Genomic DNA, 228,788 nt, shown 5'->3' on the forward strand with positions numbered 1-228,788 from the left:
GTCCAGCAGGTTGTCGCAGATCAGAGCGATGTGCTGGATGCCTTCGCCATTGAACTGCATCAGGAATTCTTCGATCTGGCCACCACCCTGCTTCGATTCTTCGTTCAGCGGGATGCGGATCTTGCCGTCGGGCGCCGTCATGGCCTTGCTGGTCAGGCCGGTGTATTCGCCCTGGATGTCGAAGTAGCGGATCTCACGGAAGTTGAACAGCTTCTCGTAGAAATTGGCCCAGAAGCCCATGCGGCCGCGGTACACGTTGTGCGTAAGGTGGTCGATGAGGTTCAGGCCATGGCCCACGGGGCGGCGGTCCACACCCTCGATGAACTCGAAGTCGATGTCGTAGATGGACTTGCCGTCTTCAAACCGGTCGATCAAATACAGCGGCGCACCTCCAATGCCCTTGATGGCGGGCAGGCGCAGTTCCATGGGGCCGGTGGGGATCTCGATGGGCTGGGCACCCAGTTCCAGAGCGCGGTTGTAGGCCTTGTGGGCGTCCTTCACGCGGAAGGCGAGGCCGCAGGCCGACGGGCCGTGTTCGGCGCCGAAGTAGGCGGCCTGACTGTGGGGCTCGCGGTTCAGGATGAAGTTGATGCCGTTCTGGCGGTACAGCACCACATCCTTGGAGCGGTGCTTGGCGACCAGGGTGAAACCCAGCTTTTCGAACACGGCCTCCAGCACGCCGGGCTGGGGTGAGGTGAATTCGACGAACTCGAACCCCATCAGGCCCATGGGGTTGTCCCAGGCTTCCAGCTGGGTGGCGGTTGTTGGGGGCAAGGCGGCGTTCATGGGGTGTCTCCGGCATTCGTTGAGGAATGCCATGGACTGTAGGCGTGCCCTGCCTCATGTTTCTGGCGAAATCAAGAGGCTTTGGCCTTTGATTTGCAGGAATGTTGCGAATGGTCAAAAAATGGCGCAGGACAGGCGCGCCACCCGGGCGCACCGTCGAATGGCACCGGCGCCCTGCGCTCAGGAGCCCGGCGTGGCCGGCGGGAGCTTTCGCAGCGCCAGGGCGGCATCGAGGCGCTGCTGCTCCTGCGGTGAGAACAGCTGCTGGCGCAATGATTCCAGTGCCCTGCCGTCGCCCGGCTGGGCACGGGCCTGGCTGTACTGGTCCAGGCGCTGCTGCCAGCTTTGCTCCTCCCGGTCCAGCTGGGCCATGGCGTGGGCCGCGGCCTCGCCGTACTGCGCGCTGCGCGCGGCGTGGCGGGTGCGTTCGTCGGTGTTTTGTGCGTTGAACGCGGCGGTCTGGGCCGCCGCGCTCAGGTGTTCGGTGGCCGCTGCGCGCTCCGCGCGGCGCGCCTGGGGCAATTCGTTCTCTGCATCGCGCAAGGCCTGGGTGCGCTGTTCGGCGGTGAGCCGGGGGTTGCGCTCGATCTCCAGGCGCGCCAGCGTGTAGCGGTCCAGGTCCGCCTCGCGGGCGAACAGGGCGTCGTGCTCGGGGCCGTCAAAGAACTGCTGGCGCACCTTGTGGCGCGCCTCCAGCGCTTCGCGCAGCGCGCCGGGGTCGGTCGGGTTCGGGGGCGTGCGCAGCTGGCCCAGCGCCACGCGGTAGTCCACGTAGCGCTCGGCCAGTGCCAGCGCCCGGGTGGCCAGTGCCGCCGGGAAGTGCTTGCCCATCAGGCCCGCCAGGCGCTGCTTGAGCGTGGCGGGGTCCGCCGCGCCGCCGTCCTGCGCTTCCATCAGCAGCGCCTCCAGCGTATCGCGCAGGCCGTGCACCAGCAGGGGGTCTTCGTGGCGGTCCGGGCCGGCGGCGCGGCGGGCGGCGAAGAAGCTGCTCTCCATCGGCCGTGCCGAGCCCGACGGGTTCTGGCGCGCGCTGCCGGCCTGCGGGCCGGCGGCGCCGGCGCCTGGATGCGGGTCCTCCGCGCCCTGCAGGCCGTGCGGGGCCGTCCACCAGACCACGGCGGCCGTGGCGGCGGCCAGGGCCACTGCGGCGGCGAAGGCGCGGGACCTTTTTTCCACGGCTTACAGGCCCTGCGTCTTGAGGCGGTTGGCGTGCTGGCGGTACAGCGTCACCGGGTCGGTGGAGAACCAGTCGCGCAGGCCCAGCAGCTGGTTCACTTCGTCCAGGTGGTTCTGCCGGTGGTCGCCCAGGTGTTTGCCCAGGCGCGACGAGCAGGCGGAGACCAGGCCGTCGTTGGCCTCGCCAAAGACCAGGCTGAGCACGCTCAGCAGGCCATCGCTGGCATCGAGCACGTTGGTCAGGGGCTGCGTGCCCGTCCAGGAGTAGTAGCGCACGCCGTTGGCCAGCTCCGCACCGCTGCCGCAGCCGCTGGGCAGGGCCTGCGGAAAGCGGCGGTTGAAGTCCGCGAGCCCGGCGGTGGTCAGCGAATCGAGCGCGGCGGTCGGCATCTGGGGCAGGGCCGAACCCCCGGACGTGAGGTTGATCAGGCTGACCAGCGCCCTGGCCGCGCCGCTGGCCACGGCCTCCGACACCGAACCGGCGGGGGCCACGCCCCGCAGGATGTCCGCCACGCGCGATCCCTTGTTGACCCCGCCCACCGAGGTGACCGACGCCACCAGCTGCGGCGCGACGCCCGCCACATAGCGCGTGGTGGGTCCGCCATGGGAGTGGCCCACGAGGTTGACCTTGGCCGCTCCGGTGATCGCCAGGATGGTCTTGACCTGCGCCAGCAGCTGCTCGCCCCGGACCTCGGTGCTGTTCGCGGCGGACACCTGCGCCACGTAGACCTTCGCGCCGCCCTGGCGCAAGGCGTCGGGAATGCCATAGAAGTAGTCGATGCCCAGGGCCGAGTCGAAGCCGAAAAGGCCGTGCACCAGCACGATGGGGTAGCGCGTCTGGGTGTAGCCGCTCTGGGCCTGGGCGCTGGCCCCCAGGAGCAAGAGCCCGGCGCTGGCCGCCAGCGCGAGGCGCCGCAGAAAGCGGCTGAGGAATCCGGTCATGTGGTTGTCTCCGTTGGATATGGTTTTTGTGCCTGCAAAAAACGAACGACCGTGCGTTTTTGCGGGATTCATTCTTCTGGTCCCGGCGTGGTGTCACTATCGGGACATACCCCAGCATGCAATCGGGCAAGCGAAAAATGCGCGGATTCCATAAAATCCTGCGCTATGCAAGCCTCAAGCGCACTCGACAAGCTGGACAGGGCCATATTGCGCCGTCTGCAAGAAAATGGCCGGGAGACGTATGACGTCATCGGTGAGCAGGTGGGCCTGTCGCCCAGCGCGGTGCTGCGCCGCGTCAAGCGCCTGGAGGAAAGCGGGGTGATCGACCGCTACGTGGCGCTGGTGCCCCCCGAGGCCGTGGGCCTGGGGCTGACCGCCTACCTCAATGTGCGGCTGGAAAAGCACACCGAAAGCCACAAGCGCAACCCCATGGACCTGTTCCGCGCCAGCGTGCAGACGTGGCCCGAAGTGGTGGAATGCGCATCGCTCACGGGCGAGATGGACTACCTGCTGCGCGTGGTGGTGGCGGACATGGCGCACTACAGCCGCTTCATCATGGACACCCTGCTCAAGCACCCCAGCGTGCAGGACTGCAAGACCAGTTTCGTGCTCGACCGGGTCAAGGCCACCACCGCCGTGCCGGTGTGATGGCCTCGCGCCCCGGGCCGCTTGCCGCGCGATGGCCGCCGCTATACCCTTGCGGGCGGCCGGCACCCGGCGCTGCGGGGCCGGGATGGGTCGCGCAGAAGACATCCGTGGGCCCTGGTGCAAGGCAATTGCTATGGATTTGGTAGCTTCTCGCGCCCATGGACAAAGCTCCGAGAGCTATTTTCTGCCTTGATTTGAGGCATCTCACTACTTTGCTGCAATGCAGCAATTTGTACTGGAAATAATGAGGGAAAACCCTTATATTTACAGCTATGTTCGCAACGAAAGACTGGCTCAAGGCATCCTGGCACGCAGGCAGGGACATGCTGCGCCCGGTGACGGGCGGCCCGTCTCCCCATGACACGCACGCAAAGCAGGAGGTGCCCATGATGGTTCCCATCCGCGCCCTGGGCCCGTCCTACCGCGAGCGGATCACCCAGCATCTGCTGAAGCTCGAACCGGCGGACCGCTATCTGCGCTTCGGCTACGCGGCCAATGACGAGCAGATCCGCCGGTATGCCGAGCACCTCGATTTCAACCGCGACGAGATCTTCGGCATCTACAACCGCCGCCTGGAACTCATCGCGATGGCCCACCTGGCGTTCTCGGAGCATCCCGAGCACAAGCACTGCGCCGAGTTTGGCGTTTCCGTGCTCAAGCAGGCGCGGGGCCGTGGTTTCGGCGCACGCCTGTTCGAGCGCGCGGTGATGCATGCGCGCAATGAAGGCGTGAACATGGTCTTCATCCATGCGCTGTCCGAGAACACCGCGATGCTCAAGATTGCCCGCAAGGCGGGCGCCACCGTGCGCCGCGACGGCTCGGAGTCCGAGGCCTACCTCCAGATCCAGCCCGCCAGCCTGGACACGCGCATGGCCGAGATCGTGGAGCAGCAGTTTGCCGAGGTGGACTACCAGATCAAGAAGCAGGCCAAGCAGTTCTGGGATTTCCTGGCGGGCGTGCAGGAAGTGCGCAGCGGCGTGCAGCACGCGCGCCACCAGTCCGCCGAGTGACCGGCGGCGGGCCCGGGCCGCAAGGCGCGGGCGCCATGGCGCGCTGTCACAACAATCCGCTATCCTAGGGGCCTGATTCACTACCCGCACGTCCTCAGTGTCTGACCCGCACCCTGCGCACCCCGGGCGCTTGCCCGAGAGGGAAGACAAGCGCACCTTCCTGCAGAAAGTGGCCGAGTTCATCCATCCGGGGCCGGACTCCACGGAAGAGCTCATCGAAACCCTGGCCGAGGCCGAGGACAACGAGGTCATCGGGGCCGAATCGCGCGTGATGCTCGAGCGCGTCATCCGCATGGCCGACATGACGGCGGGCGACGTGATGGTGGCCGCGCCGCGCATGGACCTCGTCAACATCGACGCGCCGTTCGACGAGCTGCTGCACCTTGTCATCAACACCGCGCATTCGCGGTTTCCGGTGTACCAGGGCGAGCGCGAGAACATCATCGGCATCCTCATGGCCAAGGACCTGCTCAAGCTGCAGCGGGCACCCGAGCTGAACATCCGCGCGCTGCTGCGCCCCGCCGTCTTCGTGCCCGAAAGCAAGGGCCTGAACGACCTGCTGCGCGAATTCCGCGGCAACCGCAACCACCTGGCGATCGTGATCGACGAGTTCGGCCGCGTGGCCGGGCTCATCACCATCGAGGACGTGCTCGAGCAGATCGTGGGCGAGATCGAGGACGAGTTCGACATTCCCGAGGACGACGGCGACATCTTCGGGCTGGCCGACCGCACCTACCGCGTGAGCGGCGACACCTCGGTCGAACGGGTTTCCGAGGCGTTCGACGTGCTGGTCCAGGGCAGCGACCCCGACGAAACCTTCGACACCATCGGTGGCCTGATCGCCCACGAAATGGGCCATGTGCCCAAGCGTGGCGAGCACCTGCAGCTGGGCGGGCTGCACTTCGTCGTGCTGCACACCAAGGGCGGCGCCGTGCGCTGGTTCAAGGTGTCGCGGGTCGAAGACGCCAGCGCCGGCGGCTGATGGCCCGCGCGCGCACGACGCCGGGGCTGCCGCTGGCCCTGCAGGCGCTGCTGGCCGTGGCTGCCGGCGTTGCGCAGGCCGCCTCGCTGGCCTGGCCGTGGAGCGGCGAGCCCCTGTGGTGGCTGCAGATCGCCTCCATGGCGGTGCTGGCCTGGCTGGTGCGCCCGCAGGCCACCGCGTCCGTGGCCTGGCGGCGCGGTGCCGCCATCGGCGGCCTGTTCGCCACGGCCTGGCTCGCGGGCACGTTCTGGTGGCTTTTCATCTCCATGCACACCTACGGCGGGCTGGCCGCGCCGCTGGCGGTGGCGGCGGTGCTGGGCCTCGCGGCGTTCCTGGGCAGCTACTACGCGGTGATGCTGGGGCTTTTTTGCCGCCTGGCGCTTGCCAACAGGGCGCTGACAGCTATTGTTTTCGGAGCGTTCTGGCTGCTGGCCGAGCTGGCGCGCGGCACGCTGTGGACGGGTTTCCCGTGGGGCGCGGGCGGCTACGCCCACGTTGACGGGCCGCTGGCGGTGCTGGCGCGCATCCTGGGCGTGTACGGCATCGGGGCGGTGGCTGCGATGCTGGCGATGCTGGCCGTGCAATGGCGCCCGGGGGACCTGCGCCACTGGCGCCTGTGGGGGCTGGCCGGCGTTCTCGCGGCGGGCCTGGCGGGCGCCACGCTGGAGCGCCATTGCGCGGTGAACCTGTGCCACACGCCGTCGGCCCGCGCGGCGCCGCCGATGACCCTGGAACTGCTGCAGGGGAACATCCCGCAGGACGAGAAGTTCCAGCAGGGCAGCGGCGTGCCGATGGCGCTCAAGTGGTATGCCGATGCGCTGCGCGACGCCAGGGCCGACCTGGTGGTGGCGCCCGAAACCGCCATCCCGCTGCTGCCCCAGCAGCTCATGCCGGGCTACCTGGAAGGCATCCAGCAGCGCTACGCGCAGGGCTCCCAGGCGGCGCTGCTGGGCATTCCGCTGGGCAGCGAAACGCTGGGCTACACCAATTCGGTGCTGGGCATGGGCCCCGGCCGCCAGAAGACGCCGTACCGCTACGACAAGCACCACCTGGTGCCGTTCGGGGAATTCATCCCGCCGTTCTTCAGATGGTTCACGGCCATGATGGACATCCCGCTGGGCGATTTCAACCGCGGAACCGTGGGCCAGGCCCCGTTTGCCTGGGCAGGCCAGCGCATCGCCCCCAACATCTGCTACGAAGACCTTTTTGGCGAGGAACTGGGCGCGCGGTTCGCCAACCCGGCGCAGGCGCCGACGGTGTTCGTCAATTTCAGCAACATCGGCTGGTTCGGCGACACCGTGGCCATCGACCAGCACCTGCACATCAGCCGCATGCGTTCGCTGGAATTCGAGCGCCCCATGGTGCGCGCGACCAACACGGGCGCCACCGCCATCATCGACCACCGGGGCGTGGTCACCCACCAGCTGGCGCGGCACACGCGGGGCGTGCTCAAGGGCGAGGTGTGGGGCCGGGGGATGGATGCTGCCAGTGGCTGGCACATCACCCCGTACGCGTGGTGGGTGTCGCGCTGGGGGCTGGTGCCCCTGTGGATCTTCGGGGGGCTGGCCCTGGTTTTTGCCCTGGTGGCGAGGCGGTGGCAGACGGTGCGCGGGAATTGATCCAGGTCATGTGCTGCCGGGGTGTCCCGGTGCCTTGCCGGGCCAAAACCGGGATGTGTCTTTCTCTGCCTTGATAATGGAGCCCCACAAGCGGGGGCTTGTGTTTGCATACAACGATGATTTGAAGCGGGCCCACCGCTGTTCTGGAGCACGACTGAAGATGGCTGATTCCTTTTCCTACGAACAACTGATCGCCTCGGGCGAGGGCCGGCTGTTCGGCGCTGACAGCGGGCGCCTGCCGCTGCCGCCCATGCTGATGTTTGACCGCATCACGCACATCGACAGCGATGGTGGCGCGCACGGGCTGGGAAAGATCCGCGCCGAACTTGACGTGCGCCCGGACCTCTGGTTCTTTGCCTGCCACTTCCAGGGCGACCCGGTCATGCCCGGCTGCCTGGGGCTGGACGCCATGTGGCAGCTCATCGGCTTTTACCTGACCTGGCTGCAATTGCCTGGCCGCGGCCGGGCGCTGGGCGCGGGCGAGGTCAAGTTCACCGGCGAAGTGGGCCCGGACGTGAAGCTCGTCACCTACGAAATCGACATCAAGCGCGTCATCAAACGCAAGCTGGTCATGGCCATTGGCGATGCCCGGCTGCTGGCCGATGGCAAGGAAATCTACGTGGCCAACGACCTGCGTGTGGGCTTGTTCAAACGCGAGGAAGATGGCGCCGCACAAGGAGCCGCAGCATGAAACGCGTGGTGATCACGGGCGCGGGCATTGTCTCGTGCATCGGCAACGACATGGGCACCGTCACGCAGTCGCTGCGGGAGAGCCGCTCGGGCATCCGTGCCATGCCACAGTTCACCGAGCTGGGCATGCGCAGCCAGGTGGCGGGCGTGCCGCAGATCAACCTCGAAGAGCTGATCGACCGCAAGCAGCTGCGCTTCATGGGCGATGCGGCAGCCTATGCGCACATCTCGCTGGCCAACGCGATCGCCGAATCGGGCCTCACGCCCGAACAGGTGTCGCACCCGCGCACCGGCCTCATCATGGGCTCGGGCGGCGGCTCGCCCGCCAACCAGATCGAGGCGGCGGACATCCTGCGCAGCAAGGGCATCCGCCGCGTGGGGCCCTACCAGGTCACGCGCTGCATGAGCTCCACCGTGTCCGCTTGCCTGTCGACCAACTTCGGCATCAAGGGCATCAACTACTCCATCACCTCGGCCTGCAGCACCTCGGCCCACTGCATCGGCGCGGCCGCCCAGCAGATCGCCTGGGGCATGCAGGACGTGATGTTCGCCGGCGGCGGCGAGGAGGTCACCTGGGGCATGGGCCTGCTGTTCGACGCCATGGGCGCCATGTCCAGCGCCTACAACGCCACGCCCGAGAAGGCCTCGCGCGCCTATGACGCCAACCGCGACGGCTTCGTGCTGTCGGGCGGCGGCGGCGCCGTGGTGCTGGAGAGCCTGGAGCATGCGCAGGCGCGCGGCGCCACCATCCTGGGCGAGGTCATCGGGTTCGGCGCCACGTCCGACGGCGCCGACATGGTGGCCCCTTCGGGCGACGGCGCGATCGCCTGCATGCGCCAGGCCATCTCCACCGTGAGCGAACCCATCGACTACATCAACACCCACGGCACCTCCACGCCCGTGGGCGACGTGCCCGAGCTGCGCGCCATCCGCGAGGTGTTCGGCGACGCGATTCCGCCGTTCTCGTCCACCAAGTCGCTCACCGGCCACTCGCTGGGCGCCACGGGCGTGCAGGAGGCGATCTACTGCCTGTTGATGCTGCGCCAGGGCTTCATCGCGGGCTCGGCCCACATCGAGACGCTGGAGCCCGCCGCCGAGGGCATGCCCCTGGTGCGCGAGACGCGCGATGCGCCCATCCGCACGGCACTGTCCAACAGCTTCGGCTTTGGCGGAACCAACGCCAGCCTGGTCCTGCGCCGCTGGGATAACTGAGCCGCGAGGTTTTCAGCGCAACCCGCCATCCTGCGAGGGATGGGCGGGTTTTTTCATACCGCCTTTGCCGAAAGGGCTCGGTGCAGCAGCCCCGGCAGCATGGCCAGCATGCGCGTGGCGGGCAGGCCCTGGGGCAGGGCGCGGGCGTGGTAGCTGTACAGCGACATGGGCGGCAGCTCGTGCAGCTCCAGCGCCACCATGGTCCCGGGGTCGAGCTGGGTGGCGGTGAGAAAGTCGATCACCGTCCAGCCCATGCCCCGGCGCACCAGGTCCAGCGCCAGGCGCGAGGTCTGCACCTGCAGGCCCGGCCCCGCGGGCGTGCCCAGGCGCTGTGCGAGGTCGTCGATGGACTGGCGCATGGGGTCGTCCCCCACCAGGCGGATCACCGGCACCTGCGCCAGCCGGGCGCTGGGCGCCACGGCGCGCGGCGCGCGCGTCCACACGGACTGCGCCACCGCCAGGTACATGCGCCCGCTGACCAGCAGATCGCTGCGGATCTGCGGGTGCGGGTGCTTGTAGAAGCCCAGGCAGAAATCCACGCTGCGAGTGAGCAGGGCCTGCGTCATCTGGTCCTGGTGGATGGTGCGCACTTCCACGCCCACCTGCGGGTAGCGCAGCGCATGCTCCTGCAGCACCAGGGGCAGGAACTCGTGCGTGATCGAGGGGATGGCCGCCAGGCGCACGTCGCCCGTGTCGCTGGTGCCCAGGTTGCGCGCCGTGCGGCGCAGGGCGTCGAGCTGGCGGTGGATGCCCGTGGACTCGGTGGCCAGCACCTGCGCCTCGGGCGTGGGCGTGAGGCCGGCCGGCGTGCGCACGAACAGCCGGTAGCCCAGCTGCAGCTCGGTGTGCGCCACGGCCTTGCTCACGGCCGAGGGCGTGATGCACAGCAGCCGTGCCGCGGCGCTCATGTTGCCGGTTTGCAGAACGGCCTGGAACACCTCGAGTTGCCGCAGGTTCATGGCCAGGGTCCGGTAGCAGGGGTATGAGTGAAATTCACAAGAAGAGGCTGATTATTCCCTAACGATGTGTGTGACTCTCTCATACGATCCGGCACCGCCAACGAGCGGCCGGGCTGTCAGCGCATTCCGCTGGCGGCCTCTTCATAACAACTGTCTGGAGATTTCTGTCATGCGCATTTCCCCCCCCGTGCACCGCTGGCTGGCCGGCCTGCTGCTGTCCGCCGCCTCGGCCGTGGCCATGGCCCAGGCCGCCAAGCCCCATGTCGTGGTGCTTGCCACGGGCGGCACCATCGCCGGTGCGGGCGCCTCGGCCGCCAACAGCGCCACCTACGCCGCGGCCAAGGTGCCGGTCGACAAGCTGCTGGCGGGCCTGCCGGAGCTGGCCAGCGTCGCCAAGGTCTCGGGCGAGCAGGTGTTCCAGATCGCCTCCGAGAGCTTCACCAACGAGCACCTGCTCAAGCTCGGCCAGCGTGTCTCGGCCCTGTCCAAGCAGGCTGATGTGGACGGCATCGTCATCACCCACGGCACCGACACCCTGGAAGAAACCGCGTACTTCCTGAACCTGGTGGTGCGCACGAACAAGCCCATCGTCGTGGTCGGCTCCATGCGCCCCGGCACGGCCCTGTCGGCCGACGGCGCGCTGAACCTGTACGACGCCGTGAGCGTGGCGGCCAGCAAGGACGCCGCCGGCAAGGGCGTGCTCGTCACCATGAACGACGAGATCCAGAGCGGCCGCGACGTGAGCAAGACCATCAACATCAAGACCGAGGCCTTCAAGAGCCAGTGGGGGCCGCTGGGCATGGTGGTGGAGGGCAAGAACTACTGGTTCCGCGCGCCCGTCAAGCGCCACACCGCCAATTCCGAGTTCAACATCGACGAGATCCAGGCCCTGCCCGCCGTGGACATCGTGTACGGCTACGGCAACATGAACACCACGGGCATCGAGGCCTACGGCAAGGCTGGCGTGAAGGCGCTGATCCACGCCGGCACGGGCAACGGCTCGGTGGCCGCGCAGGCGGTGGATTCGCTCAAGGCGCTGCGTGCGGCGGGCGTGCAGATCGTGCGCTCGGCCCGCGTGCCCGACGGTTTCGTGCTGCGCAACGCCGAGCAGCCCGACGACAAGTACGACTGGGTGGTGGCGCATGACCTGCGTCCGCAAAAGGCCCGCATCCTTGCCATGGTGGCGCTCACCAAGACCAACGACAGCAAAGAGCTGCAGCGCATCTTCTGGGAGTACTAGTCTCCCCCTGAGGCGCTGCGCGCCTTCCCCCTAAGGGGGAACCTGGTGGACTGGCGGAGCCAGATCCACGGGTGCTCTCGCGATGGCCGCGTGTCCAGTTGGACCTTGGGTTGTGCGAGTCGAGCGACGGATTTTTATTGATTTGGCGTGCTGCTGTGCGCCGATGGTTGCCTGCAAGGGCGGCACCTGCACGCGGTGGCTTATGGGCGGCGCGGATGGGTTGGAAAGGCTGGGGCTCCACGAGGGCTCTGGCCTTTTTTCATGGGGCGGGCGGTTTCGACCTCTGGCTGCTGGCAGCGACTGGCGGTGGCGTCGCGGTGTTTGCAGGGCGGCCTTGCTGCGGCGCCGTAAAATGATCGGTTCGCGTGTGCGATGCCCGTCCGTGCTGCCCGGGGTGGTCGGCAGGCCTTGCGCCCACGCCTTGCATCGTTTTCTTTTCTCCTCCTACTTGCCCGGCCCTGGCTTGCCAGTGCCACAGACGCCATGTTGACATTCCAGCAAATCATTTTGAAGCTGCAGTCCTACTGGGACGCGCAGGGTTGCGCTCTTTTGCAGCCCTACGACATGGAAGTGGGCGCCGGCACCTCGCACACCGCCACCTTCCTGCGCGCCATCGGACCCGAGCCCTGGAAGGCCGCCTATGTGCAGCCCAGCCGCCGCCCCAAGGACGGCCGCTACGGCGAGAACCCCAACCGGCTGCAGCACTACTACCAGTACCAGGTGGTCCTGAAGCCCGCGCCGGCCAACATCCTGGAGCTGTACCTGGGCAGCCTCGAAGCCCTGGGCTTCGACCTGAAGAAGAACGACATCCGCTTCGTCGAGGACGACTGGGAGAACCCCACGCTGGGCGCCTGGGGCCTGGGCTGGGAGGTGTGGCTCAATGGCATGGAGGTGACGCAGTTCACCTACTTCCAGCAGGTCGGCGGCATCGACTGCAAGCCCGCCACGGGCGAGATCACCTATGGTCTGGAGCGCCTGGCCATGTACCTGCAGGGCGTGGACAACGTCTACAACCTGAAGTGGACCGACACGCTGAGCTATGGCGATGTGTACAAGCAAAATGAGGTGGAGCAGTCCACCTACAACTTCGAACACAGCGACGCGGACTTCTTGTTCACCGCCTTCAACGCGCACGAAAAGCAGGCCAAGTACCTGATGGAGCAGCAGCTGGCGCTGCCCGCCTACGAACAGGTGCTCAAGGCCGCGCACAGCTTCAACCTGCTGGATGCGCGCGGCGCGATCAGCGTGACCGAACGCGCTGCGTACATCGGCCGCATCCGCAACCTGGCCCGTGCCGTGGCGCAAAGCTACTACGAGAGCCGCGAGCGCCTGGGCTTCCCCATGGCACCGCGCGAGTGGGTGGAGCAAATGGCCAAGAAGGCAGCCTGAGCGGACGAAAGAGAACAAGAACATGACGACGACCCAAAACCTTCTCGTAGAACTGTTTGTCGAAGAGCTGCCGCCCAAGGCGCTGCAAAAGCTGGGCGATGCCTTTGCCACCGTGCTGGGCGACCAGCTCAAGGCGCAGGGCCTGGCCACGGCAGCGTCCGTGGTCACGCCCTTTGCATCGCCCCGCCGCCTGGCCGCGCATGTGACCGGCGTGGCCGACAAGGCCGCCGACAAGGCCGTGCAGCAAAAGCTCATGCCCGTGACCGTGGGGCTCGACGCCAGCGGCAACGCCAGCCCGGCGCTGTTGAAAAAGCTGCAGGCCCTGGGTGCGGATGTGTCCGACCCGGCAGCTGCCGTGGCGGCGCTCAAGCGCGCGCTGGACGGCAAGGCCGAGGCCCTGTTCTACGACAGCGTGGTGCCTGGCGCGACGCTGCAGGACGGCCTGCAGAAAGCGCTGCAGGAGGCGATTGCCAAGCTGCCCATCCCCAAGGTCATGAGCTACCAGCTCGAGACCGACTGCGAACTGCCCGGCTGGACCAGCGTGAACTTCGTGCGCCCCGCGCACGGCCTGGTCGCGCTGCACGGCAGCACCGTGGTGCCGGTGAAGGCGCTGGGCCTCACGGCGGGCAACAGCACGCAGGGCCACCGTTTTGAAGCCGCCGTGTCGCCCGTGGTGCTGCAGGACGCCGACAGCTACGCCGCCACGCTCAAGAAGGACGGCGCCGTGATCGCCTCCTTTGCCGAGCGCAAGGCCGAGATCGCCCGCCAGCTGGCCGCGGCCGCCGCCCAGGTGGGCAACGGCGCGCGCCCCATTGAAGACGAGGCGCTGCTCGACGAGGTGACCGCGCTGGTCGAGCGCCCCAACGTGGTCACCTGCTCGTTCGAGACCGAATTCCTCGACGTGCCGCAGGAGTGCCTGATCCTCACGATGAAGGCCAACCAGAAGTACTTTCCCCTGCTGGACGCCGCGGGCAAGCTCACCCACAAGTTCCTGGTGGTCAGCAACATCAGCCCCGAGGACACCAGCTTCGTGACTGGCGGCAACGAGCGCGTGGTGCGCCCGCGCCTGGCCGACGCGAAGTTCTTCTTCGACCAGGACCGCAAGAAGACGCTGGCCTCGCGCGTCGAGGGCCTCTCCAAGGTGGTCTATCACAACAAGCTGGGCACACAGGGCGAGCGCGTGGAGCGCGTTAGGTCAATAGCCAAAGCCATTGCCACGCAATTGGGCGATGCTGCGCTGGTCGCTGATGCCGACAAAGCCGCGCAACTGGCCAAGACCGACCTCGTGACCGACATGGTGGGCGAGTTCCCCGAGCTGCAGGGCATCATGGGCGGCTACTACGCCCTGAACGACGGCCTGGGCGAGACCGTGGCCCACGCCATCGAAGACCACTACAAGCCCCGTTTTGCCGGTGATACGCTGCCGCGCAACACCGCCGGCGTGGTGGTGGCGCTGGCCGACAAGCTCGAAACCCTGGTGGGCATGTTCGGCATCGGCAACCTGCCCACCGGCGACCGCGATCCGTTCGCGCTGCGCCGCCATGCGCTGGGCGTGATCCGCATGCTGGTCGAAAAAGACCTGCCGCTGCAGCTCAACGACCTGCTCGCCGGTGCGGTGCCCGCCTTTGGCGACAAGATCACCGACGCATCCGCGCAACTTGCCGACTTCATCTACGACCGCCTCGCCGGCAGCCTGCGCGAGCAGGGCTACCGCGCGCAGGAGGTCGACGCCGTCCTGGCCCTGCGCCCGCAGCGCCTGGCCCTGGTCGAAAAGCAACTGGCGGCCGTGCGCGCCTTTGCCGCACTGCCCGAAAGCCCGGCCCTGGCCGCGGCCAACAAGCGCGTGGGCAACATCCTGAAAAAGGCCGAGGTCGAGGGCCCGGTGGATGCCCACGTGAACCCCGACCTGCTGCAGGAAAAGGCCGAGCAGGACCTGTACGCCGCGCTGCAGCGCTTCGTGCCCGAGGCCAATGCGCAGTTCGACGCGGGCGACTACACCGCCAGCCTGCAGACCCTGGCCGTGCTGCGCGCGCCGGTGGATGCGTTCTTCGACGACGTGATGGTCAACGCCGAGCAGCTGGATGTGCGGATGAACCGCCTGGGCCTGCTCAAGATGCTGCACAACGCGATGAACCGCGTGGCCGACCTCTCGCGCCTGGCCGTTTGACCGGATGGCCCAAGCTGATAGGCTGGCGATTCTCACAAGGTAACCAAGCCCCATGAAACTCGCCATCCTCGACCGCGACGGCACCCTCAACCCGCTGGGGGAGGACTACATCACCTCCGCCGACGAGTGGACCGCCGTGCCGGGCGCGCTCGAAGCCATCGCGCGCCTGAACCATGCCGGCTGGCATGTGGTGGTGGCGACCAACCAGCCGGGGCTGGGCCGGGGGCTGTTCGACGTGGTGGCCCTCAATGCCATCCATACCAAGATGCACCGGCAGGTGGCCGCCGTGGGGGGGCGCATCGACGCGGTGTTCTACTGCCCGCACGCGGCCGACGAGGAGTGCGCCTGCCGCAAGCCCGCCCCGGGCCTGCTGGAGCAGATCAGCGACCGCTATGGCGTGGAGCGGCAGGACGTGCGGGTGGTGGGCAGCTGTGCCGCCCATCTGCAGGCCGGCGCCGCGCTGGGCGCGCAGCTGCACCTGGTGTGCACGGGGCAGTCGGCCCAGGTGCACCCCGGCGGGCCGCTGCCGGCGGGCATTCCGGCGGGCACGCTGGTGCACGCCAGCCTGGGGGATTTCGTGGACCAGCTGCTGCCCGCGGTGCAGGTGCCGGCGGCAGCGCTGGCGGCCATTCCCCTGCCCCTGCACGGCAGTGCCCCATCGTCTTGATGCTATTAATTTAATAGCTGCCAGCGCTAGATGATCAAGCGCTGGCAGCCGAAAACTCCTAAAAATGGCTTTTATCCGTTCCGTCATTCACCTTCTCTGGATGGGCATCACCGTCGTGCCCTATGCGCTGGCCATCATGCTGGGCACCCTGCTGGGCGTGCGCGGAGGGCCGCTGTACCGCATCGCACGCGCATGGCTGTCGCTGTGCATCAGCGGTGCCCGGGTGATCCTGGGCGTCCGCGCCCATGTGACCGGCATGGAAAACCTCCCGCAGGGCGAGAACGCCGGGGCCGTGCTGCTGGTCAAGCACCAGTCCACGTACGAAACCTTCCTCATGCCCACGATCATGCCGCGCCCGCTGGCCTACGTGTTCAAGAAGGAGCTGCTCTACGTTCCCTTCTTTGGCTGGGCGATTGGCCGCCTGGACATGATCCACATCGACCGCAACCAGCGCACGCAGGCGTTCAACAAGGTGGTGCAGCAGGGCAAGGACCTGCTGGCCAAGGGCATCTGGATCATCATGTTCCCCGAGGGCACGCGCATCGAGCGCGGGCGCAAGGGCAACTACAAGACCGGGGGCACGCGCCTGGCCATCGACACCGGCGCGCCCGTGGTGCCCATCGCCGTGACCTCGGCCAAGGTCTGGCCGCGCAAGGCCTTCATCAAGCGGCCCGGCGTGGTGGACGTGTCCATCGGCAAACCCATTTCCAGCGTGGGCCGCCAGCCCGACGAGCTGATGCGCGAGGTCGAGGCCTGGATCGAGGCCGAGATGCGCCGCCTGGACCCCGAGGCCTATGAGAACACCCCCTGAGCTGCTCCTCCTGAAGTGCCGCGCCGCGCGGGAGGGAGGGCGCCACCAGCGCATGCCGGCAAGGCGCCGCCAGCGTGGCGGGGCGGCCCTGGCGCGGCGGCTGCTGGCCTGGGCAGCGCCGGTGGCGGATGCCCTGGATGGCTGCTCGTCGCTGGGGAGCTATTGATTCCATGCACCGGCTTGTGCAATTGGCGCTCGACCTTTTCGACCCGCCGGCCGCACCGGTTGCGGCATCGGCGGTGCAGGCTTCAGGTTTCAAGCCTGGAGCGCCGCTGGCGCAGAATGATCAAGCGCCGGTAGCTCCTAAAACGATAGCAAGCAGGCCTGCGGCACCGGCGGTGCCCTTGCCGTCCCTGCTGTCGCCGGCCGAGTTCCGCCACCCGCAGGCCAGCCGCGAAGTGCTGCTGGGCGACGCCGTGGTCGCCTATGCGCTGCAGCGCGCACGGCGACGCACCATCGGCTTCACCGTGGGCGCGGATGGCCTGTCGGTGCGCGCGCCCAGCTGGGTGACCCTTTCGGCGGTGGACGCCGCGCTGCGCGACAAGTCGGACTGGATCCTGCGCAAGCTGTCGGAGGCCCGCGAGCGCCAACAGCGCATGGAGGGCGGCCGCATCCTCTGGGCCCATGGCGCGGTGCTGCCGTACCTGGGCGAGCCGCTCACGGTGGTGCTGGACCCAAGCCATGGCTTTGCCGGCAGGGGCGGGGCGCTGGTGCCGTCCGCGCCGCCCTCGGCCGGGGAAGAGGGCATCGCCGTCGCCCGCAGCCTGCACATCGGCCTGCCCCACAGTGCCAGCGCCGCCCAGATCCGCGACGCCGTGCAGGCCTGGCTCATGCGCGATGCACGCCGCCACTTCACCGCGCGGCTGGACCACTTCGCCCCGCTGCTGGGGGTGCGCTGGGCCAGCCTGCGCCTGTCCAGCGCGCAGACCCGCTGGGGCAGTGCCAAGGCCGACGGCTCCATCCGCCTGAACTGGCGCCTGCTGCACTACCGCCCGGCCATCATCGACTATGTGGTGGCCCACGAGCTGGCCCACCTGCGCGTGATGGACCACAGCCCGCGCTTCTGGGACACCGTGGCCACCGTGGTGCCCGACTACGCGGTGCTGCGCAGCCGCCTGCGCGATGAACCCGCTCCGTTGTGGGAGTGACGCATTCGCCCCTGTGGCGGGCCGTGGGCCCGTCCCGTGGACCGGTTAACCGAGATGAAAGGAGCTAGCTGATGACCATCCCGCAAACGATCACTCCCGCCGAAGGCTACGCGGGCGATGTCACGCCGCAGCAGGCCTGGCAGTGGATGCAGGCCGGCCAGGCCGTGCTGGTGGACGTGCGCAGCGACGCCGAACGCGAATGGGTGGGACAGGTGCCCGGGGGCGCCGCCGTGGCCTGGAAGCAGTGGCCAGGCATGGCCCTGAACGCCGGATTCGACACCCAGCTGCGCGCGGCCGCACCCGCCGGCGCCACGCTGGTGATGCTGTGCCGCAGCGGCGTGCGCTCCATCGCCGCGGCGCGGCGCGCCACCGAACTGGGCTTCACGGCCTACAACATCCTGGAAGGTTTCGAGGGAGATGCCGACGCCCAGGGCCAGCGCGGCAGGAAGGGCGGCTGGCGCTTTCACGGGCTGCCCTGGCGGCAGAACTGAGAGACGACCCGCCGGTGCGCGCGATGGGCGCGCCCAAAAAAAGCGGGCCTGGTGGCCCGCTTGCCCGTCAGGACGTCTTGCCCTGCTCAAAGCGGCGGAATGCGCAGCTTCTGGCCGGGGTAGATCTTGTCGGGATGGGTCAGCATGGGCTTGTTGGCCTCGAAGATCGCGGGGTACTTGTTGGCGTCGCCATAGAACTTCTTGGCGATGGCGCTGAGCGTGTCGCCGCGCACCACGTCGTGGTACTGGGCCTCGGGCTCGGGATTGGTCACCTCCATCAGGTTCTCGACGCTGGTCACGCTGGCCACGTTGCCGCAGCACAGGGTGACTTTTTCCTTGGCGCCTTGCGTGGGGGCGGTGCCCTTCACGGTGACCTTGCCCTGCGTGCCGTCGAACGCCACCTGCACGTTGCTGGCGCCCAGGTTCTGGGCCGCGATGTAGGTCTCGATGGCCTTGGCCGCCTTGGCATTGAGTTCATCCTGTGTGGGCGCAGCGGCCGTTGCTGCCTGGGCCTCCTTGCCGCCGAACAGCTTTTCGCCGGCTTCCTTGATGAAACTGAAAAGACCCATGTCGTACCTCCTAAAGTTGCAGAAACAGGAACGACCACTGTAGCGTGCAAAGCGTGGCGCTGGTGTGTCGCACAGGCGCGCGAAACGATTTTTGACATTCTTTCCGCGCCATCCCGCCGCCGGCGCCTGTCGCCGCGGGTACGCGGGGGCGCCGCAAAACTCGGGATAATCCCCCGCATGACATTTCTGGCCATCGACGTCGGCAACACCCGTCTCAAATGGGCGTTGTACGACGCTCCCCGCCCCGGGGCTGCGCTGCTGGCGCATGGCGCCGAGTTTCTGGACCACATCGACCGCCTGGCCGAGGGCAGCTGGGCGCCCTTGCCGCACCCCCAGCGCATGCTGGGGTGCGTGGTGGCGGGCGACGCCGTCAAGCGCCGGGTCGAGGAGCAGATGGAGATCTGGAACGTCGAGCCCTCGTGGGTGGTGTCGTCGGCGCAGGAGGCAGGTCTTGCCAACGGCTACGACCATCCCTCGCGCCTGGGCTCCGACCGGTGGGTCGCCATGGTCGGTGCGCGCCACCATGTGCTGCGCCAGGGCCCGGCGCGGCCGCTGGTGGTCGTCATGGTGGGCACGGCGGTCACGGTGGAGTGCATCGACACCGAGGGCCGGTTCATGGGCGGGCTCATCCTGCCGGGCCACGGCATCATGCTGCGCGCGCTGGAGTCCGGGACCGCCGGGCTGCACGTGCCCACGGGCGAGGTGCGCATGTTTCCCACCAACACCAGCGATGCCCTCACCAGCGGCGGCACCTATGCGATCGCGGGGGCCGTGGAGCGCATGGTGCAGCACGTCATCCAGCACTGCGGCGAGGAGCCGGCGTGCCTGATGACCGGCGGCGCGGGCTGGAAGATGGCGCCCAGCATGACGCGCCCTTTCGAACTGGTGGACAACCTGATCTTCGACGGCCTGCTGGAGATTGCCTTGCGCCGCTTTGCCGGCTGACCTGGAGCGCGGACTTCGCGGCCCGGCCGCATTCCGCGGCGCCACGGGCGGTCCTGGATTTTCAGGACGGGCGCGGCCAGGCCAGGGGGTGTTCCGAATTCAATCTTCCAGTTCGGCGCGCGCCATCTCCACGTCCAGGCGCTCCATCGCATCGGCGGGTTCGCTGGCGGCGGCCTTTTCGTAGAACCCGGTGGCTTCCTTCATCTTCTTGTCGCCTTCGAGCATGACCAGGGCGTTGGCGTATTCGATCATGCAGATGGCCGAGCCGGGGTTGAGCTTGAGGGCTTCCTGGAACAGCTTGAGTCCGGTGTCCTTCTTCGCGCCGTAGGTCATGCCGCCAATCAGCGAGCCCACCTTGTCGATCACCTCGGCATGGAATGCGCCCAGCGCGATGCGTGCATCGGCGTGCTTGGGCGACAGCGCGATGGCCTTTTCCAGCGATTCCTTCACCTTGCCGCCCAGGCCCTGCGCCAGCGCCTTGGCCACGCTGATGCCCTGGCTGTAGCGGCCCAGCGCGTAGGCGTGCCAGTACCAGGCATTGGCGTTGCCGGGCTCCGCCGCGGCCTGCGCCTCGGCGCGCTCCGCCACCTGGGTGAAGAGGTCGAGCCGGGTCTTTTCCCTTTGCTCCAGGTAGTTGGCGTAGATGGAGGCTGCCTTGTTGGCCACCGTGATGCCAGGGCCGCCAGCCGCCAGGCCGGCCGCCGCTGCCTTCTCGAAGTCGCCGTTGTGGAACATCGCCCAGGCTTCGAGCACCGCGGTGTCCTTGGGGCAGGGCTCGGCATCGCCGCTGTGCAGCCGGGCCCAGTGCTTCTTGACGCTCGCGGCGTCGAACGCATAGTCGCCTGCGTGGGGGAAGGGGGTCCATTTGGCCATGGTGTGTGTCTCCTGAAGTTCTTGTGGGAGGGGGGCCTGTCGTGCTGCCGTGAGGCGGGTGCTTGCTGCCTGCGCCTATCCCGGCGCAGCGGCGTAAGCGCCCACCAGCTCCAGCAGATGGGCCCGCTGGCTGCTTTCGAGGTAGGGCATGAGCAGGTTCAGCACATGGTGGGCGCCGCGCAGGAGCGCGGCCTGGGCGCTTTCAGGCTCCAGCGCGCGGCGCGGGTCGCGCACGTACTCGAAGCTCAGCCAGTAGGTCAGCACCACCACCATGCTGGTGGCGGTGGCTTCCAGCTCGCGCGAGTCGATGTGCAGGCTGTCCGCGCGGCCCATGCCATCGAGCATGGCGCGCACGGCCCGGGTCTTGTTCTTGAGGATGGCCTGGAAGTGGGTTTCCAGGCGCCGGTTCTTGGACAGCAGGTCGTTCAGGTCGCGGTACAGGAAGCGGTACTGCCAGATCAGCTCGAACAGCGTGTGCATGAAGAACCAGGCATCCTCCACATTGCGCACGCCGTCACTGGCCGTGAGGAGTTCGGTGAGCGAGCGTTCGTAGCGGTCGAACAGCGCGTTGATCAGCTCATCCTTGGCGGGATAGTGGTAGTAGAGGTTGCCCGGGCTGATGCGCAGCTCGGCGGAAATCAGGGTGGTGGAGACGTTGGGTTCGCCGAACCGGTTGAACAGGTCCAGTGTCACTTCCAGAATGCGTTCTGCGGTGCGGCGTGGCGCTTTCTTCACCATGTGTGCGGGCCCCTTCGCGTCGTTTTGCGTCGTTGTTTCGATGTCTCTGGTGGTTACTCTAACCGACACAGAAATGCTGCACTGCGGCATCGCGCCTGCATATCAGCGCCGCTGCGTCCCTGTCGTGGGCGGCCTGGCGCGAGGGCGTGGGCTCCGGCCAAAAAAAGCGGCCAACACGCTCTCGCGCATTGACCGCCTTTTTTTCAGGGGCGGCACGGTGGTGTTGCCTGCCGCCTGCCTGATGCGCAATCAGCTGCCCGATGGGGTGTTGGCGCCGGTGTCGGCTGCCGCGCGTGCGGCAGGCTTCTTGGCGGCGGCCTTCTTGGCCGGAGCGGCCTTGGCGGCGGGCTTTGCAGCCGCCTTGGCAGGGGCCGCCTTTTTCGCGGGGGCCTTCTTGGCCGGGGCCTTGGCGGCGGGCTTTGCGGCAGCTGCGGCCTTGGCGGGGGCTGCCTTGCCGCCCTTGGCCAGTGCATCCACGCGGGCGCTCAGTGCCTGCAGGTCGCGGGCCGATGGCACGCCCAGCTTGGACAGGGCCTTGGCGACGCGGTCTTCAAAGATGTTCTCGAGCTTGTCCCACTGGCCCTGGGCCTTGGAGCCGATGTCGCTGGCCATGGTGGTCACGCGGCTGGTGGCCTCGGTGATCTTTTCCTCGGCCACGGCCTGGGTCTTGCGCTGGATGGTCAGGCCTTCCTTGACCAGTGCTTCGAACACCCGGCCGCCTTCTTCCTGCGCCTTGGAGAAGGCGCCCAGGCCCGCCAGCCAGATCTGCTGGGCGGAGTCCTTGACGGTGCTGGACAGTTGGGCGTTGCTCTTTTTCTTGTCGGCGCTGAGTTTCTGCAGTTTCTTGACCATGGGGCCTCCGTTGTGCGGTTGGGTGGGTTTGCCAGGGCGGATTGCCTCTGACGCATGGCCGCACTGTACGCCGCGCGGCGCGCAAGGTGTAGGCGCGCGCTCCTAAAAATGTAGAGCGTGCCGTCTAGCCCGCGCCGGGCTGCGGGCCCTAGGATCGGCGCGGGTTTCTGCTGAATCGGTGCGCGCAGGCCTTGGGCAAGAATGAAGCTATCTCACAGGAGTTTTCCATGCAGTATTTCGTGACGGGGGCAACGGGTTTCATTGGCAAGCGGCTGGTCAAGAAGCTGCTGGAGCGCAAGGGCGCGGTGGTGCATTTCCTGCTCCGCAAGGAAAGCGCGGACAAGGTGGCCGACCTGCGCAGCTTCTGGGGCGTGGGTGCCACGCGCGCCATTCCCGTGTTTGGCGACCTCACCGCGAAGAAGCTGGGTGTGGCTGCGGAAGACGTCAAGAAGCTCAAGGGGCAGATCGACCACTTCTACCACCTGGCCGCCGTGTATGACCTCTCCGCCGACGAGGAAACCCAGGTCGCCGTGAACATCGAGGGCACGCGCAACACGGTCGATCTGGCCAAGGCCATTGATGCCGGGCACTTCCACCACGTCTCGTCCATCGCTGCCGCGGGCCTGTATGAAGGCGTGTTCCGCGAGGACATGTTCGAGGAGGCCGAGGGCCTGGACCACCCGTACTTCCAGACCAAGCACGAGAGCGAGAAGATCGTGCGCCAGGACTGCAAGGTGCCCTGGACGGTGTACCGCCCCGCCATGGTGGTGGGCGACAGCACGACCGGCGAGATGGACAAGATCGACGGCCCCTACTACTTCTTCAAGCTCATCCAGCGCCTGCGCCAGCTGCTGCCGCCCTGGATGCCCACCGTGGGCCTGGAGGGCGGGCGCGTGAACATCGTGCCGGTGGACTTCGTGGTGAACGCGCTCAACGTCATCAGCCACCAGAAGGACATCGGCAAGAAGTGCTTCCATCTGGTGGACCCGGTCGGCTACCGCGTGGGCGATGTGCTCGACATCTTCAGCCGCGCCGCGCATGCGCCGCGCATGAACCTGTTCGTCAACGCCGCGCTGCTCGGCTTCATCCCCAAGAGCATCAAGAAAAGCCTGATGGCCCTGGCGCCCGTGCGCCGCGTGCGCAATGCCGTCATGAAGGACCTGGGCCTGCCCGAGGACATGCTCACCTTCGTGAACTACCCCACGCGCTTTGACTGCCGCGAAACGCTGGCGGCGCTCAAGGGCTCGGGCGTGACCTGCCCCAACCTCAAGGACTACGCCTGGCGCCTGTGGGACTACTGGGAGCGCAATCTTGATCCCGAGCTGTTCATCGACCGCACGCTCAAGGGCACGGTGGCGGGCAAGGTCGTGCTGATCACCGGGGGGTCTTCGGGCATCGGCCTGGCGGCGGCGCACAAGTTCGCCGAGGCGGGTGCGACCACCATCATTTGCGGGCGTGACCAGGACAAGCTCGACGAGGCGTGCGCGGAGGCCAAGGCCAAGGGCTACGCCTTCATCGCGTATTCGGCCGACATCGCCGACATGGCCGATTGCGACCGCTTCGTGCAGCTGCTGATCGACAACCACGGCGGCGTGGACTTCCTGATCAACAACGCGGGCCGCTCCATCCGCCGTGCCATCGAGTCGAGCTACGACCGCTTCCACGACTACGAGCGCACCATGCAGCTCAACTACTTCGGCTGCCTGCGCGTGACCATGGGCTTTCTGCCCTGCATGGTGGCCAAGCGCAAGGGCCATGTGGTCAACATCAGCTCCATCGGCGTGCTGACCAACGCGCCGCGCTTTTCGGCCTATGTGGCCAGCAAGGCGGCGCTGGATGCCTGGACACGCTGCGCATCGAGCGAGTTCGCCGACCAGGGCATCACCTTCACCACCATCAACATGCCGCTGGTGCGCACGCCCATGATCGCGCCCACCAAGATCTACAACAACGTGCCCACGCTGAGCCCCGAGGAGGCGGCCGACATGATCGCCCAGGCCTGCATCTTCAAGCCGGTGCGCATCGCCACGCGCCTGGGCATCACCGGCCAGCTGCTGCATGCGCTGGTGCCCCGCGTGGCGCAGATCACGATGAACACCAGCTTTCGCATGTTCCCGGATTCCACCGCCGCCGCCAAGGGTGACAAGGGCGCCAAGCCGCAGCTGTCGGCCGAGGCGGTGGCGCTGCAGCAGATGATGCGCGGCATTCACTTCTGACGACCGTCCGGCCCGCGCAGATGCCCATGCGTTGAACTCTGTTACCTGGTGGCCGGGCAGGGTGGGATAATCGCGGGTTCTGCCGAGCTGGCATTTCACACAGCCCTCCCTATGATTCTGGTTACTGGCGGCGCGGGTTTCATTGGCGCCAACTTCGTTCTTGACTGGCTTGCTGCCTCCAGCGAGCCCGTGGTCAACCTCGACAAGCTCACCTACGCTGGCAATCTGCACAACCTGGACAGTGTTCAGGGTGATGCGCGCCACATCTTCGTGCAGGGCGATATCGGCGACACCGCCCTGGTGGCCCGCCTGCTGGCCGAGCACAAGCCCCGCGCCGTGGTCAACTTCGCGGCCGAGTCGCATGTGGACCGTTCCATCCACGGGCCGGAAGACTTCATCCAGACCAACATCGTGGGATCGTTCCGCCTGCTGGAGGCCGTGCGCGCCCACTGGAGCGCGCTGCCCGAGGGCGAGCGCGCGGCGTTCCGCTTCCTGCATGTGTCCACCGACGAGGTGTACGGATCGCTGGCCCCCACCGACCCGGCCTTCGCCGAGACACGCGGCTTCGAGCCCAACAGCCCCTACAGCGCCAGCAAGGCCGCCAGCGACCACCTGGTGCGCGCCTGGCACCACACCTACGGCCTGCCGGTGCTCACCACCAACTGCAGCAACAACTACGGTCCCTATCACTTCCCCGAGAAGCTGATCCCGCTGATGATCGTCAACGCCCTGGCCGGCAAGAACCTGCCCGTGTATGGCGACGGCATGCAGGTGCGCGACTGGCTGTACGTGAAGGACCATTGCAGTGCCATCCGCCGCGTGCTGGAAGCCGGTGCGCCCGGCGAGACCTACAACGTGGGCGGCTGGAACGAGAAACCCAACATCGAGATCGTGAACATGGTGTGTGCGCTGCTCGACGAGCTGCGCCCCCGTGCCGACGGCCAGAGCTACCGCACCCAGATCACCTATGTGAAGGACCGCCCCGGCCACGACCGCCGCTACGCCATCGATGCGCGCAAGATCGAGCGCGAGCTGGGCTGGAAGCCTGCCGAAACCTTCGACACCGGCATCCGCAAGACGGTGCAGTGGTACCTGGAGCATGCCGACTGGGTGGCCAGCGTGCAGACCGGTGCCTACCGCGACTGGGTGCAGACCCAGTACGCGCAGGAGGCACCAGCCGCTGCCGTCGCGGACGCCAGCGCATGAACATCCTGCTCTTTGGCAAGGGCGGCCAGGTCGGGTGGGAGCTGCAGCGCAGCCTGTCCTTGCTGGGCACGGTGACGGCCCTGGACCATGACAGCACCGACCACTGCGGCGACTTTGCCAACCCGGCGGGGGTGGTCGACACGGTGCGCGCCCTGCGCCCCGACGTCATCGTCAATGCCGCGGCCCATACCGCCGTGGACAGGGCCGAGAGCGAGGCCGACTTTGCGCGCACGCTCAATGCCACCACTCCCGGCGCCATCGCGCAGGAAGCTGCGCGGCTGGGCGCCTGGCTGGTGCACTACAGCACCGACTATGTGTTCGACGGCAGCGGCCGCCGCCCCTGGGTGGAGACCGATGCGCCTGCCCCGTTGAGCGTCTACGGCCGCACCAAGCTCGAAGGCGAGCAGCTGATCGCAGAGGCCGGTGCCAAGCACCTGATCCTGCGCACCAGCTGGGTCTACGCCGCGCGCGGCGGCAACTTCGCCAAGACCATGCTGCGCCTGGCCCAGGAGCGCGATCGCCTGACCGTCATCGATGACCAGTGGGGAGCCCCCACCGGCGCGGACCTGCTGGCGGATGTGACCGCCCATGCACTGCGCCACCTGCAGCAGCGCCCGCAGGACGCCGGGCTCTACCACTGCGTGGCGGCCGGCGAGACGAACTGGAACGAATACGCAAAATACGTTCTTGCGCAAGCACAGCTTGTACAACCTGCTATTGAAATAAAAGCAAAAGAAGTGGCGCCAGTTCCGACAAGCGCATTCCCCACCCGTGCGGTGCGCCCGCACAACTCGCGCTTGAACACCGGCAAGCTGCAGGCCGCCTTTGGCTTGCAGATGCCGCCTTGGCAGTCTGGCGTGGCGCGCATGCTGGCTGAAACTCTCTGAACGGCACCTGACCATGACGCAACGCAAAGGCATCATCCTCGCCGGAGGCTCTGGCACTCGGCTGCACCCGGCCACCCTGGCCATCAGCAAGCAACTGCTGCCGGTCTACGACAAGCCCATGATCTACTACCCGCTGAGCACGCTGATGCTCGCGGGCATCCGTGACATCCTGGTCATCAGCACGCCGCAGGACACCCCGCGCTTCGAGCAACTGCTGGGCGATGGCAGCCAGTGGGGGCTGAACCTGCAATATGCCGTGCAGCCCAGCCCGGATGGCCTGGCCCAGGCCTTCATCATCGGTGAAGCATTCCTGGACGGCGCGCCCAGTGCCCTGGTGCTGGGGGACAACATCTTCTACGGCCATGATTTCCATGAGCTGCTCGGCAATGCACAGCAGCGCACGGTGGGTGCCAGCGTGTTTGCCTACCATGTGCACGACCCGGAACGCTATGGCGTGGCTGAATTCGACGCGCAGGGCAAGGTGCTGTCCCTGGAGGAAAAGCCCGCCCAGCCCAAGAGCAGCTATGCCGTCACCGGCCTGTACTTCTATGACAGCCAGGTGGCACAGATGGCCAAGAGCCTCAAGCCGTCGCCACGGGGTGAACTTGAAATCACCGACCTGAACCGCCTGTACCTGGACCAGGGCCAGCTGAATGTCGAGATCATGGGCCGTGGCTACGCCTGGCTGGACACGGGCACCCACGAGAGCCTGCTGGAGGCCAGCCAGTTCATTGCCACGCTGGAGCACCGCCAGGGCCTCAAGATCGCGTGCCCTGAAGAAATCGCCTGGCGCTCGAACTGGATCGACAGTGCCCAGCTCGAGCGCCTGGCCCAGCCTCTGTCCAAGAACGGTTACGGCCAGTACCTTCAGCGCCTGCTGAACGACAAAGTTTATTGAACCGCCATGCATTCCATCCGCCAATCCATCCCTGATGTCGTACTGATCGAGCCCAAGGTGTTCGGCGACAGCCGGGGGTTCTTCTACGAGAGCTTCAACCAGCAGGCCTTCCAGGAGGCTACCGGCGTCCAGTGCGACTTCGTGCAGGACAACCACAGCCGAAGCAGCCAGGGCGTGCTGCGTGGCCTGCACTACCAGCTGCCTCCCAGGGCCCAGGGCAAGCTGGTGCGGGTGGTGCGGGGCGCGGCGTTTGATGTCGCCGTTGACATCCGCAAGGGATCGCCCACCTTTGGCCAGTGGGTCGGAGCGCTGCTGACGGAAGACAACCACCGGCAGCTCTGGGTGCCGCCGGGGCTTGCCCATGGTTTCCTGGTGGTGTCCGAATCGGCTGATTTCCTCTACAAGACCACCGATTACTACAGCCCTGAGCACGAACGCTGCATCCGCTGGGACGATCCACAGCTGGCCATCGCCTGGCCTGCCGTCGATGCCGCCATCCAGCTGTCCGCGAAGGACCAGGCGGGACGCTGGTTCGCCGAGGCGGACCTTTGAGCTTGGCACCGACGCAGGTGCTTGCGACCGGCGCCCGCACAAATCCGGCCGCGCTGCGGATCGCCATCCTCGGAGCCCGGGGCATTCCGGCGAGTTATGGGGGGTTCGAGACATTCGCCGAACAGCTCGCTACCCGCCTGGTGGCGCGGGGCCATGAGGTCACCGTGTATGCGGAAACCGGCGAGTCGTCGGTGCAGGACACTTTCTACCAGGGTGTTCGCGTGCGGCACAAGCGCCGTCCGCGGTGGGGGGCGGCATCGGTCCTGGCCTACGATTGTGCTTGCCTCTGGGATGCCTGCCGTGGCTACGACCTTGTCTACATGCTGGGCTATGGCGCTGCATGGGCCTGCTGGTGGCCCCGGGTGTTCGGTGTCCCGGTCTGGATCAACGTGGATGGGCTCGAATGGGCCCGCAGCAAATGGGGCCGGGGCGCGCGCCTGTATTTGCGTTGCATGGAATGGGTAACCACCAAGGCCGCGACGCGCCTCATCGCCGACGCCGAGGCCATTGCGCAGCGGTTCCGCCAGACCTATCCCCGGGGGGCGCCGTCGAGCTTCATCGCCTACGGCGCGGAACTGGTCGAGGGGCGGCAGGTGGACCCTGCCGTGCTTTCCCTCTGGGGCCTGCAAGCCCATCGGTACATGCTGGTGGTGGCGCGGCCCGAGCCAGAGAACCATATCCTCGAGATCATCCAGGGCCATGTGATGCACGGCGGAGACTGGCCACTCGTCATCGTGGGGGATGTCTCGGGTGCCACGGCCTACCAGCGGCAGTTGCAGCAGCACGCGAGTGAGCGCGTGCGGTTCATCGGGGGCATCTACGACGGCGGGCAGCTGGCGAGCCTGCGCGTGCATGCCGCCTGCTACCTGCATGGCCATTCGGTGGGGGGGACGAACCCTTCGCTTCTGGAGGCCCTGGCCTGTGGAAACTGGGTGATCGCGCACGACAACCCGTTCAACCGCGAGGTTGCGCGCGATGCGGCCGACTATTTTGCGACCCCCGAGCAGCTCGCGCGCAGTCTGGATCTGGTGGTGCGCGAGTCGGACGCCCTGCGGCCCCGGCGCGCCCAGCGCGCGCGGGGCATTGTGGCGGAGCACTACACCTGGGATGGCATCACGGATGCCTATGAGGCGCTGATGGATTCGGAATGCCGCCCTCGCAGCGCGGCGGCAGGCACGAGGGCGCCGTGATCTCCCACGCGGATGGGCCCATTTCCTTGCCCGCTGGATCCGGCGGGGCTGCCAGCACGGCGCTGCCGCTGGTGGATGTGCTGCTGGCAACCTACAACGGGGCCAAGTACCTCGAAGGCCAGCTCGACTCGATCTGGGCCCAGACCCACAGGAACTTCCGGCTCCTGGTCAGCGACGATGGCTCCTCGGATGCGACGCTGGCGATCCTGGCGCGCTACAAGGAGCGCTTTGGCGAGCGGCTTGTGGTGCTGCCCCATTCGTCGCGTGGCCATGGGGTTGTCCGCAATTTCGAGAATCTCATGGCAGCCAGCCTGCATGACGGGCTGGCGGAATGGGCCGTGTTCTCGGACCAGGACGATGTCTGGCTGCCCCGGAAAATAGAGGTTTCGTTGCAGGAGATGATGCGGATGGAGGAGGAAGGAGGGCGTGGCCTGCCCTGCCTGGTCCATGGCGATCTGACCGTGGTCGACGAGAGCCTGAATGTGATCTCCGATTCGTTCGCCGCGTACCAGAGGATGGATCCCCGGCAATGTTCCCCGCTCTCCCTGCTCAGCGTGAACGAGGTGACGGGATGCACGATGATGGTGAACCGCACCCTGCTGCAGATGGCCTTGCCCATGCCGCCCCATGCCATCATGCATGACTGGTGGTGTGCGCTGGTGAGCGGGAGTGGCCGTCGGAGCTTCCTTCGCACCCCGCAGATCCTGTACCGCCAGCATGGCGCCAATCAACTGGGCGCCAAGGACCGCAGCCTGGGGACGCGCTTGCTGCGCTTTTTCACCAACGGCCGCGGGGTCGTCAGGCGCGTCAGGTCGCTGGGAGAGGGCACCTATCTGCAGGCCCGGGCGCTGCAGCAGCGGTTGCGAGCCCTGGGGCTGGACGAGGGCTACGTGTCAAAATACCTGGCGTGGAGGGACGGGCCGCTTGTGGCGAGGATTGTGGGATATCGCCAATATTATGTGGGTCCCGAGCTGGATCGATTAAGCCGCTGTTTGTTGTGGTTCAAGTGATTCGCCCCTGCGGGTGATGCAAATCATGCCTGGGTATTTTGGTTGTTGAAAGAATGTTCAAAGGCGTCGGTAATGAAGCTCTCGGCTGAAGTAGGTGAAGTGGAAAGCGTTGATGTCGCTGCGCCCAGGCTCGGGGAGATGCTCCTTGCGGACCAGAAATTGTCGCGCAACGACCTGGAGAGGGCGCTGGAGGTCCAGCGCTCCATGGGCGGACGCCTGGGCCGCCTGCTCATCAGCCTGGGACTGGTTTCCGAGGTCGACGTGTACGCCGCACTATCCAGGCAGATTGACCTGCCTCTGGTGCGCCAGGACGCCTTCCCCAAGGAAAAGCCCGCCACGTCGCGGCTCAATACCAGCTTCTTGCTGGCCAACAACCTGCTTCCCCTGGGCAATGCGGAGGATGCGGACTCCATGCCGGAGTTTGCATCGGTGGACCCCCGGAGCGCTGCATTGCGCGATGCATTGCGCCTGGTGTTCGGGGATGTGCCGAAGATATTCTTCGGCCTCGAAACCGAAATATCCAGCCAGCTCAACGAGTGGTACGTCCAGGACCCCGAACAGAACGAAGAAACCGGGGGCGACCAGTTCGAGGCCTCCGAATTCATCGAGCACCTGCGGGACATGGCCTCGGAGGCCCCCATCATCCAGCGGGTGAGCCACATCCTTTCACAGGCGGTGGCAGCCCAGGCCTCGGACATCCATATCGAAACCTACGAAGAAAAATCGGTGGTCCGCATTCGGGTGGACGGCGAGCTGTATCCCATCGACGAGATCGACAACAAGGATGCCCCCGCGGTCGTGTCCCGCATCAAGATCCTCTCGCAACTGGACATTGCGGAACGCCGGATGCCCCAGGATGGCCGCACCAAGCTGCGCGTGCATGGAAAGGAAATGGACTCGCGCGTGTCCACCATCCCCACCATGTTCGGCGAATCCGTCGTCATGCGGTTGCTGGAAAAAAACTTCGACCTGCTTTCACTGGAAAGCCTGCATTTCACGCCGCCCACGCTGAAAACCATGCGCCAGCTTCTGAGCGTGCCGCATGGCATCTTTCTGGTGACAGGGCCCACGGGGTCGGGTAAATCCACTACGCTGTATGCCTCGATGCAGGAGCTGGAGGGCGAAAACCTCAAGATCCTGACGGTGGAAGACCCGGTGGAGTACCGGTTGCAGTGGCTCAACCAGGTGCAGGTGCAGCCCCAGATCGGACTGACCTTTGCCAAGGTGCTGCGCTCTTTCCTGCGCCAGGACCCGGACGTCATCATGATCGGCGAAATGCGCGATGGCGAAACCGCCGAAATCGCCGTGCAGGCCGCGCTGACGGGTCACCTGGTCATGTCCACGCTGCACACCAACAGTGCGCTCGGCGCCATCGTCCGCCTGATCAACATGGGGGTGGAGCCCTATCTGATCACGGCATCCGTGGTCGGCGTGCTGGCGCAACGCCTGGTGCGCAAGCTGTGCGAGGAGTGCAAGACCCCGCTTTTGCCGGACCAGGCGCAGGCCGCGGCGGCATCCCTGGGGGTGCCTTTGCAAGAGGGGCAGGTCATTTACAAATCCGTGGGTTGTGCCGCCTGCCGGGGCACGGGCTATCGGGGGCGGATCGCCGTCCATGAACTGCTGGTCCTCACGGAAGACGTCAAGAAGGTGGTCCTTGAAAGGGGCTCCAAGCTCAGCAGCGAAGACGGCGCCTATGCCGGGGGGAACTTGTTGCAGGATGGCGCCACCAAGGTCTTCAAGGGTCTGACAACGGCAGAAGAAGTCCTGCGCGTCGCTCGTCAAAATGATTGAATTTCAATACGATGGCATCACGTCCGACGGCAAGGCCTGCCAGGGGACCGTCCGCGCGCTGAATCTGGAAAGTGCGCGGCTGCGGCTTATCGGGCAGGGCGTGACACCGGTGCGCATCGCGGATGGATCGGGGGCGGTCTCCCAGGATGAGCCGCAAGGTCGGGGCGCAAAGCTCAAGCGCAGCGAAATACTGCTGTTCAGCCGTGAGATGGCACATCTCAAGCAGGCCAACATGCCGCTCGACAAGGCGCTGGTCATGCTCAAGGAGACGGCGAACACGGAGCGGCTGAAAGCATTCATTGCCAAGGTGGAGGAGGGGGTGCGGGGCGGGAAATCGCTGTACCAGTCTCTGCTGCCTTTCGAGCGGGACCTGGGGCGCCAGTATCTGGTCCTGATACGGGCTGGGGAAACCTCTGGTTCGCTGCATGTGGTCCTGAAGGAACTCACGGTCCAGCTCGAGGCCGAGGACAAGCTGCGCAACTACGTCATTTCTTCCATGACGTACCCGGTCATCTTGCTGGTGGTCGCTGTCTTGTCCGTCGTTCTCCTGCTGGCGTTCGTGGTTCCCCAGTTCCGGGAAATCTTCGACTCCATGGGCGACAAGCTGCCCTATTCGACCCGGCTGGTGGTCGACCTCAGCGATCTGATCCGCTCCCACTGGATGGCGATCCTGTTAGGCTTGGCGGTTGCGCTGTTCCTGGGCTCGCGATGGAGCGCAACGCCCACGGGGCGGTTGCGTCTCGACAGCGTGCTGCTGGACCTTCCCCTGTTCGGCAAGGTGCTGCGGAACCTGCAGTTCGCCATCTATTTCCGGACCTTCGGCATTTTGCTGCAGCGGGGCGTTCCGATGGTGGATGCCTTGCGCATTGCAGTGGATACGTTGACCAATACCGCGCTGCGCAAGGATATCGAGCCGCTGGTCGGTATCGTGAAAACCGGCAAGCGGCTTTCCACGGGTTTTTCGTCTCCGTACTTTGCAAAATCCAGCACTCCGCAGCTCATTCGCGTGGCAGAGGAAACCGGCCAACTGGATATTACGCTGCTGGGCTTGGCGGATCGCTACGAGGATGAGGGCCGCCGGACCATGGGGCGTGTCTTGGCGGCCATGGAGCCTTTGATAATTATTATTCTCGGGGCCTTGGTTGCATTCATCATTATTGCAATCCTGGGTGGTGTCTTGTCGATTAACGACACAATTTGATTTTGATTGTTTAAGAGATTTGATATGAATGTAAAGAATTCTGGCAGCAACGGAATGGCGCGGGCGAAGCGTTCGTCGGGCTTCACACTGATCGAATTGCTGGTGGTGCTGGTGATCCTCACGCTGCTTGCAGGGCTGGTGGGCCCGAAGGTGCTGGATCAGCTTGGCGGCGCCAAGTCCAAGACCGCCCGTATTCAGATTTCTGAAATCGAACAAAGCCTGGATCTCTTCAAACTGGATGTGGGCCGTTACCCCAACGACGCCGAGGGGCTGCGCGCCCTGGCGGACCGGCCCGCGACAGCGCCGGGCTGGAATGGGCCGTACCTGAAGAAGGGCCTGCCCTCTGACCCATGGGGTGCCGCCTATCTTTACAAGAACCCGGGCCGCAACGGGGGGCCGGACGTGTTTTCCCTGGGGGCCGATGCCAAGCAGGGCGGGGATGGCGAAAACTCGGACGTTTTTAACTGAGCCGCGTCCCCGTTTGCAGCACCGTTTGGTGGTTTCTTTCGCATGAGCCCTCTCTTGATGGCGCCATTGCGCCGCGTCCAGGGCTTCACTTTGCTGGAGATGCTGGTCGTGCTGGTACTGGCCGCCATTACCGTGTCGGTGGTCGGAGCCGGGGGGCAGGCGTACATGGAGCGGTCTCGCTACAGCCAGGTGGTGCGGGACGTCTCCAGCCAGCTCAACAAGGCGCGCGCACTCAGTGTCCAGGAGGGCCGGCCGGTGACCGTGACCTACCAGCCGGAAATCCGCAGGCTTGTAGTGGACGGACGGTTGACCCTGGACGTGCCTGGACCATTGCTGGTTCAGTGGGAAGCCATCGAACGCAATCCCAAGTCCACCAAGGCTGCAGCAGGCGCAGCGGGAGAGCCGATTTTTGTATTCAGTGCAGACGGTGGTGCTCGAGGCGGGCGGTTGGCGGTCCTGCGCGGCGGGCAAGGTGTCACTTTTCGCGTGAACTGGTTGCTCGGAACGGTGGAGCAAGCCACGACCGTGGCCCCGTCATGACGGTGAAGCGCTGCCTGCCCCCTTTTCTGAACCCGTTTTTTCAGCAATGCAGGCGAAAGCCTCGACTGCAGCGGGGGTTCAGCCTGCTGGAGGCGCTGGTTGCCATGGCCATCGCTTCCATTGCACTGGCAAGCCTCTATCGAAGCGTGGGGCAAAGCTCCAAGAATGTCATGGATGTGGAGGCTCGCGTGGAGGCCTCTTTGGTGGCCAAGTCAGCGCTGGCCGCCGGGGTTTATGCCGAAGATCTGATCAAGCAGGATTCCGGGCAGTCGGGCGTGTGGCGCTGGCGCATCCAGGTGGTGCCCGAGCAGGTTCCCATGATGGACGAAAGCGGTCGTCCTGCGCCAGGAGGGCCCGTGCGCGCGGCGAGGGTCACGGTGGAGGTCAGCAGAGATGGGGTGACCGCGGTGACGTGGACCACCTGGAAACCATACAGGTCTGCGTCATGAGCCAGGCCTTTCGCAAAACCTCTCGCGGGTTCACCTTGCTGGAGCTGCTGATCGCCCTGGCCGTCACGGCAGCCGTGGTGGCGCTGATGTTTGCGGGTGTCGGCGTGATAGGCCGCTCCGAGGAGCGCAACCAGCGGGTGATCGACCGGTCCGAGCGGATGATGGTGGTCAGCCAGTGGCTGGGGCGCAAGTTTGACACCCTGCGTTTGCTGATGCAGCGTACGAGCGAAAACAAGGTTGTGACATTTTTCAGCGGCAATGCGGCGGGTGCCATTTGGGTAGCCCCTTTGCCGGAGCGTGGCGATGCGGGAGGGCTGTATGTGTTCCGCACAACACCGTTGCGCCATGAGAATGGTCGTGTCGATCTGTCTGTCGAGGCTATCCCCTATGACGGGGCTCTGATGGCGTTGGATTGGAGTCGTGCCTTGCGAGAGACGCTTTTGCCGGACGTTCGAACACTCCAGTGGTACTACCAGGATGGTCAGACGGGGGAGTGGACGCAACAGTGGGACTCCACCAAAGCACAGTATCCTGCGCGGGTCAAGGTTGAGCTTGCCGATGCGCAGGGGGACTGGCCCGTGCTGATTTTCCCTTTGACGAGGGCAAGATGATGGCCCGCAGTAAACGCCGTAGCAAAGGCGCAGCATTGATTCTGGTGCTGTGGCTGGTGGCTTCCCTGTCATTGGTTGTGATGGCGAGTGCCCGGGGTGTTCGTCAGCAGACACAACGCGCGGCTCTGGATCTGGAGCGCATGCGTTCGGAGACCGTGCTGGATGCGGTCATCCAGCTGGCGGTGCAGCGGGTCATGTCGGAGAAGACTGCGGACAGTGGATACCGCATTCAGCGTTTGTCCCTGGGGGGCAATGAAGTTTGGGTGGAGATCACGCCCTCCGGCGGGCTGGTGGATGTGAATGTCGCAAGTGAAGCCTTGATGCAGGCCTTGTTCCAACGGGCGGGCGGCCTGACATCCGGCGAAGCCGCTATCCTGGCTTCGCGCGTGCGGGATTTCATCGATCCTGACGATACGCCTGGCGGTGTGGGGGGGGCCGAGTTGGCTCAGTACCGTGCGGCGGGCTGGCCCGCCAAGCCCCGCAATGCGGCCCTGGATGACCTCTCTGAGTTGAGATCGGTGCTGGGAATGACGTCGGAGCTCTATGAGATAATCGCGCCCCACTTGGGTATCAATGGGCAGCAACGCATCGAAACCGGTTCGGCTCCTCCAGCACTGATCGACGCCCTTTCGGGGCAGCCAGGCTTGGGGGCTCGCATCCACAACTCCTCTCCAGAAATGCGGGCTGCGGCGCTCCAAACAGGAGCCGCAGCCGACTTTTTCTCGCCTACCCGGACAGGCGGTGGACAAACAGTGCGTGTCAAGGCGTTTGTGCGGACTGAGGGTGATCGATGGTGGCAGCGTGAGGCATGGGTTGATCTCAGCGAGCGTCCAGGCAACTTGACGCCCTGGACAATGCTATCGCTGGAGCCGACACGCCGCTTTAACAAGCCAGAACAGGAATTCAAGCCATGACAGGTTGGGGGCAACTATCTCTTCGTGCGCAAAAGGTGCTGGACCGAATGGCCTGGGGTTTTGGTGATCTGAAACGAGTCCTGGTGGAGCATGGGGCTTGGCCCTCGATCGCGAATCCCGCCGTGGCTTCCGATGGCGGACGCTGGTCCATTTCGGGAACGCGTCTGCGCAAGCGCACCAACAACCGCAAGGCGGCCAGCCTGCTGGTGCCAGAAGCTGACTGCCTATGGGGCACGGTGCAGTTGCCGGACATGCCCCAGCGCTCCCTGGCCGGGGGGGTGGAGGAAGCCCTTTGGCGGGTTTCACCCATGCCTCCAGAGCAAATCGTGGCTGCCTGGCGTGCTGAGCCGAAGGCCCAGGGCGGATGGGTGGTCGAGTGGGGTATGTGCCGGCGCAGCTCCCTGGAGCAGCAACTGGCGCAGCACGGATTTGCGGGGAATGCACCGGTGTACATGGTCCGCCAAGGGCGCGCTCTCCCTGTCCATGGTGCGGCATGGCAAAAGCAGAGCAGCCGCCAGCACTGGATAGATGGAGCCGCCGCAGCATTTTTGTTGCTGTTGCTGGTCGCTTTGTCGCTGCCCGCATTGATGCCACTCGTACTAAAACGGCAGGCGGTGGTCCGCGCTGTGCAGCATGTCGGCATGCTTGAGCCCAAGGCGGCTCCTCTGCGCCAGAAGATGGATGAACTGCGCAGTCAGGCTGGAATGGCGGAAGAGTTGCGCAAGAGCATCGCCATCGACATGCCTCTGGCCAGCGTGATTGACGGGCTCTCATCTGCGATCCCGGCCGACACCTGGCTCGATCGTCTCGAAGTCAATGGATCCGAGATAAAGATCACTGGCCTGACTGCCAATGCCACCGAACTCATTGGGCACCTCGGACGGCAACCGGGATTTGCCGATGTGCGGGCAACTGCTGCGAACGTGCGCGATGGCGCGTTGAACAAGGAGCGCTTCACGATCGAATTGCGCTGGCGAGGTGAAGGGGCAAAGCCATGAAGATGAATGTTTGGCGGCGTCATTCGATCGTTTTGCTGCTAGTGCTGTGCATTGGTGCGCTGGCATGTGCTGCATTGGTCTATAGAGCACTCTGGGTACGCTACGAAGGTGCGCTGCATCAGTTGGAGCCTCGCAGCGAGCGGCTGGAGGGCGTGGTCAACGCGGGCTCTGAAATCGAGACGCTGCTCAGCTCCGCGAGCAATACCGTTGCCCCTTTGCTTCACCCCGCTGGTGAGGCTGCGCAGAACGATATCCAGCAGAAGATCCGCCAGTTGATCATGGCCTCTGGGAGTACGCTGGTTTCCTCCCAGGTTGCGTTGGAGCCAGGGGGGGAGGGCAAGCTGGCGCGCATCCGCCTGACGGCCACCGTCAGTGGCGAATGGGCCAAACTTGTGAATTTCATGGAAAGCTTGCAAACGCAACGTGCGCCGTTCTGGGTGCGCACTGCCAACATCATGCGCGAGGGGGGGAGCTCCGGGCCCGGTCCCCAGACTGCCCGTCTGACGCTGCAATTGGAGGCTCCCTTGGCACCAGAAAAGGTCAAGCCATGATCAAACCTTGGCATCTTGGCCCGGTACTGGCGGTTGCCGCATTGGCGGCCAGTGCTTACTGGTGGCATAACGAAAAAGATCGATGGAGTCCACCGCCGCCGCGCAAGCCTGACCTCCCCAAGGTCGAACCCATGCCCGAGCCAATAAGCGTCCGCGCTAAGCAGGCCGTAGAGCGTCCATTGTTCTGGACGTCTCGGCGCCCGGTGGTTGTGGATGAAAAGAAGACCAGCTTGGTTACGGAATTGACGCAGTCACGCCTTACGGCCGTACTGGAATCCGGCCTGCAGCGTGTAGCTATCCTTCAGCGTGCGGATGGCACCACACTCAAGATTACCGGGGAAACAAAACCGTGGCGGATAGAGTCATTTGACGGCCGCAACGCGGTGTTTCTATCTGCGGACGATCAACGCGTAGAACGCCCGCTGGAAGCAGGAAGCGCTGCGGCGCCCAAAGCCGGTCCTATTGGCGATCGCCTGCGCAGGCCCACCATAAATCAGTAAGCCACTGCGGCATACCCCCATATTGGAGCTATATCTCTATGAACATTCGGCCATCCATCCTTTTGCTGGCGTTGCTGGCTGCGGGTTGCGCCAGCACACAGGGCGGGCCTGCCGCGGCTCCTTCGCCCGAGCAAACGGTGGCGGCATCATCCGATGTTGCTGCAAGCCCGTCGCCTAAGGCGGCTGCGCCTGTGCCAATTGCCCCTGTGGCACCCAATACTGCGGAGGCTGCGAAGGGGGCCAAGGTCCCGGAGCAAAAGAGTGCGCCTTCCAGCACCCGCCTTTTTCCTGGAAATGACCAGTTCTTCAAGCGTGACGTTGCGCCGCAAGTAGACCCCGTCCTCGCCAAAGGAGACAAGGTCGCACTCAACTTCGAGAATGTCACGGTCAGCAATCTGGCGGTGGCGTTGCTGGGTGACTTGCTCAAGCTCAACTACACCATTGACGCCGGCGGCGAAACGGTGGTGAGCCTGCATACCCGCCAGCCGCTGCTGCGCAGCCAAGTCCTGGACGTGCTGGACGCTGTGCTCCTTCCCCATGACCTGGCGATCGTCCGCGACAACGCAGGCGTTTACCACGTTACCAAGCGCACCGTCACCTTGGGAGCTCGCCCGGTAGTGGGCGCGTCGCGTTTCAAGGATTTGTCGGGGGCCGGGACCGTCATCGTTCCGTTGAACCACATCGCTGCGGCCGAAATGGCCAAGATACTGGCGCCCATCGCACCGCGCGAAGCCATCGTCTACGTGGATGCCATGCGCAACCTGCTGGTGCTGCAAGGAAGCAAGGCCCAGTTGGGTGGCTGGCTGGAGATGGTCGAAGCCTTTGACGTGGATTTCCTTTCCGGAATGTCGCTGGGAGTGTTCGTGCTGGAGAATGCCAACGTCAACGTAGTGCGTGATGCGCTGCAGGCGATGTTGGGTGCGGACAGCGGCACCGGTGCGGCGCCACCAGGAGGCGCGGCACCAGCACCAGCGGGAGTGGGTGGATTGCCAAATGCGGGTGGCGGAGCGAGCGCTGGAGGTGGCGGAGCATCCGCGCAGGTGGCCACTCCCTTGGGCGGGCTCATTCGGGTGTTCCCGGTTGAACGTCTCAATGCCCTGGTCGTGGTCACTCCGCGAAGCCACCTGCTGGCCCAGGTGGAAACCTGGATTCGGCGCCTGGATCGCCCGACCGATACGTTGGAGGCCAGTCTGTTTGTCTATCCGGTGCAAAACGGCTCGGCTTTGCAACTGGCTGAAATGCTCAATGGCCTGTTCGGTGGGGGGCAATCCGGGCAAGGCAGATCCGGCGGTGTGGCATCGGGCTCTGCTCCCACGCAGTTTTCCCAGGGCGCGGGTCTGGGTGGGGGGGGATTTGGTGCTGGCTCCGGTCTTTCAAGCAGCAGTTCCAGCCCCTTTGGCAACACGGGCAGCACGGGCGGCATGGGCAGCGGTTCCCTGGGGGGAGCCCTCGGTGCCGGCGGGAATAGAACAACATCTCCCAACAACACATCGCTCACTTCGACCAGCCAGTTGGATGGCAATGTGCGGGTTGTAGCTGACGAAAAACGCAATGCCCTCCTGATCCGCGCCCCACGAACCGAGTACCGCCGCATTGAGCAGGCGTTGCGGGAGCTTGACAAGGCGCCGATGCAAGTGCTGATTGAGGCCAGCATCGTGGAAGTGAGCCTAACGGGAAATCTGGAATACGGCGTTGAGTGGTATCTGCAGAATGGCCTCAGTGGCGGCCGTGAAGGGCAGGCGTCGCTGAACATGAACACGAGCGGGGGCATAGGGCCAAAGCAACCGGGTTTTTCGTACAGCATCGTGAACTTGAGCAAGGCCAATCTGGTGCGCGCCACGCTTAACGCACTCGCCGAAAAGTCGCAGGTGCGCTTGCTGTCCAGCCCCTCGGTGCTGGTACTGAATAACCACAACGCCACCATCCAAGTGGGCCAGCAGCAGCCTATCAAGAGTTCTACCGCGGTCACGACAGGCAATTTGGTGACCGAATCCATCACCTACAAGGACACGGGGGTGATGCTTTCAGTGACGCCTTCTGTCAATGCGGGGGGATTGATCAGCATGGATATCTCCCAGCAGGTCACAGACGTTGGTGAGCAAGACATCGCGACGACTCAACGGGTGTTCCAGACCCGCCAGATTCAGACGCGCGTTGCCGTGCGTTCGGGTGAGCCTATCGTGCTGGGTGGGCTTATTCGTGAAAACGACAGCGGAAGTCGCAGCGGTATTCCAGGCCTGGCGGATATCCCGGTGTTGGGCTCATTGTTCTCCACCACGTCCAACAAGCGCAATCGCACCGAATTGCTGGTGCTGATGACGCCGCGTGCCCTGGAGGATGACGACCAATTGCGTTCGGCCAGCGCTGAGATGCGCGAGCGCATGCGTTCGCTGTCCTTGCAGGCACAGCCTTTCAATATCCGCCCTGCGGACGTGCCGCTTCAGCCCTGGCGCTGAGTCGCCGGACGGGTGCTGCTGCGGCTGTACCCGCTGCGTCGAATCCATATCCCACAGGAGAGTCTTTACATGACAGAGTCTTTCACTCGTCGCCATTTGTTCACGTGCGTTGCCACTTCTGCAGCCCTAATGGTACTTGCAGGCTGTGCCACCACGGGGGGGGGCGCTGTGTCGCCCGAAGATGACAAGGCCGCATTGCTCAAGCGCGCGCACGCTTATTGGGCATTGCTGCGCGCCAACGACAATCTGGCGGCCTGGCCCTATGAGGAGGTATCCAAGGATCCCAAGGCCACGCTGGAGGAATACCTCAAGCGGGGTGGCATTGGCTACGACGCCGTGGAGGTGCGGGGTGTCCGCAGTATCGAAGGGGATCGCGCCTTGGTGAATATCTGGATGCGCTACTCGCTGCCAATGCTGCGGATCAAGAGCAAGGAAGCGACGGCTGAAGACGAGTGGCGACGCATCGACGGCGTCTGGCACCACGTACTGCGCCGCAGCGTGATGTTCACCAAAGAGCAAAACTAGAAGTGTCGTTGTTTGGGTGCAACAAACAAGCGGGTAACGAGTTTCTGGCGGAAATAGGTTGAAAAAATTAAAGGTATCAGTATAAGATTGCATCAACCCAAACGGAGTACGGATGGGTTGCAGATCCCGCACAGGGTGGGAAAGCTTCCTTCAATTATCTAAGGACTGAGAAGATGAAAAAATTTGCAATGGCAGCCGTTGCAGCCGCTGCGCTGAGTGCTGGTGTGGCGCAGGCGTACACCGTGGGTACGTACAGCAATGGCTTTGTGGTTCCTAACGTGATCCACAACGGCTCTTCCGACACGACCGCTGTTGGCCTGATCAACCAATCCGCTGGTACCCGTGCCGTGTACTGGACGTTCTTCGACCAAAACTCTCAGCACGTGACCGACGGTTGCTTCACCATGACCAGCAAGGACTATCAGTCCTTCATCTGGTCTGAGCAATCGGGTGGTGGTCTGAACAATGTTCGTGGTTACCTGGTGTTCGCCGCAGGTGCATCCACCGTTGGTGGTGCTGCTCAGACCGCTTGCGCTGGCGCGGCTGTGTTGGCTACGGCTGGTGATGTGTCCCTGTCTGCCAATGCTTTCCAGGCAAACGCAATCAGCAAGGACGTGGCTTTCGTTCCAGTGATCGATGGCCCTCTGCTTGTTACTAGCGGTGTTGATATCACCAAGATGGGTCCCACCAGCTTGGAAGCTGTAGCTGGTGCTGCACAGACCTTTGGTTCCGTTGCGCCTACGTTCAGCATGCGCTACGCAATTGACCAAGCTCCTGGCGGCCTGGATACCGCTGTTGTGGTCTGGTCCACAGGTGACCATCGCGGTACCCACACTGTCAACATCTATGATGACAAGCAAAACCGTAAGTCGGTTAATTTCGCTCTGAAGAAGGCTGAACTGGACTGGTTCGATCCTGAATCCATCGCCGGCTTGCCTGCAACCTTCACCGATGGCTTCATCGAGTGGACGCCAAACACTGTGCCTGGCGACTACGCAGCTCTGGGTGGCGCGACTGGCGATGCCCTGGCAGCTAAGTCTACGGGCTCCGTGTTCACCTACTCGCAGATCAGCTCGGCTGCCTTTGGCGCTGTGCAGACCCTGCTGGGCGCACACACCACCATCGCTCCTTAATACACGCTTGGCATGGCAGGCACCTTTTGGTGTCTGCTTGTTGAGTGCGGTCTAATGGTTGTTGCACTTGTAGGTAACAACCTTGAAGGACAGTAAAGATAGCGCCGCAAGGCGCTATCTTTTTTTGCATTTCAGGGGTTGAATATGGCTTTGAGGTTTCGATCTGTGCCTTCCTGGGCGATGGCGATTACGGTGGCCTGCTTTGTGGCTGGTTGTCAAATGCAACCCTTGCAAGACGCTGCGGGCGAGGTTGAAGGTTCGGTCACATCTGGGCCACAGCAGATTGTGGTGCCAGTTCCTGTGGCTTGGGGCGGAGAGGTGCGTTGCGGCGCCAGCAACTGTCTGCTAGTGGCAGTAGAGCATGAGAACGGCATGGTGGCGCTGCACAAGATTGACGGACGGAAGTCCACGCAGCTTGACCGCCTGTCTGTTGCTTACCATCCCGATTCGGCTGTGTGGCTGTCCGATGATCTCTTGGTCGCGGCGGTAGAAGCGACTGCCAGTTTGGACGTATTTCGTGTCAAAGGAGCAAAGCTCGAGCGCCTCCAGCAGATTCCGGTCGGGTTTGCGCCCCGTGACGTGATGGTTGCCAAGGCGGCGCGGGGCAGGTATACGCTGCTGGTGACTCCCTATAGCGGAAAGGAAGTCGCTTGGGTCATGGACTGGGCGGTGGAGGATCAGCGGGAGCCCACCGTGAAGAAAATCCACTGGTGTGAGGCACCATGGCACCCTGTCAAGTTGAACAAGGCTCCTGGCATCAATGGGGCGGCGATTGCGGTGGCCTGTCTAGACGATAAACGCCTTGTTGCTGTGCCTGAGTCGAGTGTGCTGTCGACTCCGGTTGTTTTGGCTTCCTTCCCCGCCGTTTCTCGCAATGCCGCGCCGTCTCCGTCCGGCAATTGGGTGTTTGTTTCTCTCGAAACAGGGGCGCGCAATGCCAGGGTTCACATGGAAACAGGGGAACTCCAATGGATTCAATCCCCTCTGACTGGCAGTGTGTCAACGGCGCCGCTGGAGGATGACCTGGTCATCTGGGGGGAGGATGGCGAACTCTACCTGCAGCGCTTGGACGTGAAGGGCGACGTCCTGGAAACGCGCTGGCACAAGGTGAGTGGCTTTGCCACTCGGCTGCAGATACTTGATGTCGACAAGGATGGTGAACGCGATGTAGTCGCGTTCAACTCTGCGGGAGATGTGATTGATGTGGTGTACGGCCCGTTGTGGGAAGGCGCTAAAGTGGAGCGTGCGCGTCAGCAGCGTGCGCGTTGATGGAGTTGTAAAGAAGATGAGCAATCGTTTTGAAAGTTACCGCCGCATCCTGGGTGTATCGCTGTTGTCGTTGACGGGGTTGTTGGGAGGGGTGGCGGCGTGTGCTGCGAATCTGGCGAAATTTGCGGGTGGCGAAGTCATTACCGCATCCGATATGGCGCAGTACCTGGATCGCCGTGTGGATTTGCGCAGCAGTGCCCGGAACAAATGGGGCATTGAGAGGATCGTGCGCGAGATGGCCCTTACACGGGTCCTCGTTCTGGAAGGGGAGCGCCTCGGAGAGCCGCGGTTGTCTGGCCAGGAGTCCGGCCGGTTCGACGATGCTTACGCTTTCGCCATTTTCAAAAAACTGGCCCCGGTCTGCAGTCCTCCGGCGGACGGCGCAGCGGTGCGCAAGTTCTATGACGAAAATCCGAAGGCGTTTCTTGTGCCGCCTATGGCGCGTGTGAATCGTGTGATGCTGCCCATTGCCGAAGCTGTGGATTCGCAGAATGCCATGGAGTGGCTCATGGCGCAGGCCCAGGCCATTGCCTCCGGAGCTCAAACATTCGACGGCGTCGTGAAGCGGGCTGATACCATCTATCGCCTGGATCCACAGGGAGATGTGGGGTGGGTGATTCTTGCAGAGGAGAACACCATCGTGCGTGCCCTGGCGACGAGCAGAGCGGGCGATATGGTAGGCCCAGTGCGCGAAGGGGATTTTGTTTACTTGTTCTCCATCAGCGAAAAGCGTGAAGGTCGTCAGTTGTCTTGGGATGAAGTGGCCGTTTCCGCTTCTGCGAGGGCGGTGAGCTACTGCCGCCAAACCGGCAACAAGAAACTGGAGGAAGATCTGCTGTCCAAGTATGGAATGGTGATGGATGCGGCGGGTATCAGCAGCGTGTTTGACAAATCCGAATCCAAGCGGTGAGCCTTTCGGGGGCGGTCGTTACAAGCGTATATTGCTTCGCCCGGCGCGGCCAGTACAATGGTGAGTTATCCAGAACGCAGCGGTCAGTCCCGTCTGCCCTGCCAAGCGCGTTGTAGCGTTCGTGCTGGCCAAGACTTCCCTTTGAGCGACTGCCTCCGCAGGCACTAATGAATGACCGACGTCCGTGCTTCCGTATTAATTCCTGTCAAAAACGGCGGTCCATTGCTCGGCGAAGTGCTCGATACTATTCTCAAGCAGCAGGCCCCGTGGCCCTTTGAGATCATTGTGGTGGACTCTGGCTCTAGGGATGGGTCGGTTGAGTTGGTGCGAGATCGCGGCGTCCGCTGTGAGGTCATTGCCTCGGAAGAGTTCGGTCATGGCCGCACGCGGAATTTTCTTGCGTCTCTGGCCAAGGGGGAATTCCTAGTTTTTCTGACCCAGGACGCCAAACCTGCGAGTGCGCATTGGCTGCGTCATATGGTGGAGGCATGCAGCACAGAAGAGTCCGTGGCTGGGGCGTTTGGCCCCCACAGAGCACATCCCCATGCTAGGCATGTCACGCACTGCGAACTGAGCCTGCACTTCGCGGGATTTGGGGACAAACTCTCGGTGGTTCGCCTGGAGGACAAGAACCGTTTTGCGGTCGATCCGGGCTATCGCCAGTGGCTGCATTTTTTCTCCAGCAACAATTCTTGTATCCGCCGGTCGGTGTGGGAGCGACTTCCGCTGCCGGACGTGGCTTTTGCAGAGGACCAGACCTGGGCCTTGCGGGCGATTGAGGCGGGCTACGGCAAGGCCTACGCGCCTGAGGCCATGGTGTACCACTCACACGACTTTGGTGTCTGGGAGACTCTGCAGCGCAATTTTGACGAAGCGCGCTCCTTCAACCTCTATTTTGGCTACCGCATTCAGGACAGCCTGGTACAGGCCTTGAAATCCGGCGTGCACCTTGCAAAGCGTGATCTAGGCTGGCTGCGCAGCGGCGGATTGCGCGGCTGGCGGCTCTTCAAGAACGCGGGCTACATGAGCCTTGTCGAAATGGCGCGGGTCGCAGGGCAGTACCTGGGCACCCGGCACGACCGCTTGCCGGCATGGCTATTGCGCTCGGTGTCGCGCGATGAGCAATTGCAGCGCGCGGGAGCGGCCTGACCATGGCGTTGAACCTGTCAAAGAAGCTCTGGCGCGTGAAGGAGATGGCGCGCAAGGAAGGGGTGTTCGCCGCCTTGCGGGCCGTGGTGCGCCGCCTGCGCCAGGGGCCTGGGCGGTATGTCGATGTCTTTCGGCACTACGGCTTTGCGTTGCCCTATGTCCTACCGGCCCAGCCGGGCGAGCCCGCAAAGGGGGCGCTGCTGTGGTTCATCCCGGACTTCAATCTCGGCTCCGGCGGTCATCTGAATATTTTCCGCACCATCTGGCATCTGGAGCAGATGGGATACACGTCCAGCATCGTGATCGGTGCGCCCGTCATGCACCAGGATGCGCAAGAGGCCCGCGATGCCATTCGCGAGCACTTCTTTCCCCTGCAGGCGCAGGTGCTTCTGGGGCTGGAGAACTTGCCGCCATGCGAATTTGCGGTTGCCACAGGCTGGGACACGGCGTACGCGGTCCGCGCATTCACCGGTGCCACGCACAAGCTGTATTTTGTGCAGGATTACGAGCCGCATTTCTACCCGGTGGGGTCCGAGTCGGTGCTGGCGCAGAATACCTACCACTTCGGTTTCTTCGGCATCACGGCAGGGGGTTGGCTGGCCACCAAGCTGGCGCAGGAGTATGGGATGGTCACACATCCTGTGGGTTTCGGCGTGGAACTGGAGCGCTACCGGCGCCTGCCGCGCAGGGAGCCCGAGATACGCCGGGTTTTCTTCTATGCGCGTCCCCCCACGCCCCGGCGGGCATTTGAAATCGGCCTGCTGGTGCTGAATGCCGTGTGGGAGCGCATGCCCGACACGCAGTTCGTGCTCGCAGGCTGGGACACCGCCGGCTACCATATCCCGTTCCCCCACCTTGCCTGCGGCACCGTGGCGCTGGATGACTTGCCCGATCTGTACAGCCAGTGCGACGTGGCGCTGGTGCTCTCGCTGACGAATGCCTCGTTGCTGCCCCTGGAGCTGATGGCCTCCGGCTGCGCCGTGGTGTCCAACCGGGGTCCCAATGTGGAATGGCTGCTCAACGACGACGTGGCCATGCTCGCCGATTCTTCTCCGGAGGGCTTGACCAATGCGGTTTGCGCGCTGCTGCAGGACGATGCGCGGCGCCATGCCCTGAGCGAGCGCGCCGAAGTGTTTGCCCGGGCGCAGACCTGGGACATGGTGGCGAAGGACTTCGAGTCGGCCCTGTTGCACGCCCGGGCCCAGAATCCGCGGGGCGAATCCTGATGCGTTGCGCGATTCTCGGAGGAGCGGGTTTCCTGGGGCGCCACATTGGCCGGGCCATGGCGGCCGAAGGAGCACAGGTGTGGTCGGTCGACCGCGCATTGCCCGCGCCGGGCAGCGCCCCCTGGTTGACTGGCGCGGTGCAGGCGGACTGTTTTGACTTGCCCTCCTGGTGGGATGCGGTGGGAGGGGCGGACGTCATCGTTCACCTTGCTTCCTCCACGGTGCCAGCCACGGCCAGTCAAGATCCGATCCAGGACGTGCAGACCAATCTGGTGGGCACCTTGCGCCTGCTGCAGGCGCTGCGTCAGAAGACTGCACGTCCCAGGTTGCTGTTCGCATCCTCGGGAGGCGCCGTCTATGGCCGGCCGCAGTCGGTACCTCTGGCAGAGACACACCCCACCATGCCCATGGGTGCCTATGGGGCCACCAAGCTGGCGATCGAGCACCATTTGCGCATCGAGGAGGCGCAACACGGCCTGCCGTGCCGGATACTGCGTTTGAGCAATCCGTATGGGGAATGGCAACAGCCCCACGGCGTCCAGGGGGTGATCGCTGTTTTTGCGCACCGCGCGCTCAAGGCCCTGCCTGTGGATGTATGGGGGGATGGTTCCGTGGTGCGCGACTTTGTCTATGCCGCCGATGTGGGGCGGGCTTTCGTGGCCGCCTCGCGCCATGAGGGGGAGACCCGGGTCTTCAACATTGGTGGCGGCGCGGGGCACAGTGTCAATGACATCGTGCGCACGCTGGAACAATTGATCGGGCACCCTGTGGAACGGCGTGTATTTCCGGCACGCCCGTTTGATCCGCCCGTCAATGTGCTGGACATTCAGCGCGCCCAGGAAGAACTGCACTGGAAGCCGGCCATGGCTTTCGATGAAGGGGTGTCCAAGTCGGTCGAATGGCTGCGGACGGTGGCATGACGCGTCCTGTATCTCCTTCCTCCGCCGTGTCTTCGGCCGCGCCACGCAATCCGCGCCAGTTGTGGGTGCTGTGGCGGTATTGGATGATGCGCGAGTTCAAGACCCGCTATGCGGGCTCGGTACTGGGCTTTGCGTGGGCGTTCGTCCAACCCCTTGCCACCCTGGCCATCTTCTACGTCCTGTTCGGGCTGGTTCTTGCCGTGCGCGTTCCGGGACTGGACGTGGGCAACGGCTACCTGCTGCACTTGCTCGCCGGGCTGGCCGTTTGGCTCCCCTTCACCGATGCGATTGGACGGGGCGTGGGAAGCCTGGCCGCCTATGAGGATTTTCTGCGCAAGCAGCCCATGCCGGCCGAAATCCTGCCCGCGGTATCGGTGGGCGGGAGCCTGCTGGTTCTCGGGATCGGCTATGGATTGCTGCTGGTGCTGTCCGTGGCGCAGGGTGTGGGGCCCTACGCATCGATGGCGTGGCTGCCTGTGCTGGTGCTGGCACAGATTGCCCTGACCTTTGGCCTTACCCTGTTGTTGAGCATGGCCCACTTTCTCTGGCGTGATGTGGGTTCGATGGTGGCTTTCGCGTTGCAACTTTGGTTCTATGTGACGCCCATTGTTTACCCGCTGTCCCAGGTGCCCGAGAAGTTCCATGGCTGGTTCCTCTTCAATCCCTTGGCATGCCTGGTGCTGATGGTGCAAAGCACGGTGCTGCACATGCCTGTCCCGCCGGGAACTCCGGTGGCCCTGGCTGTCTGGGTCGTGCTGCTGGCGGGGGGCGGATGGTGGTTTTTCCGTTCCATGAAGTCGGCATTGGGCGAGGCCTTGTAACGCCATGACCATACGCTTTGAGGGCATAGAAAAAACCTACATGGTGTACGGCCGCCCCCAGGACAGGCTGTGGGAGTGGGTGACCCGCAGGCAGCGCCACCGCGTGCACGTGGCGCTGACCGGCGTGGACTTTGAAGTCCAGGCAGGAGAAACGTTTGGGCTGATCGGTGAAAACGGCGCGGGCAAGAGCACCTTGCTGAAGATTGCCGCCGGCACCATTCGGCCTACCCATGGCCAGGTGTCGCAGGAAGGCCGTGTTGCCGCGCTGCTGGAACTGGGTGCCGGATTCCACCCGGAGGAGTCGGGCTACGACAATATCCGCTTCATGGCCGCCCTGCATGGCCTGGAAGGCGGTGCCATGGAGGATTTCATCATCCGGGCCACCGCGTTCTCCGAGTTGACCGGGGAGACACTCGAACGGCCGGTGAAGACCTACTCTTCAGGCATGTTCATGCGGCTTGCATTTGCCGCAGCGACGGCCATCGATCCCGATGTGCTGATCGTGGACGAGGCCTTGTCGGTGGGGGATCTGCATTTTCAGAAGAAGAGCCTGAACCGCATCCTGGAGCTGCGCGAGCGTGGCGCCACCGTGCTTTTCTGTTCCCACAACCTGTACCAGGTGCGCAGCCTGTGCCAGCGGGCGGCGTGGATTCACGGTGGCCGCATACAGGCCATCGGTGCCACCGAGGGTGTAGTGACTGCCTATGAAGCCCACGAGCGGCGCCGGTACGCCCATTTGCGGACGGATGCAGTGGCCGATGCTCCCCCGAATGCCGCGTCTCCCGCGCCCGCGGTGGAAATCACCACGGCCCCGCTTGTCAAAATCACACACCTGATTACGGAAACAAGCGATGGTACCAATCCGGCGCAAGTCGACTCGTTCCAGGACCTGACGGTAGAAATACAGGTTGAATCCTATTGCGATGCCAAATTTCACATAGGCTTCTCCATAGTCCGGCCGGACAAGGACAACGTGTTTGGAACCAGCACGCAGTTTCACAATCCTCCGCGCCCTCTGTGCGGAGCAGGAACGCATCGGTTGCGTGTCCGATTTCCTCGTCTGCCCTTGCTCTCTGGCGAGTATCTCTGGAATGTCTACACCTTGGACGATACGGGCCTTCAGGTGTTGGACATGGCCGAGCTGATTCAGCCGTTCACGGTGTTGAATCAGAAGAATCGCGAAGTGGGTCTTGTGTGGCTGGATCACGAATGGCTGCCGAGCGAATGATCAATGAGTGGCGCCTGCGGTTTGCGTTCCCTGCTCTGAGCAGAATGCCCACCACCCTTCCGTGGCACCTTGCCTCGGTCATCGGGCGCGACCCTTCTTCGGCACGTCGCCTGACAGAGCAATTTCTAGTGGCGCGTTTTGAGCAGGTATTCCCTGAATCCACGGCGGTGGCTCATCGTCAGTGGGCGCGTGCGCATTTGGCGATGCTGGCTCAGGAAATCATGGATGCGTCCGCGCTGCACCGTTTGGGACAGCCCAATGGTCCTGCCATTGAGGTCACGGGATGGGAGCATGTGGACGCCCTGATTAGAAGAAAGCAAGGCTTTATTCTGGTATTGAATCATTTCGACCGTTTGCTGACATCGGCAGTCGCTTTGGCTCTGAGAGGGCTGTCGCTGAACACGCTGACCATGCCGATTCTCGAAAATCCTGGTCTGGGAGTTGTCCAGCGTGACTTTCTGATTCGGAAGGTGCGTTCATTCACGCAGATCGCCCGGGGCCAGTGGCGGACCTCCACCGAGGGAATGCGCCCGGTGTATGAGAGCTTGAGGGCGGGGCAGGCGTGGGGAATTCTTGCGGATGCATGGGCTCCAGGGTTCACCCGATTGCGCAGCCACCCTTTCCTCGGAGGACAGTTGCACCTGCCTACAGGGATCGAGCGCCTTGCGGAATCAGCCAAGGTCCCTTTGTTGCACGCGGTGACATATTCGGAGCGACCTGATCGGCTTCGGGTGGTGGTGGAGACTTTGCCAGAGAATCCACGCCAGGCCATTGATGCGGTGATTCAACGGTTGGAGCAGGATGTACGGGAGCGTCCATGGGCTTGGTGGCACTGGGGGCAGTGGGAGCAGATGTGGACACCGTCCGCATCGGAGGCAACGCATGACCAATATTGAGCGATACGACTACGCATTCGACCCGGACGGCGAGGAGTGGGCGGCCCGGTTGCTGCGCCGTATTCCGTCCGACGGAGGCTCGGTGCTGGAGCTGGGGCCCGGGCCCGGCGCCATGACCCGCGTCCTGCTGGCGCGGGGCCATCGCGTCACGGTGGTTGAAAACGACCCCGAGGCATTGGAAGTGCTCAAGACGCTGGGCGTGGAGGTCATTCCCGGAAATCTGGATGGCACGGACTGGCTGGATGCGATCGCGGGAAGGCGGTTTGATGCGGTGATGGCCTGCGATGTGCTGGAGCACCTCAGAAAACCGGAGGACGTGCTGCAGCGGTTGAGTGAATTTGTGGCCCCCATGGGCCGCCTGCTGATCTCCGTCCCGAACATTGCCTATGCCGGGGTGCTGGCGGCGATGCGCAATGGCATCTTCGACTACTCGGACAAGGGCCAGCTGGACAGGACCCATGTCCGGTTCTTTACCAAGCGCAGCATTGAAAAGGTACTGCTGGACTGCGGGTGGGCTCCCCGGATCTGGGAGGCCAACAGGGTGCCTGTCGAATGCAGCGAATTCGCCTGGTACTGGAGCGCCCTGCCTGGCGAGCAGCGCCAGGCCTTGCTGGCGGGGTGGCAGGATTTCGATGTGTACCAGTGGATGGTGGTGGTCACGCCCTCCATTGACGCTTCCGCCTGGGAGTTGGCCGAGGCACGTGGCACAGCGGACAGGCTGCGCGACGAGTTGCAGGCCCTCACGGTGGTGCACCAGCGTGAGCGCGCATCGTTGCTGGAGCACCAGAAAGCCTTTTCGGAAGCCAAGGAAATCATCGCGAAGATGCAGCTGGAGATCAAGGATCTGCGCGCCGACGTGGAGCTGCTGCGGACGGAAAAGACCGCGGTGGAGGCCGAACTCTCCGCGCTGCAAGCGCAGCCCCAGCCCGAACCTCCTCCTCCTGCAGGCCCATGGCTGCGGCTGCAGCGCAGACTCCTGGGCCGCGCGGGCGGCGCGTGACGGATTGCGGAACGGACATGTTGCTCGGGGTTCCTGATTTCACGGCATCGCATGACGGCGTGGACAGCATCGGTGCGGATTGCCGGATCGATCCGTCCGTTTCCGTCATGCGGTTTGGGCAGCGCCCTGGCGTGCTGTGCCTGTCGGATGGGGTCAGCATCTACGCGCAGACAAGGCTGGTGCTGGGGGATGTGGTCGCGGACCCTTGCGTGGGAATCCGCATCGGCGCCCGCACCATTGTCAACGTGGGCGGCTATCTGTCTGGCGAAGGGGGCCTGGAGATTGGCGAGGACGTTTTGATCGGCCCCCACGTCAAGTTGCTGTCGGCCGGCCACGCCATAGACGAAGGGGATGCGGTCATCGCGCGCAACCGCATCACCCGCGCAAAGATCGTCGTGGAGGACGGCGCCTGGATAGGGGCCGGAGCCATCGTGCTCGAGGGGGTTACCATCGGGCGCGGCGCGGTGGTGGCCGCCGGTGCGCTTGTGCGGCAGGATGTCCCCGCGGGGATGGTGGCGGCGGGAATGCCCGCTCGGCTGCTGCGCTCGCGCCGTGGGGATGCCTGGCCGGCGGCACAGGCCCCCGTGCCATCCCCCTGGTTTGAACGGGTCGGGGTCCGGCTGAAGAGCTTCTTGTACCAGGGACGCGGTGCCAAATGACAAGCAAGAGTGAATTTCGCAGAAGCTCCGACGGGCGCGGATGGGGATCGAACATGGTGGAAAGCCTGCGCAGGGCGGCGATTACAGTGATCTTCCTGATGGGGCTCCCTGCCTCTTCCTGGGCCGACCAGGTGTGGGAGTTCGTGGACAAGGATGGAGTGACCCACATTGGCAACGTGGCGCCGGGGGCGGCCGCGTCGCGGGGGCTGGTCTGGCTCCAACGTGTGCCTCCTGCCTCCGTGATGAGGAGCAAGGAGCGCGGCACCTCCGCACTGCAGTTTCCTGGCTACGACGATGTCAAGCAGCACCTGGAGGCGGCGGCGGAGGCGCAGTCGCTGGATCCGGCATTCGTGATCGCCGTTGCCGCTGCGGAATCGGCCTTCAATGTGAAGGCCGTTTCGCGCAAGGGCGCCCTGGGCTTGATGCAGGTGATGCCCGCGACCGCCGAGCGCTATGGGGTCGTGGCCCGTCCGCCTTCAGAGGGAGAACATGCCGCCATGGAGCCCAAGGTGAATGCGCAGATCGGCACACGCTATCTGGCGGACCTGCTGCGCATGTTCGATGGCGACAAGGAGCTGGCACTGGCGGCCTACAACGCCGGGGAAGGAGCCGTGATCAAGCATGGCCGCCGGATTCCGCCGTATCCCGAAACACAGCAATACGTGGAAAAGGTGATGCGCTTTTACCGCGGCATGGCGCGGTAGTGGCCCTGGACCCTGCAGCGTGGGTTTTTTCGTGAACCGTCTGCGCCGGCGCTGGCCTGGGTTGACCCTGTGTCCAGGCAGCCGAGGCGCCACTGCCGACTTCCTGCAGTGGGCGGCCGTATTTCACGCCAACGGCGCGGGGATGCCGTCGCGGGCAGCGCCAGCTAGCGCTTTCTTACAGGCATCCGCGCAGAGTACGGGTACCATCGGCCGCTCATGATCTGGTTATCTGTGGTGGCATTCATCGTTGCAGCGTTGGCGGCAGGGTTCATCGTGCGGTGGATGCGCAGCCACGCTTCCGTGTATGGCAGCGCCATGCCACAGCGTTTTCACCTCGGGGATATTCCCCGCCTGGGCGGAGGGGCGCTGCTGTTGGGTATCGGGTGCAGCTGGAGCCTGGGCATGCTGCAGTCGTCCCATTGGGGAGATCCTGGTTCCCTCAGGTTGGGGGCATGGGTCGGCGGCTGGCTGGTGGTCATGCTGCCGGCTGCTCTGGGGGGGATCGCGGAGGACATGACCCAGCGCCTGTCTGTCCGGTATCGGTTGAGCCTGACGGGCGCATCCGGTGCCCTGGCGGTGGTCTTGCTGGACCTGTCCCTGCCCCGCATGGGGTGGCCCTGGCTGGACTCCGTGCTGGCCGCTGCCCCGTGGCTGGGCATCGCCATCGTTGTCCTTGCCGTTGCGGGGCTGCCCCACGCGTTCAACATCATCGACGGCTACAACGGCCTGGCGGGCATGGTTGCACTGATCGTGTGCCTGGCCTTGGCGCACGTGGCATTGCAGGTGGGGGATCGTGCCCTGGCGGCGCTGCTGGTGTCCACCGCCGCCGCCACCGGGGGATTCCTGGTGTGGAACTACCCGCGGGGAATGCTGTTTGCCGGCGATGGCGGGGCGTATATCTGGGGCGTGGTCATCGCCCTGGCCAGCATTTCGCTGGTGCAGCGCAACGCCGACGTGTCGCCCTGGTTCCCCATGCTTTTGCTGATCTACCCCGTCTGGGAAACGATCTTCTCGATCTATCGCAAGACGGTGCGGGGCGTGTCACCCGGCGTGGCCGATGCACTGCATTTTCACCAGCTCATCTACCGGCGCATCGTGCGGGGCGTTTTCCACGACGACGAATCCCGCAGGGTGCTGATGCGCAACAACCGCACGTCGCCCTACCTCTGGGGCTTCACCTTGCTCACGGTGGTGCCGGCGGTGCTGTTCTGGAGCAATACCCCGCTGCTGATGGCGTTTTGCGGCTTGTTCGTCATCAGCTATGTGATGGCATACCTTGCCATCGTGCGGTTCAAGGTGCCGCACTGGCTGCGCCACTGAGGGCTGTTGCGCAGGCCACCCCAGGGTGCCGCGCGAATGCGGCACAATTTGCGCCTCACCGTTTTCTCTGGATGGCCCGCCTCCATGACCGACCTTCTTTCGATTGCTCCGCGCGACAAGGCTGAAATCCTGGCCCAGGCGCTGCCCTACATCCGCAAGTTCCATGGCAAGACCATGGTCATCAAATACGGTGGCAACGCCATGACGGACCCCGCGCTGCAGGCCGACTTTGCCGAAGACGTGGTGCTGCTCAAGCTCGTGGGGATGAACCCCGTGGTGGTCCACGGCGGCGGCCCGCAGATCGAGACGGCCCTGAACCGCCTGGGCAAGAAGGGCGAGTTCATCCAGGGCATGCGCGTGACGGACGCCGAGACCATGGAAGTGGTCGAGTGGGTGCTGGCCGGCGAGGTGCAGCAGGACATCGTGGGCCTGATCAACCAGGCCGGCGGCAAGGCCGTGGGGCTCACGGGCCGCGACGGCGGCATGATCCGCGCGCAGAAGCTCAAGATGGTGGACAACAAGAACCCGAGCATCGAGCACGACGTGGGCCAGGTGGGGGACATCGTGGCCATCGACCCGAGCGTGGTCAAGGCGCTGCAGGACGATGCCTTCATCCCCGTCATCAGCCCCATCGGCTTCGGCGAAAACAACGAGAGCTACAACATCAACGCCGACGTGGTGGCCAGCAAGCTGGCCACGGTGCTGCAAGCTGAAAAACTCATGCTCCTGACCAACACGCCCGGCGTGCTGGACAAGGCGGGCAACCTGCTCACCGACCTCACGGCCCGCGAGATCGACGCGTTGTTCGCCGATGGCACCATCTCCGGCGGCATGCTGCCCAAGATCGCGGGCGCGCTCGATGCCGCCAAGGCCGGCGTGCACGCCGTGCACATCATCGATGGCCGTGTGCCGCATGCCATGCTGCTCGAAATCCTGACCGACCAGGCCTACGGGACCATGATCCGCTCGCACTGACCCTTTTCGTAGCCTGCTATGCGCCTGCTGTTGGTTGAAGACGATGTCATGGTGGCCAGCGGCATCAAGTTGGGCCTGACCGACGCCGGATACGCCGTGGATTGGGTCGGCAGCGGGGAGCGCGCCGAAGAGGTGCTGCGCACGGAGTCTTTCGACGCGGCCATCATCGACATCGGCCTGCCCGCCATGGATGGGCTGGAGCTCACCCGCCGCCTGCGCCGTCCCGACATGATCAGCCCCGCCATGCCCGTGCTGATCCTGACCGCGCGCGATGCCCTGCATGACCGCGTGCAGGGGCTGGACCTGGGGGCGGACGACTACATGGTCAAGCCCTTCGAGCTGCCCGAGCTGCTGGCCCGCCTGCGGGCCCTGCTGCGCCGCTCGCAGGCCGCCACGACGGCGGTGCTCAGCTTCGGGCCGCTGGAGCTGGACACGGCAGGCCGCCGCGCGAGCATCCGCACCGGCGAAGGGGAGCAGGTGATCGAACTGGGTCCCCGTGAATGGACCGTGCTCGAATACCTGCTCATCAACGCCCCCAAGCCTGCGAGCAAGGACAAGCTCCTGCAGGCCCTGACGGGGTGGGACAAGGAGATCACACCCAATGCGGTGGAGGTCTACGTCTCGCGCCTGCGCGGCAAGCTCGAGCCGCATGGCGTGGCGCTGCGCTCGATCCGCGGGTTCGGCTACCGTCTGGAACTCCAGGCCGCCTGAGCGGAATCGGTCTGGCTCAGCGCCCGCGCCGGTGAAGACCCACCATGACGATGCCGGACCGGGCCCCTCCTTCCCAGCGGCTTGGCCTGCGCGCCATGACCTCCGACCTGCGCAACCGGCTGCTGCTTTTGCTGGTGCTGCCCTTGTGCCTGCTCGCGCTCGCGGGCGTGTGGCTGGACTACCGCTCGGCCGATGAGGCCGCCGGACGGCATGACCAGCGCCTGCTGCGGCTGCTTCCGGCGCTGGCCGATTCGGTACTGGCACCCGCGATCCGTGACAACGAGCCGCCCCTGCTGCTGCTGGCGCCGCCGGTCGAGGACTTCCTGCGCCAGAACGCCGGGTTTGCCGGGTACAGCGTGCGCGACGCCTCCGGCCGCCTGCTGCTGGGGGACGACTGGGTGCACAGCGCCGTGCCGACCACGCAGGCCCCCGAATTCCACAGCGTCGAATTTGGCGGCGTGACCTATCGGGTGGCCGTGCAGCGCGGCCGCACGGGGGCCGGCGAGCTGGTGGTGGCGCTGGCCGACGGGTCGGACCCGCGCCAGCAGTGGGCGCAGCAGCTTCTGCTGCGCGTGCTGCTGCCCAACCTGGTGCTCGTGGCCGCCGCCGCGCTGGCCATCCACTGGGCCGTGGGGCGTGCGTTCAAGCCGCTGGTGGATCTGGCCGAAGCGGTGGAACACCGCTCGCCGCGCGATCTCAGCCCCATCGACGAGGCCTCGTCGCCCGCCGAGGTGCGCCCGCTCGTGCATTCGCTCAACCGGCTGTTCGCGTTGGTCAATGCGCAGGCGGAAGGGCAGCGCCGCTTCGTGGCCGACGCGGCGCACCAGCTGCGCACCCCGCTGGCGGGCCTGCAGGCGCAGGTCGAGGCCTGGGCGATGATGGCCAAGGCCGCCGGCCCGCGGGTACCGCTGCCGGACTTTGATCGACAAATGCCGCTGGCGCAGGATGGTCAGGCGAAAGGTGCTATTGTTTTAGGAGTTGATCAGATCGAGAAGCTGCGCAATGCCACGCGCCGGACCTCACAGCTCGCGCACCAGCTGCTGGCCCTGTCGCGCGCCGACGCGCGCAGCCTGGATGCGCAGCCGCCGCAGCGCGTGGACCTGAAGGACCTGTGCGAGGCGCTGCTCGAGACCTTTCTCGATCCGGCCACCGGCAAGGGGCTGGACCTGGGGCTCGACGTGCAGCCCGTGCATGTCACCGGCCATGGCTGGCTGCTGCGCGAACTGCTGTCCAACCTGGTGGACAACGCCATCAAGTACACGCCGGCGGGGGGCATTGTCACCATCCGCTGCGGCATGCGCCAGGGGCGCACCGGGCCGCCCCGCGTGTACCTGGAGGTCGAGGACGACGGCCCGGGCGTGCCCGAGGCGGAGCGCGCCCGCGTCATGCAGCGCTTTTACCGCGTGCCTGGCACGGTGGGGGAGGGCACGGGCCTGGGGCTGGCCATCGCCGACGAGATCGCGCGCGTGCACCGCGCCTCCCTGACGCTCGGGACGGGCCCCCAGGGGCACGGGCTGCTGGTGGCTGTGGTGTTTCCGCTGTAGATCCGCCCCCCGCGCGCTCCTTGCGCGTGTCCGTGCGCGGGCCGGGCAAAAGCCTGTGCGAGAATCATTTCCATACATGATTTACGCCTGCCGCTGGCCCGTGCATGCCCATCCGGCATGTGAACCGGGCGCCGGGTGCCACTGGCCGCATGGCCCTACCAGAGCCCCTGTCCTGCATGTCCGAACTTTCTCCCCTTCCAGAGCCCGCCAGTACCGACGACGCGGGTGAAACGCCGGCTGCGCGCAAGCGGCCCAAGCCGGGCGAGCGCCGCGTGCAGATCCTGCAGGCGCTGGCGGCCATGCTGGAGCAGCCGGGCGCGGAGCGCATCACCACCGCCGCGCTGGCGGCGCGCCTGTCGGTGAGCGAGGCGGCGCTGTACCGCCACTTCGCGAGCAAGGCGCAGATGTTCGAGGGGCTGATCGACTTCATCGAGCAGTCCGTGTTCACCCTCGTGCAGCAGATCACCGGCCGCGAGGTGCCCGACCCCGCCCAGCCGCCCGACGTGGGCCAGCGGCAGGCGGCGCGCATCGTGGCTGTGCTGCTGCAGTTTGGCGAGCGCAACCCCGGCATGGTGCGGGTGATGGTGGGAGACGCCCTGGTGTTCGAGCACGAGCGCCTGCAGCAGCGCATGAACCAGTTCTTTGACCGCATCGAGTCCACCCTGCGCCAGTGCCTGCGCCCGGCCGCGGCGGGCTCCGCGACGCCCACGGTCGATGCCCAGGTGGCGGCCAGCGTGCTCACGGCGTTTGCGGTGGGTCGCCTGCAGCGCTATGCACGCTCGGGTTTCAAGCGCCCGCCTTCCGAGCACCTGGAAGCCAGCCTCGCGCTGATCCTCTAGCACCGCCACGCTGGCGGGGCCGCCGGCGGGGCCCCGGCACGCTGGAGAGCGGGCCCGCCAGGCGGTGGCGCCGCCGCAACGGGTGATTTGGGGGCCGCTCCCTATTTTTTCCCGGGGTTTTGGCCGGTCGCTGAATTTGCTGCAGAATAGAACGAACGTTCGTTTTTATTTGCCAGCATGTCCGCCACCTCTTCATCCAGCCAGGTCACCCGCATCCCGCGCGCCCGCAGCGGTACCGGCCGCGCCCTGCAAAAGGGCCAGCAAACCAAGGCGGCCATTGTCGAGGCGGCGCTGGGCCTGGCCACGCACATCGGGCTGGAAGGCCTGTCCATCGGGGCGCTGGCCGATGTCACGGGCATGAGCAAGTCGGGCGTGTTCGCCCACTTCGGCTCGCGCGAAGAGCTGCAGATCTCCGTCATCCGCGAATACCACACCCGCTTCGAGCAGGAGGTGTTCTACCCCGCGATGTCCGCGCCGCGCGGCGTGGCGCGCCTGTCGGCCATGTTCGACAACTGGATGAAGCGCACCTCCATCGAAATCGACTCGGGCTGCATCTACATCAGCGGCGCGGTCGAGTTCGACGACCGCACCGGCCCCGTGCGCGACGCGCTGGCCAGCTCGGTGCTGACCTGGCACGCCGCCATGCGCCGCGCCATCGAGCAGTGCAAGGGCCTCGCAGAGCTGCGCGCGGACACCAATGCCGAGCAGATGCTGTTCGAGATCCACGGCCTCATCCTCGCGCTGCATTACGAAGCGCGCTTCCTGCAGACCCCCGGCTCCATGGGCCGGGCCGTGCAGGGCTTTCACAACATCCTGGCGCGCTACAGCGCCGACACGCCGGCCGCTGTCGCGCCAGCCACCCCTGCTGCCGCCAAGCGCCGCAAAGTTTCCAACCAAACCACCACCTCCAAGGAGTAAACCCATGCCTACCTACACGCCGCCCCTGCGCGACATGCAATTCGTCATGCACGAAGTGCTCAAGGTCAGCGATGAATTCAAGGCAATGCCGCCCCACGCCGAGGTGGATGTGGACACCATCAATGCCGTGCTGGAAGAAGCCGGCAAGTTCGCCGCCGAAGTGACCTTCCCGCTCAACATCAGCGGCGATACCGAAGGCTGCGTGCTGGACAAGGCCACGCACGAAGTCAAGCCCCCGTCGGGCTTCAAGGACGCCTACGCCAAGTACGTCGAAGGCGGCTGGGCGGCGCTGTCGTGCGACCCCGCTTACGGCGGCCAGGGCCTGCCCTTCGTGCTGAACCAGTGCCTGTACGAGATGATGAACTCGGCCAACCAGGCGTGGACCATGTACCCCGGCCTGTCGCACGGCGCGTACGAAGCCCTGCACGCCCACGGCACCGACGAGCAAAAGAAGATCTACCTGCCCAAGCTCACCAGCGGCGAGTGGACCGGCACCATGTGCCTGACCGAACCCCATTGCGGCACCGACCTGGGCCTGTTGCGCACCAAGGCCGAACCGCAGGCCGACGGCACCTACAAGATCACCGGCAACAAGATCTTCATCAGCGCCGGCGAACACGACATGACCGCCAACATCGTGCACCTGGTGCTGGCCCGCCTGCCCGATGCGCCCAAGGGCAGCAAGGGCATCAGCCTGTTCGTCGTGCCCAAGTTCAACGTGAAGGCCGATGGCTCGCTGGGCGAGCGCAACCCCATCTACTGCACGGGCCTGGAGCACAAGATGGGCATCCACGGCAACGCCACCGCGCAGATCGCCATCGATGGCGCCATCGGCACCCTGGTGGGCCAGCCCAACAAGGGCCTGGCCGCCATGTTCGTGATGATGAACGCCGCGCGCCTGGGCGTGGGCAACCAGTCGCTGGGCCTGACGGAAGTGGCCTACCAGAACGCACTGGCCTACGCCAAGGACCGCATCCAGATGCGCAGCCTCTCGGGCGTGAAGGCCAAGGACAAGGATGCCGACCCCATCATCGTGCACCCCGACGTGCGCAAGATGCTGCTCACCGCCAAGGCGTACGCCGAAGGCGGTCGCGCGCTGCAGATCTTCTGCACGCTGCTGCTGGACAAGGTGCACAGCCACCCCGATGAAAAGGTGCGTGCCGAATCCGAAGAGATGGTGGCGCTGCTCACCCCCATCGTGAAGGCCTTCATCACCGACAACGGCCACATCAGCACCAACGCCTGCATGCAGGTCTTCGGCGGCCACGGCTTCATCAAGGAATGGGGCATGGAGCAGTACGTGCGCGACAACCGCATCAACATGATCTACGAAGGCACGAACACCGTGCAGTCGCTGGACCTGCTGGGCCGCAAGATCCTGGGCAACAACGGCGCCACGCTCAAGAAGCTGGGCAAGCTGATCGGCAAGCTGGTGGAAGAAGAAGGCGTGAACGAGAAGATGGCCGAGTTCATCAACCCCGTCGCGATGCTGGGTGACCAGATGACCAAGTTCACCACCGAAATCGGCTTCAAGGGCATGCAAAACCCCGACGAAGTGGGCGCCGCCGCCGTGGACTACCTGCGCGTGGCCGGCCACCTGGTGTTCGGCTACCTGTTCGCCCGCATGGCCCAGGTCGCGCTGCGCGAGATCGCCGCCGGCAACACCGACCCGTTCTACGGCGCCAAGCTGCAGACCGCGCGTTTCTACTTCGCCAAGCTGTTCCCTGAAACGGCGACGCTGATGCGCACGGCCCGTGCCGGCAGCAAGGTGCTGATGGACACCGATCTGGCCCTGGCCTGATCGGTGCATCGTGCGGATTTCAAGCCTTTTTGCCACGGAGCGCTTATGTACAAAGCGGTAGCAGCTATTGTTTTGGTAGCGGGTGCGTTGCCGGCCTGGGCGCAGATGACGCCTGAAGGCCTGTGGCGCAACATCGACGACAAGACCGGCGAGGCCAAGGCGGAGATCCGCATCCGCGACATCGGCGGCGGCGTGCTGCACGGGGCGCTGGAAAAGCGCCTGTCCAAGGACGCCAAGCCCGACGATGTCTGCGACGAATGCTCGGACGACCGCAAGGGCAAGCCCCTCCTGGGGCTGGAGATCATCCGTGGCGCCAAGAAGGCCGAGGGCAAGGAAGTGTGGGAAGGCGGCAAGATCCTCGACCCCGAGAACGGCCGCAACTACACCCTGCGCATGACCCCCATCGACGGCGGCAAGAAGCTCGAAGTGCGGGGCTCCATCGGTCCCTTCGGCCGCTCGCAGACCTGGATCCGCGTCCAGTAAACCCAACGCCCGTGGCCTGCCTGCCCGTCTGCCTGCGCCGTGCCCGGCGCGCGGCGGCGCCAGGCCACCAACAAGGAACCAACCCATGTCCCGATTTCAAGTGAAGAAAGTCGCCGTGCTCGGCGCAGGCGTGATGGGCGCGCAGATTGCCGCCCACCTCGTCAACGTGAAGGTGCCCGTGGTGCTGTTCGACCTGCCCGCCAAGGAAGGCCCGAAGAACGGCATCGTCACCAAGGCCGTCGAAGGCCTCAAGAAGCTCAAGCCCTCGCCCCTGGGCGTGGCCGACGACGCGGCGCTGATCCAGCAGGCCAACTACGAAGAGCACATGCACCTGCTCAAGGAATGCGACCTCGTGATCGAGGCCATTGCCGAGCGCATGGACTGGAAGCTCGACCTGTACACGAAGATCGCGCCCCACGTGGCCAAGCACGCCATCCTGGCGTCCAACACCTCGGGCCTGTCGATCACCAAGCTCTCCGAAGTGCTGCCCGAGAGCATCAAGCCCCGCTTCTGTGGCATCCACTTCTTCAACCCACCGCGCTACATGACGCTGGTGGAGCTGATCAACACCCCCACCACCCAGCCTGAAGTGCTCGACCAGCTTGAAGCCTTCGTCACCAGCGGCCTGGGCAAGGGCGTGGTGCGCGCGCACGACACCCCCAACTTCGTCGCCAACCGCGTGGGCATCGCCGGCATGCTGGCCACCATGAAGGAGGTCGAGAACTTCGGCCTGACCTATGACGTGGTGGACGACCTCACGGGCAAGAAGCTCGGCCGCGCATCCAGCGGCACCTTCCGCACCGCCGATGTGGTGGGCCTGGACACCATGGCCCACGTGATCAAGACGCTGCAGGACAACCTGAGCATCGAGACCGATCCGTTCTACGAAAGCTTTGGCACGCCCGCGGTGCTGAAGAAGCTGCTGGAGCTGGGCAACCTGGGCCAGAAGGCCAAGGCCGGTTTCTTCAAGAAGGTCGGCCGCGACGTGATGCGCTTCGAGCTGGACAGCGAAGAGTACGTGCCCGCCGGCCAGAAGGCCGACGAGGTGTATGCCCGCATGCTCAAGAAGCCCGCCGCCGAGCGCCTGCGCCTGCTGCGCAACGCCGAAGGCGCGCCCGGCCAGTTCCTCTGGGCCATCCTGCGCAACGGCTTCCACTACGCCGCCGTGCACCTGGGCACCATCGCCGACAACGCGCGCGACGTGGACCAGGCCATGCGCTGGGGCTTCGGCATGAAGCAGGGCCCCTTCGAGCTGTGGCAGGAAGCCGGCTGGCTCGACGTGGCGAAGATGATCAAGGAAGACATCGACGCGGGTAAAGCGCTGTGCAAGGCACCGCTGCCCGAGTGGGTCTTCAAGGGCCCCGTGGCCGAAGCCGGTGGCGTGCACACCGCGCAAGGCTCGTGGAGCGCATCGCAGAACAAGTTCGTGCCCCGCCGCCAGCTGCCCGTGTACGAACGCCAGATTTTCCCCGAATCGCTGCTGGGCGAAACCAACCTGCCCGACTGGCGCACCGCCGGCACGACCATTGCAGAGTCCAAAGCCTTGCGCACGTGGACGCTGGATGGCCAGGTACTCATCGCCAGCATCAAGAACAAGATGCACGCCATCAGCCCTGAAGTGATGGAAGCCCTGACCGAAGCCGTGGAGCTGGCCGAGGCCGAGTACCAGGGCATGGTCATCTGGTCCGGCGACGCCCCGTTCAGCGTGGGTGCAGACCTGGAAGCCACCATGCCGGCCTTCATGGTCGGCGGCGCCGATGCAGTCGAAAGCATCGAGCAGGAACTGCAGAACCTGATGTTGCGCATCCGCTACGCGCAGGTGCCTGTCGTCGCGGCCATCCACGGCATGGCGCTGGGCGGCGGCTGCGAGCTGGCCGTGTATTCCGCCAAGCGCGTGGCCCACATGGAAAGCTACATCGGCCTGGTCGAAGTCGGCGTGGGCCTGGTGCCCGGCGCGGGCGGCCTGACCTACATCGCGCGCCGCGCCGCCGAGAACATGGCTGCCTCTACTGGCAAGGACATCCTGCCCTTCCTGACCGAAGGCTTCACCGCCGCAGCGATGGCCAAGGTGGGCACCAGCGCGCTGGAGTCGCGCAAGCTCGGCTACCTGCTGGACAGCGACGTGATCGTGCCCCACAAGGATGAGCTGCTGTTCGTGGCCATCAACGAGGCCAAGTCCATGGCCGCCAGCGGCTGGCGCGCGCCCCACAAGCGCTTGTTCCCGGTGGCGGGCCGCAGCGGCCTGGCCACCATCAAGGCTCAGCTGGTGAACATGCGCGACGGCGGCTTCATCAGCGCCTACGACTTCAAGGTCAGCACCATGATCGCCGAGGTGGTCTGTGGCGGCGATGTGGATGCGGGCGCGATGGTGAGCGAGGAATATTTGCTCACGCTGGAGCGCAAGGTGTTCTGCCACCTGATCGCACAGCCCAAGACGCACGAGCGCATTCTCGGAATGCTCTCCACGGGCAAGCCTGTTCGCAACTGACCGGCATCACCATGACGAGCCAAGCCCCCAACAAACTCCAGCGCTCGCTGATGCGCCTGGACGAGGCCCCCGCCTTCCTGCGCGGCTTCGTGCAGAACATCATTTTGCGCCGGGCCGTGCCTTTCACCGGCACGGCCGGGGTGAAGTTCGTGTCGCTCACGCCCGAGCGTGTGGAAGTGCGCCTGCCCAATGAGCACCGCGTGCAGAACCACATTGGCGGCGTGCACGCCTCCGCCATGAACCTGCTGGCCGAAACGGCCACGGGCATGGTGGTCGGCATGAACGTGCGCGACGACTGCATCCCGCTGGCCAAGGAGCTGTCCATGGCGTTCAAGAAGCGCGCCACCGGCGGCCTCAAGGCCGTGGCCACGCTGACCGCCGGGCAGCGCGCCGCCATGTTGGCCAGCGACAAGGGCGAGGTGCAGGTCGCGGTCACCGTGACCGACGAAGCCGGCGTGGAGCCGGTCGAATGTGTATTTACGTGGGCCTGGATTCCCTCCAGCCGCCCCGCCAAGCATTGAAGGAGTTTCAACACCATGGCTCAAAAACAAGTCCAGGACGCCTACATCGTTGCCGCCACGCGCACGCCCATCGGGCGCTCCGGCCGCGGCTATTTCAAGAACACCCGCCCCGATGACCTGCTGGTCGCCGCCATCAAGAGCGCCATGCTGCAGGTCCCCACGCTGGACCCCAAAGCGATCGAGGACGCCATCATCGGCTGCTCCTTCCCCGAGGGTGAGCAGGGCATGAACATGGCACGCATTGCCGTGGGCCTGGCGTTCGACCACCCCGTGGGCGGCGTGACCGTGAACCGCTTTTGCGCATCGGGCATCACCGCGCTGCAGATGGCCGCCGACCGCATCCGCGTGGGCGAGGCCGATGTGCTGATCGCCGGCGGCGCCGAGTCCATGAGCCTCGTGCCCATGGGTGGCAACAAGCCCTCGTTCAACGCCGAGATCTTCGCGCGCGACGAGAACGTGGGCATCGCCTACGGCATGGGCCTCACGGCCGAGAAGGTCGCGCAGCAGTGGAAGATCAGCCGCGAGGCGCAGGACGCCTTCGCGCTGGAATCGCACCTGCGCGCCATCAAGGCGCAGAAGGCCGGTGAGTTCAGCGACGAAATCACGCCCTTCGAGGTCGTGGAGCGTTCGCCCAACCTCGCTACCGGCGAAGTGGTGGAAAAGCGCCGCACCGTGAGCCTGGACGAAGGCCCCCGCCCCGATACCTCGCTCGAAGGACTGGCCAAGCTCAAGCCCGTGTTCGCTGCGCGCGGCAGCGTCACGGCGGGCAACAGCTCGCAGACCAGCGACGGCGCCGGTGCGCTGATCGTGGCCAGCGAAAAGGCCGTGAAGCAATTCGGCCTCACGCCCCTGGCGCGTTTTGTGAGCTACGCCGCCCGCGGCGTGCCGCCGGAGATCATGGGCATCGGCCCCATCGAGGCGATTCCTGCAGCCCTGCGTTATGCGGGCTTGAAGAGTGACGACATTGGCTGGTACGAGTTGAACGAAGCGTTTGCGGCCCAGTCGCTGGCGGTGATCAATACGCTGGGCCTGAATCCTGCGAACGTGAACCCGATGGGCGGTGCCATTGCGCTGGGCCACCCGCTGGGCGCCACCGGTGCCATCCGCGCCGCCACCGTGGTGCACGCACTGCGTCGCCACAAGCTGAAGTACGGCATGGTCACGATGTGCGTGGGCACAGGCCAAGGCGCCGCTGGAATTATTGAAGCGCTGTGAGTTAGCTGGCTACTGCGCGGGTCATCTGCGTCGTTGGGCGGTGCTCGGAATCCTCACGTACTTCAAGTACGTTCCGGTTCCTGTGCTCCGTCCGCCTAGCAGCTGATCCCGCTCGCTACGCCCTGGAGGGTGGGGTGTGAAGGCGGGGGAACGGGCGGGGTAAGGCTTGATCGCTCCCACTCAAACCGTTCGGGCTGAGCCTGTCGAAGCCAGGGTTCTGCCCTCAGCGATAGTTTTCTTTTCAAGCCGGCGCAGATCGGTTTCGAACCAAGGAGACAGACATGGACAAGCAAACTTTGCAGGTCAACGGGGCAGTGTCATTGGCGCTGCGTGTCTACCAACCCGAGGGCGCTCCGCGCGCCAGTGTCGTGATCGGCGGCGCGATGGGGGTGCGGCAGTCGTTCTACGAGGCCTTTGCGCTGTGGATGGCGCAGCAAGGGTTTCGGGTCACCACGTTCGACTACCGGGGCCATGGCGATTCGTTGCAGGGCGCCATGCGCGATGTGAAGGCGGATCTGTTCGACTGGGCGCAGGACTACGAGGCGGTGATCACAGCCGCCAAGGCCGCGCTGCCGTCGCAGCCGCTGTACTTGCTGGGCCACAGCCTGGGGGCGCAGTTGCCGGGCCTGTTGAAAAAGCCCGAGCAGGTGGATGGCTTGCTGAGCGTGGCCGCGGGCAGCGGCTACTGGCGCGACAACGCGCCGCAGCTCAAGCGCATCGTTCCGTATTTCTGGTGGGTGCTGGTGCCGCTGGCCACGCGGCTGTGCGGGTACTTTCCGGGGCGCACGCTCAAGAAGGTGGGCGACCTGCCTGCGGGCGTGATCCTGCAGTGGCGCCGCTGGTGCCTGCACCCGGCCTACAGCGTGGGGGCCGAGGGGCCTGCCGTGGCGCAGAGCTACGGCGCAGTGCGTTTTCCGGTGCTGGCCTTGTCGATGGCCGACGACGAGCTGATGACCTTGCGGGGCACGCACAACCTGGTGAATCTGTACGCCAACACCGAGCGCCGCGTGGAGAGCATCACGCCGGCCGATCTGCAGGTGCGCCGCATCGGGCACTTCGGTTTCTTTCGCGACCAGTTTCGCCAGAGCCTGTGGCCGCGCGCGGCGGCTGCGCTGGCCGCCCTGGGTGGCGGCGTGCACCACGGCGAAGTCTCCGGTACGACGGCCTGAGCGGTCGTTTCGCGGCACACTCGCAGCATGACTTCCTCTTCATCCACTTCTTCGTCCTCCGCAGCCCACCCGCTGGACGAGGCGCTGCAACTGACGGCCTCGTCCGCTCCGACCGGCCAGTACGAAGGGCAAACCCACCCCGGCTACTGGAACATGGTGGGCCCGTTTGGTGGCATCACCGCCGCCACGCTGCTACAGGCCATCCTGCAGCACCCTGACCGGCTCGGCGACCCGTTGTCGCTCACCGTCAACTACGCGGGCGCACTGACAGCCGGTGCGTTCACCGTGCAGGCAACGCCCGTGCGCACCAACCGCTCCACCCAGCACTGGACCTTGTCGATCCTGCAGGCTGGTGCCGACGGCGCCCCGGTGGTCACCACCACCGCCACGGCCGTGACGGCGGTGCGCCGCGAGACCTGGAGCGTGGGCGATGTGCCCATGCCCGAGGTGCCTCCCCCCGCGGAGCACAAGGCCATCGTCGCGCCCAAGGGGGCGGTGGAATGGCTCAGCCGCTATGAGATGCGCCCCATCGCGGGATTCATCCCGCGCACCTGGGACGGCAGCGGCGACCACAGCCTCACGCAGCTGTGGATGCGCGACGCGCCGCCGCGCCCGCTCGACTTCACCTCGCTGGCGGCACTGGCCGACGTGTTCTTCCCCCGCGTGTGGCTGCGCCGTGCGCGCCAGGTGCCTGCGGGCACGGTGTCCATCACCGTGTACTTCCATGCCACGGCAGAGCAGTTGCAGGCCACGGGCTCCGGCTACCTGCTCGGCCAGGCGCGCGGGCAGGAGTTTCGCAACGGTTTCTTCGACCAGACCGTGCAGCTGTGGAACGAGGCTGGCACCATGCTGGCCACGAGCCACCAGATCGTCTACTACAAGGAATAGGAAGTCGGCCTGTTGCTCTGCACCGTGCATTCCTCCCGTCCTCATCCATCCGACCCCGGAACCTTCACCACCATGACCGACGCCACCCAAGACATCCTCGTCCACACCGAAGCCGGTGTGGCCACCATCACCTTCAACCGTGTGGACAAGAAGAACTCCATCACCACCACCATGTATGCCGCCATGGCCGATGCCCTGGCCGCTGCCGCTGCCGATGCCAGCGTGCGCGTGGTGGTGTTCCAGGGCGACGTGGCCATCTTCAGCGCGGGCAATGACATCGGCGACTTTTTGAAGCAGCCGCCCGCCACGCAGGATTCGCCCGTGTTCCGCTTCCTGCACGGCATCGCGGCCTTTCCCAAGCCCATCATCGCCTCGGTGTGTGGCCCCGCCGTGGGCATCGGCACGACCATGCTGTTCCATTGCGACCTGGTCTATGCGGGCGACAACGCGGCGTTCTCCATGCCCTTCGTGAACCTGGGGCTGTGCCCCGAGGCCGCATCGAGCCTGCTGGTGCCGCAGATGCTGGGGTATCACCGCGCTGCGGAAGCCTTGCTGTTGGGCGAGCCCTTCATGGCCGAGGCCGCCCTGGAGGTGGGCCTGGTGAACCGCGTGGTGCCGCCGACCGAGTGCAATGGCGTGGCGCAGGCGCAGGCGCGCAAGCTGGCGGCCAAGCCGCTGTCGGCGCTGATCGAGACCAAGCGGCTGATGAAGGGGGGGCAGACGGGGAAGGTGCTGGCGGTGATGGCGGAAGAGGGCGCGAGCTTTGGTCGCATGCTGCGCGAGCCGGCAGCGCGGGAAGCGTTCTCGGCGTTTATGGAAAAGAGAAAGCCAGATTTCAGCAAGAGCTGAAATCTGGCCGCCGCGATAGCGGTGCAGACCGCGTAGCGGGCTGAACGATCTTTTGGTAAAAGCCCCGACTGGATTTCGGCGCACTCTGGGCCCCCGGTTCTTGGTCGTTTTGGCTGCTAGCGCTTTTCTATCAAGCGCTAGCAGCTATCGTTTTTATAGTTGTCGAGTTTCTGCCTACCGTTCGGGCTGAGCCCATCGAAGCCAGGGCGTGCTGGTTTGAAAAGCATGCTTGGTTTGAGGGCAGAGGCCGGGAATCGCCCGGCATGCGAGTAACTTTCTTTCGCGTCGCCGAAAGAAAGTCACCAAAGAAAGGGCGACCCCCAGTCTGCGACCCCTTCGCAGTGCGAAGGGGCCACCTGCGGCGGGGCGGTTGCGGGTGCGCCGTGGAACTCGCTTTGCGCCTGCGGCGCGCCGCTCGGACAACCACGGCGAGTCAGAGCACGAGGCATGGGCGCTGCGACGCCCATGCTCACCCCGCAACCGCCCCGCCGCAGGCGCAGCCAGCAGGGGGGTGGACCGCCAAACATCCAAACAGCCGAATAGCCACACGGGCCTTTGCTTCGCTCGGCCCCATCTCGCGGGCGCAAGCGCCACGCGCCACGCGCTGCGCAGGCTGGGCCGAGCGCGGAGACGCCCCGAATGGATGTCCGGCTGCGGGTTCCCTTCTGGATGCGCCTGGGGCCCGCAGCGAGTTCTGCGGTGCACCCCGTGACCGAGCACCCCAGTTTGCCCCGTAGCGCAGCGAAGGGGTCGCAGACGGCAGGGTCGCCTTCTCCTTGGTGACTTTCTCTTGGCGACCCAAGGGAAAGTTACTGCGCCGTCGGGCGCACACCCCGGCCTCCGCCCTTCGTTCAGGCACGCTGCATACTATAAAAACAATAGCTTCTAGCGCTTGATGGATAAGCGCTAAAGGCAAAAAAACACCCAAAATCCCGCCAAGCAAAACAACCCGCAATCGCAGCACCTATTTTTACCAAGCACTTGCTTGCTAAAAATAAACAGTTTTGCTATCGTGCCTGCATGGACTCACCCGTGCCGCGCACCCGCGCCATCACCCCCCCGCAAAAGAAAACCCCGGCCCGCCCCCGTGGCAAGGCCGCAGCGTCCCTCGTCGCCAACCCCATCCCCACAGAAACCACGGCAACCGAAGACCCCCCACGCCGCCCCCGCGGCCGCCCGCGCAAGACCGCCGAAGAACTCGACGACGGCAACCGCCGCCGCAAGCTCATGGACGGCGCCGCCAAACTGTTCCGCACGCAGGGCTTCGCGGCCACCAGCACGCGCGATATTGCCGCCGCCGCAGGCATGCACAGCGGCTCGCCCTTCTACCACTTCGAAAGCAAAAGCGCGCTGCTTTACGCCGTGATGAGCGAGGGCATGACCATGGCCACGCAGAGCCAGCAGCAGGCGCTGGAGGCCCTGCCTGCTGGCGCAGCGCCACGCGCGCAGCTGCGCACGCTGATCCGCCACCACTTCGAGATCCTGCTCGGCCCGCGCAGCAGCTTCATCCCGGTGATGCTGTACGAATGGCGCTCGCTCACGCCCGCGCAGCGCAAGGGCATTGCGCGCATCAAGGACAGCTACGAGGCCGCGTGGATGCCCGCGCTCGATGCCCTCGCGCAGCAGGGCGCCCTGCAGGCAAATCCTGGCGTGGCGCGGCTGTTCATCTTTGGCGCGCTCAACTGGGCCGTGCAGTGGTTCTCGCCCAAGAAGGGCAAGTCGCTCGATGCGCTGACCGACGAGGCCCTGGCCCTGTTCATCCGCGCATAAACAAAAAAATACAAAAAAGGCTGGACCACCATGGCCCCGACGGCTCCGAATGTTTATCAGTCTGTGTTTGCCCCGGGCCTGTTCGCCGGCCAGGTGGTCGTCGTCACGGGCGGCGGCTCGGGCATCGGCCGCTGCACAGCGCACGAGCTGGCCCGCCTGGGCGCGCAGGTGGTGCTGGTGGGCCGCAAGCCAGAGAAGCTGCAGGCCGTTGCCGATGAGATTGCCGCGGATGGCGGCGCAGCGTCCTGGCACGCGTGCGACATCCGCTCCGAAGACGCGGTGGTGGTGCTGGTGCAGCAGGTGCTGGCCGCGCACGGGCGCATCGATGGACTGGTGAACAACGCGGGCGGGCAGTTCATGTCGCCGCTCGAATCCATCAGCGCCAAGGGCTGGGAGGCGGTGCTGCACACCAACCTCACCGGCGGCTTCCTGGTGGCGCGCGAGTGCTACCGGCAGTGGATGGCGTCGAACGGCGGCTCAGTAGTCAACATCGTGGCCGACATGTGGGGCTCCATGCCGGGCATGGGGCACAGCGGCGCGGCGCGCGCGGGCATGGTCAGCTTCACCGAAACCGCCGCGCTCGAATGGGCCTGCAGCGGCGTGCGCGTGAATGCCGTCGCGCCGGGCTACATCGCATCGAGCGGCATGGACAACTACCCTCCCGCCGCCGCGCACACGCTGCGCGCCATGCCGCAGACCGTGCCGCTGGGCCGCTTCGGCAACGAGGCCGAGGTGTCGGCGGCCATCGTCTTCCTGCTCAGCCCGGCCGCCAGCTTCATCAGCGGCAGCACGCTGCGCGTGGATGGCGCGCGGCCGCAGGTGCGCCTGGGCTGGCCGCTGCGCGTGCCCGATGCCGCCACGCAGCAGCGCGCCGCCGTGAAGCCCTACGGGGGCTTTCACCGCGCACAGGTGCCGCGCGTGTTTGCGGCGTCTGCCGAGCAGGCTTCCAGTGCGTCCAAGGACTCTGAATGACCACCGCCTTTGCTTCGCGCTTTCACTCCGGCGCACCCGATGCGCAACAGCGCCGCGCTGCCCTGGCCGCGCGCCTCGATGCCCTGCGCGCATTGGAAGAACGTGCCGCCGCCGCCTCGGCCCGGTCGCAGCCCCAGTTCGACAAACGCGGCCAGCTGCTGCCGCGCCAGCGCGTGGCGCTGCTGCTGGATGCGGGCGCGCCCTGGCTGCCGCTGTGCACCCTGGCGGGCTACCTGCAGGATGTGAAGGACCCGGCAAAGTCCGTGCCCGGCGGCGGGATGATCGCCGGCATCGGATTGGTCAGCGGCGTGCGCTGCATGGTGGTGGCTAGCGACTCCGGCATCGAGGCGGGGGCCATCCAGCCCATGGGCCTGGAAAAGATCCTGCGCGTGCAGGAGATCGCGCTGCGCGAGCGCCTGCCCTTCGTGCACCTGGTCGAGAGTGCGGGCGCCAACCTCATGCGCTACCGGGTCGAAGGCTTCGTGCACGGCGGCACACTGTTCCGCAACCTCGCGCGGCTGTCGGCGGCGGGCATTCCGGTCATCACGGTGCAGCACGGCTCGGGCACGGCGGGCGGGGCCTACATGCCAGGGCTGTCGGACGTGGTCATCATGGTGCAGGGCCGCTCGCGCGCCTTCCTGGCCGGTCCGCCGCTGCTCATGGCCGCCACGGGCGAGGTGGCGACCGAAGAGGAACTGGGCGGCGCCGAGATGCACACCGCCGTCTCGGGCCTGGGCGAATACCTGGCGCTGGACGACCGCGAGGCCATCGGCATGGCGCGCGACGTGATCGCGCAGACCGGCTGGGCCGCGCTGCCGCGCGCTGCAGCACCTGCGCCCACACTGCCGGCCGACGACCTGCTGGCGCTGATGCCCGCCGACCTGCGCCAGCCCGTGGACATGCGCGAGGTGATCGCGCGGCTGGTGGATGGGTCTGAGCTGCTCGAGTTCAAGGCGCGCTACGGCATGGCCACCCTGTGCGCCCAGGGCCGCATTGGCGGCCACGCCGTGGGCTTCATCAGCAACAACGGCCCCATCGACGTGGCGGGCGCGAACAAGGCCACGCACTTCATCCAGTGGATGTGCCAGCTGGGCCACCCCATCATTTACCTGCAGAACACTACCGGCTACATGGTGGGCAAGGACAGCGAGCAGGGCGGCATGATCAAGCACGGCAGCAAGATGATCCAGGCCGTGACCAACGCCACCGTGCCGCAGATCACCATCCAGTGCGGCGCCAGCTTTGGCGCGGGCAACTACGGCATGTGCGGGCGGGGCTATGCGCCGCGCTTCCTGTTCAGCTGGCCCGGGGCCAAGACGGCCGTGATGGGCGGCGAGCAGGCCGCGCGCACCATGCAGATCGTGACCGAGGCGGCACTGGCGCGCAAAGGCATCACGCCCGACCCCGCCGAATCGCAGGCCCAGTTCGACAAGATCGTCGCCATGTTCGAGGCCCAGGCCGATGCGTTCTACACCAGCGGCCTGCTGCTGGACGACGGCGTGATCGACCCGCGCGACACGCGGGCCGTGCTGGCGTTTTGCCTGGACACCTGCACCGACGCACAGGCCCGCACGCTGCGGCCCCTGAGCTTTGGCGTGGCGCGGATGTAAGAGCCACGCCAAAGCACGCAATCACCACGATGGCCGAGCCTCTCAAACACTTGCTGAACGACACCGTGCCGCCGCGCATTGCGGCCATGGTGCGGCGCACGTGGCGCAAGTTCGATACCACCGCGTTTCTGCAGCAAGTAGAGCCCGGCTACGAATCGCTGGAGCTGATGGCACGCGGCCAGCGCATCGCGCAGTCCCTGCAGGCGCACCTGCCGCAAGACATACCGCGCGCACTGGCCGTGCTGGTCGATTCGATGGACCCACCCATGGGCCTCGATGCCGCTGGCGAACCCGACGCGGGCGACCGGCCCTACAGCGCCTTCCTGTACCTGCCGCACAGCATCTACATCGGCACACACGGCCTGCCGCATTTCGAGGCGGCCATGGCCGCGCAGCACGCGCTCACCCAGCGCTTTACGGCCGAGTTCTGCATACGCCCCTACCTGCTGCACCACCAGGGCGCCACGCTCGCGCGGCTGCGCGACTGGGCGCACGACGGCAACGCCCATGTGCGCCGTCTGGTGAGCGAAGGCACGCGGCCCCGACTGCCCTGGGCGCCGCGTTTGCCTGCATTCCAGAACAACCCGCAACTGGCCCTGCCGTTGCTCGATGCGCTCAAGGACGACCCATCGTCTTACGTGCGTCGCTCCGTGGCCAACCACCTGGGCGACATCGCCAAGGATCACCCCGACCTGGCCGTGGGCACCGCCCGCACCTGGCTGCAGGGCGCATCCGCACCGCGTGAAGCCCTGGTGCGCCACGGCCTGCGTTTTCTCATCAAGCGTGGCGACTCTGGTGCGCTCGATGCCCTGGGCGTGGGGCATGCCGTGGCGCTGGACGTGCGGGCCGCGCGCGTGCTGCCTGCCAGCGCACGCATCGGAGACAAGGTGCGCATCGAGGCCGAGCTGCACAACCCCACGCCACGGCCCCAGCGCGTGCTGGCCGACCTGAAGGTGCACTACGTCAAGGCCCACGGCGGTGCCGCGCCCAAGGTGTTCAAGCTGCAAACGCTGGACATAGCGCCTGGCGCCACGGTGGCCGTGGGCAAGACGCTGTCGCTGCAGCAGATGACCACGCGCACCCACTACCCCGGCGCGCACCAGGTGGAGCTGGTACTCAACGGGCGGCCGCAGCCGCTGGGGCAGTTCCAGTTGTCGTGATCGAGATCCACACAAACAAAACACCGGAGACAAACACCATGCAGTTCACGCACGAGCACCGCGAGATCCAGAAGACCCTCAAGCGCTTCATCGATGAAGAGATCAACCCCCACGTGGACGAGTGGGAGGCGGCCGAGATCTTCCCCGCGCACGAGGTCTTCAAGAAGATGGGCAACCTGGGTCTGCTGGGCCTGTGCAAGCCCGAGGAATACGGCGGGCAGGGCCTGGACTATTCGTACAGCCTGGCCATGGCCGAGGCACTGGGCCACATCCATTGCGGCGGCGTGCCCATGGCCATTGGCGTGCAGACCGACATGTGCACCCCGGCGCTCGCGCGCTACGGCAGCGAAGAACTCAAGCGCAACTTTCTGGCCCCTGCGATTGCGGGCGACATGGTGGGCTGCATCGGCGTGAGCGAGCCTGCGGCGGGCAGCGATGTGTCCGGCATCAAGAGCGTGGCCCGCAAGGACGGCGACGACTATGTGATCACCGGCCAGAAGATGTGGATCACCAACAGCCTGCAGGCCGACTGGATGTGCATGCTGGTGAACACGGGCGAAGGCCCCGTGCACAAGAACAAGAGCCTGGTGATGGTGCCCATGCGCGATGGCCCTAACGGCAAGCTCACCAAGGGCATCGAGGTGGCGCAGAAGATCCGCAAGATTGGCATGCACAGCAGCGACACGGGCCTGATCTATTTTGACGAGGCGCGCGTGCCGCAGCGTTACCGCATCGGTGCCGAAGGCCAGGGCTTCATCTACCAGATGCAGCAGTTCCAGGAAGAGCGCCTGTGGTGCGCAGCCAGTACGCTCGAATCGCTGAACCACTGCATCCAGTGGACCATCGACTATGCGCAGGAGCGCAAACTGTTTGGCAGCACGCTGGCCGACCAGCAGTGGGTGCAGTTCAAGCTGGCCGAGCTCAAGACCGAGGTGGAAGCGCTGCGCGCACTCACCTACCGCGCTTGCGACCTGTATGTGAACGGGCAGGACGTGCTGGAGCTGGCCAGCATGGCCAAGCTGAAGGCCGGCCGCCTGAACCGCGAGGTGCCCGACACCTGCCTGCAGTTCTGGGGCGGCATGGGCTTCACGCTGGAGAACAAGGTCTCGCGCATGTACCGCGACGGGCGGCTGGCGTCCATCGGCGGCGGTGCGGACGAAGTGATGCTGGGCATCCTCGCCAAGCTCATGGGCATTGCGAAGAGATGAACACCCCCCTGAGCGACTTCGTCGCTTCCCCCCGCTCTCGCATTGCTGCGCAATGCGGGCAGGGGGACGCAGCCCTCGCTGCGGGGCGGCCCTTGCTCGGCTGCCCTGGCACTGGGCCGCGCCAGTTTCGTATGTCGCGCGTGGCGCGCAACACGGTGGAGACCTGACATGCCTTTGCAGATAACCCGCGCGCCGCTGGCCAGCGGCTGTGTGGAGACCTGGACGCTCAACGACCCGGCCAGCCGCAATGCGCTGTCGGAGACGATGGTTGACGCCCTGCTGGCTGCATGCGAGCGCGCTGCAACCGATGCCGACCTGCGCGGCGTGGTGCTGCGTGGCGCCGGTGGTCACTTCTGCGCGGGCGGCAGCCTGGGAGGCTTTGCCAAGACGATTGGCCAGCCGCTGGCTGCGGGCGAAGCCGACCCGCTGGTGCCCCTGAACCGCCGCTTTGGTGCCCTGCTGCAGGCCCTGCGTGAGTTGCCCCAGTGGCTCATCGTGGCGGTGGAGGGCGCGGCCATGGGTGGCGGCTTTGGTCTGGTGTGCTGCGCTGATCAGGTGCTGGCACACAGCGGCGCGCAGTTCGCCACGCCCGAGGTTACGCTGGGCATCGTGCCTGCGCAGATCGCGCCCTTTGTGGTGCGGCGCCTTGGCCCGTCTGCTGCGCGGCGGTGTTTGCTGACAGGCGAGCGCTGGGATGCCGCTGCCGCCCAGCGCTTGGGCCTGGTCGATGACCTGGTGGAGGGCGACATGAATGTCGCTTTGCAGGTAGCCATTGCACGCCACGCTGCCGCAGCGCCGCAAGCCGTGGCCGCTACCAAACGTTTGTTGCTGGCCCAGCCCGAAACGCCGTTGCCCGCGCTGCTGGACGAAGCGGCAATTGCTTTTTCGCAAGCGCTGCGTGGCCTCGAGGCGCCGCAAGGGCTGGCGGCGTTTGCTGCGCGCAAGGCGCCGCCGTGGAGCGCGACCTGATGAAAAAAATCCTTATCGCCAATCGCGGCGAAATCGCTCGCCGGGTGATTCACACCGCCCACCGTATGGGCATCGAAACGGTGGCCGTCTACTCCGACCCCGATGCCAACGCCCTGCATGTGCGCGAAGCCACCCAAGCCGTGACGCTGGGTGGCGATACCAGCGCCGACACCTACCTGCGCACCGACAAGCTGCTGGCCGCCGCCCGTGCCACCGGCGCCGATGCCGTGCACCCCGGCTATGGCTTCCTCAGCGAGAACGCCGACTTCGCCCAGGCCGTGGTCGATGCGGGCCTGACCTGGATCGGCCCGCCGCCCGCCGCCATCCGCGCGCTGGGCAGCAAGGCCGGGGCCAAGGCGCTGGCCCAGACGCATGGCGTGCCCTGCCTGCCCGGCTATGCGGGCGACGACCAGAGCGACGAACGCTTTTCCGCCGAGGCTGCGCGCATCGGCACGCCCCTCATGGTCAAGGCCGTGGCAGGCGGGGGAGGGCGCGGCATGCGCCTCGTCACCGACCTGGCGCAGTTGGCCACCGCACTGGCGAGTGCCCGGTCGGAGGCGCTGGCGGGCTTTGGCTGTGGTGACCTGCTCATCGAACGCGCACTGCTGCAGCCGCGCCATGTGGAGGTGCAGATCTTTGCCGACGCCCACGGCGCGTGCATCCACCTGGGCGAGCGCGATTGCTCCGTGCAGCGCCGCCACCAGAAGATCATTGAAGAGTCCCCCAGCCCGGCCGTGGACGCCGCGCTGCGCGAACGCATGGGCGCCTGCGCCGTGGCGCTGGCGCAGGCTGCTGGCTATGTGGGGGCGGGCACGGTGGAGTTTTTGCTGGATGGCAGTGGCTTGAGCGACGCCGGGCCGCCCCAAGTCGCGAAGGCCCCCTCGGGGGGCAGCGAACCACGCGACGCGGGGAGCGTGGGGGCCAGTTTCTACTTGATGGAGATGAACACCCGCCTGCAGGTGGAGCACCCGGTGACCGAAGCGCTCACGGGGCTGGACTTGGTGGAATGGCAAATCCGCGTGGCGCGGGGCGAGCCGCTGCCGCTTACGCAAGATCAGGTGCATCTGCAAGGCCACGCCATCGAAGTGCGCCTGTGTGCCGAAGATGCGCACTTCCGCCCCCACACCGGTCGGGTGCTGCAGTTCAGCGCGCCGCCAGCCACCGCGTTTGAGCGGGCCGCGCCGGGCGCGCTGCGTTTTGACCATGCGCTGGAAGAGGGCGCCGAGGTTACTCCCCACTACGACGCCATGCTGGGCAAGCTCATCGTGCACGCCTCCACGCGGGCCGAGGCCATCGCCGCGCTGGTGCGTGCGCTGCACAGCACCCGCGTGCTGGGCCTGCCCACCAACCGCGCGTTTCTGGCGGCGTGCCTGCAGCACCCGGTGCTTGCTAGTGGGCAGGCGCTGGTGCCGTTCCTGGCAGAGCACGCTGCTGGCTTGCAGGATTTGCTATTGAAAAAGGAGCTGTCAGCGCTTATGCAACCAGCGCTAGAGGCCATTTTTGCTTTAAATCCTGCGTCGGAACTGCCTTGTTCCATGGCCCGGCCTCTGCGCCTGCGCCACCAGGGCGAGGTGCACCCCGTCGCCGTGCGCGAGCTGGGCGGCGGGCGGCTGCAGGTAGAGCAGGCCGGGGTAGGGCCCACCACCATCACGCTGCAGTTGCCTCAGCGCGGTGTGCACTACGTCGCCGTGGAGCCGCTGCGCTGGCATTGGCAGATCGGCGGTGTGGACGGCTGGGTGGAAGACGCATCGTGGGAGCCGGCAGCCCGCGCGGGCGCCGCTGGTGGCGCCACCGAGCTGCGCGCGCCCTTCAACGGCAAGGTCGTCGCGCTGCCCGTGGCTGCAGGCCAGGCGCTGGCGGCGGGCGATACGGTGGTGGTCATCGAATCCATGAAGCTTGAACACAGCCTGGCCAGCCCCGCCGCCGCCACGGTGGCCGAGCTGCTGGTGGCCCCCGGCCAGCAGGTGTCGCCCGGCCAGGTGCTGGCCCGCTTTGCACCCGCCACGCAAGGAGCGCCCGCATGACCGCCACGTCCGATGCAAGTTCTGTGAGCGACGAAGACCGCACCGCACTCACCGACACCGTCACCCGCTTTGCCCGCACCGAGATCGCGCCGCATGTGGATGCTTGGGATGCCGCCGGTGAGTTCCCCCGCAGCCTGTACCGCCGCGCGGCCGACCTGGGCCTGCTGGGGCTGGGCTACCCCGAGCCGTACGGCGGCACGCCTGCCAGCTACGCCTTGCGCTTGCCGCTGTGGCGCGCGCTCAGCCGCCACGGCGCCAGCGGCGGCGTGCTGGCCAGCCTGCTGTCGCACAACATCGGCCTGCCGCCCGTGCTGGCGCATGGCAGCGATGCTGTGCGCGCTGAGGTCATTCCACCGGTGCTGGCGGGCGAGCAAATCGCTGCGCTGGCGATCACTGAACCCGGGGGCGGGTCCGACGTAGCCCAGCTCAAGACCACCGCGCGGCGCGAGGGCGATGAGTACATCGTCAACGGCGAAAAGGTGTTCATTACCTCCGGCATGCGCGCGGACTGGATCACGGTGGCTGTGCGCACTGGCGACGCTGGCAGCAAGGGCAGTGGCGGCATCTCCATGCTGCTCATGCCCGGCCACAGCGCAGGCCTGTCGCGCAGCAAGCTCGACAAGATGGGATGGCTGTGCTCCGACACTGCCCACCTGCGCTTCGATAATGTGCGCGTGCCCGCCCGCTACCTGCTGGGCGAAGAGGGCGCGGGCTTTCGCATCATCATGGCCAACTTCAACGGTGAGCGTTTTGGCCTGGCCGCGTCGGCCCTGGGCTTTGCCGAGGCCTGCTACGACGAAGCCCTGGCCTGGGCCCGCCAGCGCAAGACCTTTGGCGCCGCACTGGTAGAGCACCAGGTCATCCGCCACAAGCTGGTGGACATGCAGATGCGCATCCAGTCCACCGCCGCGTGGTGCGAATCCGTGGCTGCGCAGGCTGACGCAGGCCGCACCGGCCCCGAGTGGGTAGCGCAGGTGTGTCTGCTCAAGAACCACGCCACCCAAACCATGCAGTTCTGTGCCGACCAGGCCGTGCAGATCCTGGGCGGCATGGGCTTTATGCGCGGCACCGTCAGCGAGCGCATCTACCGCGAGGTCAAGGTCATGATGATCGGCGGCGGTGCGGAAGAAATCATGAAGGACCTGGCTGCACGCCAGCTAGGCATTTGAAGGAGACAGGCACCATGCACAGCACCGACCACGGCAACAAAGCCATCATCACCTGCTCCATCACCGGCGTGCTGACGGACCCTGGCCAGCACCACGTGCCCGTCACGCCCGAGCAACTGGCCAAAGAAGCCCGCCGTGCCTACGACGCAGGCGCCGCCGTGGTCCACGTGCACTTTCGCAACCAGGAGCCCGGCAAAGGCCATCTGCCCAGCTGGGACCCGCAGGTGGCGCGCGACTGCGTGCAAGCGATGCGCGAGGCCTGCCCGGGCCTGATCATCAACCAGACCACCGGCGTGGTCGGCCCCCACTACCAGGGCCCCCTCGACTGCCTGCGCGCCACCCGCCCCGAGATGGCCGCATGCAACGCCGGCTCGCTCAACTACCTGAAGGTGCGCAGCAACGGCACCTGGGCCTGGCCGCCCATGCTGTTCGACAACCAGCCCGCCAAGGTCAAGGACTTCATTGACGTGATGCTGGAGACCGGCACGCTGCCCGAGTTTGAGTGCTTCGACGTGGGCATCGTGCGCTGCGTGGAGATGTATGTGCAGACCGGCATGTACACCGAACGCCTGCCCGAATACAACTTTGTGATGGGCGTCGAGTCCGGTATGCCTGCGGACCCGGACCTGCTGCCCATCTTGCTCAAGCTCAAGATCAAGGACGCCCCCTGGCAGGCCACCGTCATCGGCCGCAGCGAGATCTGGCCTGTGCACCAGCGCGTGGCCGAACTGGGCGGGCATTTGCGCACGGGGCTGGAAGACACGTTCTATCTGCCGGATGGGACCAAGGCGGAGTCGAACGGGCCGTTGATTGAGAAGCTGGCGGAATACGCGCGCAACGCGGGGCGGGAGGTGGCTTCGCCGCAGGAGGCGCGGGGGATGTTGGGGTTGGCGGAGGCGTCAGCAGGTGCCAACTGAATTTTTTTGCCTTCCTTTAGAAAGCGCTGCGAGTCTCCGTGATCTCTAGCGTCGAACCTAGAATCTCCGCGCCAAATTACGTTGTTAACGTCGTAGAGCGTAAGTAGTTGGACCCGTCTGCCACCCAAGATAAGAAATCGTGGGCATCGTCATAGTAGTTTTTGAAACTCGCTCTGATGTCGTCCGCCGTCGTTCTTGGCACATAGACGACGTCAGCAGTTGGCCGCGAGACTTCAAGGTCGAATAGCTTTGCTAGAGCTTCTGTTTGCGTTTCAAAACCGAACAGCTCAAGTTGCCCACCTTCTCTGAAAAGAATGAACTCGGGCCCCTTGTTGGCTTCATTTCCGCTCAAGGCAACTCCTAGTCCTGCCAGCTGCAGTTTGAAATTCAACTCTGCTTCATGCTTTTCGTAAAGCGATATCAGCTCGCCGTTCTCTAAGTCGGGATGTGGTCCGGGGCAACCTTCAAAAGACCTAGCAAGTATTTCGCTAGTGAGGGACATCAAAGCGAGGTATCGCGTATCGCCTCGGTGATACTTTGGTTCGCTTGCACCTTTTGTAATGTGGGCAATGATTTCGTTTGTGGTCGACCAAGCGTTTTGGACCTCAGTTCGGTATTGAAGCTCAATGCGGAGGCCGCGCAAATGTCTGCCCTCATCTGAGGCTACGTTGTATTCGTAAACATCATGGATGCCACGATAACCATCCTGTTTTGGCGTCTTGATGTAGTCGTATTTGTCTACCGAAGTTTTAAGTATGTGATCGAATCGGGCGCTGTGCATGGACTGTCGGAAGGCGTAAAGGGATGGAACGTCAGGGCATATCACTCGACAGCCTGCGACGTCGTCCATCCTGGCGAGATCCATGCCTTGCTGCCGCTGTAGCTTGTCAAATATGGTCGCCTTGCGTTTGTGGCGCTGTATTACCCGCGCACCGTACTCCTTGGCGCGATTTCGTAGCAGCGCCTGGAACGTATTGATCACGCTTGAGTGGGCAGCGCGCCATTCCTCGATGACGTGGAGGTCTTCCGGCGTGGCTCGGGCTTCGCGAATGGCTGCTCCTGCCGCATTCACGCGCGATTTCGATCCGCCGGGGAATTTTTTGTCCATCTGCTTATTTTCGAGTTAAGCCAAACTCTGCGTGAGGCCTCACTGCTTCGCCTGAATATGCACCGCAGACACTGGCTAGCCCATCTTCATTGGAGATGCGGTTGAAATCTTTGAATGGTTTCACGAACCCTTGCGTCGAGCAAGAACCCAGCTCCGTAGTTCGCTGCTAGCACATCGGCTTTTATCAAGAAAGCTTCGATGCCATTCCCATAGACAAACTGCATCGCCCCCCCCGTCCACGCCGGAAACCCAATCCCAAAAATCGACCCAATGTTCGCGTCATGCACGCTGGTCAGCACGCCCTCGGCCAGACAGCGCGCGGTTTCGATGGCTTGGCGGTAGAGCAGGCGGTCCTGGATCTCCTGCACGCTCCATTCCACGCCGGGCTTTTCGAACAGCGGTTTCAGCTCCGGCCACAGGTGCTTCCTGGCGCCTGCGGGGTAGTCGTAAAAGCCGCCACCACCCGCACGGCCAGGGCGCTTCAGCTCCTTGACCATGCGCTCCACCAGCAGCTCGCCGGGGGTGGCGGTGTAAGTCTTGCCTTCGGCGGCGTAGTCGGCGCGGGTCTGGTCCAGCACATGCACGCTCAGGGTCAGCGCGGTTTCGTCCAGCACGGCCAGCGGGCCCACGGGCAGGCCGGCCTGCATGGCGGCGTTTTCAATCGCGGCGGCAGGGATGCCTTCGCCCAGCATGGCGGCGCCTTCCATCACAAAGGTGCCGAAGGTGCGGCTGGTGTAGAAGCCGCGTGAGTCGTTGACCACGATGGGCACTTTGCCCAGGGCCTGCACATAGTCGAACGCGCGGGCCACGGTTTCGTCGTCCGTCTGTTTGCCGCGAATGATCTCCACCAGCTTCATCTTGTCCACGGGGCTGAAGAAGTGGATGCCGACAAACTTCTCGGGCCGGCTGCTGGCCGTGGCCAGGCCACTGATGGGCAGGGTGGAGGTGTTGCTGGCAAAGAAGCCGCCGGGTGCGAGCTGCGGCTCTGCCTCTTGCGTGACTTTGGCCTTGAGGTCGCGGCTTTCGAACACGGCTTCGATGATGAGGTCGCAGCCCGCCAGGTCGGCCGCGCTGGCGGTGGGCGTGATGCGAGAGAGCAGCGCCTGCTGCGCCTCGGGCGTCATGCGGCCCTTGTCCACGCGGGCCTGGGTGAGCTTGGTGCTATAGGCCTTGCCGGACTCGGCCTTTTCCGCGCTCACGTCCTTGAGCACGGTGGCGATGCCTTTGCTGGCTTGGGCCCAGGCGATGCCCGCGCCCATCATGCCGGCGCCCAGGATGCCGACCTTTTGTGGCTTGTAGCGTGGGGCCGATCCGGGGCGCGACTTACCGCTCTTGATCGCGTTCATGTCGAAGAAGAACGTGTTGATCATGTTGCGCGCCACGGGGCCGGTCATCAGGCGGGCGAGGTAGCGGCTTTCGATGCGCAGGGCGGTGTCGTAGTCCACCATCGCCCCTTCGACCATGGCGGCCAGCGCGGCCTCGGGCGCGGGGTAGCGGCCACGCGTGGTCTTCTTGAGCATGGCGGGCGCCACGGTGAGGGCGCCAGCAATCTTGGGGTTGGCGGGTGTGCCGCCGGGCATTTTGTAGTTCTTGTCGTCCCACGGCTGCACGGCGTGCGGGTGGGTGGCGATGTGGGAGAGGGCTGCGGGCAGCAACTGTTCGCGCGTGGCGACCAGCTCGTGCACCAGCTGCAGATCCAGCGCCTCGGCGGGGTTGAAGAGCTTGCCTTCCAGCACGTAGGGCTGTGCGCCCATCAGGCCCAGCAGGCGCGTCATCTTGGTCACGCCGGTGGCGCCGGGCATCAGGCCCAGGGTGACTTCGGGCAAGCCGAACTGGATCTTGGGGTCGGCCACGGCGATGCGGTAGTGGGCCACCAGGGCCACCTCCCACCCGCCGCCCAGCGCGGCGCCGTTGAGGCAGGCCACCACCGGCAGCCCCAAGGTTTCGAGCGTGCGGAAGTGCTTCTTCATGCGCTCGATTTCGCCAAACGCGCTGGGCGCATCGGCGGGCGTGAGGCGCATGGTGGCCTTGAGGTCGGCACCGGCAAAGAAGCTGGCCTTGGCGGATGCCAGCACGATGCCTTTGAGCGCAGCGCCCAGGCGTTCGCGGTCACCCAGCACCTGGGCCGTGACCTCGCCCAGCTCTTGCTGCCACTGGCGGCACATGGTGTTGACGGGGGAGTTGGCTTCGTCAAACGTGATGACGGCGACCTGGCCTTCGGTGCCCTGGGCGGGGATGAGTTCGTAGCGGATGGTTTGCATGCTGATGTCTCCGAATCGGTAATGGGCCATGGCGCAGCTATGGGGCGCGGCCTTGGATGAAGCGTGGCCGAGGCCAGCGGACGCCGTGGAACTGGCTTTGCCAGGCCAGTGGCGTCGTCCCCCTTCCCATCGCGCAGCGATGAGAGAAGGGGGAAGCGGCGCAGCCGCTCAGGGGGGTGTTCCTCATACGCGTTCAACGATGGTGGCGATGCCCATGCCTCCGCCCACGCACAGCGTGGCCAGGCCATAGCGCTGGCCCCGGCGGTGCAGTTCGTCAATCAGGGTGCCGAGGATCATGGCGCCCGTGGCGCCCAGCGGGTGGCCCATGGCGATGGCGCCGCCGTTCACGTTGACCTTGTCGTGCGGCACGCCCAGCTCGCGCATGAAGCGCATGGGCACGGCGGCGAAGGCCTCGTTCACTTCGAACAGGTCGATCTGGTCGATGGTCATGCCCGCGCGGGCCAGCGCCTTCTTGGCGGCGGGCACGGGGCCGGTGAGCATGATGGTGGGGTCGGCGCCGCTGAGCGCCGTGGCCACGATGCGTGCGCGCGGCGTCAGGCCATGGGCCTTGGCGGCAGCCTCGTTGCCGATGAGCACGGCGGCGGCGCCGTCCACGATGCCCGACGAGTTGCCCGCGTGGTGCACGTGGTGGATGCGCTCCACCTGCGGGTAGCGTTGCAGCGCCACGGCGTCAAAGCCCATGCCGCCCAGTTGCTCGAACGATGCCTTGAGCGCACCCAAGCCTTCGAGTGTCGTCTTGGGCTTGATGAATTCGTCCTCTGCCAGGATGGTCTGTCCGATGAAGTCGCGCACGGGCACGACGGAGTTCTTGAAGTAGCCCGCTGCGCGCGCGGCCGTGGCGCGGCGTTGCGATTCGAGCGCGAAGGCGTCCACGTCGGCGCGGGTGTAGCCGTCCAGCGTGGCGATCAGGTCGGCGCCGATGCCCTGGGGGACGAACAGCGTGGCGGAGTTGGTGGCGGGGTCTTGCGCCCAGGCGCCGCCGTCGGAGCCGATGGGCACGCGGCTCATGCTCTCCACGCCACCGGCCACCACCAGGTCTTCCCAGCCGCTGCGCACCTTTTGCGCGGCCAGGTTCACCGCTTCGAGGCCCGATGCGCAAAAACGGTTGACCTGCACACCCGCACAGCGAAAGTCCCACCCGGCCTTGAGCGCCGCGACCTTGGGCAGCACCGAGCCCTGTTCGCCCACGGGCGAGACGATGCCCATGACCACGTCGTCCACCGCTGCCGTATCAAAGCGGTGGCGCGCTTGCAGCTCGGTGAGCAGGCCCACGAGCAGGTCGATGGGCTTGACCTCGTGCAGGGTGCCGTCCTTCTTGCCCTTGCCACGCGGGGTGCGCAGCGCATCGAATACATAGGCTTCGGTCATGAATGGTCTCCGGTGGTCTTTAAACTGGAAGCTCGCTGGGTGATCGGGCAGGCGCTTGGGAGGCGCGCCCCATGCGGGTCGGCAGCGAGCGGTGCCTCGGCGGCGCACACCACAACAGCGCGCTTTCTGACGCGCGTGCGGTGGTTTTTGAACTATCTTTCTGCGGTTGCTCTCTCATTTTTGGCTATGAAACGAAATACATCCTCTGCATTGCAGCGCATGGTCCGTGGCGCTGTGGAATACGACGACACGCGCGATGGGTTTGCGCTGGAACACCATGTGGTATTGGCCGCATCCAGCGCGCTGGCGGTGGCGGCCTTCATGGCACCCAGCCGCAGCTCGGCAGCCATTCGCGGCATCGGCGCGGGTTTGCTGCTGATGCGTGCCCTGAGCGGCAGCCAGGGTGTCCGCTCCTGGTTGAATGTCACCGACCGCCGCCCCGGCGCGCCGCTCAGCCCCGAGGAAGCCCGCGCCGCCTGGTACCTGTGACGGTGTTGGGCGCCTGTCGCGGCGCAGTCCGTGGCGCTGGTCATGGTGCTATTTGCCCAGGCCCATGGCGCGCGCAATCACCTCTTTCATGATCTCGTTCGTGCCGCCGTAGATGCGCTGCACGCGCGCATCCGCGTAGGCGCGGGTGATGGGGTATTCCCACATGTAGCCGTAGCCGCCGAAGAGCTGCACGCATTCGTCCATCACCTTGCACTGCAGGTCGGTGGTCCAGTACTTGGCCATGCTGGCGGTATCGGTGTCGAGCTGGCCCTCCACGATCAGCTCGCAGCACTTGTCCACGAACACGCGGGCCACCTGCACCTGGGTCTGCAGCTCGGCCAGGGTGTGGCGGGTGTTCTGGAACGAGGCCACGCTCTGGCCGAAGACCTTGCGCTGCTTGACATAGTCCACCGTCCAGTCGATGGCGGCCTGCGCGGACGCCACGGCGGTGATGGCGATCTGCAGGCGCTCCCATGGCAGCTGCTCCATCAGGCAGATGAAGCCGCGCCCTTCCATGGCGAGGCCGCCCAGCAGGTTGGCGGCGGGCACCTTCACGTCCGTGAAGAACAGCTCGGAGGTGTCCTGCGCCTTCATGCCCATCTTCTTGAGGCGCTGGCCTTTTTCAAACCCAGGCATGCCGCGCTCCACCAGGAAGAGGCTGGTGCCCTTGGCCCCGGCCGCCGGGTCGGTCTTGGCGACCACGATCACCAGATCGGCATGCCAGCCGTTGGTGATGAAGGTCTTGCTGCCGTTGAGCACGTAGTGCGATCCATCGGCGCTTTTCATGGCGGTGGTCTTGATGCCCTGCAGGTCGCTGCCCGCGGCGGGCTCGCTCATGGCGATGGCGCCTACCATGGCGCCGCTGGCCATCTGCGGCAGGTAGCGGCGCTTTTGCTCCTCGGTGCCGTAGTGCAGGATGTAGGGCGCCACGATCTCGCTGTGCAGACCAAAGCCGATGCCGGTGGTGCCGGCGCGCGCCAGCTCTTCCATCTGCGCCACGGAGTAGAGCTTGTCGGCCCCGGCGCCGCCGTATTCCTCGGGCAGGCTCATGCACAGAAAGCCGTTGGCGCCCGCCTGGCTCCACACCTCGCGCGCCACGTAGCCCTGGTCTTCCCAGTCGGCGTGGTGGGGCGCCACCTCCTTGTCGATGAACCTGCGGAAGCTGTCGGCAAAGGCCTGGTGGTCGGGCTGGAAGAGGGTGCGTTCGATCATGGCGGTGGATTCGGTCTATTTATGCAAAGTTACTGCTTGGTTAAATTCTGCCACCGACTGGGCCCGAGCGCATCCCCTGAAACACAAAAGCCGCCCGAAGGCGGCTTGGGAGCGGGTGGTCAGACCCTCATGGCTTGACGTAGTCGGACACCACCTTCCACTTGCCATCGGTGATCTGCGACAGGCGAGAAAGATCGCTGCCCAGGCGCTTTTGCGGGCCGTAGGTGGCCTCGGCGCTGCCGAACATGTCGGGCGGGATCACCATGGTGTCCATGGCCTTGATGAAGCTGTCGGTGGTAAGGCTGGTGCCCGCCTTCTGGGCTGCCTTGATGAAGGCATCCACCGCCCCGTAGCCGTAGACCGAGAACACCGTGGGGTCTTCGTTGAACTTGGTCTTGTACTTGTTGGCCCAGAAGCGGATGGGCTGGCTGGCCTCGTCCAGGTAGGGGTGCTGCACCGTCATGGTGGCGTACAGGCCGTCCATGGGCTTGCCGCCCAGCTTGTGGATGAGGTCGGTGTACGCGGCGCTGGAGCCCAGGAACGTGGGGTTGAAGCCCGTTTTGCGTGACTCGCCGATGGTGCCGATGGTCTCGCGGATGATGGTGCCCAGGATCACGAAGTCGCAGTCCGACGACTTCATCTTGGCGACCTGCGACGAGAAGTCGGTGGCGCCGCGTTTGTACGACGTCTTCTCGGTGAATTCCATGCCCAGGGACTTGAGCGCCGCCTCGCCGCCACGCATCACCTCCAGGCCGAATTCATCGTCCTGGTAGATGGTGCAGACCTTCTTGGCGCCTTTTTCCTTGATGAGCTTGGGTGCGGCCAGGCGGATCTGGTCGTAGTAGGTGGCGGCGAACGAATACTTGAGCTTGTGGAAGGGCTCGTACATCTCGCGCGCGGCGGTGACCGGGAAGAAGTTGATCACGTTCTTGCTGAACTGCACGGGCATGGCGGCCAGGTTCTGTGCCGTGCCGATGTGCGCCACCATCATGAAGATCTTGTCCTGGTTCACGAGCTTCTGCGCGGCCAGCACGGCTTTCTTGGGGTCGTAGCCCGAGTCTTCCACCTTCAGGTCGAGCTTGCGGCCGTTGACGCCGCCTTGCTCGTTGGCCTCGTCCACGCGCAGCATCATGCCCAGCCGCACCTGCTTGCCAAAGCCCGCCAGTGGGCCGGACAGGTCCTGGATGGAGCCCAGGGTGATGGTGTCCTTGCTCACGCCCTGGCTGGGCTGCGCCTGCGCAGCACCTGCGGCCATGGCCACGATGGCCAGCGCGGCAATGTGATGAAGTTTCATGGCACGTCTCCTTGAATGGATCAGTCGTTATAGAACGATGCCCAGGGTGGGGCACCAGCACTTTCCCTATGCCGCGCGCCACCTGGCGCAGGCTGCCTAGCGGTACATGGCGTCAATCTGGGGCGCGTACTTCTGCTGCACCAGCTTGCGCTTGAGCTTCATGGTGGGCGTGAGCTCCTCGTCCTCGGCGGTGAGCTGCGTGTCGAGCAGGAAGAACTTCTTGATCTGCTCCACGCGTGCGAACCGGGTGTTCACGCGGTCGATCTCGGCCTGGATCAGGTCCTGCACCTCGCGGGCGCGGGTCAGGCTGGCGTAGTTGCTGAAGGGCACGTCGTTGTCCTGCGCATATTTCTCCACGTTCTCCTGGTCGATCATGATGATCACCGTGAGGTAGGGGAGCTTGTCGCCGATGACGACGGCGTCCGTCACGTAGGGGCTGAACTTGAGCTCGTTCTCCAGCTCGCTGGGCGTGATGTTCTTGCCCCCGGCCGTGATGATGATGTCCTTCATGCGGTCGGTGATGCGCAGGTAGCCGTCGGCGTCGATGGTGCCCACGTCGCCCGTGTGCAGCCAGCCGTCGGCGTCGATGGTCTCGGCCGTCTTTTCGGGCAGGTTGAGGTAGCCCTTGAACACATTGGGGCCGCGCACCAGGATCTCGCCCGTGGCGGGGTCGATGCGCACCTCGTTGTAGCTGGCCGCCGGGCCGATGGAGCCGGGCTTGATGCGGCTGGCGGGCACGCCGGTGGCGGCGCCGCAGGTCTCCGTCATGCCCCACACCTCCAGCATGGGCACGCCCAGGGCCAGGTACCACTTCACCAGTTCGGGCGAGATGGGCGCTGCGCCCGTGACGAGGAAGCGCGCGCGGTGGATGCCGATGAGCTTGCGCACGTTGTTCAGCGCCAGAAAGCGCGCCAGCATGAACTTCGCCTTCAGCAGTCCCCCTACCGGCTGGCCCGCCAGCACGCGGTCTGCAATGCGGGTGCCCACGCCAATCGACCAGGCATAGGCCGCCTGCTGCAGGCGCGTGGATTCCTTGAGCGCGATCATCACGCCCGAATAGAACTTCTCCCACACGCGCGGCACGGCGGTGAACACCGTGGGCGCGATCTCGCGCACGTTCTCGGGCACGGTGTCGGGGTTCTCGACGAAGTTCAGGCGCGAGCCGGTGTACAGCGAGAAGTATTCGCCGCCCATGCGCTCGGCGATGTGGCACAGCGGCAGGAAGCACATGGCCTCGTCGTCTTCGGTGCGCGATATCAGCGTGTTGTAGCCGCGCACCGTGTAGGTGAGCGCGGCGTGCGTGTGCATCGCGCCCTTGGGCTTGCCGGTGGTGCCCGAGGTGTAGACGAGGATGGCCACGTCCTCGGGCTGGCAGGCCTGTACCCGGCGCATGAGCGCGTCGGGGTTCTGCTGGTTCCAGGCGCGGCCCATGTCGCGCAGCGCATCCAGGCTGATGACGCCCGGGTCCTGAAGGCCGCGCAGGCCCTCCATGTCGAAGACGACGATCTTGCGCAGCAGCGGCAGGTTGGCGCGCACCTCCAGTGCCTTGTCGAGCTGCTCATCGTCTTCGACGAACAGCACGCTGGTGCTGGAGTCTTCGCTCAGGTAGTGCACCTGGGCGGCCGCGTCGGTGGGGTAGATGCCGTTGGACACGCCGCCGCAGCTGAGCACGGCCAGGTCGGCCAGCACCCATTCGATGTTGGTGCTCGACAGGATGGAGGCGCAGTCGCCGCGCGCAAACCCCAGCGACATGAGTCCGCCCGCGATCTCGCGCACGGCCTCGGCGGTCTGGTCCCAGGTCCAGCTCTTCCAGATCCCCATTTCCTTCTGGCGCATCCACACGCGCGGGCCGCGCTCGGCCACGGCGTTCCAGAACATGGCCGAGATGGTGCTGCCGGCCAGCACGTCGGTGCCGGCGGGCTGGATGTGATCGAGGTCCCAGAGATTGCTCATGTAGTCCTCACCGCCAAGTCTTTTTCTTCTTCCACCGCCGCTCACCCCGCACGCCGACATCCTTCATGCCCAGGTAGAACTCCTTGATGTCGTCCTTCTCGCGCAGGCGCTCGCAGCTGTCCTCCATCACGATGCGGCCGTTCTCCAGCACGTAGCCGTAGTCCGATGCGTTGAGCGCCATGTTGGCGTTCTGCTCGACCAGCAGGATGGTGGTGCCGCGCTCGCGGTTGATGCGCACCACGATCTCGAAGATCTCCTTGGTGAGCTTCGGGGACAGGCCCAGGCTGGGCTCGTCGAGCAGGATGAGTTCGGGGTTGGCCATGAGCGCGCGCGAGATGGCCAGCATCTGCTGCTGCCCGCCCGAGAGCAGGCCCGCGTCCTGCGCGGCGCGTTCCTTCAGGATGGGGAAGTAGCCGTACACGGTTTCGATGTCGCGCGCCACGGCGTCGGCGTCGCCGCGGGTGTAGGCGCCCATGAGCAGGTTGTCGCGCACCGACAGCAGCGCGAACACCTCGCGCCCCTCGGGCACATGCATGAGGCCCCGGCGCACGATGGCCGCCGGGTCGTTGGCGGTGATGTCGGCGCCCTGGAACTCGATGGAGCCCTTGCGCGGGTCGATGATGCCGCTGATGGTCTTCAGGATGGTGGTCTTGCCCGCGCCGTTGCTGCCCAGCACGGCGGCGATCTCGCCGCGCCGAACCTGCAGGCTCACGCCCCGGATGGCCTTGATGGGGCCGTAGGCGCTTTCCACATTCTGCAGGCGCAGCAGAGGTTGGTCGGCCGCCGCGGCGGCTGGTGTGTTGACGGCGGCAAGTACGGCGCTCATTCGGAAACCTCCGTGCTGCGCGCTGCGGTGCGAGCTTGCTTGGGGCGGCCCGGCGCGGCGCTCATGCCCGGACCCCCAGGTGGGAACCCGCCGGGCGGCGCAGGTTGCTCACATCGTCGATGGTGCCCAGGTAGGCCTCGATCACGCCGGGGTGCGACTGCACCTCGCGCGGCGTGCCCATGGCCACGACCTCGCCCTGGTTCATCGCCAGCACGCGGTCGGACACCTTGGAGACCAGCGACATGTCGTGCTCCACCATCAGCACGGTGATGCCCAGCTCGTGCTGGATGTCCTGGATCCAGAAGGCCATGTCGTCGGTCTCCTCCACGTTCAGGCCCGACGAGGGTTCGTCGAGCAGCAGCAGCTGCGGCTCGGTGCACAGCGCGCGCGCCAGCTCCACCACTTTGCGCACGCCGTAGGGCAGGCCGGCCACCAGCGTGTCGCGGTAGTGCTGCAGGTCGAGAAAGTCGATGACCTGCTCGGCCTTCTCGCGGGCTCGCACCTCGGCGTCGCGCACCTTGCGGGTGAACAGCATGTCGGCCCACAGGCCGGTCTCGCGCCGCGTGTGGCGGCCGATCAGCAGGTTGTGCAGCACGCTCGCGTGCTCGAAGAGCTCGATATTCTGGAAGGTGCGCGCTATCCCCAGGCCCGCCACCTTGTGCGGCGGCTGGTCGGTGAGCGGCAGCATCGCGCCGCCCGGGCCCGCGTAGGCGATGGTGCCGGTGGTGGGCGTGTAGATGCGGCTGATGAGGTTGAACACCGTGGTCTTGCCCGCGCCGTTCGGGCCGATGAGGGTGAACACCTCGCCCCGGCGCACGTCGAAGCTCACGTTGTTGACCGCCAGCACGCCGCCAAAGCGCACGCTGAGGTTCTGGGCGCTGAGCAGGATTTCGTCAGTCATGGGTACAGCAATTGGGGTCATTTCACTGGTCCATTGCGCTGAATGCCGCTCGCGGCCTTTGCGACTGGCGTGACCGAGGCCAGTGCCTCCGCGCAAGGGCCGCCCCCGCCGCGCTGGGGGCGTTCCCCTCCCGAATCGCACAGCGGGTCGAGAGAGGGGGAAGGCGCGAGGCGACTCAGGGGGTGCTTCATCTCAGCCTGTCCGACTTCTGGAAGGACTTCTGCCGCTTGAACAGGCCCTTGCGGTAGAACGGGAACATCTGCAGCCAGGTGCGCACCTTGAGCCAGCGGCCGTACAGCCCCATGGGCTCGAACAGCACGAAGGCGATCAGGACCGCGCCATAGACCACCGCCTGCAGGCCCGGCGCCTGGCCCACGGCGGCGGGCAGCCAGTCCTTGCTCAGCGAGATCAGCTGGGGCATCGAGATCAGGAAGATCGCGCCCAGGAACGCGCCGTGCACCGAGCCCAGGCCGCCGATCACGATCATCAGCAGCAGGTCGATGGACTGCAGGATGTTGAACTGGTCCGGCGAGATGAACTGCAGCTTGTGCGCATACAGCGCGCCACCGATGCCGGCCAGGGCCGCCGAGATCGAGAACGACAGCGTCTTGTAGCGCGCGAGGTGGATGCCCATGCTCTGCGCCGAGATCTCCGAATCACGGATCGCCACGAAGGCCCGGCCCGTGGGCGAGCGCAGCAGGTTCAGGATGGCCAGGGTGCTGACCACGGCGATCACGAGGCACAGGAAGTAGAAGGACTCGGTGGATTCGAACTTGAAGCCCCAGATCTCGGGCGGCACCAGGTGCTTGCCGGAGTTGCCCCCGGTGACCGACTCCCACCGCGCGAACACCTCCTCGACGATGAAGCCGAACGACAGCGTGGCCATGCCCAGGTAGATGCCCTTCACGCGCAGCGCGGGCAGCCCCACCACCACGCCCACGGCGGCCGACAGCCCCGCCGCGCAGGCCAGCGACAGCGCGAACGGCCAGCCCATGCCCGTGAGCACCGCCTGCGTGTACGCCCCCACGCCGAGGAAGGCCGCATGTCCGAGCGAGAACAACCCCGTGAACCCGGCCAGCAGCATGAGCCCCAGGCCCACGATGGCGTAGATCAGCACAAAGGTGAGCTGGGCCAGCCAATACTCTGGCGCCACCCAGGGTGCTGCGACCAGCCCTACGGCCAGCAGGCTGTACCAGAAGACATGCCCGCCATGTTTGGCGAGGCGCAGGTCTTGTTCGTAGCTGGTCTTGAAGATGAATCTCATGGGGTCACACCTTCTTGCGCAGCTTTTCGCCGAACAGCCCATTCGGTTTGACCATCAACATGATCAGCACCACGATGTACGCCGCCGTGTCCTTGAAGCCGTCGGGCAGATAAAAACCCGAGAGCGATTCGACGATCCCGATGACCAACCCTCCCACGATGGCGCCCGGCAGGCTGCCAAAGCCGCCCACTACGGCGGCGGGAAACGCCTTCAGCCCGATCAGCCCCATGTTGGCGTGCACGAAGGTGATGGGCGCCAGCAGCAGCCCCGCCACGGCAGCCACGGCGGCGGCCAGGCCCCAGGCCAGGCCGTTGAGCCGCTGCACGGGGATGCCCATGTAGTACGCGGCCAGCTGGTTCTGCGACGAGGCCTGCATCGCGATGCCCAGCTTGCTGTAGCGGAACATAGCGAACAGCAGCACGCACAGTGCGGCCGTGGCGCCAATCACCACCAGCTGCTCGGCGTTGAGCACCAGCGCGCCCAGGCGGAACGACAGGTCCTTGTAGGGCACGGGCAGCGTGTGCGTGTCGGTGCCGATGTTGGGAATCATGGTGACCAGCCCGCGCAGCACGTAGCCGATGCCGATGGTGAGCATGACGATGGAGAACGCGGGCTGACCGAGGATGGGGCGGATCACCGCGCGTTCGAGCACCACGCCGAAAAGGCCCATGGCCAGGATGCTGGCGAGCACCGCCACCCAGAAGGGAAAGCCCAGCACCGTCATGAGCGCCAGGCCGCAGAACGCGCCCAGCATCATCAGCTCGCCCTGGGCGAAGCTCACGGTCTCCGTGGCCTTGTAGATGAGCACGAAGCCCAGCGCTATCAGGCCGTAGATGCACCCCTGGGAGATACCGCTGATCAACAGTTGCAAGAATTGCACCCTGGCGCTCCAGAATATTTTTACAAAGCGATTGCTTTGCATAAATAATGGTGCCTGTGCCGGACGCATCCCGCACTCGGGGCTAACCCTGATCGGTCCCGGCGCATATTGACGCAGTGCGCGGCGGGGCGCAATAAGGGTTGCGTCCGATAGGCGCACCCCGGGGCGCCCTCCGGCAGGGCCGGGGAAGGCGCGCAACACCCTCTGAGAGAACGCCATGTCCGTACAGATAGAGACCGAGGACCGTGTCACGCTGGTGACACTGCACCGCCCCGACGTGCGCAATGCCGTGGACGCGGCGACCGCGCGAGCGCTCCACGCCGCGTTCCTGGCGTTCGAGCAGGACGGCGCGGCCGACGTGGCGGTGTTCCATGGCGCTGGCGGGCATTTCTGCGCGGGCTGGGACCTGCAGTCGGGGGCGCGGCTGCAGGCGCAGGGCGTGGCGCCCGAGGCGCTGGCCGGATCGCTCGATTTCACGGCCGACACCCCGTTGCCGCTGGGGCCGATGGGCCCCAGCCGGTTGCACCTCACCAAGCCGGTGATCGCCGCGGTCAGCGGCGCGGCCGTGGCCGGTGGCATGGAGCTGGCGCTGTGGTGCGACCTGCGCGTGATGGAGGAGGACGCGTACTTCGGTGTCTTTTGCCGCCGCTTCGGCGTGCCGCTGATCGATGGCGGAACCGTGCGCCTGCCCCGCCTGGTGGGCCTGTCGCACGCGCTGGACCTCATCCTCACCGGCCGCAAGGTCGGGTCGGCGGAGGCCTTGCGCATGGGGCTGTGCAACCGCGTGGTGCCCCCGGGGCAGGCGCTGCAGGCGTCGCTCGCGCTGGCGCGGGAGATCGCAGCATTCCCGCAGGCCACGCTGCGCGCCGACCGGGCCAGCGCGCTCGCGGCCGAAGGGCTGCCGCTGCAGGAGGCCCTGCTGCGCGAGTGGGCGGGGGGCCGGGCGTGCCTGGCCGACGCCCTGCGGGGAGCGGCGCGGTTCGCCGACGGGCAGGGACGCCATGGTGATTTTTGAGTGAAAATGGCCGCCAGCGCTTATCGTGAAAGCGCAGTGCGCTATATAAAATATAGCAAATGACGTTCGTGGGCCCGAGCTGCCCGCGCGCACTCCCCCAGGAAACCCATGAGCAAATCCACCACACCGCCCCCGCAAGCCTTCGAGCCCGACTTCATTGCCGGGCTCAAGGCCATCTTTGAAGAGAAGATCGTGTTCAACCAGGTGCTGGGCCTCAAGATCACCTCCCTCAAGCCCGATGGCGTGGTGGGCCGCATCGACATGAAGCCGGACCTGGTGGGCCACTATGCGTACAACCGCATCCACGGCGGCGTGATCAGCGCGGGGCTGGACGCCATGGGCGGGCTGGCCGTGATGGCGGCCATCGGCGCCAAGCACATGGACGAGGCGCCCGAGCAGCGCCTGCACCGCTTTGCCAAGCTGGGCACCATCGACCTGCGCATCGACTACCTGCGCCCCGGCATCGGCAGCCACTTCGAGCTGCGCGCCAACGTGCTGCGACTGGGCTCGCGCGTGGCCAGCACGCGCATGGAATTCCTCGGCCCGGACGGGGAGATCATGTCGGCGGGGGCCGCGGCGTACATCGTGTCGTAGCGCCCTGAGCGGCTAGGCCGCTGTGCGGCGCGGGCGGGGACGGCGCCTTCGCTGCGGGGCGGCTTCACCGCCAACGCGCTGCGCGCGCACCCCTCTTCGGACACGGGGGCGAGGTCACGGCCGTTGCCGCGCCCCATCGCGTGGATGTGTGATCCCGCAAGCCTTGCAAGCGCATGCTACGGACGAACCGTTTGGTTACCGTTCTTGCGTAACGAAGGCATCTTTCACAGGGCCCCAAACCTACGATGACTTCTTTTCAAGGAGATCTGATGGCCGTGCAAAATCCCTTCTTTGGCAAGCGTGAACCTGAGTCGTTCCAACCCCGCCATGGCACCACCACTTCATCATCCTCATCTGCCGCCTCCAGCCTGAGCGGCACGGCGGCCAGCAGCGCGGCGACGGCGCAGTCCGTGGCCGGCACCGCCGCCAACCGGTCTTCCAGCGACTCATCGGGCAGCAAGCTCACGGTGGGCCCCAACATCAAGCTCAAGGGCGTGGAGATCACCGATTGCGATACGCTCGTGGTCGAAGGCACGGTCGAGGCCACCATGGATTCGCGCGTCATCCAGATCTCTGAAAACGGCGCCTTCCGCGGCTCGGCCGAGATCGACATCGCCGAAATCCATGGCGAGTTCAATGGCACGCTCACCGTGCGCCAGAAGCTCGTGATCTACAGCACCGGCAAGGTCAACGGCAAGATCCGCTACGGCAAGCTGGTGGTGGAAGAGGGCGGGCAGCTCGCGGGCGAGATCGAGGCGGGCTTTGCCAGCGGCGCGTCGTCGTCCGGCGCGCAGCGCACGGCGTCTGCACCGCTGCGGGCCGAGCCCACGGCGATGGCGGCCTGATCCGCATCGCGGCACACAGATAACCAGGGCATTCAGGCACCCGCGGCAGCCCGGCCTGGCTGGAGCCGTCACGGGTGCCTAGTGCCGTCCTGCGCGTCGGTGGCGGTGCGGCGCGGGCGCGGAGAAGGCGGCATGGAAACGGCTTTGTAGAATTTCCACGTCGTCCTGCACTCCGGGCGCGCTTTCTTCGCGCCATCGCCACCATGACACGAGTTCTATTTGCCATGTGCCTTGCCTTGGCTGCGCTCAACGCCTGGCCGCAGGCCGAGCCGTCCGAGCCCGTGCGGCGCGCCACGCGGCAGCCGGTGCAGCGCGATGCCGCGCCCGGCCCCGCGCAGGCACCCACACCGGCCGGCGCCCTCACGCCCTTCGTGGATGCCCATGTGCACCTCAACAGCCTGCCAATGCAGCTGGAGCTCATGGCGCGCTGGGGGGCCAGCCACGCGGTGGTGTTCTGGGGCGGGCGCAGCAGCAATGAGTCCGTGGCCGAGGCCGCGCGCCAGCACCCCGGCATGCTGATTCCGTTCGCCTCGATATCGCCCGAACGCACGGCGTACCGGCCGCACTGGGAGCACAACGGCGTCGAGCTGCTCACACAGCTCGACGACATGCTGGCGACCGGCCTCTACAAGGGCATCGGCGAGATCTCGGTGGCGCACTTTCCCTCGGCCGGCTTCGCGGAGACGGACTTCGGCGTGGCCGGCCCGATGATGGCGGGCATCCTGGAGCTGGCCCGCAAGCACAAGGTGCCGGTGATGGTGCATGTCGAAAGCACGCGCATGGCGGAGCTTTCACAGCTCTTGCAGCGGTTCCCGGATGTGCCCGTGATCTGGGCGCACGGGGGCTATACGCCGCTGTTCCTGGCGCGGCGCATGCTGGAGCGGCATCCCAACCTCTACTACGAACTGAGTGCGCGCACCTGGCCGCACCATCCCCGCTCGCCGGACTACACCATCCTGCGCGATGGCACGCGCGTTTGGCCCGAGTGGCTGGCGCTCATCGAGGAGCAGCCCGGGCGCTTTCTGGTGGGAACGGATGCGAGCCACCGCTCGGCCGCGAGCGACGACATGAAGTACGCGAGCGTGCAGGGCTTCCTGGCCCAGCTGTCGCCTGGCGCGCGCCAGCAGGTGGCGCGGGGCACGCTGATGCGGCTGGTGGGGCTCGGGCAGCCCTAGGCCGCATGCCGGTCCGGGCCTTCCCGGAAAGCCTGCGCAAAGGCCGGGCCGTGCGGGGCCGTTTCTCCCCTACGACGGATTCGGCGCCAGCTTGGGCACGGGGCGCGGGCGTCCCTGCTCGTCGATGGCCACGTAGGTGAGCCGCGCCTCCGTCACCTTCACGTACCGGCCCTGCTCGGCAAAACGCTCGGCATACACCTCCACCTCCACGGTGACCGAGGTGTTGCCCACGCGCGTGATGGACGAGAAGAACGACAGGATGTCGCCCACGCGCACGGGCTGCTTGAAGATGAACTCGTTCACTGCCACGGTGGCCATGCGGCCCTGCATGTAGCGCGCGGGCAGCACCGAGCCGGCGAGGTCGACCTGTGCCATCACCCAGCCCCCGAAGATGTCGCCGTTGCCATTGGTGTCGGCGGGCATGGGGATCACCTTGAGCACCAGTTCCTTGTCGGAGGGCAATGCGGCGGGGGGCGGGCTGAAAACGGCAGACATGGGCACAATCTCGGTTGGGGCTGAGCCAATCCTTGGGGAACCAGGGGTTTCATCACAGGCTCGCGCCCTGCAAAAAACCACCTGGGCATCAGCCGGGTCGGTAAAAACAACAACTGGAATTGTCCCCCATGCGCCACCACGGCGAAACCGCCCCTTCCGCCACCGCCACCATTGCACCGCCTGCACAGTCCGACTGGAGCACCCTGAACCGCCTGCTGCCCTACCTGTGGCAGTACAAGTGGCGCGTGATCGCCGCCATCGTGTTCATGGTGGGCGCCAAGGTGGCCAACGTGGGCGTGCCCCTTCTGCTCAAGACGCTGGTCGATGCGATGAGCTTCAAGCCCGGAGACCCGGCGGCGCTGCTGGTGGTGCCCGTGGGGCTGCTGGTGGCCTACGGCGCGCTGCGGCTGTCCACGTCGCTGTTCACCGAGCTGCGCGAACTGGTGTTCGCCAAGGCCACGCAGGGGGCGGCGCGCTCCATCGCGCTGCAGACCTTCGAGCACCTGCATGCCCTGAGCCTGCGCTTTCACCTGGAGCGGCAGACCGGCGGCATGACGCGCGACATCGAACGCGGCGTGCGCGGCATCGAGTCGCTGATCTCCTTCACGCTGTTCAACGTGGTGGCCACGCTGGTCGAGGTGGTGCTGGTGCTGTCCGTGCTGGCCGTGAAGTTCGACGCCTGGTTTGCCTGGATCACGCTGGCGGCGCTGGCGTTCTACATCGTCTTCACGGTGCTGGTGACCGAGTGGCGCACCCAGTTCCGGCGCGAGGCCAACGAGTTCGATTCGGCCGCGCACACCAAGGCCGTGGATTCGCTGCTCAACTACGAGACGGTCAAGTACTTCAACAACGAAGGCTTCGAGGCCCGCCGCTACGACGAAAGCCTGGAGCGCCTGCGCCGCGCGCGGCTCAAGAGCCAGACGACGCTGTCCCTGCTCAACACGGGGCAGCAGCTCATCATCGCCGCCGGGCTGGTGGCCATGCTCTGGCGCGCCACGCAGGGCGTGGTCGATGGCCGCATGACACTGGGCGACCTCGTCATGGTCAATGCCTTCATGATCCAGCTGTACATCCCGCTCAACTTTCTGGGCGTGATCTACCGCGAGATCAAGCAGAGCCTGACCGACCTGGACAAGATGTTCACGCTGATGGACAAGGAGCGCGAGGTGGCCGACCGCCCCGGCGCATTGCCCCTGGCCGGGCTGGACCAGCCCGCCGTGCGCTTCGAGGACGTGCATTTCGCCTACGAGGTGCGCAAGGGCGGCGACCTTGGCAGCGGCCGCCCCATCCTGCAGGGCATCAGCTTCGAGATCCCCGCGGGCAAGACGGTGGCGGTGGTCGGGCCCTCGGGCTCGGGCAAGAGCACGCTGGCGCGGCTGCTGTTTCGCTTCTACGACATCCAGCAGGGCCGCATCACCATCGCCGGGCAGGAAATCCGCGCCGTGACGCAGGCCAGCGTGCGCCAGGCGATCGGCATCGTGCCGCAGGACACGGTGCTGTTCAACGACACGGTGGCCTACAACATCGCCTACGGCCGCCCCGGCGCCAGCCAGGCCGAGGTGGAGGCGGCCGCGCGCTCCGCCCGCATCCACGACTTCATCGCCAGCACCCCCAAGGGCTACGGCACCATGGTGGGCGAGCGCGGGCTCAAGCTCTCGGGCGGAGAGAAGCAGCGCGTGGCCATTGCGCGCACCCTGCTCAAGAACCCGCCCATCCTGATCTTCGACGAGGCCACCTCGGCGCTGGATTCGGCCAACGAGCGCGCGATCCAGGCCGAGCTGCAGAACGTCTCGCAGAACAAGACCACCCTGGTGATCGCCCACCGCCTCTCCACGGTGGTGGAAGCGCACGAGATCCTGGTCATGGACGCGGGACGCATCATCGAGCGCGGCACGCATGCCCAGCTGCTGGCCCTGGGAGGCCGCTACGCGGGCATGTGGTCCTTGCAACAGGAGAGCCCCCCCGAGTCGCCTGCGGCGCTTTCCCCCTGAGGGGCGGCACCCCCGCCATGGGGCGGCCCTTGCCGGGTGTCTCTCGCGCGGGCCGCGCCGGTTTTGTACGCTCTGCGCGCAAGGAGACGATGCACGCCGCACGGCTCTTGTTCTCGCAGTTTTTTTCCATTGACATTGCATTGACCCATGAAGCCTGTCCTGCTTGCCCTCATGTTCCTGTCCGAAGAGCACATCGCCCAGATGGCTCAGACCTTCGAGGTGGTCTACGCCCCCGACGCGCCCCAGGCCGCGGCTGCCATTGCGCAGCATGGCGTGCGCGTGCGCGTGGTGCTCACCATCGGTGCCGTGGGCCTGAGCCCCGCGCAGATCGACGCATTGCCCGCGCTCACCCTCATCTGCGTGCTGGGCGCGGGCTATGAGAACGTGGCCGTTGCGCACGCCAAGGCGCGCGGCATCTTGGTGGCCACGGGCGCGGGCACCAACGACGACTGCGTGGCCGACCACACCTGGGGCCTGCTGATCGCGGCGCAGCGCCGCATCCTGGCGCTGGACAAGGCCACGCGTGCGGGCATCTGGCGCACGGCGCTGCCGCTGCCGCCCAACGTGTCGCACAAGCGCCTGGGCATCATCGGGCTGGGCACCATCGGCAGGAAGATCGCGCAGCGCGCGCTGGGCTTCGAGATCAAGGTGGGCTACCACAACCGCAGCGTGCGCACCGATGTGCCCTACCGCTACTTCGCAGACGTGGCGGCGCTGGCCGGATGGGCGGACTTCCTCGTGGTCGCCACGCCGGGTGGTGCAGGTACCAGGCACCTTGTCAATGCCGCTGTGCTGGATGCCCTGGGCTCGCGCGGCGTGGTGGTCAACATCGCGCGCGGCAGCGTGATCGACACGGCCGCCCTGGCCGCCGCGCTGCGCGAAGGCCGCATCGCGGCGGCGGGCCTCGATGTGTACGAAAGCGAGCCCGCGCCCCCGGCCGAACTGCTGGACCTGGACAACGTGGTGCTCACGCCCCACGTGGCGGGCTGGTCGCCCGAGGCGGTGCAGGCCTCGGTGGACCGGTTCATGGAAAACGCCCGGCGCCACCTGGCGGGCGAGGCGCCCGTCACGGTGGTGTGACAGAAGGTTCAATAGTGATATCGGCTACTGGCGCTTGCTGGACAAGCGCTGGCAGCTATTCCATCAGGAGCGACTCATGTCCGTCGATTTGAATGCGCTGCAGGCCCGGCTGCGTGTGTTTGCGGCCGAACGGCAGTGGCAGCCGTTCCACACCCCCAAGAACCTGGCCATGGCGCTGATGGTGGAGGCGGCCGAGCTGGCCGAGATCTTCCAGTGGATGACGCCCGAGCAGTCGCGGTCGGTGCGCGACGACCCGGCGCTCAAGGAGCCCATCGCCGATGAAGTGGCCGATGTGCTGCTGTACCTGCTGCAGCTGGCCGACCATGCGGGCGTGGACCTGGCCGAAGCGGTGGAGCACAAGCTGCGCAAGAACGCCGTCAAGCACCCCGCACCAGAAAACCTGGAGTGAACGAGGGCGCGTGCACCGGTGTTGCATGCCGGGTGCTCTCCATTTGGCGGTGACGGGACGCCCATGAAAAAGCCCCGCCAGGGCGGGGCTTTTTCATGCTGCACGCACCGGCTTACTTCCGTGCGCCGGTGATGTCATTGCTCACTTCTTGCGCGCGGCGATCGCCTTCTCGGCCGAGCCCACCAGGTCGGCGCCGATCTGGCCCTTCCACTTTTCGTACACGGGGCGCGTGGCCTTCACGAAGGCATCGCGCTCGGCGGTGGAGAGCTGCGTGACGGTCACGCCATTGGCGGCGATGTCCTTGAGCAGGGGCTTGTCGGCCTCGACCATGCCCTTGCGGGCAATGGCGATCTCCTCCTTGCCGGCATCGATGGCGGCCTGCTTGACGATCTCGCGGTCGGCGGGTGTCCAGGACGCCCAGATGTCCTTGTTGACCACGAAGATCAGCGGGTCGTTCACGTAGCCCCACATCGTCACGTGCTTTTGCGCCACGGTGTGCAGCTTGGCGGCCATGTACACGGCAATCGGGTTCTCCTGGCCGTCCACGGCGCCGCTGGCAAACGCGGGCTGTGCATCGGCCCAGCTCATCTGGGTGGGGTTGGCGCCCAGCGCGGTGAAGGTGTCCAGGAACAGGGGCGAGCCCACCACGCGGATCTTCAGGCCCTTCAGGTCCTCGGGGGTCTTGATCGCCTTCTTGGAATTGGAGATCTCGCGGTAGCCGTTCTCGCCCCAGGCCAGGGGCATCACGCCCGCCTTGTCCAGGGTCTGGAAGATCTGCTTGCCCACGTCGCCCTGCGTCACCGCGTCCACCGCCGCGTAGTCGGGGAACAGGAAGGGCAGCGAGAACAGGTTGAGCTGCTTGACCTGGGGCGACCAGTTGATGGTGGAGCCCACGGCCATGTCGATCACGCCCTGGCGCAGCGCGCTGAACTCGCGCGTCTGGTCGCCCTGGATCAGCGAGACGCCGGGGTACAGCTTGATGTTGATGCGGCCGCTGGTGCGTTCGCGGACCTTGTTGGCCCAGAGTTCGCCGCCCTTGCCCCAGGGGAAGGCGGTGCCCAGCACCAGCGACATGCGGTACTCGCTCTTGTAGGCCGTCTGGGCAATGGCGGCGGGGGCGGTGAAGGCGAGGGCGGCCGCAGTGGCGACGGCGGAAGTGAGGAAAGTGCGCAGTTTCATTGTTTCAGTCTCCTTGTAGAAATCAGGGGTCAATGTGTGAATCAATAACCGAGTTTGGCGGGCAGCCACAGGGCCAGTTGCGGGAAGGCGATCACGAGCACCATCACCAGGAACATGGCGAACAGCATCCAGCCCACCCAGCGCACGGTGGATTCCATGCGCACGCCGGCGATGCGGCACGAGACCATGAGGTTCACGGCCAGCGGCGGTGTGAACTGGCCCAGGGCCACCTTCAGGGTCAGGATCACGCCGAACCAGACAGGGTCCCATTTGTAGAACTGCATGATGGGCAGCAGCAGCGGCACGAAGATCAGGAAGATCGAGATGCCGTCGAGGAACATGCCCACGGTGATGAGCAGCACGATGAGCAGCGCCAGCACGCCGTACTCGCCCAGGCCGGAGTTCACGATGGCGTTGGCCACCGGGTCGATCACGCCCAGCGTGGACAGCGAATACGCAAAGATGCCCGCGAGCGACACCACGATGAGGATCACGGCCGACAGCTCGCCCGATTCGCGCAGGATGGGGAACAGGTCGCGCACCTTGATCGTGCGGTGGATCACCATGCCCACGAACAGGCCGTAGAACACCGCCACCACGGCGGCCTCGGTGGGTGTGAACCAGCCGGCGCGCATGCCGCCCAGGATCAGCACCGGCGCGGCCAGGCCCCAGGTGGCCTCGCGCAGGCTCTTCCAGAACGGAGGGCGGGGCATGGTGGCTTCCAGCGCGCCCATCTTGTGCTTGCGGGCCATCCACACGGCCGGCACGATCAGCGCGATGCCTGCCAGGATGCCGGGGATCATGCCGGCGGCGAACAGCGCCGGCACCGAGGCGCCGGGCACCAGCACCGAGTAGATGATGAACGCGACCGAGGGCGGGATCAGGATGTCGGTGGCCGCTGCCGCGCCCACCACGCTGGCCGAGAACGAGGGCGGGTAGCCCGCGCGCGACATGGCGGCGATCATCACGCCGCCCACGGCGGCGGCGTTGGCCGGGCCCGAGCCCGAGATGCCCCCGAGGAACATGGCCACGGCGATCGCCACCAGCGGCAGCATGCCCGGGCCGCGCCCGACGATGGCCACGGCGAAGTTGACCAGGCGCAGCGCCACGCCCGAGCGGTCGAAGATGGAGCCGACCAGCACGAACATGGGGATGGCCAGCAGCGGGTACTTGCCCAGCCCGGCGTAGAAGTTCTGCGGCACGGCCAGCAGGCCGAACCACTGGCTGTCGGCATTGGCCAGCGCGATGGCGGCGGCGCCCGCCAGCCCCAGCGCGGCGCCGATGGGCACGCCCACGAACATCAGGCCCAGGAAGGCCACGAACAGGAGCGTGGCGATCATGGCCGGGCGTCCTCGGCGGCTTCATCGGTGGCCCCGGGCGCCGCGCGCGTGCGCCGCACCAGCAGGCCGACGGCCCGCGCCGCGATCAGCGTGGACAGCACGGGCAGCCAGATCGAATACCACCACTGCGGCACGCCGATGCCGGGCGAGGTCTCGCCGAAACGGTAGTCGTCCCACACCACGCGCACGCTCAGCACCGCGATCAGCCCGAACAGCAGGGCCACGGTGATGGCTCCCAGCTGCGCCAGGCGCCTGCTGCGCAGGGCAGAGCCGCCTTCGGCGAAATACTCGATGCGGATGTGCTGGTCGCGCGCCACGGCGGCGGAGCCCGCCACCAGGGCCAGCACGATCATCAGGAACACGGAGATTTCCTCCGTCCAGGCGAAGGAGGAGTTGGTGAAATAGCGCACCAGGACATTGGCGAACGTGATGAGCGCGAGCGCCGCCATCACGAGGACGGTGAGCCAGTCTTCAAGGCGCAGCGAGCGGGGCTCGGCGTCGGGGCTGGCAGCGCCGGGCGATGCATCGGCCGCGGGCCCGGGGGGGGGAGAGGAGGACATGGGAGCAGGGGTGGAGGGGAACAAACATATGCGAATGCCGGCCGCCCTGCCCGGCGGTGTTGTGCACCGGGGGCTGGGGCGAATCCCGCCCCGAGCGCAAAAAAAGCGCGGTAAGCGCTGCTTTCTATTATGCGATGGTTGCTATGCATGCACACCATTGGTGCGCCTGGCGCGGGCTGTGAAAACCCTCATATCTTTACGAAGCACGTCCGCGGGCGCGCGCGGATAATGCGCCCATGGAAACCAAGTGGCTAGAGGATTTTGTCAGTCTTGCGGAAACGCGCAGCTTCAGCCGCTCCGCCCAGTTACGCCACGTGACGCAGCCCGCCTTCTCCCGGCGCATCCAGGCCCTGGAAGCCTGGGCGGGCACCGATCTGGTGGACCGGAGCTCCTACCCCACCCGCCTCACGCCCGCCGGCAAGACCCTGTACGACCAGGCGCTGGAAATGCTGCAGGCACTGCAGAACACGCGCGCCATGCTGCGCGCGCACACCAGCGCCGGCAAGGACATGATCGAGTTCGCGGTGCCGCACACGCTCGCGTTCACCTTCTTCCCCGCCTGGGTGTCCAGCCTGCACGACAAGTTCGGCCCGTTCAAGAGCCGCCTCATCGCCCTGAACGTGCACGACGCCGTGATGCGGCTGGTGGAGGGCGGCTGCGACCTGCTGATCGCCTACCACCACCCTTCGCAGCCGTTCCAGCTCGATGCCGACCGCTACGAGATGGTGAGCCTGGGGCAGGAGGTGCTCTCCCCTTACAGCAAGGCCGACGCGGAAGGCCAGCCGCTGCACCGCCTGCCGGGCCGCGCCGGGCAGCCGCTGCCCTACCTGGGTTACGCGCCCGGTGCCTACCTGGGGCGCGTGACGGAGCTGATCCTCAAGGAGTCCGGCACGCCCATCCATCTGGAGCGGGTGTACGAGACGGACATGGCCGAGGGCCTCAAGGCCATGGCGCTCGAGGGCCATGGCGTGGCCTTCCTGCCGCACAGCGCGGTGAAGAAGGAACTGCGCTCGCGCCGCCTGGTCAGTGCGGCGCCGCCCGATACCGAAGGACTGCAGATGACCATGGACGTGCGCGCCTACCGCGAAAAGCCCGCAGGCAAGGAAGCCCCCAAGGGCACGGCGCAGGCCCTGTGGACCTACCTGCAATCCCAGGCAGGGTCATGCTAAGGGTAAATACGGATATAAACACTTTGCATAGTTGCGCGCGCAAACGGCATTGGAATTTCACGGTAACGACACGTACAGTCTGCGCCATCGACGGGTCGGTTACCGCAGCGCGCGCCCTCTGAAGGCCCCACGGTGGCACGAACATTGCAAATCCGATCCATCCACTCACCGAGACACCGTATGAACGTTCAGCATTGGGGAATTGCCTGGGGCCTTGCCGCCCTGTGCAGCGCTTTTGCGACTTCTGCGCAGGCCTCGGTGCTCGAGCGCATCGGCGCCGGCGGCAAGCTGGTGATCGCCCACCGGGAATCGTCGGTGCCTTTCTCGTACATCGACACCCAGTCCGGCAAGCCGGTGGGCTACGCGATGGATCTGTGCCTGCGCCTGGCCGAGGTGGTGCGCAAGAAGACCGGCAAGAAGGACATGGAGGTCGAGTTCGTGGCGGTCACGCCGGCCAACCGCATCGCGGTGATCGAGCAGGGCAAGGCCGACATGGAGTGCGGCTCCACCACCAACAACGCCGAGCGGCGTCAGAAAGTGGCCTTCACGATCCCCCACTTCATTACCGGCGCGCGCCTGCTGGTGAAGTCCGCCAGCCCCATCGACCGCGTGGAAGACCTCAACGGCAAGAAACTGGTGTCCACCAAGGGCACGACGCCGCTGAAGGCGGCCGACCAGGCCAACCGCGAACGCCTGATGGGCATCACCATCGTGGAGGCGCCCGACCATGCCAAGGCCGTCGAAATGGTGGAAAAGGGCGAGGCCGACGCCTTCGTGATGGACGACGTGCTGCTGTACGGCCTGGCGGCCGGGCGGCCCGACCCCAAGGCGCTCAAGGTGGTGGGCCGCTTCATGACCACCGAGCCCCTGGCCATCATGCTGCCCAGGAACGACCCCGAGTTCAAGAAGCTCATCGACGAGGAGATGCGCCGCCTGATCACCAGCCGCGACATCTATCCGATCTATGACAAATGGTTCAACAAGCCCATCCCCCCGAACAACACGGTGCTGAATCTTCCGGTCAGCTACTTGTTGCGGGACTTCTGGAAATACCCTACCGACCAGGTCCCGTTCTGACTAATATCCCTGGTCGAGGTTTCCATTTTTGGAGAATGCGGTCTGCCGGTACCCCCGGCAGGGTCGAATCTCTAGAATCCATCCCTTTTTTCGCTTCACACACAAGGAGATACCAATGAAGAAGCATTTGCTCGCGGTTGCCGTGACCGCCCTGGCTGCAGGTAGCGCTTTCGCTCAGGCCACCGACACCCTGGCCAAGATCAAGGCCTCGGGCAGCGTGACGCTGGGTGTGCGCGAGTCTTCGGGTCTTTCCTACACCCTGGGCAACGGCAAGTTCGTGGGCTTCCACACCGAAATGGGCGAAGTCGTCCTGGCCGACATCCAGAAGCAGCTGGGCCTGCCCAAGCTGGACGTCAAGTACCAGCCCGTCACCTCGCAAAACCGCATCCCCCTGGTGACCAACGGCACCGTGGACCTGGAGTGCGGCTCCACCACCAACAACGCAGCGCGCCAGAAGGACGTGGCGTTTGCCGTGACCACCTATGTGGAAGAAGTGCGCACCGCCGTGAAGTCCAGCTCGGGCATCACGTCGATCAAGGACTTGAACGGCAAGACCATCGCCACCACCACGGGCACCACGTCGGTGCAGACCCTGCGCAAGCACGAGCGCGCTGGCGGCATCGACTTCAAGGAAGTCTTCGGCAAGGACCACGCTGACAGCTTCCTGATGCTGGAAACGGGCCGCGCTGACGCTTTCGTGATGGACGCCTCCATCCTGGCGGCCAACATCTCCAAGTCCAAGAACCCCGCCGACTACAAGATCGTCGGTGAAGTCCTGAGCGTGGAGCCCATCGCCTGCATGCTGCGCAAGGACGATGCAGCCTTCAAGAAGGCCGTGGACGACTCCATCAAGCGCCAGATCGCGGACGGTTCGCTGGCCAAGCTGTACGACAAGTGGTTCATGCAGCCCGTGCCGCCGACCAACACCAAGATCGGCCTGCCGATCTCCGATGCCACCAAGGCCGCCTGGGCATCGCCTAACGACAAGCCCATGGAAGACTACGCAAAGAAGTGATCTTCTGAGCGCTTGTGCCCCTTCGGCCAGCCGGTTTGAAGGGGCTTTTTTGTTGGGCTCGCGAGCGGTAGCGGCCAACGCAACACCAAGAATTAAAGGGGTGCTCCTATGAGTTGGGATTGGCAGGTGTTCTGCCAGGACACCATGGACCGGGAAGTCGTGCAAAGCTGCTTTGGCAAGGGCGGCGACATCACGTACCTGGACTGGATGCTGTCTGCCTGGGGCTGGACGGTGTCTGTTTCTCTGCTGGCACTTGTGCTGGCACTTGTTTTGGGCTCTTTCATCGGCACGCTGCGCACTCTGCAGGACCGGCCGGTGATCGTTCGGCTGGGCAATGCCTGGGTCGAGCTATTCCGCAATATTCCGCTGCTGGTCCAGATCTTCCTCTGGTACCACGTCCTGCCGAGCCTGTTCCCGGTGCTCAAGGGCGTTCCGGGGTTTGCACTGGTCGTGCTGGCCCTGGGCTTCTTCACCTCGGCGCGTATCGCCGAGCAGGTGCGTTCGGGCATCCAGACGCTGCCACGCGGCCAGCGCTATGCCGGCCTGGCGGTGGGGTTCACCACGTTCCAGACCTACCGCTATGTGCTGCTGCCCATGGCGTTTCGCATCATCATCCCGCCGCTGACCAGCGAGACGATGAACATCTTCAAGAACTCGTCGGTGGCGTTTGCCGTGTCGGTGGCCGAACTCACCATGTTCGCCATGCAGGCGCAGGAAGAAACCTCGCGCGGCATCGAGGTGTACCTGGCCGTGACGGCTCTCTACATCATCTCGGCCTTTGCCATCAACCGGATCATGGCGTTCATCGAGAAGCGCGTGCGCATCCCGGGCATGGTCGTGGCCAGCAGCGCAGGCGGAGGTCATTGATATGAATCTCGACTTCTCCTTCTACAACTGGGATCTCATCTCCAATTTCGTGCTCAAGGGGCTGTACTTCAGCCTGCTGCTCACCTTCGTGGCCACCATTGGCGGGGTGATCTTCGGCACCGTGCTCGCGCTCATGCGCCTGTCGGGCAAGAAATGGCTCGACGTGCCCGCCACCATCTACGTCAACGGCATGCGCAGCATTCCGCTGGTGATGGTGATCCTGTGGTTCTTCCTGCTGGTGCCCGCCATCATCGGGCGGCCCATCGGCGCGGAAGTGTCGGCCGTGGTGACCTTCATCGCGTTCGAGGCCGCCTATTTCAGCGAGATCATGCGCGCCGGCATCCAGTCCATCCCGCGCGGACAGGTGCATGCCGGCCAGGCGCTGGGCATGACGTATGGCCAGAACATGAAGCTCGTAGTGCTGCCGCAGGCGTTCCGCAACATGCTGCCGGTGCTGCTCACGCAGACCATCATCCTGTTCCAGGACACGTCGCTGGTCTACGCCATCGGCGCCTACGACATGCTCAAGGGCTTCGAAGTGGCAGGCAAGAACTTCGGCCGGCCCATCGAGGCCTACCTGGCGGCCGCCGTCCTGTACTTTGTGATGTGCTACGCGCTGTCCTGGATGGTCAAGCGCCTGCACCAGAAGATCGCAATTATTCGGTAGCCCCCTGAGTCGCCTTCGGCGCCTTCCCCCGAGAGGGACGACGCCAGTGGCCTGGCAAAGCCAGTTCCACGGCGTCCTCGCATGGGGCCGGATCGGTCTCATGCGCAGCGCCCTGAACAAGTGACGAGAGAAGAGATTGGAGAAAGAAATGATCGAACTCAAGAACGTATCCAAGTGGTATGGCCCCGTGCAGGTGCTCAATGAATGCTCGGCCACCATCAACAAGGGTGAAGTGGTGGTGGTGTGCGGGCCCTCGGGCTCGGGCAAATCCACGCTGATCAAGACCATCAACGCGCTGGAGCCCTTCCAGAAGGGCGAGATCACGGTGGACGGCATCCGCCTGCACGATCCCAAGACCGACCTGCCCAAGCTGCGCAGCCGCGTGGGCATGGTGTTCCAGCATTTCGAGCTGTTCCCCCACCTGTCGGTGACGGAGAACCTGACGATCGCGCAGATCAAGGTGCTCGGCCGCAGCGCGGACGACGCCAAGAAGCGTGGCCTGAAGATGCTCGAACGCGTGGGCCTGATGGCGCACAAGGACAAGTTTCCGGGCCAGCTCTCGGGCGGCCAGCAGCAGCGCGTGGCGATTGCCCGTGCGCTGTCGATGGACCCCATCGTGATGCTGTTCGACGAACCCACGTCCGCGCTCGACCCCGAAATGGTCGGTGAGGTGCTGGACGTGATGGTGGGCCTGGCCAACGAAGGCATGACCATGATGTGCGTGACCCACGAAATGGGCTTCGCCCGCAAGGTCAGCAACCGCGTGATCTTCATGGACGTGGGCGGCAAGATCCTGGAAGACTGCTCCAAGGACGACTTCTTCAACAACCCCGACGCCCGCCAGCCGCGCACCAAGGACTTCCTCAACAAGATCCTGCAGCACTGATGGCTCCCCCTGAGTCGCCTGCGGCGCCTTCCCCCAGGGGATGCCACCGGTGGCCTGGCAAAGCCAGTTCCCCGGTGGCACTGGCTTGGGCCGCGCCAGTTTCATGCGGCGAGTGGCGTGCAGGTGTTCAGGATTAAAAGCAAAAAGCGCTCTTCGGAGCGCTTTTTTTATGGGCGCATGCAATGCCAAGGAGCCCAGGCTAACGCTTGCCCCGCCGGCCGGCTGGCGGGCTGCCCTCCACGATGAGCTGCGACTCAAAATCCGTCCACAGGTCGTCGCGATGCTTCAGGGCCTCGGACACGGCCTTGTGGCGCAGCTGGGCCACGGCCGACACCAGGGCGTTGCACAGGAAGAAGGCCGCGGTGTAGGAGTCGAACGGTGATGCGTTGGAGGTGCGCACCTGAAGCCGGTGCTGGGCCAGCCGCGCCAGCGGCGCGGCCGCGCTGTCGGTGATGGCCTGCACCTGTGCGCCCGCGTCGCGAAAGCGCTGGGCCACCTTCACCGGGCCGCTCGCATAGCGGCGGATGCTGAAGACCAGCAGCGTGTCCTCGGGCTGCACCCACAGCAGCTGGTCGGTGGTGGCCACGGCGCCCACGCCCAGCTCATGCACCCCCGGGCGGCACATGTTCAGGTGCAGTGCCAGCCACGCGGCCACGGGCGCGCTGTTGATCTGGGCCAGCACGAACAGGCGGCCCCGCGCCTGGGCGATGCGCCGGGCGATGGCCTCGAAGGCCGCCATGTCCAGGCCGTCGCGCGTGGCGGCGATGTTGTGCTGGTCGTGCAGCAGCGCATCGTCCAGGCACTGCTGCAGGCTGCGCTCCGTGCCGATGGTCACCGGTGCGCGCTGGCCGGCCGTTTGCAGCAGCGCCGTGACTTCGCCGCGCGCCTCGCGCTGCGCCTGGGCATAGCTTTCATAGCCCAGCTTGGCGAACAGCCTCACCACCGTCGATGCGCTCGTGCCGTTGCGCGCCGCCAGCGCCGTGGCGGACTCCAGCAGCGCGTGCGGGTAGTCGCGCCCCAGCGCCTCGGCCAGCGCGCGCTCGCTGGTCGTGAGTTCGGCGCCCTGGCGGGCCAGGCGCTCGGTCAGCAAGCCGGCGGATTCTTGCAATGATGATTTCATGAATGTCTCTTTTATGAAAAATGTATTGCAAACAGAGGCAGCGCGTGCAACACTTCGGCCCAATTTTCGCCCCGCGTTCAGGGGCAGGACCCAAGGACACAGATGCAGGATACCCTTGAAGCAAGCGGCTCCCAGGTGCGCCGTCGCATCCTGGACTGGCTCGCTGGCCAGTCGCAGGCCATGCAAGACCTGTTGCAGAAAGTCGTGAACATCGACAGCGGCAGCCGCGACGAGGCGGGGGTGACGGCCGTGGCCACCGTCCTGCGCGAGCGGCTCGAGGCCGCCGGTGTGGCCGTGCGGTTCGAGCCCGTACCGGGTTACGGCGTGCTGCTGCATGCCCACGTTCCCGGCGCCGCCGACGGCCCGCCCATCGTGCTCATGGGCCACATGGACACCGTGTTCCCCTCGGGCACCGTGGCGCGGCGCCCTTTCCGCGTGGAGGACGGCCGTGCCTACGGCCCGGGCGTGGCCGACATGAAATCCGGCCTGGTGATGAACGTGTTCGTGGCCGAGGCCTTCGCGCGCTGCGGCGGGCTCCAGGGGCCGCTGCAGCTGTTCTTCTCGTGCGACGAGGAGATCGGCTCGCCCGCCACGCGCGAGCGCATCATGGCCCAGGCGCGCGGCGTCAAGGCGGTGCTCAATGCCGAGCCGGGACGCGTCAGCGGCAACCTGGTGACGAGCCGCAAGGGCTCGATGGTGGTGGAGTTCGAGGTGGAGGGCGTCGCCGCCCACGCCGGCATCAACCACGCGGCGGGCGCGAGCGCCATCGAGGCCCTGGCCCGCAAGACGCTGGCGCTGCACGCACTCACCGACCCCTCCACGGGCACCACCGCCAACGTGGGCGTGGTGCAGGGCGGCATCGTGCCCAACATGGTGGCGCCGCACGCCAAGGCCGCGGTGGACCTGCGCTTCACCTCGGACACCGACCCCGAGGAACTGCTCGCCAGGGTGCGCGCCATCGTGGAGGAGGAATCCGTGCCACGCACCAAAGGCCGCATCACCGAATCGCGCCGCACGCTGCCCATGAAGCCCACGCCCGACGCGCTGCTGGCGCTGTACCAGCGCGGCGCCCAGTCGTTGGGCTTCGAGGTGCAGGGCGAATTCACCGGGGGCGCGGCCGACAGCGGCCTCACCGCCTCCGTGGGCGCGCCCACGCTGTGCGGCACCGGCCCCGTGGGCGGCCACCCGCACACCGAGCGCGAGTACTGCGAGCTGTCCACCTTCGTGCCGCGCGCCCAGGCCGTGGCGCTGGCCATCCTGGACCATCCCTGATCCCTCCCCATTCCTTTTCGAGAGAAGACCCCATGCATTCCACACAACCCAACCGCCGCCATGTTCTTTCCGCCGGCCTGGGGCTGGGCCTTGCGGGCCTGGCGCCGGTAGCAGCCCAGGCGGACGAGAAATTCCCCTCGCGCCCCATCACCCTGGTGGTGCCGTTCCCGCCCGGCGGGTCGGTGGACATCATGGCCCGCCAGTATTCCGAGCCGCTCTCGCGCGTGCTGGGCGTGCCCATCATCGTGGAAAACCGCGCGGGCGCGGGCGGCTCGGTGGGCGCGTTGTACGTGGCGCGCGCCAAGCCCGACGGCTACACGCTGGTCGTGTCGTCGCAAAGCAGCCACCTGGCCAACCCGCTCACCCAGCCCAAGGTGGGCTACGACCCGGTCAAGGATTTCGAGAACATCGCCATCCTGGGCCGCCAGCCCAACGCGCTGGTGGTGCACAGCAGCCTGCCGTTCAAGACGTTCGCCGAGTTCGTGGCCTACGCCAAGAAGAACCCCGGCAAGCTCAACTACGGCAGCGGCGGCGTGGGCAGCATGGGCCAGCTCAACGTCGAGATGTTCAAGGCCGCCACCGGCGCCTTCACCACCCACATTCCCTACCGTGGCGGCACGCCGCTGATCACGGCCGTGCTGGCCAACGAAGTGCAGTTCATCCTCGACAACCTGGTGATCATGCTGCCGCACGTGCAGGCCGGCAAGGTCCGTGCCCTGGCCGTGGCGGCCGACCAGCGGCTGGCCCAGCTGCCCGATGTGCCCACCATGGCCGAGGTGGGCTACCCGGAGCTCAACCTCACCTCGTGGACAGGCCTGGCGGCCCCCGGCGGCACGCCCGATGCCATCGTGCAGACGCTGTACAAGGCCGTGCGCCAGGTCGCCACCTCGCCCGCGATGCTGGCCAACCTCAAGGAGCGCGGCGTGATCGCCCCCGAGGAGATGGCGCCCGCCGCCTTCGAGAAGATGATGTCCGAGCGCCTCGTGAAATTCGGCGAGGTGGTGCGCAAGGCGGGCATCACGGCGGAATGAGGTCGTGCTGGCCTGCTGTTCGTGATTGCTTTTGGCTGCTGGTCCTTGTTTGTCAAGCGCCGGCAGCTATCAAATTGATAGTTCCAAAGCCGATGGGACAATGCTGCCCATGACCGCCGCCCTCCACCCCCCCATCGACTCCCTCACCATCACCCGGCCCGACGACTGGCACCTGCATGTGCGCGACGGCGAGCCGCTTTCCACCGTGGTGCCGCACACGGCCGCGCAGTTCGGCCGCGCGATCATCATGCCCAACCTGCGCCCGCCCGTGACCACGGCCGAGCAGGCCCTGGCCTACAAGCAGCGCATCCTGGCCGCCGTGCCCGCCGGCGTGCAGTTCGAGCCGCTGATGACGCTGTACCTCACCGACAACCTGCCCGCCGACGAGATCGTGCGCGCCAAGGATGCGGGCGTGGTGGCCTGCAAGCTCTATCCCGCGGGCGCCACCACCAACAGCGACGCGGGCGTGACCGACATCCGCAAGACCTACAAGACGCTCGAGGCCATGCAGAAGGCCGGCATGCTGCTGCTGGTGCACGGCGAAGTCACGAGCAGCGACATCGACCTGTTCGACCGCGAGGCCGTCTTCATCGACCAGCAGCTCATCCCGCTGCGCCGCGACTTCCCCGAGCTCAAGATCGTCTTCGAGCACATCACCACCAAGGACGCGGCCGACTACGTGAAGGCGTCCGACCGCTTCACCGCGGCGACCATCACGGCGCACCACCTTCTGTACAACCGCAACGCGATCTTCGTCGGCGGCGTGCGCCCGCACTACTACTGCCTGCCCGTGCTCAAGCGCGAGACGCACCGCGTGGCCCTGGTGCAGGCGGCCACCAGCGGCTCGGCCAAGTTCTTCCTGGGCACCGACAGCGCGCCACACCCCGCGCACCTCAAGGAGCACGCCACCGGCTGCGCAGGCTGCTACACCGCGCATGCCGCCATGGAGATGTACGCCGAGGCGTTCGACAACGCCGGTGCGCTCGACAAGCTCGAAGGCTTTGCCAGCTTCCACGGCCCCGACTTCTACAGCCTGCCGCGCAACACCGGCACCATCACCCTGCGCCGCGAATCCTGGACGCCGCCCGAGAGCTTCGTCTTCGGCGAGGCCAACCTCAAGCCCCTGCGCTCCGGTGAAGCGCTGCCGTGGCGGCTGGTGTAAGCCCCTCCTTCGACGCCATCGACTGGAGCGCTCCCTGGCTGGCGCCGTGGCGCGGCCTGGGCCAGCCCATCGCGCGGCAGGTGCAGGGCGGCGGCGCGGTGCACGAGGCATTGCAGTCCGCGGCGCGCGGCGCGGTGCCCATGCTGTTCGCGCCGCAGGCCGCGCTGCCCGAGGGCGTGGCCTACGAGCAGTACATCTGGGACACCCGCCGCGTGCCCACGCGCGACAACCTGCACGACTTCTTCAACGGCCTGGTGTGGCTGCATTTCCCGCTCACCAAGCGCCGCCTGAACGAACTGCAGGCCCAGGCCATCGCCGCCGACGGCGTGCAGGCGGTGCGCGGGCCGCTGCGCGATGCGCTCACGGTGTTCGATGAAAACGGCGCGCTGCTGCAGGCGCCCGACGCACTGTGGGATGCGCTCCGGGCGCGCGACTGGCAGCGCCTGTTCGTCGACCTGCGCCCGCTGTGGCGCGAAGCCCGGCTGGTGCTGTTCGGCCATGCGCTGCTGGAGAAGCTGGTGGCACCCCGAAAACCCATGGTGGCGCACGTCTATCGAGCGCCTGCAGCTATTGAATCCATAGCGGGTCTGGATGCCTGGCTGGCGCGGCGGGTGCAATCTCCCACCTGGGACGCCAAGCCTTTCACCCCCCTGCCGGTGCTGGGCGTGCCCGGCTGGTGGCGGGCGAATGAGGTGCCGGGCTTCTATGCCGACGCCCAGGTGTTCCGTCCGCCGCGCGCTGCACCCGCTCCCTAATTCCCGTCAAGGCTTGTGTGATAAGGCCGCACCACAGGTTTGCACCTACCATAGCGCGATGAAATCGCGGCCATGGGCGGCGGGCGCGGGGGCTGCAGCGGCCCGCCACGCCCGAGGGCGTACCGCTTGAAGCGCGGTCCCCGGCCCCCATCTGGACCAGCGGACACTGTTGTTGTTGACCCCACGGAGAATTCATTCCATGAAGCGGATCCTGTTATTTGTGATGACCAACCTGGCCGTCGTTGTCGTGCTGGGGGTGGTGGCCAGCCTGCTGGGCGTGAACCGCTACCTCACGGCCAACGGGCTGAACCTGGGCGCGCTGCTGGGCTTCGCGCTCGTCATGGGCTTTGGCGGCGCGATCATCTCGCTGCTCATCAGCAAGCCCATGGCCAAGTGGACCTCGGGCGTGCGCGTGATCGACGGCTCCGGCTCGCCCGACGAGCGCTGGATCGTCGAGACCGTGCGCAAGTTCGCCACCGAAGCCAAGATCGGCATGCCCGAAGTCGGCATCTTCGAGGGCGACCCCAATGCGTTCGCCACGGGCGCGTTCAAGAACTCGGCGCTGGTGGCGGTGTCCACCGGCCTGCTGCAGGGCATGACGCGTGAAGAGGTCGAGGCCGTGATCGGCCACGAGGTGGCCCACATCGCCAACGGCGACATGGTCACCATGACGCTGATCCAGGGCGTGATGAACACCTTCGTGGTGTTCCTGTCGCGTGTCATCGGCTACGCCGTGGACAGCTTCCTGCGCAAGAACGACGAGAGCAGCTCGGGCCCCGGCATCGGCTACTACGTGACCACCATCGTGCTCGACATCCTGCTGGGCTTCGTGGCCGCCATGATCGTGGCCTGGTTCAGCCGCCAGCGCGAATTCCGCGCCGACGCGGGTGCCGCCCAGCTCATGGGCCGCCGCCAGCCCATGATCAACGCCCTGGCCCGCCTGGGTGGCATGCACCCGGCCGAGCTGCCCAAGAGCATGGCCGCCATGGGCATCGCCGGCGGCATCGGCAAGCTGTTCAGCACGCACCCGCCCATCGAAGAGCGCATTGCCGCGCTGCAGAACGCGCAGCAGCAGTAGCAGGGCTGATCCGGCTCGGGCCTCGGCCCCTGCAGGCCGCCGCGGGAGCCCCCGCGGCGGCCTTTTTGTTGGTGGGGTGGGCAGGCCGCCTCGTGGCAAGGCTCAAGGGCTTGTCACCTTGTGTCGATAAGGTGGTGGCGACCCAGGCCCGCATGCCGTGCGGCGCGCGGTTGCATCATTGACCTTCATTCCCACGAGAGCACTCCATGTCCATTTCCCACGCACGTGTTGCGGTCCGCCTGGCCCTGGCCTTTGGCGTTGTCTGCCTGGTCATGTCGCTGTCGGCCGCCGTCGGCATCTGGCGGCTGGCGGGGCTGCAGGACATCGCCGACGACCTGGGCGGCGCCTCGTCCGAGCGCGCACTGCTGGCGCGCGAGCTGCACGCCATCGTGGTGCTCAGCTCCGTGCGGGCCGAAACCCTGCTGGAAATCGACAACCCCGGCTACGCGGCGCGCATCGATGCCGACCGCAAGGTCACCTCTGCCCGGTCCGCCGACGTGCGCAAGCGGCTGGACGAACTGGCGGCGGACCCGGAGTCCCAGGCCCTGTTCGATGCCATCGACAAGGCCGGCAATGGTTTTCGCACCGTGCGCGACGACCTCGTCAAGCGCCGCAAGGACGGCGAGGCCCTGCCGCCCGACTCCATCGCCACGCGCCTGCGCCCGGCGGCTGATGCCTATGCGGCGGCCGTGAACCAGCTGGCCGACTTCCAGCGCCAGCGCGTGGCCGAGGCCCGCGATGCCGCCGCCCGCAGCGAACGGCAGGGCATCACCCTGCTGGCGGCGGGGTCCGTGGTGGGGCTGCTGCTGAGCCTGGCCTGTGCCTGGCTGCTGTCGCGCTCCATCCTGCGGCCGCTGGCCCGTGCGTCCGAAGTCACCGACCGCATCGCCGAAGGTGACCTGACCTCGGCCGTGCCGGCCCCGGGCGCGGGCAACCGCGACGAGCTGCAGGCGCTGCTCGCGCGCCTGGGCGGCATGCAGGCACGCCTGGCCGCTCTGGTGGTGGGCATGCGCCAGGCCAGCACTTCCGTGGCCGGGGCCAGCAGCGAGATCGCGGCGGGCAACAGCGACCTGTCGGCCCGCACCGAGCACACGGCCTCCAACCTCGAAGAAATCGCCGCGAGCATGGAGGAGCTGCTGGCCACCGTGCGCCACAGCGCCGACGCCGCCGCGCAGGCCAGCAGCCTGGCCACGGGCGCCAGCGGCGTGGCGCAGCGCGGGCGCGAGGCCGTGGACCGCGTGGTGGGCACCATGGATGGCATCGCGCTGTCGTCCCGCCGCATCGCCGACATCACCAGCGTGATCGACGGCATCGCGTTCCAGACCAACATCCTCGCGCTCAACGCCGCCGTGGAAGCGGCCCGGGCCGGAGAGCAGGGCCGGGGCTTCGCGGTGGTGGCCGGCGAGGTGCGCAGCCTGGCCCAGCGGTCGGCCACGGCGGCCAAGGAGATCGGCGGCCTGATCAGCGACAGCGTGCGCCAGGTGGACGAGGGCGCCAAGCTCGTGCACGCGGCGGGCAGCACCATGGGCGAGATCGTGAGCTCCGTGCAGCAGGTGGCCACCATCATTGGCGAGATCAGCACCGCCGCGCGCGAGCAGACCACGGGCCTGAGCCAGGTGGGCGAGGCGGTCTCGCAGCTCGACCAGATGACGCAGCAGAACGCCGCGCTGGTGGAAGAGTCCTCCGCCGCCGCGCAGGGTCTGCGCGCGCAGGCGCAGCAGTTGGCCGAACTGGTGGAGGCGTTCCGCCTGCCGGCTGGCAACGCGCTGCCGCGCTAGACAAGGGCGTCTTCCCTGGAGTGAAGCGCGGCGTCCAAGGCTGGCGCGGCCAAGCCGGCGCCACAGGGCGGTCACGATATTTCCACCCGCCAGCGCCTGCGCGGCGCGCGCAGCGCATGGCGCTTGCGGTACTCCGCCGGCGCCATGCCGGTGTAGCGCGCGAAGATGCGCCTGAAAGCCGCCGGGTCGGCGTAGCCGCAGGCCACGGCGACGCTGGGCACGCTCTCCAGCGTCACTTCCAGCATGACCTTGGCGCGGCGGCAGCGCAGGCCGTGCAGGTAGTCGAGCGGCGACTGCGACAGCTCCTGCTGGAAGTGCCGCAGCAGCGTGCGCGTGCTCACCGATGCTGCCTCGGCCAGCCGGGCCAGGGAGTACGGCTGGTCCAGGTGGGCCTCCATCCAGGCGATGGCGCGCGCCAGGGTGCTGTCGCGCGTGGCCGGGATGTGCTGCTGCGCGTTGGCCTGAAGGGCCGCGCGCGCACGCTGGTGGTCCGGCGCCATCACGGTCTCGCAGGCGGCGGCCAGTTCCTCCCCCAGCGCGTGGCGCACCAGGGCGATCGCCAGCAGGTTCACGCTGTGCGGCAGCGCGCAGCTGAGCCAGGGGCCGTCGTCCGACAGGTCCCGGCCCAGGCTGTGGCCGATGCCCGGGAAGTCCCGTTCGAAGCCCGCGATGTAGAACCAGGGCAGGCTGGCCTGGCGCCCGTTCAGGCGGCCGCTTTGCGCCGCCAGCCAGGCGCCATTGCCCACCGTGAGCAGTTTCTGCCCGGCATCGATCGCGATGCCCAGCTGCCGCGACAGCGCGCGGTGGCGGGCCGCCACCGCGCGGATGGCCGGAATGTCCGCGGCATGGAACGAGGGGATGAACAACGCGTGGGCCGGGGCGGAGGGCGCCGCCGTGTCCCCGGCCGGCGTGTAGGCCGCCAGCGGCCCTGGCAGGGAAGCGAGGGGCAGCCCCCCGGCATCGAGCAGCCGCCAAGCCATGCGCGGCGCCTGCGCGCCCATGCGCAGGCCCGCCAGCAGGTTGGCGCCGCGCAGCAGGTCGATGAGCTGCAGCGCATTGCCCACGGCGGACTCGGGCAGCAGCGGAATGTCCACGCGAAAGACCGGCGGCCTGGCGGGACTCGGGGGCAAGGACGAAGGTGACTGCGGCATGGCGGTATTGGCTCGTTGGATGGCCATTTTCGCTTGTCATGAAGAGGGTGCCGGCTTTTAGCATGAACGTGCTTTTTGCTCCCTGCTCCAGCCTTGCAAGCTGTCACCCACCCTATGGATCTGCCCATGCACAAACCCCTTTCCGCCATCGCGCTTGCCGCCGGCCTCGCCGCCAGCGGGCTGATCGCCGCCTCTTCGGCCCACGCCCAGGCGCTCGATGCCGCCGGCCTGCAGGCCATCGACACCGCCGTGAACAAGGTGGCGCCCAAGATGGTCAATTGGCGCCGCGACATCCATGCCCACCCCGAGCTCTCGGGCCAGGAGGTGCGCACCGCCAAGCTCGTGGCCGAGCACCTGAAGAAACTGGGCATGGAGGTGCAGACCAACGTGGGCGGCACCGGCGTGGTGGGCACCCTGCGCGGCGGGCTGCCGGGCAAGGTGGTGGCGCTGCGCGCCGACATGGACGCATTGCCCGTGCCCGAGAACACCGGCCTGCCCTTTGCCTCGAAGGTGAAGGCCAACTACCTGGGCAAGGAAGTGCCGGTGATGCACGCCTGCGGCCACGACGCCCACGTGGCCATGCTCATGGGCGCGGCCGAGGCGCTGGCCGGCATGAAGGCCCAGCTGCCCGGCACCATCAAGTTCATCTTCCAGCCCGCCGAGGAAGGCGCGCCCGTGGAGGCCGACGCCAACGGCAAGGTGCCCAGCTTCGGGGCCAAGGCCATGGTGGAAGAGGGCGCCTTGAAGGATGTGCAGGCCATCTACGGCCTGCACATCACGGCCAACCTGCCGTCCGGCGTGGTGGGCTACCGCAGCGGCCCGCTCATGGCCGGCTCGGACAACATCAGCATCCAGGTGGAAGGGCGCGGCGGCCATGGCTCGTCGCCCTGGAACGCGGTGGACCCGGTGGTGGCGGCCAGCCAGGTGGTGCTGGGCCTGCAGACCGTGGTGAGCCGCCAGCTCAACATCAGCCAGGAGCCCGCGGTGGTCACCATCGGTTCCATCCACGGCGGCACGCGCTACAACATCATTCCGGACAACGTGGAGCTGCTGGGCACCCTGCGCACCTTTGACGAGGGCATGCGCCAGGAGGCCTTGAAGCGCATCACCACCACCGCCGAGCAGATCGCGGCGTCGAGCGGCGCCAAGGCCAAGGTGCGCTTCGGACCCGTGGCCTACCCGGTGACCACCAACCCGGCCGAGCTGACGGCCGCCTCGCTGCCCGCGCTCAAGCTGGCCACGGGGGGCAAGGCGATGATCATCCCCAAGGTGAGCGGTTCGGAAGACTTCTCGGAGTTCCAGAAGGTCGCGCCCGGCTTCTTCTACTTCCTGGGCGCGCCGCCCAAGGGCGCGGACTTCAACAAGGCTCCATCCAACCACTCGCCGTTGTTCGACATCGATGAAGACCAGCTGCCGGTGGGTGCGCGCACGCTGGCGGCGCTGGCGGTGGATTTCTTGCAGCGCAAGTAAGGCGTGGGCCTTGGCGCTGGGTGTGGTGCCGACGGGGCCGCATGGGGTTGGGGCTCTTCAGGTTGCGCGGGCTGAGCTTGTCGAAACCTGGGTTGGCTCTTTGGCTGATGGATGCGACATGCCTGTGTTGAGGGCGGGAGCCGGGGTGCGCGCCCGGCGGCGCGGTAACTTTCTCTTGGTTCGCCAAGAGAAAGTCACCAAAGAGAAGGCGACCCCCAGTCTGCGACCCCTTCGCGGTGCGAAGGGGCAAACCTGCGTCGGGGCGGTTGCGGGGTGCGCCGCAGAACTCACTGCGCGCCTTTGGCGCTCCGTTCAGACAACTGCGGCGAGTCAGTGCACGAAGCATGCGCGCTCCGACGCGCATGCCACCCCGCAGCCGCCCCGCCGCAGGCGCAGCCAGCAGGGGGGTGGACAGCCGAACAGCCACACGGGCCTTTGCTTCGCTCGGCCTGGCGGTCGCGGCGCAAAGCGCCTGCGCGTTCGGGGGCCGAGCGCAGCGATGGCCCGTGTGGATGTTGGCTCCCCCAGCCCTTCAGGATGCGCCGAGGAGCGCAGTGCGGGGGGCGGGCGTGTGCCGAAGGACACACGCCTTCGTTGACTGACTCGCTGCGGTTGTCTGAGCGGAGCGCGAAGCGCGCAGCGAGTTCCGCAGCGCGCCCCCCGCACGAGCACCGCAGGTTGCCCCGCTCGCCCAGCGGGCGAGTGGGGACGCAGGCCGTAGGGTCGCCCTTTCTTTGGTGACTTTCTTTCGGCGACGCGAAAGAAAGTTACTCGCACGCCGGGCGACTCCCGGCCTCCGCCCTTCAACCAGGCATGCTGCCCATCAGCGAGCCTGCGAGCGCACCCAGGGTCCGACAAGCTCAACCCGACCGGGTGTGGAGCGCAGCGCCCCGGCCCACCAGCAGCCGAAACGGCAGCAGCAGCGCCACGCCCAGCACCAGCTTCACCCCCAGGTCCCCCAGCGCCCACGTCACCCAAGGGTCGCTGCTACCGGCAAAGGCGATGCTCCAGAACACTGCCGTGTCCAGCACCGCAGCCATCAGCGTGGCCACCAGCGGCGCGCGCCACCACGTGCCGTGGCGCAGCCGGTCGAACACGGCGATGTCCAGCCATTGCGACAGCAAAAACGCCGTGCCGGACGCTATGGCAATGCGCGCAGGTGCCAGCACCAGCGACGCGGCCACCGCCACGGCAAAGCCCACCCAGGCCACGCGGCGCGCCTGCTGCGGGCCGTGGGCGCGGTTGACCAGCTCACTCACCAGGAAGGCGACCGGGTAGGTGATCGCGCCCCAGGTGAGCCAGTCGTTGATCGGGAACTGCACCAGGATGTTGGAAGCCAGCACCACGGCGGCCATGGCCAGGGCAGCGGCAGCGAACTGCGCGCGGGTCGGGAGCGTCAGCACAGCAGCGATCCCACCACCAGGTCAGGCACGGCCCAGCAGAGCACGCGCAACCGCCTCGCCCACCTTGATCCCGTCCACCCCCGCCGACAGGATGCCGCCCGCGTAGCTCGCGCCTTCGCCCGCCGGGTACAGGCCGGGGGTGTTCAGGCTCTGCAGGTTCTCGCCCCGCCCGATCTTGAGCGGCGACGAGGTGCGGGTCTCCACGCCGGTCAGCACCGCGTCGTGCATGTCGAAGCCCTTGATCTTGCGGCCGAACACGGGCAGCGCCTCGCGCAGGGCCGCGATGGCGTAGCCGGGCAGGGCGGCGTGCAGGTCGCCCAGGGCCACGCCGGGCTTGTACGAAGGCTCCACATCGCCCAGGTGCTTCGATGGAGTGCCCTGGATGAAGTCGCCCACCAGCTGCCCCGGCGCGCTGTAGTCGCGCCCGCCGAGCACGAAGGCGTTGGATTCGAGCTGGCGTTGCAGCACGATGCCCGCCAGCGGGTGGAACTGGCCCTGCGGCAGCGCTTCGATGCCGTGGGTGTGGCCCAGATGGGTGTCGAAGGCGGCGGCATCGGTGGGGTAGTCGCTCGGGTCGATCCCCACCACCATGCCCGCGTTGGCGTTGCGCTCGTTGCGCGAGTACTGGCTCATGCCGTTGGTGACCACGCGGTTCGGCTCGCTGGTGGCGGCCACCACGGTGCCGCCGGGGCACATGCAGAAGCTGTACACCGCCCGGCCGTTCTGCGCATGGTGCACCAGCTTGTAGTCGGCCGCGCCCAGGAGCGGGTGGCCGGCGTGGCGGCCCCAGCGGGCGCGGTCGATGATGCCCTGCGGGTGCTCGATGCGAAAGCCGATGGAAAACGGCTTGGCCTCCATGGCGACGCCGCGGTCGTACAGCATGGCAAAGGTGTCGCGCGAGCTGTGGCCCAGGGCCATCACCACATGGTCGGCGCGCAGGTCGGTGGTCTCGCCCGTGGCCTGGTTCAGCACCTTCAGGCCGCGCAGGTGGCGGCCCTCCCCGGTGCCTTCGACGACCACGTCCGTCACGCGCTGCTCGAAGCGGATCTCGCCGCCCAGCGCGATGATCTGCTCGCGCAGGTTCTCCACCACCTTCACCAGCTTGAAGGTGCCGATGTGCGGGTGGGCGACGTACAAAATCTCTTCAGGGGCGCCGGCCTTGACGAACTCGTTCATCACCTTGCGGCCCAGGTGGCGCGGGTCCTTGATCTGGCTGTAGAGCTTGCCGTCGCTGAAGGTGCCCGCGCCGCCCTCGCCGAACTGCACGTTGCTTTCGGCATGCAGCTCGCGCTTGCGCCACAGGCCCCAGGTGTCCTTGGTGCGCTCGCGCACGGGCTTGCCGCGCTCGAGCACGATGGGCCGGAAGCCCATCTGCGCCAGCACCAGCGCCGCGAAGATGCCGCAGGGGCCAAAGCCCACCACCACGGGGCGCAGGGGCAGGTCGGCAGGTGCCTGGCCCACGGGGTGCCAGGCCATGTCGGGTGTGGGCTGGATGTGCGGGTTGCCCGCGAACTGCGCGAGCAGCGCGGCCTCGCGCTCTGGCTGGGCGAGGGTGATGTCGATGATGTACACCGCCAGCAGTTCCACCTTGCGCGCGTCGAAGCTGCGCTTGAAGACGTGCAGGTGGGTGATGTCGGCCGGGGCCAGGCCCAGCAGCCTGGCGGCGGCGGCGCGCAGCAGCGCGTCGGGGTCTTCGGCCGCCGTGAAGGGCAGCCGGATTTCGGAGAGGCGGATCATGGTCTTGCGGGCCCGTGTCGATCGGGCGGGGTGCAAAGTCGTGGGGCCGTGATTTTACCGGGCCGCTGGCGCGCGGCCCCGTGCCTGCCGTGGGCGCCCTTGGCGTGGGGTAGGCGATTTTCAAGAATGATAGCTGCTACCGCTTGATGGATAAGCGCTGCAACCGTTTTTATGCGGATCTTCCGTCGCCGGTGGCCTCGCCCCTGCGCCAGCGCAGCTCGGCCACGCCAAAGCCCAGCGCGGCCAGCAGCAGGGGCAGGAAGTAGTACAGCGCCCGGTACGCCAGCAGGGCCGCCAGCACCTTGTCCTGGCCCAGCGCGCCGTGGGCCAGCAGCGCGACGCCCACGGCCTCCAGCACGCCCAGGCCCGCGGGCACCCGCAGGACCAGCCCGGCCACCGCTCCCAGCTGCACGGTGGCGAGCGCGGCGGGGTAGCTCACCGCGCCCTGCAGCACGGCCCACAGCGCCGCGCCCATGAGCATCCAGTTCGTGGCCGACGCCGCCACCTGCCACAAGGCCACGGGCCACCGGGGCAGCGGAAAGGCGTGGCCGCGCAGCGTGAGGGCCCGTCCGCCGCGCGCGGCGCACAGCGCCACGTACGCCACGGGCAGGCAGCCCAGCACCGCGCCGCCCAGCCGCCATTGCCATGGCGTGGCGGCCCAGCCGGCCAGCAGCGGGGGCTGCCACAGCCAGGGGAGGACCGCCGCGAGCAGCAGGTAGCCCACCCAGTTGGTCAGCACGCTGGTGCCCACCACCTGCCCGATGGTGCCCGCGTCCACCCCGCGCCGCGCGTACAGCCGGTAGCGCACGCCCACGCCGCCGATCAGCGAGCCCAGATTGAGCGTGAAGGGATAGCTGGTCATCGCGATGCCCAGCGTCGCGCGGCGCGTGAGCCGGTGGCCGCTGCAGTGGCGGCCCACCCAGTCGAAGCTGCCGTAGGTGAAATGGCTGGCCAGGGCCAGCGCTCCCGCCACGGCGAGTGCGCTGGCGGGCAACGCCTGCAGGGCGCGCAACACGGCGGGCCAGTCCACCAGGCGCGCCTGCCGGAAGATGAGCCAGGCCACCCCCCCGAAGAACGCCGCCGCGAGGCCGCGCGTGAGCCACGGCCACCAGGGGCGCTGGGTGAGGCCGCGCCAGCCGGAAGGGGCGCCGGGGGCCTGCCTGCCCGCGGCCAGGGGCGGCAGGGCCGGGTGGCGCGGGGTGGTGGTGGCTGCCATGGGATGCCGGGGCCGCCTAGGCGGCCACGCCCGCGCTGCTGTTGTTGTTGGTGCCGTTGCCGGCGGCATCGCCCGCGGGCTGCGCGGGGGGCGGCGCCTTGCGGACCATGGTGATGGTGGGCTCGTGGCGGGGCAGCCAGCCGGCCCAGGTGGGAAACCACCGCATCAGGTGGAAGACCACGTAGCTGCGCAGCAGGCGCAGGCCGTCCAGCCGCCCCGGCGGCGGGGCCTCGATCTGCCGGCAGTTGTTCTCCATCAGCCGCGCCAGGCGGCGATGGAGCTGGGCGTTGAAGCCGCGGTCCTGGATGATCACGTTGGCCTCGAGGTTGAGCGACAGGCTCAGCGGGTCGAGGTTGCTGGAGCCGACGGTGGACCATTCGTCGTCCACCAGCGCCACCTTGCCGTGCAGGGGCCGCTCGCAGTATTCATACACCTGCACGCCCGCGCGCAGCAGGTGGTCATAGAGCATGCTGGCCGCCGTGCGCACGATGGCCATGTCGGGCTGGCCCTGCAGGATGAGCCGCACGTCGACCCCGCGTTTGGCGGCGCGCCGCATCTCGCGGATGAAGCGGTAGCCCGGGAAGAAATACGCATTGGCGATCACCACGCGATGGCGTGCCGACCGCAGGGCCACGCGGTAGTGGCGTTCGATGTCGCTGCGGTGGTCGTGGTTGTCGCGGGTCACGAAAATGGCATGGGCGGTGCCCGCGTGGGGCCGCCCTGTGGCGGCCGCGCCGCCCGGGCGCCGGCGCTGCGCGCCCTCCTGCACGGCCTCGCGCAGGAAATGGTGCATCTGCGCCACGATGGGGCCGCGCACCTGCACGGCGTAGTCCTGCTTGGCCTCGGGGCCGAAATCCGCCACGTGGTCGGCCGAGTAGTTGATGCCGCCGATGAACCCCAGCTCGCCGTCCACCACCACCATCTTGCGGTGCATGCGGCGCAGCATGTTCAGGCGCTGGCCCATGAAGCGGCGGCCCGGGTCGAAGATGCGAAAGCGCACGCCCGCCTCGACCAGGCTGCCCACGAAGCCGTCGGACAGGTCGGGCGAGCCGAACCCGTCCACCAGCACATGCACTTCCACGCCGCGCCGGGCGGCCGCGAGCAGGGCGGCGTGCAGTTCCTGGCCGATCTTGTCCTCGAACAGGATGAAGGTCTCCAGCAGCACTTCGCGCCGTGCCTTTTCAATCGCGCCGAACACCCGGGGGAAAAACTCCTCGCCGTTTTCCAGCAGATCGAAGTGGTTGCCCGGCACCCAGCGGGATGAGCGTGGTGCGCGAAACGAGCGGGAAGATAGGCTCATAGCAGGATCTCCGCCGCCAGGGGTGCGTGGTCCGAAAGCTTGTCCCAGGGCTTGCGCGGCAGCGACAGGGGTGCATGAACGGCCGCGTTGCGCACGTAGATGCGGTCCAGCGCGAGCAGCGGCATGGACGCGGGGAAGGTGCGCACCGCCCGGCCGAAGGCCTGCACGAACACCTCCTGCAGGCCCGCGCCCCGCTGCAGGATGTCGTGCGCGCGGTGGCGCCAGTCATTGAAGTCGCCGGCCAGCACCACGGGCTCGCCGGGCGGGAAGGTCTTGAGCAGCTCGCACACCCGCTGCAGCTGGCGCTGGCGGTGGGCCTCCTGCAGCCCCAGGTGCACGCACACGGCATGCACGGGCAGGTGGTGGCCGGGCGGCTGCAGCACACAGTGCAGCATGCCGCGCCGCTCGGGCCCGCTGATCGAGATGTCATGGTTCTCGTAGTGCGTGATGGGGAACTTGGACAGCAGGGCGTTGCCGTGGTCGCCGTTGTCATACACGGCATTGCGCCCGTAGGCGTACTGCGACCAGATGGTGTCGGCCAGGAACTCGTAGTGCGGCACCTGCGGAAAGTTGGCGAGCCGGCTGGCATGGCGGTGGTGCGTGCCCTGCACCTCCTGCAGAAAGACCAGGTCCGCCGCCACGCTGCGCACCGCCTCGCGCAGCTCGTGCAGCATGAAGCGCCGGTTGAAGGTGGTGAAGCCCTTGTGCACGTTCACGGTGAGCACCTTGAACGCGATGGGTTGTGAGGGGAGGGTGTCCATGGGCAAACAATCGTTGTGGGGCCCTCCGGCGCGGGGCGCCGCCAGGGGCGGGCCGAAGGGTGAAACGATTGTTGGGGCCGCAGTGCGCCGCCGCTGTAGGACGGCTGGCCGTGGGTGTGTGCTGCGCTGGCCGAAAAAGGCTTTCGGCCCTGAACCCGTGCCTTGGCTACGTGCTGGGTTCAGGGCTGGCACCAGGGGCCGGCCGCCCCCGCAGCACCTTGGAAACTGGCGCGCCCCAGGCCGGTGCACCCGTGGAACTGGCTCTGCCAGGCCACCGGGTGCGTCCCCCTGGGGGCTGAGACGCCGCGGCTCCACGCCTGCCTGCGCAGGCTTGGACGGCATCGAAGAGGCACCGCCTCTGGCGGTGGCACCAAGCGGTTGCGCCTCAGGGGGGCAATTTATGCAGGCAGGAACCCCTCCACCGACAGATAACGCTCGCCCGTGTCGTAGTTGAAGCCCAGCACCTTGGCGCCCGCGGGCAGCTCGGGCAGCTTCTGCGCAATGGCGGCGAGCGTGGCGCCCGACGAAATGCCCACCAGGATGCCTTCTTCACGCGCGCAGCGGCGTGCGTATTCGCGGGCGGGTTCGGCATCGACCTGGATCACGCCGTCGAGCAGGCTGGTGTCGAGGTTCTTGGGGATGAACCCCGCGCCAATGCCCTGGATGGGGTGGGGCGCCGGCGCGCCGCCCGAGATCACCGGCGATGCCGTGGGCTCCACCGCGAACACCTTGAGGTTCGCAAACCTGGCCTTGAGCACCCGCGCCACGCCCGTGATGTGGCCGCCCGTGCCCACGCCCGTGATCAGCACGTCGATGCCGTCGGGGAAGTCCGCCAGGATCTCCTGCGCGGTGGTGCGCACATGCACGTCGATGTTGGCGGGGTTCTCGAACTGCTGGGGAATCCACGAGCCCGGCGTCTGCGCCTGCAGCTCCTGTGCGCGGGCGATCGCGCCCTTCATGCCCTTTTCGCGCGGGGTCAGGTCGAACTGCGCGCCGTAGGCCAGCATCAGGCGGCGGCGCTCGATGCTCATGCTGTCGGGCATCACCAGGATGAGCTTGTAGCCCTTGACGGCCGCCACCAGCGCCAGGCCGATGCCGGTGTTGCCCGAGGTGGGCTCGATGATCGTGCCGCCGGGCTGCAGGGCGCCGGACTTCTCGGCGTCTTCCACCATCGACAGCGCGATGCGGTCCTTGATGGAGCCGCCGGGGTTGCTGCGCTCGGACTTCACCCACACGTTGGCCGCCGGGCCAAACAGGCGGTTGATGCGCACGTGGGGCGTGTGGCCGATGGTTTGCAGAATGTTGTCAACTTTCATGGCGTCTCCTGTGAGGTGCAAAGAGGGGTGTGACGCGCATTCTGAACCACTTGTTCTGCTGTCTGGGTGATATGGATATGCCGGGGCCTGTGGGTTGCGGGCCGGCCGGCAGGGGTTGTCCCCGGCCCCGGCCGCGCGGCGGGCCCGGGGGGCGGGCTACGCCGGTGTGATCTCGACCCGCATGGCCCCGTCCACCGGCGTGGTCTGCACCCGCACCGGCAGGCCCAGCGCGATGGTCTGCGCATTGGTGGCCGTGTGCTGCGTCACCTCGGTGCAGGTGTAGCGCGCGGCTTGCCCGCTGCGCCACACCGCCAGGGCCAGCGGCAGCATCCACTGGTCCGCCAGGTGCGGGCCCAGGGCGCCCGTGCTGCGCTGGTAGGCGCGCACCTCGTCCACCAGCCGCTTGGCGACCTGCTCGGCCGACAGGCTGCGCGCGCCCAGCTGGCAGAACACCTCGGTGACGTGCTCGTACTCCAGCGTGGCGATCAGCGCATTGCCCGGCCCCTCGTTCTGGCGCGTGGGCGGCTGGCGCAACTGGCCTGCTTCAAAGGTCCAGCCCATCCGCTGGCCCAGGGTCTCCAGCTCCCGGTAGGGAATGTTGCGGGCCAGGCCGGGCGCCAGCGCATCGGCCCACCCGGTCTTCAGCGTGCCGCGCTCCAGCACGTCCACCGGGGCCAGGGTCTGGACTGGGGGCGTGATGTGCGCCAGCACCTCGCCGCCCCCGGCGGGGTAGAAGCCCCGCCGCTGCAGCTGCAGATCCAGCCCCACCCCCAGCCGCCGCACCAGCGGCGCAAACGCCCGTTCCAGAAAGTCAAACGGCGGCGCCATCGGGTTGTGCGTGCCGCCCGACAGCTGCACACGGCTCTCGCCGTCGGCCAGCATCAGCGCGGGCAAGACCGTTTGCAGCACCAGCAGGCAGCTGCCCGCCGTGGCGATCTGAAAGCGGTAGTCGCCAGAACGCACCGCGCCCGGCGTGAACCGCAGCGTCTGGGAGCCCAGCTCCGCCCCCTCGGCCTGCCCGCCGCACACGGCTGTGGCCGCCTGCACGCAGGCCAGGTGCTGTCGCATCAGTCCCGGCTTGGGCCGCCCGGCGCGGATGCGCGTGATGTGCAGCGGCCGGCCGGTGGCCATGGAAAGGGCCAGGCCGGTGCGCAGGATCTGGCCGCCGCCTTCGCCGGTGGAGCCGTCGAGGGTGAGGGGGGACAATGTCAACTCCGTCATGGCGATGCCTGCGCCGCACCCACGGCGCGGGTGTGTGGCTCCACCGGGTGGGCTGGGCGCGGCATTTTCTTGTGGTTCTGTTGTTTGCATAAAAATGGCCGTGGCGCTCATTGGATAAGCGCGAGCAGCTATCAAAAGTATAGTATTCGCCGCAACCCTTCGCCACTGTGCGGCCCGGGGGCTACCCCTTCACGCACACCACCTGCTTGAGCGTGTACACCACCTCCACCAGGTCCTGCTGCGCCGCCATCACCGCGTCGATGTTCTTGTACGCCATTGGAATCTCGTCGATCACGTCGGCATCCTTGCGGCATTCCACGCCCTCGGTCGCAGCAATCTGGTCTGCCACGGTGTACATCTTCTTGGCCTTGGTGCGGCTCATCGTTCGGCCCGCGCCGTGGCTGCAGCTGCTGAAGCTCTCGGGGTTGCCTTTTCCGCGCACGATGAAGCTCTTGGCCCCCATGCTCCCCGGGATGATCCCCAGCTTGCCTTGCTCGGCACTCACCGCGCCCTTGCGGGTCACGAACACGTCCTGCCCGAAGTGCGTTTCGCGCTGCACGTAGTTGTGGTGGCAGTTCACGGCTTCCACATGCGTCTCGAACGGCTTGGTGATCACCTGTCGCAGCGCGACGATCACGCGGCCCATCATCACTTCGCGGTTGGCGGCGGCGAACTTCTGCGCCCACCCCACGGCCTTCACGTAGTCACCGAAGTACCGCGCGCCTTCCTCGAAGTACGCCAGGTCCTTGTCGGGCAGGTTGCGCTGGTTCATCTCGGCGTCCTTCTTGGCCAGCTCGATGAAGTGGGTGCCGATGGCGTTCCCCACCCCACGCGAGCCCGAGTGCAGCATCACCCACACGGACTGGTGTTCGTCCAGGCAGATCTCGATGAAGTGGTTACCGGTACCCAGCGTTCCCAGGTGCTTGTAGTTGTTCGTGTTCTTGATGCGCGGGTGTGCTTCGCAGATCTCGTCGAACTCGTCCACCAGTCCGGACCAGGCGCGGTCGGTCTCGGTCGGCGGGGTATCCCAGCTTCCCTTGTCGCGGCCGAAGCGCTTGGGGGTCATCCCCACCGGCACGGCGCGTTCGATGGCGGCGCGCACGCCAGAGAGGTTGTCGGGCAGGTCGCTGGCGGTCAGCGTGGTCTTGCACGCCATCATTCCGCACCCCAGGTCCACCCCCACCGCGGCGGGAATGATGGCCTTGAGCGTGGGCACCACCGAGCCGATGGTGGCACCGATCCCCAGGTGCACGTCGGGCATCACCGCCACGTGCTTGAACACGATGGGCAGGCGCGCGATGTTGCGCAGCTGGTTCCGGGCTTCTTCTTCCACGGGCACGCCGTTCGTCCACATCTTCACGGGCACGCCGTTCGGCACTTCGTATTGTTCGTAGTTGTTGTTGGTCATATTGTTCTTTCGCATTTTGTTGTTCATTGCACCATTCCGCGCGCGGCGGCCTGGGCATAGTTCTTCAGTTCGTCGTCGTTCTTCACCTGGCGGATGAAGGCGTCCATGTGCGCCTGCAGTTCCTTGGGCCGCTTCAGGCGCACGCCCTCGTGGCCGATCCCGTGCAATGCGGACTCCTGTGCGGCCCTGAACGGCATCGCCAGCATCTCGCAGAACACCTGCCACATCGCGTCGCGCCATTCAGGGATGTCCTTGGCGTTCCAGAACGTGGGCCACACGTCAAACCACATGTAGCTCACGAAGTAGAGGCGGTCGCTTCGGCTCCCGATGGGGCTCGGCCCGGTGTCCAGGCGCGGGCCGAGGCAGTCGCGCCACAAGGTGGGCAGGGCCCGCATCATGCGCATCGCGTCGGCCAAGGGCACCGAGGGGTCGTTCGCCATGTGCGGGATGTCGCCCGCGTTGTTGCTCATCACATGGTTCAGGCCCATGCCCACCTGCTCGTCGCTGTAGGGCGCCAGGTCGGTGCCCGCGTTGGCGAACAGCACGGTCTGGATGTGTGTCCATTGCAGTGGCGTGGCGTCGAACTCCGGCTCGTCGATCAGCCAATACCACTCCTGCCCGCTCTTGTCGGGCACGGGGCGGTCGAAGAGGTAGCGCAAGGCCGCGCTGTACACCGCCGGGTCCAGGCCGACGGATGCGCAGGTGGCGGATGCGGTGTCCCGCTGCAGGCGCTTTTCTCTCGCTGTCAGTTTCTTGTTTTTCATGGCAGTTCCTGCTTTTCCATTTTTTCCATTTTTCTCAGCGCATCTTCACGAGGCCGTTTAGCACCTGGTCGAGGCCTCCGAACACCGAGATCTTGTCGATGCGCTCGGCCACGCGCTCCAGCGTCTCCAGTTCTTTCATGCGCAGGGCGACGGGGTTGTCCTCCATCACCTTCGCCGTGTTGAGCAGCGAGCGCGTGGCAGCCGTTTCCTCGCGGCGGCGGATCACGTTGGCCTCGGCCTGCTTCTGGGCCTGCACCACCTGGGTCAGGATGGCCTTCATCTCGCCGGGCAGCACGATGTCCTTCACGCCCACGCTCTCCAGCTGCATGCCGAAGGGCTGCAATTTGGCGGCCATGTGCGCGGTCACCACGTCGTCGATCACCGTCTTGCTCTCCAGCAGCTCATCGAGCGTGCGGGTGCCCACGGCGGCGCGCAGCGCAAACTGCAGCTCGCGGTACAGGTAGTCGGCGGGCTTTTGCAGCTGGGCGAAGGCGCGCAGCACATCGGTGGTGCGAAAGGTGGCAGACAGGTTCAGCCGCAGGCCCACCTTGTCGCGGGTCATGATGTCCTGGCCCGAGACCTCCACGGCCTGCAGGCGCAGGTCCACCAGCTCCACGGCGATGGTGCGGCCGTACTTCCAGAACGCGTAGGCGCCTGCAGGCAGCAGCCGATCCACTTTGCCGTCGATGGAGAGCAGCGCGCACTGGCCCTCGGGCACCTGCACCTGCAGCACGCCAGTCAATCCGGTCACGCTGCGCTGGCGCAGTTGTGTGTGCGTCAGGCGCGCCACCAGGGCGGCGGGCAGCTCGGGGCCTGCCTCCAGGTCGATCACCTGGACACTCACTTCCACCAGGCCTTTCCAATAAAGGCGGCGGGTGCCGGGCGGCAGCACCTCGACCAGCACGCCGTTCTCGCTGCGCAGGCCCACTTGCTGTTCCGACAGGTTCACTTGCACAAACTCTGCCGCCACCACGGCGGGTTCCTGCGCCATCAGGTAGTCGGCCAGGCCGTGGGTGAAGGCGGGTTGTTCGAGAGCGAAGGTCTCTACACGCAGCTGGTCCATGCCCGCAAACAGCCAGTAGGTGCCGCTTTGGAGCACGCGGTCAAAGCTGCCGTTGCGCAGCAGCAGTGCGCGTTCGTTCTTCTTCACGGTGGTGCGTTGGATCAACTTCATCATTTTTCTTCTCCTCGTTCTTTCGTTGTCGTTACTTCTTCGTTGTTGTCATGGCAATCAGGGTGCCGTTACAGCGATGGCGGGGTGTCAGCGGGCGCAGCCAGGGCCCTGCAGTGCGCCGTGGCTGCTGCCCTGCAAGCAGGGCGGCAGCGTGGCTGGCTGCGGGCGCGGGCTGTGCCGGGTGCTGGCACAAACCGCCACCGGCTGACGGGGCCTTGCCTTGCGGTTGCGTCCAAAAACGCCACCTTGGGGCAAATCCCCGCGTTCGGCGGGTGGTCTTTCGACCGGTACTTCCAAGTGCTGGCCTTGCGGCCATGGGCAGGAATCGAACCTGCGACAACCCCTTTCGGGGGGCTCTACCAGACTGAGCTACCAGTGGTGGCAAGCCGGGAGTCGAACCCGGCACGTCCTCTTGCGAGGCGTCACCCGACCTTGCCGTTACCCAGCGTTTGCGGCGTGCGGCATGCGGGGAATCGACAAGAGCCCTGAGGCTCCGGATTCCCTGCACCGGCGGGGCGAACGTGTGTCCTAACCCCGGCCTGTGAGCGGTCACCGCTTGCGCTGGATGTCTTCTTTATTGCCAGATGCGTGCCAGCCTGTGGCTTGTGGTTCGATTTCTTTCAAGTCGTTGATTTGTAAGGGGAAATTTCTTCGATTGTTTTTTGGTCTATTCGAGGTGCATGAAGTAACTAGAATGAAAGCTAGTTGAATAGATAAATGGAATGCGCAAAAACAAAGTCGTCATCGGTTTCCTGGGCACCCAGCTCGACGCCGGCAGGGGCGCGGGGCGGTGGGAAAAGTGGCGCCCCACGGTGTCGCTGGTGCAGCATGAGGACGTGGTGATCGAGCGGCTGGAGCTGCTCTACACGCCGCCCCATCAGGACCTGGCGCAGCAGGTGCGCGCCGACATGGCCATCGCCTCGCCCGAGACCACGGTGAATCTGGCGCCCCTGCCCATTGCCGACCCGTGGGACTTTGGCGAGGTGTATGCCAGGCTGTTTGACTGGGCGCAGGCCTACCGCTTCGACACCGGGCGCGAGGAGTACTGGACGCACATCACCACCGGCACCCACGTGGCGCAGATCTGCCTGTTCCTGCTGGTGGAATCGCGCCGCATTCCAGGCGTGCTGGCGCAGACCTCGCCGCCCAAACGCCAGCAGATGGGCGATCCGGGCAGCTACACGCTGATCGACCTGGACCTGTCGCGCTACGACGGGATCGCCCAGCGCTTCGGCGCCGAGCAGCAGGACGCGGTGCAGTTCCTCAAGAGCGGCATCGCCACGCGCAACGCGCGCTTCAACGCGCTGATCGACGAGGTGGAGCGCGTGGCGGTGCGCTCGCGTGCGCCCATCCTGTTCACCGGGCCCACGGGCGCGGGCAAGTCGCACCTGGCGCGGCGCATGTTCGAGCTGAAGAAGTCGCGCCACCAGGTGGAGGGCGAGTTCGTGGAAGTGAACTGCGCCACGCTGCATGGCGACGGCGCGGCGTCCACGCTGTTCGGCCACAAGAAAGGCGCCTTCACCGGTGCGGCGGCCGACCGCGCGGGCCTGCTGCGCACGGCGCACAAGGGCGTGCTGTTCCTCGACGAGATCGGCGAACTGGGCCTCGATGAGCAGGCCATGCTGCTCAAGGCGGTGGAGGAAAAGCGCTTCTACCCCCTGGGCAGCGACCGCGAGGTGGCCAGCGACTTCGAGCTCATCGCGGGTACCAACCGCGACCTGCGCACCGAGGTGACGGCAGGGCGTTTTCGCGAAGACCTGTATGCGCGCATCAACCTCTGGAGCTATGTGCTGCCGGGCCTGGCGCGGCGGCCCGAGGACATCGAGCCCAACGTGGACCACCAGCTGGCCCGCGCAGGCGCCGAGCTGGGCCGCGGCGTGCGCTTTTCCAACGAGGCGCGCGCGGCCTACCTGCGCTATGCCCAGTCGCCCGAGGCGCTGTGGACGGGCAACTTCCGCGACCTCTCGGCCAGCGTCACGCGCCTGGCCACGCTGGCCGACAGCGGCCGCATCGGCCTGCCCCTGGTCGAGGCCGAGATCGCGCGCCTGCGCTGGCTGTGGCAGCCCGCCAGCGATGCGCGCAGCGGTCTGGCGTCCATGCCCGGCGCGGTGGGCCGCGGCGATCTGGCGGACCTGCTGGGCGAGGAAGCGGTGCACGCCCTGGACCTGTTCGACCAGCTGCAACTGGCGGCCGTGCTGCAGGTGTGCCGCCAGGCCCGCACCCTGTCGGACGCGGGGCGCCAGCTGTTCCAGGCCTCGCGCACGCAGCGCACGGTGGTCAACGATGCGGACCGGCTGCGCAAGTACCTGGCGCGTTTTGGCCTCGACTGGGATCGCGCGAGTGCCTCTGGGCAGTAATCCTAGAAACGGCAGTTGACCGCTTGGTTTCCTTCAACTTGCCATCTGAAGTCAGGTATGTGCTGCTTCGATGGCGTTCACTGGTTGGATGGGCACGCTATACACCCGCCAGCACCGCGCTCGGCGTGCCATGCGGCGTTGCTCCTCCTTGCAGGCAAGAGCCTGCAGCGTCGTCTCGCCTTGCCTGACGCACCGATCACGGCACTGACGGGCGCATTCAACTGCCGTTTCTAGGATAATCCACCCCGTGAAGCGCGCCAGACCGCCGCTGGTGCAATCTGGGAAACCAGGCACTGGAGGAACGTCCGGACTGCACAGGACAGCGTAGCAGCTAACGGCTGCCCACCGTGAGGTGAGGATCAGAGCAACAGAGACGAGTCCGGGTGGAAACTACCTGCCACGGAGTGTTCTGTGAGGCGCCAGCGCAAGCTGGCGAGAGGACAGCGAGAGCTGTCCGAACCCGGCGCAAGCCGGGTCCGAACAGCCACCCCGAGCGGGCAAGCCCGCTCGGGGTGAAACGGGCAATCTCTACGCGCAGCAATACCAAGTAGGCCAGCGTTGATGTGGTTCCGCAGAGCTGGCGGGTAGGTAGCACCGAGCCGTGGTGGCGACACCCGGCCCAGATTAATGGCGGTCACACTGCGGGCAACCGTGGTGCACAGAATCCGGCTTATCGGCGCGCTTCACACTTTATTTCCCCCAGCCTCAGCCTGATGTAGGCGCTGATGTGCCGGTCGTGCCCGGCGCGGAGCACGCCACGGCGCGCTCAGCCTTTCGCGCAGTGGGGCGCATGCCCCTTCTCCAGCTCCGTGGCCCGCTCCACGGTGTCGGGGTGGCTGCTGAGCAGCGACCAGACCGGGTGCGACGCCATGTCTTCCGCCATCTTGCGCTTGCGCGAGCGCTCCGGGCTGCTGGCGCCGGGTTCGGCCGCTGTGGCGGTGGCCGCCTGGTCCTGGCCTGCTTTCTCCTTCTTCTTGTTGTCTTCTTCCTCTTCTGCTTCATCCTTCGCGATGGCCAGCAGCAGCTGGCCCATGGGCGCCGTGGGCAGGGCTGCCTGGCCCATCACCGCGATGGCGTAGCAGTCGGCTTCGCGCTCGTGGCTGCGGCTGTAGGCCAGCCCCGTGAGCACCGAGGCACCGGTGGAGACAATGCCGGACACATCGCCCAGCGCCAGCCCCAGGCCCATGCTGAGCACGCCCTGCTGCACCACCATGCGCGTGGTGTGCCGCTGCACCACATGGCCGATTTCGTGCGCCAGCACGCCCACCAGCGCGTTGTCGTCCAGTCCCTTGTCGGCGGCGGCCTTCACGATGCCGTCGGTCATCACCACCTTGCCGCCCGGCAGCGCAAAGGCGTTGGCGCCCATGCCCGAGCGGAATTCCAGGCTCAGGGGAGGCTGGTAGCCGGGGTAGCGCCGCAGGCCGGGGGGTGTGTGCTGCACCAGGGCGTCAAAGCGCGCCTTGAGCTGCTCCTGCCGCTCCCTGGGGAGCTTGCTGGGCTTGAGCGTGCCGCTGTCCATCTGGCGCAGCACGTTCTCGGCCACGCTGGTTTCCCAGGACAGGGGCACAAAGCGCGTGAGCTGCGTGGCGGCCCAGGGGGTGCCGTAGCGGTAGAACAGCGTGAGGCCGATGGCCGCCACCGCCACCACGCCCAGCAGCACGGGCCAGCGGGTCTGCATGCGCTGGGCCAGGCCCGGGCGTTCGCCAGCGGCGGCCAGGGCGGCGCGCCAGTCGTTCACGGCATCGATCTCCAGGCTGCCGTGGTCCCGCAGGTCTACGACCACGCGGGGCTGGGGCTTGCGCTCGTTCCAGGCCTCCGGCCAGCCCACATCCTTGCAGGCGAACACGGCCGGCGCGGCGCCTGGCTGCGAGAGCGGGTGCAGCACCAGCGACGGGCCCCGCGGCGTGGGGCGCAGGCCCACCATCACGGGGCGGGCTTTGCTGCTCTGGCCGTCGAACCAGCGGCCAGGCACGAGGGATGCAGCGTGAAGGGGGTCGTTCATGTCAGTCATCCATCACGTTGTAGGTGGCCCGGGGCCGGTGAAACTGGCGGCGGCACGGGCGAGCGGCCGCCCTGGCGGACGCACCGGGGCGCGAAGCGCCTCAGGGGGATGCCCTCTACCCGCTATCCAATCAGGTCCAGGCCCGCCGCATCGGCCAGCGCATCGCCCAGGCCGCCTTGCTGCTGGCGCACCATGGCGCCCGCCACCTGTTCCACGCCGCCCTTGACATGCAGGGTGACGGAGTCGCATTTCATGCGGTATTCGCTCACCCGCGCAAACGGACGGTACAGCCCCAGCGTGAGCAGGGTGAGCAGCATGTTCTTGATGCGCAGCCCCACGTAGCGCCCGCTCTTCAGGTGGCACTTGAACCGTGCCACGTGGCTCACGCCGGTGTTGTTCCACATCAGCTGGAACATGCGCGCCTCGCGGTACGCGCGGGCGGGGGCCGAGGCCAGGATCAGCATGAAGATGCCCGCCACGATCGACACGATGATCACCACGAACAGCCACAGGCCCATGCGGTCGCTCTGGCTGGCCACCAGCGCGATGGAGCTGCCCGCCAGGATGCCGATCAGCGCCGAGATGCCGACCACGCACAGGATGAACACGGCCACCGTGGCCAGCCACACCTTCACGAAATCCATGTACACCGGCTTCCAGCGGCCTTTTTCTGCGCCCACCTGGGCCTTGAGCACCAGCAGGCTCTTGTAGTTGTATTCGAGGCGGATGAAGCACAGCACCGTCAGCACCAGGCCCAGCAGCAGCAGGGCGCCCATGGCGGGGGTGAAGGCGGGCAGGGACCGCTTGGTGGTTTCTTCCTCGGCGGCCTGGAGCGCCTCGGCCAGTCCGGGCGACAGCACCTGCATGCCGAAGAACACGCCGAACCACACCAGCGCCAGCGCGAACATGGGCCAGCTGGCGATGTAGACCTCTTTCCAGCTGGCGGTGAACTGCAGGCGCAGGCCGCGCCAGCGCGTGGCCCCGAGCCGAAAGCGCATGGCGCTGCCCCAGATCAGGGGCGAGAGCACGGCGCCGGTCAGCAGGAACACGCCCACGGCCGCGTCCTGTCCGGTATTGGCGGCGATGTTGTAGGCCAGCGTGAGCAGCACCAGCAGCACGAAGCCCATCACCATCTTGCGCTGCTGCGCGGTGAATTCGAGGGGGCTGCCCGCCACCAGCGTGTGGCTGTAGAAGTACTGCGCGGTGCGGCGCCGGGCCCAGGGGGTGTAGATGCCCAGCGTGACGATGGACAGCAGCACGTTGACGATCCACACCCGGAAATACTCGCCGCCGCTGCCGGTGAATTCGAGCGGATGCGCGTCGATGTTCTGCGGCATGAACGTGGACATCGGCCCGGCGGCGCCGTCTCTGTCTGATGGAACTTGGCTCATGGACTCCCTCCTGTTTGTGGCGCAGTGTAGCAGCGGTCTGTGGAAAAAAAATCAAGCCAGATGGGCCTCTGGCGCCTTTCCATCAAGCGCTGATAGCTATGTTTTTGGTAGCAACCGTTCTGGCGATGGTTCGGCCCGCCCCGCCCGCCGCCGGCAACTGGCGCACCTCTGCCAGCGCACCCGTGGAGCTGGCTTTGCCAGGCCCCGGGTGCGTCCCCCTCAGGGGGATGGCGCCAAAGGCGACTCAGGGGGAGTCAGAACTTCTCCCAGGGCTGCAGATAGCGCCACTGCCCCTCGGGCACCTTGGCCAGCGGCACGCGGCCGATGCGGATGCGCTTCAAGGCGACCACGGCCAGGCCCACGGCGTCGCACATGGCCGGGATCTGGCCGGGGCGGATGCCCTTGAGCGCAAAGCGCAGTTTCGTCTCGCTTTGCCAGCTCACCTTGATGGGCGGCAGCGGGCGGCCGTTGAACGACAGGCCGTGGCACAGGCGCTGCAGCCCGTTCGGTGCGATATCGCCCTTCACCTCGACGATGCATTCCTGCTCCAGCGACTCGATGTCTTCCGCCAGCTTGCGCGCGATGCGCTTGTCCTGGGTGTAGACCACCAGGCCGCTGGCCTCGGTGGGCAGCGGCGTGAAGCATTCGAGCTGCTTGAAATGGCGCAGCAGCACGCGGATGCCCGAGGCGTCCTCGGCCAGGTGGGATGCAGCGCCCAGCAGCGTGCTGGCGGCCGTGGCGCCCTGGCTGCGGCTGGCGTGCGCCGCTGGCCCGGCGGGCAGGCCCAGGCCGGCTTCAAACCCCACCGGCTTGTGCAGCAGCAAGGTCACCGGGGTCAGCTCCAGCAGGCTGGCGTCCTTGGCCACCGCCACGGCCTGGCCGGGGCGCACGCGCGCGCCCGGGGCTTCCACCACCTGGCCGTCCACGCTCACAAAGCCGCCTTCGATGAATTGCTCGGCCGTGCTGCGCGAGCAGTTCAGTTGCTCGGCCACGCGTTTGGCCAGGCGGATGTGGGTGGGGTCAGGGTTTTTGTCATTCATGGGTGGGGGCGGCTTTCTTTGTTGGATGGATTGTGTGGGCACGCCTCTTGTTGTTCGTGGCGCGTGCAGCGGGCGCTCTCTCCGCCAGGGACGCCAAGCAAGGCCGACCCGCAGCGAGGGCGTCGTCCCCCGGATGGGGGAAGGCGCCGCAGGCGACTCAGGGGGCGAGCATTCTTATTCGCTCTACATGCGCCAGCAGCGAGCGCTGGGCCACGGGCCACATGCGCGGGGGCACGTCGTCATACGCATGCTGCACCCAGTCGTCCACGCTGCCCTGGGGCAGCGCCTGCATGGCGGCCAGTACCTTGGCCTCGCGCGCCAGGCGGTGGGCCTTGAGCCTGGCGATCGCGCCGCGCGCGTCGCCCAGCACATAGCCGTGCGCGGGCAGGATGAACTCCACGCCATGTGCGGCGCAGACCGCATCGAGCTTGTCCAGAGAGTCGAGGTAGTCGGCCATGTTGCCGTCGGGTGGGTCCACCACGGTGGTGCTGCCGTTGAGGATGTGGTCGCCGCTGAACAGCAGGGCGTCTTCCACGAGCAGCAGGCACAGGTGGTTGGCCGCGTGGCCCGGGGTGTGGATCACCTGCAGGGTGTGGGTGATTTTGCCCTCTGGCGCTTGTCCTTCCAGCGTGAGCAGCTCATTGTTTTGTAGCAAGCGGTCGGGCGTGAATGCGCTGGCAGCGCGCGCCGTGGGGGCCGATGGCAGGCCCAGGATGGGGGGGGCGCTGCGCCCGGCCCGGGTGCACATCGCTTGCAGCGGCGCGGCGCCGGGCGAGTGGTCGGGGTGCGAGTGGGTGCACACGATCGTGCGGATGTCGCCGCCGGCGGCGCGCCAGAGCCTGTCCAGGTGCTCCGCGTCGGCCGGGCCCGGGTCGATGGCGATGTAGCCGGTGGCCGGGTCGCCCACCAGGTAGCTGTTGGTGCCGGGTCCGGTCATCACGCCGGGGTTGGGCGCGGTCAGGCGCTGCACGTTGCGCAGCAGCGGCACGGGCCGGTCGGTCTGCCAGTCGAGCGCGTGCACGATCTGGCCGTCGGGGCACACCAGGGCCAGCTCGCCAAAGGGGGCGTCGCCTTCCATGTAGCGCGCCTCCTGGCCCGCCAGCGTGCCGGCGCGCGGGCAGCTCACCCACAGCGGCTTTTCATCGGCCAGGGCGTCAAGAACCGCCTGCGCGCTGGCGAACAGGGCGAGCCGCTGCAGCGTGCGGATGGTGGGAAAGATCATGAAGAACTGCCCCGCCGCGTGCCGCGCCAGCGCATCGGCCGGGCGCACCCACACGGGCTCGAACTGCTCGGTTTCGTCGGCCACGGGCTCCTGGCCCTCGGGCATGCGGGCCACGAGGAACGGCACGTCGAAACGGCGCGGCAGGTCGCGGTCGGCCGTCCAGTGGGCCAGCAGGTACACGCTGTCGGCCGCCAGGCGCAGGCCGCGCGCGCCGCACTGGGCGGCCAGCGGCTGGTGGCGGTCGATGGCGGCGATGTCCCGTGCGTCGGCCATGCGCCCATCGGCATGGCGGGCCAGCAGGATGCCCAGCTCCTCGAAGCTTTCGCGGATCGCGGCGATGGCCTGCGTGAGGTGCTGGTCGCTCTGCGTGGGGCGGCGGTCGGCGGCGGCGTGCACCTGCGCGTCCAGCGCGTCGATGCCCCCGCCCGGGAACACGTAGGCCCCGGGCGCGAAGCTGGCCGTGGCCGAGCGCCGGGTCATGAGGACTTCCAGTCCGCCCGGTTCGCCCTGCGCATCGCGCAGCAGCAGCACGGTGGCGGCCGGGCGGGTGGCAACAGGTTCGCGGTGGGGGTGCAGTTGTTGGGTGGTGCGGGGCATCGGGCCATTATCGAGGCGCGCGGCGCGCCCCGCACGGGCGGGGCGGTTCAGTCCCAGGCGGGCGCCAGGCCTTCGGGGTTCACCAGCCGTTCGCCGCGGTCCAGCGCGGCGATGCGTGCCACGTCCTCGCCGGTCAGCCGCAGCGGCCGGGCTTTCAGGTTGCTCGCCAGGTTGTCGCGCCGGGTGGACGAGGGAATCACGGCATACCCCAGCTGCATGGCCCAGGCCAGCGCCACCTGCGCGGTGGTGGCGCCGTGGGCCCGCGCGATGTCCGCCAGCACCGGGTCGCCCAGCACCTTGCCGTAGGCCAGGGTCATGTACGAGGTGGTGTGGATGCCCTGGCTGCGCGCGAAGTCCGCCACGGCGCGGTTCTGCAGGTAGGGGTGCAGCTCGATCTGGTGCGTGGCGATGCGGTCGGCGCCGACGGCCGCGATGGCTTCGCGCAGCAGGGCGGTATTGAAGTTCGACACGCCGATCAGGCGCGTGAGGCCCCGGGCCTGGGCCTCGGCCAGCGCGCCCATGAACTCGGCCACGGGCACGGCGCCGCCGGGCGAGGGCCAGTGGATCAGCGTGAGGTCCACCTGGCCGGTGCGCAGCCTGGCCAGGCTGTCCTTCAGGCTCTGGACGAGCCGGTCGCCCGCCAGGTGCTCGGTCCAGACCTTCGTGGTGATGAAGAGCTCGCCGCGCGGCACGCCGCTGTCCGCGATGGCCTGGCCGACCTCGGCCTCGTTGCCGTAGATCTGCGCCGTGTCGATGGCGCGGTAGCCCAGGTCGAGCGCGTTGCGCACCGAGTCGATGACGACCTGGCCCTGGAGGCGGAAGGTGCCCAGGCCGAAGGCGGGAAGGGAAGGGGAAGAAGTCATGGCGATTCCTGAAACGAAGCAAAAAAGGGGTGGGACAGAAAGGGTTGAGGGGGCGTGGGCTGCTCAGTGCCCCACGGGCACCGGCCCGCTGCCGCGCACCGGGATGCCGCTGCGCCGGTCCAGCACGCCGCTGTAGTGCGTGAGCGCCAGGGACACCAGCACCACCAGGGCGCCGATCCAGGGCGTGTGCATCAGGCCCAGGTGCGTCACGATCAGGCCCCCGGCCCAGGCAGCGCCGGCGATGCCCAGGTTGAACGCCGCGATGTTCAGGCCCGAGGCCACGTCCACCGCCTGGGGCGCGAAACGCTCGGCCTGCTTGACCACATACACCTGCAGCCCGGGCACGTTGCCGAACGCCACGGCGCCCCACAGCAGCACGGTGGCCAGGGCCAGCCAGGGGTGGGGCGCGGTGAACTGCAGCAGCAGCAGCACGGCGGCCAGCAGCGCGAAGATGATGCGCAGCGCGGGGATGGGCCCCAGCCGGTCGGCCAGGCGGCCCCCCCAGATGTTGCCCACCGCCACCGAGACGCCGTACACCAGCATCACCCAGCCCACGGCACCGGCGCTGAAGCCCGCGATGTCGGTGAGGATGGGGGCGAGGAAGGTGAACGGGATGAACGTGCCGCCGTAGCCGATGGCCGTCTTGGCGTACACCAGCAGCAGGCGCGGCTCGGCCAGCACCCTGGCCTGCTGCACCAGCGAGGCGGGCGGGGTGTGGGCGATGTTGCGCGGCACGAAGATCGCGCTGCCGATGAAGGCCACCACGCCCAGTGCCGACACGGCCAGGAAGGTCTCGCGCCAGCCGAAATGCTGGCCGATGAAGGTGCCCAGCGGCACGCCCGTGACCAGCGCCACGGTGAGGCCGGTGAACATGATGGCGATCGCGCTGGCGGCTTTCTCGCGCGGCACCAGGCCGGTGGCGATGGTCGAGCCGATCGAGAAGAACACGCCGTGCGCCAGCCCGGTGAGGATGCGCGCGGCCACCAGCGTTTCGTAGCTGGGCGCCTGCCAGGCCAGCAGGTTGCCGGCGGTGAACAGCGCCATCAGCGACAGCAGCAGCGCCTTGCGCGGCACGCGGCCGGTGAGGGCGGTGAGCACGGGCGCGCCCACGGCGACGCCCAGGGCGTACAGGCTGACCAGCAGGCCCGCCGAGGGGATGCTGATGGACAGGTCGGCCGCCACGGTGGGCAGCAGGCCAACGATCACGAACTCGGTCGTGCCGATGGCGAAAGCGCTGAGCGTCAGCGCGAGCAAGGCAATGGGCATGGAAACACTCCTGTGGACATGGGAAGGAGTGTGGGCGCTTCAGTCTTGCAGAAAAATACCGTTACGCTCCATAGATACTTGATCCGAAGTCAACAATGGAGGCCCATGAAAACCACGCTCGAAGAACTGCAGGCCTTTGTGGCCGTGGTGGACGGCGGCTCCATCACGGCGGCGGCCGACCAGCTGGGGCAGACCGTCTCGGGCATCAGCCGGGCGCTGGCGCGGCTGGAGAAGAAGCTCGATACCACGCTGCTGCGCCGCACCACGCGCCGCGCCGCGCTGACCGAGGAGGGGCAGGCCTTCCTGCTGCGCACGCGCGCCATCCTGGCGTCCATCGACGATGCCGAGGAGCACATGGCCGCGCGCCGCCAGCAGCCCGCGGGCCGCCTGCGCGTGAACGCGGCCACGCCCTTCATGCTGCACGCCGTGGTGCCGCTGGTGCCGGCGTTCCGCGCGGCCTACCCGCAGATCACGCTGGAGCTGGACACGGACGAGCTGAACATCGACCTGCTCGAGCGCCGCACCGACGTGGCCATCCGCATAGGCCACCTGCGCGACTCGACCCTGCACGCGCGCCCGCTGTGCACCAGCCGCATCCGCGTGCTGGCCAGCCCGGCCTACCTGGCCGCCCGGGGGCGGCCGCGGGCGGTGGAAGACCTGGCGCGGCACACCCTGCTGGGCTTCACGCAGCCGGAATCGCTCAACCGCTGGCCCCTGCGCGGCGCGCATGGCGACGAGTGGCCCACCGTGCCGGAGATCGCCGCGTCCAGCGGCGAGACGCTGCGCCAGCTCGCGCTGCAGGGCGCGGGCATCGTGTGCCTGTCGGATTTCATGACCGCCGCCGACCGCGCGCGCGGCGATCTGGTGCAGGTGCTGGCCAGGGACACGGCGGACGTGCGCCAGCCCGTGAGCGCCGTGTACTACCGCAACACGCAGCTGGCCGCGCGCATCGCGTGTTTCCTGGATTTTCTGCAGGAGCGCATGGGCTGACCGGTGCCACGGCACCTGCAGCCAGGGCCTGCTCAGCCGCGCGCCGGGATGTTCAGCCCCCTGGCCACGGCCGGGCGCGCCACGAAGGCTTCCAGCACGCGCTTTATTTCCTTGAACTGATCGAACTCCACCAGATCGCCCGCGCCGTAGAAGCCCACGAGGTTGCGCACCCAGGGCAGGATGGCGATGTCGGCGATGGTGTACTGCTCGCCCATCACCCATTGGCGGCCCTTCAGTCGCTCGTCCAGCACCTTCAAGAGGCGCTTCGATTCCGCCACATAGCGGTCGCGCGGGCGCTTGTCCTCGTAGTCCTTGCCCGCGAACTTGTGGAAGAAACCGAGCTGGCCGAACATCGGGCCCACGCCGCCCATCTGCCACATCACCCACTGCAGGGCCTCGTAACGCCCGGCCGTGTCCTGCGGGATCAGCTGGCCGGTCTTGCTCGCCAGGTACACCAGGATGGCGCCGGACTCGAACAGCGCCAGGGGCTTTCCATCGGGCCCGTTCGGGTCCAGGATGGCCGGGATCTTGTTGTTGGGATTGAGCGACAGGAACTCGGGCGAGGTCTGGTCGCTGGTCTCGAAGCTCACCAGGTGCGGTTCGTAGGGCAGGCCCAGCTCTTCCAGCGCGATCGACACCTTCACGCCGTTGGGCGTGGGCAGCGAGTACAGCTGGATGCGCTCCGGGTGCCGGGCGGGCCATTTGCGGGTAATGGGAAAACTGGCGAGATCGGGCATGCGGGTCCTCGTTGGCGAATGGGGGGGTTGGGGAGGCGGCGGCCGGCGCGCGGGCGGGCCGCCACACGGCACAGCCTAAACCGGCGGAAAAACCGGTGCAGGCCGGGGTTCATTGGCGGGGTGGGGGTTCTGTCACAAGTTGCCCCGGGCGGGGTGCCGCGCACGCCGGCCCACCGACGATAATCCGGCCATGCAGATTCCCTTTACCAAAATGCAGGGCGCGGGCAACGATTTCGTGGTGCTCGACGAAACCCGGGGCCGCCTGGGGCTCGGCGCCGCCCAATACCGTTTCCTCGCCGACCGCCACTTCGGTGTGGGGGCCGACCAGATCCTCACGGTGCGGCCTTCGCCAGCGGACGGTATCGACTTCGAATACGTGATCCACAACGCCGATGGCGGCGAGGTGGAGCAGTGTGGCAACGGCGCCCGCTGCTTCGCGCGCTTTGTGCACGACAAGGGCCTGTCGGGCAAGGACACCCTGCGGGTGCAGACCAAAAGCGGCGTGATCGCCCCCCGCCTCACCCCCGATGGCCGCGTCACCGTGGACATGGGCCGACCGCAGTTCGAGCCCGCCCGGGTGCCGTTTGATGCCAGTGGTTTGACCGCCGTGGCACAAGGTTCAGGACAAAAATGGCCGCTGGCGCTGGATGGTAAAGCGCTGACAGCTACTGTTTTGGTAGCAGTTGTCTCCATGGGCAACCCGCACGCCGTGCAGCTGGTGGACAACGTGGACACCGCCCCGGTGCTGGAAGCGGGCCCCCTGGTCGAGCGCCATGCGCGTTTTCCGCAGCGCGTGAATGCAGGCTTTTTGCAGATCGTGGACTGCGCCCATGTGCGGCTGCGCGTGTTCGAGCGCGGCGTGGGCGAAACCCTGGCCTGCGGCTCGGGGGCCTGCGCGGCCGTGGCGGCCGGCATCCGCCTGGGCCTGCTCGACAACGAGGTGCATGTGGACACGCGCGGCGGCCGCCTCACCATCGCCTGGAGCGGCCAGGAGGCCGATTCCGTTTTCATGACCGGCCCCGCCACCACGGTGTTCGAAGGCCGGATCGACATTCCTGACACCCTCCTATGACGTCCCACATCCCCCCGATCACCGAAGACGACATCGCCCAGTTCCTCACCAACACGCCGGGCTTCTTCGAACGCCATGCCGAGGTGCTGGCCAGCGTGCAGATCACCAGCCCCCACGGCGCGCGCGCCGTGAGCCTGCAGGAGCGCCAGGCCGAGATGCTGCGCGAGAAGATCAAGGGCCTGGAGCAGCGCATCATGGAAATGGTGCGCAACAGCACCGAAAACGCCGCCATCGCCCACAAGGTGCACCAGTGGACGAGCGCGCTGCTGCAGGTGCGCGACCCGTTCGACCTGCCGCAGGCGGTGGTCGATGGCGTGCGCACCCTGTTCGACGTGCCCCAGGCCGCGGTGCGCGTGTGGGAGGTGGCCGCGCCGTACATCGATGCCGACTTCACCCAGGGCGCCAGCGAAGACGCCCGCGCGTTTGCCTCGTCGCTGACCATGCCGTTCTGCGGCCCCAACCTGGGGTTCGAGCCCGCAGGCTGGCTCGCGGCCGAGGCGGGCGAACCCGCCCAGTCGCTGGCCCTGCTGCCGCTGCGCGAAGGCGCCATCGACAGCGCCACGCCCGCGTTCGGCCTGCTGGTGCTGGGCTCGCAAGACCCCCAGCGGTTTGATGCCACGATGGGCACGGAATTTCTGTCGCGCATGGCAGAACTCGCCAGTGCCGCCCTGCTGCGGCTGAAGTGATGCCCCCCTGTGCGGCTGCGCCGCTTCCCCCCTGCGGGGGGACGCCACCCCCGGCCCGGCAAAGCCGGTTCCACGGTGGCGCTGGCCTTGGGGCGCGCCAGTTGCCTGGGTAATGCCCCGTGTCCGACATGCTGGCCACACAGACTCCCCCGGACCCGCACGTCCTGCGTTACCTGGAGCATGTGCGCGTCGAAAAGCGGCTGGCGGCGCGCACGCTCACGCTCTACACCCTGGACCTTGAAAAGCTCGCGCAGTTTGCGGCGGGGGTCAGCGTGCCCCTGCTGCAGCTGCAGACCGCGCACATCCGCCGTTTTGTGGCGCAGATGCACAGCGGCGGGCGCAGCGGGCGGGGGATTGCGCTCATCCTCTCGGGCTGGCGCGGGTTCTTCATCTGGGCGGGGCGGCAGGGGCTGATCCCGCACAACCCGGTGCAGGACCTGCGCGCCCCCAAGGCGCCCAAGCCCCTGCCCAAGGCGCTGGGTGTGGACGACGCCGTGCGGCTGGCCGAATTCGACAACACCGGCGCCGACCCCTGGCTGGAGGCGCGCGATGCGGCCATGGTGGAGCTGCTGTATGGCTGCGGCCTGCGCGTGGGCGAACTCGCGGGGCTCGACGCCATCCCCAACGCCGACACCCAGCGCCTGGGCCGGGGCTGGGTGGACCTGCAGGCCGGCGAGGCCCATGTGTTCGGCAAGGGCAGCAAGCGCCGCAGCGTGCCCGTGGGGCGCGCGGCCACGGCGGCGCTGCAGGCTTGGTTGCTACTGCGGGCCACGCCCTTCGGCGGTGAAGGATCAGCGCGGCTTGACACCGCACTGTTCGTCGGCCAGCGCGGCAAGCGGCTCACGGCGCAGTCGATCTGGCTGCGCCTGCGCCAGCGCAGCCAGCAGGCGGGGCTGACCACGCCGGTGCACCCGCACATGCTGCGCCACTCGTTCGCCAGCCACCTGCTGCAAAGCAGCGGCGACCTGCGCGCGGTGCAGGAGCTGCTGGGCCACGCCAACATCACCACCACGCAGGTCTACACGCGGCTGGATTTCCAGCACCTGGCCAAGGTGTATGACGCGGCGCATCCTCGGGCGAGAAAGAAGCCCCCCTGAGGCGCTGCGCGCCTTCCCCCGGAGGGGGACGCACCCGGTGGCCTGGCAAAGCCGGTTCCACGGGTGCACTGGTGGGGGCGGTGCGCGCTGCGGGCGTTGGTGGCGTGTGGACGGCTTCTGGCGCTGATCGGGCATGCCGGTGGGCTGCGGCCGGTCTCGTGGGCCGGTGCCACGGAACCAAGATGTGACGCCGTGCATCCGAGCAAGGGGTGCTTGCTGTAGGGCGCCTTGGAGTGTCTCGCCATGCTGCTGAAATGGATCAAATCGAACCGTGGGTTCCTCGTGCTGCTGCTGTGCTTCGGCATCTTTCGCACGGCGGTGGCGGACTGGAATCCGATTCCTTCGGGGTCCATGCGGCCCACGCTGCTCGAAGGGGACGTGGTGTTCGTCAACCGGCTGGCCTATGACCTGAAGCTGCCGCTCACCGATGTGGTGCTGGCGCGCCTGGGCGAGCCCGCGCGGGGCGATGTGGTCACGTTCTCGTCGCCGCGCGATGGCACGCGGCTCATCAAGCGCATCGCGGCGCTGCCGGGCGACACGGTGGAGATGCGCGACGAGGTGCTGTACCTCAACGGCGAGGCCGCGCGCTACGACGCGCCCGAGGCGGTGACCGAACACCTGGCTGAGCTGGGCGCGCAGGTGCCCGCCACCCGCTGGACGGAGCACCTGCAGGGCCACGAGCGCCGGGTGCAGTGGCTGCAGGGTGTGACCGCGCACCGCAGCTTCGGCCCGGTGACGGTGCCCGAGGGCCAGTACCTGGTGCTGGGCGACAACCGCGACAACAGCGCGGACTCCCGCTACATCGGCTTCGTCCCGCGCCACCTGCTCATCGGCCAGGCGCGGCGCGTGCTGGTGTCGGCCGACATCCTGGAGAACTGGGCGCCGCGCATCGGGCGCATCGGCCACCCGCTCTGACGCGGGCAGGCCGTCAGCAAGTGCGGGGCGGCACGGCCAGCGCCCTGCAGCACTGGCCGGCGGCGGGGCGCATTCACGCGACAATCGCCCCATCATGAAAACCCTTCGCCTTCGCCCTGGCAAAGAGCGCTCGCTCTTGCGCCGCCACCCCTGGATCTTTGAATCGGCCATCGCCAAGGGCGGCGGCGACAGCGGCGAGACCGTGCGCGTGGAGTCGCACGAGGGCCAGTTCCTGGCCTGGGCGGCGTTCAGCCCCAGCTCGCGCATCCGCGCGCGGGTGTGGAGCTTTGACGAGGCGCAGCGCATCGATGCTCCTTTTTTAATAGCTGCTTGCGCACGATCCATCATCGCCAGAGCCCGTTTTGATGTACAAAGCGACGGTGTGCGCCTAGTGCACGGCGAGTCCGACGGCCTGCCGGGCCTCATCGTGGACCGCTACGGCGACACCCTGGTGGCGCAGTTCACCAGCGCCGGGACCGAGCGCTGGAAGGACGTGATCGCCGATGCCCTGCTGCGCGAGACGGGCCTGGCCAAGCTCTATGAACGCTCGGACGCCAGCGTGCGCTCGCTCGAAGGCCTCCCGCCCGCCACCGGCTGGCTGCGCGGCGGCCCCACGGGCGCGCCGGGCGCCGGCGAAGGCCCGCCGCTCGAGCTCACCATCCACGAACACCAGTGGAACCTGACGCTGAACATCGCCGAAGGCCACAAGACCGGCTTCTACCTGGACCAGCGCGACAGCCGCAAGCGTTTTGCCGACTACGCGCAGCGCCTGGGCTTCAAGGACGTGCTCAACTGCTTTTGCTACACCGGCGGCTTCAGCGTGGCCGCGCTGGCCGGCATGCGCGCCAGCGGCGCATCGGCGGACGGGCATGTGACGTCCATCGACTCCTCCGGCCCCGCCCTGGAGCGCGCCCGCGCCCATGTGGCGCTCAACGGGTTCGACCTGAACCACGCGAGCTTCCTGGACGCGGACGTGAACGCCTCGCTGCGCCAGTTCCTCAAGGAAGGCCGGCGCTTCGACGCCATCGTGCTCGACCCGCCGAAGTTCGCGCCCACGGCGGCCCACGCCGAGCGCGCTGCACGCGCGTACAAGGACATCAACCGCCTGGCGCTGCAGCTGCTCACGCCGGGCGGCGTGCTGTTCACCTTCTCGTGCTCGGGCGGCATCAGCGCCGACCTGTTCCACAAGATCGTGGCATCTGCGGGCGCCGACGCGGGCGTGGACGGCTTCATCCTGGAGCGCCTGGGCGGCGCGCCCGACCACCCGATGACCCTGGAATTCCCCGAAGGCGAGTACCTCAAGGGGCTGGTGGTGATGCGCAAGGGCTGAGCGCGGCAAGGGCTTGACAGCGTCGGTACACTGAAAACAACCCCTTGCGCCACGCACACCCGGCCCGCAGTGCCGGGTGCAGCGCATGGGTTCATCCCTTGAAGGACAAGAAACATGGCATTGATCCCCGTCACCATCCTCACCGGCTTCCTGGGCTCGGGCAAGACCACCTTGCTCAAGCGCCTGCTCTCCGAAGCCCACGGCCAGAAGATCGCCGTGATCGAGAACGAATTCGGCGAAGAGAACATCGACAACGACATCCTCGTGACCGAGTCCAAGGAGCAGATCGTGCAGATGAGCAACGGCTGCATCTGCTGCACCATCCGCGAAGACCTGCGCGAGACGCTGCAGCTGCTGGCCGCCAAGAAGCGCAAGAACCTGCTGGAGTTCGACCGCATCGTCATCGAGACCACCGGCGTGGCCGACCCCGGCCCCGTCGCGCAGACCTTCTTCATGGACGAGGAGATCGCCGAGACCTACCTCATCGATTCCATCATCACGCTGGTGGACGCCAAGCACGCGCCCCAGCAGCTCAACGACCGCCAGGAAGCGCGCCGCCAGGTGGGCTTTGCCGACCAGATCTTTTTGTCCAAGACCGATCTGGTCAGCGCCGAGGAAACCGACGCGCTGATCCATCGCCTGAAGCACATGAACCCGCGCGCGCCCATCAAGGCAGTGCATTTCGGCGAGGTGCCGCTGTCGGAAGTGCTGGACCTGCGGGGCTTCAACCTCAATGCCAAGCTGGACATCGACCCCGAGTTCCTCAAGGAAGAGGGCGACGGCCATGACCACCACGACCATGACCACGAGCATGGCGAGCACTGCAGCCACCCCTCGCACCAGCACGACCACGGGCACGGCCATCACCATCACCACGATGACGACGTGAAAAGCTTCGTCTTCCGCTCCGAGCGGCCGTTCGATCCGGCCAAGCTGGAGGATTTTCTCGGGGCGATTGTCAACATTTATGGCCCGCGCATGCTGCGCTACAAGGGCGTCCTGAACATGAAGGGCACCGAGCGCAAGGTGATCTTCCAGGGCGTGCACCAGCTCATGGGCAGCGACCTGGGCCCCCAGTGGGCCGAAGGCGAGCCGCGCACCAGTAAGATGGTCTTCATTGGCATCGACCTGCCCAAGGACATCTTTCTGCAGGGGCTGGAGCAGAGCCTGGTCTGACCCCGGCGGGGCGGCCCGAGGGCAGGGGGTTGGCGGCTGGTTTGTGTTGTATCTGCAACGTTTCCGTTTGCGTCAGCCCAGGTCGATACAATCGCGCCCCGGTAAAACCCCGGAAGGCTTGCCACCCGCCCTTGGCTGCGAATGCGGCTGGGGCCCGCCCGTATTGCGAGGAGACCAGGAAGTGAAAGCCGACACCAGCAAATCCAAGGGGGCCACCAAGGCAACCCCTGCCGCGGCGAAAACCGCCGCCGCCCCTGCGGCAACCAAGGCTGGCGCGAAGGCCGCCGCCAAGCCGGCTGCAGCACCCAAGGTCGCCGCCAGCCCGGCGGCCGTGGCGACTCCCGCTCCAGCACCCGTGCTGCAGGCCGGTTCGCAGGTACCCGTGCGCACAACCCGGCCTTCTTCCCGATTGGCCCAATTGACCGTACCATCCATGGCACAGACAGTGGCTTCGACCGCTGCCAAAGCCAGTTATCTACATACCATGCCCACGACCGTGCAAGCGCAGCCCACCTATACGGCTGCCAAAAAAGACCCCAAGCTGGCGAACAACTGGAAGACCAAGTCCGCCGCCGAGCTGACCGACGCCGAAGTCATGGCCATGCCTGACAGCGAGTACATGAACGACAAGCAGATGGCGTTCTTCCGCCTGAAGCTCGTGCAGCTCAAGCAGGACATCCACAACAGCGCCGGCGAAACCACCGAGCACCTGCGCGAAGACACCGTCGTCGTGCCCGATCCCGCCGACCGCGCCACGATCGAGGAAGAGCATGCCCTGGAGCTGCGCACCCGCGACCGCGAGCGCAAGCTGCTCAAGAAGATCGAGCAGTCCATTGCCCGCATCGACGCGGGCGACTATGGGTACTGCGATGAGACCGGCGAACCCATCGGCGTGGGCCGCCTGATCGCCCGCCCGACGGCCACGCTGTCGCTGGAGGCGCAGCAGCGCCGCGAACTCAAGCAGAAGATGTTTGGTGATTGACCTGGCCGCCCGGCCTGATCCCCACGCGCGCCCTGAGCCATGAGCAAGGAAGAAACCACCCCTGGCGGACTGCTTTCGAAGGTGGTGCGGTTTGTGCGCAATCCCACGGTCAACTGGACGGAGCTGGACTCCGCGCAGAATGACCGGGAGAGCCAGTACAGCAAGCAGATGCTCAAGGAGATGATCGAGCGCAAGCGCCGCAACGATTTCGTGCGGCGCCGCGAGTTCGATCAGCTGCGCAAGCTGCGCCAGCGCGAGGTGCTGCAGGGGCAGCGCACCGAGGACCCCACCGCCAGGCCGTCGTTCTTCCAGAGCAGCATGGCGTCGCCCGACGAACGCGCCGTGACGCTCAAGAAGATCGACGAGATCGAGGCGCAGATGTCGCAGCAGTGGTGGAAGAGCAAGCAAGGGGCCGAGGCGCCCACCCAGCCGGGCGTCATGCCCGAGCCCCCCAGCGCGGCAACGACGGATTCCGCGCACGCCAGGGCCTACGCGCCCACCGCGCCCGGCAGCCTGCCTGCGCCGCTGGGCGACAACAACAACCAGGCCGCCGGTGTCCAGCCGCTGTTTGCCGATGACAGCATGGCGATTGGCCGGTTTGGCGGCACCGATGCGCAAATGCTCGCGGGCCCAGGCCCGGGCGAAGCGTCCTTCAGCCCTGCGGCGGCTACAGCGGCAACGCCAGCGCCGGCATCCGAACCGGAGGAATTCGTGCACGAACCCGATCTAGAAGAAGCCGCCATCCGGTTCGCCAATGGCGACCACGCGGGGGCAGAGTCCGGCCTGCTCGACGTGCTGGCCCAGCACCAGCAGGATGATCCCGAAGAGCAACTCGAAATCTGGATGACGCTCTTCGACCTGTACCGCGCAACCGGTCAGCACGACCGGTTCGACACCCTGGCCATCGACTTCGCCGCACAGTACAGCCGTTCGGCGCCGCTGTGGTTCTCCATGCCGCAGCAGCTGGGCATGGCGCCGGCTCCCGCCGCGGCGGCGCCCGGTGCCACGGGCGCCGCGCCGGCCGGCGCGGTGCGCCGCGATTTCAGCTGGAATGCCCCGGCCTCCCTGGCGGTGTCGTCCGTCGCCGCGCTGCAGGCCTCCCTGGCCCGCGCCGCATCCCCCTGGACGCTGTCCTGGACGCGCCTGGCCGCCATCGACGAAGCCGCGGTGCCTTTGCTGGCCGACCAGTTCACCCAGTGGGCCGAGCGTGACGGGCAACTGGTGTTTTCGGGGGTCGAAAAGCTCAATGCGCTGCTCGACGCCAAGACCCAGTCCGGAGACCGTGCCACCAGCCCTGAGTGGTGGCGCCTGCGCATGGCGGCGCTGCGGCTCATGGGCAAGCCCGACGAGTTCGAACTGGTCGCGCTCGATTACTGCGTGACCTACGAGGTGTCGCCGCCCTCCTGGGTATCGCCGCGCTGCGGATATTCAGACAACGAGGGCGTGTCTTCCGGGGCCGCGCCGCTGTCGGTGGACAGCGACTTCATGGCGTCCGACCTGGGCGAGTCGGTGCCCGCGCCCGCGGAGACGGGGCCCGTGGCCCAGCTCAGCGGCCACATCGACGGCGATGCCACGCCGCTGCTGGAGCCCTTCCAGGCCCTCCTGCGGCCCGGCGTGCCGCTCACCATTGCGTGCGACAAGCTCATCCGCGTGGACTTTGCCGCCGCGGGCTCGGTGCTCAACTGGGCGGCCGAGCAGCAGGGCCAGGGCCATGTGATCCAGTTTCACAACCTGCAGCGGCTGGTGGCCATCTTCTTCAATGTGATCGGCATCAACGAGCACGCCTGGGTGGTGCCCCGCAAGAACTAGGGCCACGCCCTGGCCGGCTGCTCCGCTCGGTGCGGCCGCCAGAGACGGCGGCTCTTCGGAACCGCCCTGCCCGGGCAGGCATGCCTGGAACCGCGGCCTCCGCCCCTTCTGCCGCGCGGCGCGCGGGAAGGCGGACGACGCTGGCGGCCGGGCCAGGCCCGTTCGAAGGCGTCCGCTGGCCGCGCGCAGCGCCCGTGGTGGCGGTGTGCTTGCAAAATGGGGGCCTGTCCCCATCTGCGGCTGCTATGGACTCATCACCAAACCAATCCCCGGTGTTCCACGGCACCACCATCCTGAGCGTGCGCCGCGAGACCCCGGCAGGCATCCAAGTGGCCATTGGCGGCGACGGCCAGGTCACCCTGGGCAACATCGTGGTCAAGGGCACGGCCCGCAAGGTGCGCAAGCTCTACCATGGCAAGGTGCTCGCGGGCTTCGCGGGGGCCACGGCCGATGCCTTCACGCTGTTCGAGCGTTTCGAGGCCAAGCTCGAAAAGCACCAGGGCCACCTCACGCGCGCGGCCATCGAGCTCACCAAGGACTGGCGCACCGACCGCGTGCTGCGCCGCCTGGAAGCCATGCTGGCGGTGGCCGATGCGAGCGCGTCGCTCATCATCACGGGCAACGGCGATGTGCTCGAACCAGAGCAGGGCATCGTGGCCATTGGCTCGGGCGGCGCCTATGCGCACTCGGCCGCCAAGGCGCTGCTGGTGAACACCGATTTGTCCGCGCAGGACATCGTCAAGAAATCGCTCGAAATCGCCGGCGAGCTGTGCATCTACACCAACATGAACCACACCATCGAGACGCTCTGAGCGCGCGGGATGGTCCTGCCCCCGGGGATGCCCCGGAGCGGTTTGCTCTGTTTTTTATAGCTGTTGGCGCTTGTTGATCATGCGCTGGAGCCTCATTTGATACCAGGAAGACCTGTATGTCGTCCATGACCCCCCAGGAAATCGTCTCCGAACTCGACCACCACATCGTGGGCCAGGCCAGCGCCAAGCGCGCGGTCGCCATCGCGCTGCGCAACCGCTGGCGCCGCCAGCAGGTCGAGGGCAGCCTGCGCCAGGAGATCACGCCCAAGAACATCCTCATGATCGGCCCCACCGGCGTGGGCAAGACCGAGATCGCGCGCCGCCTGGCCCGGCTGGCCGACGCGCCCTTCATCAAGGTCGAGGCCACCAAGTTCACCGAGGTGGGCTACGTGGGCAAGGATGTGGATTCCATCATCCGCGATCTCGCCGAAATGGCGGTGAAGCAGACCCGCGAGTCCGAGATGAAGAAGGTGCGCACCCGCGCCGAAGATGCGGCCGAGGAGCGCATCCTCGACGTGCTGATCCCGCCGGCCCGGGCCGCGGCAGGCAGCGAGCCCGCGGCGGACAACACGGCGCGGCAGGTGTTTCGCAAGAAGCTGCGCGAAGGCGCCCTGGACGACAAGGAGATCGAGATCGACGTGGCCGAGGGCCGCCCCCAGCTGGAGATCATGGGGCCCCAGGGCATGGAGGAAATGACCGAGCAGCTGCGCGGCATGTTCAGCCAGATGGGGCAGGACAAGCGCAAGACGCGCAAGCTCAGGATCGCCGAGGCCCTGAAGCTGCTCAACGACGAAGAGGCTGGCAAACTCGTCAACGAGGACGAGATCAAGGCCCGGGCCGTCGCCAATGCCGAGCAGAACGGCATCGTCTTCATCGACGAGATCGACAAGGTGGCCGCCCGCCAGGAGACCAGCGGCGCCGACGTGTCGCGCCAGGGCGTGCAGCGCGACCTGCTGCCGCTGGTGGAGGGCACGACCGTGTCCACCAAGTACGGGATGATCAAGACGGACCACATCCTGTTCATCGCCTCCGGTGCCTTTCACCTGTCCAGGCCCAGCGACCTCATTCCCGAGCTGCAGGGGCGTTTCCCGATCCGGGTCGAGCTGGAATCCCTGTCGGTGAAGGACTTCGAGGCCATCCTCACGCAGACCCATGCCTCCCTGGTCAAGCAGTACCAGGCCCTGCTGGCGACCGAGGGCGTCACGCTCGAGTTCGCGCCCGAGGGGATCACGCGCCTGGCGCACATCGCGTTCGAGGTGAACGAACGCACCGAAAACATCGGCGCGCGCCGCCTGTCCACCGTCATGGAGCGCCTGCTGGACGAGGTGAGTTTTGATGCCACGCGCCTGTCGGGCCAGACGGTCACCGTGGACGCCGCCTACGTGGACGCCCGCCTGCAGACGCTGAGCCAGGACGAGGACCTGTCGCGCTACATCCTGTGACCACTCGGTCAAGCCTTGAGAGGTCACTTTCATAGGCCTCTCTAAGTGCTTCTTTTTCAACGACTTTTGGCTTTCCTGTGCCTACAAAGTCGCGCCTAAGTCGTTGATTTCATTGCAAAAGTTTGTTGGACACCCCCTTGTTCGGTGTGCTTTTCCTGCTACAGTGCAAAAAAGTGCAATTAAGTGGTGAAAAGTGCCCTCCAGGTCCATTGCACGGACCGGCGAGGCGCAAAAACCGAGTTGGGAAATCCGTCCGTGTTTCAAGGTGCTTCGTCGCTGAGTCTCGATGCGAAGGGTCGGCTGTCCGTGCCGACCCGGCATCGTGACGTCCTCGCGGCCACGGCATCTGGCCAGCTCACCATCACCAAGCACCCGCACGGCTGCCTCATGGTCTTCCCCCGCCCGGAGTGGGAGAAGTTCCGCGAGCGCATCGCCCAGCTGCCCATGTCCGCCCAGTGGTGGAAACGCATCTTCCTGGGCAATGCCATGGATGTGGAGATGGACGCCACGGGCCGCGTGCTGGTTTCGCCCGAGCTGCGCGAGGCGGCCGGTATCTCCAAGGACACCATGCTGCTGGGCATGGGCAACCATTTCGAACTCTGGGACAAGGCCACCTACGACGAGCAGGAGGCCAAGGCCATGCAGGGCGAGATGCCGGATGTCTTCAAGGACTTCTCCTTCTAAGGCGCGCGGTGACATCCTCCTTGCAACACACCACCGTCCTGCTCGAAGAAGCCGTGGATGCCCTGCTGGGCGGCGCCGGCGCCACGCCCGCGGGCACCTGGGTGGACGCGACCTTCGGGCGCGGGGGGCATTCGCGCCTCATCCTGCTTCGCCTGGGGCCGCAGGGGCGCCTTGTCGCCTTTGACAAGGACCCCGAAGCCATTGCCGAAGCAACGCGCATCACCGATGCGCGTTTTTCCATTCGGCACGAGGGTTTTCGCCATCTGGCCGACCTTCCGCCCGCCAGTGCGGCGGGCGTGCTGATGGACCTGGGCGTGAGCTCGCCCCAGATCGACAGCCCCGAGCGGGGCTTCAGTTTCCGTTTTGACGGCCCGCTGGACATGCGCATGGACACCACGCGCGGCGAAAGCGTGGCCGATTGGTTGGCCACGGCCGAAGTCGGTCAGATTGCGGAGGTGATACGTGACTACGGTGAAGAACGGTTTGCTGGCCCCATTGCAAAGGCGATTGTTGCTCGGCGCGAAGAACGGGGTCCTCTTGCAACCACCGCCGAACTGGCCGACCTCGTGGCTGGCGCGGTCAAAACCCGCGAAGCGGGCCAGAACCCTGCAACGCGCACATTTCAAGCTCTTCGGATTTTCATCAACGCCGAGCTTGAAGAGCTGCAACAGGCGCTAGAGGCCAGCCTCTCGGTGCTGCAGCCGGGCGGGCGGCTGGTGGTGATCAGCTTCCATTCGCTCGAAGACCGCATCGTCAAGCAGTTCATCGCCAAACACTCCAAGGAGGTCTACGACCGCCGTGCGCCCTTTGCCGCGCCCCAGGCCATGAAGCTCGTGGCCCTGGACCGCATCAAGCCCGGTGCCGCCGAAGTGGCGGCCAACCCCCGTTCGCGCAGCGCCATCATGCGCGTGGCCGAGCGCACCGAGGTGCAGTGATGAAGCGCCGCCCGAGTCGCTTCGCGCCTTCCCCCTCCAGGGGGACAACGCCCTCGCTGCGCAACGGCCCTGGCCCGGTGTCCCTGGGTGGGGCCGTGGCGGTTTCATGCTGCGGCATGGCAGGCAACTGACATGACAAGGCTCAACGTCGTCTTGCTGGTGGCCGTGCTGGCCAGCGCGATCTATCTCGTGCACACCCAGTACGAGTCGCGCCGCCTGTTCACCGAACTCGACCGCGCCACCGCCGAGGCGCGCCGCCTGGAAACCGAACACCAGCGCCTGCAGGTGGAAAAGCGTGCGCAGGCCACGCCGCTGCGCGTGGAGAAGATCGCGCGCGCGCAGCTCAACATGCGCACGGCCACGCCGGCCATCACGCAGTATGTGTCCGACCCCCAAGGAGTGGCCGCCGCCACGGCCTCCGCGGCCGCCAGTGCGGCGCCGTCCCGGACCGAAGGAGCGCAGCCATGAGCCGCAGCGTGCTCTACACCTCCAGCCCGCTGCTGGCGAGCAAGACGCCCGTCTGGCGCAGCAAGTTCATCGTGGCGGCGATCGCGCTGGGTTTCATGGGGCTGGCGGGGCGCGCTGCCTACGTGCAGGTGTTTGGCAACGCCTTCTTCCAGCGCCAGGGCGAAGTGCGCTTCGCGCGCACGCTGGAGCTGCCGGCCAACCGCGGCAAGATCGTGGACCGCAATGGGCTGATCCTGGCGTCCAGCGTGCCGGCGGCCAGCATCTGGGCCATTCCGGAAGACGTGGAGCAGGACAGGCCCGAGGTCCGCGCCAAGCTCAAGCAACTGGCCAAGCTGCTCGACATGCCATTGGCCGAGCTGCAGCGCAAGCTGGCCGATGAAGACAAGACCTTCGTCTGGATCAAGCGCCAGCTCGACTGGGATGTGGGCCGGGAGATCGCGGCACTGGACATCAAGGGCATCTACCAGCGCAAGGAGTACAAGCGCCAGTACCCCGAAGGGGAAGCCGCGGCCCACGTGGTGGGTTTCACCAACGTGGAAGACCACGGGCAGGAAGGCATGGAGCTGGCCTTCGACAAGGAGCTGGCGGGCAAGGCGGGCTCGCGCCGCGTGATCAAGGACCGCCTGGGCCGGGTGGTCGAGGGCGTGGGCGAGACCGTGCCTCCGGTCGATGGCAAGGACATGCAGTTGTCCATCGACAGCAAGGTGCAGTTCTTTGCCTACCAGAAGCTGCGGGACCAGGTCGCGTTGCACAAGGCCAAGGCGGGCAGCGTGGTGGTGCTCGATGCCCACACGGGCGAGCTGCTGGCGCTGGCCAACTACCCGAGCTACGTTCCCGACAAGCGCCAGAACCTCACGGGCGAGCAGCTGCGCAACCGCGCGCTCACCGACGTTTTCGAGCCCGGCTCGACCATGAAGCCGTTCACCATCGGCCTGGCGCTGGAATCGGGGCGTGTGCGGCCCGACACCATCGTGGACACCAATCCGGGCCGGATCAACATCACGGGCTCCACCATCTCCGACACCAGCAACCACGGCGTGCTCACGGTGGAAGGGGTGATCCAGAAGTCGAGCAACGTGGGCACCACCAAGATCGCCATGCAGATGCCCGCGCGCGAGATGTGGGAGACCTTCTCGGCCGCGGGCTTCGGCCAGAAGCCGCAGCTGCATTTTCCTGGCGTGGTGACGGGGCGCCTGCGCCCCTACAAGACCTGGCGCCCGGTGGAGCAGGCCACCATGTCCTACGGCTACGGCCTGTCGGCCAGCCTGTTCCAGATGGCGCGCTCGTACACGGTGTTCGCCAATGGCGGCCGCGTGATTCCGGCCACCATGTTCAAGACCTCCGAGCCCGCCCTGGGCGTGCCCGTGTTCTCCGAACGCACCGCCGACCAGGTGCGCAAGATGCTGCAGATGGCAGCGGGCCCCGGCGGCACCGGCCAGAAGGCGCAGACCCTGGGCTATTCGGTGGGCGGCAAGTCCGGCACCGCGCGCAAGCAGGTGGGCAAGAACTACGCCTCGGGCAAGTACAGGGCATGGTTCACCGGCATGGCGCCCATCGACAAGCCGCGCATCATCGTGGCCGTGATGATCGACGAGCCCAGCAACGGCGTGTTCTACGGCGGTGCCGTGGCCGCGCCCGTGTTCAGCGAAGTGGTGCAGCAGACGCTGCGCATGATGGGCGTGCAGCCGGACATGGCGGTCAAGCCGCAGATCGTGGCCAAAGAGGTGGAGGAATCGCTATGACAACGGCCTTGCCTTTGCTCGCCTCGGTGCACGACGCCGTCGCCTGGCTGCGCGAGCGGGTCACCGGCACGCTGCAGACCGACAGCCGGCAGGTGCGCCCCGGCGACGGTTTCATCGCCTGGCCCGGCGCCGCCACCGACGGCCGCGCCCACATCGCGGACGCGCTGTCGCGCGGCGCCGTGGCCTGCCTGGTGGAGCATGAGGGCGTGGAGGCATTTGCGCTCGAAGGCTTGCCGGTGGCGGCGCTCCATGGCCTGAAGGCGGCCACCGGCCTCATCGCGGCCGACTGGTTCGGGCAGCCCACGCAGCGCCTGGATGTGCTGGCCGTGACGGGCACCAACGGCAAGACCAGCACCAGCTGGTGGCTGGCCGAGGCACTTAATGTGCTATCAAAAAATGAGCTTATTCCGCAAGGTGGATGTGCGCTGGTAGGCACTTTGGGTATGGGCACACCGCCCGCACTCACCAGCACGGGCATGACCACGCCCGACCCGGTGCGGCTGCAGCGCGCGTTCCAGCAGTTCACCGATGCCGGCCGCACGGCCTGCGCCATCGAGGCCTCGTCCATCGGGCTGGCCGAGCACCGCATGGCGGGCACGCGCATCCGCGTCGCGCTGTTCACCAACTTCACGCAGGACCACCTGGACTACCACCCCGGCATGGCCGCCTACTGGCAGGCCAAGAGCATGCTGTTCGACTGGCCCGGCCTGCAGGCCGCGGTGGTCAACATCGACGACCCGCGCGGTGCCGAGCTGCATGCCTCGCTGGCGGACCGGCTGCTGGACCTGTGGAGTGTTTCCATCACCGGCCCCGCGCGGCTCGCGGCGCGCGACATCGCGATGGGCGAGGGTGGCCTCTCCTTCACGGTGGCCGAGGGCGTGCACACGCATGTGCTGCAGACGCGCGTGATCGGGCAGTACAACGTCTCCAACCTGCTGGGTGTGCTGGCCGGGCTGCGCGCCTTGGGCGTGCCGCTGGAGCACGCGCTCTACGCCTGCGCCCAGCTCTCGCCCGTGCCCGGCCGCATGGAGCGGATCCACCACCCCGGGCAACCCCTGGTGGCCGTGGACTACGCCCACACGCCCGACGCGCTGGACAAGGCCCTGCAGGCGCTGCGCCCGGTGGCCCGGGAGCGCGGCGGCAGGCTCTGGTGCGTGTTCGGCTGCGGCGGCGACCGCGATGCGGGCAAGCGCCCCCTGATGGGCGCCGTGGCGCAGCAGCAGGCCGACCTCGTGGTCGTGACCAGCGACAACCCGCGCAGCGAAGACCCCGCGGCCATCCTGCACCAGATCCTGCAAGGCACCATCGCCAGCAACGTGGTGCGTGCCGAGCCCGACCGTGCCGCCGCCATCGCCCTGGCCGTGGCCGAGGCCGCGCCCGCCGATGTGGTGCTGATCGCCGGCAAGGGCCATGAAGACACCCAGGAGACGGCGGGCGTGCGCGTGCCGTTCTCTGACATGGCCCATGCGCAGAGCGCGCTGCAGGCCCGCGGAGCACGCCCATGAGCGCCACCCCGGCCGTGATGATGACCCTGCAGCAGGCGCTGGCCCTGGTGCAGCCGCGCATTCCCGCCGCGCGCCTGGTGGGCGATGGGGCCACGCCGCTCGCCCGCGTGCACACCGATACGCGCAGCTTGCAGGCGGGCGATCTTTTCGTGGCGCTCAAGGGCGAACGCTTTGACGCCAACGCCTTCCTGGCCGATGCCCGCGCCGGTGGCGCCGCCGCCGCCATCGCCCATGGCGGCCTGCAAGCCGCCGGCCTGCCCGGCATCGAGGTGCCGGACAGCCTGGCCGCGCTGGGCGCGCTGGCCGCGGGCTGGCGCGCGCAGTTTGGCCTTCCGTTGATCGGCGTGACGGGCAGCAACGGCAAGACCACGGTGACGCAGATGATCGCGTCCATCCTGCGCGCCTGGAAAGGCGAGGCCGCGTTTGCCACGCAGGGCAATTTCAACAACGACATCGGCGTGCCTTTGACACTGCTGCGCCTGCGTGCCGGCCATGCGGCGGCCGTGATCGAGATGGGCATGAACCACCCGGGTGAGATCGCCACGCTGGCCGCCATGGCGCGGCCCACGGTGGCACTGGTCAACAACGCGCAACGCGAGCACCTGGAGTTCATGCACACGGTGGAGGCGGTGGCGCGCGAGAACGGCTCCGTGTTGGCCAGCCTGCCCGCCGACGGCGTGGCGGTGTTTCCTTCGGGGGATGCCTACACCGCCCTCTGGCGCTCGATGGCGCCGGGGCGCCGCACCGTCACCTTTGGCGAAGGCGGCGATGTGGCCTGCGCACAGGCTGCGTGGGGCCAGGGTGCCTGGGCCGTCACGCTGGCCACGCCGCGGGGTGAGGTGGCCACCCAGCTGCACATTGCCGGGCGCCACAACGTGGCCAACGCGCTGGCGGCCGCGGCCTGCACGCTGGCGGCGGGCGCACCGCTGGCCGCCATTGCGCAGGGGCTGAACGATTTCGTGCCGGTCAAGGGCCGCTCGCGCGCCTTCAGCGTGCGCATCGCGGGCCGCGAGGTCACCGTGGTGGACGACACCTACAACGCCAACCCCGACTCCATGCGCGCCGCCATCGACGTGCTGGCCGAACTGCCCGGCCCGCAGCTGCTGGTGCTGGGCGATATGGGCGAGGTGGGCGACCAGGGGCCGCAGTTCCATGCGGAGGCCGGTGCGCATGCGCGCGCGGCCCGCATCCCCTGCCTCTTTGCGCTGGGAGACCAATCGGTGCACGCCACCACGTCCTTTGGCGAGGGCAATGGCGGTGTGGCCCGGCATTTCAACGATAGGGGCGCGCTGCTGGATGCGGTGCGCCAGGCCCTGCCCACGGTGGGCAGCGTGCTGGTCAAGGGATCTCGATTCATGAAGATGGAACAGGTGGTGGAGGCGATCGCCTCTGCCGCGCAAGCGCAGGACAACCAGGAACAACAAGAGCGACAACCGCCGACGCAGGCACGGGAGGGACACCATGGCGCAACGCATTGAGAGCGTGCTGGAAGCAGCAGTCGGAGCCTGCGTCCGTGGGGCGCGGCCGCCCGTGGGAGGTGCCGCATGCTGCTGATGCTGTCGCAATGGCTGCAGGGCCTGTCGCCCGAGTTCGGCTTTTTCCGCGTGTTCCAGTACCTCACGTTCCGGGCGGTGATGGCGGCCATGACGGCGCTGCTCATCGGCCTCATCGCGGGGCCCAAGGTGATCCGCGTGCTCACCTCGCTCAAGATCGGCCAGCCCATCCGGGGCTATGCCATGCAGACGCACCTGTCCAAGAGCGGCACGCCCACCATGGGCGGCGTGCTCATCCTGCTGTCGATCGCGATCTCGACCCTGTTGTGGTTCGACCTGTCCAACCGCTTCGTGTGGATCGTGCTCATCGTCACGCTGGGCTTTGGTGCGATCGGCTGGGTGGACGACTGGCGCAAGGTGGTCAACAAGGACCCCGAGGGCATGCGCTCGCGCGAGAAGTATTTCTGGCAGTCGGTCATCGGCCTGATCGCCGCGCTGTACCTCGTGTTCAGCATCTCGGAAAGCTCCAACGCCAAGGTGTGGGAGCTGTTCGTGGGCTGGGTGCAATCGGGCTTCTCGCTCGATTTGCCGCCCAAGGCGGGGCTGCAGCTGCCGTTCTTCAAGGAAATCAGCTACCCGCTCGGAGTGCTGGGCTTCGTGATCCTGACCTATCTCGTGATCGTGGGCTCCAGCAATGCCGTGAACCTGACCGACGGGCTGGACGGCCTGGCCATCATGCCCGTGGTGATGGTGGGCTCGGCGCTGGGCGTGTTCGCCTACGTCACCGGCAGCTCGGTGTATTCCAAGTACCTGTTCTTCCCGCACATCCCGGGCTCGGGGGAGCTGCTGATCTTCTGCGCGGCCATGGCGGGCGCGGGCCTGGCCTTCCTGTGGTTCAACGCGCACCCCGCGCAGGTGTTCATGGGCGACGTGGGCGCGCTGGCGCTGGGCGCGGCGCTGGGCACCATCGCCATCATCGTGCGCCAGGAGATCGTGCTGGCCATCATGGGGGGCATCTTCGTGGTCGAGGCGCTGTCCGTGATGCTGCAGGTGACCTGGTTCAAGTTCACCAAGAAACGCTACGGCGAAGGCCGGCGCCTGCTCAAGATGGCGCCGCTGCACCACCATTTTGAAAAGAGCGGCTGGAAGGAGACCCAGGTGGTCGTGCGCTTCTGGATCATCACCATGCTGCTGTGCCTCATCGGCCTGTCCACATTGAAACTGCGATGAACCCGGACGATCCCCTCATCCCGGCGGCACCAGCCGATCCTCCCGTGGCGGCCACGGGCATGGATGCGCCTGCCGGAACGCCGGAGGTGGAGCTGCCACCAGAGCGGTCCACGGCGGATGTGGTGCCGGGCGATCCAGGCGTGACCGACGTGGCTGGGCCCGGCGCGCTGTCCGCCGCCGAACCCATGGACGCCACGGCCGGCGCGACGGAACCTGCGGCAAGCGCCGATGGCACGGCCGGGGCTCCCGGGCCCGCCACAGGCGCACGCGCAGCCAACGCGGCGGCCAATGCCTGGGACCCTGAAAAGCCGCCCGCGGTCTCCGCCGCCAAGGCCGCCGCCGATTTCGTGGCGCAGATTTTTGCCGAGGTGGCGGCCCCCGAGGCCGCGTCTGCGCTGCCGCAGGTGGCTGATGAAGAAGAAGCCACGCAGGACGCTCCAGCCGATGGGCCCGCCGAGCCCCTGGGCCGGCCCGGCGAAGGCCTGCGTCCGCTGCTGGGCCAGAAGATCCTCATCCTGGGCCTGGGCGCCTCGGGCCTGGCCATGGCGCGCTGGTGCGTGCGCTGTGGCGCCGAGGTCACCGTGGCCGACACGCGCGCCGCGCCGCCGCAGCTCGCGGTGCTGCAGCAGGAGCTGCCCAAGGTGCGTTTTGTGGCCGGTGGCTTCGACGCCAGCCTGGTCGAAGGCCAGGACCTGCATGCGGTCTACCGCTCACCGGGTTTGAGTCCCCAGACAATTGCTCCTGTTTTAGTAGCTGCCAGCGCTTGTGGAATAAGCGCTGGTGGTGAATTGAGCTTGTATTCCATGGCGCTGGGCGCGCTCAAGGCCTCGCACGGCTACGCCCCGGCGGTGCTGGCGATCACGGGCACCAACGGCAAGACCACGGTGACCTCGCTCACGGGGCAGCTCGTGGAGCGCTCGGGCCAGAGCGTCGCCGTGGCCGGCAACATCGGCCCCACGCTGCTCGACACGCTCGCCAGCCACATCGACGCGGGCACGCTGCCCGAGGTGTGGGTGCTGGAACTCTCAAGCTTCCAGCTCGACGGCGTGACCGGATTCGAGCCCACGGCGGCCACCGTGCTCAACATCACGCAGGACCACCTGGACTGGCACGGCGACATGGTGGCCTATGCGGCGGCCAAGGCGCGCATCTTCGGCCAGACCGGGCTCATGATCCTGAACCGCGAGGACGCGGCCGTGATGCAGATGTTGCCGCCGCCGGTCAAGGTCAAGCTGCAAAAGCCCCAGGTGCGCGAGCACCTGACGTTTGGCGCAGACATGCCCCAGCGCCCCGGCGACTTCGGCATCGAGGTGGTGAGCGGCATGCCCTGGCTGGTGCGCGCCATGGATGCGGACGAAACCCGCAAGCGCGGCCGCAACGAGGCCGCAGAGGACCTGCACATCCAGCGCCTGATGCCCGCTGACGCGCTGCGCATCCGGGGCCGCCACAACGCCGTGAACGCGCTGGCCGCACTGGCGCTGGCATCGGCGGCAGGCTGCACGCTGGCGCCCCTGCTGTACGGGCTGCGCGAGTACCGGGGCGAGCCGCACCGCGTGGAGCCCGTGGCCGTCATCCACGGCGTCGAGTACTTCGACGACAGCAAGGGCACGAACGTGGGCGCCACGGTGGCGGCCCTCACCGGCCTGGGCGCGGAGCGCCGCATCGTGGTCATCCTGGGCGGCGATGGCAAGGGCCAGGATTTTTCTCCGCTGGCCGCGCCCGTGGCGCGCCATGCGCGCGCGGTGGTGCTGATCGGGCGCGATGCGCCGCAGATCCGCGCCGCGCTGCAGGACAGCGGCGTGGCACTGGTCGATGCCGAGACCTTGCCGCAGGCCGTGGAACTGGCCTCGCAGCGCGCCCATGCGGGCGATGCGGTGCTGATGTCGCCCGCCTGCGCGAGCTTTGACATGTTCAGGGGCTACGAGCACCGCGCCCAGGTCTTCTGCGACACGGTGCATGCCCTGGCGGACGATGCGACAGGAGGCGCGGCATGAGTGCACCGGCCAGCAGCTTCCTGCAGCGCGTGGCGGGCTGGTTCGGCGGCCTGCCCGGCAAGGCCGTGGACGTGCTGCCGGTGCGCGTGGGCGGCACCGACTACCGGCCCCGCACCACCAGCACGCCGGCGAGCGTGCTCGGGTTCGACCAGGCGCTGCTGTGGGTGGTGGTGGCGCTGCTCGCCTGGGGGCTGGTGATGGTGTATTCGGCCTCCATCGCGATGCCGGACAACCCGCGTTTTGCCAACTACGCCTCCACCCATTTCCTCACCCGCCACGTGATGTACCTCGTGGTCGGGTTCGTCGCGGCGCTGCTGGCCTTCCAGGTGCCCATGGCGCTGTGGGAGCGCATGGCGCCCTGGCTCTTCGTGGTGGCGCTGCTGCTGCTGGTGGCCGTGCTGATTCCCGGCGTGGGCAAGGTGGTCAATGGCGCGCGGCGCTGGCTGTCGCTCGGGCCCATCGGCTTTCAGCCCTCCGAGGTGGCCAAGTTCGCCGTGCTCATCTACGCGGCGGACTACATGGTGCGCAAGATGGACGTGAAGGAGCGGTTCTTCCGCGCCGTGCTGCCCATGGGGGCGGCCGTGGCCATCGTGGGCGTGCTGCTGCTGGCCGAACCGGACATGGGGGCCTTCATGGTGGTGGCGGTGATCGCCATGGGCATCCTGTTCCTGGGCGGCGTGAACGCCCGCATGTTCTTCCTGATCGCGGGCGTGCTGGTGGCGGCCTTCGGCATCATGATCGCCAGCTCCCCCTGGCGGCGCGAGCGCGTGTTCGCCTACCTGGATCCGTTCAGCGAGGAGCACGCCCTGGGCAAGGGCTACCAGCTCTCGCACTCGCTGATCGCCATCGGGCGCGGCGAGATCTTTGGCGTGGGCCTGGGCGGCAGCGTGGAAAAGCTGCACTGGCTGCCCGAGGCACACACCGACTTCCTGTTGGCCGTGATCGGCGAGGAGTTCGGCCTGGTGGGCGTGGTCACGCTCATCGTGCTGTTCCTGTGGATGACGCGCCGCATCATGCACATCGGCCGCCAGGCCATCGCCCTCGACCGCGTGTTCGCGGGCCTCGTGGCGCAGGGCGTGGCGATCTGGATCGGCTTCCAGGCCTTCATCAACATGGGCGTGAACCTGGGCGCGCTGCCCACCAAGGGGCTCACGCTGCCGCTGATGAGCTTCGGCGGGTCGGCCATCTTGATGAATCTGGTGGCATTGGCCGTGGTCTTGCGTGTGGACTATGAAAACAAATTGTTGATGAGGGGAGGGCGCGTATGACGCAAAAAACCGCCCTCATCATGGCCGGCGGCACCGGCGGCCACATCTTCCCCGGACTGGCCGTCGCCGAGGAGCTGCGTGCACGCGGCTGGCGCGTGCACTGGCTGGGCGCGCCGGGCAGCATGGAGTCGCGCATCGTGCCGCAGCACGGCTTCGCGCTGGAGCTCATCGACTTCTCGGGCGTGCGCGGCAAGGGACTCGTCACGCTGGCTTTGCTGCCGCTGCGCCTGCTGCGCGCGTTCTGGCAGGCGCTGGCCGTGGTGCGGCGCGTGAAGCCGGATGTGGTGGTGGGCCTGGGCGGCTACATCACCTTTCCGGGCGGCATGATGGGCGTGCTGGCCGGCAAGCCCCTGGTGCTGCACGAACAGAACTCCGTGGCCGGCATGGCCAACAAGGTGCTGGCAGGTGTCGCGGACCGCGTGTTCACGGCCTTCCCCGATGTGTTCAAGAAGGGCCAGTGGGTGGGCAACCCGCTGCGCACCGCCTTCACCCGGCAACCCGGCCCGGCCGAACGTTTTGCGGGCCGCTCCGGCCCGCTGCGCCTGCTGGTGGTGGGGGGCAGCCTGGGCGCACGGGCCCTCAACGAGATCGTGCCGCAGGCCGTCGCGCTGATGCCCGCCGAACAACGCCCCACCGTGGTCCACCAAAGCGGCGCGACGCAGATCGACGCGCTGCGCGCCCACTATGCGGCCGCCGGGGTCGATGCGGAGCTGACGCCATTCATCGACGACACCGCCAGCGCGTTTGCGGCGGCCGACATCATCGTCTGCCGGGCGGGGGCGAGCACCGTGACCGAAATCGCGGCCGTGGGCGCGGCGGCCGTGTTCGTGCCGTTCCCTTCCGCCGTGGACGACCACCAGACCACCAACGCCCAGTTCCTGGTGAACGCCGGCGGCGGCTGGCTGGTGCAGCAACGCGACCTGACGCCCGAGGGGCTGTCCGGGATGCTATTGAATATGCAGCGTTCCACCCTGGTGGGTGTGGCGCTTAAAGCTAAAGACATGCAAAAAACCAACGCCACCCGCGAGGTGGTGACTGCCTGCGAGGAGCTTGCAACACCATGAAGCACGCCATTCGCCATATCCATTTCGTCGGCCTGGGCGGCGCCGGCATGAGCGGCATCGCCGAGGTGCTGTTCAACCTGGGCTACCGCATCTCCGGCTCCGACCTGGCCGACAGCGCCACACTGCGCCGCCTGGAGGGCCTGGGCATCAAGACCTGCCTGGGCCACGCGGCGGCGCACATCGAAGGCGCCGATGCCGTGGTCACGTCCACGGCCGTCACGCCCGACAACCCCGAGGTGCTCGCAGCCCGGGAAAAGAAGATCCCGGTCGTACCCCGCGCGCTCATGCTGGCCGAGCTGATGCGCCTGAAGCAGGGCATCGCCATCGCGGGCACGCACGGCAAGACCACCACCACCAGCCTCGTGACCAGCGTGCTGGCCGAGGCGGGCCTGGACCCCACCTTCGTGATCGGCGGGCGGCTGAACAGCGCGGGGGCCAACGCCAAGCTGGGCAGCGGCGACTACATCGTGGTCGAGGCCGACGAGTCGGATGCCTCGTTCCTGAACCTGCTGCCCGTGATGGCCGTGGTGACCAACATCGACGCCGACCACATGGACACCTACGGGCACGACTTCGGCCGGCTCAAGGGCGCGTTCGTCGACTTCCTGCACCGCATGCCGTTCTACGGCACGGCCGTGCTGTGCGTGGACAGCCCGGCCGTGCGCGACATCCTGCAAAGCGTGACCTGCCCGATCACGAGCTACGGCTTTTCCGAAGATGCCCAGGTGCGTGCCATCAATGTGCGCGCCGAGGCGGGGCAGATGCGCTTCACCGTGCAGCGGCGCAACGGCGTCACCTTGCCCGACCTGGACATCGTGCTCAACCTCGCGGGCGAGCACAACGTGCTCAACGCGCTGTCGGCCATCGCCATCGCCGTGGAGCTGAACATCCCCGACGAGGCCGTGCAGCGCGCGCTCGCCGGCTTCAAGGGCGTGGGGCGGCGCTTCCAGAGCTACGGCAACCTTCCCGCCCGGGATGGCGGCCAGTTCACCGTGATCGACGACTACGGCCACCACCCGGTGGAGATGGCCGCCACGTTGGCAGCGGCGCGCGGCGCCTTCCCGGGCCGCCGCCTGGTGCTGGCCTTCCAGCCCCACCGCTACAGCCGCACGCGCGACTGTTTCGAGGATTTCGTGAAGGTCATCGGCCATGCCGACACCGTGCTGCTGACCGAGGTGTACGCCGCCGGCGAGGCGCCCGTGGTGGCGGCCGACGGCCGTTCACTGGCGCGCGCGCTGCGCGTGGCCGGCCGCGTGGAGCCGGTGTTCATCGACAACGTGGCCGACCTGCCGCAGGCCATCGCCGACAACGCGAAGGACGGCGACGTGGTGATGTGCATGGGCGCGGGCTCCATCGGCGCCGTGCCCGGCAAGGTGGTTGATTTGCTACAAAATAATGAGCTTAAGGCGCTGGAGGGGAGCGCGCTATGACCCTTTTTGATTCGAATTTTGATGTGAAGTCCCTGGGCAAGGTGGCCGTGCTGATGGGCGGCGACTCGGCCGAGCGCGAGGTGTCGCTGATGTCCGGCAGCGGCGTGCTGCAGGCCCTGCGCTCGCGCGGCGTGGACGCGCATGCGTTCGACCCCGCGCAGAACCCGCTGGGCGATCTCAAGCGCGACGGCTATGCCCGCTGCTTCATCGCGCTGCACGGCCGCCATGGCGAAGACGGCACGGTGCAGGGCGCGCTCGAACTGCTGGGCATCCCCTACACGGGCCCGGGCGTGATGGCCTCGGCCATCGCGATGGACAAGGTCATGACCAAGCGGGTGTGGCTGGCCGAGGGCCTGCCCACGCCGCGCTACGTGTGGCTGGCGCCCGACCGCCAGCAGCGCGAGGTGGTGCGCACCGTGCCCGACGAGCTGGGCCTGCCGCTCATCGTCAAGCCGCCGCGCGAAGGCTCGTCCATCGGCGTGACCAAGGTGCGCGGCTATTCGGACATGCAGGAGGCCGTGCAGCTCTCCGCGAAATACGACCCCGATGTGCTCTGCGAGGAATTCATCGACGGCGAGGAAGTCACCTGCGCCGTGCTGGGCCAGGGCGCCGGCGCGCGCGCGCTGCCCGTGATCCGCATCGTGGCGCCCGACGGTGCCTACGACTACCAGAACAAGTATTTCACCGACGACGTGAAATACCAATGCCCGAGCGGCCTGCCCGAAGCGGAAGAGCGTGAGATCCAGCGCATCGTGCTGGACGCCTACCGCAGCCTGGGCTGCCGGGGCTGGAGCCGCGCCGACCTGATGCTGCGCGCCAGCGACCGCAAGCCCTTTCTGCTGGAGATGAACACCTCGCCGGGCATGACGGGCCATTCCCTCGTGCCCATGGCCGCGCGCGCTGCGGGCATCAGCTACGAGGAGCTGTGCCTGCGCATCCTGGCCGATGCCGTGCTCGACACGCAAGGAGCCGCCGCCAAATGAACTCCGCGCTGCCCGCACCGCTGGACGTCAAGCTCATGAACCTGACCGCGTCGGTCCTGTTCGTGGGCTGCGCCCTGCTCGTGCTGGCGGCGGGTGCCTGGTGGATGCTGCGCTATCCGGGCTTCGCGATCGCGCGCATCGTGGTGCAGGGGGAGCTGGTGCACAACAACGCCGTCACCCTGCGGGCCAATGTGGCGCCGCACCTCGCGGGCAACTTCTTCACGGTGGACCTGCGCGCCGCGCGCGCGGCGTTCGAGCAAGTGCCCTGGGTGCGCCGCGCCGAGGTGCGGCGGGTCTACCCCGGCAGCCTGCAGGTGGAGCTGCAGGAACACGAGGCCGTCGCGTACTGGGGACCGGAGAGCGGCTCGGCCATGGTCAACCGGCAGGGCGAGGTGTTCGAGGCCAACGTGGGCGATGTGGAGCAGGACGGCCTGCCCCGCCTGCTGGGCCCGGCGGGCAGCTCCCCCGAGGTGCTGCAGATGTTTGGTCTGCTGCAGCCGGTGTTCAAGCCCCTGGGGCTGGAGGTCGAGTCCCTGGAACTGACCGGCCGGGGCGGCTGGCGCGCCAGGCTCGACAGCGACGCGGTGGTGGAGCTGGGGGGCGGGGCACCGCAGGAGGTGGTGCAGCGCACGCAGCGCTTCACGCGCACCTTGACCCAGGTGGCGGCGCAGTACGGCCGGCGCGTGGAGTCCCTGGAATCCGCGGACCTGCGGCACGCCGGGGGGTATGCGCTGCGCATGCGCGGCGTGAGCACCGTGATCCCCGATGCCATGGGCGCCGCGGGTGGCGTGCGCAGGAGGTGACGGCATGCAACAGCAGCAACAACAGCGGTGCGTGGCGTGGAGAGCGGGGCGGTTCGTGAATGAGGCCGGGGTGCGGCGGGACAGAACAGAGAAGGGCAGAGACTGATATGGCAAGAGAATACAAAGACGTCGTGGTGGGGCTGGACATCGGCACGGCCAAGGTCATGGCCGTGGTGGCCGAGGTTCTGCCCAATGGCGAGCTCAAGCTCGCAGGCCTGGGCGTGGCCCCGAGCAATGGCTTGAAGCGCGGCGTGGTGGTGAACATCGACGCCACCGTGCAGAGCATCCAGCAGGCGCTGAAGGAGGCCGAGCTGATGGCCGACTGCAAGATCCAGCGCGTGTACACCGGCATCACGGGCAGCCATATCCGCGGCCTCAATTCCAGCGGCATGGTGGCCGTGAAGGACAAGGAGGTCACCTCGGCCGACGTGGCGCGTGTGGTGGAAACGGCCAAGGCCATCAACATCAGCAGCGACCAGCGCCTGCTGCTGGTGGAGCCGCAGGAGTTCGTGATCGACGGGCAGGATGTGAAGGAGCCCATCGGCATGAGCGGCATCCGCCTGGAGGCCAAGATCCACATCGTGACCGGTGCGCAGAGCGCGGCCGAGAACATCATCAAGTGCGTGCGCCGCTGCGGCCTGGAGGTCGAGCAGCTCATGCTCAACCCCCTGGCCAGCAGCCAGGCGGTGCTGACGGATGACGAGCGCGAGCTGGGCGTGGTGGTGGTCGACATCGGCGCGGGCACGACCGACGTGGCCATCTTCACCGGCGGCGCGATCCGCCACACGGCGGTGATCCCGATCGCGGGCGACCTCATCACCAGCGACATCGCCATGGCGCTGCGCACGCCCACGAAGGACGCCGAGGACATCAAGGTCGAAAGCGGCTACGCCAAGCAGCTGCTGGCCGACCCCGAGGCGCAGGTGGAAGTGCCCGGCCTGGGCGACCGCAGCCCCCGCATGCTCAGCAAGCAGGCGCTGGCCGGCGTGATCGAGCCGCGCGTGGAAGAGATCTTCTCGCTCGTGCAGCAGGTGGTGCGCGAGTCGGGGTATGAAGAAGTGCTGTCGTCGGGCATCGTGCTCACCGGCGGCAGTTCGGTGATGCCCGGGATGATCGAGCTGGGCGAAGACATCTTCCTGAAGCCCGTGCGGCGCGGCATTCCGAAGTATTCCAGCGCCTTGTCTGACATGGTGGCACAGCCCCGGGCTGCTACCGTCATGGGCCTACTGGAAGAGGCGCGCCTGGCGCGGCTGCGCGGCTTCAAGGTGGCACAGAAAAGCGGTTCCATGAAGACGGCGTTTGGCCGTTTCAAGGACTTCATCGTGGGGAATTTCTGACCATGAAATTTCCTCTTTGGCTGGCGAGAGGCAGTCCGCACCGAATACCGCGTGGGCGATGGCGACGATGTACCGGACCGCCATCCCCGCTGCGCACGATGACATACCGAACAACCCATTGGCAGTTGCACACGAGATTGCAAACGAATTCAGTGAAAGAAACAGGAGCTCCAACATGACCATCGAAATGATCGAAGCCGAAGAATTCAACCAGGGCACCCAGATCAAGGTGATCGGCGTGGGCGGCGGCGGCAGCAACGCCGTCGAGCACATGATTGCCCGCAGCGTGCAGGGCGTGGAGTTTGTCTGCGCCAACACCGACGCGCAGGCATTGACCCGCAGCTCGGCCCACCGCCACATCCAGCTGGGCGGCAGCGGCCTGGGCGCCGGCAGCAAGCCCGACAAGGGCCGTGAAGCCGCCGAGGCCGCGGTGGACGACATCCGCCTGGCCATCGACGGCGCGCACATGCTGTTCATCACGGCCGGCATGGGCGGCGGCACGGGCACGGGCGCCGCACCCGTGATCGCCCGCGTGGCCAAGGAAATGGGCATCCTCACCGTGGGCGTGGTCACCAAGCCCTTCGACTGGGAAGGCGGCCGCCGCATGACCAACGCCGACAACGGCCTGGCCGAGCTCGAAGCCAACGTGGATTCGCTGATCGTGGTGCTCAACGAGAAGCTGCTGGAAGTGCTGGGCGATGACATCACCCAGGACGAAGCCTTCGCCCATGCCAACGACGTGCTCAAGAACGCCGTGGGCGGCATTGCCGAAATCATCAATGAATACGGCCACGTGAACGTCGACTTCGAAGACGTGCGCACCGTGATGGGCGAGCCCGGCAAGGCCATGATGGGCACGGCCACCGCCAGCGGCCCGGACCGCGCCCGCATCGCCGCCGAACAGGCCGTGGCCTGCCCGCTGCTGGAAGGCATCGACCTGTCGGGCGCCAAGGGCGTGCTGGTGCTGGTGACGGCCGCCAAGGGCAGCCTGAAGCTGTCCGAATCGCGCCTGGCCATGAGCACCATCAATGCCTACGCCTCGCCCGACGCGCACGTGATCTACGGCGCTGCCTATGACGACAGCCTGGGCGACGAGATCCGCGTGACCGTGGTGGCCACCGGCCTGTCGCGCCCCAACGCGCGCCGCCAGCCGATTTCGGTGGTGCAGGGCGGCCTGCGCACCGGCACGGACAACGTGGCCTACCAGATGCCCATCGCGGGCACGGGGGCCCTGGGCTCGGCCATGGGCGTGCAGGGCGGCCATGCCGGCAGCGCGCAGGCCGACTACGGCAGCATGTCGGTGCCCAGCGTGTGGCGTACCAACCGCACCCAGGCCGCGGCGCGCGTGGACGCGCTGTCCTCGGGCGGCATGGACGACCTGGAGATTCCGGCCTTCCTGCGCAAGCAGGCGGATTGATTCGGTACTCCCCCTGAGCGGCTACGCCGCTTCACCCCCTCTCTCGCTGCGCGGGAGGGGGCGAGGTCTGCGGCTCCCAGCCCGCCTGCGCGGGCTGGGACAGACAGAGCGCCCCTTGACTCTGGCAAGGGGTTTCTCGACATGCGCGGCGGGGCGGCGGCCCTTGCGCGGTGTCTCTGGCATTGGGCCGTGACGGTTTCCACCACCGCGCTTCCTATTTGGCTCGTATGCTCCTCAGCTGCGCAGTCACCGCCGTCTGGGTACGCGTGGCGCGCAATGCAGTCGCTGCGTGGCGCTACCTGCGTGTCTCTGACAGCTTGTACGCCGCCCCTGCGACTCCGTTTTCTATCAGGGTCATAGGCAGCCGTGGATGGTTTTTGCGGGGTCGCCCCACTAAAATCCCCGGATGCTCCAGCAACGCACCCTCAAGACGATCACCCGCGCCGTGGGCGTGGGCCTGCACAGTGGCCAGCGGGTCGAGCTGACCCTGCGGCCTGCGCAGCCGGACACCGGGATCGTGTTCCGCAGGGTGGACCTGCCGCAGCCGGTGGACATCCCCATCCGGGCGGAGGCCGTGACCGACACCCGCCTGGCGTCCACCATCGCCGTGGGCAATGCCAAGGTGCACACCGTGGAGCACCTCATGTCGGCCTGCGCGGGGCTGGGCATCGACAACCTCTATGTGGACATCACCGCCGAAGAGGTGCCCATCCTGGATGGCTCTTCGGCATCGTTCGTGTTCCTGCTGCAAAGCGCGGGCATCGAGCTGCAGAATGCCCCCAAGCGCTTCATCCGCGTCACCCGCCCCGTGGAAGTGCGCGAAGGCGAGGGCGCCGCGGCCAAGTGGGCTCGGCTTGCGCCCTACCACGGCTACAAGCTCAGCTTCGAGATCGACTTCGACCACCCCGCCGTGGATTCCACGGGCCAGCGCGTGGAGTTCGACTTGGGGCAAGGCAACTACAGCCGCGACATCGCCCGCGCGCGCACCTTCGGCTTCACGCGCGATGTGGAGATGATGCGCTCCAACGGCCTGGCGCTGGGCGGCGGCCTCGACAACGCCATCGTGATGGACGACTACAAGGTGCTCAACAGCGACGGGCTGCGCTACGACGACGAGTTCGTCAAGCACAAGATCCTGGACGCGATGGGCGACCTGTACCTGATCGGCAAGCCCCTGCTCGCGGCCTACAGCGCCTTCCGCTCGGGCCACGCCATGAACAACCTGCTGCTGCGCGAGCTGCTGGCCCAGCGCGATGCCTGGGAGGTCGTCACGTTCGAGGACGAGCGCCAGGCGCCCGGCGGGTTTGCCCAGCCGGCGCGCGCCTGGTGAGCATGAAGCACCATTCCCGGGCCGCAGCCCGGAGCCTCCTGCCAGTGCCGCGCCCGTTTTCACGGCGCCGGGAGTCCCTGACATGCTGATCTTTCGCTGGCTGGCCATGCTGCTGCTCCTGGCGGCGGCCGTGTCGTTTGCCTTCTATGCCGGCACGGGGCAGGCGCGCTACAAGCGCCTGGGGCTCGTCATCCTCAAGTGGACGGTGATCGCGGCCGTCTTCTTCTTTGCGGTGGTCCTCATCGGGCGCCTCGCCTGACCGAGAGGCTCCGCGGCGCGGTTTTTTCTCTCTGGCCTATACTCGCGCCTGCTCCGGGGTGTGCGTAAGCGCTGAGATGCGAGGTGGCTGAAGAAATTCGGCAGGCCTTGCGAACCCGACGAACTTGATCCGGTTCATACCGGCGGAAGAAGAGCCGACCTCCTTGTCTCCGTGCCCGCAGTCCCTGCTGGCACGCCATGCCTCAGGTGCAGCCGCACCCGAGGGGCGCACAGGTCCATTCCGGAGCAGCACCCACCGCCACCGGAACCAGGAGACCTGCCCATGAACGCCCCCGACCCCCACGCCAAGCTGGCCACCCCCGAGAAGTTCGCCGAGTTGCTCGCACGCACGCGCGAACCCTTTCCTGCCTCACGCAAGGCCTACCTCCCCGGCCACCTGCACACCGATCTGCGCGTGCCCGTGCGCGACATTGCGCTGACCAACGGCGAACTGGTCAGCGTGTACGACACCTCCGGCCCGTATACCGACCCCGAGGCTGCGATCGATGTGCGCAAGGGCCTGGCGGGAGTGCGCGGCGGCTGGATCACCGGCCGTGGCGACGTGGAGCACTACGAAGGCCGCGCGCCCGTGGCGCTGGACGATGGCCAGAAAAGCGAAGACGCCACCCGTCTGGCCCAGCTGCGCGCCGAGGCCGCGGCTCTGCAGCGCAAGCCCTTGCGCGCCAAGGCGGGTGCCAACGTCACGCAGATGCACTATGCGAAGAAGGGCATCGTCACGCCCGAGATGGAATACGTGGCCATCCGCGAGAACGGCAAGCGCGAGTGGATGGAGCAGTACATGGCCGACGCTGGCCGCGAGCAGCGCCTGATGGGCAACCCCATGGGCGCGAGCATCCCCAAGATCATCACCCCCGAATTCGTGCGCGATGAAGTAGCCCGGGGCCGCGCCATCATTCCCGCCAACATCAACCACCCCGAGGTCGAGCCCATGGCCATCGGGCGCAACTTCAAGGTCAAGATCAACGCCAACATCGGCAACTCGGCCGTCACCTCCAGCATCGAGGAAGAGGTCGAAAAGCTGGTGTGGGCGATCCGCTGGGGCGCCGACAACGTGATGGACCTGTCCACCGGCAAGAACATCCACACCACGCGCGACTGGATCGTGCGCAACTCGCCCGTGCCCATCGGCACGGTGCCCATCTACCAGGCGCTGGAGAAGGTGGGCGGCGTGGCCGAGGACCTGACCTGGGCGATCTTCCGCGACACGCTGATCGAGCAGGCCGAGCAGGGCGTGGACTACTTCACCATCCACGCGGGCGTGCGGCTGGCCTACATCCACCTCACCGCGCAGCGGCGCACGGGCATCGTCTCGCGTGGCGGCTCCATCATGGCCAAGTGGTGCATGGCGCACCACCGCGAGAGCTTCCTGTACGAGCACTTCGAGGACATCTGCGACATCATGAAGGCGTACGACGTGTCGTTCAGCCTGGGCGACGGCCTGCGCCCCGGCTGCGCATCGGACGCCAACGACGAAGCGCAGTTCGCCGAGCTGCACACGCTGGGCGAGCTGACCCAGGTGGCCTGGAAGCACGACGTGCAGACCATGATCGAAGGCCCCGGCCACGTGCCCATGCACATGATCCAGGCCAACATGACCGAGCAGCTCAAGACCTGCCACGAGGCGCCGTTCTACACCTTGGGCCCGCTGACCATCGACATCGCACCGGGCTACGACCACATCGCATCGGCCATCGGCGCGGCCATGATCGGCTGGATGGGCACGGCCATGCTGTGCTACGTGACGCCCAAGGAGCACCTGGGGCTGCCCGACCGCGACGACGTGAAGCAAGGGATCATCGCGTACAAGATCGCCGCCCACGCGGCCGATGTGGCCAAGGGCCACCCGGGGGCCCGCGCGCGCGACGACGCGCTTTCCCAGGCGCGTTTCGACTTCCGCTGGCAGGACCAGTTCAACCTGGGCCTGGACCCCGACACGGCCAAGGAATACCACGACGAAACGCTGCCCAAGGACAGCGCCAAGGTGGCGCACTTCTGCTCCATGTGCGGCCCCAAGTTTTGCTCCATGAAGATCACGCAGGAAGTGCGCGAATTTGCCGCCCAGAAGGGCGTGGCGGAGGCCGAGGCGCTGGCCCAGGGCATGCAGACCAAGGCGGCGGAATTCCAGCAGCGCGGCGGGCAGTTCTACATTCCCGTGACACCGGTGGCATAAGCCCGCCTACTGACCCCGGGGATTCCCTGCAAAGGGCCCCGGGGCGGTGCTTACCCTGTGCGGCGGGGGCGGCAGCCCGGCATATAGTCCGGCCACACTCGGTTCAGAAGACCGGGGGGAGGGCGTGGCACCAAATTTGCTATGCTGGATTGTCTGTTAAAAATTGTAAGGAAGAGCCATGAATGCTCTGGGCCGCTTCTCCATCCGCACGCGCCTTTACTTCGGAACCGTCTTTTCCCTGATCCTGCTTGTTGTCATCGGCGCCATGGGCTACGTGGCGCTGGACCGCACGCGCGGCACGCTGCAGGTGCTGTTCTCGCAGCGCGTACAGACCCTCACCGACATGTCGGAGCTGCGCACCACGCTGGGCGACCTGCGCCGTACCGAAAAAGACATCATCATCAACTTCAACAACTCGGTCGAGGTCTCCGCGCTGCGCGAGACCTGGGCCAAGACACTGGCCGCGCTGCGCAAGAGCCTGGCCGATGTGCGCCAGGTGCAGTCGGGCGATGCGGCCTTCGTCGAGTCCATCGACAAGTCGCTGGCCGAGATCAAGCAGTACGAAACCGGCATTTCCCCTATCTTCGAGAAGATCGAGGGCGCGCAGCTCGATGGCGCCGGCGGCGGCGCCTATGCCGACCGGCTCAAGGTCCACATGGAGGCCACCGACAAGCTGTTCTCCAGCCTGGCCACCACGGCCCGCGCGCAGATGGACGAGGCCCGCGCGGGCGTGGAGTCCCGCACCTCCACCATGTCGGCCTTCATCGGCATCGGCCTGCTGCTGGGGCTGGCCGTGCTGATCCCGCTCACGTTCTTCAGCGTGCGCTCCATCACCGGATCGCTGCGCCAGGCGCAGGAGCTGGCCGACCGCATCGCCAGCGGCGACCTGTCGCGCGATGTGGAGGCCATGAACCAGGATGAGGTGGGCCAGCTGGTGGCCGCCATGGGGCGCATGCAGGATGCGCTGCGTGGCCTGGTGCGCCAGGTGCAGGACACGGCGGGCAACATCTCCACCGCCAGCTCCGAGATCGCCAGCGGCAACCACGACCTGAGCCACCGCACCGAGCAGACGGCTGCCAATCTGGAGGAAACCGCTTCGTCCATGGAGATGCTGACCAGCACCGTGCAGCAAAGCGCGCAGTCCTCGCGCCAGGCCAGCGACTTCGCCTCCACGGCCGCCGAGGTGGCCGCGCGCGGCGGCACCGTGGTGTCGCAGGTGGTGACCACCATGGACCAGATCACCACCAGCTCGCGCAAGATCGCCGACATCACGGGTGTGATCGACTCCATCGCCTTCCAGACGAACATCCTGGCGCTCAATGCCGCGGTCGAGGCCGCGCGCGCGGGCGAACAGGGCCGCGGCTTTGCCGTGGTGGCGAGCGAGGTGCGCAGCCTCGCGCAGCGCAGCGCGGAGGCGGCCAAGGAGATCAAGGGCCTCATCAGCTCCTCGGTGGAGCGGGTCGAGGACGGCTCGCGCCTCGTGAGCCAGGCCGGCCAGACCATGACCGAGATCGTGAGCAGCGTGCGCCGCGTGTCCGACATCATTGGCGAGATCACCGCTTCGTCGGCCGAGCAGAGCGACAACATCGGCCAGATCAGCCAGGCCGTCTCGCAGCTCGACCAGATGACGCAGCAGAACGCGGCCCTGGTGGAGCAGTCCACTGCGGCCTCGGAATCGCTGCGCGAACAGGCGGTGCAGCTGACCAGCGCGGTCCGGCAGTTCAAGCTGCAAGGGGGGGGCTCGGAGCTGCCCTCCTCGCCTTCATCGGCGCCGCTGGCCTCGCCCGCGCCCGCCGTTTCACCGGCGGGCCGGCGCCCCGCGCTGCAGATCCGCTGATCCCAAGCGTTTTGGGCCGCTGGCGCTTGCTTGTCAAGCGCGGATTGCTATTAAAAAAGTAGCAAAATGATCCCGGTGGCGCACCGCCACCGAGAGGGCCTGTGGCGCGGCCGCCGGCCCGTGGGATCAGTCCCGCGTCACGCGCAGCACTTCCTCGCGGCTGGTGATGCCCGCCGCGATGAGCCGCTCGCCATCCTCCCGCATCAGCGCCATGCCATCGGCCAGCGCGGCGGTGCGGATGTCGGCCTCGGAGGCCTGGTTGTGGATCTGGGCGCGGATCGCGTCCGTGGTCACCAGCAGCTCGAACACGCCGGTGCGGCCGGTGTAGCCCGTCTGGCCGCAGTGATCGCACCCGCTGCCCTGGCAATGGCTGCAGTACTTGCGCACCAGGCGCTGCGCTAGCACTCCCAGCAGCGAGGACGACAGCAGGAAGGGCTCCACGCCCATGTCGGTCAGCCGCGTCACGGCGCTGGCGGCGTCGTTGGTGTGCAGCGTGGCCAGCACCAGGTGGCCCGTCAGTGAGGCCTGGATGGCGATCTGCGCGGTCTCGAAGTCGCGAATTTCACCGATCATGATGATGTCCGGGTCCTGCCGCAGGATGGCGCGCAGGGCCTTCGCAAAGGTCAGCTCGATCTTGCTGTTGACCTGGGTCTGGCCGACGCCGGGCAGCTCGTATTCGATGGGGTCTTCCACCGTCATGATGTTGTTGCGCGTGGCGTCCAGGCGCCCCAGGCCCGCGTACAGCGTGGTCGTCTTGCCCGAGCCCGTGGGCCCGGTCACCAGGATGATGCCGTGCGGCTGCGAGATGAGGCCTTCGAAGCGGCGCAAGGTGTCGCCCTGCATGCCCACGGCTTCCAGGCTGAGCTTGCTTTCGCTCTTGTCCAAAAGCCGCAGCACCGCACGTTCGCCGTGGGCGCTGGGCAGCGTGGACACGCGCACGTCGATGGCGCGGGTGCCCAGGCGCAGGCTGATGCGGCCGTCCTGCGGCAGCCGTTTTTCACTGATGTCGAGGTCGGCCATGATCTTCAGGCGCGAGATCAGGGCGGCGTGCAGCGCGCGGTTGGGCTGCACCACCTCGCGCAGCGTGCCGTCCACCCGAAAGCGCACGCTGGAATGGCGCTCGTACGGTTCGATGTGGATGTCGCTTGCTCCGTCGCGCGCGGCCTGCGTGAGCAGGGCATTGAGCATGCGGATGATGGGTGCGTCGCCGGCGGACTCCAGCAAGTCCTCCACGGCGGGCAGTTCCTGCATCATGCGCGAGAGGTCGGCATCACTCTCGACCTCGCTCACCACCGTGGCCGCACTCGATTCGCTGTGCGAATACACGGCACTGATGCGCTGGGCCAGTGCCGGGGCGTCGAGCGGCAGCAGCTGCTGCACGGCGTGCTTGCGCAGCACCTCCGACAGCGCCCCCGCGTCGGGGTGGGGGCCATGCCACAGCACCAGCTGGTGGCCGTCGTCCTCCAGCAGCAGCTGGGCCGTGCGGGCAAAGGCGTAGGGTAGGGGGTGGCGCATGGGGGCTCGGTCCTCAGAGCGCCTGGGCCGCCACCGTGGCGTTCAAGGCCGTCTGGCTGCGCACCGTGGCCGCAGCCGCCTGGGCGGCGTCTTCCGTGGCGAACGGGCCTACGCGCACGCGGGTGGCTTTGCCCCGGTTGGTTTCCACCGCCTGCAGGGACAGCGGCAGCGCGGAGTCGCGCAGCTTGGCCATCGCGCTCCTGGACTGGGCGTCCTGGCCCATCACGCCGACGTTCACGTAGTACAGGGGCACCGGCACCTTGGCCATGGGCGTGGCGGCGGTGCCGGGCTGGGCCGGGGCGCTGCTTTGTGGGGCCGTGGCGGGGTTGACTGGCTGGGGCGCGGGCACCGGGGTCAGCTGCTGCTGCTGTTGCTGCTGCAGGGGCGCCGGCATGGCGGCGGGGGCGGTGCGTTCGGGTGCCACGGGCAGTGCGGGCAGCACCGGGGCCCCCGATACCGTACCCATCATCAGGCTAGGGGCGGGCTGGGTGGCGTGCTGCAGCGCCCGGATGGCTTCGTAGCGGTCCACCACCAGGGCGTCGCTGGTCGCGTTGTCGCGCACCACGATGGGGCGCAGGAAGATCATCAGGTTGGTCTTGCGGCGCGAGCGGTTCTCGCTCTTGAACAGGTTGCCCACCACGGGCAGGTCGCCCATCACGGGCACCTTGTCTTCGCCCTGCGAGTAGGTGTCCTCCAGCAGGCCGCCGATGACGATGATGCTGCCGTCGTCCACCACCACGTTCGATTCGACCGCACGCTTGCTGGTGGTGGGGCCGGTGGCGTTGGACAGGGTGGAGCGGTCGATCTTGGAGATCTCCTGGTAGATCGCCATTTTCACGGTGCCGTTCTCGCCGATCTGCGGGCGCACCTTGAGCATCAGGCCCACGTCCTTGCGCTCCACGGTGTTGAACGGGTTCACGGTGCCGCTGTTGCCGGTGTTCGCATACGAGCCCGTGACGAAGGGCACGTTGTCGCCGATGAGGATGCGCGCCTCCTCGTTGTCCAGCGTCATCAGGTTGGGGGTGGACAACACGTTGGCGTCGCCGCTGTTCTGCAGGAAGTTGGCCAGCGCGCCCAGGTAGTACTGGCCGTTGATGCGCGGCGCGAGCGCCAGGTTCAGGCCCCCGCCCAGGCCGCCCGCGGCGGTGGCGATGCTGCTGGCACTGCCCGAGGCCAGCGCGGCGGTCAGCCCCAGGATGTTGGCGCCGGCCGCGCCGGAGTTGGTGCCGATCACACCCACGGTGCCATCGCCCTGCTTGCCCAGGATGCCCTGCCACTGGATGCCGAACTGCGCCACTTTGTTGGCCGACACCTCCACGATCAGACTTTCCACCAGCACCTGCGCGCGGCGGCCGTCGAGCTTGTCGATGACCGCGCGCAGCTGGCGGTACAGCGGCTCGGGCGCCGTGATGATGAGCGAGTTGGTTGTCGGGTCCGCCTGGATCTGGCCGCCCGTGGAGGGCTGGTTGTTGTTGGTGCTGCTGGTGCCCATGCTGGAGCTGCCAGAGCCCAGGCCGGAGTTGCCGCCGCCCCCGGACAGGCTGCTGCCCGTGGACAGCATGCTGCCGCTGTTGTTGCCACCGCTCACGCCTGCGCTGGGCGCCGCCGGTGCGGTGCTTGCGCCCGCGCCGCCACCTCCCGTGTTGCCGCTGCCGCCCATGGCCGCCATGGCGGCGCGCAGGGTGGTGGCCAGCTTGGTGGCGTCGGCATTCTTCAGGTAGACCACGTGGATGTTGCCGGTGGCCGCGCTGCTGCCGGGCGCGGGCGCCTGGTCGAGCTGCGCCACCAGCGCGCGCACCTGGGCCACGCGGGCCGGGTTGGCCGCGCGCAGGATCAGCGCGTTGCTGCGCGGCTCGGCGATCAGCGTGGTCTTGAACGAGGTGTCGGTCTGGCCCTGTGCGCCTGGCGCGCCGGGGGTGGCGCCGCTGCCGCCGTCGATCAGGCGCGCCACCAGCGGCGCGAGGTCGGTGGCGACGGCGTTGCGCAGAGGGATCACTTCCACGTCGCTGGCGTTGGAGACATCCATGGCCGCCACGATGCGCGCCAGGCGCTGCAGGTTGTCGGCGTAGTCGGTGATCACCAGCGAGTTGTTGCCGGGGTTCACGTTGATGGTGTTGTTGGGGCTGATCAGCGGGCGCAGCACGGGCACGAGGTTGGCCGCGTTCTCGAAGTTGAGCTTGAAGATCTGCGTGACGATCTGCCCGCCCCCGGGCGCGCTGCCGGCGTTGCCCTGCACCACGCTCACGCTGCCGCCCTGCAGCTTGGCGTCGGCCTCGGGCACCACCTTGTACAGGCCTGCGGCCTCCACCACCGTGAAGCCCTGCAGGCGCAGCGCGGCCAGGAACTGCTGGAAGGCGGCGGCGGGTGTCACGGCCCGTTCGGTGACCAGGTTGAGCTGGCCCTTGACGCGGGGATCGACCACCACGTTGCGGCCGGTGATGGTGGCCATGGTGCGCGCCACCGCCTCGATCTCGGCATTGGCGAAGTTCAGCGTGACCGGTTCGCCCGAGCGCACGCTGCCGGTGCTGGTGTCAATGGCGGTCTGCGCAATGATCTGGCCGCCAGCGCAGGTCAGTAAAGCGCTGAAAGCTATTGTTTTGAGAGCAAAACCCGGGCGGTGCGAAAACAAGGAAGTCATAGGTTCAACCCACGGTGATGATGGAGCGCGCGCCGCTGCGCCGTCCGATGATGTTCAGGAGATTGGACAGGGCGGCCTCGCGCTCGGGGGTGGCGCTGGCCTCGCCCGCAAACCGCAGGCGCTGGCCCACCCACTGGCCGGTGCCGCTGAGCTGCAGGTGGCCGTCGAGCGTGCTGAGCGTGAGCGCGGGCACCTCGCCGCCCGCCAGCAGCAGCCGGTAGCTGCCCATGGGCCGCAGGGTGGACAGGCGCGAGGACATGGCCCGCGCATCCATCTGGGCCTGGCCCTCCAGCACCATGCGGCCCGCGGTCCAGCTGAAGGCCAGGCCGCGCGTCTGCAGCGTGAGCTGGCCTTGGGGCTGCAAGGTGTTCCAGGGAGTCCCGAGCCCGGCCAGGATGGCGGCGGGCCACTGGCTTTGGCCATCGGCCAGGGTCAGCCGGGGGCCGGCCCAGCGGGCCTGTGCGTACAGCTGCAGGGGCTCGGGCGTGCAGCAGCTCGCATGCAGCTGGGCGCGCAGGCCGGCGAGGCCGGGGCGCAACCGCCACTCCACCCGGCCGGGCAGGGCCGCGCGGTCCTGGCTCGCCGCGCCGCCGGTCAGCACCAGCTGGGCCGAGCCGGTCCAGACCGTGCCGCGCGCCTGCAGCAGTTGCACCTGGCCATTGGTGGCGCGGGCCAGGCCCCGGGCCAGCCAGTGCGCTGGCGCGAAGGCCAGCACGGCGGGCAGCACGCCGGCCACGGCGCCCGCCAGCGCCCAGCCCCAGGCGGAGCGCGGGGCACGGACGGGAGGCTTGCGGGTGCGGGTGCGGGTGCTGGTGGCCACGTTGAGGGAATATCTGTCTGTCTGTCGGCTGGTCTGTCTGGCGGGCCGTGTCAGCGCTGGGCTGGCAGGGCGAGGACCAGCGTGCCGTCCCAGCGCGGCATGGCCGAGGCCGGGGCGCCCAGGACGGCGGGTGCCGCGGTGCCCGGGGGAGGAGCGGCCGGGGCGCTGCGGGCCAGCCGCGCCTCCACCGGCGTGGCCCGTGCGTTGCTGCGCGCCTGGGCCAGCCACTGGCCCAGGGCGTCGGCGGGCGCGCCCTTGAGCGTCACCGTGGCGCGGTCGCCCACCACATTGAGCTGGGCGGTGTTGCCCAGGCGCTGGGTCAGGGCGGTGCGCAGCGCGCCCACCGCGTCGCCGGTGCTGGTGCGCGGGGCGGATTGGAGCTGCTGGGCCTCGGCCTGCAGGCCCTGCATGTGCTGAAGCTGCGTGTCGAGCGCGGCATGGCGGGCGGGCGCGGTCCGCAGCGTGGACAGGGCGGGGGCCACGGCCACCCACCACAGCAGGGCGAGGGCGATCAGGCCGCCCGCGGCCAGGACCAGTGTTTGTTCGCGGGGTGCCAGCGCCTGCCAGCGGTCCCGCAGCGCGGTGGTGTTGCGTGTCATGGGGTGCCTTGCGCATGGGGCCGTGGGCCGCCTTCGGCGGCGCTCATCAGCAGGCTGCCGTCTTCCAGCCGCACCCGGTAGCCCGCGGCTTCCAGGCGGGCGCTGAGCGCGGGTTCCTCGTCGGGGGCCAGCGCCACGCCGCGCAGGCGCAGCTCGCCAGGGGTGTATTCGATGCCGGTGGGCTGTCGGCCGCTGGGCAGGGCCGTGCCCGCAGCGGCCAGCAGGGGCTCCAGGTCGCGCGCCGAGACGCTGCCGGCGGCCTGCCGCAGCTGCGCCAGCTCGCGCTCCATCTGCACGGGGGCATCCACCACCACCTGCACCTTGGGGAAGGTCTGGGTCAGCGTGGCGCGCACCGCGGCCTGCTTGGCCGCCAGCGCCTGGCGCTCCTGCCAGGCCCAGGCGTTGAGTCCCACCAGATGGGCCGCGGCAAGCAGCCCGGCACCCCAGCGCGCCGCGCGCCACTGGGGGGCGTACAGCAGTGCGCTGGCCACGCTGCCCGCCTTGCGCAGCGCGCGCGTGCGTCCCGTGCTGGCCAGGTCGAACTGGGCCAGGTCCCAGTCGCCGCGCGCGGCTTCCAGCGCCCGCTGGCTGGCCGTGTGCAGCGCCGCGCGCTGGCCCAGGGTGCGTTCCGCGAGGGCCGCCACGGCGGGCTCGGCGCGCACGACGGGAGCGTCGCCGTCCTCGCCGGAAGCCGCCTGGGCGGGCATGCCCGCGCGGGCCAGCGCCATGGCCATGTTCGACAGGGGCAGCACGGCCACGCCGTGGTCCGCGCCCTGGCCCGTCAGGACCACGCAGGCGTCCTCGGGCGTGCCCAGCACGCACAGTTCGGGGCGGCCGCTGGCGGTCGGGCCGGGGGCGAACTCGGGCACCACGCGCGCCACGCGGCGGCCCGCGGCCTCCAGCGCCTGCAGGTTCTCGCGCAGCCAGGCGCGGTCGCACACGGCCACCCACACGGGTTCGCCGGGGTGCGCCGCGGGCTGGATCGCGAAGTGCAGCTGGGAGGCATCGTCAAGCACGCGGTCTTCGAGCAGCCCCTCCAGAACGGACCGCAGGCGCGGTGTCTGCTGCCCGGCGCCCAGGGGCAGGCCGGGAGGCAGCTGCACCTTCTGCCACGACAGCGCCCGCGCGGGCACCACGGCCACGACCTCGCCGCCAGGGCGCGTGGGCTCGGGCAGCAGCGCCGCCGGGGCGCTGGCATGTCGGATGGCGGTGTGGCCGTCCGCCGTCAGCGTGTAGCTGTACTCGGTGGCGGGGCCCGGGCGGGCGGGCGGCAGGAAAAGGATGAGGGTGCTCATGGACGGGTTTTGCGGGCCATTTTAGGGGGCGGGCTTGACAGTGCAGGGCCCAACCCGCGGATGTGTTGCGGATGTGTTGCGTCTCAGCGCGGAGGCTGCGGCGCGGCCCCGGTGTTTTCGCGGTCAAAAGCGCCGCGTTCGCGCCACAGCGTGGTCACCTCGATACCCTGTTTGCGCACCAGCGACCGCTCGTCCACCATCGCATCGCCCAGGCGCAGGCGGCCCCGCACCTCGAAGTAGGAGGAGGCCACCGCATGGGCGCCTTCATTGATGTCGATGTTCGCGCCCAGCAGGTCGCGCACTTCGCTCAGGGTGCGGAAATGCCGTGCCTCGCGGACCTGCAGGATCTTCTGGGCGCTGGCCATGTCCAGGCCGTCGATGGCGGCCAGCAGCACGTCGATGTCGGCGGTGTTGATGTTGACCGGGGTGCGCACGGGCAGCAACGCCACGTGCGGGGTCAGGCGGACGACGGTGGCGGGCGCCAGGCCCAGCCAGCCCAGCTGGGACACGGTGGGTGGCATCAGTGGCGCCGTACTGCTGTCGCTGCCCGTCGTGGCCTGTGCCTGCCGCAGGGCCTGCGCGAGCAGGCCGAGCTCCTGCTGCGGCAGCCCCAGGCGTTCGAACAGCCGCGTGAACTGGCGCATCGCCACGGCCTGCTCGGGCCCGGTGGCCGCCAGGTTCATGAGGTTCATGCGGCCTTGCATGTCCGAGATCTGCCCCGACAGGAAGGCTTCGGTGGTGTCGGTGCTGGCGTCGTCCACCTGGCTCACGTTCTTGTCCGCCGCGAGAAAGGTCGACAGCCGCGCCTCCTGCAGCGGCACGGCCCAGGGCTCGGCCAGGTGGTCGGCGCCGCCCGAGCGGCCATCCTCGCGCAGGATCAGGCGCGACCAGTCGAGCGCGCCGACCAGGATCCAGGTGGACTGCACGCGGCCGCGCTCGGCCGTCTCGACCTCCACCGCGCGCCACTGCTGCCACATGGCCGCGGCCGCGAAGGTGGCCACCAGCGTGACGGTGAGCATGGCCAGCAGCAAAGCGGCCCCCCGTGAGGCGCTGCGCGCCTTCCCTCTCTCTCGCTGCGCGGGAGGGAGACGCATCCGGTGGCCCGGCAAAGCCGGTTCCACGGGGGCACTGGCGTTGGCCGTGCCAGCGTCATGGGTGCGTGGTGCGCGGCGCCTCACGATCTGCCTCCGCCCAGCACCGGGTTCACCCAGTCGCGCGTGAGGCGCCCGACCAGGGCCTGGCCTGGCGGCAGGGTGATCTGCAGGCGCACGCCGTCGGGGATGGCCGCCGCGCCGCTCGCGCTGGCGCCGCTGCTGGAGAGCGGGTTGGACCAGGCGCCGCCCCGGTAGTAGAAGATCTGCCAGTCCGCCAGCGGCAGCAGCGTCATCTCGTGGCGCCGCTCGGCCTCGCCCGGCGTGCGCGCCCATTGCGCCGCCAGCTGCCAGGCCTCCTGCCATTGGGCGCGCGTGCGCACCGGGGGAGACTGCCAGCGCATCCACTGGCCCTCGCCCTGGGCGCCCCGGCGTGTCCAGGCCACCACCAGGGCGCCTTCGTCGGGCACGGCGCTGCTGCGCCGCGTCAGGCGCAGCACCTGGCCGTCCCAGTCGAGCGGCGTGGTGTTGGCGATCGGCGTGAGCGCATCCAGGTCCGTGCCCCATTGGCCCAGCGCCGCCTGCAGCACCAGCATTTCATCCGCCCGCTGGCGCGTGATCTCCTGCGCCCGCACCATGCCGTCCAGCCCGCGCCAGCTCAGGATGGCCAGCAGGCTCATCACCGCAATCGCCAGCAGCAGTTCGACCAAGGTGAAGCCACCGTGAGTGCGACGTGACGGGTTCCTTCTGACATGCGGCCGCGCATCGCCGGAGGCCGTGGAACCTGGCGCGCCCCAACGCCAGTGCCACCGTGGAACTGGCTTTGCCAGGCCACGGGTGGCATCCCCCTGGGGGGAAGGCGCGAAGCGACTCAGGGGGGGCATCTGGTCAATACCTTCCAATGATGGTCGAGATGCGCAGGATGGAGTTGTCGCCATCCAGCACCTGCGCGTCCACGCGGCGAAAGCTCGGGTTGGGCGTGGGGCGCACGCTCACGGCGACGGTGAGCGTGCGCCCCGCCTGTTCGCAGGCGAGCGTGCTGTCGCCCACGCTGGGCATCTGGCGCGACAGGCGGGTGTACACGAGCTCGTTCTCGGCGCACAGCTGGGCCAGCACGATGTCCGACTGGCGCAGCGCGTTGCGGGTGAGCGCGGTGGTGGCCTGCAGGCCCGCCATGAGGGCGATCGCGACGATGCCCAGCGCCACCAGCACTTCCACCAGCGTGAAGCCGCGCTGCGGCGCGCTGCGTCGATCCGGGCGCGGGCGGCTGCTCACTGGACCGGCTCGACGGTGAAGGGGCGCACGCCATCGGTGGCGACGCGCAGCGCGCGTTCGGGATGGGCGTGGTGGGTGATCAGCACCTGCTGCGGGCCGATGAGCGGCTCCGGTCCCAGCACCAGCACGGTGGGGGCTCGCGCCGTGGTGCCCGCATCCAGCCACTGGCTGGGCAGCGCCTGCTGCGCGCTGGGCGGCAGCCCTTCGAAGCGGAACCCGCGTGCCTCGGTGCGCCAGCGCACGGGCATGCCGCCGGCGCGCGACTGCGCGCGCGCGGATTCCAGCAATGCCGCCAGCCGGGCCGCCTCGCGCTCGATCAGCGTCTGCCCGCTGTCGCGCATCGCCACGCCCACGCCCGCCGTGGCGAGCGCGATGATGCTGATGACCACCAGCAGCTCCAGCAGCGTGAAGCCCCCCTGGGCCGCTGCGCGGCGTCCCCGCAGAGGGGCCGGGCCACCGGTGGCCCGGCCAGGCCGGTTCCACGGCATCCCCGGCCTGGGGCGCGCCAGTGTCATGGGGCGGGGGTGCACGGCGAAGGGCCGGCCCTCATTGCCAACTGCCAATATCGGCATCCTTGCCTTCGCCGCCGGACTGGCCATCGGCGCCGAACGACATCACGTCGATCTCGCCCTTGATGCCGGGGTTCAGGTACTGGTACGGGCGGCCCCAGGGGTCGTTGGGCAGTTTTTCGAGGTACAGCTTCCAGTTGTTGGGCACCGGGCCCGAGGTGGGCTTGACGATCAGCGACGGCAGGCCCTGCTCGGCCGTGGGGTAGCGCTGGTTGTCCAGGCGGTACAGCTTGAGCGCCTGCATGATGTTGGTGATGTCGGTGCGGGCTGCCGTCACGCGGGCGTCGTCGGCACGCTCGAGCACATTGGGCACGATGAGGGCGGCCAGCACGCCGATGATGACGAGCACCACCATCAGCTCGATGAGGGTGAAGCCCCGGGAGAGGCTGCGGCGGGCGGAGCGCAAGAGGAAGGGGAGGGAAGTGTTCACTGCTGGCGGTCTCTCGGATGGTCGGATCGCGTGAATCATAATCCCCGCATGGTGACCAATTCACACAGCAAATGGGGCGTGCGCCTGGGGACCCTGGCGCTCTGGGCCGCGGCGGGCGCCAGCGTGGTCTTCTGGGGCCTGCGCCTGTCGGCGCCGGCGGGCGGCATCGCCGCGCCCGCGGTGTTGCCAGCGCCGGTGGCGCCCGACGCGCAGGCGCTGGCCCGCCTCCTCGGGGCGGTGGCCTCCCCGGCGGGCGCTGCGCCCGCGCCCGCTGCGCCCACGCTGGCCAGCCGGTTCGCGCTGATCGGGGTGCTCTCGGGCCGCAGCAGCGGCGGCGGTGCCGCGCTGATCGCGGTGGACGGCAAGCCGGCCAGGCCCTTCCGCGTGGGCGCGGCGGTGGACGAGGGGCTGGTGCTGCAGGCGCTGGGCCCGCGCCAGGCGCAACTGGGCGCCGAGGTGGGAGGCGCCGCCACGCTCACGCTGGACATGCCCCTGAAGCGCTGACCCGGCGCGTGGCGGGCGCAGTCGCCCGCCAGGGCCTCCGCTCTCAGATGCCCCGGTGGGCGATGTCCCACTCGCCCCAGCCCGGCGCGGCAAGGGGCCATTCTTCGGAGCGCGGCAGCTCGCCCCCACGTGCCTGCAGCCAGGCCACGCAGCGGATCACGCCGGCATGGGTGATCCAGGCCACATCCCGTGCGGTTTCTTCTGCGGGCGGGAGGGAATGCAGCGCGGCTGCCACGCGCTCCAGCATGGCCGCCAGGCTTTCACCATTCCCGGGGCGGTAGCTGGCGAACGCGGCCGTCCAGGCGTCGATGTCGGAGCGGGCGATGGCATCCCAGGCCAGCCCTTCCCAGCTGCCAAAGTCCATTTCGCGCAGGCGGGCGTCGGGTTTGGATATCAAATCAGGCCGCAGCGCTTGCAATTCCATCGCAAGCTGCTCACATCTTTGTAGCGTGGAGTGGAACACCTGGATCCCGGGTGGCAGGGTGGCGGCCAGGCGTTCCGCGGCGGCGCGGGTGGCGGCGGGGTCGGCGGGGACGTCCAGCGCGCCGTAGCAGATGCCGGGCGCCACCCGCGGCTGGGCATGGCGCACCAGCCAGAGGCGGGCGCCGCGCTGCGGTCGGGCCACGGGCTTCACATCCAGCGCAGGGCCAGCGCCGCGCCCAGGTAGAAGCCGATTTCGCTGACCTGCTGCGTGGCGCCCAGGCAATCCCCCGTGAACCCCCGCAGCCGGCGCGCAAACCAGCGGGCCATCCAGGCGGCGGCGAGTGCGCTCAGCACAATGGCTGCTATTAAATATGTAGCTGATTGTGCTTTCCAGACAAGCGCCAGCGGCACAAAACACCATGAAAATGCCGTCGCCAGCGCAGTGCCCGAGATCTGGTCGGCCAGCGGCTTGCTTTTGGAGCGGGCGGTGTCCCCCACATGCGGCAGGCTGCGCACGATGAGCAGGGGCCAGAAACGCGACACCACATGGGCCCCCGCCAGCGCGGCCACGGCGGCCAGCAGGCTGTGGGAGCCCAGCAGCGCCAGCACGCTGAGCTTGGCCAGCAGCGCCAGCACCAGGGCCATGGCACCGAACGCGCCGATGCGCGAGTCCTTCATGATGTCCAGCGCCCGCTCGCGGTCGGCACTGCCGCCCAGGCCGTCGGCCACATCGGCCAGGCCGTCCTCGTGGAAGCCGCCGGTCATCAGCACCGTGGCGATGGTGCAGAACACGGCGGCCACGGCCGGTGCCAGCGGATTGGGCGCCAGCGCCCAGTGCAGCGCGGCATAGACGCCCGCCGCGAGCAGCGCCGCCAGCCAGCCAATGCCCGGAAAGTGCGCCGCGCTGGCGCGCAGCATGGCGGGGCTGTAACCCACCCACTGCGCCAGCCGCCCGGTCACCGGGATGCGCGTGAAGAACTGCACGGCCAGCAGGTAGTGGCGCAGGGCTTGCATGGACGGGCGGAGGAGGCTATGTCAGATTTGATAGCTGACAGCGCTGGTTGGATAAGCGCTGGAGGCCGGTTCGACCCATATTCTGGTCACTTGGAACGCAGGAACAGCCGGTAGGCCGGGTTCAGCGTCTCTTCCACGTACGGGTAGCCCAGCGTGGCCAGGAAGGCGTCGAACGTGGCGGTGTCCTCGGGCGGCACCTGCATGCCCACGAGGATGCGGCCGTAGTCGGCGCCCTGGTTGCGGTAGTGGAACAGGCTGATGTTCCAGGTCGGCTGCATCAGGCTCAGGAACTTGAGCAGCGCGCCCGGCCGCTCGGGGAAGGTGAAGCGCATCAGCCGCTCGTCCTGCGCCAGCGCCGAATGGCCGCCCACCAGGTGGCGCAGGTGTTCCTTGGCCAGTTCGTCGTGGGTCAGGTCCAGCGCCTCGAAGCCGTGGCGGCCGAAGTTCCGGGCGATCTTGTCCGATTCGCCCTTGCCGTTGGTGGTCAGGCCCACGAACACATGGGCCTGGGCGGCGTCGCTGATGCGGTAGTTGAACTCGGTCACGTTGCGCGCGCCGCCGGGCAGGTCGCCCACCACCTCGCAAAAGCGCCGGAAGCTGCCCCGTTCTTCGGGGATGGTCACGGCGAACAGCGCCTCGCGCTCCTCGCCCACCTCGGCGCGCTCGGCCACGAAGCGCAGGCGGTCGAAGTTCATGTTGGCGCCGCACAGGATGGCGGCGTAGGTCTCGCCCCGGGTCTTGTTCTCGGCCACGTACTGTTTGATGGCGGCCACGGCCAGGGCCCCCGCGGGCTCGACGATGCTGCGCGTGTCCACGAAGATGTCCTTGATGGCGGCGCAGACGGCGTCGGTGTCCACGGTGATGAAGCCGTCCACCAGGCCGCTGTGGGTGATGCGGAAGGTTTCCTCGCCCACGAGCTTGACGGCCGTGCCGTCCGAGAACAGGCCCACATCGAGCAGCGTGACGCGCTGGTGCGCGTTGACCGACTGGATCATTGCGTCCGAGTCGTTCATCTGTACCCCGATCACCTTGATCTCGGGCCGCACGGCCTTGATGTAGTTGGCCACGCCAGAGATGAGTCCGCCGCCGCCGATGGCCACGAACACGGCATCGAGCTGGTTGCTGCCCAGGCTTTGCAGCTGGCGCAGGATCTCCATGGCGATGGTGCCCTGGCCCGCGATCACGTCCGGGTCGTCGAACGGGTGCACGAAGGTCAGGCCCTGTTCCTTTTCAAGCGTCACCGAGTGGCCGTAGGCGTCGGAATAGCTCTCGCCAAACAGCACGACCTCGCCACCCAGCGTCTTCACGGCATCGATCTTGAGCTGCGGCGTGGTGGTCGGCATCACGATGACCGCGCGGGCGCCCAGCTTGTGGGCGCTCATGGCCACGCCCTGCGCGTGGTTGCCGGCCGAGGCGCAGATCACTCCGCGCGCGAGCTGCTCGGGCGTGAGGTGCGCCATCTTGTTGTATGCGCCGCGCAGCTTGAAGCTGAACACCGCCTGCTGGTCCTCGCGCTTCAAGAGCACCTTGTTGTGCAGGCGGCGGCTGAGGTTCTTGGCGGGCTCCAGGGCCGACTCCACCGCCACGTCGTACACGCGGGCGGTCAGGATTTTCTTCAGGTAGTCGGCGGGGGTGAGGTGCAGGGTCATGGCGGGAGCTGGTGGGGCCGCCGCTGGACAGCGGCGGGGGCCACATCATAGGGCGTCGGTTTCCGGCCTGGCCCGGACGCCACACGGGCGGCAGGCGGCCGGACCGGCCAAAAAAAAGCCCCGGGCCGTGAGGCCTGGGGCTAATCCATCCTTTGAGGAGATGGAGGAGACAATCGGTGCGGGGCAAGTACCGGATTCCGGACTTCTTGCCGCCTGCCGTTTCCTTTTTGTTCGAAACCGGCAGCGCATGGGCGAAGTTTAGCGCGAGTCTTGTTGCGATGCAGCAAAATTCGCATCAAATTCTTTTCGTTTCGGTTTTCCGTGCGAAAAAAACCACGTGTCACACAGGAGAAACACAAATGGAATGCACAGTCAGTTGGACGGGAGGGGCAGGAACACGCTCCGGCATGGGCTTCGTGGCCGAAACCGGCAGCGGCCATGTCCTGGCCATGGATGGCGCCCCCGATGCCGCCAACCCCGCCAATGGCGGGCAGAATCTGGCGCCCCGGCCCATGGAGACGGTGCTGGCCGGAACGGGTGGCTGCACCGCCTATGACGTGGTCCTGATCCTCAAGCGGGGCCGCCACGACGTGCGCGGCTGCAGCGTCAAGCTCACCACCGAGCGGGCCCAGACCGACCCCAAGGTGTTCACCAAGATCCACATGCATTTCACCGTGACGGGCAAGGGGATTCCCGCCTCGGCGGTGGAGCGCGCCATTGCCATGAGCCACGACAAATACTGCTCGGCCAGCATCATGCTCGGCAAGACCGCCGAGATCACCACCGGCTTCGAGGTGATCGAGGCCTGACGGCCGCCCCGAACCGCGGCGGGCGCCCGGGCAGCACGCACTTTCCCGGTGCAGGGCTCCGGGGGCACGGTCAGATGTAGTGCGCCGTGGTGGTCATCACCTTGGCGGCCGCCCTCATCGCGGCGCGGGCGGGTGCCGGCAGATGCAGCGCGCCGGAGGCCCGCGCCTGCGCCGCGTGGCGCTCCTCGTCGTCCTTCATCCGGGCCACCACGGCCCGGGAGGCCAGGTCCTGCTCGGGAAGCCGCGCAAGGTGGCCCTGCAAATGCGCCGCCACCTGGTTTTCCGTCTCCGCCACGAACCCCAGGCTGGCCCGGTCGCTCACCTTGGCCGCTACCAGGCCCAGCGCGAAGGCGCCCGCGAACCACAGCGGATTGAGCAGGCTGGGGCGTGCTCCCAGGGCCTCCAGGCGCCCGCGCGTCCAGGCCAGATGGTCTGTTTCTTGCCGGGCGGCCTCCAGCAAGTGCACGCGCAACCCTGCATCGCGTGTGACTGCGGCCTGCGCCGTGTAGAGGGCTTGCGCACAGACTTCACCCACGTGATTGACCCGCATCAATGCCCCCGCCAGCTTCTTCTGGGCGGGGTCGAGGTCGGCTTCCGCGATGCCCAGGGCGGGCGTGGGCTCGCAGGCCCGGGGGGGCGCGAAAAGCGTGCGCAGGGCGTTGTCAGCGGCGGTCAGCAAGGGGTCCATGGCAGCTTTCAGGATGGCAAGGGGCAGGAAACACAATTTTCACTTGGATACAAATATTCGGCAGGTGCCGACGGGGGCCGCAAGGGTGCCGAAACCGATTTTGCTGGCGCTCCGTGAAATGTTGCAACACTGCAACGATTTTCCCCTTTCGGGTCGATTGTGGGTGAATTCCTTTGCGAAACCCGGCCGGGTCTGGTGCAATAAGAGCAACTTCCCCACCAGGAGGTTGGCCCGGGGAACCGGCGGGACTGTGCAGGTGCTTTCACCATAGACCCCCCGTACCGGCGCCCTATGTTTAACCTTGGAGTAACTCGCAATGAAAAAATCCCTGATTGCCCTGGCTGTGCTGGCTGCTTCCGGCGCTGCAATGGCTCAATCGTCCGTGACCCTGTTCGGCGTGGTTGATGCAACCTACGCTTACGGTTCCGGCAGCGTCGCTAACAAGTCCCAACTGACGAACTCCGGCTACAACAGCAGCCGTCTGGGTTTCCGCGGCGTTGAAGATCTGGGTGGCGGCATGTCCGCTTCGTTCTGGCTGGAAGCTGGTCTGAACAACGACAACGGCCAAGGCGCTGCTACCAACGCTACCAACCAAGGCGCTGCTGCTGCTCTGGGCAACGGCCAACAAGGCCTGACGTTCAACCGTCGTTCGACGGTCAGCCTGAACGGCGGCTTCGGTGAAGTGCGTCTGGGCCGTGACTACACGCCCCAATTCTGGAACCTGACCGTGTTCGATCCGTTCGGCACGAACGGTGTTGGCACGACCCAAACCCTGAACTCCAGCCTGGGTGGCCCAACCACCATCCGCGCTTCGAACGCCATCGGCTACTTCCTGCCTGGCAACCTGGGCGGCTTCTACGGCCAAGCACAGTACTACATGGGTGAAAACCTGAGCAACGCTGCCAACAAGAAGGACGGGAACGGCCTGGCTCTGCGTGCTGGTTACGCCAACGGCCCCATCAACGTGGCTCTGGCTTTCTCTGACACCAAGTTCCTGAGCGGCAACATCAAGGCTGTGAACGTGGGCGGTCAATACGATCTGGGCGTGGCCAAGATCATGGCTCACTACAACCAAGACGACATCAAGAACGGCAACGAAGGCAAGGGCTTCCTGATCGGCGGTCTGGTGCCAGTCGGCGCAGGCGAAATCCGTCTGTCTTACTCCACCTACAAGATCGAAACCCCCGGTGCTGATCCCCGCGCCAACAAGCTGGCTCTGGGCTACGTGCACAACCTGTCCAAGCGCACGGCTCTGTACGCAACGTACGCTCACGTGAGCAACAAGAACGGCTCCGCTCAGTCCCTGAACGGTTCCGTGACTGCTGCTGGCGAAAACTCCAACGGCTACGACTTCGGTATCCGTCACAGCTTCTAATATCAAGACTGGCCTTTGGTCAGTTGACGATATCAAAGCTAAAAAGCCGCCTTCGGGCGGCTTTTTTTTTGACCGACCGACTGACTGTTTGTCTGCGGTTGATTGCGGGAGTTGAATTGTGGATTGCCCGAGTGAACAATCCAGTGCTGCATGGCATGTAACTCCGGGTACATGCCTTCTGCCGCTGCAATGCCTGACACCTTCCGGAGGGCCTTGTTGGCCCTGTCTCCGTGGTTTCTTTCCCTTCTTTGCCCCGGTGCAGATTCTTGGCACCATCCTTGCGTGCTGGAACGACGCAAAAGCAACGTAAATCCACCCTCAGAGGCCCTTCTCGGCGCTGGAGATTCAGGGATTTCCCGTTGGCTATAGAGCAACCTTTACTGCATAGTAAAACTTTTAATCAAGAGGGTTCCATGAAACTCAAATACAGTCTTTTGTCGGTAGCTGCCATGGCTGCACTGCTTGCAGCGCCGGCGCTGCATGCCAAGCCCTTCAAATGGGCGAGCCAGGGGGAGATTGCGACCTGGGATATCCATTCCCAAAACAATGCACTGCAAAACGGCATTCATGCCAATGTGTATGAGAGCCTGGTCTACTACAACAGCAAGACATTTGACGTGGAGCCCGTCCTGGCGACCTCCTGGAAAGAGGTCAGCCCCACACAGGTGCGCTTCACGCTGCGCCAGGGAGTGAAGTTCCATGATGGGTCGGCGTTCACCGCCGATGACGCCGTGTACTCGCTGCAGCGCGCGATGGCGAAGACGTCGAACTTCACGCCCTACATCCAGGGCATCAGCAAGGTCAACAAGGTCGACGCGCAAACCATCGACGTCATCCTGACGGCCCCCAATCCCGTGCTGCTGCGCCAGATGACCGAACTGCGCATGATGAGCAAGGCCTGGGCGGAAAAGAACAAGTCCGTGGAGCCCAAGGACATCAAGGGCAGCGATGAGAACTTTGCCCACCGCAATGCCATGGGCACCGGCCCCTACACGCTGGAGTCGTGGCAGCCCGATGTGAAGATGGTCTTCAAGCGCAACCCCAACTGGTGGGGCAAGATGGACGGCAACGTCACGGAAATCGTCTACACCCCGATCAAGTCCGCCGCCACGCGCATCGCTGCGCTGCTGTCGGGCGAAGTGGACATGGTGCTGGACCCCACGCCCCAGGATCTGGGTCGCCTGCGCGCCAGCCCCGACCTGAAGGTGATCGACGGTGTGGAGAACCGCACCATCTTCCTGGGCATGGACCAGTTCCGCGATGAGCTGCCAGGCTCCAACATCAAGGGCAAGAACCCGCTCAAGGACGTGCGCGTGCGCAAGGCCCTGTACCAGGCCATCGATGCCGACACGATTTCGCGCAACATCATGCGCGGCCTGGGCAAGCCTACGGGCACCATCGTGGCGCCCCAGGTGGCCGGATACACCGAAGCCGTGGGCAAGCGTTTCCCCTACAGTGTGGAAGCCTCCAAGAAGCTGCTGGCCGAAGCGGGTTATCCCGATGGCTTCGAAGTGGATTTCGCCTGCCCGAACAACCGCTACATCAACGACGAGGCCATCTGCCAGGCCGTGACGGCCATGTGGTCGCGTGTGGGCGTGAAGGCCAAGCTGCGCACGCTGCCACTGGTGAACTATTTCCCCATGATCCAGCGCTACGAAGCCAGCATCTACATGCTGGGCTGGGGCGTGCCGACGTTCGATGCGTTGTACAGCCTGCAGTCGCTGGTACGCACCGTGGGCCAGGGGGGTGACGGCAACTACAACGTGGGCCGCTACAGCAACCAGCGCATGGACTACCTGGTGGACCGGATCAAGGCCGAGACGGACGCTCCCGTGCGCGCGCGCATGCTGACGGAGGCGCTGCAGCTGTCCAATGACACCGTATCCCACCTTCCTCTGCATGACCAGGTGATACCCTGGGCTATGAAGAAGAACGTGGAGCTGGTCCACCGCGCCGACAACCGCGTGGACATGCGCACGGTCAAGGTGAACTGATCGATTGTCGATACGCTGAGAGCAAGGGCCTCGAGGCCCTTGCTCTCCTTGATTCAGTTTGACGACGACGTATTGCCAGTCAGTGCCCCTGCCATCAAAAGTGGCCGCGGTGCTTTTATCGAACACTCACTCGACTTCCCGATGCTTGCCTTTATATTGCGCCGCCTGATACAGGCTGTGATTGTCATGGTCACGGTGGCCTTCATCTCCTTCATGCTGTTCCAGTACGTGGGAGATCCCGTGGTGTTTCTGCTGGGACAGGATGCCACCCCTGAACAGATCCGGGAGCTGCGTGCCTCCCTCGGCCTGGACAAACCCTTCTTCGTGCAGTTCTGGCACTTTCTCGTGAATGCGGCGCAAGGCGAATTCGGCCTGAGCCTGCGCCAGGGTGCCAAGGTCTCGCGCCTCATTGCCGAGCGTTTCCCCGCCACGCTGGAGCTGGCGCTGGTCGCCGCGGTGCTGGCGCTGGTGATCGGCGTGCCCATGGGCGTGTATGCGGCGCTCAAGCGCGGCACCTTCACCAGCCAGATGTTCATGACGCTTTCGCTGCTCGGCGTGTCGCTGCCCACCTTCCTGATCGGCATCCTGCTGATCCTGGTGTTTGCGGTGACCCTGGGCTGGTTCCCGAGTTTTGGCCGCGGGGAAGTGGTGCAGCTGGGATGGTGGAGCACCGGCCTGCTCAAGGCCAAGGGCTGGCACCACATCACGCTACCCGCCATCACGCTGGCCATCTTCCAGCTCACGCTGATCATGCGGCTGGTGCGCGCGGAGATGCTGGAGGTGCTGCGCACGGACTACATCAAGTTCGCGCGGGCCCGGGGCCTGTCCAATCGCGCCATCCATTTTGGGCACGCGCTCAAGAACACGCTGGTGCCCGTGATGACCATCACCGGCCTGCAGCTGGGCGGCCTGATCGCGTTTGCGATCATCACCGAGACCGTGTTCCAGTGGCCCGGCATGGGCCTGCTGTTCATCCAGGCCGTGACCTTTGCGGACATTCCTGTGATGGCGGCGTACCTCTGCCTGATCGCGCTGATCTTCGTGGTGATCAACCTGGTGGTGGATCTGCTGTACTTCGCGGTGGACCCCCGTCTGCGCGTGGGCAAGGCAGGAGGCCATTGAATGAGCTCCCCCCTGAGTCGCTTCGCGCCATCCCCCCGGAGGGGGGATGCTCCCAGCGCGGCGGGGCGGCCCTTGCGCGGCAGCACTGGCCTGGGCCGCGCCGGTTTTGCCGGCTGCTGGCGCTGCACGAGCTTTCCGGGCGTCTGACATGCAGTCGCTCCGATACAAAGCGGGTGGCCGGGCGTTTGCGCACATCGCGCAGTTCCATCCGGAGCTGACCGCCCTGCGCCGCGATCTGCACGCCCATCCCGAGCTGGGCTTTGAAGAAATCTATACAGGCAACCGCGTGAAAGAGGCGCTCAAGGTGTGCGGCGTGGACGAGATCCACGACGGCATCGGCCGCACGGGCATCGTTGCGGTGATCCGCGGCCGCAGCACCTCCAGCGGCTCCATGGTGGGCCTGCGTGCCGACATGGATGCGCTGCCTTTGGCAGAGCACAACGACTTCTCCTGGAAGTCGTGCAAGCCCGGCCTCATGCACGGCTGTGGCCACGACGGCCACACCGCCATGCTGGTGGGCGCGGCGCGCTACCTGGCCGAGACCCGCAATTTCGACGGCACGGCCGTGCTCGTGTTCCAGCCAGGCGAGGAGGGCTTGGCGGGCGCCCGCGTGATGATGGAAGACGGCCTGTTCGACCGGTTCCCGGTGCAGTCCATCTATGCCATGCACAACTGGCCGGCCATGAAGCCCGGCACCGTGGGCATCAACCCGGGCCCCATGATGGCGGCGGCCGACCGCTTCACCATCGAAATCACGGGGCGCGGCGGCCACGGCGCGCATGCCTACCAGACGGTGGACGTGCTGGTGGTGGCCGCGCACATCATCACGGCGGCGCAGAGCATCGTGTCGCGCAACGTGCGCCCCATCGAAAGTGCCGTGGTCAGCATCTGCGCCGCGCAGGCAGGCGATCTGGGCGCCTTCAGCGTGCTGCCCGGCTCCGCCACCCTGGTGGGCACCGTGCGCACGTTCGACCCTGTGGTGCAGGAGATGGTGGAAAAGCGCCTCAAGGAACTGTGCAACGCGATTGCTCTTGGCTTTGGAGCCAATGCCACGGTGCACTACGAGCGCATCTACCCGGCCACGATCAACAGCGAGAGCGAGGCCGTCTTCGCGGGCGACGTGGCCGAATCCCTGCTGGGCGCGGACCACGTGGTGCGCGACCTGGAGCCCAGCATGGGCGCGGAGGACTTCGCCTTCATGCTCCAGACCCGCCCGGGCGCCTACCTGCGCATCGGCCAGGGTACCGGCGCCAGCGGCAGTGCGCTGCACAACAGCCGCTACGACTTCAACGACGACATCCTGCCGCTGGGCTCTGCATTGCATGCGAGCCTGATCGAGCAGTCCATGCCCCTGGCGGTGCCCTGAGGGCTGCGTCCCCTTCGCGCAACGCCAGCATCCAATCCCTGGATCCACCACCTTTCGCACCCCTTTTCACTACGAGGAGATTTCCATGAAATTCCAGAAAAAAGCCGCCCTTGCCGCACTGTTTGCCGCGATGGCCGCAACCAGCATGGTCGCCAATGCGCAGACCATCCGAATTGCCAACCAGGGCGATGCGCTCTCCATGGATCCGCACTCGCTCAACGAATCGCTCCAGCTGAGCGTGACCAGCAACGTGTACGAACCGCTGGTCGGCCGCAACAAGGACCTGAGCCTGGCGCCGGCGCTGGCCACGGCCTGGAAGCAAACCGCACCCACCGTGTGGCGGTTCGAGCTGCGCAAGGGCGTGCAATTCCATGACGGCACCCCCTTCACCGCAGACGACGTGGTGTTCAGCTTTGGCCGCATGAAGGGCGAGGGCTCGGACATGAAGGCCACCAACAGCGACATCAAGCAGGTGCGCAAGATCGACGATCACACCGTCGAGATCGAAACCATGGCGCCGCAGCCCATCCTGCCCGACGTGATCACGACCTCCTACATCATGAGCAAGAAGTGGTGCGAGACCAACCAGGCCGTGATGCCCGTCGACCGCCGCAAGGGCATCGAGAACGCTGCCTCGTTCCGCGCCAACGGCACAGGCCCCTTCCGCCTGCGCGAGCGCCAGCCCAACGTGCGCTCGGTGTTCGTGCGCAACGGCTCCTACTGGGGCAAGATCGAGGGCAACGTGACCGAGGTGGTGTTCACGCCCATCGCCAACGATGCCACGCGCGTGGCGGCGCTGCTGTCGGGCGAAGTGGATGTGATGGAGCCCGTGCCGGTGCAGGACATCGACCGTGTCAACAACAGCCCCAACACGCGTGCGGTGACCGGCCCCGAGCTGCGCACCATCTTCCTGGGCATGGACCAGAAGCGCGACGAGCTGCTGTACTCCAACGTGAAGGGGAAGAACCCCTTCAAGGACAAGCGCGTCCGCCAGGCCTTCTACCAGGCCATCGACATCGACGGCATCAAGAAGACCGTGATGCGCGGCGCCTCCAACCCTTCCGCGCTGATGGTGGGCCCTGGCATCAACGGCTTCCAGCCCGAGACCAAGCGCCTGCCGTACGACGTCGAAGCCGCCAAGAAGCTGATGGTGGAAGCCGGCTACCCCAATGGCTTCGAAGTGTCCATGAACTGCCCGAACGACCGCTACGTGAACGACGGCCGCATCTGCCAGACCGTGGCCGCCAACCTCTCGCGCATCAACGTCAAGATCAACCTGCAGGCCGAGACCAAGGGTACCTACTTCCCCAAGGTGCTGCGCCGCGACACCAGCTTCTACATGCTGGGCTGGACGCCCACGACCTACGACGCGCACAACGCGCTCAACGCGCTCATGATCTGCCCGGACGACAAGGGCGGTGCCGGCCAGTTCAACCTGGGCGCCTATTGCAACCCCAAGCTCGATGAACTGACGAAGAAGGTGCTGGTCGAGACCGACAAGGCCAAGCGCGACGCGATGATCAAGGAAGCCTTCGACCTGCACAGCGCCGACATCGGCCACCTGCCGCTGCACCAGCAGGCGCTGGCCTGGGGCGTGAACAAGAACGTGAAGCTCGTGCAGATGGCCGACAACTTCATGTACTTCAAGTGGATGACCATCGGCAAGTAAGCGGTCAGAAGATTTCGTACCTAGATCGTCGCAAAAGAATCAAGAGAAACGACAACCGGTTCTTTTGAAAGTCCACACCACCGCGAGGCCGCTACCCGGGCCTGGCGGTGGTGCCTGTTTACTGGTTCCCACAATGAAAACTACCCTTGCCCGCTGGCTCGACAGCGATGTTGGCTACAGCTTCCGCACATCGCCGGTGGCCATGCTGGCCGCAGCGATCGCGCTGATCTGCGTGTTCTGTTCGGTGTTCGCCGGATGGGTCGCGCCCCACAACCCGTTTGACCTGGCCACGCTCGAACTCAGCGATGCGCGGCTGCCCCCGGCCTGGAGCGCCGAAGGCTCCATGAAATACCCGCTGGGCACCGATGACCAGGGCCGCGACATCCTTTCCGCGCTGATCTACGGCGCGCGCATCTCCCTCGTCGTGGGCATCGCGTCGGTGCTGCTCTCGGTGGTGGTGGGCGTGGCGTTTGGCCTGCTGGCGGGATTTCGCGGCGGCTGGATCGACGCGGTGCTCATGCGCCTGTGCGACGTGATGCTGTCGTTTCCGGCCATCCTGGTCGCCCTGCTGATTGCCGGTGTGGGCCGCGCGCTGTTTCCCAACGCGCACGAGTCGCTGGCCTTTGGCGTGCTCATCATCTCGATCTCGCTGACGGGCTGGGTGCAGTACGCACGCACCGTGCGCGGCTCCACGCTGGTGGAGCGCAACAAGGAGTACGTGCAGGCCGCGCGCGTGACGGGCGTCTCGTCGCTGCGCATCATGCGCAAGCACGTGCTGCCCAATGTGATGGGCCCGGTGCTCGTGCTGGCCACCATCCAGGTCGCCACCGCCATCATCACCGAGGCCACGCTGTCCTTCCTGGGCGTGGGCGCGCCGCCCACATCGCCGTCGCTGGGCACGCTGATCCGCATCGGCAACGACTACCTGTTCTCGGGCGAATGGTGGATCACCGTGTTCCCCGGTGCCATGCTGGTGCTGATTGCTCTTTCCGTGAATCTGTTGGGCGACTGGTTGCGTGATGCCCTCAATCCGCGCCTGCGCTGAACAAGAACAAGAAAAGCGATATCCCCATGAGCCTTTTAGAAGTCAAAAACCTCGTTGTCGAATTCCCGGGCCGCCGCGGTACCCTGCGCGCCCTGGACGACATTTCCTTCTCCATCGCACCCGGCGAGATCCTGGGTGTGGTGGGTGAATCAGGCGCGGGCAAGTCGCTCACCGGCGCCGCCATCATCGGCCTGCTGGAGCCACCGGGCCGCGTGGCATCCGGCCAGATCCTGCTGGAGGGCCAGCGCATCGACAACCTCAGCAACGAGGAAATGCGCCACATCCGCGGCCGCCGGATCGGCGCCATCTTCCAGGACCCGCTGACCTCGCTGAACCCGCTGTACACCGTGGGCCGCCAGCTCACCGAGACCATCCTGGCCCACCTGCCGGTCACGCCCGCCGAGGCCCGCCAGCGCGCCATCGCGCTGCTGCAGGACACCGGCATTCCGGCGGCGGCGGAGCGCATCGACCACTACCCGCACCAGTTCTCCGGCGGCATGCGCCAGCGCGTGGTGATCGCCCTGGCCCTGGCTGCCGAGCCCAAGCTCATCGTGGCCGACGAGCCCACCACGGCGCTCGACGTGTCCATCCAGGCGCAGATCATCACGCTGCTGAAAAACATCTGCAAATCGCGCGGCGCCGCCGTGATGCTGATCACCCATGACATGGGCGTGATCGCCGAGACCTGCGACCGCGTGGCCGTGCTGTATGCCGGCCGCGTGGCCGAGATCGGCCCCGTGCACGACGTCATCAACAAGCCATCGCACCCCTACACCAGCGGCCTGATGGCCTCCATCCCCGACATGGCGGTGGACCGCGAGCGCCTGAACCAGATCGACGGGGCCATGCCCCGCCTGAATGCCATCCCCAAGGGCTGTGCCTACAACCCGCGCTGCCCCAAGACCTTTGACCGCTGCATGACCGAACGTCCCGACCTGATGGATGCGGGCTCCACCCGCGCCGCCTGCTGGCTGCACGCCGGCGCCACGACGAAAAACGCCGAGGTGGCCGCATGAGCACTACGACCACCGCCACCACCGCCGCCGCAGGCAAGGCCCCCGTCGCCGCCCAAGGCCGGCCCCTCGTGCAGGCGCACGATCTGGCCAAGACTTTCGATGTCTCCGCCCCCTGGCTCAACCGCGTCATCGAGCGCAAGCCCCGCACGCTGCTGCATGCGGTCGACGGCGTGAGCTTCGAGATCGAACGGGGCAAGACACTCGCCCTGGTGGGCGAATCGGGCTGCGGCAAGAGCACGGTGGCCCGTTTGCTGGTGGGCCTGTACGAGCCGACACGCGGCGGCCTCACCTTTGACGGCCAGGACGCGCACGCCGCCTTCAAGGGCAACGATGCCCAGGCCATGCGCCGGCGCATCCAGATGATCTTCCAGGACCCCTATGCCAGCCTGAACCCGCGCTGGCTGGTCGAGGACATCATCGGCGAGCCGCTGCGCGAGCACGGCCTCATCACCGACAAGGTCGAGCTCAAGGCCCGCGTGGGCGAGCTGCTCAAGTCCGTGGGCCTGTCCCCGCTGGACATGGTCAAGTACCCGCACCAGTTCTCCGGCGGCCAGCGCCAGCGCATCTCCATCGCGCGCGCCCTGGCCACCGAGCCCGAGTTCCTGGTGTGCGACGAGCCCACCTCGGCGCTCGACGTGTCGGTGCAGGCGCAGGTGCTCAACATCATGAAGGACCTGCAGCGCGAGCGGCAGCTCACGTACCTGTTCATCAGCCACAACCTGGCCGTGGTGCGCCACGTGAGCGACCAGGTCGGCGTGATGTACCTGGGCCGCCTGGTGGAACTGGCCGACAAGCACACGCTGTTCGATACGCCACGCCACCCCTACACGCGCATGCTGCTCGATGCCATCCCCAAGATGCACGACACCGGCAAGGCGCGCACGCCGGTGCAGGGCGAGGTGCCCAACCCGCTGAACCCGCCCCCCGGCTGCGCCTTCAATCCGCGCTGCCCGCACGTGAACGACCGCTGCCGCGCCGAACGGCCCCAGTTGCTCAGCATTGGCGGCATCCGGATCGCCTGCCATGCGGTGGAAGAGGGACGGATCTGAGAGATTGCTCCTGAATCTATAGCTGCTTGCGCTTGATGGGAAAGCGCTGAGGGCCTATCTGGTTGTCAAACTGGCTGGTGTGCGCCTTGCCGGGAGTACCTGGCTTGGCGCCATGGAACACCCCCGACGCCGGCTGCCGGGGCCTGGGCCCCGCAGCGACCCGTGGGCGGCACCCGCGGTCGCCCCGGCGGTGCGCACCAGGCGTCGGTGGCTGCGGGCTCCGCGCTTGCCAAATTGCGCTTGGTGGGTTGGCAAGTGGTTCGTATGATGTCTTATTACCAGATGTTGCAGAGCCGGATCGCTACCGCGTCCCTTTGGGGAAACCGGCCTCGTCCACCCCTTTCTTTTCTGAATCCATGCTCGCTCTTGTGCTTGCGACGCGCCTGCGCTCTGCGCGCCGCATTGTTTTTCAACAATTGACCGTGCTCTGGCGGTCGCCGTGGTTGCGCGGCGGCCGGGGCCTTCTCCATGCCGTGGTTGCTGTGCTGGCCGTTGCCTCCCTGGCGCATGCAGTGCCCGCCCATGCCGCCACGGAGATCCGCACGCTGATCGACAGCGACAACAACCCCGCGACCGGCTGTACCGTCGCCACTCCGGGCGGGGCCTTCGGGGGCGTGGATCAGGTTGCCATCACCCGCATCGACCTGCTGGCGGCCGAGCCGGTGGGGGATGTCGCCCGAGAGGTCTGCCAGAGCGGAGTGCTGGTGGCCGACCCCAGCTTCGTGCCCAGCGCGCCCTTGCACTGGCCTCTGGGTGTCGCTGCCGCCGGCATGCACACGGACGTTGTCGAAAGTTATGCACAGCTGGTGAGTGCGGCGGCGTCCGGCGTGAGGCTCGGATTCGTCGCCAGCACCACCGACGGCAGCGCGCCGCCCAGCGCCCTGTTGTCGGCTGATGGCAGCGGCGGTTCGCCGATCCATCTGGCCGCGGCGGCGGCAGCTGCCGTGGCCGTGCCCGCACTGGGCGGGGCCGGCCTGCTGCTGGTGGCCTGTGCGCTGGTCTTTGCCACCTACCGCTTTGCCCGCGTTCGCCGCTATGCGGCCACCGGCGCCACCTTGTGCCTGTTGCTCGTGGTGAGCCTGGCCTGGGCCGCGATCGTGCGCGACGGGTCGCCGTCGGACTGGGGCGGTACGCCGCCCGTGGCGACGGCTTCCACCACCGGCCCGCACCAGATCGCGGCCGTCTACGCGCGGCTGGAAGGCAGCACCCTGCAGCTGCGCTATGACCTGGACCTCGGCGTGCGGGACGGCGCGCCGCTGGACGATGGGCCGTTCGCCGCCACCGTGGGTGCCCCGCTGTCCGTGCCCGCACCGGGCCTGCTGTCCAACGATGCGCCTGGTTCCCCGCCGTTGCAGGTCCGCGAGTTCCGCGTGCAAGGCGCGGTCTCCAACACGCCGGCGGGCGGGGTGGTCGCGTTCGCGGGCAACTCGCTGACGGTGGCGCCGGATGGTGGCTTCACCGTGGGGCCGCCCACGCTCCCCGGCACCTACCGCTTCGAGTACCGCGCGCACAACCGGCTGACCCCCGGAGGGTGGGGCGTGGCGACGGTCGAGGTGGCGGCTGCCAACGTCTGCGGCGACGGGGTGCGCACCGGCGCCGAGGTCTGCGATGACGGCAATGCCGTCACCGAGACCAGCTGTCCCTATGGCACCGTGTCCTGCACCACCTGCAACGCCACCTGCACGGCAACGCTGAGCCTGACCGGCCAGTTTTGTAGCGATGGCGCTCGCAACGGCGCCGAGGTCTGCGACGACGGCAACAACGTGACGGAGACCAGTTGCCCGGACGGCACGGCCACCTGCCAGGCATGCAACGCCACCTGCACGGCGACGCTGAACCTCACGGGCGCCTTCTGCGGCGACGGCATACGCAACGGCGCCGAGGTCTGCGACGACGGCAACAACGTGACGGAGACCAGCTGCCCGGACGGCACGGCCACCTGCATGAGGTGCAACGCCACCTGCACGGCGACGCTGAGCCTGACGGGCGCCTTCTGCGGCGACGGCATACGCAACGGCGCCGAGGTCTGCGACGACGGCAACAACGTGACGGAGACCAGCTGCCCCTATGGCAGCGCTTCCTGCATGGCCTGCAACGCCTCCTGCACGGCGCCGTTGAGCCTGACGGGCGGGTACTGTGGTGACGGGGTCGTCAACGGCGGGGAGGTCTGTGATGGCACTCCGGGCTGTTCGGCCATGTGCACGCCGCTGTAGGGGCAGCCATCCGGGCACCGGCCGGCAGAGGGTGTGCCGTCGGCGCCGCCGGGCCGGCGGTGGCCGGCGGTTCTGGGCACGCAGGGGCCGATGTCCCGAGGGTGGCGGATCCTGCGGGCGGCAGGGCGCCTACGCGTAGCGCTTGGCGCGGAGGTTTTCCTTCATCTGCTGCAGGATGGGCTGCAGCGAGCTGCCGATGCGCAGCGCCACGCAGGTCGCCAGCACGTCGATGATCAGCAGGTGCATCAGGCGCGACACCATCGGGCTGTAGCGGTCGTAACCCTCGGGGTGGTCGGCGGCCAGGTGGATCTGGCAGGTGCTGGCCAGGGGCGAGCCGCTGGCCGTGATGACGATGGTGGTCGCGCCGTTCCTGCGCGCGATGTCCGCCGCGTCCATCAGGTCGCGCGTGCGGCCCGAGTTGGAGATGATCACCGCGCAGTCGCCCGGGCCCAGCAAGGTGGCGCTCATCACCTGCATGTGGCCGTCGCTGCTGGCGATGGAGGTGACGCCCAGGCGAAAGAACTTGTGCTGGGCGTCCTGCGCAACGATGCCCGAATTGCCCACGCCGTAGAACTCGATGCGCTTGCCCGTCTTCCAGGTCGCGGCAATCGCCTCGGCCGCGCGTTCGATGGCCACGGTGCTGGCCGCGTTGCGGTACTGCAGGAAGGCGGCCACCGCGTTGTCGACGACCTTCACCAGCACGTCGCCCGTCTTGTCATCCGCATCCACGCTGCGGTGGATGAAGGGCACGCCCTCGCTCACGCTGCCCGCGAGCTTGAGCTTGAAATCGGCCAGCCCGTCATAGCCCATGCTGCGGCAAAAGCGCACCACCGTGGGCTTGCTCACGTGGGCGCGCTCGGCCAGCTCGCGCACGGGCAGCCGTGCGAACGCGCGGGGGTCGGTGAGCACCAGCTTGGCCACCCGCTGTTCGGCGGGGGCCAGCGAGGGCAGGGAGGCGGTGATGCGGTCGAGCATGTCGGTGAAGGCGTGTCAGTGGCGCCGGCAGCCGGGCGGGCCAAGGCGGCGCATCGACGGGGAGCAAGACAGGGCGGGCATGGGCGGGCTCGTGGTCGGCGGCGCCGCCGGGGATGGCGGTGCCGCATGTTCGCCTAATGTAACTTGGTTCCAAACGCCACGGGGAGGGGGCCGGCCCTGCCTTTCATCCTGCTTGCACCATGCCTGCGGGGTTCCCCCCTGACCCGGCCAGGGCCGCGGCAATAGCATCCTTGCATCACGTAATCCCGATACCTAGGAGCCTTTCATGCGCAAACCTCTGCTGAAGAACCTGCTGGCCGGAGCGGCCCTTGCGACCGCGGCCTGCGGCAGCTGGGCCCAGGGCCAGGTCAACATCATCTGTTCGGTGCAGGCCGAGTGGTGCAACCTGATGTCCACGGTGTACGCCAAGACCACCGGCACCAAGGTCAACATGACGGCCAAGGGATCGGGCGAGGCGCTGGCCCAGCTCAATGCCGAGAAGGCCAACCCCAAGACCGACATCTGGTTCGGCGGCACGGGCGACCCGCACCTGCAGGCGGCCGAGCAGGGCCTCACGCTCGAATACAAATCGCCGCAGCTCGCTCAGCTCTACCCCTGGGCGCAGAAGCAGGCCACCGATTCCAAATACCGCACCGTGGGCGTGTACCTGGGCCCGCTGGGTTTCGGCTACAACAAGGAGCTGCTGGCCAAGCGCAAGCTCAACCCGCCGCAGTCGTGGGCCGACCTGCTCAAGCCCGAGTTCAAGGGCGAGGTGCAGATGGCCAACCCGGCCTCCAGCGGCACGGCCTACACCATGATCGCCACGCTGGTGCAGATCATGGGCGAGGAAAAGGCGTTCGAGTACCTCAAGGCCCTGCACCCCAACGTGAGCACCTACACGCGCTCGGGCACGGCGCCGGTCAAGGCCGCGGCGCGGGGCGAGACCACGGTCTCCATCAGTTTCGTGCACGACGTGACCACCGAGGCGGTCAACGGCTTTCCCGTCGGGTCCATCACGCCCTCGGAAGGCACGGGCGCCGAGGTGGGCTCGATGAGCATCGTCAAGAACGGCCCGAACACCGAGGCGGCCAAGAAGTTCTACGAATGGGCGCTCACGCCCGGGGGGCAGCAGTTCGGCCTGGCGGCCAAGCAGTTCCAGCTGCCCAGCAACACGCAGGTGCCCAAGGACCCGCGCATGACCGACCCGGCCAAGATGAAGCTCATCAACTACGACTACGCAAAGTACGGCGCGAGCGCCGAGCGCCGCCGCCTGATCGCGCGCTGGGAAAAAGACGTGCAGAACGCTGCGCGCTGAGGGATGGTGGTGTCGGCAGCAGCCGCGGCGGCGCACGCAACTTTTCGAACCTCAGCGCGAAGCGCCTCGGTCAACCGGCCCCTGTGGGTCTGGTGGGTCGTGGGCGTGCTGGGCTATCTGGCATTTCCCTGGTATGCACAGCAGGATGCCAACGGCCTGCTCGCGGTGGGACAGGTCTTCAGCAGCGAACAGGCGGCCAACGGGCTGATGCAGGCGGCGCTGTTCGGCCGGTCGTGGCTCTGGCTGGGCCTGGTCGGCTTGGCCGTGGCCGGGCTGGGCGCCTGCCTTCCTGCCGGCCGCACCCAGGGTGCGGTGCTGGCCGCAGGGGGCGCGCTGGGGTTGCTGGCGCTGCTGGCGAGCGGCTTCACCATCGGTGCGCGCGGCTGGGCGTTTGAATGGATGAACACCTACCTGGGCGAGCTGGGCGCGCGCCAGCCCGGCATGGGCTGGGGCGGGTTCGTGGTGCTCTCTGCGCTGCTGGTGCTGCTGGCATTTGGCGTCGCGCGGCGTGGATTCTTCAAGGGCGACCTGTTCGTGGCGGCGGCCGTGCTCACCTGCGGCAGCCTGCTGGCGCTGTTCATCGTGTTCCCCGTGCTCAAGGCGCTGTCGGCCGCGTTCTTCCTCGAAGACGGCCCGTTCTCGCTGGCCGTGGTGTGGGAGCGCATCGCGCACGAACGCAACTTCGGCCTGTCGTGCCTGGCCGGTGGCCAGCGCTGCGGCGTGGCCTGGAACACGCTGTTCCTGGGGCTGATGACGGCCACCAGCACCACGCTGCTGGGCAGCTTCATGGCGCTGATGGCCGAGCGCGCCTCGCGCCGCTATGCGCGGCCGCTGAACATCGTGGCGCTGCTGCCCATCATCACGCCGCCGTTCGTGGTGGGGCTGGGCCTCATCCTGCTGTTCGGCCGCGCGGGGGTGTTCAACCAGTTTCTCGAATACGCGTTCGGCATCACCCCGTCGCGCTGGTTCTATGGCTGGCTCGGCGTGTGGGTGGCGCAGACTTTTGCCTTCACGCCCATCGCCTTCATGATCATGCGCGGCGTGGTGCAGGGCGTGGCGCCCAGCCTGGAGGAGGCCGCGCAGACCCTGCGCGCCAGCCCGCACCGCACCTTCATGACCGTGACCCTGCCGCTGCTCAAGCCCGGCCTGGCCAACGCATTCCTGGTGGGCTTCATCGAAAGCATGGCCGACTTCGGCAACCCCATCGTGGTGGGCGGGCAGTTCTCGGTGCTCTCCACCGAGATCTTCTTCGCCATCGTGGGCGCGCAGTACGACCAGGGGCGTGCGGCGTCGCTGGCCTGGATCCTCACGTTCTTCGCGCTCACCGTGTTCGCCATCCAGCGTGGGCTGCTGGGCAAGCAGAACTTCACCACCGTGTCGGGCAAGGGCGACGCGGGCATCGCCATGCCGTTGCCCGCCGGCGTGCGCCGCGTGGTGCATTCCATCGCGCTGCCGTGGATGGCCTTCACGCTCATCGTCTACCTGTTCGCGCTGGCCGGCGGCTTCGTGCAGACCTGGGGGCGCGACTACACCATCACGCTGGCGCACTTTCGCACCGCGTTCAGCGTGGAGTGGGGCCAGTTCGGCGTGGTGTGGGCGGGCACGGCGTGGAACTCCTTCTTCACCACCGTCAAGCTCGCGGCCATCTCGGCGCCGCTCACGGCCACGCTGGGCATCGGCATCGCCTGGCTGCTGGCGCGCACCGAGTTCCGGGGGCAGGGCGCGTTCGAGTTCGCGGCGCTGCTGGCCTTCGCCATCCCGGGCACGGTGCTGGGCGTGAGCTACATCCTGGCGTTCAACGTGCCGCCGTTCGAGCTCACGGGCACGGCGCTCATCATCGTGCTGTGCTTCATGTTCCGCAACCTGCCGGTGGGCGTGCGGGCGGGCACGGCGGCCTTCAAGCAGCTGGACCGCTCGCTGGACGAGGCCTCCGTCATGCTGCGCGCGGGCAGCGTGCAGACGCTGCGCCACGTGGTGCTGCCGCTGCTCAAGCCCGCGCTGGTCGCGGCGCTGGTGTACAGCTTCGTGCGCGCCATCACCACGGTGAGCGCGGTGATCTTCCTGGTCACGGCCGAAAACGAGCTGGCCACCACCTACATCATCGGCCGCGTGGGCAATGGCGACTATGGCGTGGCACTCGCGTACTGCACGGTGCTCATCCTGCTCATGTCCGCCTCCATCGGCCTGATCCAACTGCTCGTCGGCGAGCGCAAGCTGGGCCGCCGGGGCGCTGCACGCACGGCACCCGCCGCCGCGCACTGACACCTTTCAAAAAGAAGATACGCCATGAACAACAGCGATGCGGGCATCGTGTTCCGCAACATCACCAAACGCTACGGCAGCGACCCGTCCGCGGGCCTGGCGGTCAAAGGCATCAGCTTTGAGGTGCCGCGCGGCACGCTCACCACCATCCTGGGGCCCTCGGGCTGCGGCAAGACCACCACCTTGCGCATGATCGCGGGGCTGGAGTCGCCCACCGCGGGCGAGATCCTCATCGGCGGCAAGGACGTGACCACGCTCGGCCCCGCGCAGCGCAATGTGAGCATGATGTTCCAGAGCTATGCGCTGTTCCCGCACATGAACGTGGCCGAGAACGTGATGTACGGCCTGCGCATGTCGGGGTTCTCCAAGGACGTGGCCCGCGCCAAGGCCGTGGAGGCCCTGCGTGGCGTGGGCCTGGTGGGCTATGACGACCGCCTGCCCAGCGAGCTGTCGGGTGGCCAGCAGCAGCGCGTGGCCCTGGCGCGCGCGCTGGTGCTGGAGCCCGAGGTGCTGCTGTTCGACGAACCCCTGTCCAACCTGGACGCGCGCCTGCGCCGCGAGATGCGCGAGGAAATCCGCGCGCTGCAGCAGCGCCTGTCGCTCACGGTGGCGTATGTCACCCACGACCAGGCCGAGGCCATGGCCGTGAGCGACCAGATCATCGTGATGAACCAGGGGCTGATTGCGCAGAAGGGCTCGCCGCGCGCGCTGTACGAAACGCCGCACAGCGAATTCGTGGCGGGCTTCATGGGCGAGGCGATGTTGTTCCCGGCTACTGCGCAAGCCGATGGCTCGGTCTTGCTCGGGCCGCTGGCGCTGCGCCCGCGCATGGCGGTGCACGGCGGTTCGGTGAAGGTGGCGGTGCGCCCCGAGGCCTGGCGCATCCACCGCCAGGGCGACGGCCTGTTGCCGGCGCGGCTCGCCAAGTCGGCCTACCTGGGGGCAGTGCACGAATACACCTTCGAGACGGCGCTGGGCGGCATCTTCGTGGTGTCGTCCGACCTGGACGACGTGCTCGCCGTGGGCGAGGACGTGTTGCTGAGCCTGGGCACCCACGGCGTATCGGTGGTTGGTAGTACCGATGGCGCCCTGGCCAATGCGGAATAATGACACCATGACGAACCAACTCGACGCCCTCAAACAGTTCACCACCGTGGTTGCCGACACCGGCGACTTCAAGCAACTGGCGCAGTTCCAGCCCCAGGATGCGACCACCAACCCCTCGCTGATCCTGAAGGCCGTGCAAAAGCCGGAGTACGCACCGCTGCTGCAGGACACCGTGGCGCAGTTCCGGGGCCGCCCGATGCATGAAATCATCGACCGCCTGCTGGTGCGTTTCGGCCGCGAGATCCTGGCCACGATTCCGGGCCGCGTCTCCACCGAGGTGGATGCGCGCCTGAGCTTCGACACCAGCGCCACCGTCGCGCGCGCCGAGCGCATCATCGAGCTGTACCAGGCCGAAGGCATCCACATCGACCGGGTGCTCATCAAGATCGCCTCGACCTGGGAAGGCATCCAGGCCGCCGAGCAGCTTGAGCGCAAGGGCATCCATACCAACCTCACGCTGCTGTTCTCGTTCGCCCAGGCCGTGGCCTGCGGCCAGGCCAAGGTGCAGCTGATCTCGCCGTTCGTGGGCCGCATCTACGACTGGTACAAGAAGCAGGCCGGCGCCAGCTGGGACGAGGCCGCGCGTGCGGGGGCCAACGACCCGGGCGTGCAGTCGGTCACGCAGATCTACAACCACTACAAGCACTTCGGCATCGCCACCGAGGTGATGGGCGCGAGCTTTCGCAACGTGGGCCAGATCACGGCGCTGGCGGGTTGCGACCTGCTCACCATCGCGCCCGACCTGCTGGCCCAGCTGGCGGCCAGCGATGCGCCGCTGCAGCGCGCGCTCGATGCGGACGCAGCGAAGGGGCTGGACCTGCCCGCGGTGAACTATGACGAGGCGGGTTTCCGGTTTGCGCTCAATGAAGATGCCATGGCGACGGAGAAACTGGCGGAAGGCATCCGGGCGTTTGCGGCGGATGCGGTGAAGCTGGAGAAGCTGATCCTGGTGGCTTGAAGTCGGCTTTGAGTGCTTTTGGCGACCGGTGCTTGTGTGGCAAGTGCCGGCCGCTATGGTTTTTGTGGCTCTGTAGCTTTTGCTCGTTCGGGCTGCGCTTGTAGGCGCCTGGGTTTGTGTGTTGGTCTGACTGTGTGCCTGGTTTGAGGGCGGAGGCCGGGATGTCGCCCCGGCGGGCGAGGTACTTGTTCTTTGCTTCGCCAAAGAAAAGTATCCAAAAGAGAGGCGACCCACAGTCTGCGACCCCTTCGCGTTGCGAAGGGGCAAACCTGCGTCGGTGCGGTTGCGGGGTGCGCCGTGGAACTCGCTGTGCGCTGACGCGCGCCGCTCGGACAACCACGGCGAGTCAGAGCACGAGGCATGGGCGCTGCGGTGCCCATGCTCACCCCGCAACCGCCCCCCCGCAGGCGCAGCCAGATGGGGGTGGGGAGCGAACAGCCAAACAGCCACACGGGCCTTTGCTTCGCTCGGCCCGGAACGCGCGGGCGCTTCGCGCCGCGACCGCGAGGCCGAGCGCAGCGATGGCCCGAAGGAATGTCCGATTCGTGGGTTTCCTTCTGGATGCGTCTGGGGCGCGCAGCGAGTTCTGCGGTGCACCCCGTGACCGAGCACCCCAGGTTGCCCCGCAGCGCGGCGAAGGGGTCGCAGACAGCAGGGTCGCCTTCTCTTTGGTGACTTTCTCTTGGCGACCCAAGAGAAAGTTACTGCGCCGCCGGGCGCACACCCCGGCCTCCGCCTTCACTCAGGCACGGCGTGAACCATAAAAACAATAGCTGCTAGCGCTTGATAGATAAGCGCCAGGAGCCAAAACACCTAAAAATTCACCCCCCAGGCAAGCGCATCCCCACCCGCAATCCCCTCGGCACCACCCCCTCGGCCACCGTCCGGCCCCCATGCCGCAGCGCGATCTCCTCCACGATCGACAGCCCCAGCCCGCACCCGCCCGCCTTGTCCGACCCCCGCCAGAACCGCGCGAACAGATCGCCCAGGTGCTCGGCCGGCACGCCGGGCCCGTCGTCCTCCACCACCAGCAGGGCCCAGCGCCCGGGCTCCTCGCGGCCCACGCGCACCGTCACGGTGGCGCCTTCGCCCGCGTAGTGCAGCGCGTTGTCGATGAGGTTGTTGAGCGCCTCGCGCAGCAGCAGCGGGTGGCCCTGCACCGCCAGCTGGTCGTCGCCCTCATAGCCCAGGTCCATGCCCTGCGCCAGGGCGCGGGCCGCCCATTCGCGGGCCACCTCGCGCGCGAGCGCCGCCAGGTCGATGGACTGCATCTCCACGTTCGATTCCGAGCGTGCCAGCTGTAGCAGCTGGTGCACCAGGTGGGCGCTGCGCTGCGCGGCCGACAGCACCTTGTGCAGCCGCTCCTGCACCGCGGGCTCATGGCTCTCGTGCAGCGCCAGCTCGGTCTGGCCGATGAGCCCCGCCAGCGGCGTGCGCAGCTGGTGCGCGGCATCGTTGAGGAAGCGCTTTTCCTTTTGCTGTCCGCGAGCCACGGTCTCCAGCAGCCGGTTGATGGTGCTGGCCAGCGAATGCACCTCCTGTGGGGCCGAGGTCAGCTCGATGGGCGGCAGGGGCGTGGTGCCCGCCTGGGGCCGGGCGCCGGCCTGCTCGATCTGGGCCTCCAGGCGCTTGAGCGGCTGCAGGCCGCGCAGCACGCCCGCGTAGACCACCGCGCTCAGCGCCAGCCCCATCAGCCCCATCGGGAACACCATCTGCTCCAGCAGCTCCTGCGCGATGCGTTCGCGCACCGTGAGGCTCTGGGCCACCTGCACGCGCAGGGTCTGCCGCGTCTGGGGCGTGCCGTAGTCCACGTCGAGCAGCGCCACGCGCACGGGGCGGTCGTCCACCCGCGCGTGGTAGAGGTACGGATCGCCCACGCGCACCTCCACCGGCGGCGGCGCGGGCAGCTGGGCATTGCCCAGCAGGAAGCGGCCGGGCGGGGACGACACCATGTAGGTGATGCGGTCGGCCGGGTCCTGCTCCAGGATGTCCTGCGCGGCCTTGGGGAAATCCACCAGCAGCCCGTCGCCGATGGGCTTGATCTGCCGCGCCAGCGCGCGCACCGACTGGGTCAGCGTCTGGTCGATGCCCTTTTCGCCGTTCTGCAGCGCGATGCGCCACGCCAGGAAACCGCCCGACAGCCACAGCACGAGCTGGGGCAGCAGCAGCCACAGCAGCAGCTTGCGCTGCAGGGAGACCCCCGGGACCTGCCGCATGTCAGTGGTGGCCCAGTGCAGGCCGTATGAAACTGGCGCGGCCGATGCCAGGGCCGCCGCGCAAGGGCCGCCCCGCCGCACCGGCGGCGTCCCCCTTCCCGCGCGCAGCGCGAGAGAAGGGGGAAGGCGCGCAGCGCCTCAGGGGGTTGTTCATGGTTTCGCCAGCATGTAGCCCAGGCCCCGGATGTTGCGGATGTTCAGCGGCGATGGGTCGAGCTTCTTGCGCAGCCGGTGCACGTAGACCTCCAGCGCATTGGAGTTCAGCGGCGCGGCGGTCTGCCCGGGCTCGGGCGGGCTGGCGCGCCAGGCGGCCAGCACGTCGTCGCGCGTGACCACCTCGCCGCAGCGGTTCACGAGCAGCTCCAGCAGCTCCCATTCGCGCTGGGTGAGGTCCAGCGGCTCGCCGTCGAGGGCCGCGCTGTGGCTGGCGTGGTCCAGCGCCAGGGGGCCGATGGTGGTGCCGGGGGTCCCGGCGCTGCTCGCCTGGGTGAACGCCGGTTGCCGCGCGCGGCGCAGCATGGCCTGCAGGCGGGCCTGCAGCTCCTGCATGTTGAAGGGTTTTGTGATGTAGTCGTCGGCCCCGGCGTTGAGGCCCAGCACGCGGTCCTCCACGCCGTCGCGCGCGGTGAGAATCAGCACCGGCAGTCCGGCGATGTGGGTGCGCGCCCAGGTCAGCAGCTCCATGCCGTCGGCGCCCGGCAGGCCCAGGTCCAGGATGATGCCGTCCACCGCCTGCGCCTGCAAAAGGGCGGTGGCCTCGGCCACGCTCGACGCCGTGCAGACGCCGAACTCCAGCTGCTGCAGCTGCCCGGTCAGCGCGTCCAGCAACAGGGCATCATCTTCGACTATCAGTATCGTGGCCATGGGATTGAGCATAACAAAGCGGCCTGCGCGGCCGCGCCGGTCCGCCTGCCCGGGGTGGCGCGGGGGCGGGGCCTGCGCGCCGCACGTAATCCGGTAACAGGGTGGAGCCCTGGCGGAGAAAGCACACCCCGGGAAAGTCCTGATATGTTCATTAATTATTGTAATTAAAGTACCGACTGCGCTGAACGGCACCGGTCTGCTGCGCACCAAACGGATTCAAACATCGAGGAGACAAGGGTATGTGGAAGATGACAAAGATCGCCGCAGTGGCGGTGGGCCTGGCGGCAGCGATGTCCGCCAGCGCGGGGGAGGTCGAGGTCCTGCACTACTGGACTTCGGGCGGCGAGGCCAAGTCGGTGGCCGAGCTCAAGAAGATCATGCAGGCCAAGGGCCACACCTGGCGTGATTTCGCCGTGGCCGGCGGCGGCGGCGACAGCGCCATGACCGTGCTCAAGAGCCGCGTGATCTCGGGCAACCCGCCTTCGGCCGCGCAGACCAAGGGCCCGGCCATCCAGGAATGGGCCTCCGAAGGCGTGCTGGCCAACATGGACGCCCTGGCCAAGGCCGAGAAGTGGGACGAGCTGCTGCCCAAGGTGGTCGCCGATGTCATGAAGTACAAGGGCGCCTACGTGGCGGCCCCCGTCAACGTGCACCGGGTCAACTGGATGTGGGGCAGCTCCGAGGCCCTGAAGAAGGCCGGCGTGGCCGCCATGCCCAAGACCTGGGACGAGTTCTTCGCCGCCGCCGACAAGCTCAAGGCCGCGGGCCTGGTGCCCGTGGCCCACGGGGGCCAGAACTGGCAGGATTTCACCACCTTCGAATCGGTGGTGCTGGGTGTCGGCGGCCCCAAGTTCTACCAGGACGCACTGGTCAAGCTTGATGACAAGGCCATCAACAGCGACACCATGAAGAAGTCGCTCGAGACCTTCCGCCGCATCAAGTCGTACACCGACCCCGGCGCACCCGGCCGCGACTGGAACCTGGCCACGGCCATGCTGATCCAGGGCAAGGCGGGCTTCCAGCTCATGGGTGACTGGGCCAAGGGCGAGTTCCTGGCGGCCAACAAGGCGCCGGGCAAGGACTTCCTGTGCGCCGCGGCGCCGGGCACGACCACGTCGTTCACCTTCAACGTGGACTCGTTCATCCTGTTCAAGCTCAAGGATGCCGCTGCCCAGAAGGCGCAGAGCGACCTGGCCAGTTCCATCATGAGCCCCGAATTCCAGGAGGTGTTCAACCTGAACAAGGGCTCCATCCCGGTGCGCGCCGGCCAGAAGATGGACAAGTTCGACGACTGCGCCAAGGCCTCGGCCAAGGACTTCGCCGACACCGCCAAGAGCGGCAGCCTGCTGCCCAGCGTGGCCCATGGCATGGCGATCGCGCCCGCCACGGAAGGCGCCATCAAGGACGTGGTCAGCCAGTTCTGGAATGACGACAAGGTGAGCGTCGCCGATGCCATGAAGAAGATCGCGACCGCCGCGAAGACCAAATAAACCACCACCACTGAGGGAATCAACATGATGAAAAGAAACCGCCTCACGGCGGTGGCTTTGGCCGCCGCATGCGCGATGAATGGAGCCATGGCACTGGAAGTTGCCGGCTTCGAGATGAACGGTTACTCGCGGGGTGGCCCCGTGTTCAACCACTCCGACGGCGTCAAGGGCAACCTGTCGCTCGGCGGCGAGCTGCAGAAGTTCCGCCTGGGCAACGAGGGCGACAACGGCATCGAAGTCAACTTCGCGCGCGGCTTCGAGACCAACGGCATCAAGTGGAAGGTGAACTACATGCCCGCCAAGTGGGGCAGCGGCGACATCAGCACCGAGCAGGCCTACGTGGAAATGAGCGGCTTCTCGTTCTCGCCCGAGGCCAAGTTCTGGGCCGGCCAGCGCCGTCTGCGGATCCAGGACGTGCACATCGTCGACTACTTCCTGCTCAACTACGGCGACAACATCGGCGCCGGCGTGACCGACGTGCCGATCGGCGGCATGAAGCTGGGTGTGGGCGTGTTCACCGGCGACAAGTTCGACGGCAACCTGCCCAACAACGTCAAGGCGCACCGCATCAACGCCGACCTGTCGGAAATCAACACCAACCCCGGCGGCAAGCTGCGCGTGCTGCTGACGGCCGTGGGCGGCAAGGGCCAGGCCAATGGCGGCTCGGGCTCGGGCGTCTCGCTGATGCACACGCAAAAGGAATTCCTGCTGCCCAGCATCAGCAATACCCTGTACCTGCAGACCTCGCGGGGCCATGCCCGCATCGACGGGGAGTTCGAGGCCATCGACGGCAGCCGGCCCGGCCGGCGCTCCACGCGCATCGCTGACTCCATCAACTGGCAAAGCGGCCCCTTCGGCGGCCAGGCGCTCATTGGCTACCAGACCAACAAGGCCGACCTGACCGGCGTGGAGACCAAGGACTTCTCGCTGGGCGGCCGTGGTTCGTACGCGTTCACGCAGAACTTCAAGATGCTGGCCGAGCTGTCCACTACCACGCGCAAGGGCACGGGCCCCGACCAGCGCCTGTCCAAGGTCACGCTGGCGGGTGCCCTGGCCCTGTCGGAAGATTTCTGGTCGCGCCCCGAGCTGCGCCTGTATGTGACCAAGGCCAACTGGAACCAGGCCGCCGCCGTGGCCAATGCGGCCACCTTCGGTGCCAACGGCAAGACTTCGCGCACGCTGGTGGGTGTGCAGTACGAGGTCTGGTGGTAAGTGATTCCACTTCGGGCCGCAGGGAGGCGCGGCGCGGGGCTTGGCCCGGCGCGGCGGCCCCTGTGGCCAGGACATGGAATGGTGAAGTGAGTTAGCGAGTTAGTCAGAGGTGACTTTGTTCTTTGGGGGGCACTCTGTGCGTGCCCCCCTTTTTTTCATATGCAGGCACATGCCAGAAATTTTTTCGCAGCCATGAAAAATGACCCCCACGCTCCGCCGCCGCGCGGGTCGCTGCCCCCGAGGGGGATGTTTCTTCACCATGGGGTGGACCGGCGATGACCAAGAATACGTTCGAGACATGGTTGCCCAAGCTGGTCGTGACACCGGCTTTTGTTCTGGGTTTTGCGTTCATCTACGGCCTGATGCTGTGGAACGGCGTATTGAGCCTGACTGTTTCGCGCATGCTGCCCAACTACGAGTGGGCGGGCCTGGCGCAGTACGAGCGCCTGTGGGAGATGGACCGCTGGTGGGTGGCCTTGAAGAACCTGGGCATCTTCGGCGTGGGCTACGTGGGCGGGTCCCTGGCCATCGGCGTGGTGCTGGCCGTGCTGCTGGACCAGAAAATCCGTGCCGAAGGCGCGCTGCGCACGATCTACCTGTACCCGATGGCGCTGTCCTTCGTGGTCACGGGCACGGCCTGGAAGTGGCTGCTGAACCCGGGCCTGGGCATCGAAAAAATGGTGCGCGACTGGGGCTTCCCGAACTTTGAATTCGGCTGGCTGGTGGACACCGAGATGGCCATCTACTGCGTGGTGATCGCCGGCATCTGGCAGAGCGCGGGCTTTGCGATGGCGCTGTTCCTCGCGGGCCTGCGCGGCATCGACGACAGCATCATCAAGGCCGCGCAGGTCGATGGCGCATCGCTGCCGCGCATCTACTGGCGCATCGTGCTGCCCGCGCTGCGGCCGGTGTTCTTCTCCACGCTCATGGTGCTGTCGCACCTGGCGATCAAGAGCTTCGACCTGGTGATGGCACTCACGGCCGGTGGCCCCGGCTTTGCCACCGACGTGCCCGCAACGTTCATGTACACCATGTCGTTCTCGCGCGGCCAGATCGGCCTGGGCGCGGCCAGCGCGACCATGATGCTGGCCACCGTGGCGGCGCTGGTCATTCCTTATCTCTACAGCGAACTGCGGACCAAGCCCCATGACCGCTAAGCCTTCTGTATTTCCTTCCGTGGGCCGCCTGCTGGTCTACGCGGTGCTGGCCCTGGCCACCGCCTTTTTCCTGCTGCCGCTGTACGCGATGCTGGTCACGTCTTTCAAGGACGCCGAGGAAATCCGCAGCACGTCGCTGCTGGCCTTGCCCGCCGCGCTGAACTGGTCGGCCTGGGGCACCGCGTGGTCCAGCGCCTGCACCGGCGTGGACTGCAACGGCCTGCGCCCGTTTTTCCTGAACTCGGTGGCCATGGCCGTGCCGGCGGTGCTGATCTCCACCGTGTGGGGCGCGCTCAACGGCTATGTGCTCAGCCTGTGGAAGTTCCGGGGCAGCGATGCGCTGTTCGGCATGCTGCTGTTCGGCGTGTTCATGCCCTTCCAGGTGGTGCTGCTGCCGATGAGCCAGGTGCTCGGCTGGCTGGGCCTGTCGAGCTCCATCACGGGCCTGGTGCTGGTGCACTGCCTGGCGGGCCTGGCCGGCACCACGCTGTTCTTTCGCAACTACTACGCGGCCATTCCGAAAGAGCTGGTGAACGCCGCGCGCATGGACGGCGCGAGCTTCTTCCAGATCTTCTGGCGCATCGTGCTGCCGCTGTCCACGCCCATCATCATGGTCACGCTGATCTGGCAGTTCACCAACATCTGGAACGACTTCCTGTTCGGCGTGGTGTTCTCGGGCACCGACTCCAAGCCGGTGACCGTGGGCCTGAACAACCTGGCCAACACCAGCTCCAGCGTGAAGGCCTACAACGTGGACATGGCGGCCGCCATCATCGCGGGCCTGCCCACGATGGTGATCTATGTGCTGGCCGGTAAGTTTTTTGTGCGCGGGCTCACTGCCGGCGCCGTCAAAGGTTAAGAAGGTAAGTAGAGATCATGGCGTCATCACTCGACATCGCAGGCATCAACAAGCGTTTTGGCAAGGGCGACAAGAGCGTGGAGGTGCTGCGCAAGGTGGACATCCACGTCGCGCCAGGCGAGTTCCTCATCCTGGTCGGCCCCTCGGGCTGCGGAAAGTCCACGCTGCTGAACATCATTGCGGGCCTGGACGAGCCCACCGAAGGCGAGATCCGCATCGCCGGCAAGAACGTGGTGGGCATGCCCCCGCGCGACCGCGACATCGCCATGGTGTTCCAGAGCTACGCGCTGTACCCCACGCTCTCCGTGGCCGACAACATCGGCTTTGCGCTGGAGATGCGCAAGATGCCCAGGCCCGAGCGGCAAAAGCGCATCGACGAAGTGGCGGCCATGCTGCAGATCAGCCACCTGCTGGACCGCCGGCCCAGCCAGCTCTCGGGCGGCCAGCGCCAGCGCGTGGCCATGGGCCGGGCGCTGGCGCGCCAGCCGCAGCTCTTTTTGTTCGACGAGCCGCTGTCCAACCTGGATGCCAAGCTGCGTGTGGAGATGCGCGCCGAGATCAAGCGCCTGCACCAGGCCAGTGGCATCACCAGCGTGTACGTGACGCACGACCAGGTCGAGGCCATGACGCTGGGCTCGCGCATCGCGGTGATGAAGGGCGGCGTCGTGCAGCAGCTGGGCACCCCCGACGAGATCTACAACCGCCCGGCCAACACCTACGTGGCGACCTTCATCGGCTCGCCCACCATGAACCTGCTGCGCGGTGGCGCGCAGGCCGGCGGGCAGTTTGGCATCGTGGGCGCTGCGCTGGACCTGGCACCGCCCGCGGGCGCCGCGGAGATGCTGCTGGGCGTGCGCCCCGAGCACCTGCAGCTGCAGGACGGTGCGCCCTGGCGCGGGCAGGTGAGCGTGGTGGAGCCCACGGGCCCCGACACCTATGTGATGGTGGACACCGCCGCAGGCAGCGTCACGCTGCGCACCGACGCACAAACCCGGGTGCAGCCGGGCGACCAGGTGGGCCTGACGGTGGCACCGGCCAACGCCCACTGGTTCGATGCGGAGTCCGAAGAGCGATTGACGGGCTGAGAAGGACGAGCCTCCCGCCGCTGGGTCGCCGCAAGAAGGGGCTTTGGTCTTTGCCTGGAGAGGTAATTCAGGTAAAAAGAGGCTCCAGCGCCTGTCCATAAAGCGCGAATAGCTATATAAATAATAGCATTCATGATCCACGGGCCGCCGTCTGCCGCAGGGCAGCGGGGCGTGTGACCTTTGGTCTCCATCTTTTTCCTATGCACCCTCAGCGCCTTCTCGCCGACATCGGCGGCACCAACATCCGGCTGGCCTGGCAGAACGAGCCGGGCGGTCCCTTGAACGACACGCGGGTGCTGCCCTGCGCGCAGTTCCCCACCGTGGATGCCGCGCTGGCGGCCTACCTGAAGGAAGTGGGCGTGCCCGCGCCGCGCGAGGCGGCGTTCGGCATCGCCAACCCCGTCACGGGCGACGCGATCCGCATGACCAACCACAGCTGGAGCTTTTCGCAGCGCGCGGTGCGCGAGGCGTTTGGTTTCGAGCGGCTCGTGGTCATCAACGACTTCACCGCATTGGCATTGGCGCTGCCCCTGCTGACGCCCGACCTGCTGCGCCCCGTGGGCGGCGGCGAGGCGGTGCCGGGCGCCGCGATAGCGCTGCTGGGCCCGGGCACGGGCCTGGGTGTGTCGGGGCTGGTGTTCCCGCCCGGCTCCAGCAACGGCGTGCCCTTGTCGGGGGAGGGCGGGCATGTGTCGCTGGCGGCGCAGACGCAGCGCGAATTCGATGTGCTGGCCATCCTGCAGGAGCGCTACGGCCATGTGTCGGCCGAGCGCGCTGTGTGTGGTGCGGGGCTGGTGGACCTGTACCACGCGCTGCGCCGCCTCGCGCAGCGGGGTGGCAAGGAGGTCAGCTCGGCCGCCCAGGTGACCGAGCTGGCCCTGCAGTCCCACGACGCGCTGGCGCTGGAGGCGCTGGATCTTTTCTGCGGCTTTCTGGGCAGCGTGGCGGGCAACCTGGCACTCACCCTGGGGGCACGCGGGGGCGTCTTCATCGGCGGGGGCATGGTGCCGCGCCTGGGCGCGTGGTTCGACAAATCCTCCTTCCGCGCGCGGTTCGAGGCCAAGGGGCGGTTTCAGCCGTACCTCGCGTCGATACCCTGCTGGGTCATCGATCCGAGCGCCACGCCCGCGCTGCATGGCGCGTCGCGCGCGCTGGACATCGCGGGCTCCGGAGGATGAGCGGCCCCGCCTTGCAGGTCAGCGGTGTGCACCATGTGGCCATCATCGCCAGCGACTACGCACGCTCGCGCCGCTTCTACACCGAGGTGCTGGGCCTGCCGGTGGTGAGCGAGGTGTTCCGTGCCGAGCGCGAGTCGTACAAGCTGGACCTGCAATTGCCCGATGGTTCGCAGGTGGAGCTGTTTTCCTTTCCGAACCCGCCGGCCCGCCCGTCGTATCCCGAGGCCTGCGGCCTGCGCCACCTGGCCTTGCGCGTGGCGGATATGGACGCCAGCCTGGCGGCGTTGGCCGCGCATGGCGTGGCGGCAGAGCCGGTGCGCATCGATCCGTTCACGGGCGCGTCGTTTACTTTCTTCGCCGATCCGGACGGTCTGCCGATCGAGCTGGTGGGGCCGGGGCCCGTCAGGCGCTAGACCGCCGGGGCCGGGAGCAAGAAAGGCCCCGCAGGGCCTTTCTTTTCCATGGCATCACATCTCTTCGCTCCAGCAATGCCCGTCGCGCGCGATCATGGCGCTGGCGGCGCTCGGGCCCCAGCTGCCCGGTGCGTACGGCCGCGGGCCCGCGGGGTCGTTCTTCCAGTGCTGCAGGATGGGCTCCACCCAGCGCCAGGCTTCCTCCTGTTCGTCGCTGCGCACGAACAGGTTCAGCCGCCCGGCGATCACGTCCAGCAGCAGGCGCTCGTACGCGCCCACGCGCTCGGTGCCGAAGCGCTGGTCGAAGTCCAGGTTCAGCGCCACCTGCGACAGCGCGGGTTCGGTCTGGTGCTGGGCCGCGCCCTGGGCCAGCAGGTGCAGCTCCAGGCCGTCCCTGGGCTGCAGGTTGATCACCAGCCGGTTCACCGCGCCCGAGGGCATCTTGAAGATGGGGTGCGGCACGGGGCGGAAGTTGACGACGATGTGCGCATCGCGCCCCGCCAGGCGCTTGCCGGTGCGGATGTAGAACGGCACGCCGGCCCAGCGCCAGTTGCTGATCTCGGTGCGCAGCGCCACGAAGGTCTCGGTGGTGCTGTCGCTGGCCACGCCTTTTTCCTGCAGGTAGCCCGGCACGTTGTGCCCGTGGGTCTTGCCCGCGGCGTACTGGCCGCGGATCACGTGCTGGCCAATGGTCTCCATGCTCCAGGGCTTGAGCGACTGCAGCACCTTGAGCTTCTCGTCGCGGATCGCATTGGCGCTGGAGTTGATGGGCGGCTCCATGCCGATGGCGCACAGCAGCTGCAGCGCGTGGTTCTGCACCATGTCGCGCAGCGCGCCGGTCTGGTCGTAGAAGGCGCCGCGCGTTTCCACGCCCAGCTCCTCGGCGATGGTGATCTGGATGTTGGCGATGTTCTCGCGCCGCCACAGTGGCTCGAACAGCGCGTTGCCAAAGCGCATCGCAAACAGGTTCTGCACCGCGGGCTTGCCCAGGTAGTGGTCGATGCGAAAGACCTGCTCTTCCTTGAGCACGCGGCGCAGCGTGTCGTTGATGGCCTGGTTGGACTTGAGGTCGTGGCCCAGGGGCTTTTCCAGCACCACGCGGGTGGCGGGGCCGTTCAGGCCCACGGCGGCGATCTGTTCGCACACGTTGGTGAAAAGGCTGGGCGCGGTGGCCACGTACATCACCACGGTGTCGGCGGCGCGCTCGTGCAGCAAGGTGGCCAGGCGCGCGTAGTCCTGCGTTTGCGACAGGTCCATGCGCAGGTAGTGCAGCAGGGCGCCGAAGCGTTCGAACTCGTCCGGGGTGGGGCGCTTGGCCAGATCCACGCTGTCAAAGCGCGACTGGATCAGGCTGCGGTATTGTTCATGGCTCAGCTCGTCGCGCGCCACCGCAATGATGCGGCCTCCCTCGGGCAGCGTTCCGTGCCGGAACGCCTGGAACAACGCCGGCATGAGTTTGCGCCACGCCAGATCACCTGTTCCACCGAACAGGACAAGGTCAAAACTCATGGGGTCTCCATATCAGGGTGTTGTTGTGCGTCTGAGGCTGGAAATTGTAATCTCGTTACATTGGGTTGTGTAGCTGTAGAGGCTGTAAACGTTTTTTGACAGTTCGTGCGCAGAAAAGTATCGGAAAAATTGTGTAATCAAGTTACTATCTCGCCGGTTTTCACCTCCCCGATATCCTGAATCCACCATGCCCTCCCTCCGTTGCGACCAAACCCTAGAGTGGCCTCAGTTGCAGGCCGCGTTCACCGCAGATGGCAGCCGTCTGGACCTGCGGGAGGCCTTTGCCAGCGATGCGCAGCGGTTTGGGCACTTCAGCCAGCACGCGCCCGAGGTGTTTGCGGATCTTTCCAAGAACCTGTGGGACGCCGCCACCGAGGCGCTGCTGCTGGACATGGCCCGTGCCTGTGGCCTGGAACAGCACCGCGACGCCATGTTCGGCGGCCAGCCCATCAACAGCACCGAAGGGCGCGCCGTGCTGCACACGCTGCTGCGCCGGCCCCGGGGCCTGGCGCTGCCCGGCGACGGGCCGGACATCGCGCAGAAGCTGGCCCAGGTGCACACCACGCTGGATGCCATGCTGGCCTATGCCGACACGGTGCGTGCGGATGGCGCCATCACCGACGTGGTGAACATCGGCATCGGCGGTTCGGACCTGGGCCCGCACATGGCGGTGCTGGCGCTGGAGCAGTTCCGCGCGCGGGGCAAGCGGCTGCACTTTGTCTCCAACGTGGACGGCCACGAACTGCACACGGTGCTGCAGTCGCTCAAGGCCGAGAACACGCTGTTCCTCATCGCCTCCAAGACCTTCACCACCGCAGAAACCATGACCAACGCGCGCTCGGCGCTGGCCTGGTTTGCGGCGCAAGGCGGTCAGGATGTGGGGCGCCACTTTGCG

Annotated in this window: 203 protein-coding genes, 1 other RNA gene and 1 riboswitch (2 of these 205 running past the window's edge); of the genes, 145 read left to right on the forward strand and 59 right to left on the reverse strand. The window is 67.0% G+C overall.

The window, feature by feature from the left end; all coding sequences use genetic code 11:
• From hppD to AC07PV_RS11640, 3 genes are all read right to left on the reverse strand, one after another.
• Positions 1–786, reverse strand: partial view of a 4-hydroxyphenylpyruvate dioxygenase gene (hppD, locus tag AC07PV_RS11630; protein WP_494630310.1) — the 5' portion only. 327 nt of this gene lie to the left of the window's left edge; the window shows 786 of its 1,113 coding nt (coding positions 1–786); its start codon is at positions 784–786; its stop codon lies beyond the left edge, outside the window.
• 180 nt (positions 787–966) lie between these two features.
• Positions 967–1,962: a lipase secretion chaperone gene (locus AC07PV_RS11635; RefSeq protein ID WP_494630312.1), complete on the reverse strand. Its 996-nt coding sequence runs from the start codon at positions 1,960–1,962 to the stop codon at positions 967–969.
• 3 nt (positions 1,963–1,965) lie between these two features.
• Positions 1,966–2,904, reverse strand: a complete 939-nt coding sequence (locus AC07PV_RS11640; RefSeq protein WP_218340522.1) for a lipase family alpha/beta hydrolase — start codon at positions 2,902–2,904, stop codon at positions 1,966–1,968.
• A gap of 165 nt (positions 2,905–3,069) precedes the next feature.
• Between AC07PV_RS11640 and AC07PV_RS11645 the strand changes: the two genes are divergently transcribed.
• The 6 genes from AC07PV_RS11645 (at position 3,070) to fabB (ending at position 9,065) form a co-directional block, all read left to right on the forward strand.
• Positions 3,070–3,552, forward strand: coding sequence for an Lrp/AsnC family transcriptional regulator (locus AC07PV_RS11645; RefSeq protein ID WP_218293161.1), 483 nt, complete (start codon positions 3,070–3,072; stop codon positions 3,550–3,552).
• A gap of 272 nt (positions 3,553–3,824) precedes the next feature.
• A complete protein-coding gene (locus tag AC07PV_RS11650) occupies positions 3,825–4,562 on the forward strand; it encodes a GNAT family N-acetyltransferase (RefSeq protein WP_218293162.1) in 738 nt (245 codons plus the stop codon).
• A gap of 97 nt (positions 4,563–4,659) precedes the next feature.
• Positions 4,660–5,544, forward strand: a complete 885-nt coding sequence (locus tag AC07PV_RS11655) for a CorC family transporter (RefSeq protein ID WP_218293163.1) — start codon at positions 4,660–4,662, stop codon at positions 5,542–5,544.
• Positions 5,544–7,163, forward strand: coding sequence for an apolipoprotein N-acyltransferase (gene lnt, locus AC07PV_RS11660; protein ID WP_218340521.1), 1,620 nt, complete (start codon positions 5,544–5,546; stop codon positions 7,161–7,163). Before AC07PV_RS11655 ends, lnt begins: the two co-directional genes overlap by 1 nt.
• A gap of 160 nt (positions 7,164–7,323) precedes the next feature.
• Entirely contained in the window at positions 7,324–7,854 is a 531-nt protein-coding gene (gene fabA, locus AC07PV_RS11665; RefSeq protein WP_218293165.1) for a 3-hydroxyacyl-[acyl-carrier-protein] dehydratase FabA, read from the forward strand.
• The gene (gene fabB / locus AC07PV_RS11670; protein ID WP_218293166.1) at positions 7,851–9,065 is read left to right on the forward strand and encodes a beta-ketoacyl-ACP synthase I; all 1,215 of its coding nucleotides are present in this window, start codon (positions 7,851–7,853) and stop codon (positions 9,063–9,065) included. Before fabA ends, fabB begins: the two co-directional genes overlap by 4 nt.
• Before the next feature lie 53 nt (positions 9,066–9,118).
• Here fabB and AC07PV_RS11675 read toward each other — a convergent pair whose 3' ends face one another.
• Positions 9,119–10,024 carry a LysR family transcriptional regulator gene (locus AC07PV_RS11675; RefSeq protein ID WP_218293167.1) on the reverse strand — a complete coding sequence of 302 codons (906 nt, stop codon included), beginning with the start codon at positions 10,022–10,024 and terminating at the stop codon, positions 9,119–9,121.
• 169 nt (positions 10,025–10,193) lie between these two features.
• Here AC07PV_RS11675 and AC07PV_RS11680 point away from each other — a divergent pair, with 169 nt between their 5' ends.
• The 8 genes from AC07PV_RS11680 (at position 10,194) to AC07PV_RS11715 (ending at position 17,937) form a co-directional block, all read left to right on the forward strand.
• Complete coding sequence (locus AC07PV_RS11680; protein ID WP_218293168.1) at positions 10,194–11,264, forward strand: type II asparaginase; 1,071 nt, start codon at positions 10,194–10,196, stop codon at positions 11,262–11,264.
• Positions 11,265–11,747: 483 nt separating this feature from the next.
• Positions 11,748–12,653 carry a glycine--tRNA ligase subunit alpha gene (glyQ, locus tag AC07PV_RS11685; RefSeq protein ID WP_056413984.1) on the forward strand — a complete coding sequence of 302 codons (906 nt, stop codon included), beginning with the start codon at positions 11,748–11,750 and terminating at the stop codon, positions 12,651–12,653.
• 22 nt (positions 12,654–12,675) lie between these two features.
• Entirely contained in the window at positions 12,676–14,820 is a 2,145-nt protein-coding gene (gene glyS / locus AC07PV_RS11690; RefSeq protein ID WP_494630313.1) for a glycine--tRNA ligase subunit beta, read from the forward strand.
• Between the two features lie 52 nt (positions 14,821–14,872).
• Positions 14,873–15,487, forward strand: a complete 615-nt coding sequence (gene gmhB / locus AC07PV_RS11695) for a D-glycero-beta-D-manno-heptose 1,7-bisphosphate 7-phosphatase (RefSeq protein WP_218293170.1) — start codon at positions 14,873–14,875, stop codon at positions 15,485–15,487.
• Between the two features lie 64 nt (positions 15,488–15,551).
• Positions 15,552–16,298, forward strand: coding sequence for a lysophospholipid acyltransferase family protein (locus AC07PV_RS11700; RefSeq protein ID WP_218293171.1), 747 nt, complete (start codon positions 15,552–15,554; stop codon positions 16,296–16,298).
• Complete coding sequence (locus AC07PV_RS11705; RefSeq protein ID WP_494630315.1) at positions 16,282–16,464, forward strand: hypothetical protein; 183 nt, start codon at positions 16,282–16,284, stop codon at positions 16,462–16,464. Before AC07PV_RS11700 ends, AC07PV_RS11705 begins: the two co-directional genes overlap by 17 nt.
• Positions 16,465–16,468: 4 nt before the next feature.
• Positions 16,469–17,446 carry a M48 family metallopeptidase gene (locus tag AC07PV_RS11710; RefSeq protein WP_494630316.1) on the forward strand — a complete coding sequence of 326 codons (978 nt, stop codon included), beginning with the start codon at positions 16,469–16,471 and terminating at the stop codon, positions 17,444–17,446.
• A 71-nt stretch (positions 17,447–17,517) separates the two neighbouring features.
• Positions 17,518–17,937, forward strand: coding sequence for a rhodanese-like domain-containing protein (locus tag AC07PV_RS11715; protein WP_218293173.1), 420 nt, complete (start codon positions 17,518–17,520; stop codon positions 17,935–17,937).
• Positions 17,938–18,023: 86 nt separating this feature from the next.
• Here AC07PV_RS11715 and lysM read toward each other — a convergent pair whose 3' ends face one another.
• On the reverse strand, positions 18,024–18,506 hold the full coding sequence (lysM, locus tag AC07PV_RS11720; RefSeq protein ID WP_218293174.1) for a peptidoglycan-binding protein LysM: 483 nt from the start codon (positions 18,504–18,506) through the stop codon (positions 18,024–18,026).
• 177 nt (positions 18,507–18,683) lie between these two features.
• On the opposite strand from lysM, the gene AC07PV_RS11725 reads away from it, so the two are divergent.
• On the forward strand, positions 18,684–19,451 hold the full coding sequence (locus AC07PV_RS11725; RefSeq protein ID WP_218293175.1) for a type III pantothenate kinase: 768 nt from the start codon (positions 18,684–18,686) through the stop codon (positions 19,449–19,451).
• Between the two features lie 99 nt (positions 19,452–19,550).
• Here AC07PV_RS11725 and AC07PV_RS11730 read toward each other — a convergent pair whose 3' ends face one another.
• From AC07PV_RS11730 to AC07PV_RS11740, 3 genes are all read right to left on the reverse strand, one after another.
• Positions 19,551–20,324, reverse strand: a complete 774-nt coding sequence (locus tag AC07PV_RS11730) for a tetratricopeptide repeat protein (protein ID WP_218293176.1) — start codon at positions 20,322–20,324, stop codon at positions 19,551–19,553.
• A gap of 75 nt (positions 20,325–20,399) precedes the next feature.
• Positions 20,400–21,062 carry a TetR/AcrR family transcriptional regulator gene (locus AC07PV_RS11735; protein WP_218293177.1) on the reverse strand — a complete coding sequence of 221 codons (663 nt, stop codon included), beginning with the start codon at positions 21,060–21,062 and terminating at the stop codon, positions 20,400–20,402.
• A 249-nt stretch (positions 21,063–21,311) separates the two neighbouring features.
• Positions 21,312–21,914 (reverse strand): phasin family protein, encoded by a 603-nt coding sequence (locus AC07PV_RS11740; protein ID WP_218293178.1) that lies wholly within the window; start codon positions 21,912–21,914, stop codon positions 21,312–21,314.
• A 227-nt stretch (positions 21,915–22,141) separates the two neighbouring features.
• Here AC07PV_RS11740 and AC07PV_RS11745 point away from each other — a divergent pair, with 227 nt between their 5' ends.
• The 54 genes from AC07PV_RS11745 to AC07PV_RS12010 all read left to right on the forward strand — a co-directional run bounded on the left by AC07PV_RS11745 (position 22,142) and on the right by AC07PV_RS12010 (position 80,312).
• Complete coding sequence (locus tag AC07PV_RS11745) at positions 22,142–24,130, forward strand: SDR family oxidoreductase (RefSeq protein ID WP_494630317.1); 1,989 nt, start codon at positions 22,142–22,144, stop codon at positions 24,128–24,130.
• Positions 24,131–24,241: 111 nt separating this feature from the next.
• Positions 24,242–25,336 (forward strand): dTDP-glucose 4,6-dehydratase, encoded by a 1,095-nt coding sequence (gene rfbB / locus AC07PV_RS11750; protein WP_494630318.1) that lies wholly within the window; start codon positions 24,242–24,244, stop codon positions 25,334–25,336.
• Positions 25,333–26,223 (forward strand): dTDP-4-dehydrorhamnose reductase, encoded by an 891-nt coding sequence (gene rfbD / locus AC07PV_RS11755; RefSeq protein WP_494630319.1) that lies wholly within the window; start codon positions 25,333–25,335, stop codon positions 26,221–26,223. The genes rfbB and rfbD overlap by 4 nt, the downstream gene beginning before the upstream one ends.
• 13 nt (positions 26,224–26,236) lie before the next feature.
• Complete coding sequence (gene rfbA, locus AC07PV_RS11760) at positions 26,237–27,121, forward strand: glucose-1-phosphate thymidylyltransferase RfbA (protein WP_218293182.1); 885 nt, start codon at positions 26,237–26,239, stop codon at positions 27,119–27,121.
• 6 nt (positions 27,122–27,127) lie between these two features.
• On the forward strand, positions 27,128–27,673 hold the full coding sequence (gene rfbC, locus AC07PV_RS11765; protein ID WP_218293183.1) for a dTDP-4-dehydrorhamnose 3,5-epimerase: 546 nt from the start codon (positions 27,128–27,130) through the stop codon (positions 27,671–27,673).
• A 2-nt stretch (positions 27,674–27,675) separates the two neighbouring features.
• The gene (locus AC07PV_RS11770) at positions 27,676–28,863 is read left to right on the forward strand and encodes a DUF1972 domain-containing protein (RefSeq protein ID WP_494630320.1); all 1,188 of its coding nucleotides are present in this window, start codon (positions 27,676–27,678) and stop codon (positions 28,861–28,863) included.
• Complete coding sequence (locus AC07PV_RS11775) at positions 28,821–29,873, forward strand: glycosyltransferase family 2 protein (protein WP_494630321.1); 1,053 nt, start codon at positions 28,821–28,823, stop codon at positions 29,871–29,873. The genes AC07PV_RS11770 and AC07PV_RS11775 overlap by 43 nt, the downstream gene beginning before the upstream one ends.
• Before the next feature lie 72 nt (positions 29,874–29,945).
• Entirely contained in the window at positions 29,946–31,664 is a 1,719-nt protein-coding gene (locus AC07PV_RS11780) for a GspE/PulE family protein (RefSeq protein ID WP_218340511.1), read from the forward strand.
• Positions 31,657–32,865 (forward strand): type II secretion system F family protein, encoded by a 1,209-nt coding sequence (locus AC07PV_RS11785; protein WP_218293185.1) that lies wholly within the window; start codon positions 31,657–31,659, stop codon positions 32,863–32,865. The genes AC07PV_RS11780 and AC07PV_RS11785 overlap by 8 nt, the downstream gene beginning before the upstream one ends.
• Positions 32,866–32,889: 24 nt before the next feature.
• Positions 32,890–33,333 (forward strand): type II secretion system major pseudopilin GspG, encoded by a 444-nt coding sequence (gene gspG / locus AC07PV_RS11790; RefSeq protein ID WP_255591270.1) that lies wholly within the window; start codon positions 32,890–32,892, stop codon positions 33,331–33,333.
• A 42-nt stretch (positions 33,334–33,375) separates the two neighbouring features.
• Positions 33,376–33,873 carry a GspH/FimT family pseudopilin gene (locus AC07PV_RS11795; RefSeq protein ID WP_255591269.1) on the forward strand — a complete coding sequence of 166 codons (498 nt, stop codon included), beginning with the start codon at positions 33,376–33,378 and terminating at the stop codon, positions 33,871–33,873.
• The gene (locus AC07PV_RS11800; protein WP_494630323.1) at positions 33,870–34,322 is read left to right on the forward strand and encodes a prepilin-type N-terminal cleavage/methylation domain-containing protein; all 453 of its coding nucleotides are present in this window, start codon (positions 33,870–33,872) and stop codon (positions 34,320–34,322) included. The genes AC07PV_RS11795 and AC07PV_RS11800 overlap by 4 nt, the downstream gene beginning before the upstream one ends.
• Complete coding sequence (locus tag AC07PV_RS11805) at positions 34,319–34,933, forward strand: prepilin-type N-terminal cleavage/methylation domain-containing protein (RefSeq protein WP_218340509.1); 615 nt, start codon at positions 34,319–34,321, stop codon at positions 34,931–34,933. The genes AC07PV_RS11800 and AC07PV_RS11805 overlap by 4 nt, the downstream gene beginning before the upstream one ends.
• Entirely contained in the window at positions 34,933–35,847 is a 915-nt protein-coding gene (locus AC07PV_RS11810; RefSeq protein ID WP_494630324.1) for a type II secretion system minor pseudopilin, read from the forward strand. Before AC07PV_RS11805 ends, AC07PV_RS11810 begins: the two co-directional genes overlap by 1 nt.
• Entirely contained in the window at positions 35,844–36,845 is a 1,002-nt protein-coding gene (locus AC07PV_RS11815; RefSeq protein WP_218293189.1) for a PilN domain-containing protein, read from the forward strand. Before AC07PV_RS11810 ends, AC07PV_RS11815 begins: the two co-directional genes overlap by 4 nt.
• A complete protein-coding gene (locus tag AC07PV_RS11820) occupies positions 36,842–37,396 on the forward strand; it encodes a GspMb/PilO family protein (RefSeq protein ID WP_218293190.1) in 555 nt (184 codons plus the stop codon). Before AC07PV_RS11815 ends, AC07PV_RS11820 begins: the two co-directional genes overlap by 4 nt.
• Positions 37,393–37,896, forward strand: coding sequence for a hypothetical protein (locus AC07PV_RS11825; protein WP_255591266.1), 504 nt, complete (start codon positions 37,393–37,395; stop codon positions 37,894–37,896). Before AC07PV_RS11820 ends, AC07PV_RS11825 begins: the two co-directional genes overlap by 4 nt.
• Before the next feature lie 206 nt (positions 37,897–38,102).
• The gene (gene gspD, locus AC07PV_RS11830) at positions 38,103–40,352 is read left to right on the forward strand and encodes a type II secretion system secretin GspD (RefSeq protein ID WP_370628417.1); all 2,250 of its coding nucleotides are present in this window, start codon (positions 38,103–38,105) and stop codon (positions 40,350–40,352) included.
• Between the two features lie 69 nt (positions 40,353–40,421).
• Complete coding sequence (locus AC07PV_RS11835; protein WP_218340505.1) at positions 40,422–40,877, forward strand: hypothetical protein; 456 nt, start codon at positions 40,422–40,424, stop codon at positions 40,875–40,877.
• A gap of 173 nt (positions 40,878–41,050) precedes the next feature.
• Positions 41,051–42,010: a hypothetical protein gene (locus tag AC07PV_RS11840; RefSeq protein WP_218340504.1), complete on the forward strand. Its 960-nt coding sequence runs from the start codon at positions 41,051–41,053 to the stop codon at positions 42,008–42,010.
• Between the two features lie 219 nt (positions 42,011–42,229).
• Positions 42,230–43,279: a hypothetical protein gene (locus tag AC07PV_RS11845; protein ID WP_494630326.1), complete on the forward strand. Its 1,050-nt coding sequence runs from the start codon at positions 42,230–42,232 to the stop codon at positions 43,277–43,279.
• 16 nt (positions 43,280–43,295) lie between these two features.
• Positions 43,296–44,189 carry a peptidyl-prolyl cis-trans isomerase gene (locus AC07PV_RS11850; RefSeq protein ID WP_218340502.1) on the forward strand — a complete coding sequence of 298 codons (894 nt, stop codon included), beginning with the start codon at positions 43,296–43,298 and terminating at the stop codon, positions 44,187–44,189.
• A 171-nt stretch (positions 44,190–44,360) separates the two neighbouring features.
• Complete coding sequence (locus tag AC07PV_RS11855) at positions 44,361–45,338, forward strand: glycosyltransferase family 2 protein (protein ID WP_218340501.1); 978 nt, start codon at positions 44,361–44,363, stop codon at positions 45,336–45,338.
• Between the two features lie 2 nt (positions 45,339–45,340).
• Positions 45,341–46,564, forward strand: coding sequence for a glycosyltransferase family 4 protein (locus AC07PV_RS11860; RefSeq protein WP_494630327.1), 1,224 nt, complete (start codon positions 45,341–45,343; stop codon positions 46,562–46,564).
• Positions 46,564–47,484, forward strand: coding sequence for an NAD-dependent epimerase/dehydratase family protein (locus AC07PV_RS11865; protein WP_494630328.1), 921 nt, complete (start codon positions 46,564–46,566; stop codon positions 47,482–47,484). The genes AC07PV_RS11860 and AC07PV_RS11865 overlap by 1 nt, the downstream gene beginning before the upstream one ends.
• Complete coding sequence (locus AC07PV_RS11870) at positions 47,481–48,305, forward strand: ABC transporter permease (RefSeq protein ID WP_255591265.1); 825 nt, start codon at positions 47,481–47,483, stop codon at positions 48,303–48,305. The genes AC07PV_RS11865 and AC07PV_RS11870 overlap by 4 nt, the downstream gene beginning before the upstream one ends.
• Before the next feature lie 4 nt (positions 48,306–48,309).
• Complete coding sequence (locus AC07PV_RS11875) at positions 48,310–49,533, forward strand: ABC transporter ATP-binding protein (RefSeq protein WP_494630330.1); 1,224 nt, start codon at positions 48,310–48,312, stop codon at positions 49,531–49,533.
• A 44-nt stretch (positions 49,534–49,577) separates the two neighbouring features.
• Positions 49,578–50,429 carry a lysophospholipid acyltransferase family protein gene (locus AC07PV_RS11880; RefSeq protein WP_255591264.1) on the forward strand — a complete coding sequence of 284 codons (852 nt, stop codon included), beginning with the start codon at positions 49,578–49,580 and terminating at the stop codon, positions 50,427–50,429.
• Positions 50,416–51,429: a class I SAM-dependent methyltransferase gene (locus AC07PV_RS11885; RefSeq protein WP_494630331.1), complete on the forward strand. Its 1,014-nt coding sequence runs from the start codon at positions 50,416–50,418 to the stop codon at positions 51,427–51,429. The genes AC07PV_RS11880 and AC07PV_RS11885 overlap by 14 nt, the downstream gene beginning before the upstream one ends.
• Before the next feature lie 17 nt (positions 51,430–51,446).
• Positions 51,447–52,088, forward strand: coding sequence for an acyltransferase (locus AC07PV_RS11890; protein ID WP_218293201.1), 642 nt, complete (start codon positions 51,447–51,449; stop codon positions 52,086–52,088).
• Positions 52,089–52,141: 53 nt separating this feature from the next.
• Positions 52,142–52,792: a lytic transglycosylase domain-containing protein gene (locus tag AC07PV_RS11895; protein ID WP_494630332.1), complete on the forward strand. Its 651-nt coding sequence runs from the start codon at positions 52,142–52,144 to the stop codon at positions 52,790–52,792.
• 216 nt (positions 52,793–53,008) lie between these two features.
• Complete coding sequence (locus AC07PV_RS11900) at positions 53,009–54,112, forward strand: MraY family glycosyltransferase (RefSeq protein WP_218293203.1); 1,104 nt, start codon at positions 53,009–53,011, stop codon at positions 54,110–54,112.
• Positions 54,113–54,196: 84 nt separating this feature from the next.
• Positions 54,197–55,087 carry an acetylglutamate kinase gene (gene argB, locus AC07PV_RS11905; protein WP_218293204.1) on the forward strand — a complete coding sequence of 297 codons (891 nt, stop codon included), beginning with the start codon at positions 54,197–54,199 and terminating at the stop codon, positions 55,085–55,087.
• Positions 55,088–55,105: 18 nt separating this feature from the next.
• Positions 55,106–55,798: a response regulator transcription factor gene (locus AC07PV_RS11910; protein ID WP_218293205.1), complete on the forward strand. Its 693-nt coding sequence runs from the start codon at positions 55,106–55,108 to the stop codon at positions 55,796–55,798.
• Positions 55,799–55,893: 95 nt separating this feature from the next.
• Positions 55,894–57,342, forward strand: a complete 1,449-nt coding sequence (locus AC07PV_RS11915; protein ID WP_492255354.1) for a sensor histidine kinase — start codon at positions 55,894–55,896, stop codon at positions 57,340–57,342.
• A gap of 176 nt (positions 57,343–57,518) precedes the next feature.
• Entirely contained in the window at positions 57,519–58,181 is a 663-nt protein-coding gene (gene slmA / locus AC07PV_RS11920) for a nucleoid occlusion factor SlmA (protein WP_492244294.1), read from the forward strand.
• Between the two features lie 177 nt (positions 58,182–58,358).
• Positions 58,359–59,099, forward strand: coding sequence for a TetR/AcrR family transcriptional regulator (locus tag AC07PV_RS11925; RefSeq protein ID WP_494630334.1), 741 nt, complete (start codon positions 58,359–58,361; stop codon positions 59,097–59,099).
• Positions 59,100–59,103: 4 nt separating this feature from the next.
• Positions 59,104–60,900 (forward strand): acyl-CoA dehydrogenase C-terminal domain-containing protein, encoded by a 1,797-nt coding sequence (locus AC07PV_RS11930; protein WP_218293208.1) that lies wholly within the window; start codon positions 59,104–59,106, stop codon positions 60,898–60,900.
• Between the two features lie 45 nt (positions 60,901–60,945).
• A complete protein-coding gene (locus AC07PV_RS11935; RefSeq protein WP_218340494.1) occupies positions 60,946–61,383 on the forward strand; it encodes a DUF2147 domain-containing protein in 438 nt (145 codons plus the stop codon).
• 85 nt (positions 61,384–61,468) lie between these two features.
• Positions 61,469–63,871, forward strand: coding sequence for a 3-hydroxyacyl-CoA dehydrogenase/enoyl-CoA hydratase family protein (locus tag AC07PV_RS11940; protein WP_494630335.1), 2,403 nt, complete (start codon positions 61,469–61,471; stop codon positions 63,869–63,871).
• 11 nt (positions 63,872–63,882) lie between these two features.
• Positions 63,883–64,392, forward strand: coding sequence for a DUF4442 domain-containing protein (locus AC07PV_RS11945; RefSeq protein WP_494630336.1), 510 nt, complete (start codon positions 63,883–63,885; stop codon positions 64,390–64,392).
• A 15-nt stretch (positions 64,393–64,407) separates the two neighbouring features.
• Positions 64,408–65,607, forward strand: coding sequence for an acetyl-CoA C-acyltransferase (locus AC07PV_RS11950; protein WP_218293212.1), 1,200 nt, complete (start codon positions 64,408–64,410; stop codon positions 65,605–65,607).
• A gap of 281 nt (positions 65,608–65,888) precedes the next feature.
• Complete coding sequence (locus AC07PV_RS11955) at positions 65,889–66,776, forward strand: alpha/beta hydrolase family protein (protein ID WP_218293213.1); 888 nt, start codon at positions 65,889–65,891, stop codon at positions 66,774–66,776.
• A gap of 27 nt (positions 66,777–66,803) precedes the next feature.
• The gene (locus AC07PV_RS11960; RefSeq protein ID WP_494630337.1) at positions 66,804–67,664 is read left to right on the forward strand and encodes an acyl-CoA thioesterase; all 861 of its coding nucleotides are present in this window, start codon (positions 66,804–66,806) and stop codon (positions 67,662–67,664) included.
• A gap of 72 nt (positions 67,665–67,736) precedes the next feature.
• Positions 67,737–68,513, forward strand: coding sequence for an enoyl-CoA hydratase (locus tag AC07PV_RS11965; protein WP_494630338.1), 777 nt, complete (start codon positions 67,737–67,739; stop codon positions 68,511–68,513).
• A gap of 1,020 nt (positions 68,514–69,533) precedes the next feature.
• Positions 69,534–70,283, forward strand: coding sequence for a TetR/AcrR family transcriptional regulator (locus AC07PV_RS11970; RefSeq protein ID WP_494630340.1), 750 nt, complete (start codon positions 69,534–69,536; stop codon positions 70,281–70,283).
• Positions 70,284–70,313: 30 nt separating this feature from the next.
• Positions 70,314–71,255 carry an SDR family oxidoreductase gene (locus tag AC07PV_RS11975; protein WP_494630341.1) on the forward strand — a complete coding sequence of 314 codons (942 nt, stop codon included), beginning with the start codon at positions 70,314–70,316 and terminating at the stop codon, positions 71,253–71,255.
• Complete coding sequence (locus AC07PV_RS11980; protein WP_494630342.1) at positions 71,252–72,865, forward strand: acyl-CoA carboxylase subunit beta; 1,614 nt, start codon at positions 71,252–71,254, stop codon at positions 72,863–72,865. Before AC07PV_RS11975 ends, AC07PV_RS11980 begins: the two co-directional genes overlap by 4 nt.
• A 29-nt stretch (positions 72,866–72,894) precedes the next feature.
• The gene (locus AC07PV_RS11985; protein WP_494630343.1) at positions 72,895–74,025 is read left to right on the forward strand and encodes a DNA alkylation repair protein; all 1,131 of its coding nucleotides are present in this window, start codon (positions 72,895–72,897) and stop codon (positions 74,023–74,025) included.
• Between the two features lie 38 nt (positions 74,026–74,063).
• Positions 74,064–75,233 carry an acyl-CoA dehydrogenase family protein gene (locus AC07PV_RS11990; RefSeq protein WP_494630344.1) on the forward strand — a complete coding sequence of 390 codons (1,170 nt, stop codon included), beginning with the start codon at positions 74,064–74,066 and terminating at the stop codon, positions 75,231–75,233.
• 168 nt (positions 75,234–75,401) lie between these two features.
• Positions 75,402–76,202 (forward strand): enoyl-CoA hydratase/isomerase family protein, encoded by an 801-nt coding sequence (locus tag AC07PV_RS11995; RefSeq protein WP_494630346.1) that lies wholly within the window; start codon positions 75,402–75,404, stop codon positions 76,200–76,202.
• The gene (locus AC07PV_RS12000; protein ID WP_218340486.1) at positions 76,202–78,226 is read left to right on the forward strand and encodes an ATP-binding protein; all 2,025 of its coding nucleotides are present in this window, start codon (positions 76,202–76,204) and stop codon (positions 78,224–78,226) included. Before AC07PV_RS11995 ends, AC07PV_RS12000 begins: the two co-directional genes overlap by 1 nt.
• Entirely contained in the window at positions 78,223–79,395 is a 1,173-nt protein-coding gene (locus tag AC07PV_RS12005) for an acyl-CoA dehydrogenase family protein (protein WP_494630348.1), read from the forward strand. The genes AC07PV_RS12000 and AC07PV_RS12005 overlap by 4 nt, the downstream gene beginning before the upstream one ends.
• A gap of 14 nt (positions 79,396–79,409) precedes the next feature.
• Positions 79,410–80,312, forward strand: coding sequence for a beta-keto acid cleavage family enzyme (locus AC07PV_RS12010; protein ID WP_494630350.1), 903 nt, complete (start codon positions 79,410–79,412; stop codon positions 80,310–80,312).
• Between the two features lie 76 nt (positions 80,313–80,388).
• Here the strand turns inward: AC07PV_RS12010 and AC07PV_RS12015 are convergent, their stop codons facing one another.
• From AC07PV_RS12015 to AC07PV_RS12025, 3 genes are all read right to left on the reverse strand, one after another.
• On the reverse strand, positions 80,389–81,420 hold the full coding sequence (locus tag AC07PV_RS12015; protein ID WP_409860454.1) for a RelA/SpoT domain-containing protein: 1,032 nt from the start codon (positions 81,418–81,420) through the stop codon (positions 80,389–80,391).
• Positions 81,421–81,506: 86 nt separating this feature from the next.
• On the reverse strand, positions 81,507–83,681 hold the full coding sequence (locus AC07PV_RS12020) for a 3-hydroxyacyl-CoA dehydrogenase NAD-binding domain-containing protein (RefSeq protein ID WP_494630352.1): 2,175 nt from the start codon (positions 83,679–83,681) through the stop codon (positions 81,507–81,509).
• Between the two features lie 183 nt (positions 83,682–83,864).
• Complete coding sequence (locus tag AC07PV_RS12025; RefSeq protein WP_494630353.1) at positions 83,865–85,070, reverse strand: acetyl-CoA C-acetyltransferase; 1,206 nt, start codon at positions 85,068–85,070, stop codon at positions 83,865–83,867.
• Between the two features lie 186 nt (positions 85,071–85,256).
• On the opposite strand from AC07PV_RS12025, the gene AC07PV_RS12030 reads away from it, so the two are divergent.
• Complete coding sequence (locus AC07PV_RS12030) at positions 85,257–85,559, forward strand: hypothetical protein (protein WP_225584958.1); 303 nt, start codon at positions 85,257–85,259, stop codon at positions 85,557–85,559.
• A 48-nt stretch (positions 85,560–85,607) separates the two neighbouring features.
• Here AC07PV_RS12030 and AC07PV_RS12035 read toward each other — a convergent pair whose 3' ends face one another.
• The 7 genes from AC07PV_RS12035 to AC07PV_RS12065 all read right to left on the reverse strand — a co-directional run bounded on the left by AC07PV_RS12035 (position 85,608) and on the right by AC07PV_RS12065 (position 93,889).
• Positions 85,608–86,771: an acyl-CoA dehydrogenase family protein gene (locus AC07PV_RS12035; protein WP_494630354.1), complete on the reverse strand. Its 1,164-nt coding sequence runs from the start codon at positions 86,769–86,771 to the stop codon at positions 85,608–85,610.
• 127 nt (positions 86,772–86,898) lie between these two features.
• Positions 86,899–88,065 carry an ABC transporter substrate-binding protein gene (locus AC07PV_RS12040; RefSeq protein WP_218340479.1) on the reverse strand — a complete coding sequence of 389 codons (1,167 nt, stop codon included), beginning with the start codon at positions 88,063–88,065 and terminating at the stop codon, positions 86,899–86,901.
• Between the two features lie 96 nt (positions 88,066–88,161).
• Positions 88,162–90,018, reverse strand: a complete 1,857-nt coding sequence (locus tag AC07PV_RS12045; RefSeq protein WP_218340478.1) for an AMP-dependent synthetase/ligase — start codon at positions 90,016–90,018, stop codon at positions 88,162–88,164.
• 7 nt (positions 90,019–90,025) lie between these two features.
• Positions 90,026–90,844, reverse strand: a complete 819-nt coding sequence (locus tag AC07PV_RS12050; protein ID WP_218340477.1) for an ABC transporter ATP-binding protein — start codon at positions 90,842–90,844, stop codon at positions 90,026–90,028.
• A gap of 61 nt (positions 90,845–90,905) precedes the next feature.
• Positions 90,906–91,745, reverse strand: a complete 840-nt coding sequence (locus tag AC07PV_RS12055) for an ABC transporter ATP-binding protein (protein ID WP_494630355.1) — start codon at positions 91,743–91,745, stop codon at positions 90,906–90,908.
• 187 nt (positions 91,746–91,932) lie between these two features.
• On the reverse strand, positions 91,933–93,009 hold the full coding sequence (locus AC07PV_RS12060; RefSeq protein WP_218293235.1) for a branched-chain amino acid ABC transporter permease: 1,077 nt from the start codon (positions 93,007–93,009) through the stop codon (positions 91,933–91,935).
• Positions 93,010–93,013: 4 nt separating this feature from the next.
• Entirely contained in the window at positions 93,014–93,889 is an 876-nt protein-coding gene (locus AC07PV_RS12065) for a branched-chain amino acid ABC transporter permease (RefSeq protein WP_218293236.1), read from the reverse strand.
• Between the two features lie 217 nt (positions 93,890–94,106).
• Between AC07PV_RS12065 and AC07PV_RS12070 the strand changes: the two genes are divergently transcribed.
• The 4 genes from AC07PV_RS12070 (at position 94,107) to AC07PV_RS12085 (ending at position 97,518) form a co-directional block, all read left to right on the forward strand.
• Complete coding sequence (locus AC07PV_RS12070) at positions 94,107–94,904, forward strand: crotonase/enoyl-CoA hydratase family protein (RefSeq protein WP_218340475.1); 798 nt, start codon at positions 94,107–94,109, stop codon at positions 94,902–94,904.
• 108 nt (positions 94,905–95,012) lie between these two features.
• Entirely contained in the window at positions 95,013–95,498 is a 486-nt protein-coding gene (locus AC07PV_RS12075; RefSeq protein WP_218293238.1) for a thioesterase family protein, read from the forward strand.
• Positions 95,499–95,767: 269 nt separating this feature from the next.
• Entirely contained in the window at positions 95,768–96,343 is a 576-nt protein-coding gene (locus AC07PV_RS12080) for a bactofilin family protein (RefSeq protein WP_218340474.1), read from the forward strand.
• A gap of 203 nt (positions 96,344–96,546) precedes the next feature.
• On the forward strand, positions 96,547–97,518 hold the full coding sequence (locus AC07PV_RS12085) for an amidohydrolase family protein (RefSeq protein WP_494630357.1): 972 nt from the start codon (positions 96,547–96,549) through the stop codon (positions 97,516–97,518).
• Positions 97,519–97,587: 69 nt separating this feature from the next.
• Here the strand turns inward: AC07PV_RS12085 and AC07PV_RS12090 are convergent, their stop codons facing one another.
• Positions 97,588–98,013 (reverse strand): acyl-CoA thioesterase, encoded by a 426-nt coding sequence (locus tag AC07PV_RS12090; protein WP_218293241.1) that lies wholly within the window; start codon positions 98,011–98,013, stop codon positions 97,588–97,590.
• A 128-nt stretch (positions 98,014–98,141) separates the two neighbouring features.
• Between AC07PV_RS12090 and AC07PV_RS12095 the strand changes: the two genes are divergently transcribed.
• From AC07PV_RS12095 to AC07PV_RS12105, 3 genes are all read left to right on the forward strand, one after another.
• Positions 98,142–100,004 (forward strand): ABCB family ABC transporter ATP-binding protein/permease, encoded by a 1,863-nt coding sequence (locus AC07PV_RS12095; protein ID WP_218293242.1) that lies wholly within the window; start codon positions 98,142–98,144, stop codon positions 100,002–100,004.
• Between the two features lie 147 nt (positions 100,005–100,151).
• Complete coding sequence (locus AC07PV_RS12100; RefSeq protein WP_494630358.1) at positions 100,152–101,084, forward strand: 2-hydroxyacid dehydrogenase; 933 nt, start codon at positions 100,152–100,154, stop codon at positions 101,082–101,084.
• Between the two features lie 76 nt (positions 101,085–101,160).
• Positions 101,161–101,493, forward strand: a complete 333-nt coding sequence (locus AC07PV_RS12105; protein ID WP_218340470.1) for a nucleotide pyrophosphohydrolase — start codon at positions 101,161–101,163, stop codon at positions 101,491–101,493.
• Positions 101,494–101,634: 141 nt separating this feature from the next.
• On the opposite strand, the gene AC07PV_RS12110 is transcribed toward AC07PV_RS12105, so the two are convergent.
• From AC07PV_RS12110 to AC07PV_RS12120, 3 genes are read right to left on the reverse strand one after another with little or no spacing between them, the layout of a single operon-like run.
• Positions 101,635–102,672, reverse strand: a complete 1,038-nt coding sequence (locus tag AC07PV_RS12110; protein WP_218340469.1) for a DctP family TRAP transporter solute-binding subunit — start codon at positions 102,670–102,672, stop codon at positions 101,635–101,637.
• 41 nt (positions 102,673–102,713) lie between these two features.
• On the reverse strand, positions 102,714–104,012 hold the full coding sequence (locus AC07PV_RS12115; RefSeq protein ID WP_218293246.1) for a TRAP transporter large permease: 1,299 nt from the start codon (positions 104,010–104,012) through the stop codon (positions 102,714–102,716).
• A complete protein-coding gene (locus tag AC07PV_RS12120) occupies positions 104,009–104,572 on the reverse strand; it encodes a TRAP transporter small permease (RefSeq protein ID WP_494630359.1) in 564 nt (187 codons plus the stop codon). Before AC07PV_RS12120 ends, AC07PV_RS12115 begins: the two co-directional genes overlap by 4 nt.
• A 236-nt stretch (positions 104,573–104,808) precedes the next feature.
• Between AC07PV_RS12120 and AC07PV_RS12125 the strand changes: the two genes are divergently transcribed.
• The 6 genes from AC07PV_RS12125 to AC07PV_RS12150 all read left to right on the forward strand — a co-directional run bounded on the left by AC07PV_RS12125 (position 104,809) and on the right by AC07PV_RS12150 (position 110,253).
• Complete coding sequence (locus tag AC07PV_RS12125) at positions 104,809–105,741, forward strand: LysR family transcriptional regulator (RefSeq protein WP_218293248.1); 933 nt, start codon at positions 104,809–104,811, stop codon at positions 105,739–105,741.
• Positions 105,742–105,921: 180 nt separating this feature from the next.
• Entirely contained in the window at positions 105,922–106,818 is an 897-nt protein-coding gene (locus AC07PV_RS12130; RefSeq protein WP_218293249.1) for an amino acid ABC transporter substrate-binding protein, read from the forward strand.
• A gap of 115 nt (positions 106,819–106,933) precedes the next feature.
• Positions 106,934–107,833, forward strand: a complete 900-nt coding sequence (locus AC07PV_RS12135; protein ID WP_218293250.1) for an amino acid ABC transporter substrate-binding protein — start codon at positions 106,934–106,936, stop codon at positions 107,831–107,833.
• A gap of 108 nt (positions 107,834–107,941) precedes the next feature.
• Positions 107,942–108,700: an amino acid ABC transporter permease gene (locus tag AC07PV_RS12140; protein ID WP_218293251.1), complete on the forward strand. Its 759-nt coding sequence runs from the start codon at positions 107,942–107,944 to the stop codon at positions 108,698–108,700.
• 1 nt (position 108,701) lies between these two features.
• Complete coding sequence (locus tag AC07PV_RS12145) at positions 108,702–109,367, forward strand: amino acid ABC transporter permease (protein WP_218293252.1); 666 nt, start codon at positions 108,702–108,704, stop codon at positions 109,365–109,367.
• Between the two features lie 148 nt (positions 109,368–109,515).
• Positions 109,516–110,253, forward strand: coding sequence for an amino acid ABC transporter ATP-binding protein (locus AC07PV_RS12150; RefSeq protein WP_218293253.1), 738 nt, complete (start codon positions 109,516–109,518; stop codon positions 110,251–110,253).
• 199 nt (positions 110,254–110,452) lie between these two features.
• Here AC07PV_RS12150 and AC07PV_RS12155 read toward each other — a convergent pair whose 3' ends face one another.
• The gene (locus tag AC07PV_RS12155) at positions 110,453–111,373 is read right to left on the reverse strand and encodes a MurR/RpiR family transcriptional regulator (protein ID WP_494630360.1); all 921 of its coding nucleotides are present in this window, start codon (positions 111,371–111,373) and stop codon (positions 110,453–110,455) included.
• 102 nt (positions 111,374–111,475) lie between these two features.
• Here AC07PV_RS12155 and AC07PV_RS12160 point away from each other — a divergent pair, with 102 nt between their 5' ends.
• The 6 genes from AC07PV_RS12160 (at position 111,476) to AC07PV_RS12185 (ending at position 118,449) form a co-directional block, all read left to right on the forward strand.
• Positions 111,476–112,645 carry a M20 family metallopeptidase gene (locus AC07PV_RS12160; RefSeq protein ID WP_492254611.1) on the forward strand — a complete coding sequence of 390 codons (1,170 nt, stop codon included), beginning with the start codon at positions 111,476–111,478 and terminating at the stop codon, positions 112,643–112,645.
• Between the two features lie 32 nt (positions 112,646–112,677).
• Complete coding sequence (locus tag AC07PV_RS12165) at positions 112,678–113,676, forward strand: Bug family tripartite tricarboxylate transporter substrate binding protein (protein ID WP_218340465.1); 999 nt, start codon at positions 112,678–112,680, stop codon at positions 113,674–113,676.
• 109 nt (positions 113,677–113,785) lie between these two features.
• Complete coding sequence (pyrC, locus tag AC07PV_RS12170) at positions 113,786–114,838, forward strand: dihydroorotase (RefSeq protein ID WP_494630361.1); 1,053 nt, start codon at positions 113,786–113,788, stop codon at positions 114,836–114,838.
• Positions 114,823–115,593 (forward strand): DUF3025 domain-containing protein, encoded by a 771-nt coding sequence (locus AC07PV_RS12175; RefSeq protein WP_494630363.1) that lies wholly within the window; start codon positions 114,823–114,825, stop codon positions 115,591–115,593. Before pyrC ends, AC07PV_RS12175 begins: the two co-directional genes overlap by 16 nt.
• Before the next feature lie 199 nt (positions 115,594–115,792).
• Positions 115,793–116,671, forward strand: a complete 879-nt coding sequence (htpX, locus tag AC07PV_RS12180) for a protease HtpX (protein WP_218293259.1) — start codon at positions 115,793–115,795, stop codon at positions 116,669–116,671.
• A gap of 206 nt (positions 116,672–116,877) precedes the next feature.
• A complete protein-coding gene (locus AC07PV_RS12185) occupies positions 116,878–118,449 on the forward strand; it encodes a methyl-accepting chemotaxis protein (RefSeq protein WP_494630364.1) in 1,572 nt (523 codons plus the stop codon).
• A gap of 71 nt (positions 118,450–118,520) precedes the next feature.
• Here the strand turns inward: AC07PV_RS12185 and AC07PV_RS12190 are convergent, their stop codons facing one another.
• Positions 118,521–119,600, reverse strand: a complete 1,080-nt coding sequence (locus AC07PV_RS12190; RefSeq protein ID WP_494596372.1) for a GlxA family transcriptional regulator — start codon at positions 119,598–119,600, stop codon at positions 118,521–118,523.
• A gap of 126 nt (positions 119,601–119,726) precedes the next feature.
• Between AC07PV_RS12190 and AC07PV_RS12195 the strand changes: the two genes are divergently transcribed.
• The gene (locus tag AC07PV_RS12195) at positions 119,727–121,070 is read left to right on the forward strand and encodes an amidohydrolase (protein WP_494596147.1); all 1,344 of its coding nucleotides are present in this window, start codon (positions 119,727–119,729) and stop codon (positions 121,068–121,070) included.
• A gap of 860 nt (positions 121,071–121,930) precedes the next feature.
• Here AC07PV_RS12195 and AC07PV_RS12200 read toward each other — a convergent pair.
• The 10 genes from AC07PV_RS12200 to AC07PV_RS12245 form a co-directional block, all read right to left on the reverse strand.
• Positions 121,931–122,425: a VUT family protein gene (locus tag AC07PV_RS12200; RefSeq protein ID WP_255591300.1), complete on the reverse strand. Its 495-nt coding sequence runs from the start codon at positions 122,423–122,425 to the stop codon at positions 121,931–121,933.
• Positions 122,426–122,494: 69 nt separating this feature from the next.
• Positions 122,495–124,210, reverse strand: a complete 1,716-nt coding sequence (locus AC07PV_RS12205) for an NAD(P)/FAD-dependent oxidoreductase (protein WP_494630366.1) — start codon at positions 124,208–124,210, stop codon at positions 122,495–122,497.
• Between the two features lie 169 nt (positions 124,211–124,379).
• Positions 124,380–125,426, reverse strand: a complete 1,047-nt coding sequence (locus tag AC07PV_RS12210) for a lysylphosphatidylglycerol synthase domain-containing protein (RefSeq protein WP_494596143.1) — start codon at positions 125,424–125,426, stop codon at positions 124,380–124,382.
• 16 nt (positions 125,427–125,442) lie between these two features.
• Positions 125,443–126,726 carry a cardiolipin synthase ClsB gene (gene clsB, locus AC07PV_RS12215; protein ID WP_494596141.1) on the reverse strand — a complete coding sequence of 428 codons (1,284 nt, stop codon included), beginning with the start codon at positions 126,724–126,726 and terminating at the stop codon, positions 125,443–125,445.
• A complete protein-coding gene (locus AC07PV_RS12220) occupies positions 126,723–127,487 on the reverse strand; it encodes an endonuclease/exonuclease/phosphatase family protein (protein ID WP_369641407.1) in 765 nt (254 codons plus the stop codon). Before AC07PV_RS12220 ends, clsB begins: the two co-directional genes overlap by 4 nt.
• Before the next feature lie 398 nt (positions 127,488–127,885).
• Positions 127,886–128,803, reverse strand: a complete 918-nt coding sequence (gene cysK, locus AC07PV_RS12225; protein WP_369641408.1) for a cysteine synthase A — start codon at positions 128,801–128,803, stop codon at positions 127,886–127,888.
• Positions 128,804–128,959: 156 nt separating this feature from the next.
• Positions 128,960–130,024, reverse strand: a complete 1,065-nt coding sequence (gene rtcA, locus AC07PV_RS12230; protein ID WP_369641409.1) for an RNA 3'-terminal phosphate cyclase — start codon at positions 130,022–130,024, stop codon at positions 128,960–128,962.
• A 181-nt stretch (positions 130,025–130,205) separates the two neighbouring features.
• Positions 130,206–131,447 carry an RtcB family protein gene (locus AC07PV_RS12235; protein WP_494630367.1) on the reverse strand — a complete coding sequence of 414 codons (1,242 nt, stop codon included), beginning with the start codon at positions 131,445–131,447 and terminating at the stop codon, positions 130,206–130,208.
• Between the two features lie 8 nt (positions 131,448–131,455).
• On the reverse strand, positions 131,456–132,196 hold the full coding sequence (locus AC07PV_RS12240) for a hypothetical protein (protein ID WP_492244342.1): 741 nt from the start codon (positions 132,194–132,196) through the stop codon (positions 131,456–131,458).
• 34 nt (positions 132,197–132,230) lie between these two features.
• On the reverse strand, positions 132,231–133,370 hold the full coding sequence (locus AC07PV_RS12245) for a slipin family protein (protein WP_494630550.1): 1,140 nt from the start codon (positions 133,368–133,370) through the stop codon (positions 132,231–132,233).
• A gap of 722 nt (positions 133,371–134,092) precedes the next feature.
• On the opposite strand from AC07PV_RS12245, the gene rtcR reads away from it, so the two are divergent.
• Both rtcR and rnpB read left to right on the forward strand, forming a co-directional pair.
• Positions 134,093–135,727 (forward strand): RNA repair transcriptional activator RtcR, encoded by a 1,635-nt coding sequence (gene rtcR / locus AC07PV_RS12250; RefSeq protein WP_492254625.1) that lies wholly within the window; start codon positions 134,093–134,095, stop codon positions 135,725–135,727.
• A 249-nt stretch (positions 135,728–135,976) separates the two neighbouring features.
• An RNA gene (rnpB, locus tag AC07PV_RS12255) (RNase P RNA component class A) lies at positions 135,977–136,416 on the forward strand.
• Positions 136,417–136,493: 77 nt separating this feature from the next.
• On the opposite strand, the gene AC07PV_RS12260 is transcribed toward rnpB, so the two are convergent.
• The 6 genes from AC07PV_RS12260 to AC07PV_RS12285 all read right to left on the reverse strand — a co-directional run bounded on the left by AC07PV_RS12260 (position 136,494) and on the right by AC07PV_RS12285 (position 144,108).
• Positions 136,494–137,729, reverse strand: a complete 1,236-nt coding sequence (locus tag AC07PV_RS12260) for a M48 family metallopeptidase (protein ID WP_494630369.1) — start codon at positions 137,727–137,729, stop codon at positions 136,494–136,496.
• 122 nt (positions 137,730–137,851) lie between these two features.
• On the reverse strand, positions 137,852–139,120 hold the full coding sequence (locus tag AC07PV_RS12265) for a YjgN family protein (protein ID WP_494630370.1): 1,269 nt from the start codon (positions 139,118–139,120) through the stop codon (positions 137,852–137,854).
• Positions 139,121–139,374: 254 nt separating this feature from the next.
• Entirely contained in the window at positions 139,375–140,160 is a 786-nt protein-coding gene (locus AC07PV_RS12270; protein WP_369641414.1) for an rRNA pseudouridine synthase, read from the reverse strand.
• 157 nt (positions 140,161–140,317) lie between these two features.
• Complete coding sequence (locus tag AC07PV_RS12275) at positions 140,318–141,979, reverse strand: MBL fold metallo-hydrolase (RefSeq protein ID WP_494630372.1); 1,662 nt, start codon at positions 141,977–141,979, stop codon at positions 140,318–140,320.
• 47 nt (positions 141,980–142,026) lie between these two features.
• Complete coding sequence (dkgB, locus tag AC07PV_RS12280; RefSeq protein ID WP_494630374.1) at positions 142,027–142,842, reverse strand: 2,5-didehydrogluconate reductase DkgB; 816 nt, start codon at positions 142,840–142,842, stop codon at positions 142,027–142,029.
• A gap of 63 nt (positions 142,843–142,905) precedes the next feature.
• The gene (locus AC07PV_RS12285; protein WP_494630376.1) at positions 142,906–144,108 is read right to left on the reverse strand and encodes an MFS transporter; all 1,203 of its coding nucleotides are present in this window, start codon (positions 144,106–144,108) and stop codon (positions 142,906–142,908) included.
• Positions 144,109–144,213: 105 nt separating this feature from the next.
• Between AC07PV_RS12285 and AC07PV_RS12290 the strand changes: the two genes are divergently transcribed.
• A complete protein-coding gene (locus tag AC07PV_RS12290; RefSeq protein WP_218293278.1) occupies positions 144,214–145,098 on the forward strand; it encodes a LysR family transcriptional regulator in 885 nt (294 codons plus the stop codon).
• A 32-nt stretch (positions 145,099–145,130) separates the two neighbouring features.
• On the opposite strand, the gene AC07PV_RS12295 is transcribed toward AC07PV_RS12290, so the two are convergent.
• Positions 145,131–145,835 (reverse strand): glutathione S-transferase N-terminal domain-containing protein, encoded by a 705-nt coding sequence (locus AC07PV_RS12295; protein ID WP_494630378.1) that lies wholly within the window; start codon positions 145,833–145,835, stop codon positions 145,131–145,133.
• 190 nt (positions 145,836–146,025) lie between these two features.
• Here AC07PV_RS12295 and dapF point away from each other — a divergent pair, with 190 nt between their 5' ends.
• The 29 genes from dapF (at position 146,026) to AC07PV_RS12440 (ending at position 181,125) form a co-directional block, all read left to right on the forward strand.
• Positions 146,026–146,907, forward strand: a complete 882-nt coding sequence (gene dapF / locus AC07PV_RS12300) for a diaminopimelate epimerase (RefSeq protein ID WP_494630380.1) — start codon at positions 146,026–146,028, stop codon at positions 146,905–146,907.
• The gene (locus tag AC07PV_RS12305; protein WP_218293281.1) at positions 146,904–147,593 is read left to right on the forward strand and encodes a DUF484 family protein; all 690 of its coding nucleotides are present in this window, start codon (positions 146,904–146,906) and stop codon (positions 147,591–147,593) included. Before dapF ends, AC07PV_RS12305 begins: the two co-directional genes overlap by 4 nt.
• Before the next feature lie 128 nt (positions 147,594–147,721).
• Positions 147,722–148,690 carry a tyrosine recombinase XerC gene (locus tag AC07PV_RS12310; RefSeq protein ID WP_494630551.1) on the forward strand — a complete coding sequence of 323 codons (969 nt, stop codon included), beginning with the start codon at positions 147,722–147,724 and terminating at the stop codon, positions 148,688–148,690.
• Positions 148,691–148,933: 243 nt separating this feature from the next.
• Positions 148,934–149,605: a signal peptidase I gene (gene lepB, locus AC07PV_RS12315; protein WP_494630381.1), complete on the forward strand. Its 672-nt coding sequence runs from the start codon at positions 148,934–148,936 to the stop codon at positions 149,603–149,605.
• A 94-nt stretch (positions 149,606–149,699) separates the two neighbouring features.
• On the forward strand, positions 149,700–150,935 hold the full coding sequence (locus tag AC07PV_RS12320; protein WP_494630383.1) for a class I SAM-dependent rRNA methyltransferase: 1,236 nt from the start codon (positions 149,700–149,702) through the stop codon (positions 150,933–150,935).
• 114 nt (positions 150,936–151,049) lie between these two features.
• A complete protein-coding gene (locus tag AC07PV_RS12325) occupies positions 151,050–152,111 on the forward strand; it encodes a CobW family GTP-binding protein (protein WP_369641423.1) in 1,062 nt (353 codons plus the stop codon).
• Between the two features lie 181 nt (positions 152,112–152,292).
• A complete protein-coding gene (gene dksA, locus AC07PV_RS12330; RefSeq protein ID WP_218293285.1) occupies positions 152,293–153,093 on the forward strand; it encodes an RNA polymerase-binding protein DksA in 801 nt (266 codons plus the stop codon).
• Positions 153,094–153,132: 39 nt separating this feature from the next.
• On the forward strand, positions 153,133–154,902 hold the full coding sequence (locus tag AC07PV_RS12335) for an STAS domain-containing protein (protein ID WP_492254629.1): 1,770 nt from the start codon (positions 153,133–153,135) through the stop codon (positions 154,900–154,902).
• A gap of 245 nt (positions 154,903–155,147) precedes the next feature.
• Positions 155,148–155,714, forward strand: a complete 567-nt coding sequence (hslV, locus tag AC07PV_RS12340) for an ATP-dependent protease subunit HslV (RefSeq protein WP_218293287.1) — start codon at positions 155,148–155,150, stop codon at positions 155,712–155,714.
• A 116-nt stretch (positions 155,715–155,830) separates the two neighbouring features.
• Complete coding sequence (gene hslU / locus AC07PV_RS12345; RefSeq protein ID WP_494630386.1) at positions 155,831–157,156, forward strand: ATP-dependent protease ATPase subunit HslU; 1,326 nt, start codon at positions 155,831–155,833, stop codon at positions 157,154–157,156.
• Positions 157,157–157,411: 255 nt separating this feature from the next.
• Positions 157,412–157,840 carry a division/cell wall cluster transcriptional repressor MraZ gene (mraZ, locus tag AC07PV_RS12350; RefSeq protein WP_218293289.1) on the forward strand — a complete coding sequence of 143 codons (429 nt, stop codon included), beginning with the start codon at positions 157,412–157,414 and terminating at the stop codon, positions 157,838–157,840.
• 8 nt (positions 157,841–157,848) lie between these two features.
• Positions 157,849–158,775, forward strand: coding sequence for a 16S rRNA (cytosine(1402)-N(4))-methyltransferase RsmH (gene rsmH / locus AC07PV_RS12355; RefSeq protein ID WP_218293290.1), 927 nt, complete (start codon positions 157,849–157,851; stop codon positions 158,773–158,775).
• A 132-nt stretch (positions 158,776–158,907) separates the two neighbouring features.
• A complete protein-coding gene (gene ftsL / locus AC07PV_RS12360; protein ID WP_492244354.1) occupies positions 158,908–159,243 on the forward strand; it encodes a cell division protein FtsL in 336 nt (111 codons plus the stop codon).
• Entirely contained in the window at positions 159,240–160,985 is a 1,746-nt protein-coding gene (locus AC07PV_RS12365; protein ID WP_218293292.1) for a peptidoglycan D,D-transpeptidase FtsI family protein, read from the forward strand. The genes ftsL and AC07PV_RS12365 overlap by 4 nt, the downstream gene beginning before the upstream one ends.
• The gene (locus AC07PV_RS12370) at positions 160,982–162,490 is read left to right on the forward strand and encodes a UDP-N-acetylmuramoyl-L-alanyl-D-glutamate--2,6-diaminopimelate ligase (RefSeq protein ID WP_492805550.1); all 1,509 of its coding nucleotides are present in this window, start codon (positions 160,982–160,984) and stop codon (positions 162,488–162,490) included. Before AC07PV_RS12365 ends, AC07PV_RS12370 begins: the two co-directional genes overlap by 4 nt.
• Positions 162,487–163,968 carry a UDP-N-acetylmuramoyl-tripeptide--D-alanyl-D-alanine ligase gene (locus AC07PV_RS12375; RefSeq protein ID WP_218340439.1) on the forward strand — a complete coding sequence of 494 codons (1,482 nt, stop codon included), beginning with the start codon at positions 162,487–162,489 and terminating at the stop codon, positions 163,966–163,968. Before AC07PV_RS12370 ends, AC07PV_RS12375 begins: the two co-directional genes overlap by 4 nt.
• Before the next feature lie 66 nt (positions 163,969–164,034).
• Entirely contained in the window at positions 164,035–165,213 is a 1,179-nt protein-coding gene (mraY, locus tag AC07PV_RS12380; protein ID WP_218293295.1) for a phospho-N-acetylmuramoyl-pentapeptide-transferase, read from the forward strand.
• Positions 165,210–167,207, forward strand: a complete 1,998-nt coding sequence (murD, locus tag AC07PV_RS12385; protein ID WP_369641429.1) for a UDP-N-acetylmuramoyl-L-alanine--D-glutamate ligase — start codon at positions 165,210–165,212, stop codon at positions 167,205–167,207. The genes mraY and murD overlap by 4 nt, the downstream gene beginning before the upstream one ends.
• Entirely contained in the window at positions 167,204–168,475 is a 1,272-nt protein-coding gene (gene ftsW, locus AC07PV_RS12390) for a putative lipid II flippase FtsW (RefSeq protein WP_218340437.1), read from the forward strand. The genes murD and ftsW overlap by 4 nt, the downstream gene beginning before the upstream one ends.
• Positions 168,472–169,539 (forward strand): undecaprenyldiphospho-muramoylpentapeptide beta-N-acetylglucosaminyltransferase, encoded by a 1,068-nt coding sequence (murG, locus tag AC07PV_RS12395; RefSeq protein WP_369641430.1) that lies wholly within the window; start codon positions 168,472–168,474, stop codon positions 169,537–169,539. The genes ftsW and murG overlap by 4 nt, the downstream gene beginning before the upstream one ends.
• Positions 169,536–170,969, forward strand: coding sequence for a UDP-N-acetylmuramate--L-alanine ligase (murC, locus tag AC07PV_RS12400; RefSeq protein WP_218340435.1), 1,434 nt, complete (start codon positions 169,536–169,538; stop codon positions 170,967–170,969). Before murG ends, murC begins: the two co-directional genes overlap by 4 nt.
• Complete coding sequence (locus tag AC07PV_RS12405) at positions 170,966–171,952, forward strand: D-alanine--D-alanine ligase (protein WP_218293300.1); 987 nt, start codon at positions 170,966–170,968, stop codon at positions 171,950–171,952. The genes murC and AC07PV_RS12405 overlap by 4 nt, the downstream gene beginning before the upstream one ends.
• Positions 171,949–172,755 (forward strand): cell division protein FtsQ/DivIB, encoded by an 807-nt coding sequence (locus AC07PV_RS12410; RefSeq protein ID WP_218293301.1) that lies wholly within the window; start codon positions 171,949–171,951, stop codon positions 172,753–172,755. Before AC07PV_RS12405 ends, AC07PV_RS12410 begins: the two co-directional genes overlap by 4 nt.
• A gap of 107 nt (positions 172,756–172,862) precedes the next feature.
• The gene (ftsA, locus tag AC07PV_RS12415; protein WP_008903721.1) at positions 172,863–174,092 is read left to right on the forward strand and encodes a cell division protein FtsA; all 1,230 of its coding nucleotides are present in this window, start codon (positions 172,863–172,865) and stop codon (positions 174,090–174,092) included.
• A gap of 175 nt (positions 174,093–174,267) precedes the next feature.
• Positions 174,268–175,509, forward strand: a complete 1,242-nt coding sequence (ftsZ, locus tag AC07PV_RS12420; protein ID WP_218293302.1) for a cell division protein FtsZ — start codon at positions 174,268–174,270, stop codon at positions 175,507–175,509.
• Between the two features lie 406 nt (positions 175,510–175,915).
• A complete protein-coding gene (gene lpxC, locus AC07PV_RS12425) occupies positions 175,916–176,839 on the forward strand; it encodes a UDP-3-O-acyl-N-acetylglucosamine deacetylase (RefSeq protein ID WP_218293303.1) in 924 nt (307 codons plus the stop codon).
• A gap of 82 nt (positions 176,840–176,921) precedes the next feature.
• Positions 176,922–177,098, forward strand: coding sequence for a hypothetical protein (locus AC07PV_RS12430; protein ID WP_218293304.1), 177 nt, complete (start codon positions 176,922–176,924; stop codon positions 177,096–177,098).
• Between the two features lie 44 nt (positions 177,099–177,142).
• A riboswitch (TPP riboswitch) is annotated at positions 177,143–177,266 on the forward strand.
• Between the two features lie 141 nt (positions 177,267–177,407).
• Positions 177,408–179,288, forward strand: coding sequence for a phosphomethylpyrimidine synthase ThiC (gene thiC / locus AC07PV_RS12435; protein ID WP_218294387.1), 1,881 nt, complete (start codon positions 177,408–177,410; stop codon positions 179,286–179,288).
• A gap of 178 nt (positions 179,289–179,466) precedes the next feature.
• Positions 179,467–181,125, forward strand: coding sequence for a methyl-accepting chemotaxis protein (locus AC07PV_RS12440; protein WP_218293305.1), 1,659 nt, complete (start codon positions 179,467–179,469; stop codon positions 181,123–181,125).
• Between the two features lie 126 nt (positions 181,126–181,251).
• Here AC07PV_RS12440 and AC07PV_RS12445 read toward each other — a convergent pair whose 3' ends face one another.
• The 10 genes from AC07PV_RS12445 to gspG (AC07PV_RS12490) all read right to left on the reverse strand — a co-directional run bounded on the left by AC07PV_RS12445 (position 181,252) and on the right by gspG (AC07PV_RS12490) (position 191,357).
• Positions 181,252–182,640 carry a GspE/PulE family protein gene (locus tag AC07PV_RS12445; protein ID WP_494596094.1) on the reverse strand — a complete coding sequence of 463 codons (1,389 nt, stop codon included), beginning with the start codon at positions 182,638–182,640 and terminating at the stop codon, positions 181,252–181,254.
• Positions 182,641–182,653: 13 nt separating this feature from the next.
• On the reverse strand, positions 182,654–185,278 hold the full coding sequence (gspD, locus tag AC07PV_RS12450) for a type II secretion system secretin GspD (RefSeq protein ID WP_494630387.1): 2,625 nt from the start codon (positions 185,276–185,278) through the stop codon (positions 182,654–182,656).
• 4 nt (positions 185,279–185,282) lie between these two features.
• The gene (gspN, locus tag AC07PV_RS12455; protein WP_494630389.1) at positions 185,283–186,098 is read right to left on the reverse strand and encodes a type II secretion system protein N; all 816 of its coding nucleotides are present in this window, start codon (positions 186,096–186,098) and stop codon (positions 185,283–185,285) included.
• 50 nt (positions 186,099–186,148) lie between these two features.
• The gene (locus AC07PV_RS12460; RefSeq protein ID WP_218293308.1) at positions 186,149–186,697 is read right to left on the reverse strand and encodes a type II secretion system protein M; all 549 of its coding nucleotides are present in this window, start codon (positions 186,695–186,697) and stop codon (positions 186,149–186,151) included.
• Positions 186,694–187,992 (reverse strand): type II secretion system protein GspL, encoded by a 1,299-nt coding sequence (gene gspL, locus AC07PV_RS12465; protein WP_218293309.1) that lies wholly within the window; start codon positions 187,990–187,992, stop codon positions 186,694–186,696. Before gspL ends, AC07PV_RS12460 begins: the two co-directional genes overlap by 4 nt.
• Positions 187,993–188,075: 83 nt before the next feature.
• A complete protein-coding gene (gene gspK, locus AC07PV_RS12470; RefSeq protein WP_218340430.1) occupies positions 188,076–189,086 on the reverse strand; it encodes a type II secretion system minor pseudopilin GspK in 1,011 nt (336 codons plus the stop codon).
• A gap of 80 nt (positions 189,087–189,166) precedes the next feature.
• Positions 189,167–189,793, reverse strand: a complete 627-nt coding sequence (locus tag AC07PV_RS12475; RefSeq protein WP_218293311.1) for a PulJ/GspJ family protein — start codon at positions 189,791–189,793, stop codon at positions 189,167–189,169.
• A gap of 178 nt (positions 189,794–189,971) precedes the next feature.
• The gene (gene gspI / locus AC07PV_RS12480) at positions 189,972–190,358 is read right to left on the reverse strand and encodes a type II secretion system minor pseudopilin GspI (RefSeq protein WP_218293312.1); all 387 of its coding nucleotides are present in this window, start codon (positions 190,356–190,358) and stop codon (positions 189,972–189,974) included.
• A complete protein-coding gene (locus AC07PV_RS12485) occupies positions 190,355–190,873 on the reverse strand; it encodes a prepilin-type N-terminal cleavage/methylation domain-containing protein (RefSeq protein WP_255591235.1) in 519 nt (172 codons plus the stop codon). Before AC07PV_RS12485 ends, gspI begins: the two co-directional genes overlap by 4 nt.
• Positions 190,874–190,904: 31 nt before the next feature.
• Positions 190,905–191,357, reverse strand: coding sequence for a type II secretion system major pseudopilin GspG (gene gspG, locus AC07PV_RS12490; protein WP_370628420.1), 453 nt, complete (start codon positions 191,355–191,357; stop codon positions 190,905–190,907).
• Positions 191,358–191,405: 48 nt separating this feature from the next.
• On the opposite strand from gspG (AC07PV_RS12490), the gene AC07PV_RS12495 reads away from it, so the two are divergent.
• Complete coding sequence (locus tag AC07PV_RS12495) at positions 191,406–191,861, forward strand: type II secretion system protein N (RefSeq protein ID WP_218293313.1); 456 nt, start codon at positions 191,406–191,408, stop codon at positions 191,859–191,861.
• Positions 191,862–191,904: 43 nt separating this feature from the next.
• On the opposite strand, the gene AC07PV_RS12500 is transcribed toward AC07PV_RS12495, so the two are convergent.
• The 3 genes from AC07PV_RS12500 to ilvA form a co-directional block, all read right to left on the reverse strand.
• Positions 191,905–192,495, reverse strand: coding sequence for a histidine phosphatase family protein (locus tag AC07PV_RS12500; protein ID WP_494630390.1), 591 nt, complete (start codon positions 192,493–192,495; stop codon positions 191,905–191,907).
• Positions 192,492–193,298 carry an adenosylcobinamide-GDP ribazoletransferase gene (cobS, locus tag AC07PV_RS12505; protein WP_218340428.1) on the reverse strand — a complete coding sequence of 269 codons (807 nt, stop codon included), beginning with the start codon at positions 193,296–193,298 and terminating at the stop codon, positions 192,492–192,494. Before cobS ends, AC07PV_RS12500 begins: the two co-directional genes overlap by 4 nt.
• An 86-nt stretch (positions 193,299–193,384) precedes the next feature.
• Positions 193,385–194,947 carry a threonine ammonia-lyase, biosynthetic gene (gene ilvA / locus AC07PV_RS12510; protein WP_369641439.1) on the reverse strand — a complete coding sequence of 521 codons (1,563 nt, stop codon included), beginning with the start codon at positions 194,945–194,947 and terminating at the stop codon, positions 193,385–193,387.
• A gap of 359 nt (positions 194,948–195,306) precedes the next feature.
• Between ilvA and AC07PV_RS12515 the strand changes: the two genes are divergently transcribed.
• Positions 195,307–195,756 carry an OsmC family protein gene (locus AC07PV_RS12515; protein WP_369641440.1) on the forward strand — a complete coding sequence of 150 codons (450 nt, stop codon included), beginning with the start codon at positions 195,307–195,309 and terminating at the stop codon, positions 195,754–195,756.
• Positions 195,757–195,826: 70 nt separating this feature from the next.
• Here the strand turns inward: AC07PV_RS12515 and coq7 are convergent, their stop codons facing one another.
• Positions 195,827–196,444, reverse strand: a complete 618-nt coding sequence (gene coq7, locus AC07PV_RS12520; protein ID WP_494630392.1) for a 2-polyprenyl-3-methyl-6-methoxy-1,4-benzoquinone monooxygenase — start codon at positions 196,442–196,444, stop codon at positions 195,827–195,829.
• 316 nt (positions 196,445–196,760) lie between these two features.
• Here coq7 and AC07PV_RS12525 point away from each other — a divergent pair, with 316 nt between their 5' ends.
• From AC07PV_RS12525 to AC07PV_RS12565, 9 genes are all read left to right on the forward strand, one after another.
• Complete coding sequence (locus AC07PV_RS12525; protein WP_218293319.1) at positions 196,761–197,819, forward strand: porin; 1,059 nt, start codon at positions 196,761–196,763, stop codon at positions 197,817–197,819.
• Positions 197,820–198,232: 413 nt separating this feature from the next.
• Positions 198,233–199,813: an ABC transporter substrate-binding protein gene (locus tag AC07PV_RS12530; RefSeq protein WP_218293320.1), complete on the forward strand. Its 1,581-nt coding sequence runs from the start codon at positions 198,233–198,235 to the stop codon at positions 199,811–199,813.
• 141 nt (positions 199,814–199,954) lie between these two features.
• Positions 199,955–200,935, forward strand: a complete 981-nt coding sequence (locus AC07PV_RS12535) for an ABC transporter permease (RefSeq protein WP_218293321.1) — start codon at positions 199,955–199,957, stop codon at positions 200,933–200,935.
• A 148-nt stretch (positions 200,936–201,083) separates the two neighbouring features.
• Positions 201,084–202,301: a M20 aminoacylase family protein gene (locus tag AC07PV_RS12540; protein ID WP_218293322.1), complete on the forward strand. Its 1,218-nt coding sequence runs from the start codon at positions 201,084–201,086 to the stop codon at positions 202,299–202,301.
• A gap of 85 nt (positions 202,302–202,386) precedes the next feature.
• Positions 202,387–203,970 carry an ABC transporter substrate-binding protein gene (locus AC07PV_RS12545; RefSeq protein ID WP_218293323.1) on the forward strand — a complete coding sequence of 528 codons (1,584 nt, stop codon included), beginning with the start codon at positions 202,387–202,389 and terminating at the stop codon, positions 203,968–203,970.
• A 133-nt stretch (positions 203,971–204,103) separates the two neighbouring features.
• Entirely contained in the window at positions 204,104–205,015 is a 912-nt protein-coding gene (locus tag AC07PV_RS12550; RefSeq protein ID WP_494596081.1) for an ABC transporter permease, read from the forward strand.
• Between the two features lie 26 nt (positions 205,016–205,041).
• On the forward strand, positions 205,042–206,031 hold the full coding sequence (locus tag AC07PV_RS12555) for an ABC transporter ATP-binding protein (RefSeq protein WP_218340424.1): 990 nt from the start codon (positions 205,042–205,044) through the stop codon (positions 206,029–206,031).
• The gene (locus AC07PV_RS12560; RefSeq protein WP_218293326.1) at positions 206,028–207,080 is read left to right on the forward strand and encodes an ABC transporter ATP-binding protein; all 1,053 of its coding nucleotides are present in this window, start codon (positions 206,028–206,030) and stop codon (positions 207,078–207,080) included. The genes AC07PV_RS12555 and AC07PV_RS12560 overlap by 4 nt, the downstream gene beginning before the upstream one ends.
• A gap of 356 nt (positions 207,081–207,436) precedes the next feature.
• Positions 207,437–209,293, forward strand: coding sequence for a hypothetical protein (locus tag AC07PV_RS12565; RefSeq protein ID WP_494630393.1), 1,857 nt, complete (start codon positions 207,437–207,439; stop codon positions 209,291–209,293).
• Between the two features lie 129 nt (positions 209,294–209,422).
• Here the strand turns inward: AC07PV_RS12565 and AC07PV_RS12570 are convergent, their stop codons facing one another.
• Complete coding sequence (locus AC07PV_RS12570) at positions 209,423–210,268, reverse strand: MurR/RpiR family transcriptional regulator (protein ID WP_218293328.1); 846 nt, start codon at positions 210,266–210,268, stop codon at positions 209,423–209,425.
• Positions 210,269–210,554: 286 nt separating this feature from the next.
• Here AC07PV_RS12570 and AC07PV_RS12575 point away from each other — a divergent pair, with 286 nt between their 5' ends.
• The 4 genes from AC07PV_RS12575 to tal are packed head-to-tail and all read left to right on the forward strand — an operon-like array spanning position 210,555 to position 215,910.
• A complete protein-coding gene (locus tag AC07PV_RS12575; protein ID WP_218340423.1) occupies positions 210,555–211,583 on the forward strand; it encodes an ABC transporter substrate-binding protein in 1,029 nt (342 codons plus the stop codon).
• Between the two features lie 3 nt (positions 211,584–211,586).
• Positions 211,587–213,845: an ABC transporter permease gene (locus AC07PV_RS12580; RefSeq protein ID WP_492254641.1), complete on the forward strand. Its 2,259-nt coding sequence runs from the start codon at positions 211,587–211,589 to the stop codon at positions 213,843–213,845.
• Between the two features lie 24 nt (positions 213,846–213,869).
• On the forward strand, positions 213,870–214,952 hold the full coding sequence (locus AC07PV_RS12585) for an ABC transporter ATP-binding protein (protein ID WP_218293331.1): 1,083 nt from the start codon (positions 213,870–213,872) through the stop codon (positions 214,950–214,952).
• A gap of 7 nt (positions 214,953–214,959) precedes the next feature.
• Entirely contained in the window at positions 214,960–215,910 is a 951-nt protein-coding gene (gene tal / locus AC07PV_RS12590) for a transaldolase (protein ID WP_494630395.1), read from the forward strand.
• 821 nt (positions 215,911–216,731) lie between these two features.
• Here tal and AC07PV_RS12595 read toward each other — a convergent pair.
• Together AC07PV_RS12595 and AC07PV_RS12600 are read right to left on the reverse strand one after the other, a co-directional pair.
• On the reverse strand, positions 216,732–218,126 hold the full coding sequence (locus AC07PV_RS12595; protein WP_494630397.1) for a sensor histidine kinase: 1,395 nt from the start codon (positions 218,124–218,126) through the stop codon (positions 216,732–216,734).
• A gap of 150 nt (positions 218,127–218,276) precedes the next feature.
• Entirely contained in the window at positions 218,277–218,990 is a 714-nt protein-coding gene (locus AC07PV_RS12600; protein WP_369641446.1) for a response regulator transcription factor, read from the reverse strand.
• A 239-nt stretch (positions 218,991–219,229) separates the two neighbouring features.
• Between AC07PV_RS12600 and AC07PV_RS12605 the strand changes: the two genes are divergently transcribed.
• The 7 genes from AC07PV_RS12605 (at position 219,230) to gloA2 (ending at position 226,384) form a co-directional block, all read left to right on the forward strand.
• A complete protein-coding gene (locus AC07PV_RS12605) occupies positions 219,230–220,480 on the forward strand; it encodes an ABC transporter substrate-binding protein (RefSeq protein WP_218293335.1) in 1,251 nt (416 codons plus the stop codon).
• A 24-nt stretch (positions 220,481–220,504) separates the two neighbouring features.
• A complete protein-coding gene (locus tag AC07PV_RS12610; RefSeq protein WP_255591227.1) occupies positions 220,505–221,692 on the forward strand; it encodes a carbohydrate porin in 1,188 nt (395 codons plus the stop codon).
• A gap of 275 nt (positions 221,693–221,967) precedes the next feature.
• Positions 221,968–222,849 (forward strand): carbohydrate ABC transporter permease, encoded by an 882-nt coding sequence (locus tag AC07PV_RS12615; protein ID WP_492244372.1) that lies wholly within the window; start codon positions 221,968–221,970, stop codon positions 222,847–222,849.
• Positions 222,839–223,708 (forward strand): carbohydrate ABC transporter permease, encoded by an 870-nt coding sequence (locus AC07PV_RS12620; RefSeq protein ID WP_218340419.1) that lies wholly within the window; start codon positions 222,839–222,841, stop codon positions 223,706–223,708. The genes AC07PV_RS12615 and AC07PV_RS12620 overlap by 11 nt, the downstream gene beginning before the upstream one ends.
• A 17-nt stretch (positions 223,709–223,725) precedes the next feature.
• Positions 223,726–224,793 (forward strand): ABC transporter ATP-binding protein, encoded by a 1,068-nt coding sequence (locus tag AC07PV_RS12625; protein ID WP_494630399.1) that lies wholly within the window; start codon positions 223,726–223,728, stop codon positions 224,791–224,793.
• A 200-nt stretch (positions 224,794–224,993) separates the two neighbouring features.
• Entirely contained in the window at positions 224,994–225,971 is a 978-nt protein-coding gene (gene glk, locus AC07PV_RS12630) for a glucokinase (RefSeq protein ID WP_492254643.1), read from the forward strand.
• Entirely contained in the window at positions 225,968–226,384 is a 417-nt protein-coding gene (gloA2, locus tag AC07PV_RS12635; RefSeq protein WP_494630401.1) for an SMU1112c/YaeR family gloxylase I-like metalloprotein, read from the forward strand. The genes glk and gloA2 overlap by 4 nt, the downstream gene beginning before the upstream one ends.
• Positions 226,385–226,438: 54 nt before the next feature.
• On the opposite strand, the gene zwf is transcribed toward gloA2, so the two are convergent.
• Positions 226,439–227,893 (reverse strand): glucose-6-phosphate dehydrogenase, encoded by a 1,455-nt coding sequence (gene zwf / locus AC07PV_RS12640; protein WP_218293341.1) that lies wholly within the window; start codon positions 227,891–227,893, stop codon positions 226,439–226,441.
• 187 nt (positions 227,894–228,080) lie between these two features.
• Here zwf and pgi point away from each other — a divergent pair, with 187 nt between their 5' ends.
• Positions 228,081–228,788, forward strand: the start of a protein-coding gene (gene pgi, locus AC07PV_RS12645; protein ID WP_494630403.1) for a glucose-6-phosphate isomerase. Its footprint extends 858 nt past the window's final position; the window shows 708 of its 1,566 coding nt (coding positions 1–708); the start codon lies at positions 228,081–228,083; its stop codon lies beyond the right edge, outside the window.

It is taken from the genome of Acidovorax sp. GW821-FHT09A11, assembly GCF_059418365.1.

Bases quoted from the DNA above. Each gene is read 5' to 3' on its own strand.
- AC07PV_RS11640 (WP_218340522.1), bottom strand. From the start codon at position 2,904: ATGACCGGATTCCTCAGCCGCTTTCTGCGGCGCCTCGCGCTGGCGGCC.
- AC07PV_RS11645 (WP_218293161.1), top strand. From the start codon at position 3,070: ATGCAAGCCTCAAGCGCACTCGACAAGCTGGACAGGGCCATATTGCGC.
- AC07PV_RS11650 (WP_218293162.1), top strand. From the start codon at position 3,825: ATGTTCGCAACGAAAGACTGGCTCAAGGCATCCTGGCACGCAGGCAGG.
- lnt (WP_218340521.1), top strand. From the start codon at position 5,544: ATGGCCCGCGCGCGCACGACGCCGGGGCTGCCGCTGGCCCTGCAGGCG.
- fabA (WP_218293165.1), top strand. From the start codon at position 7,324: ATGGCTGATTCCTTTTCCTACGAACAACTGATCGCCTCGGGCGAGGGC.
- fabB (WP_218293166.1), top strand. From the start codon at position 7,851: ATGAAACGCGTGGTGATCACGGGCGCGGGCATTGTCTCGTGCATCGGC.
- AC07PV_RS11675 (WP_218293167.1), bottom strand. From the start codon at position 10,024: ATGAACCTGCGGCAACTCGAGGTGTTCCAGGCCGTTCTGCAAACCGGC.
- AC07PV_RS11680 (WP_218293168.1), top strand. From the start codon at position 10,194: ATGCGCATTTCCCCCCCCGTGCACCGCTGGCTGGCCGGCCTGCTGCTG.
- glyQ (WP_056413984.1), top strand. From the start codon at position 11,748: ATGTTGACATTCCAGCAAATCATTTTGAAGCTGCAGTCCTACTGGGAC.
- glyS (WP_494630313.1), top strand. From the start codon at position 12,676: ATGACGACGACCCAAAACCTTCTCGTAGAACTGTTTGTCGAAGAGCTG.
- gmhB (WP_218293170.1), top strand. From the start codon at position 14,873: ATGAAACTCGCCATCCTCGACCGCGACGGCACCCTCAACCCGCTGGGG.
- AC07PV_RS11700 (WP_218293171.1), top strand. From the start codon at position 15,552: ATGGCTTTTATCCGTTCCGTCATTCACCTTCTCTGGATGGGCATCACC.
- AC07PV_RS11705 (WP_494630315.1), top strand. From the start codon at position 16,282: ATGAGAACACCCCCTGAGCTGCTCCTCCTGAAGTGCCGCGCCGCGCGG.
- AC07PV_RS11710 (WP_494630316.1), top strand. From the start codon at position 16,469: ATGCACCGGCTTGTGCAATTGGCGCTCGACCTTTTCGACCCGCCGGCC.
- AC07PV_RS11715 (WP_218293173.1), top strand. From the start codon at position 17,518: ATGACCATCCCGCAAACGATCACTCCCGCCGAAGGCTACGCGGGCGAT.
- lysM (WP_218293174.1), bottom strand. From the start codon at position 18,506: ATGGGTCTTTTCAGTTTCATCAAGGAAGCCGGCGAAAAGCTGTTCGGC.
- AC07PV_RS11725 (WP_218293175.1), top strand. From the start codon at position 18,684: ATGACATTTCTGGCCATCGACGTCGGCAACACCCGTCTCAAATGGGCG.
- AC07PV_RS11730 (WP_218293176.1), bottom strand. From the start codon at position 20,324: ATGGCCAAATGGACCCCCTTCCCCCACGCAGGCGACTATGCGTTCGAC.
- AC07PV_RS11735 (WP_218293177.1), bottom strand. From the start codon at position 21,062: ATGGTGAAGAAAGCGCCACGCCGCACCGCAGAACGCATTCTGGAAGTG.
- AC07PV_RS11740 (WP_218293178.1), bottom strand. From the start codon at position 21,914: ATGGTCAAGAAACTGCAGAAACTCAGCGCCGACAAGAAAAAGAGCAAC.
- AC07PV_RS11745 (WP_494630317.1), top strand. From the start codon at position 22,142: ATGCAGTATTTCGTGACGGGGGCAACGGGTTTCATTGGCAAGCGGCTG.
- rfbB (WP_494630318.1), top strand. From the start codon at position 24,242: ATGATTCTGGTTACTGGCGGCGCGGGTTTCATTGGCGCCAACTTCGTT.
- rfbD (WP_494630319.1), top strand. From the start codon at position 25,333: ATGAACATCCTGCTCTTTGGCAAGGGCGGCCAGGTCGGGTGGGAGCTG.
- rfbA (WP_218293182.1), top strand. From the start codon at position 26,237: ATGACGCAACGCAAAGGCATCATCCTCGCCGGAGGCTCTGGCACTCGG.
- rfbC (WP_218293183.1), top strand. From the start codon at position 27,128: ATGCATTCCATCCGCCAATCCATCCCTGATGTCGTACTGATCGAGCCC.
- AC07PV_RS11775 (WP_494630321.1), top strand. From the start codon at position 28,821: ATGCCGCCCTCGCAGCGCGGCGGCAGGCACGAGGGCGCCGTGATCTCC.
- AC07PV_RS11780 (WP_218340511.1), top strand. From the start codon at position 29,946: ATGAAGCTCTCGGCTGAAGTAGGTGAAGTGGAAAGCGTTGATGTCGCT.
- AC07PV_RS11785 (WP_218293185.1), top strand. From the start codon at position 31,657: ATGATTGAATTTCAATACGATGGCATCACGTCCGACGGCAAGGCCTGC.
- gspG (WP_255591270.1), top strand. From the start codon at position 32,890: ATGAATGTAAAGAATTCTGGCAGCAACGGAATGGCGCGGGCGAAGCGT.
- AC07PV_RS11795 (WP_255591269.1), top strand. From the start codon at position 33,376: ATGAGCCCTCTCTTGATGGCGCCATTGCGCCGCGTCCAGGGCTTCACT.
- AC07PV_RS11800 (WP_494630323.1), top strand. From the start codon at position 33,870: ATGACGGTGAAGCGCTGCCTGCCCCCTTTTCTGAACCCGTTTTTTCAG.
- AC07PV_RS11805 (WP_218340509.1), top strand. From the start codon at position 34,319: ATGAGCCAGGCCTTTCGCAAAACCTCTCGCGGGTTCACCTTGCTGGAG.
- AC07PV_RS11810 (WP_494630324.1), top strand. From the start codon at position 34,933: ATGGCCCGCAGTAAACGCCGTAGCAAAGGCGCAGCATTGATTCTGGTG.
- AC07PV_RS11815 (WP_218293189.1), top strand. From the start codon at position 35,844: ATGACAGGTTGGGGGCAACTATCTCTTCGTGCGCAAAAGGTGCTGGAC.
- AC07PV_RS11820 (WP_218293190.1), top strand. From the start codon at position 36,842: ATGAAGATGAATGTTTGGCGGCGTCATTCGATCGTTTTGCTGCTAGTG.
- AC07PV_RS11825 (WP_255591266.1), top strand. From the start codon at position 37,393: ATGATCAAACCTTGGCATCTTGGCCCGGTACTGGCGGTTGCCGCATTG.
- AC07PV_RS11835 (WP_218340505.1), top strand. From the start codon at position 40,422: ATGACAGAGTCTTTCACTCGTCGCCATTTGTTCACGTGCGTTGCCACT.
- AC07PV_RS11840 (WP_218340504.1), top strand. From the start codon at position 41,051: ATGAAAAAATTTGCAATGGCAGCCGTTGCAGCCGCTGCGCTGAGTGCT.
- AC07PV_RS11845 (WP_494630326.1), top strand. From the start codon at position 42,230: ATGCAACCCTTGCAAGACGCTGCGGGCGAGGTTGAAGGTTCGGTCACA.
- AC07PV_RS11850 (WP_218340502.1), top strand. From the start codon at position 43,296: ATGAGCAATCGTTTTGAAAGTTACCGCCGCATCCTGGGTGTATCGCTG.
- AC07PV_RS11855 (WP_218340501.1), top strand. From the start codon at position 44,361: ATGACCGACGTCCGTGCTTCCGTATTAATTCCTGTCAAAAACGGCGGT.
- AC07PV_RS11860 (WP_494630327.1), top strand. From the start codon at position 45,341: ATGGCGTTGAACCTGTCAAAGAAGCTCTGGCGCGTGAAGGAGATGGCG.
- AC07PV_RS11865 (WP_494630328.1), top strand. From the start codon at position 46,564: ATGCGTTGCGCGATTCTCGGAGGAGCGGGTTTCCTGGGGCGCCACATT.
- AC07PV_RS11870 (WP_255591265.1), top strand. From the start codon at position 47,481: ATGACGCGTCCTGTATCTCCTTCCTCCGCCGTGTCTTCGGCCGCGCCA.
- AC07PV_RS11875 (WP_494630330.1), top strand. From the start codon at position 48,310: ATGACCATACGCTTTGAGGGCATAGAAAAAACCTACATGGTGTACGGC.
- AC07PV_RS11880 (WP_255591264.1), top strand. From the start codon at position 49,578: ATGCCCACCACCCTTCCGTGGCACCTTGCCTCGGTCATCGGGCGCGAC.
- AC07PV_RS11885 (WP_494630331.1), top strand. From the start codon at position 50,416: ATGACCAATATTGAGCGATACGACTACGCATTCGACCCGGACGGCGAG.
- AC07PV_RS11890 (WP_218293201.1), top strand. From the start codon at position 51,447: ATGTTGCTCGGGGTTCCTGATTTCACGGCATCGCATGACGGCGTGGAC.
- AC07PV_RS11895 (WP_494630332.1), top strand. From the start codon at position 52,142: ATGGTGGAAAGCCTGCGCAGGGCGGCGATTACAGTGATCTTCCTGATG.
- AC07PV_RS11900 (WP_218293203.1), top strand. From the start codon at position 53,009: ATGATCTGGTTATCTGTGGTGGCATTCATCGTTGCAGCGTTGGCGGCA.
- argB (WP_218293204.1), top strand. From the start codon at position 54,197: ATGACCGACCTTCTTTCGATTGCTCCGCGCGACAAGGCTGAAATCCTG.
- AC07PV_RS11910 (WP_218293205.1), top strand. From the start codon at position 55,106: ATGCGCCTGCTGTTGGTTGAAGACGATGTCATGGTGGCCAGCGGCATC.
- AC07PV_RS11915 (WP_492255354.1), top strand. From the start codon at position 55,894: ATGACCTCCGACCTGCGCAACCGGCTGCTGCTTTTGCTGGTGCTGCCC.
- slmA (WP_492244294.1), top strand. From the start codon at position 57,519: ATGTCCGAACTTTCTCCCCTTCCAGAGCCCGCCAGTACCGACGACGCG.
- AC07PV_RS11925 (WP_494630334.1), top strand. From the start codon at position 58,359: ATGTCCGCCACCTCTTCATCCAGCCAGGTCACCCGCATCCCGCGCGCC.
- AC07PV_RS11930 (WP_218293208.1), top strand. From the start codon at position 59,104: ATGCCTACCTACACGCCGCCCCTGCGCGACATGCAATTCGTCATGCAC.
- AC07PV_RS11935 (WP_218340494.1), top strand. From the start codon at position 60,946: ATGTACAAAGCGGTAGCAGCTATTGTTTTGGTAGCGGGTGCGTTGCCG.
- AC07PV_RS11940 (WP_494630335.1), top strand. From the start codon at position 61,469: ATGTCCCGATTTCAAGTGAAGAAAGTCGCCGTGCTCGGCGCAGGCGTG.
- AC07PV_RS11945 (WP_494630336.1), top strand. From the start codon at position 63,883: ATGACGAGCCAAGCCCCCAACAAACTCCAGCGCTCGCTGATGCGCCTG.
- AC07PV_RS11950 (WP_218293212.1), top strand. From the start codon at position 64,408: ATGGCTCAAAAACAAGTCCAGGACGCCTACATCGTTGCCGCCACGCGC.
- AC07PV_RS11955 (WP_218293213.1), top strand. From the start codon at position 65,889: ATGGACAAGCAAACTTTGCAGGTCAACGGGGCAGTGTCATTGGCGCTG.
- AC07PV_RS11960 (WP_494630337.1), top strand. From the start codon at position 66,804: ATGACTTCCTCTTCATCCACTTCTTCGTCCTCCGCAGCCCACCCGCTG.
- AC07PV_RS11965 (WP_494630338.1), top strand. From the start codon at position 67,737: ATGACCGACGCCACCCAAGACATCCTCGTCCACACCGAAGCCGGTGTG.
- AC07PV_RS11970 (WP_494630340.1), top strand. From the start codon at position 69,534: ATGGACTCACCCGTGCCGCGCACCCGCGCCATCACCCCCCCGCAAAAG.
- AC07PV_RS11975 (WP_494630341.1), top strand. From the start codon at position 70,314: ATGGCCCCGACGGCTCCGAATGTTTATCAGTCTGTGTTTGCCCCGGGC.
- AC07PV_RS11980 (WP_494630342.1), top strand. From the start codon at position 71,252: ATGACCACCGCCTTTGCTTCGCGCTTTCACTCCGGCGCACCCGATGCG.
- AC07PV_RS11985 (WP_494630343.1), top strand. From the start codon at position 72,895: ATGGCCGAGCCTCTCAAACACTTGCTGAACGACACCGTGCCGCCGCGC.
- AC07PV_RS11990 (WP_494630344.1), top strand. From the start codon at position 74,064: ATGCAGTTCACGCACGAGCACCGCGAGATCCAGAAGACCCTCAAGCGC.
- AC07PV_RS11995 (WP_494630346.1), top strand. From the start codon at position 75,402: ATGCCTTTGCAGATAACCCGCGCGCCGCTGGCCAGCGGCTGTGTGGAG.
- AC07PV_RS12000 (WP_218340486.1), top strand. From the start codon at position 76,202: ATGAAAAAAATCCTTATCGCCAATCGCGGCGAAATCGCTCGCCGGGTG.
- AC07PV_RS12005 (WP_494630348.1), top strand. From the start codon at position 78,223: ATGACCGCCACGTCCGATGCAAGTTCTGTGAGCGACGAAGACCGCACC.
- AC07PV_RS12010 (WP_494630350.1), top strand. From the start codon at position 79,410: ATGCACAGCACCGACCACGGCAACAAAGCCATCATCACCTGCTCCATC.
- AC07PV_RS12015 (WP_409860454.1), bottom strand. From the start codon at position 81,420: ATGGACAAAAAATTCCCCGGCGGATCGAAATCGCGCGTGAATGCGGCA.
- AC07PV_RS12020 (WP_494630352.1), bottom strand. From the start codon at position 83,681: ATGCAAACCATCCGCTACGAACTCATCCCCGCCCAGGGCACCGAAGGC.
- AC07PV_RS12025 (WP_494630353.1), bottom strand. From the start codon at position 85,070: ATGACCGAAGCCTATGTATTCGATGCGCTGCGCACCCCGCGTGGCAAG.
- AC07PV_RS12030 (WP_225584958.1), top strand. From the start codon at position 85,257: ATGAAACGAAATACATCCTCTGCATTGCAGCGCATGGTCCGTGGCGCT.
- AC07PV_RS12035 (WP_494630354.1), bottom strand. From the start codon at position 86,771: ATGATCGAACGCACCCTCTTCCAGCCCGACCACCAGGCCTTTGCCGAC.
- AC07PV_RS12040 (WP_218340479.1), bottom strand. From the start codon at position 88,065: ATGAAACTTCATCACATTGCCGCGCTGGCCATCGTGGCCATGGCCGCA.
- AC07PV_RS12045 (WP_218340478.1), bottom strand. From the start codon at position 90,018: ATGAGCAATCTCTGGGACCTCGATCACATCCAGCCCGCCGGCACCGAC.
- AC07PV_RS12050 (WP_218340477.1), bottom strand. From the start codon at position 90,844: ATGAGCGCCGTACTTGCCGCCGTCAACACACCAGCCGCCGCGGCGGCC.
- AC07PV_RS12055 (WP_494630355.1), bottom strand. From the start codon at position 91,745: ATGACTGACGAAATCCTGCTCAGCGCCCAGAACCTCAGCGTGCGCTTT.
- AC07PV_RS12060 (WP_218293235.1), bottom strand. From the start codon at position 93,009: ATGAGATTCATCTTCAAGACCAGCTACGAACAAGACCTGCGCCTCGCC.
- AC07PV_RS12070 (WP_218340475.1), top strand. From the start codon at position 94,107: ATGTCCGTACAGATAGAGACCGAGGACCGTGTCACGCTGGTGACACTG.
- AC07PV_RS12075 (WP_218293238.1), top strand. From the start codon at position 95,013: ATGAGCAAATCCACCACACCGCCCCCGCAAGCCTTCGAGCCCGACTTC.
- AC07PV_RS12080 (WP_218340474.1), top strand. From the start codon at position 95,768: ATGGCCGTGCAAAATCCCTTCTTTGGCAAGCGTGAACCTGAGTCGTTC.
- AC07PV_RS12085 (WP_494630357.1), top strand. From the start codon at position 96,547: ATGACACGAGTTCTATTTGCCATGTGCCTTGCCTTGGCTGCGCTCAAC.
- AC07PV_RS12090 (WP_218293241.1), bottom strand. From the start codon at position 98,013: ATGTCTGCCGTTTTCAGCCCGCCCCCCGCCGCATTGCCCTCCGACAAG.
- AC07PV_RS12095 (WP_218293242.1), top strand. From the start codon at position 98,142: ATGCGCCACCACGGCGAAACCGCCCCTTCCGCCACCGCCACCATTGCA.
- AC07PV_RS12100 (WP_494630358.1), top strand. From the start codon at position 100,152: ATGAAGCCTGTCCTGCTTGCCCTCATGTTCCTGTCCGAAGAGCACATC.
- AC07PV_RS12105 (WP_218340470.1), top strand. From the start codon at position 101,161: ATGTCCGTCGATTTGAATGCGCTGCAGGCCCGGCTGCGTGTGTTTGCG.
- AC07PV_RS12110 (WP_218340469.1), bottom strand. From the start codon at position 102,672: ATGAAACTGCGCACTTTCCTCACTTCCGCCGTCGCCACTGCGGCCGCC.
- AC07PV_RS12115 (WP_218293246.1), bottom strand. From the start codon at position 104,012: ATGATCGCCACGCTCCTGTTCGTGGCCTTCCTGGGCCTGATGTTCGTG.
- AC07PV_RS12120 (WP_494630359.1), bottom strand. From the start codon at position 104,572: ATGTCCTCCTCTCCCCCCCCCGGGCCCGCGGCCGATGCATCGCCCGGC.
- AC07PV_RS12125 (WP_218293248.1), top strand. From the start codon at position 104,809: ATGGAAACCAAGTGGCTAGAGGATTTTGTCAGTCTTGCGGAAACGCGC.
- AC07PV_RS12130 (WP_218293249.1), top strand. From the start codon at position 105,922: ATGAACGTTCAGCATTGGGGAATTGCCTGGGGCCTTGCCGCCCTGTGC.
- AC07PV_RS12135 (WP_218293250.1), top strand. From the start codon at position 106,934: ATGAAGAAGCATTTGCTCGCGGTTGCCGTGACCGCCCTGGCTGCAGGT.
- AC07PV_RS12140 (WP_218293251.1), top strand. From the start codon at position 107,942: ATGAGTTGGGATTGGCAGGTGTTCTGCCAGGACACCATGGACCGGGAA.
- AC07PV_RS12145 (WP_218293252.1), top strand. From the start codon at position 108,702: ATGAATCTCGACTTCTCCTTCTACAACTGGGATCTCATCTCCAATTTC.
- AC07PV_RS12150 (WP_218293253.1), top strand. From the start codon at position 109,516: ATGATCGAACTCAAGAACGTATCCAAGTGGTATGGCCCCGTGCAGGTG.
- AC07PV_RS12155 (WP_494630360.1), bottom strand. From the start codon at position 111,373: ATGAAATCATCATTGCAAGAATCCGCCGGCTTGCTGACCGAGCGCCTG.
- AC07PV_RS12160 (WP_492254611.1), top strand. From the start codon at position 111,476: ATGCAGGATACCCTTGAAGCAAGCGGCTCCCAGGTGCGCCGTCGCATC.
- AC07PV_RS12165 (WP_218340465.1), top strand. From the start codon at position 112,678: ATGCATTCCACACAACCCAACCGCCGCCATGTTCTTTCCGCCGGCCTG.
- pyrC (WP_494630361.1), top strand. From the start codon at position 113,786: ATGACCGCCGCCCTCCACCCCCCCATCGACTCCCTCACCATCACCCGG.
- htpX (WP_218293259.1), top strand. From the start codon at position 115,793: ATGAAGCGGATCCTGTTATTTGTGATGACCAACCTGGCCGTCGTTGTC.
- AC07PV_RS12185 (WP_494630364.1), top strand. From the start codon at position 116,878: ATGTCCATTTCCCACGCACGTGTTGCGGTCCGCCTGGCCCTGGCCTTT.
- AC07PV_RS12190 (WP_494596372.1), bottom strand. From the start codon at position 119,600: ATGCCGCAGTCACCTTCGTCCTTGCCCCCGAGTCCCGCCAGGCCGCCG.
- AC07PV_RS12195 (WP_494596147.1), top strand. From the start codon at position 119,727: ATGCACAAACCCCTTTCCGCCATCGCGCTTGCCGCCGGCCTCGCCGCC.
- AC07PV_RS12200 (WP_255591300.1), bottom strand. From the start codon at position 122,425: ATGGCCGCCGTGGTGCTGGCTTCCAACATCCTGGTGCAGTTCCCGATC.
- AC07PV_RS12205 (WP_494630366.1), bottom strand. From the start codon at position 124,210: ATGATCCGCCTCTCCGAAATCCGGCTGCCCTTCACGGCGGCCGAAGAC.
- AC07PV_RS12210 (WP_494596143.1), bottom strand. From the start codon at position 125,426: ATGGCAGCCACCACCACCCCGCGCCACCCGGCCCTGCCGCCCCTGGCC.
- clsB (WP_494596141.1), bottom strand. From the start codon at position 126,726: ATGAGCCTATCTTCCCGCTCGTTTCGCGCACCACGCTCATCCCGCTGG.
- AC07PV_RS12220 (WP_369641407.1), bottom strand. From the start codon at position 127,487: ATGGACACCCTCCCCTCACAACCCATCGCGTTCAAGGTGCTCACCGTG.
- cysK (WP_369641408.1), bottom strand. From the start codon at position 128,803: ATGAAAGTTGACAACATTCTGCAAACCATCGGCCACACGCCCCACGTG.
- rtcA (WP_369641409.1), bottom strand. From the start codon at position 130,024: ATGACGGAGTTGACATTGTCCCCCCTCACCCTCGACGGCTCCACCGGC.
- AC07PV_RS12235 (WP_494630367.1), bottom strand. From the start codon at position 131,447: ATGCGAAAGAACAATATGACCAACAACAACTACGAACAATACGAAGTG.
- AC07PV_RS12240 (WP_492244342.1), bottom strand. From the start codon at position 132,196: ATGAAAAACAAGAAACTGACAGCGAGAGAAAAGCGCCTGCAGCGGGAC.
- AC07PV_RS12245 (WP_494630550.1), bottom strand. From the start codon at position 133,370: ATGAAGTTGATCCAACGCACCACCGTGAAGAAGAACGAACGCGCACTG.
- rtcR (WP_492254625.1), top strand. From the start codon at position 134,093: ATGCGCAAAAACAAAGTCGTCATCGGTTTCCTGGGCACCCAGCTCGAC.
- AC07PV_RS12260 (WP_494630369.1), bottom strand. From the start codon at position 137,729: ATGAACGACCCCCTTCACGCTGCATCCCTCGTGCCTGGCCGCTGGTTC.
- AC07PV_RS12265 (WP_494630370.1), bottom strand. From the start codon at position 139,120: ATGAGCCAAGTTCCATCAGACAGAGACGGCGCCGCCGGGCCGATGTCC.
- AC07PV_RS12270 (WP_369641414.1), bottom strand. From the start codon at position 140,160: ATGAATGACAAAAACCCTGACCCCACCCACATCCGCCTGGCCAAACGC.
- AC07PV_RS12275 (WP_494630372.1), bottom strand. From the start codon at position 141,979: ATGCCCCGCACCACCCAACAACTGCACCCCCACCGCGAACCTGTTGCC.
- dkgB (WP_494630374.1), bottom strand. From the start codon at position 142,842: ATGACTTCTTCCCCTTCCCTTCCCGCCTTCGGCCTGGGCACCTTCCGC.
- AC07PV_RS12285 (WP_494630376.1), bottom strand. From the start codon at position 144,108: ATGCCCATTGCCTTGCTCGCGCTGACGCTCAGCGCTTTCGCCATCGGC.
- AC07PV_RS12290 (WP_218293278.1), top strand. From the start codon at position 144,214: ATGAAAACCACGCTCGAAGAACTGCAGGCCTTTGTGGCCGTGGTGGAC.
- AC07PV_RS12295 (WP_494630378.1), bottom strand. From the start codon at position 145,835: ATGCCCGATCTCGCCAGTTTTCCCATTACCCGCAAATGGCCCGCCCGG.
- dapF (WP_494630380.1), top strand. From the start codon at position 146,026: ATGCAGATTCCCTTTACCAAAATGCAGGGCGCGGGCAACGATTTCGTG.
- AC07PV_RS12305 (WP_218293281.1), top strand. From the start codon at position 146,904: ATGACGTCCCACATCCCCCCGATCACCGAAGACGACATCGCCCAGTTC.
- AC07PV_RS12310 (WP_494630551.1), top strand. From the start codon at position 147,722: ATGCTGGCCACACAGACTCCCCCGGACCCGCACGTCCTGCGTTACCTG.
- lepB (WP_494630381.1), top strand. From the start codon at position 148,934: ATGCTGCTGAAATGGATCAAATCGAACCGTGGGTTCCTCGTGCTGCTG.
- AC07PV_RS12320 (WP_494630383.1), top strand. From the start codon at position 149,700: ATGAAAACCCTTCGCCTTCGCCCTGGCAAAGAGCGCTCGCTCTTGCGC.
- AC07PV_RS12325 (WP_369641423.1), top strand. From the start codon at position 151,050: ATGGCATTGATCCCCGTCACCATCCTCACCGGCTTCCTGGGCTCGGGC.
- AC07PV_RS12335 (WP_492254629.1), top strand. From the start codon at position 153,133: ATGAGCAAGGAAGAAACCACCCCTGGCGGACTGCTTTCGAAGGTGGTG.
- hslV (WP_218293287.1), top strand. From the start codon at position 155,148: ATGGACTCATCACCAAACCAATCCCCGGTGTTCCACGGCACCACCATC.
- hslU (WP_494630386.1), top strand. From the start codon at position 155,831: ATGTCGTCCATGACCCCCCAGGAAATCGTCTCCGAACTCGACCACCAC.
- ftsL (WP_492244354.1), top strand. From the start codon at position 158,908: ATGACAAGGCTCAACGTCGTCTTGCTGGTGGCCGTGCTGGCCAGCGCG.
- AC07PV_RS12365 (WP_218293292.1), top strand. From the start codon at position 159,240: ATGAGCCGCAGCGTGCTCTACACCTCCAGCCCGCTGCTGGCGAGCAAG.
- AC07PV_RS12370 (WP_492805550.1), top strand. From the start codon at position 160,982: ATGACAACGGCCTTGCCTTTGCTCGCCTCGGTGCACGACGCCGTCGCC.
- AC07PV_RS12375 (WP_218340439.1), top strand. From the start codon at position 162,487: ATGAGCGCCACCCCGGCCGTGATGATGACCCTGCAGCAGGCGCTGGCC.
- mraY (WP_218293295.1), top strand. From the start codon at position 164,035: ATGCTGCTGATGCTGTCGCAATGGCTGCAGGGCCTGTCGCCCGAGTTC.
- murD (WP_369641429.1), top strand. From the start codon at position 165,210: ATGAACCCGGACGATCCCCTCATCCCGGCGGCACCAGCCGATCCTCCC.
- ftsW (WP_218340437.1), top strand. From the start codon at position 167,204: ATGAGTGCACCGGCCAGCAGCTTCCTGCAGCGCGTGGCGGGCTGGTTC.
- murG (WP_369641430.1), top strand. From the start codon at position 168,472: ATGACGCAAAAAACCGCCCTCATCATGGCCGGCGGCACCGGCGGCCAC.
- murC (WP_218340435.1), top strand. From the start codon at position 169,536: ATGAAGCACGCCATTCGCCATATCCATTTCGTCGGCCTGGGCGGCGCC.
- AC07PV_RS12405 (WP_218293300.1), top strand. From the start codon at position 170,966: ATGACCCTTTTTGATTCGAATTTTGATGTGAAGTCCCTGGGCAAGGTG.
- AC07PV_RS12410 (WP_218293301.1), top strand. From the start codon at position 171,949: ATGAACTCCGCGCTGCCCGCACCGCTGGACGTCAAGCTCATGAACCTG.
- ftsA (WP_008903721.1), top strand. From the start codon at position 172,863: ATGGCAAGAGAATACAAAGACGTCGTGGTGGGGCTGGACATCGGCACG.
- ftsZ (WP_218293302.1), top strand. From the start codon at position 174,268: ATGACCATCGAAATGATCGAAGCCGAAGAATTCAACCAGGGCACCCAG.
- lpxC (WP_218293303.1), top strand. From the start codon at position 175,916: ATGCTCCAGCAACGCACCCTCAAGACGATCACCCGCGCCGTGGGCGTG.
- AC07PV_RS12430 (WP_218293304.1), top strand. From the start codon at position 176,922: ATGCTGATCTTTCGCTGGCTGGCCATGCTGCTGCTCCTGGCGGCGGCC.
- AC07PV_RS12440 (WP_218293305.1), top strand. From the start codon at position 179,467: ATGAATGCTCTGGGCCGCTTCTCCATCCGCACGCGCCTTTACTTCGGA.
- AC07PV_RS12445 (WP_494596094.1), bottom strand. From the start codon at position 182,640: ATGCGCCACCCCCTACCCTACGCCTTTGCCCGCACGGCCCAGCTGCTG.
- gspD (WP_494630387.1), bottom strand. From the start codon at position 185,278: ATGACTTCCTTGTTTTCGCACCGCCCGGGTTTTGCTCTCAAAACAATA.
- AC07PV_RS12460 (WP_218293308.1), bottom strand. From the start codon at position 186,697: ATGACACGCAACACCACCGCGCTGCGGGACCGCTGGCAGGCGCTGGCA.
- gspL (WP_218293309.1), bottom strand. From the start codon at position 187,992: ATGAGCACCCTCATCCTTTTCCTGCCGCCCGCCCGCCCGGGCCCCGCC.
- gspK (WP_218340430.1), bottom strand. From the start codon at position 189,086: ATGCGTCTCCCTCCCGCGCAGCGAGAGAGAGGGAAGGCGCGCAGCGCC.
- AC07PV_RS12485 (WP_255591235.1), bottom strand. From the start codon at position 190,873: ATGACACTGGCGCGCCCCAGGCCGGGGATGCCGTGGAACCGGCCTGGC.
- AC07PV_RS12495 (WP_218293313.1), top strand. From the start codon at position 191,406: ATGGTGACCAATTCACACAGCAAATGGGGCGTGCGCCTGGGGACCCTG.
- cobS (WP_218340428.1), bottom strand. From the start codon at position 193,298: ATGCAAGCCCTGCGCCACTACCTGCTGGCCGTGCAGTTCTTCACGCGC.
- ilvA (WP_369641439.1), bottom strand. From the start codon at position 194,947: ATGACCCTGCACCTCACCCCCGCCGACTACCTGAAGAAAATCCTGACC.
- AC07PV_RS12515 (WP_369641440.1), top strand. From the start codon at position 195,307: ATGGAATGCACAGTCAGTTGGACGGGAGGGGCAGGAACACGCTCCGGC.
- coq7 (WP_494630392.1), bottom strand. From the start codon at position 196,444: ATGGACCCCTTGCTGACCGCCGCTGACAACGCCCTGCGCACGCTTTTC.
- AC07PV_RS12525 (WP_218293319.1), top strand. From the start codon at position 196,761: ATGAAAAAATCCCTGATTGCCCTGGCTGTGCTGGCTGCTTCCGGCGCT.
- AC07PV_RS12530 (WP_218293320.1), top strand. From the start codon at position 198,233: ATGAAACTCAAATACAGTCTTTTGTCGGTAGCTGCCATGGCTGCACTG.
- AC07PV_RS12535 (WP_218293321.1), top strand. From the start codon at position 199,955: ATGCTTGCCTTTATATTGCGCCGCCTGATACAGGCTGTGATTGTCATG.
- AC07PV_RS12540 (WP_218293322.1), top strand. From the start codon at position 201,084: ATGCAGTCGCTCCGATACAAAGCGGGTGGCCGGGCGTTTGCGCACATC.
- AC07PV_RS12545 (WP_218293323.1), top strand. From the start codon at position 202,387: ATGAAATTCCAGAAAAAAGCCGCCCTTGCCGCACTGTTTGCCGCGATG.
- AC07PV_RS12550 (WP_494596081.1), top strand. From the start codon at position 204,104: ATGAAAACTACCCTTGCCCGCTGGCTCGACAGCGATGTTGGCTACAGC.
- AC07PV_RS12555 (WP_218340424.1), top strand. From the start codon at position 205,042: ATGAGCCTTTTAGAAGTCAAAAACCTCGTTGTCGAATTCCCGGGCCGC.
- AC07PV_RS12560 (WP_218293326.1), top strand. From the start codon at position 206,028: ATGAGCACTACGACCACCGCCACCACCGCCGCCGCAGGCAAGGCCCCC.
- AC07PV_RS12565 (WP_494630393.1), top strand. From the start codon at position 207,437: ATGCTCGCTCTTGTGCTTGCGACGCGCCTGCGCTCTGCGCGCCGCATT.
- AC07PV_RS12570 (WP_218293328.1), bottom strand. From the start codon at position 210,268: ATGCTCGACCGCATCACCGCCTCCCTGCCCTCGCTGGCCCCCGCCGAA.
- AC07PV_RS12575 (WP_218340423.1), top strand. From the start codon at position 210,555: ATGCGCAAACCTCTGCTGAAGAACCTGCTGGCCGGAGCGGCCCTTGCG.
- AC07PV_RS12580 (WP_492254641.1), top strand. From the start codon at position 211,587: ATGGTGGTGTCGGCAGCAGCCGCGGCGGCGCACGCAACTTTTCGAACC.
- AC07PV_RS12585 (WP_218293331.1), top strand. From the start codon at position 213,870: ATGAACAACAGCGATGCGGGCATCGTGTTCCGCAACATCACCAAACGC.
- tal (WP_494630395.1), top strand. From the start codon at position 214,960: ATGACGAACCAACTCGACGCCCTCAAACAGTTCACCACCGTGGTTGCC.
- AC07PV_RS12595 (WP_494630397.1), bottom strand. From the start codon at position 218,126: ATGCGGCAGGTCCCGGGGGTCTCCCTGCAGCGCAAGCTGCTGCTGTGG.
- AC07PV_RS12600 (WP_369641446.1), bottom strand. From the start codon at position 218,990: ATGGCCACGATACTGATAGTCGAAGATGATGCCCTGTTGCTGGACGCG.
- AC07PV_RS12605 (WP_218293335.1), top strand. From the start codon at position 219,230: ATGTGGAAGATGACAAAGATCGCCGCAGTGGCGGTGGGCCTGGCGGCA.
- AC07PV_RS12610 (WP_255591227.1), top strand. From the start codon at position 220,505: ATGATGAAAAGAAACCGCCTCACGGCGGTGGCTTTGGCCGCCGCATGC.
- AC07PV_RS12615 (WP_492244372.1), top strand. From the start codon at position 221,968: ATGACCAAGAATACGTTCGAGACATGGTTGCCCAAGCTGGTCGTGACA.
- AC07PV_RS12620 (WP_218340419.1), top strand. From the start codon at position 222,839: ATGACCGCTAAGCCTTCTGTATTTCCTTCCGTGGGCCGCCTGCTGGTC.
- AC07PV_RS12625 (WP_494630399.1), top strand. From the start codon at position 223,726: ATGGCGTCATCACTCGACATCGCAGGCATCAACAAGCGTTTTGGCAAG.
- glk (WP_492254643.1), top strand. From the start codon at position 224,994: ATGCACCCTCAGCGCCTTCTCGCCGACATCGGCGGCACCAACATCCGG.
- gloA2 (WP_494630401.1), top strand. From the start codon at position 225,968: ATGAGCGGCCCCGCCTTGCAGGTCAGCGGTGTGCACCATGTGGCCATC.
- zwf (WP_218293341.1), bottom strand. From the start codon at position 227,893: ATGAGTTTTGACCTTGTCCTGTTCGGTGGAACAGGTGATCTGGCGTGG.